At 68.1% G+C, this 230,686-nt stretch carries 182 protein-coding genes, 7 tRNA genes, 3 rRNA genes, 1 pseudogene and 2 riboswitches (2 of these 195 running past the window's edge); of the genes and pseudogenes, 87 read left to right on the top strand and 106 right to left on the bottom strand.

From position 1 onward, the window contains the following. The 5 genes from N7L95_RS24325 to N7L95_RS24305 form a co-directional block, all read left to right on the top strand. Nucleotides 1-202 carry the 3' portion of a tetratricopeptide repeat protein gene (locus N7L95_RS24325; RefSeq protein WP_301257816.1) on the top strand. 290 nt of this gene lie to the left of the window's left edge, so only the last 202 of its 492 coding nucleotides appear in the window; its start codon lies off the left edge, out of view; the stop codon is at nucleotides 200-202. Nucleotides 203-272: 70 nt separating this feature from the next. After that, on the top strand, nucleotides 273-845 hold the full coding sequence (locus N7L95_RS24320) for a peptidylprolyl isomerase (protein WP_435870044.1): 573 nt from the start codon (nucleotides 273-275) through the stop codon (nucleotides 843-845). After that, entirely contained in the window at nucleotides 842-1,342 is a 501-nt protein-coding gene (locus tag N7L95_RS24315) for a peptidylprolyl isomerase (protein WP_435870043.1), read from the top strand. The genes N7L95_RS24320 and N7L95_RS24315 overlap by 4 nt, the downstream gene beginning before the upstream one ends. A 2-nt stretch (nucleotides 1,343-1,344) precedes the next feature. Beyond that, nucleotides 1,345-2,178, top strand: coding sequence for a UDP-2,3-diacylglucosamine diphosphatase (locus N7L95_RS24310; protein ID WP_301257814.1), 834 nt, complete (start codon nucleotides 1,345-1,347; stop codon nucleotides 2,176-2,178). A gap of 5 nt (nucleotides 2,179-2,183) precedes the next feature. Beyond that, on the top strand, nucleotides 2,184-2,963 hold the full coding sequence (locus tag N7L95_RS24305; RefSeq protein ID WP_301257813.1) for a M90 family metallopeptidase: 780 nt from the start codon (nucleotides 2,184-2,186) through the stop codon (nucleotides 2,961-2,963). 96 nt (nucleotides 2,964-3,059) lie between these two features. On the opposite strand, the gene clpA is transcribed toward N7L95_RS24305, so the two are convergent. Further along, a complete protein-coding gene (gene clpA / locus N7L95_RS24300) occupies nucleotides 3,060-5,363 on the bottom strand; it encodes an ATP-dependent Clp protease ATP-binding subunit ClpA (protein WP_301257812.1) in 2,304 nt (767 codons plus the stop codon). After that, nucleotides 5,360-5,725, bottom strand: a complete 366-nt coding sequence (clpS, locus tag N7L95_RS24295; protein WP_301257811.1) for an ATP-dependent Clp protease adapter ClpS — start codon at nucleotides 5,723-5,725, stop codon at nucleotides 5,360-5,362. Before clpS ends, clpA begins: the two co-directional genes overlap by 4 nt. Nucleotides 5,726-5,906: 181 nt before the next feature. Here clpS and N7L95_RS24290 point away from each other — a divergent pair, with 181 nt between their 5' ends. Beyond that, complete coding sequence (locus N7L95_RS24290; protein WP_301257810.1) at nucleotides 5,907-6,188, top strand: cold-shock protein; 282 nt, start codon at nucleotides 5,907-5,909, stop codon at nucleotides 6,186-6,188. A 600-nt stretch (nucleotides 6,189-6,788) separates the two neighbouring features. On the opposite strand, the gene icd is transcribed toward N7L95_RS24290, so the two are convergent. The 3 genes from icd to hemN form a co-directional block, all read right to left on the bottom strand. Continuing rightward, nucleotides 6,789-8,042 carry an NADP-dependent isocitrate dehydrogenase gene (gene icd, locus N7L95_RS24285; RefSeq protein ID WP_301257809.1) on the bottom strand — a complete coding sequence of 418 codons (1,254 nt, stop codon included), beginning with the start codon at nucleotides 8,040-8,042 and terminating at the stop codon, nucleotides 6,789-6,791. A gap of 130 nt (nucleotides 8,043-8,172) precedes the next feature. After that, entirely contained in the window at nucleotides 8,173-8,850 is a 678-nt protein-coding gene (locus tag N7L95_RS24280; protein ID WP_301257808.1) for a sulfite exporter TauE/SafE family protein, read from the bottom strand. A 16-nt stretch (nucleotides 8,851-8,866) separates the two neighbouring features. Then, complete coding sequence (hemN, locus tag N7L95_RS24275; protein WP_301257807.1) at nucleotides 8,867-10,270, bottom strand: oxygen-independent coproporphyrinogen III oxidase; 1,404 nt, start codon at nucleotides 10,268-10,270, stop codon at nucleotides 8,867-8,869. A 103-nt stretch (nucleotides 10,271-10,373) separates the two neighbouring features. On the opposite strand from hemN, the gene fnr reads away from it, so the two are divergent. Beyond that, nucleotides 10,374-11,240: a fumarate/nitrate reduction transcriptional regulator Fnr gene (gene fnr, locus N7L95_RS24270; protein WP_435870113.1), complete on the top strand. Its 867-nt coding sequence runs from the start codon at nucleotides 10,374-10,376 to the stop codon at nucleotides 11,238-11,240. A 271-nt stretch (nucleotides 11,241-11,511) separates the two neighbouring features. On the opposite strand, the gene N7L95_RS24265 is transcribed toward fnr, so the two are convergent. From N7L95_RS24265 to N7L95_RS24225, 9 genes and pseudogenes are all read right to left on the bottom strand, one after another. Next, nucleotides 11,512-11,802, bottom strand: coding sequence for a hypothetical protein (locus N7L95_RS24265; RefSeq protein WP_301257806.1), 291 nt, complete (start codon nucleotides 11,800-11,802; stop codon nucleotides 11,512-11,514). A gap of 23 nt (nucleotides 11,803-11,825) precedes the next feature. Further along, on the bottom strand, nucleotides 11,826-12,125 hold the full coding sequence (locus N7L95_RS24260; protein ID WP_301257805.1) for a FixH family protein: 300 nt from the start codon (nucleotides 12,123-12,125) through the stop codon (nucleotides 11,826-11,828). 22 nt (nucleotides 12,126-12,147) lie between these two features. Then, the gene (gene ccoG, locus N7L95_RS24255) at nucleotides 12,148-13,620 is read right to left on the bottom strand and encodes a cytochrome c oxidase accessory protein CcoG (RefSeq protein WP_435870042.1); all 1,473 of its coding nucleotides are present in this window, start codon (nucleotides 13,618-13,620) and stop codon (nucleotides 12,148-12,150) included. Between the two features lie 16 nt (nucleotides 13,621-13,636). Beyond that, complete coding sequence (gene ccoP / locus N7L95_RS24250) at nucleotides 13,637-14,569, bottom strand: cytochrome-c oxidase, cbb3-type subunit III (RefSeq protein WP_301257804.1); 933 nt, start codon at nucleotides 14,567-14,569, stop codon at nucleotides 13,637-13,639. A gap of 21 nt (nucleotides 14,570-14,590) precedes the next feature. After that, nucleotides 14,591-14,734 (bottom strand): cbb3-type cytochrome oxidase subunit 3, encoded by a 144-nt coding sequence (locus N7L95_RS24245; RefSeq protein ID WP_301257803.1) that lies wholly within the window; start codon nucleotides 14,732-14,734, stop codon nucleotides 14,591-14,593. A 13-nt stretch (nucleotides 14,735-14,747) separates the two neighbouring features. Continuing rightward, nucleotides 14,748-15,380, bottom strand: coding sequence for a cytochrome-c oxidase, cbb3-type subunit II (gene ccoO, locus N7L95_RS24240; protein ID WP_301257802.1), 633 nt, complete (start codon nucleotides 15,378-15,380; stop codon nucleotides 14,748-14,750). A gap of 28 nt (nucleotides 15,381-15,408) precedes the next feature. Continuing rightward, nucleotides 15,409-16,863 carry a cytochrome-c oxidase, cbb3-type subunit I gene (gene ccoN / locus N7L95_RS24235; RefSeq protein ID WP_301257801.1) on the bottom strand — a complete coding sequence of 485 codons (1,455 nt, stop codon included), beginning with the start codon at nucleotides 16,861-16,863 and terminating at the stop codon, nucleotides 15,409-15,411. Nucleotides 16,864-16,955: 92 nt separating this feature from the next. Then, nucleotides 16,956-17,090, bottom strand: a pseudogene (gene ccoS, locus N7L95_RS24230) (cbb3-type cytochrome oxidase assembly protein CcoS); the annotation flags it as partial. 6 nt (nucleotides 17,091-17,096) lie between these two features. Then, nucleotides 17,097-19,433 carry a heavy metal translocating P-type ATPase gene (locus N7L95_RS24225; protein WP_301257799.1) on the bottom strand — a complete coding sequence of 779 codons (2,337 nt, stop codon included), beginning with the start codon at nucleotides 19,431-19,433 and terminating at the stop codon, nucleotides 17,097-17,099. Nucleotides 19,434-19,509: 76 nt separating this feature from the next. On the opposite strand from N7L95_RS24225, the gene N7L95_RS24220 reads away from it, so the two are divergent. Next, a complete protein-coding gene (locus N7L95_RS24220) occupies nucleotides 19,510-20,007 on the top strand; it encodes a DUF192 domain-containing protein (protein WP_301257798.1) in 498 nt (165 codons plus the stop codon). 256 nt (nucleotides 20,008-20,263) lie between these two features. Here N7L95_RS24220 and N7L95_RS24215 read toward each other — a convergent pair whose 3' ends face one another. From N7L95_RS24215 to xseA, 4 genes are all read right to left on the bottom strand, one after another. Further along, nucleotides 20,264-21,664 carry a sensor histidine kinase gene (locus tag N7L95_RS24215; protein ID WP_301257797.1) on the bottom strand — a complete coding sequence of 467 codons (1,401 nt, stop codon included), beginning with the start codon at nucleotides 21,662-21,664 and terminating at the stop codon, nucleotides 20,264-20,266. A gap of 13 nt (nucleotides 21,665-21,677) precedes the next feature. Beyond that, nucleotides 21,678-22,379, bottom strand: a complete 702-nt coding sequence (locus N7L95_RS24210) for a response regulator (RefSeq protein WP_301257796.1) — start codon at nucleotides 22,377-22,379, stop codon at nucleotides 21,678-21,680. A gap of 152 nt (nucleotides 22,380-22,531) precedes the next feature. After that, nucleotides 22,532-23,119 carry a superoxide dismutase gene (locus N7L95_RS24205; protein WP_301257795.1) on the bottom strand — a complete coding sequence of 196 codons (588 nt, stop codon included), beginning with the start codon at nucleotides 23,117-23,119 and terminating at the stop codon, nucleotides 22,532-22,534. Between the two features lie 98 nt (nucleotides 23,120-23,217). Further along, nucleotides 23,218-24,612, bottom strand: coding sequence for an exodeoxyribonuclease VII large subunit (gene xseA, locus N7L95_RS24200; protein WP_301257794.1), 1,395 nt, complete (start codon nucleotides 24,610-24,612; stop codon nucleotides 23,218-23,220). A gap of 356 nt (nucleotides 24,613-24,968) precedes the next feature. Here xseA and N7L95_RS24195 point away from each other — a divergent pair, with 356 nt between their 5' ends. The 6 genes from N7L95_RS24195 to adk all read left to right on the top strand — a co-directional run bounded on the left by N7L95_RS24195 (nucleotide 24,969) and on the right by adk (nucleotide 28,885). Continuing rightward, nucleotides 24,969-25,595, top strand: coding sequence for a MotA/TolQ/ExbB proton channel family protein (locus tag N7L95_RS24195; protein WP_301257793.1), 627 nt, complete (start codon nucleotides 24,969-24,971; stop codon nucleotides 25,593-25,595). Nucleotides 25,596-25,615: 20 nt separating this feature from the next. Beyond that, nucleotides 25,616-26,044: an ExbD/TolR family protein gene (locus tag N7L95_RS24190; protein ID WP_301260223.1), complete on the top strand. Its 429-nt coding sequence runs from the start codon at nucleotides 25,616-25,618 to the stop codon at nucleotides 26,042-26,044. A 7-nt stretch (nucleotides 26,045-26,051) separates the two neighbouring features. Further along, nucleotides 26,052-27,068, top strand: a complete 1,017-nt coding sequence (lpxK, locus tag N7L95_RS24185; protein ID WP_301257792.1) for a tetraacyldisaccharide 4'-kinase — start codon at nucleotides 26,052-26,054, stop codon at nucleotides 27,066-27,068. Nucleotides 27,069-27,076: 8 nt separating this feature from the next. Beyond that, nucleotides 27,077-27,295 carry a Trm112 family protein gene (locus N7L95_RS24180; protein WP_301257791.1) on the top strand — a complete coding sequence of 73 codons (219 nt, stop codon included), beginning with the start codon at nucleotides 27,077-27,079 and terminating at the stop codon, nucleotides 27,293-27,295. A 61-nt stretch (nucleotides 27,296-27,356) separates the two neighbouring features. Further along, nucleotides 27,357-28,121 (top strand): 3-deoxy-manno-octulosonate cytidylyltransferase, encoded by a 765-nt coding sequence (gene kdsB, locus N7L95_RS24175; protein ID WP_301257790.1) that lies wholly within the window; start codon nucleotides 27,357-27,359, stop codon nucleotides 28,119-28,121. A gap of 110 nt (nucleotides 28,122-28,231) precedes the next feature. Further along, a complete protein-coding gene (adk, locus tag N7L95_RS24170; RefSeq protein WP_301257789.1) occupies nucleotides 28,232-28,885 on the top strand; it encodes an adenylate kinase in 654 nt (217 codons plus the stop codon). A gap of 56 nt (nucleotides 28,886-28,941) precedes the next feature. On the opposite strand, the gene N7L95_RS24165 is transcribed toward adk, so the two are convergent. From N7L95_RS24165 to N7L95_RS24155, 3 genes are all read right to left on the bottom strand, one after another. Beyond that, on the bottom strand, nucleotides 28,942-29,409 hold the full coding sequence (locus N7L95_RS24165) for an acyl-CoA thioesterase (protein ID WP_301257788.1): 468 nt from the start codon (nucleotides 29,407-29,409) through the stop codon (nucleotides 28,942-28,944). Nucleotides 29,410-29,502: 93 nt separating this feature from the next. After that, nucleotides 29,503-31,137, bottom strand: a complete 1,635-nt coding sequence (locus N7L95_RS24160; protein ID WP_301257787.1) for an AMP-binding protein — start codon at nucleotides 31,135-31,137, stop codon at nucleotides 29,503-29,505. A gap of 212 nt (nucleotides 31,138-31,349) precedes the next feature. Then, a complete protein-coding gene (locus tag N7L95_RS24155; RefSeq protein WP_301257786.1) occupies nucleotides 31,350-33,242 on the bottom strand; it encodes an ABC transporter ATP-binding protein in 1,893 nt (630 codons plus the stop codon). A 370-nt stretch (nucleotides 33,243-33,612) separates the two neighbouring features. Between N7L95_RS24155 and N7L95_RS24150 the strand changes: the two genes are divergently transcribed. Together N7L95_RS24150 and ggt are read left to right on the top strand one after the other, a co-directional pair. Then, the gene (locus N7L95_RS24150) at nucleotides 33,613-34,371 is read left to right on the top strand and encodes a 3-hydroxyacyl-CoA dehydrogenase (RefSeq protein ID WP_301257785.1); all 759 of its coding nucleotides are present in this window, start codon (nucleotides 33,613-33,615) and stop codon (nucleotides 34,369-34,371) included. A gap of 198 nt (nucleotides 34,372-34,569) precedes the next feature. Then, a complete protein-coding gene (gene ggt / locus N7L95_RS24145; RefSeq protein WP_301257784.1) occupies nucleotides 34,570-36,345 on the top strand; it encodes a gamma-glutamyltransferase in 1,776 nt (591 codons plus the stop codon). 19 nt (nucleotides 36,346-36,364) lie between these two features. On the opposite strand, the gene malE is transcribed toward ggt, so the two are convergent. Continuing rightward, entirely contained in the window at nucleotides 36,365-37,558 is a 1,194-nt protein-coding gene (malE, locus tag N7L95_RS24140; RefSeq protein WP_301257783.1) for a maltose/maltodextrin ABC transporter substrate-binding protein MalE, read from the bottom strand. A gap of 228 nt (nucleotides 37,559-37,786) precedes the next feature. Here malE and dnaG point away from each other — a divergent pair, with 228 nt between their 5' ends. The 3 genes from dnaG (at nucleotide 37,787) to N7L95_RS24125 (ending at nucleotide 43,474) form a co-directional block, all read left to right on the top strand. Further along, entirely contained in the window at nucleotides 37,787-39,826 is a 2,040-nt protein-coding gene (gene dnaG, locus N7L95_RS24135) for a DNA primase (RefSeq protein WP_301257782.1), read from the top strand. A gap of 335 nt (nucleotides 39,827-40,161) precedes the next feature. Further along, nucleotides 40,162-42,432 (top strand): RNA polymerase sigma factor RpoD, encoded by a 2,271-nt coding sequence (gene rpoD / locus N7L95_RS24130; protein WP_301257781.1) that lies wholly within the window; start codon nucleotides 40,162-40,164, stop codon nucleotides 42,430-42,432. Nucleotides 42,433-42,550: 118 nt separating this feature from the next. Next, nucleotides 42,551-43,474: an adenylate/guanylate cyclase domain-containing protein gene (locus tag N7L95_RS24125; protein ID WP_301257780.1), complete on the top strand. Its 924-nt coding sequence runs from the start codon at nucleotides 42,551-42,553 to the stop codon at nucleotides 43,472-43,474. Between the two features lie 16 nt (nucleotides 43,475-43,490). Here the strand turns inward: N7L95_RS24125 and N7L95_RS24120 are convergent, their stop codons facing one another. Then, the gene (locus tag N7L95_RS24120; protein ID WP_301257779.1) at nucleotides 43,491-44,180 is read right to left on the bottom strand and encodes an HAD family hydrolase; all 690 of its coding nucleotides are present in this window, start codon (nucleotides 44,178-44,180) and stop codon (nucleotides 43,491-43,493) included. A gap of 173 nt (nucleotides 44,181-44,353) precedes the next feature. On the opposite strand from N7L95_RS24120, the gene N7L95_RS24115 reads away from it, so the two are divergent. Beyond that, nucleotides 44,354-47,968, top strand: coding sequence for a PAS domain S-box protein (locus N7L95_RS24115; RefSeq protein WP_301257778.1), 3,615 nt, complete (start codon nucleotides 44,354-44,356; stop codon nucleotides 47,966-47,968). 67 nt (nucleotides 47,969-48,035) lie between these two features. Beyond that, entirely contained in the window at nucleotides 48,036-49,124 is a 1,089-nt protein-coding gene (hemH, locus tag N7L95_RS24110; protein WP_301257777.1) for a ferrochelatase, read from the top strand. A gap of 75 nt (nucleotides 49,125-49,199) precedes the next feature. Here hemH and N7L95_RS24105 read toward each other — a convergent pair whose 3' ends face one another. From N7L95_RS24105 to N7L95_RS24095, 3 genes are read right to left on the bottom strand one after another with little or no spacing between them, the layout of a single operon-like run. Further along, nucleotides 49,200-50,726: a tripartite tricarboxylate transporter permease gene (locus N7L95_RS24105; protein WP_301257776.1), complete on the bottom strand. Its 1,527-nt coding sequence runs from the start codon at nucleotides 50,724-50,726 to the stop codon at nucleotides 49,200-49,202. 1 nt (nucleotide 50,727) lies between these two features. Continuing rightward, nucleotides 50,728-51,258, bottom strand: coding sequence for a tripartite tricarboxylate transporter TctB family protein (locus N7L95_RS24100; protein WP_301257775.1), 531 nt, complete (start codon nucleotides 51,256-51,258; stop codon nucleotides 50,728-50,730). A 50-nt stretch (nucleotides 51,259-51,308) separates the two neighbouring features. Then, nucleotides 51,309-52,286, bottom strand: a complete 978-nt coding sequence (locus tag N7L95_RS24095) for a tripartite tricarboxylate transporter substrate binding protein (protein WP_301257774.1) — start codon at nucleotides 52,284-52,286, stop codon at nucleotides 51,309-51,311. Nucleotides 52,287-52,523: 237 nt separating this feature from the next. Between N7L95_RS24095 and N7L95_RS24090 the strand changes: the two genes are divergently transcribed. Genes N7L95_RS24090 through N7L95_RS24080 form a run of 3 tightly spaced genes read left to right on the top strand, consistent with a single transcriptional unit; the run spans nucleotide 52,524 to nucleotide 55,064 of the window. After that, the gene (locus N7L95_RS24090) at nucleotides 52,524-53,213 is read left to right on the top strand and encodes a response regulator transcription factor (RefSeq protein ID WP_301257773.1); all 690 of its coding nucleotides are present in this window, start codon (nucleotides 52,524-52,526) and stop codon (nucleotides 53,211-53,213) included. A 13-nt stretch (nucleotides 53,214-53,226) separates the two neighbouring features. Then, the gene (locus N7L95_RS24085; protein WP_301257772.1) at nucleotides 53,227-54,639 is read left to right on the top strand and encodes a sensor histidine kinase; all 1,413 of its coding nucleotides are present in this window, start codon (nucleotides 53,227-53,229) and stop codon (nucleotides 54,637-54,639) included. A 5-nt stretch (nucleotides 54,640-54,644) separates the two neighbouring features. Then, nucleotides 54,645-55,064: an RNA-binding S4 domain-containing protein gene (locus N7L95_RS24080; RefSeq protein ID WP_301257771.1), complete on the top strand. Its 420-nt coding sequence runs from the start codon at nucleotides 54,645-54,647 to the stop codon at nucleotides 55,062-55,064. A 164-nt stretch (nucleotides 55,065-55,228) separates the two neighbouring features. Here the strand turns inward: N7L95_RS24080 and N7L95_RS24075 are convergent, their stop codons facing one another. Further along, nucleotides 55,229-56,470, bottom strand: coding sequence for a DUF5666 domain-containing protein (locus tag N7L95_RS24075; RefSeq protein ID WP_301257770.1), 1,242 nt, complete (start codon nucleotides 56,468-56,470; stop codon nucleotides 55,229-55,231). Nucleotides 56,471-56,479: 9 nt separating this feature from the next. Next, nucleotides 56,480-57,361, bottom strand: coding sequence for a DUF6502 family protein (locus N7L95_RS24070; RefSeq protein ID WP_301257769.1), 882 nt, complete (start codon nucleotides 57,359-57,361; stop codon nucleotides 56,480-56,482). A gap of 274 nt (nucleotides 57,362-57,635) precedes the next feature. On the opposite strand from N7L95_RS24070, the gene grpE reads away from it, so the two are divergent. From grpE to N7L95_RS24045, 5 genes are all read left to right on the top strand, one after another. Next, complete coding sequence (gene grpE, locus N7L95_RS24065; protein WP_301257768.1) at nucleotides 57,636-58,181, top strand: nucleotide exchange factor GrpE; 546 nt, start codon at nucleotides 57,636-57,638, stop codon at nucleotides 58,179-58,181. Between the two features lie 200 nt (nucleotides 58,182-58,381). Then, a complete protein-coding gene (dnaK, locus tag N7L95_RS24060) occupies nucleotides 58,382-60,331 on the top strand; it encodes a molecular chaperone DnaK (RefSeq protein WP_301257767.1) in 1,950 nt (649 codons plus the stop codon). A gap of 121 nt (nucleotides 60,332-60,452) precedes the next feature. Then, complete coding sequence (locus tag N7L95_RS24055) at nucleotides 60,453-61,544, top strand: fatty acid desaturase family protein (RefSeq protein ID WP_301257766.1); 1,092 nt, start codon at nucleotides 60,453-60,455, stop codon at nucleotides 61,542-61,544. A gap of 30 nt (nucleotides 61,545-61,574) precedes the next feature. Then, entirely contained in the window at nucleotides 61,575-62,714 is a 1,140-nt protein-coding gene (gene dnaJ / locus N7L95_RS24050) for a molecular chaperone DnaJ (protein WP_301257765.1), read from the top strand. Nucleotides 62,715-63,468: 754 nt separating this feature from the next. Continuing rightward, on the top strand, nucleotides 63,469-64,419 hold the full coding sequence (locus tag N7L95_RS24045) for an IS481 family transposase (RefSeq protein ID WP_301257764.1): 951 nt from the start codon (nucleotides 63,469-63,471) through the stop codon (nucleotides 64,417-64,419). 49 nt (nucleotides 64,420-64,468) lie between these two features. Here the strand turns inward: N7L95_RS24045 and N7L95_RS24040 are convergent, their stop codons facing one another. Both N7L95_RS24040 and N7L95_RS24035 read right to left on the bottom strand, forming a co-directional pair. After that, nucleotides 64,469-65,080 (bottom strand): DUF4166 domain-containing protein, encoded by a 612-nt coding sequence (locus N7L95_RS24040; protein ID WP_301257763.1) that lies wholly within the window; start codon nucleotides 65,078-65,080, stop codon nucleotides 64,469-64,471. Continuing rightward, complete coding sequence (locus N7L95_RS24035; RefSeq protein WP_301257762.1) at nucleotides 65,080-66,174, bottom strand: PA0069 family radical SAM protein; 1,095 nt, start codon at nucleotides 66,172-66,174, stop codon at nucleotides 65,080-65,082. Before N7L95_RS24035 ends, N7L95_RS24040 begins: the two co-directional genes overlap by 1 nt. Nucleotides 66,175-66,306: 132 nt before the next feature. Between N7L95_RS24035 and N7L95_RS24030 the strand changes: the two genes are divergently transcribed. Then, nucleotides 66,307-66,576 (top strand): YdeI/OmpD-associated family protein, encoded by a 270-nt coding sequence (locus N7L95_RS24030; protein ID WP_301257761.1) that lies wholly within the window; start codon nucleotides 66,307-66,309, stop codon nucleotides 66,574-66,576. A gap of 186 nt (nucleotides 66,577-66,762) precedes the next feature. Here the strand turns inward: N7L95_RS24030 and N7L95_RS24025 are convergent, their stop codons facing one another. From N7L95_RS24025 to N7L95_RS24010, 4 genes are all read right to left on the bottom strand, one after another. After that, nucleotides 66,763-67,719, bottom strand: a complete 957-nt coding sequence (locus N7L95_RS24025; RefSeq protein ID WP_301257760.1) for an NAD(P)H-dependent flavin oxidoreductase — start codon at nucleotides 67,717-67,719, stop codon at nucleotides 66,763-66,765. Between the two features lie 101 nt (nucleotides 67,720-67,820). Continuing rightward, complete coding sequence (locus N7L95_RS24020; protein WP_301257759.1) at nucleotides 67,821-69,626, bottom strand: acyl-CoA dehydrogenase; 1,806 nt, start codon at nucleotides 69,624-69,626, stop codon at nucleotides 67,821-67,823. Nucleotides 69,627-69,724: 98 nt separating this feature from the next. After that, nucleotides 69,725-70,657 carry an electron transfer flavoprotein subunit alpha/FixB family protein gene (locus N7L95_RS24015; RefSeq protein WP_301257758.1) on the bottom strand — a complete coding sequence of 311 codons (933 nt, stop codon included), beginning with the start codon at nucleotides 70,655-70,657 and terminating at the stop codon, nucleotides 69,725-69,727. Between the two features lie 13 nt (nucleotides 70,658-70,670). After that, nucleotides 70,671-71,420: an electron transfer flavoprotein subunit beta/FixA family protein gene (locus N7L95_RS24010; protein WP_301257757.1), complete on the bottom strand. Its 750-nt coding sequence runs from the start codon at nucleotides 71,418-71,420 to the stop codon at nucleotides 70,671-70,673. Between the two features lie 468 nt (nucleotides 71,421-71,888). Between N7L95_RS24010 and murI the strand changes: the two genes are divergently transcribed. Beyond that, complete coding sequence (gene murI / locus N7L95_RS24005; protein ID WP_301257756.1) at nucleotides 71,889-72,701, top strand: glutamate racemase; 813 nt, start codon at nucleotides 71,889-71,891, stop codon at nucleotides 72,699-72,701. 3 nt (nucleotides 72,702-72,704) lie between these two features. Here murI and N7L95_RS24000 read toward each other — a convergent pair whose 3' ends face one another. Beyond that, on the bottom strand, nucleotides 72,705-74,078 hold the full coding sequence (locus tag N7L95_RS24000) for an MFS transporter (RefSeq protein ID WP_363324882.1): 1,374 nt from the start codon (nucleotides 74,076-74,078) through the stop codon (nucleotides 72,705-72,707). 235 nt (nucleotides 74,079-74,313) lie between these two features. Here N7L95_RS24000 and N7L95_RS23995 point away from each other — a divergent pair, with 235 nt between their 5' ends. After that, nucleotides 74,314-76,893 (top strand): PEP-CTERM sorting domain-containing protein, encoded by a 2,580-nt coding sequence (locus N7L95_RS23995; protein ID WP_301257754.1) that lies wholly within the window; start codon nucleotides 74,314-74,316, stop codon nucleotides 76,891-76,893. A 91-nt stretch (nucleotides 76,894-76,984) separates the two neighbouring features. Here the strand turns inward: N7L95_RS23995 and N7L95_RS23990 are convergent, their stop codons facing one another. Continuing rightward, complete coding sequence (locus N7L95_RS23990) at nucleotides 76,985-78,985, bottom strand: hypothetical protein (protein ID WP_301257753.1); 2,001 nt, start codon at nucleotides 78,983-78,985, stop codon at nucleotides 76,985-76,987. Nucleotides 78,986-79,752: 767 nt separating this feature from the next. On the opposite strand from N7L95_RS23990, the gene N7L95_RS23985 reads away from it, so the two are divergent. Beyond that, complete coding sequence (locus tag N7L95_RS23985) at nucleotides 79,753-80,022, top strand: hypothetical protein (protein WP_301257752.1); 270 nt, start codon at nucleotides 79,753-79,755, stop codon at nucleotides 80,020-80,022. Between the two features lie 198 nt (nucleotides 80,023-80,220). On the opposite strand, the gene N7L95_RS23980 is transcribed toward N7L95_RS23985, so the two are convergent. Continuing rightward, complete coding sequence (locus N7L95_RS23980) at nucleotides 80,221-80,718, bottom strand: hypothetical protein (RefSeq protein WP_301257751.1); 498 nt, start codon at nucleotides 80,716-80,718, stop codon at nucleotides 80,221-80,223. A 322-nt stretch (nucleotides 80,719-81,040) separates the two neighbouring features. Between N7L95_RS23980 and N7L95_RS23975 the strand changes: the two genes are divergently transcribed. Beyond that, complete coding sequence (locus N7L95_RS23975) at nucleotides 81,041-81,208, top strand: hypothetical protein (RefSeq protein WP_301257750.1); 168 nt, start codon at nucleotides 81,041-81,043, stop codon at nucleotides 81,206-81,208. 443 nt (nucleotides 81,209-81,651) lie between these two features. Here the strand turns inward: N7L95_RS23975 and N7L95_RS23970 are convergent, their stop codons facing one another. Next, nucleotides 81,652-82,185, bottom strand: coding sequence for an ankyrin repeat domain-containing protein (locus N7L95_RS23970; RefSeq protein WP_301257749.1), 534 nt, complete (start codon nucleotides 82,183-82,185; stop codon nucleotides 81,652-81,654). 54 nt (nucleotides 82,186-82,239) lie between these two features. Further along, a complete protein-coding gene (locus N7L95_RS23965) occupies nucleotides 82,240-83,844 on the bottom strand; it encodes a catalase (RefSeq protein ID WP_301257748.1) in 1,605 nt (534 codons plus the stop codon). Nucleotides 83,845-84,059: 215 nt separating this feature from the next. Here N7L95_RS23965 and N7L95_RS23960 point away from each other — a divergent pair, with 215 nt between their 5' ends. Next, a complete protein-coding gene (locus N7L95_RS23960) occupies nucleotides 84,060-84,263 on the top strand; it encodes a hypothetical protein (protein WP_301257747.1) in 204 nt (67 codons plus the stop codon). Here the strand turns inward: N7L95_RS23960 and N7L95_RS23955 are convergent. From N7L95_RS23955 to alaC, 11 genes are all read right to left on the bottom strand, one after another. Next, nucleotides 84,242-84,330, bottom strand: a tRNA-Leu gene (locus N7L95_RS23955). The genes N7L95_RS23960 and N7L95_RS23955 overlap by 22 nt on opposite strands. Before the next feature lie 40 nt (nucleotides 84,331-84,370). Next, complete coding sequence (locus N7L95_RS23950; protein WP_301257746.1) at nucleotides 84,371-85,795, bottom strand: flavin monoamine oxidase family protein; 1,425 nt, start codon at nucleotides 85,793-85,795, stop codon at nucleotides 84,371-84,373. A 100-nt stretch (nucleotides 85,796-85,895) separates the two neighbouring features. Further along, nucleotides 85,896-86,339 (bottom strand): cyanase, encoded by a 444-nt coding sequence (cynS, locus tag N7L95_RS23945; protein WP_301257745.1) that lies wholly within the window; start codon nucleotides 86,337-86,339, stop codon nucleotides 85,896-85,898. A gap of 107 nt (nucleotides 86,340-86,446) precedes the next feature. Then, a complete protein-coding gene (locus N7L95_RS23940) occupies nucleotides 86,447-87,355 on the bottom strand; it encodes an ABC transporter ATP-binding protein (protein WP_301257744.1) in 909 nt (302 codons plus the stop codon). Beyond that, complete coding sequence (ntrB, locus tag N7L95_RS23935) at nucleotides 87,345-88,211, bottom strand: nitrate ABC transporter permease (RefSeq protein WP_301257743.1); 867 nt, start codon at nucleotides 88,209-88,211, stop codon at nucleotides 87,345-87,347. Before ntrB ends, N7L95_RS23940 begins: the two co-directional genes overlap by 11 nt. 43 nt (nucleotides 88,212-88,254) lie before the next feature. After that, nucleotides 88,255-89,637 carry a CmpA/NrtA family ABC transporter substrate-binding protein gene (locus N7L95_RS23930; protein WP_301257742.1) on the bottom strand — a complete coding sequence of 461 codons (1,383 nt, stop codon included), beginning with the start codon at nucleotides 89,635-89,637 and terminating at the stop codon, nucleotides 88,255-88,257. A gap of 16 nt (nucleotides 89,638-89,653) precedes the next feature. Then, nucleotides 89,654-90,979, bottom strand: coding sequence for a CmpA/NrtA family ABC transporter substrate-binding protein (locus N7L95_RS23925; protein ID WP_301260222.1), 1,326 nt, complete (start codon nucleotides 90,977-90,979; stop codon nucleotides 89,654-89,656). 921 nt (nucleotides 90,980-91,900) lie between these two features. Then, entirely contained in the window at nucleotides 91,901-93,712 is a 1,812-nt protein-coding gene (locus tag N7L95_RS23920) for a methyl-accepting chemotaxis protein (protein ID WP_301257741.1), read from the bottom strand. A gap of 140 nt (nucleotides 93,713-93,852) precedes the next feature. Beyond that, complete coding sequence (locus N7L95_RS23915) at nucleotides 93,853-94,389, bottom strand: hypothetical protein (protein WP_301257740.1); 537 nt, start codon at nucleotides 94,387-94,389, stop codon at nucleotides 93,853-93,855. A 255-nt stretch (nucleotides 94,390-94,644) separates the two neighbouring features. Continuing rightward, nucleotides 94,645-95,691, bottom strand: coding sequence for a hypothetical protein (locus tag N7L95_RS23910; RefSeq protein ID WP_301257739.1), 1,047 nt, complete (start codon nucleotides 95,689-95,691; stop codon nucleotides 94,645-94,647). A gap of 274 nt (nucleotides 95,692-95,965) precedes the next feature. Beyond that, nucleotides 95,966-97,183 carry an alanine transaminase gene (gene alaC / locus N7L95_RS23905; RefSeq protein WP_301257738.1) on the bottom strand — a complete coding sequence of 406 codons (1,218 nt, stop codon included), beginning with the start codon at nucleotides 97,181-97,183 and terminating at the stop codon, nucleotides 95,966-95,968. A 277-nt stretch (nucleotides 97,184-97,460) separates the two neighbouring features. On the opposite strand from alaC, the gene N7L95_RS23900 reads away from it, so the two are divergent. After that, nucleotides 97,461-98,360 carry a recombination-associated protein RdgC gene (locus N7L95_RS23900; RefSeq protein WP_301257737.1) on the top strand — a complete coding sequence of 300 codons (900 nt, stop codon included), beginning with the start codon at nucleotides 97,461-97,463 and terminating at the stop codon, nucleotides 98,358-98,360. A gap of 203 nt (nucleotides 98,361-98,563) precedes the next feature. Here N7L95_RS23900 and N7L95_RS23895 read toward each other — a convergent pair whose 3' ends face one another. From N7L95_RS23895 to N7L95_RS23845, 11 genes are all read right to left on the bottom strand, one after another. After that, a complete protein-coding gene (locus N7L95_RS23895; protein WP_301257736.1) occupies nucleotides 98,564-99,925 on the bottom strand; it encodes a hypothetical protein in 1,362 nt (453 codons plus the stop codon). Nucleotides 99,926-100,055: 130 nt separating this feature from the next. After that, the gene (locus tag N7L95_RS23890) at nucleotides 100,056-100,469 is read right to left on the bottom strand and encodes a hypothetical protein (protein ID WP_301257735.1); all 414 of its coding nucleotides are present in this window, start codon (nucleotides 100,467-100,469) and stop codon (nucleotides 100,056-100,058) included. Nucleotides 100,470-100,650: 181 nt separating this feature from the next. Beyond that, entirely contained in the window at nucleotides 100,651-101,283 is a 633-nt protein-coding gene (locus N7L95_RS23885) for a hypothetical protein (protein ID WP_301257734.1), read from the bottom strand. A gap of 1,026 nt (nucleotides 101,284-102,309) precedes the next feature. Next, entirely contained in the window at nucleotides 102,310-105,012 is a 2,703-nt protein-coding gene (gene tssH, locus N7L95_RS23880) for a type VI secretion system ATPase TssH (RefSeq protein WP_301257733.1), read from the bottom strand. A gap of 166 nt (nucleotides 105,013-105,178) precedes the next feature. Then, nucleotides 105,179-106,297: a type VI secretion system baseplate subunit TssG gene (gene tssG, locus N7L95_RS23875; protein WP_301257732.1), complete on the bottom strand. Its 1,119-nt coding sequence runs from the start codon at nucleotides 106,295-106,297 to the stop codon at nucleotides 105,179-105,181. Then, entirely contained in the window at nucleotides 106,261-108,117 is a 1,857-nt protein-coding gene (gene tssF, locus N7L95_RS23870; protein ID WP_301257731.1) for a type VI secretion system baseplate subunit TssF, read from the bottom strand. The genes tssG and tssF overlap by 37 nt, the downstream gene beginning before the upstream one ends. 10 nt (nucleotides 108,118-108,127) lie before the next feature. Beyond that, a complete protein-coding gene (tssE, locus tag N7L95_RS23865) occupies nucleotides 108,128-108,616 on the bottom strand; it encodes a type VI secretion system baseplate subunit TssE (protein ID WP_301257730.1) in 489 nt (162 codons plus the stop codon). Nucleotides 108,617-108,695: 79 nt separating this feature from the next. Then, nucleotides 108,696-109,235 (bottom strand): Hcp family type VI secretion system effector, encoded by a 540-nt coding sequence (locus N7L95_RS23860; protein WP_301257729.1) that lies wholly within the window; start codon nucleotides 109,233-109,235, stop codon nucleotides 108,696-108,698. Between the two features lie 36 nt (nucleotides 109,236-109,271). Beyond that, nucleotides 109,272-110,762: a type VI secretion system contractile sheath large subunit gene (tssC, locus tag N7L95_RS23855; protein WP_301257728.1), complete on the bottom strand. Its 1,491-nt coding sequence runs from the start codon at nucleotides 110,760-110,762 to the stop codon at nucleotides 109,272-109,274. Nucleotides 110,763-110,765: 3 nt separating this feature from the next. Further along, nucleotides 110,766-111,290, bottom strand: coding sequence for a type VI secretion system contractile sheath small subunit (gene tssB, locus N7L95_RS23850; RefSeq protein ID WP_301257727.1), 525 nt, complete (start codon nucleotides 111,288-111,290; stop codon nucleotides 110,766-110,768). 23 nt (nucleotides 111,291-111,313) lie between these two features. Then, on the bottom strand, nucleotides 111,314-111,859 hold the full coding sequence (locus N7L95_RS23845) for a hypothetical protein (RefSeq protein WP_301257726.1): 546 nt from the start codon (nucleotides 111,857-111,859) through the stop codon (nucleotides 111,314-111,316). A 382-nt stretch (nucleotides 111,860-112,241) separates the two neighbouring features. Here N7L95_RS23845 and tssJ point away from each other — a divergent pair, with 382 nt between their 5' ends. The 3 genes from tssJ to icmH are packed head-to-tail and all read left to right on the top strand — an operon-like array spanning nucleotide 112,242 to nucleotide 115,055. Beyond that, entirely contained in the window at nucleotides 112,242-112,880 is a 639-nt protein-coding gene (gene tssJ / locus N7L95_RS23840; RefSeq protein WP_301257725.1) for a type VI secretion system lipoprotein TssJ, read from the top strand. A 40-nt stretch (nucleotides 112,881-112,920) separates the two neighbouring features. After that, nucleotides 112,921-114,270, top strand: coding sequence for a type VI secretion system baseplate subunit TssK (tssK, locus tag N7L95_RS23835; protein WP_301257724.1), 1,350 nt, complete (start codon nucleotides 112,921-112,923; stop codon nucleotides 114,268-114,270). Further along, nucleotides 114,267-115,055: a type IVB secretion system protein IcmH/DotU gene (gene icmH, locus N7L95_RS23830; RefSeq protein WP_301257723.1), complete on the top strand. Its 789-nt coding sequence runs from the start codon at nucleotides 114,267-114,269 to the stop codon at nucleotides 115,053-115,055. Before tssK ends, icmH begins: the two co-directional genes overlap by 4 nt. A gap of 112 nt (nucleotides 115,056-115,167) precedes the next feature. Here the strand turns inward: icmH and N7L95_RS23825 are convergent, their stop codons facing one another. Next, nucleotides 115,168-116,085 carry a hypothetical protein gene (locus N7L95_RS23825; RefSeq protein WP_301257722.1) on the bottom strand — a complete coding sequence of 306 codons (918 nt, stop codon included), beginning with the start codon at nucleotides 116,083-116,085 and terminating at the stop codon, nucleotides 115,168-115,170. Between the two features lie 111 nt (nucleotides 116,086-116,196). Here N7L95_RS23825 and N7L95_RS23820 point away from each other — a divergent pair, with 111 nt between their 5' ends. From N7L95_RS23820 to N7L95_RS23800, 5 genes are all read left to right on the top strand, one after another. Then, a complete protein-coding gene (locus N7L95_RS23820) occupies nucleotides 116,197-117,042 on the top strand; it encodes a M15 family metallopeptidase (RefSeq protein WP_435870112.1) in 846 nt (281 codons plus the stop codon). A 67-nt stretch (nucleotides 117,043-117,109) separates the two neighbouring features. Continuing rightward, on the top strand, nucleotides 117,110-117,469 hold the full coding sequence (locus N7L95_RS23815) for a PAAR domain-containing protein (protein WP_301257720.1): 360 nt from the start codon (nucleotides 117,110-117,112) through the stop codon (nucleotides 117,467-117,469). Between the two features lie 31 nt (nucleotides 117,470-117,500). Continuing rightward, nucleotides 117,501-121,331: a type VI secretion system membrane subunit TssM gene (gene tssM, locus N7L95_RS23810; RefSeq protein WP_301257719.1), complete on the top strand. Its 3,831-nt coding sequence runs from the start codon at nucleotides 117,501-117,503 to the stop codon at nucleotides 121,329-121,331. After that, nucleotides 121,328-122,314, top strand: coding sequence for a type VI secretion system-associated protein TagF (gene tagF, locus N7L95_RS23805; protein ID WP_301257718.1), 987 nt, complete (start codon nucleotides 121,328-121,330; stop codon nucleotides 122,312-122,314). The genes tssM and tagF overlap by 4 nt, the downstream gene beginning before the upstream one ends. Nucleotides 122,315-122,318: 4 nt before the next feature. Beyond that, nucleotides 122,319-123,161: an OmpA family protein gene (locus tag N7L95_RS23800; RefSeq protein ID WP_301257717.1), complete on the top strand. Its 843-nt coding sequence runs from the start codon at nucleotides 122,319-122,321 to the stop codon at nucleotides 123,159-123,161. Between the two features lie 118 nt (nucleotides 123,162-123,279). On the opposite strand, the gene N7L95_RS23795 is transcribed toward N7L95_RS23800, so the two are convergent. From N7L95_RS23795 to tssA, 3 genes are all read right to left on the bottom strand, one after another. Next, nucleotides 123,280-123,615: a hypothetical protein gene (locus N7L95_RS23795; RefSeq protein ID WP_301257716.1), complete on the bottom strand. Its 336-nt coding sequence runs from the start codon at nucleotides 123,613-123,615 to the stop codon at nucleotides 123,280-123,282. A 51-nt stretch (nucleotides 123,616-123,666) separates the two neighbouring features. Next, nucleotides 123,667-123,876, bottom strand: coding sequence for a hypothetical protein (locus N7L95_RS23790; RefSeq protein WP_301257715.1), 210 nt, complete (start codon nucleotides 123,874-123,876; stop codon nucleotides 123,667-123,669). Nucleotides 123,877-125,225: 1,349 nt separating this feature from the next. Then, nucleotides 125,226-126,296, bottom strand: coding sequence for a type VI secretion system protein TssA (gene tssA / locus N7L95_RS23785; RefSeq protein WP_301257714.1), 1,071 nt, complete (start codon nucleotides 126,294-126,296; stop codon nucleotides 125,226-125,228). Between the two features lie 979 nt (nucleotides 126,297-127,275). On the opposite strand from tssA, the gene N7L95_RS23780 reads away from it, so the two are divergent. Then, nucleotides 127,276-135,960 (top strand): beta strand repeat-containing protein, encoded by an 8,685-nt coding sequence (locus N7L95_RS23780; RefSeq protein ID WP_301257713.1) that lies wholly within the window; start codon nucleotides 127,276-127,278, stop codon nucleotides 135,958-135,960. Nucleotides 135,961-136,100: 140 nt separating this feature from the next. Here the strand turns inward: N7L95_RS23780 and N7L95_RS23775 are convergent, their stop codons facing one another. From N7L95_RS23775 to N7L95_RS23760, 4 genes are all read right to left on the bottom strand, one after another. Next, a complete protein-coding gene (locus N7L95_RS23775) occupies nucleotides 136,101-136,466 on the bottom strand; it encodes a group I truncated hemoglobin (RefSeq protein WP_301257712.1) in 366 nt (121 codons plus the stop codon). Between the two features lie 229 nt (nucleotides 136,467-136,695). Next, nucleotides 136,696-137,478, bottom strand: a complete 783-nt coding sequence (locus N7L95_RS23770) for a MetQ/NlpA family ABC transporter substrate-binding protein (protein ID WP_301257711.1) — start codon at nucleotides 137,476-137,478, stop codon at nucleotides 136,696-136,698. An 83-nt stretch (nucleotides 137,479-137,561) separates the two neighbouring features. Beyond that, nucleotides 137,562-138,221, bottom strand: a complete 660-nt coding sequence (locus N7L95_RS23765; RefSeq protein WP_301257710.1) for a methionine ABC transporter permease — start codon at nucleotides 138,219-138,221, stop codon at nucleotides 137,562-137,564. After that, entirely contained in the window at nucleotides 138,218-139,234 is a 1,017-nt protein-coding gene (locus N7L95_RS23760; RefSeq protein WP_301257709.1) for a methionine ABC transporter ATP-binding protein, read from the bottom strand. Before N7L95_RS23760 ends, N7L95_RS23765 begins: the two co-directional genes overlap by 4 nt. 311 nt (nucleotides 139,235-139,545) lie before the next feature. Between N7L95_RS23760 and N7L95_RS23755 the strand changes: the two genes are divergently transcribed. The 8 genes from N7L95_RS23755 to N7L95_RS23720 all read left to right on the top strand — a co-directional run bounded on the left by N7L95_RS23755 (nucleotide 139,546) and on the right by N7L95_RS23720 (nucleotide 149,986). Further along, nucleotides 139,546-141,390 carry an O-linked N-acetylglucosamine transferase, SPINDLY family protein gene (locus N7L95_RS23755; RefSeq protein WP_301257708.1) on the top strand — a complete coding sequence of 615 codons (1,845 nt, stop codon included), beginning with the start codon at nucleotides 139,546-139,548 and terminating at the stop codon, nucleotides 141,388-141,390. Nucleotides 141,391-141,406: 16 nt separating this feature from the next. Further along, entirely contained in the window at nucleotides 141,407-143,626 is a 2,220-nt protein-coding gene (locus N7L95_RS23750; RefSeq protein WP_301257707.1) for a type I secretion system permease/ATPase, read from the top strand. Further along, a complete protein-coding gene (locus N7L95_RS23745) occupies nucleotides 143,623-144,849 on the top strand; it encodes a beta-barrel domain-containing protein (RefSeq protein WP_301257706.1) in 1,227 nt (408 codons plus the stop codon). Before N7L95_RS23750 ends, N7L95_RS23745 begins: the two co-directional genes overlap by 4 nt. A 2-nt stretch (nucleotides 144,850-144,851) precedes the next feature. Further along, nucleotides 144,852-146,225 (top strand): TolC family protein, encoded by a 1,374-nt coding sequence (locus N7L95_RS23740; protein WP_301257705.1) that lies wholly within the window; start codon nucleotides 144,852-144,854, stop codon nucleotides 146,223-146,225. Between the two features lie 144 nt (nucleotides 146,226-146,369). Continuing rightward, nucleotides 146,370-147,113 carry a hypothetical protein gene (locus N7L95_RS23735; RefSeq protein ID WP_301257704.1) on the top strand — a complete coding sequence of 248 codons (744 nt, stop codon included), beginning with the start codon at nucleotides 146,370-146,372 and terminating at the stop codon, nucleotides 147,111-147,113. Between the two features lie 16 nt (nucleotides 147,114-147,129). After that, complete coding sequence (locus tag N7L95_RS23730; protein ID WP_301257703.1) at nucleotides 147,130-148,302, top strand: glycosyltransferase; 1,173 nt, start codon at nucleotides 147,130-147,132, stop codon at nucleotides 148,300-148,302. Between the two features lie 55 nt (nucleotides 148,303-148,357). Continuing rightward, nucleotides 148,358-149,101 carry an FkbM family methyltransferase gene (locus tag N7L95_RS23725; protein ID WP_301257702.1) on the top strand — a complete coding sequence of 248 codons (744 nt, stop codon included), beginning with the start codon at nucleotides 148,358-148,360 and terminating at the stop codon, nucleotides 149,099-149,101. Nucleotides 149,102-149,128: 27 nt separating this feature from the next. Beyond that, entirely contained in the window at nucleotides 149,129-149,986 is an 858-nt protein-coding gene (locus N7L95_RS23720) for an O-fucosyltransferase family protein (protein ID WP_301257701.1), read from the top strand. Between the two features lie 192 nt (nucleotides 149,987-150,178). On the opposite strand, the gene N7L95_RS23715 is transcribed toward N7L95_RS23720, so the two are convergent. From N7L95_RS23715 to N7L95_RS23660, 12 genes are all read right to left on the bottom strand, one after another. Further along, nucleotides 150,179-150,679: a GNAT family N-acetyltransferase gene (locus tag N7L95_RS23715; protein WP_301257700.1), complete on the bottom strand. Its 501-nt coding sequence runs from the start codon at nucleotides 150,677-150,679 to the stop codon at nucleotides 150,179-150,181. Between the two features lie 49 nt (nucleotides 150,680-150,728). Further along, entirely contained in the window at nucleotides 150,729-151,256 is a 528-nt protein-coding gene (locus tag N7L95_RS23710) for a hypothetical protein (RefSeq protein ID WP_301257699.1), read from the bottom strand. Between the two features lie 264 nt (nucleotides 151,257-151,520). Then, nucleotides 151,521-151,596: transfer RNA gene (locus tag N7L95_RS23705), tRNA-Gly, on the bottom strand. Between the two features lie 68 nt (nucleotides 151,597-151,664). Further along, nucleotides 151,665-151,738 (bottom strand) — tRNA-Cys (locus tag N7L95_RS23700). Between the two features lie 99 nt (nucleotides 151,739-151,837). Beyond that, nucleotides 151,838-151,913: transfer RNA gene (locus N7L95_RS23695), tRNA-Gly, on the bottom strand. A 161-nt stretch (nucleotides 151,914-152,074) separates the two neighbouring features. Then, a complete protein-coding gene (gene lon, locus N7L95_RS23690; RefSeq protein WP_301257698.1) occupies nucleotides 152,075-154,510 on the bottom strand; it encodes an endopeptidase La in 2,436 nt (811 codons plus the stop codon). A gap of 90 nt (nucleotides 154,511-154,600) precedes the next feature. Then, complete coding sequence (gene clpX / locus N7L95_RS23685) at nucleotides 154,601-155,875, bottom strand: ATP-dependent Clp protease ATP-binding subunit ClpX (protein WP_301257697.1); 1,275 nt, start codon at nucleotides 155,873-155,875, stop codon at nucleotides 154,601-154,603. A gap of 205 nt (nucleotides 155,876-156,080) precedes the next feature. Next, the gene (gene clpP / locus N7L95_RS23680; protein ID WP_301257696.1) at nucleotides 156,081-156,689 is read right to left on the bottom strand and encodes an ATP-dependent Clp endopeptidase proteolytic subunit ClpP; all 609 of its coding nucleotides are present in this window, start codon (nucleotides 156,687-156,689) and stop codon (nucleotides 156,081-156,083) included. Between the two features lie 128 nt (nucleotides 156,690-156,817). Continuing rightward, nucleotides 156,818-158,125 carry a trigger factor gene (tig, locus tag N7L95_RS23675; protein ID WP_301257695.1) on the bottom strand — a complete coding sequence of 436 codons (1,308 nt, stop codon included), beginning with the start codon at nucleotides 158,123-158,125 and terminating at the stop codon, nucleotides 156,818-156,820. 21 nt (nucleotides 158,126-158,146) lie between these two features. Then, nucleotides 158,147-158,233: transfer RNA gene (locus N7L95_RS23670), tRNA-Leu, on the bottom strand. Between the two features lie 67 nt (nucleotides 158,234-158,300). Beyond that, complete coding sequence (locus N7L95_RS23665; protein WP_301257694.1) at nucleotides 158,301-161,453, bottom strand: efflux RND transporter permease subunit; 3,153 nt, start codon at nucleotides 161,451-161,453, stop codon at nucleotides 158,301-158,303. A 15-nt stretch (nucleotides 161,454-161,468) separates the two neighbouring features. Then, nucleotides 161,469-162,647 (bottom strand): efflux RND transporter periplasmic adaptor subunit, encoded by a 1,179-nt coding sequence (locus N7L95_RS23660; RefSeq protein ID WP_301257693.1) that lies wholly within the window; start codon nucleotides 162,645-162,647, stop codon nucleotides 161,469-161,471. 278 nt (nucleotides 162,648-162,925) lie between these two features. Here N7L95_RS23660 and hpnC point away from each other — a divergent pair, with 278 nt between their 5' ends. The 3 genes from hpnC to hpnE are packed head-to-tail and all read left to right on the top strand — an operon-like array spanning nucleotide 162,926 to nucleotide 165,888. After that, complete coding sequence (gene hpnC / locus N7L95_RS23655) at nucleotides 162,926-163,780, top strand: squalene synthase HpnC (RefSeq protein ID WP_301257692.1); 855 nt, start codon at nucleotides 162,926-162,928, stop codon at nucleotides 163,778-163,780. Next, a complete protein-coding gene (hpnD, locus tag N7L95_RS23650; RefSeq protein ID WP_301257691.1) occupies nucleotides 163,777-164,613 on the top strand; it encodes a presqualene diphosphate synthase HpnD in 837 nt (278 codons plus the stop codon). The genes hpnC and hpnD overlap by 4 nt, the downstream gene beginning before the upstream one ends. Before the next feature lie 3 nt (nucleotides 164,614-164,616). Next, nucleotides 164,617-165,888 carry a hydroxysqualene dehydroxylase HpnE gene (gene hpnE / locus N7L95_RS23645; RefSeq protein ID WP_301257690.1) on the top strand — a complete coding sequence of 424 codons (1,272 nt, stop codon included), beginning with the start codon at nucleotides 164,617-164,619 and terminating at the stop codon, nucleotides 165,886-165,888. A gap of 223 nt (nucleotides 165,889-166,111) precedes the next feature. On the opposite strand, the gene N7L95_RS23640 is transcribed toward hpnE, so the two are convergent. Continuing rightward, nucleotides 166,112-167,173: a TIGR03790 family protein gene (locus N7L95_RS23640; protein ID WP_301257689.1), complete on the bottom strand. Its 1,062-nt coding sequence runs from the start codon at nucleotides 167,171-167,173 to the stop codon at nucleotides 166,112-166,114. Between the two features lie 535 nt (nucleotides 167,174-167,708). On the opposite strand from N7L95_RS23640, the gene N7L95_RS23635 reads away from it, so the two are divergent. Further along, nucleotides 167,709-168,476 (top strand): IclR family transcriptional regulator, encoded by a 768-nt coding sequence (locus N7L95_RS23635; protein WP_301257688.1) that lies wholly within the window; start codon nucleotides 167,709-167,711, stop codon nucleotides 168,474-168,476. 88 nt (nucleotides 168,477-168,564) lie between these two features. Here the strand turns inward: N7L95_RS23635 and pbpG are convergent, their stop codons facing one another. The 6 genes from pbpG to N7L95_RS23605 form a co-directional block, all read right to left on the bottom strand. Then, entirely contained in the window at nucleotides 168,565-169,695 is a 1,131-nt protein-coding gene (pbpG, locus tag N7L95_RS23630; RefSeq protein WP_435870111.1) for a D-alanyl-D-alanine endopeptidase, read from the bottom strand. 125 nt (nucleotides 169,696-169,820) lie between these two features. Further along, nucleotides 169,821-171,362, bottom strand: a complete 1,542-nt coding sequence (locus N7L95_RS23625) for a 2-isopropylmalate synthase (protein ID WP_301257687.1) — start codon at nucleotides 171,360-171,362, stop codon at nucleotides 169,821-169,823. Nucleotides 171,363-171,559: 197 nt separating this feature from the next. Next, complete coding sequence (gene pssA, locus N7L95_RS23620; RefSeq protein WP_301257686.1) at nucleotides 171,560-172,387, bottom strand: CDP-diacylglycerol--serine O-phosphatidyltransferase; 828 nt, start codon at nucleotides 172,385-172,387, stop codon at nucleotides 171,560-171,562. 233 nt (nucleotides 172,388-172,620) lie between these two features. After that, entirely contained in the window at nucleotides 172,621-173,637 is a 1,017-nt protein-coding gene (ilvC, locus tag N7L95_RS23615; protein WP_301257685.1) for a ketol-acid reductoisomerase, read from the bottom strand. Between the two features lie 146 nt (nucleotides 173,638-173,783). Further along, entirely contained in the window at nucleotides 173,784-174,275 is a 492-nt protein-coding gene (gene ilvN / locus N7L95_RS23610; RefSeq protein ID WP_301257684.1) for an acetolactate synthase small subunit, read from the bottom strand. A 166-nt stretch (nucleotides 174,276-174,441) separates the two neighbouring features. Next, nucleotides 174,442-176,226 (bottom strand): acetolactate synthase 3 catalytic subunit, encoded by a 1,785-nt coding sequence (locus N7L95_RS23605; protein ID WP_301257683.1) that lies wholly within the window; start codon nucleotides 176,224-176,226, stop codon nucleotides 174,442-174,444. Between the two features lie 278 nt (nucleotides 176,227-176,504). Between N7L95_RS23605 and N7L95_RS23600 the strand changes: the two genes are divergently transcribed. Genes N7L95_RS23600 through N7L95_RS23575 form a run of 6 tightly spaced genes read left to right on the top strand, consistent with a single transcriptional unit; the run spans nucleotide 176,505 to nucleotide 179,900 of the window. Continuing rightward, on the top strand, nucleotides 176,505-177,068 hold the full coding sequence (locus tag N7L95_RS23600; protein ID WP_301257682.1) for an RNA polymerase sigma factor: 564 nt from the start codon (nucleotides 176,505-176,507) through the stop codon (nucleotides 177,066-177,068). Continuing rightward, nucleotides 177,065-177,520 carry a DUF3619 family protein gene (locus N7L95_RS23595; RefSeq protein WP_301257681.1) on the top strand — a complete coding sequence of 152 codons (456 nt, stop codon included), beginning with the start codon at nucleotides 177,065-177,067 and terminating at the stop codon, nucleotides 177,518-177,520. The genes N7L95_RS23600 and N7L95_RS23595 overlap by 4 nt, the downstream gene beginning before the upstream one ends. Further along, complete coding sequence (locus N7L95_RS23590) at nucleotides 177,517-178,323, top strand: DUF3106 domain-containing protein (protein ID WP_301257680.1); 807 nt, start codon at nucleotides 177,517-177,519, stop codon at nucleotides 178,321-178,323. The genes N7L95_RS23595 and N7L95_RS23590 overlap by 4 nt, the downstream gene beginning before the upstream one ends. Then, nucleotides 178,320-178,871, top strand: a complete 552-nt coding sequence (locus tag N7L95_RS23585; RefSeq protein WP_301257679.1) for an RDD family protein — start codon at nucleotides 178,320-178,322, stop codon at nucleotides 178,869-178,871. Before N7L95_RS23590 ends, N7L95_RS23585 begins: the two co-directional genes overlap by 4 nt. Nucleotides 178,872-178,875: 4 nt before the next feature. Then, the gene (locus N7L95_RS23580) at nucleotides 178,876-179,277 is read left to right on the top strand and encodes a diacylglycerol kinase (RefSeq protein ID WP_301257678.1); all 402 of its coding nucleotides are present in this window, start codon (nucleotides 178,876-178,878) and stop codon (nucleotides 179,275-179,277) included. A 29-nt stretch (nucleotides 179,278-179,306) separates the two neighbouring features. Then, nucleotides 179,307-179,900 carry an LOG family protein gene (locus N7L95_RS23575; RefSeq protein WP_435870041.1) on the top strand — a complete coding sequence of 198 codons (594 nt, stop codon included), beginning with the start codon at nucleotides 179,307-179,309 and terminating at the stop codon, nucleotides 179,898-179,900. Between the two features lie 86 nt (nucleotides 179,901-179,986). On the opposite strand, the gene N7L95_RS23570 is transcribed toward N7L95_RS23575, so the two are convergent. After that, entirely contained in the window at nucleotides 179,987-180,325 is a 339-nt protein-coding gene (locus N7L95_RS23570; protein WP_297354685.1) for a P-II family nitrogen regulator, read from the bottom strand. Nucleotides 180,326-180,592: 267 nt separating this feature from the next. Between N7L95_RS23570 and N7L95_RS23565 the strand changes: the two genes are divergently transcribed. Beyond that, entirely contained in the window at nucleotides 180,593-181,774 is a 1,182-nt protein-coding gene (locus tag N7L95_RS23565; RefSeq protein ID WP_301257676.1) for a GNAT family N-acetyltransferase, read from the top strand. Nucleotides 181,775-181,833: 59 nt separating this feature from the next. On the opposite strand, the gene N7L95_RS23560 is transcribed toward N7L95_RS23565, so the two are convergent. The 6 genes from N7L95_RS23560 to N7L95_RS23535 form a co-directional block, all read right to left on the bottom strand. Further along, nucleotides 181,834-184,554, bottom strand: coding sequence for a M16 family metallopeptidase (locus N7L95_RS23560; protein ID WP_301257675.1), 2,721 nt, complete (start codon nucleotides 184,552-184,554; stop codon nucleotides 181,834-181,836). A gap of 195 nt (nucleotides 184,555-184,749) precedes the next feature. Continuing rightward, nucleotides 184,750-184,862, bottom strand: a 5S ribosomal RNA gene (gene rrf, locus N7L95_RS23555). Nucleotides 184,863-185,025: 163 nt separating this feature from the next. Continuing rightward, nucleotides 185,026-187,899, bottom strand: a 23S ribosomal RNA gene (locus N7L95_RS23550). Nucleotides 187,900-188,203: 304 nt separating this feature from the next. After that, a tRNA-Ala gene (locus N7L95_RS23545) sits at nucleotides 188,204-188,279 on the bottom strand. Nucleotides 188,280-188,302: 23 nt separating this feature from the next. Further along, a tRNA-Ile gene (locus N7L95_RS23540) sits at nucleotides 188,303-188,379 on the bottom strand. Between the two features lie 152 nt (nucleotides 188,380-188,531). Next, nucleotides 188,532-190,062: ribosomal RNA gene (locus N7L95_RS23535) — 16S ribosomal RNA — on the bottom strand. Together the 16S, 23S and 5S rRNA genes with 2 tRNA genes alongside form the textbook arrangement of a ribosomal RNA operon. 537 nt (nucleotides 190,063-190,599) lie before the next feature. Between N7L95_RS23535 and N7L95_RS23530 the strand changes: the two genes are divergently transcribed. The 4 genes from N7L95_RS23530 (at nucleotide 190,600) to N7L95_RS23515 (ending at nucleotide 195,195) form a co-directional block, all read left to right on the top strand. Further along, a complete protein-coding gene (locus tag N7L95_RS23530) occupies nucleotides 190,600-191,619 on the top strand; it encodes a LacI family DNA-binding transcriptional regulator (protein WP_301257674.1) in 1,020 nt (339 codons plus the stop codon). Nucleotides 191,620-192,137: 518 nt separating this feature from the next. Further along, entirely contained in the window at nucleotides 192,138-193,220 is a 1,083-nt protein-coding gene (locus N7L95_RS23525; RefSeq protein ID WP_301257673.1) for a carbohydrate ABC transporter permease, read from the top strand. 12 nt (nucleotides 193,221-193,232) lie between these two features. Beyond that, nucleotides 193,233-194,063, top strand: a complete 831-nt coding sequence (locus tag N7L95_RS23520; protein ID WP_301257672.1) for a carbohydrate ABC transporter permease — start codon at nucleotides 193,233-193,235, stop codon at nucleotides 194,061-194,063. Between the two features lie 31 nt (nucleotides 194,064-194,094). Further along, nucleotides 194,095-195,195, top strand: a complete 1,101-nt coding sequence (locus N7L95_RS23515; RefSeq protein ID WP_301257671.1) for an ABC transporter ATP-binding protein — start codon at nucleotides 194,095-194,097, stop codon at nucleotides 195,193-195,195. Between the two features lie 199 nt (nucleotides 195,196-195,394). Here the strand turns inward: N7L95_RS23515 and N7L95_RS23510 are convergent, their stop codons facing one another. After that, on the bottom strand, nucleotides 195,395-196,642 hold the full coding sequence (locus N7L95_RS23510) for a carbohydrate porin (RefSeq protein ID WP_301257670.1): 1,248 nt from the start codon (nucleotides 196,640-196,642) through the stop codon (nucleotides 195,395-195,397). Between the two features lie 386 nt (nucleotides 196,643-197,028). Between N7L95_RS23510 and aat the strand changes: the two genes are divergently transcribed. Both aat and N7L95_RS23500 read left to right on the top strand, forming a co-directional pair. Continuing rightward, on the top strand, nucleotides 197,029-197,814 hold the full coding sequence (gene aat / locus N7L95_RS23505; RefSeq protein ID WP_435870040.1) for a leucyl/phenylalanyl-tRNA--protein transferase: 786 nt from the start codon (nucleotides 197,029-197,031) through the stop codon (nucleotides 197,812-197,814). Beyond that, the gene (locus tag N7L95_RS23500) at nucleotides 197,811-198,551 is read left to right on the top strand and encodes an arginyltransferase (RefSeq protein ID WP_301257669.1); all 741 of its coding nucleotides are present in this window, start codon (nucleotides 197,811-197,813) and stop codon (nucleotides 198,549-198,551) included. Before aat ends, N7L95_RS23500 begins: the two co-directional genes overlap by 4 nt. 18 nt (nucleotides 198,552-198,569) lie before the next feature. On the opposite strand, the gene N7L95_RS23495 is transcribed toward N7L95_RS23500, so the two are convergent. Further along, nucleotides 198,570-199,214 (bottom strand): CoA transferase subunit B, encoded by a 645-nt coding sequence (locus tag N7L95_RS23495; RefSeq protein WP_301257668.1) that lies wholly within the window; start codon nucleotides 199,212-199,214, stop codon nucleotides 198,570-198,572. Between the two features lie 11 nt (nucleotides 199,215-199,225). Continuing rightward, on the bottom strand, nucleotides 199,226-199,939 hold the full coding sequence (locus tag N7L95_RS23490) for a CoA transferase subunit A (RefSeq protein ID WP_301257667.1): 714 nt from the start codon (nucleotides 199,937-199,939) through the stop codon (nucleotides 199,226-199,228). Nucleotides 199,940-200,073: 134 nt separating this feature from the next. On the opposite strand from N7L95_RS23490, the gene N7L95_RS23485 reads away from it, so the two are divergent. Next, nucleotides 200,074-200,622, top strand: coding sequence for a LuxR C-terminal-related transcriptional regulator (locus N7L95_RS23485; protein WP_301257666.1), 549 nt, complete (start codon nucleotides 200,074-200,076; stop codon nucleotides 200,620-200,622). Between the two features lie 21 nt (nucleotides 200,623-200,643). On the opposite strand, the gene N7L95_RS23480 is transcribed toward N7L95_RS23485, so the two are convergent. Together N7L95_RS23480 and N7L95_RS23475 are read right to left on the bottom strand one after the other, a co-directional pair. Next, entirely contained in the window at nucleotides 200,644-201,765 is a 1,122-nt protein-coding gene (locus N7L95_RS23480; protein ID WP_301257665.1) for a PLP-dependent cysteine synthase family protein, read from the bottom strand. Between the two features lie 124 nt (nucleotides 201,766-201,889). Next, nucleotides 201,890-202,672: an SDR family oxidoreductase gene (locus N7L95_RS23475; protein WP_301257664.1), complete on the bottom strand. Its 783-nt coding sequence runs from the start codon at nucleotides 202,670-202,672 to the stop codon at nucleotides 201,890-201,892. 258 nt (nucleotides 202,673-202,930) lie between these two features. Between N7L95_RS23475 and N7L95_RS23470 the strand changes: the two genes are divergently transcribed. The 14 genes from N7L95_RS23470 to N7L95_RS23405 all read left to right on the top strand — a co-directional run bounded on the left by N7L95_RS23470 (nucleotide 202,931) and on the right by N7L95_RS23405 (nucleotide 221,159). Then, nucleotides 202,931-204,610 (top strand): electron transfer flavoprotein-ubiquinone oxidoreductase, encoded by a 1,680-nt coding sequence (locus N7L95_RS23470; RefSeq protein WP_301257663.1) that lies wholly within the window; start codon nucleotides 202,931-202,933, stop codon nucleotides 204,608-204,610. Between the two features lie 212 nt (nucleotides 204,611-204,822). Further along, nucleotides 204,823-204,914: riboswitch (glycine riboswitch) on the top strand. A gap of 12 nt (nucleotides 204,915-204,926) precedes the next feature. Further along, nucleotides 204,927-205,063, top strand: a riboswitch (glycine riboswitch). A 48-nt stretch (nucleotides 205,064-205,111) separates the two neighbouring features. After that, on the top strand, nucleotides 205,112-206,230 hold the full coding sequence (gcvT, locus tag N7L95_RS23465) for a glycine cleavage system aminomethyltransferase GcvT (RefSeq protein ID WP_301257662.1): 1,119 nt from the start codon (nucleotides 205,112-205,114) through the stop codon (nucleotides 206,228-206,230). Nucleotides 206,231-206,308: 78 nt separating this feature from the next. Beyond that, the gene (gcvH, locus tag N7L95_RS23460; RefSeq protein WP_301257661.1) at nucleotides 206,309-206,686 is read left to right on the top strand and encodes a glycine cleavage system protein GcvH; all 378 of its coding nucleotides are present in this window, start codon (nucleotides 206,309-206,311) and stop codon (nucleotides 206,684-206,686) included. A 73-nt stretch (nucleotides 206,687-206,759) separates the two neighbouring features. Further along, the gene (gene gcvP / locus N7L95_RS23455; RefSeq protein WP_301257660.1) at nucleotides 206,760-209,663 is read left to right on the top strand and encodes an aminomethyl-transferring glycine dehydrogenase; all 2,904 of its coding nucleotides are present in this window, start codon (nucleotides 206,760-206,762) and stop codon (nucleotides 209,661-209,663) included. A gap of 34 nt (nucleotides 209,664-209,697) precedes the next feature. Beyond that, nucleotides 209,698-210,765, top strand: coding sequence for a threonine aldolase family protein (locus N7L95_RS23450; RefSeq protein WP_301257659.1), 1,068 nt, complete (start codon nucleotides 209,698-209,700; stop codon nucleotides 210,763-210,765). Between the two features lie 14 nt (nucleotides 210,766-210,779). Next, nucleotides 210,780-211,655, top strand: coding sequence for an alpha/beta hydrolase (locus N7L95_RS23445; RefSeq protein ID WP_301257658.1), 876 nt, complete (start codon nucleotides 210,780-210,782; stop codon nucleotides 211,653-211,655). A gap of 38 nt (nucleotides 211,656-211,693) precedes the next feature. After that, complete coding sequence (locus tag N7L95_RS23440) at nucleotides 211,694-213,088, top strand: L-serine ammonia-lyase (protein WP_301257657.1); 1,395 nt, start codon at nucleotides 211,694-211,696, stop codon at nucleotides 213,086-213,088. A gap of 103 nt (nucleotides 213,089-213,191) precedes the next feature. Continuing rightward, nucleotides 213,192-213,884, top strand: coding sequence for a response regulator transcription factor (locus N7L95_RS23435; protein WP_301257656.1), 693 nt, complete (start codon nucleotides 213,192-213,194; stop codon nucleotides 213,882-213,884). A gap of 2 nt (nucleotides 213,885-213,886) precedes the next feature. Beyond that, nucleotides 213,887-215,320, top strand: coding sequence for a sensor histidine kinase (locus tag N7L95_RS23430; protein ID WP_301260219.1), 1,434 nt, complete (start codon nucleotides 213,887-213,889; stop codon nucleotides 215,318-215,320). A 272-nt stretch (nucleotides 215,321-215,592) separates the two neighbouring features. Continuing rightward, nucleotides 215,593-216,858: an ABC transporter substrate-binding protein gene (locus tag N7L95_RS23425; protein ID WP_301257655.1), complete on the top strand. Its 1,266-nt coding sequence runs from the start codon at nucleotides 215,593-215,595 to the stop codon at nucleotides 216,856-216,858. 167 nt (nucleotides 216,859-217,025) lie between these two features. Beyond that, nucleotides 217,026-217,910, top strand: a complete 885-nt coding sequence (locus tag N7L95_RS23420) for a carbohydrate ABC transporter permease (protein WP_301257654.1) — start codon at nucleotides 217,026-217,028, stop codon at nucleotides 217,908-217,910. 7 nt (nucleotides 217,911-217,917) lie between these two features. After that, nucleotides 217,918-218,766, top strand: coding sequence for a carbohydrate ABC transporter permease (locus N7L95_RS23415; protein WP_301257653.1), 849 nt, complete (start codon nucleotides 217,918-217,920; stop codon nucleotides 218,764-218,766). An 18-nt stretch (nucleotides 218,767-218,784) separates the two neighbouring features. After that, nucleotides 218,785-219,849 carry an ABC transporter ATP-binding protein gene (locus N7L95_RS23410; RefSeq protein ID WP_301257652.1) on the top strand — a complete coding sequence of 355 codons (1,065 nt, stop codon included), beginning with the start codon at nucleotides 218,785-218,787 and terminating at the stop codon, nucleotides 219,847-219,849. Nucleotides 219,850-219,944: 95 nt separating this feature from the next. Beyond that, nucleotides 219,945-221,159, top strand: coding sequence for an AGE family epimerase/isomerase (locus N7L95_RS23405; protein ID WP_301257651.1), 1,215 nt, complete (start codon nucleotides 219,945-219,947; stop codon nucleotides 221,157-221,159). A gap of 145 nt (nucleotides 221,160-221,304) precedes the next feature. On the opposite strand, the gene N7L95_RS23400 is transcribed toward N7L95_RS23405, so the two are convergent. The 3 genes from N7L95_RS23400 to N7L95_RS23390 form a co-directional block, all read right to left on the bottom strand. Beyond that, nucleotides 221,305-223,188, bottom strand: coding sequence for a carbohydrate-binding module family 20 domain-containing protein (locus N7L95_RS23400; protein ID WP_301257650.1), 1,884 nt, complete (start codon nucleotides 223,186-223,188; stop codon nucleotides 221,305-221,307). A gap of 346 nt (nucleotides 223,189-223,534) precedes the next feature. After that, the gene (gene aroC / locus N7L95_RS23395; RefSeq protein ID WP_301257649.1) at nucleotides 223,535-224,641 is read right to left on the bottom strand and encodes a chorismate synthase; all 1,107 of its coding nucleotides are present in this window, start codon (nucleotides 224,639-224,641) and stop codon (nucleotides 223,535-223,537) included. 214 nt (nucleotides 224,642-224,855) lie between these two features. Then, on the bottom strand, nucleotides 224,856-225,320 hold the full coding sequence (locus N7L95_RS23390) for a CBS domain-containing protein (RefSeq protein ID WP_301257648.1): 465 nt from the start codon (nucleotides 225,318-225,320) through the stop codon (nucleotides 224,856-224,858). A 181-nt stretch (nucleotides 225,321-225,501) separates the two neighbouring features. Here N7L95_RS23390 and N7L95_RS23385 point away from each other — a divergent pair, with 181 nt between their 5' ends. Both N7L95_RS23385 and N7L95_RS23380 read left to right on the top strand, forming a co-directional pair. Continuing rightward, nucleotides 225,502-226,809, top strand: coding sequence for an O-acetylhomoserine aminocarboxypropyltransferase (locus N7L95_RS23385; RefSeq protein ID WP_301257647.1), 1,308 nt, complete (start codon nucleotides 225,502-225,504; stop codon nucleotides 226,807-226,809). After that, nucleotides 226,806-227,615, top strand: coding sequence for an alpha/beta fold hydrolase (locus tag N7L95_RS23380; protein ID WP_301257646.1), 810 nt, complete (start codon nucleotides 226,806-226,808; stop codon nucleotides 227,613-227,615). The genes N7L95_RS23385 and N7L95_RS23380 overlap by 4 nt, the downstream gene beginning before the upstream one ends. 65 nt (nucleotides 227,616-227,680) lie before the next feature. Here N7L95_RS23380 and N7L95_RS23375 read toward each other — a convergent pair whose 3' ends face one another. The 3 genes in view from N7L95_RS23375 to N7L95_RS23365 are tightly spaced (at most 10 nt apart) and all read right to left on the bottom strand, a layout consistent with a single transcriptional unit that may run on beyond the window. Then, nucleotides 227,681-228,814 (bottom strand): ABC transporter permease, encoded by a 1,134-nt coding sequence (locus tag N7L95_RS23375; protein WP_301257645.1) that lies wholly within the window; start codon nucleotides 228,812-228,814, stop codon nucleotides 227,681-227,683. Then, complete coding sequence (locus N7L95_RS23370; protein WP_301257644.1) at nucleotides 228,811-230,031, bottom strand: ABC transporter permease; 1,221 nt, start codon at nucleotides 230,029-230,031, stop codon at nucleotides 228,811-228,813. The genes N7L95_RS23375 and N7L95_RS23370 overlap by 4 nt, the downstream gene beginning before the upstream one ends. A 10-nt stretch (nucleotides 230,032-230,041) precedes the next feature. Continuing rightward, nucleotides 230,042-230,686, bottom strand: partial view of an HlyD family secretion protein gene (locus tag N7L95_RS23365; protein ID WP_301257643.1) — the 3' portion only. Its footprint extends 330 nt past the window's final position; only the last 645 of its 975 coding nucleotides appear in the window; the start codon falls outside the window, past its right edge — the gene reads right to left on this strand; its stop codon occupies nucleotides 230,042-230,044.

Here is a 230,686-nt window from a genome sequence, read left to right as displayed (position 1 = left end):
GGCGCGCGCTGCCTTCGAAATGGCGGTGCGCAACCGTCCCGGCTATGCCGCCGCCCACGAGAACCTGGCCGACACCTATGCGGCCTTGGCGGCCGAGGCCTACACTCGCGCCCTCGACCTCGACGGCCAGAACCGGCTCCTCGGTGAGAAGCTGGCGCTGACGCGCCGGTTGCTGGCGTCGCCCCTCCCCGAGCGGCGCTGAAACACAGCGCGCACCGGACCACCGGCTCGGCCGGTACAGAATGTCGGTTTCTCTCAGAAGGAGTGATTGGATGACAATTTTCCGGATCGCCGCGGCCGGCCTCGCACTGACGATTGGCGCGCTTGGCAGTGTGCACGCCCAGACGGTCAAGATGAGCACCTCGATGGGTGACATCGTCCTCAAGCTCGACGCCGCCAAAGCCCCCAAGACCGTGGCCAACTTCGTCCAGTACGCTCGCGACGGTCACTATGACGGCACCGTCTTCCACCGCGTCATCGACGGCTTCATGATCCAGGGCGGTGGCTTCACCCCCGATATGAAGCAGAAGCCCACTCGGGCGCCCATCCCCCTGGAAAGCCGGAACGGCTTGAACAACGAGCGCGGCACCATTGCGATGGCCCGCACGATGGACCCGAATTCAGCGACGGCGCAGTTCTTCATCAACGTCAAGGACAATGCCTCGCTCGACGGCAGCGGCGGACGCGACGGCTATGCGGTGTTCGGCAAGGTCGTCAGCGGCATGGACGTGGTCGACAAGATCAAGAACACCCACACCGGCAACAAGAAGGACGCCCAGGGCATGGTCCACCAGGACGTGCCCACGGAGCCGGTCATCATCAAACAAGTCACTGTGGAGAAATGAACATGGCGGTTGAACTGCACACCAATCACGGGGTGATCACCATCGAACTGGACGCCGAAAAGGCGCCCAAGAGCACCGAGAATTTCCTGTCGTATGTGCGCAAGGGCCACTACGACAACACGGTCTTCCACCGCGTCATCGACGGCTTCATGATCCAGGGCGGCGGTTTCGAGCCGGGCATGCAGCAGAAGCCCACCGACGAGCCGATCCAGAACGAGGCCAACAACGGCCTGAAGAACACCACCTACACCGTCGCCATGGCACGCACCCAGGCGCCGCACTCGGCCACCGCCCAGTTCTTCATCAACGTGGCCAACAACGACTTCCTCAACTTCAAGGCCGAGAACGTCGCCGGCTGGGGTTACGCGGTGTTCGGCAAGGTGGTCGGCGGCACCGAGGTGGTGGACAAGATCAAGTCGGTGAAGACCGGTCGCCGCGGCTTCCATGACGACGTGCCGCTGGACGACGTCGTCATCACCAAGGCCGTGGAAGTCTGAGCTTGACCGCTTCGGGCACTGCCGACGATCGGCCCGCCTCCGCTCCCCTGCCCGGGCTGCACCGCCTGCAGGCCCTGCCGCACTGGCGGAGTGTGGACCTCCTGTCGGATCTGCACCTGCAGCAGGACTTGCCGGCCACCGCAGCGGCCTTGCGGCAGCACCTGCTGCAGACACCGGCCGAGGCGGTGCTGATTCTTGGCGATCTGTTCGAAGCCTGGGTCGGTGACGACGCCGCCGCCGAGGGCTTCGAGCAGGAATGCGCCACCTGGCTGGGCGAGGCGGCGTCGCGGCGCTGGATCGGCTTCATGGCCGGCAATCGCGATTTCCTCGTCGGGCCGGCCTTCCTTCGAAGCTGCGGCCTGCACGCCCTGCCCGACCCCACCCTGCTGGAATTCGGCACCGAGCGGTTCCTGTTGACCCACGGCGACGCCCTGTGCCTCGCCGACGTCGACTACCAGCGCTTCCGCCTGCAGGTGCGTTCACCGCAGTGGCAGCGGCAGTTCCTGGCCCAGCCACTCGGCCAGCGGCGTCAGATTGCAGCGCAACTGAGGCAAGCCAGTGAACAGCGCAAGCGCGACAGCGGCCCGGAAGCCTATGCCGATGTCGACACCGCCTGCGCATTGCGCTGGCTCGACGAGGCGCAGGCCCACGTGCTGGTGCATGGCCACACCCACAAGCCGGCCAGCCACGCGCTGTCGCCCGGCCACACCCGCCACGTGCTGAGCGACTGGGATCTGGACCATGCCGCATTGGGCCATCCGGTGCGTGCCGAGGTGCTCAGGCTCGGGGTGGACGGCAGGGTGGCCCGCATCGACCTTGCAGCAAGGGCCGGCTGACCACCGTGTTCGACTGGCTGCATCGCTGGCGCCGGCGCCAGGAAGAACGCGTGCTCCGCGAGCGGGCGATTCCCGACCTGCTCTGGCAGTACACCCTCGCTTGCCATCCCTTCCTGGCACGCCGCTCCGAGGCCGACTTGGCTGAGTTGCGCCGGCTGACCACCCTTTTCCTCGCAAACAAGGAATTTAGCGGCGCAGGCGGCTTTGTCATCACCGACGAAGTGGCAGTGGCCATCGCCGCGCAAGCCTGCGTGCCCATCCTGAAGCTCGGCCTGGCACTCTACGACCGGTTCGTCGGCATCGTGGTTCACAGCGACCAGATGGTGATCCGCCGCGAGGAGATGGATGAGCACGGGGTGGTGCACGAGTACGAAGACGTGCTGGTCGGTGAAACGGCCGCCGGCGCCGTGCCGGTCACGCTGTCCTGGTACGACGTCGCCCATGCCGACGAAGCAGGCGAACCCGGCTACAACGTCGTGATCCACGAGTTCGTGCACAAGATCGACCTGCTGGATGGCGAGGCAGACGGCGTACCGCCGCTCACGCCGCGGTCACGGCGCGACGCCTGGGCGGCCATGATCGACGACGAGTACCTGCGGTTCTGCGCGCGGGTGGACCGCGGCGAAGATGTGTTCCTCGATCCCTATGCCGCCGAGGCGGTGGACGAGTTCTTCGCCGTTTCCGCCGAGGCGTTTTTTGTCGCCCCGGATGAATTCAGGTTGGAGCATCCCCGGCTGTACACCGAGCTGCAGGGGCTGTTCCTGCAGGACCCCGCAGCGTACTGAGCAGCAGGCGCGCCCTGGGAGGCGGGCCTCGCAGGCAGACTGAACGAAAAAGGCCCCCTCGCGGGGGCCTTTCTTGCGGCGCGCAGCCAGCGGCTTTCAGGCCGTCGCCGGCTCGGCCTTCGGCTTGTCGCTCTTCTTGTTCGGCTGGATATCGAGCACCACTTCGCCGTTCTCGTCGAGATCCACCGTCAGACGACCACCGTCGACCAGGCGGCCGAACAGCAGTTCGTCGGCCAGCGCCCGACGGATGGTGTCCTGGATAAGGCGCTGCATCGGACGGGCGCCCATCAGCGGATCGAAGCCCTTCTTCGCGAGGTGCTTGCGCAGCACGTCGGCGAAGGTCACCTCCACCTTCTTCTCGGCCAGCTGGCTTTCAAGCTGCAGCAGGAACTTGTCCACCACCCGCAGGATGATTTCCTCGTCCAACGCCCGGAAGCTGACCGTCGCATCCAGCCGGTTGCGGAATTCGGGCGTGAAGAGCCGCTTGATGTCGGCCATCTCGTCGCCCTGCTCCCGGTGGTTGGTGAAACCGATCACCGCCTTCTGCATGGTTTCGGCCCCGGCATTCGTCGTCATGATGATGATGACGTTGCGGAAGTCGGCCTTGCGGCCGTTGTTGTCCGTCAGCGTGCCGTGGTCCATCACCTGCAGCAGCACGTTGAAGACGTCCGGATGGGCCTTCTCGATCTCGTCCAGCAGCAGCACCGCATGCGGCTTCTTGGTCACCGCCTCGGTCAGCAGGCCACCCTGGTCGAAGCCGACATACCCCGGAGGCGCGCCGATCAGGCGGCTGACCGCATGGCGCTCCATGTACTCCGACATGTCGAAGCGGATCAGCTCGATGCCGAGGATGTAGGCCAGCTGCTTTGCCACTTCGGTCTTGCCGACACCGGTGGGACCGCTGAACAGGAAGGAGCCGATCGGCTTGTCAGGCTTGCCCAGGCCGGAACGCGCCATCTTGATGGCGGCCGCCAGGGCGTCGATCGCCACATCCTGACCGTACACCACGCTCTTGAGGTCGCGGTCCAGGTTCTTCAACTTGGACCGGTCGTCGTTGGAGACGCTGGCCGGCGGAATACGCGCGATCTTCGCGACGATCTCCTCGACCTCCAGCCGGGTGATCGTCTTCTTCTGCTTGCTCTTGGGCAGGATGCGTTGCGCTGCACCGGCCTCGTCGATGACGTCGATCGCCTTGTCGGGCAAGTGCCGGTCGTTGATGAACTTGGCCGACAGCTCCGCCGCCGCCTGCAGCGCATTCAGGGCGTACTTGACGCTGTGGTGCTCCTCGAAGCGCGACTTCAGGCCCTTCAGGATTTCCACCGTCTGCTCCACCGACGGCTCGACCACGTCGATCTTCTGGAAGCGGCGAGACAGGGCCGCATCCTTCTCGAAGATGCCGCGGTACTCGGTGAAGGTGGTTGCACCGATGCACTTGAGGTTGCCGGAACTCAGCGCCGGCTTCAGCAGGTTGCTGGCGTCCAAGGTGCCACCGGAAGCGGCACCTGCGCCGATCAGCGTATGGATCTCGTCGATGAACAGCACCGCGTTCGGCTGGTCCTTGAGGGCCTTGAGCACACCCTTCAGGCGTTGCTCGAAGTCGCCCCGGTACTTGGTGCCAGCGAGCAGCGCACCCATGTCCAGCGCGTAGACCGTGGAGTCGGCCAGCACCTCGGGCACATCGCCCTCGGTAATGCGCCAGGCCAGGCCTTCCGCGATGGCGGTCTTGCCGACACCGGCCTCGCCCACCAGCAGCGGGTTGTTCTTGCGGCGGCGGCAGAGCACCTGGATGACGCGCTCGACCTCGAGCTCGCGGCCGATCAGCGGATCGATCTTGCCTTCGCGCGCCATCTGATTGAGGTTCTGGGTGAACTGCTCCAGCGGCGAGCCCTTGCCTTCGCCCTCGTCCTTCTCGCCTTCATTGTTGCTGGCGCCGTCATTGGACTTGGCCGGCTCCGGCGGGTCGGACTTCTTGATGCCGTGCGCAATGTAGTTCACGACATCCAGCCGGGTCACGCCCTGCTGGTGCAGGTAGTACACGGCATGCGAGTCCTTCTCGCCGAAGATGGCCACCAGCACATTCGCGCCGGTGACTTCCTTCTTTCCACTGCCGGTCGACTGCACATGCATGATGGCGCGCTGGATCACGCGCTGGAAACCCAGCGTCGGCTGAGTGTCCACTTCATCGCTGCCGCCGACCGTCGGCGTGTTCTCCTTGATGAAATGCGTCAAGCTCTTGCGCAAATCATCAATGTTGGCCGAACAGGCCCGCAGTACCTCGGCGGCCGACGGGTTGTCGAGCAAGGCCAGCAGCAGGTGTTCCACGGTGATGAACTCGTGGCGCTGCTGGCGCGCCTCGACGAACGCCATGTGCAGGCTGACTTCAAGTTCCTGGGCAATCATGCGGCCTCCATAATGCACTGCAAAGGATGCCCCGCGCGGCGCGCGGCGGCAAGCACCATTTCCACCTTGGTCGCGGCAACGTCCTTGGTGTATACGCCACAGACGCCGCGGCCCTCGTGATGAATCTTCAGCATGATCTGCGTCGCGGTCTCGAGATCGCGGTGGAAGAACTGCTGCAGCACCATCACCACAAATTCCATCGGCGTGTAGTCGTCGTTCAGCATGACCACCTGATACAGCCTCGGTGGCTCCACCTTGGATGACTGTCTTTCCAGGATGACAGTTCCCTCTCCCTCATCAGGCAGCGAGGGCTGGTTGGGCGGCTGCGGAGGGTTGGGAAGGGAGGGACTGTCGCTGGGCATGAATCGATTCTATCGAGTTGAACCAGGTGGATTTCAGGTTCAGCAATTGGTGACGAGTCACAAAAGGTCAAGTGCCATCGCTTCGTCACAAACGCTGACCAGCTGGCATTTCTCGTCCTTGACATGCCCCCATGCGCCGCCGAGAATGCTTTGAGAAAAGGAAGTGCCCGGGGAGGAATCAATGGGTATTGGCATCGTCAAGTGGTTCAATGACGCTAAGGGCTTTGGCTTTATTGAACCAGAAGAAGGCGGAGAAGACGTCTTCGCTCATTTCTCAGCCATTCAGATGGATGGTTTCAGGACCCTGAAACAGGGATCGAAGGTCACTTTCGATCTGGTGCAAGGTCCCAAAGGCAAGCTCGCTCAAAACATTCAGTTGCTTGAACCCCGAGCGCCTCGCGGCGAACGGGGAGCGCGTCCTCCGTCCACATCAGAGCCAGGGACTGCAGCTTACGCTGACTAGGTTCCAAGTATCAGTTCATTCCGGAACGCAGGTTGGTCCGGCATGAAAAAAGCCCGCTCCGCGCGGGCTTTTGCGCTCTTGGACGCCGCACTCGCCATCGCTGCCCAGAGGTCTTGCTGAGCTTCTGGGTAGGTACGGCCGCCTGGAGGCGGAATGGACGCCGATCCGACGTCTGCACCGGAGCCGGTGGTGCGTGCAATATGGCGCGTCATCTGTGGAGCACCAAAGACAGGCAGTCGTGCTCGAGGAGTTGGCCAGGCGGTCTGTAGCTGCTGACCACGGTGGACGGCTGGCTCTGCTGCAGGCGGCAGAGGGGAGGTGCCATGCCCCTCCCTCCTAGCCGGCCGCATCCGCTGCACGGCGAGGCCCGTCGCCCGTCGCCCGTCGCCCGTCGCCCGTCGCCCGTCGCCCGTCGCCCGAAGGAGTATCGATGTTGCGTGCCAGAGAGCGTCGCGGCCTGCGCATTTTCATCAAGGGCCGTCGCAGCGGGTGAGCGTGGCTCGCCGCCGGGTGCCGGGACGGGACGGGAGCGTTGGCACTTTCCGGCGGGCAACAAAAAAGCCCGCGGGTGCGGGCTTTGGCATGAGATCCGCAGGCGGATCACATGTTGTCGATCATCACCTGACCGAAGCCGGAGCAACTCACTTGCGTAGCACCGTCCAGCAGGCGGGCGAAGTCGTAGGTGACCTTCTTGCTCAGGATGGACTTTTCCATCGAGCTGATGATGAGGTCGGCGGCTTCGGTCCAGCCCATGTGGCGCAGCATCATTTCGGCAGACAGGATCTCGGAACCGGGGTTGACATAGTCCTTGCCAGCGTACTTCGGCGCGGTGCCATGGGTGGCTTCGAACATCGCGACAGAGTCGGACAGGTTGGCGCCCGGAGCGATGCCGATGCCGCCGACCTGCGCAGCGAGGGCGTCAGAAATGTAGTCGCCGTTCAGGTTCAGCGTGGCAATCACCGAGTATTCGGCCGGACGCAGCAGGATCTGCTGCAGGAAGGCGTCGGCGATGGCGTCCTTGACCACGATTTCCTTGCCGGTCTTCGGGTTCTTGAACTTGCACCATGGGCCGCCGTCGATCAGCTCGGCGCCGAACTCCTTCTGGGCCAGGGCGTAGCCCCAGTCACGGAAGCCACCTTCGGTGAACTTCATGATGTTGCCCTTGTGCACCAGCGTGACGGACGGCTTGTCGTTGTCGATGGCGTACTGGATGGCCTTGCGCACCAAGCGTTCGGTGCCTTCGCGCGAGACCGGCTTGATGCCGATGCCCGAGCTTTCCGGGAAGCGGATCTTCTTGACGCCGAATTCCTTGATCAGGAAGTCGATCAGCTTCTTCGCCTTGTCGCTTTCGGCTTCGTATTCGATGCCGGCGTAGATGTCTTCCGAGTTCTCGCGGAAGATCACCATGTCGGTCTTGTGCGGCTCCTTCACCGGCGACGGCACGCCCTTGAAGTAGCGCACCGGACGCAGGCAGACATACAGGTCGAGTTCCTGGCGCAGCGCCACGTTCAGCGAACGGATGCCGCCGCCCACCGGGGTGGTGAGGGGGCCCTTGATGGAGACGACGTAGTCCTTGAGGACCTGCAGCGTCTCTTCAGGCAGCCAGACGTCGGGGCCGTAGACCTTGGTCGACTTCTCGCCCGCGTAGATCTCCATCCAGTGGATCTTGCGCTTGCCGCCATAGGACTTCGCCACAGCGGCGTCCACCACCTTGATCATCACGGGCGTGATGTCGAAACCGGTGCCGTCCCCCTCGATGTACGGAATGATCGGTTGGTCGGGAACGTTGAGCGAGAAGTCCTGATTGACGGTGATCTTCTGCCCACCCTCGGGCACCTTGATGTGCTGGTACATGTGAGAAAGCTCCGCGCGAACGGGTTAGAGAAATCTTGTGTGACCGGCGATTCTAAGGCAGCACAGCTGTCAGCGGACTTGCACAACCTTGCTTATGGAGCGGTGGCCGGCCGGCGCCAGCGCTGCGGGCTCAAGCGCAGAACGCGGCGAGCGGCCGCCCCGAAAACAGCCCGTGGCCCAGGGCCCAGACCGAGGTGGCCGCCAGCGCCGCGCCGCCAGCACGGATGGCCCAGCCACCGGACCGCGCAGCCGGCGACGCGGCCCGCCAGCGACGCCACAGCACGGGTCCCAGGTGAAGGCCCGCGCCCGAGCCGGCTGCAAAGGCCAGCATGACCGCCCCGCCCTGCCAGGGATCGGAGGCCAGCGCCGCCACCATCAAGGCCGAGTACAGCAGCCCGCAAGGCAGCAGCGCCCACAAGAGGCCGGCCAGCGCCGGCCAGTGACGGGTGTCGAGGCCCAGGGTGGCGTGCCGCAGGCGCTGCCACACCTGCTGCGCCAGGCGGTCCAGCCAGCCGGGCTGCCGGCCCAGCCACAGCAGGTTGAGCCCGAGCAGCACGACGGCAACGTGGAACATGGCCCAGAAGGGGCGCAGCACGGCGAGTTCAGACGCGCCCCATTGCAGGGCACGCGCTGACGATGCGGTCAGCGCACCGAACAGCGTGTAGCCCGCCAGCCGGCCGAGCTGGAAGGAGGTCAGGCGCGAAGCGGTGCAACCCAGGCCACCGCTGGCGGCGCCGCACATGGCGATGCAGTGGGGGCTGCCGGCCAGGCCCATCAGGAGGCCGGTGGCGATGAGAGCGGTCTGCATGGCGGCGCCCGGCGACTCAAATGATGCGAGAGAAGCGCTCGCGGCTGCGGTCGGCCTGCAGGTAGCGGTCGAACACCATGGCAATGCCCCGCACGAAATACCAGCCGGTGGCGGTCACCCGCAGGCCGTCCGGCTCAAGGGTCACCAGGCCTTGCTCGACCAGCGGCATCAGCGCCTCCAGCTCGGCAGCGAAGTAGCGGCGGAAGTCGACCAGATAGGACAGCTCGATGGACTCGAACACCACATGTCCCTGGCACATCAGCGCCATGATGACCGCACGCCGCACCAGGTCGTCACGCTGCAGCGCAAGCCCGCGCACGACCGGAAACTGCCCCTGCCGCAGGCTGTCGTAGTACTCGTCCAGCGTCTTGGCGTTCTGGCTGTAGGTGGCGCCGACCCGGCCGATGGCCGACACGCCGAGGCCGATGAGATCGCAGTCCGGCTGCGTGCTGTAGCCCTGGAAGTTGCGGTGCAGCCGCCCCTGGCGCTTGGCGGCGGCCAGGCCATCGCCGTGCAGCGCGAAATGGTCCATGCCGATGTAGGCGTAACCGGCCGCCAGGAAGGTGGAGATCGCGGCCGCCAGCATGCCTACCTTCTCCGGCGGGGCCGGCAGATCGGCGCTGGCGATGCGGCGTTGCGGCTTGAAGCGTTGCGGCAAGTGGGCGTAGGCGTACAGCGCGATGCGGTCGGGCCGCAATTGCGCCACTTGCTGCAGGGTGCGGGCGAAGGACGCAGCGGTCTGCCGCGGCAGGCCATAGATCAGGTCGACATTGATCGATTCGAAACCGATCTCGCGCGCCGCGGCCATCAGGGCCACCACGCTGTCATGCGGCTGCACCCGGTGCACGGCCTTTTGCACGTCGGGATCGAAGTCCTGCACGCCAAAGCTCAGCCGGGTGAAGCCGAGCCGGGCCAGGTGGGCCAGGCGGGCGGGCGTGACGGTTCGCGGGTCGACCTCGATCGAGTATTCGCCACCAGGCGCGAAGCGGAAGGCGGAACGCAGGCTGTTCATCAGCCGCTCCAGTTCCTCGTCGCTGAGGAAGGTGGGGCTGCCGCCGCCGAAGTGCAACTGCGACACCGTCTGCTCACGGCCGAGCACGGCGGCGTGCAGGGCGATTTCCCGGTCGAGGGCGTCCAGGTATTCGGCCGCGCGCTCGTGGTGGCGAGTGATGACCTTGTTGCAGGCGCAGTAGTAGCACACCGACTCGCAGAAGGGCACATGCACATAAATTGACAGCGGTGCGTGCGCTCCGCCAGCGGCACCCACGCCGCCGCTGCGCTGCTCCAATGCCTGGCGGTACTGCAGCGGCGTGAAGGCTTCGACGAAGCGGTCGGCGGTCGGATAAGAGGTGTAGCGAGGACCGGCAACGTCAAAACGAGCCAGCATCTCGGCCGAGAGGGGGGCGGCAGCGGTATCCATGCCAGCCACTGTGCCGAAAGCCGTTGCCCCGGGCCTTGATCTGGCTCAAGCGGCGGTGGCAGCCACCCAGGAACAATCGGCACATTGCTTGAGGACCATCATGCTGCTCGACAAATCCGTCTCCCCCGGCGCCCCTGCCACCCCCGACGCCCGGTCCGCCGGCCCCGCTTCCCGCAGCACCGCCGACACCGGCGGCAGCTGCAACGGCCGGCCAGCGCCCGCCGGTGGCCAACCCCCGTCGCGCAGCGTGACCAAGCTGCACGAACTGAAGGTGGCCTGCTCGAGCTGTAACCTGCGCGAGCTCTGCCTGCCGGTCGGCCTCACCCGCCCGGAACTGGACCGGCTTGACACGCTGATCGCCAGCCGGCGCAGCGTCAAGCGCGGTGATGCGCTATTCCGTGCAGGCGACCCCTTCCAGTCGCTGTTCGCGGTGCGTACCGGCTTTTTCAAGACCACCGTGTCGTCCGAGGACGGCCGGGACCAAGTCACCGGCTTCCAGATGGCGGGCGAGCTGCTTGGCCTGGAAGCCATCAGCCATGACCGCCACACCTGCGACGCCATTGCGCTGGAGGACTCGCAGGTCTGCCTGATTCCCTACTCCCAGCTGGAAACGCTGTCGCGCGAGTTCACCGAGCTGCAGCACTCCTTCCACAAGATCATGAGCCGGGAGATCGTGCGCGACCACGGCGTGATGCTGCTGCTGGGCAGCATGCGAGCCGAGGAGCGCCTGGCGGCCTTCCTGCTGAACCTCACACAGCGGCTGGAAGCGCGCGGCTTCTCGCCTTCCCAGCTGGTGCTGCGCATGACGCGCGAGGAGATCGGCAGCTACCTGGGCCTGAAGCTGGAGACGGTCAGCCGCACCTTCTCGAAGTTCCAGGACGACGGCGTGCTGGAAGTCAAGCAGCGCCACATCCGCATCCTGAAGCTGGAAGGCCTGCGGGCCCTGCTGAGCCACAGCGGGCCCTGCTGAGGGCGGCTGCAGCACCCGCCGCAGGCGGCGGGCGGCTTCCCGGGCCGGGCCGGCACGCCCGGCTGGCGACAGGACGCGGGCGCCCTGCTCTGCCATTTCCTCCGCCACGGCCTTGGCCACTACTCCCTTGGCCACTCCCTCGGCCATTTCCTCGGCCTCCTCCCCGCCTCTCTACCCTCGCTTCGGCCATCCATTTCCGCGGCCACCGCGCCTCGCGCCATGCAAAGCGCGGCCGCTGCGCCCGCGTGGGCCGCGCGGGGTGCGGCGCGGGTCAACGACCCGGGGGGCGTGGGCAGGCGGCCGGACGGCCGTCCAGCGGCAGGGGGCAGCGGTTCACCTCGAACGGTGAGCGCGACAACAGGCAGGTGAGCGCACTCGACAAGGCCGCCGCGCCCCAAAACACGAAAAAGGCCACGGTGTAGATGGCCGAGCGCGAGAGCTCGATGGGGCCGTCGCCGAACCAGTGCAGGTCCTGCGGGTCGACCATCGCGAACACCAGCATTTCAATGCCGCCGGCGACCAGGAAGGCGGGCCAGGCGATCCACATCCAGCGCTGTTTCATCGGGCCGCTCCTTGCTGGCTGGCTCAGGGTTGCGGTGCCGCTACCGGCGTGGCCGCATGGTTGCGGGCCTGCAGTGCGGGGCGCAGGCCCTCGGGCACCGCTTCATGCGAGGCCGGGCCGCCGGCCGAGGACCGCAGCGTCTGGTTGATCTCGATGCCACGGCGGTAGTAGTCCTCGGCCAGCACCGGGTCCGGCCGCTGCGCCGCGATGACGAAGGTGGCCACACCGGCCACCACCACGGCGGCCGGGCCACCGACCACCAGCCACATCATCGGCTCGCGCCACCAGCCGGCCCGCGGGGCAGTGCTTGTTGTCGAACTCATGCGTATCCTCCTCGGCGCACGCTCAGCGCGGCACCAGAAACGTTGACTTTTCCTCGACCGTGCGGGCGGCTTGCGCCGCCTCGGCCGCCCGCTCGATGACGAAGCGGATCGGGCTCGAGCGGCCCTGCAGCGGCAGCGCCGCCTCGGCCGGCAATTGAACCCGCACGGCCAGCCAGCGGGCCTCGGCCGCGCCGATCTCGACGACCGGCTCGGAGGCCACCTGCAGGCCCGGCAGCCCGTCGACCGAGACGCGGTAGCGCTGGCTGAACTCGGTGCCGTTCATGATCTGCAGCCGGTAGACATTCTCCACCTTGCCGTCTTCCACCAGCCGGGCCAACGCGCCGCGGTCGCGGATCACGTCGACCTTGAAGGGGGCGCGCCAGGCCAGGCTCACCACGAAGGCGATCGACACCGCCAGCAGGATGGCCCCGTACACCAGCACGCGCGGCCGCAGCACCCGCTTGAACATCTGCGCCCGGCTCAGTTGCCCGGCGATGCCGTTCTCGGTGGAGTAGCGGATCAGCCCGCGGGGATAGCCCATCTTGTCCATCACGCCGTTGCACACGTCGATGCAGGCCGCGCAGCCGATGCACTCGTACTGCAGGCCTTCGCGGATGTCGATGCCGGTCGGGCAGACCTGCACGCACAAGGTGCAATCGACGCAATCGCCAAGGCCCAGCGCCTTGGGGTCGGCCTTGCGCGAACGCGAGCCCCGCGCTTCACCGCGGCGAGCGTCATAGGTGATGACCATGGTGTCCTTGTCGAACATCGCGCTCTGGAAGCGCGCGTAGGGACACATGTATTTGCAGACCTGCTCGCGCAGGTAGCCGGCATTGCCGTAGGTGGCAAAGCCGTAGAACAGCACCCAGAACCACTCCCAGGGGCCGAAGCCCAGCGTCAGCGCCTCTTGCGCCAAGGTGCGGATCGGGGTGAAGTAGCCGACGAAGCTGAAGCCGGTCCACAGGCCGATGGCGATCCACGCGGCCTGCTTGGCGGTCTTGCGCCACAGCTTGTTCCAGCTCCAGCCAGCGGCGTCCAGCCGCATGCGGGCAGTGCGGTCGCCTTCGATGCGGCGCTCCACCCACAGGAAGATCTCGGTGTACACCGTCTGCGGGCAGGCATAGCCGCACCAGAGGCGGCCGGCGACGGCAGTGAAGAAGAACAGGCCGAGCGCCGAGATGACGAGCAGCGCCGTCAGGTAGATGAAGTCCTGCGGGTACAGCACCAGGTCGAAGATGTAGAAGCGCCGGGTCGCGAGATCGAACAACACCGCCTGGCGGCCGTTCCACGGCAGCCAGGGCAGGCCGTAGAACAGCAGCTGGGTGAACCACACCAGCGCCCAGCGCCAGTTCATGAACCAACCGGTGACCGAGCGCGGGTAGATCTTCTGCTGCTTCTCGTACAGCGACACGACTTGGCCGACGGCCGGCTCCGCCGGTGCGGCGGGCACCGCCCGGATGGGGATGACACGCTGCCTGTTCGAACTGCTCACCACCGGCCTCCTTCTTGCCTTACTTCGCCGCTGCAGTCGCCGCGGCCACCGTGCCCGCCGGGTGCGACAGGCCCCAGACATAAGCCGCCAGCACGCGGATCTGCGTGGGCGTCAGCTTGTCGCCGTGCGCCGGCATCTGGTTGGCCTTGCCGTTGTTGATCATGTTGACGATGGCCTGCTCGCCCCAGCCGTGCAGCCAGACGCGGTCGGTCAGGTTGGGCGCGCCCAGGGCCTGGTTGCCGCGCCCGTCCATGCCGTGGCAGGCGGCACAGGCGCCGAACTTGGAGCGGCCCAGCTGGGCGGCCACCGAGTTGTGCGGGCTGCCCGACAGGCTCAGCACATAGTTGGCCAGCTGGCGAACTTCCTCGCCATTGCCCACTGCAGCGGCCATCGGCGGCATGGTGCCGTGGCGGCCCTTGGCGATGGTCTCCATGATCTGCTCGTGCGAGCCACCGTAGAGCCAGTCACCGTCGGTCAGGTTGGGGAAGCCCTTGCTGCCGCGCGCATCGGAGCCGTGGCACTGGGAGCAGTTGTTCACGAACAGCCGCTCGCCGATGCCCATGGCCTGGCTGTCGGAGGCGAGCTGCGGTGCCCCCTGGTTCTCGAAGCGGGCGTACAGCGGCGCCAGTTCCTGCCGGGCCTGCTCCACCTCGGCGCGGTACTGGGCCTCCTGCGACCAGCCCTGGGTGCCCTGGTAGCTGCCCAGGCCCGGATAGAGCACCAGGTAGCCGAAGGCGAACAGGCAGGTCAGCACGAACAGCACCATCCACCAGCGCGGCAGCGGGTTGTTCAGCTCGCGCAGGTCGCCGTCCCACACGTGGCCGGTGGTGTCGTCCTCCGACATGACCTTGCGCTTGCTGGCGATGACGAGCAGCGCCAGGCAGGCCAGCACGCCGATCACCGTGGCGGCGGCGATGTACACCGACCAGCCGCTGTTGATAAAGTCACTCATGGTCTCTCCTGCAGGCGGCTGCTATTCGGACTGGAAGGGAAGCCGCGCAGCCTCGTCGAAGCTGCTGCGGTTGCGCCGCGCATAGGCCCAGGCGCAGATGCCGATGAACACGGCGAGCGACAGCAGGGTGACCGCGGTGCGCAGATCGTTGACGTCGAAATTCATGGTCGTCTCCGGTTCACTTGAGGGCGGTGCCCAGCACCTGCAGGTACGCGACCACCGCGTCCAGCTCGGTCTTGCCCTTGACGTCCTCGCCGGCCGAGGCGATCTCGGCGTCCGTATACGGCACGCCCACCGTGCGCAGGGCCTTGAGCCGCGGCGCCATGGTCTGCGGGTCGACCGGGGTGGCCGCCAGCCACGGGTAGGCCGGCATATTGGACTCGGGCACCACGTCGCGCGGGTTGTTCAGGTGCACGCGGTGCCATTCGTCGCTGTAGCGGCCGCCGACACGGTGCAGGTCCGGGCCGGTGCGCTTGGAGCCCCACTGGAAGGGATGGTCGTAGACGAACTCGCCTGCCACCGAGTAGTGGCCGTAGCGCAGCGTCTCGGCACGGAAGGGCCGGATCATCTGCGAGTGGCAGTTGTAGCAACCCTCGCGGATGTAGACGTCGCGCCCGGCCAGCTGCAGCGCGGTGTAGGGCTTGACGCCCACCACCGCCTCGGTGGTGGACTTCTGGAAGAACAGCGGCACGATCTCGACCAGTCCGCCGACCGACACCACCAGCACGATCAGCACGATCATCAGGAAGTTGTTGGTCTCGATCTTCTCGTGCGAGAAGCCGCCGCCGTCTTGTTGCTTGGAGTGAGCCATATCGATTCCTTGATTGCGTCCAGCCCGCTCAGGCGTTGGCCGCGGCTGCCACGGGCAGGCCGGCCGGCTGGGCAGCGCGCTCGCCGCGGGCGGTCATCCAGGTGTTCCAGGCCATGATCAGCATGCCGCCCAGGTAGAGCAGGCCGCCCATCAGGCGCACCACGTAGAAGGGATAGGTGGCCTTCACGCTCTCGACGAAGCTGTAGGCCAGCGTGCCGTCGGGGTTCACGGCGCGCCACATCAGGCCCTGCATCACGCCGGCGATCCACATGGCGGCGATGTAGAGCACCACGCCGATGGTGGCGATCCAGAAATGCAGCTCGATGGCCTTGACGCTGAACATGCGCTTCTGGCCGAACAGCCGGGGGATCAGGTAGTACAGCGATCCCATCGTGATGAAGCCCACCCAGCCCAGGGCGCCGGCGTGCACGTGGCCCACGGTCCAGTCGGTGTAGTGCGACAGCGCGTTGACCGTCTTGATCGACATCATCGGGCCCTCGAAGGTCGACATGCCGTAGAAGGACAGCGAGACGATCAGGAACTTCAGGATGGGGTCGTCACGCAGTTTGTGCCAGGCGCCCGACAGGGTCATGATGCCGTTGATCATGCCGCCCCAGCTCGGCGCGAGCAGGATCAGCGAGAACAGCATGCCGACCGATTGCGCCCAGTCCGGCAGCGCGGTGTAGTGCAGGTGGTGGGGGCCGGCCCACATGTAGGTGAAGATCAGCGCCCAGAAGTGCACGATGGACAGCCGGTAGGAGTACACCGGCCGTTCGGCCTGCTTGGGGATGAAGTAGTACATCATCCCCAGGAAGCCCGCGGTCAGGAAGAAGCCCACCGCGTTGTGGCCGTACCACCACTGCACCATGGCGTCCTGCACGCCGGCGTAGGCGGAATAGCTCTTCCAGAAGCTGACCGGCATGGCCGCGCTGTTGACGATGTGCAGCAGGGCCACCGCCAGGATGAAGCCGCCGAAGAACCAGTTGGCCACGTAGATGTGGCGCACCCGGCGCAGGCCGACGGTGCCGAAGAAGACCACCGCGTACGACACCCAGACAAGGGCGATCAGGATGTCGATCGGCCATTCCAGCTCGGCGTATTCCTTGCCGCTGGTGTAGCCGAGCGGCAGCGAAATGGCGGCCGCAACGATGACGGCCTGCCAGCCCCAGAAGGTGAAGGCGGCCAGCTTGTCGGAAATCAGGCTGACCTGGCAGGTGCGCTGCACCACGTAGTAGCTGGTGGCGAACAGCGCGCAGCCGCCGAAGGCGAAGATCACCGCGTTGGTGTGCAGGGGACGCAGCCGGCCGTAGCTCAGCCAGGGCACCCCGAAGTTCAGTTCGGGCCAGGCGAGCTGGGCGGCGATGAAGGCGCCGACCAGCATGCCGACCACCCCCCAGACCACCGCCGCGATGGAGAACTGACGCACGACCTTGTCGTTGTAGTTCACCGCCGCCGGGGCCGCTTTGGACGTTGTGGCACTCATGGAGACTCTCTCGTTGATGACTGTTGCCATTCTTTTCGAAGGGTTTTCCCTCAGGCTTGATCGCCGTCAACCCTGGCGCGTGGGGGGAGCGCGTCATCCCACAGGATGCGCTCTCCTTCACGCTCCACGTTGTCGAATTGGCCGCCATGCAGGGCCCAGGCGAACAGCGCAAGCAGCGCCATGACCAGCAGCACCGAGAGCGGCACGAGCAAAAAGAGGATGTCCATGGGAAGTCACGCCGCGGTGGCGGCGACCTGTGCGTGAGGGGGAGCCGCGCTCGCCTGGGCGCGCGGGGCGGTGGCCCGGCTGAGGCGAGCGGCATTGAGCACCACCAGCAGCGAGCTGGCCGCCATGCCCAGGCCGGCCAGCCAGGCCGGCATCAGGCCGAGCAGGGCCAGCGGCACGCAGGTGGCGTTGTAGAGGGCCGCCCAGAGCAGGTTCTGGCGCACCACGCGCAGGGTGCGCCGGGCCAGCCGGCGAGCCTCGACCAGGTCGGCCAGCCGGCCGCCCAGCAGGGTCAGGTCGGCCTGCGCCCGCGCCAGCGGCGCGCCCTGCCCCATGGCGATCGACACATCGGCCGCGGCGAGCACCGGCGCGTCGTTGATGCCGTCCCCCACCATGGCCACCCGTCGGCCCCGCGCCTGGGCGGCGCGGATGGCGGCCAGCTTGTCTTCGGGCGTCGCCCCGGCCTGGCAATGCAGGATGCCGAGCCCGCGCGCCACCCGCCAGGCAGCCTGCGGCCGGTCGCCAGACAGCAGCATCAGCTCCAGCCCTTCGTCGCGCAGCTGCGCGATGGCGCTGCGGGCGTCCGGGCGCAGCTGCTCTTCGAAGGCCAGGAGGGCCGCCGGCGCGCCGTCGACCGACAACCACGCCGCCGGCCCGTCATGGGCGGACAGCTCCACCGTCGGGCAGGCAAAGCGCGCCGAGCCCAACCGCCAGCAGCGGCCCTGCGCGTCGCGGCCCTGCAGGCCCTGCCCTGGCACCTCGCGAACCTCGGTGAACACCGCTTCGGCCGCCCCGCCGGCCGCCGCGCACACCGCCCGGGCCACCGGGTGCAGCGACTGCGCCGCCAGGGCAGCCGCCTGCGCCAGGGCAGTGGCCCGCGTGCCGACATCGAAGACTTCCAGGTGGGCGAGCACCAGGCGGTCCTCGGTCAGCGTGCCGGTCTTGTCGAAGACGAACACCTCGGCCTGGGCCAATGCTTCCAGCGCATGCAGCCGCTGCACCAGCATGCCGCGGCGCGCCAGTGCGCCGGCGGCCGCCAGCAGGGCGGACGGCGTGGCGAGCGACAGCGCGCACGGGCAGGTGACGATGAGCACCGACACCGCCACCCAGACACTGCGCTGCGGATCGATGAAGGACCAGGCCCACGCCGCCGCCCCGGCCAGCAACAGCACGGCCCACAGGAACGGGCCGGCCAGGCGGTCGGCCAGGCGCGCCAGCTCCGGCCGCTCGACCGCGGCACGCTGCATCATCGAGACGATCTGCGCATAGCGGGTGTCGTCGCCGACCCGCTGCACCTCCACCACCACCGGCGATGACAGGTTGAAGCTGCCGGCCACCACCGATTCGCCGACCCGGCGCAACTGGGGGTGGGATTCGCCGGTCAGCAAGGCTTCGTCCACCTGCGCCTCGCCATCGACCAGGCAGGCGTCGGCGGGAAAAGCCTGGCCGGCGCGCACCCTCACGCGGTCGCCCGGCCGCAGCCGGCGCACCGGGACCGACTCCACCCCACCCTCGTCGGTCAGGCGCTCCACCACCTCGGGCAGGCGCTGCAGCAGGCTCTCCAGCGCGCCGGCCGTGGCGGCACGGGCGCGCAGCTCCAGCGAGCGCCCGCACAGCAGAAAGAAGACGAACATCGTCAGCGAGTCGAAGTAGACCTCGCTGCCGAACAGGCCCCCCGGCTGCACCGTGGCCCCGGTGCTGGCGACGAAGGTGACAAGGATGCCGAGCGCCACCGGCACGTCCATGCCGATGCGGGCGTGACGCAAGTCACGCCATGCCCCGCGCAGGAAGGGCCCGGCCGAGAACAGCAGCACCGGCACGCTCAGCAGCCAGCTGGCCCACTGCAGCAGGCGCACGATGTCGGCGCTCATCTCGCCGGGGCCGGCCCAGTAGATGGGCGCGGCGTACATCATGACCTGCATCATGCAGAAGCCGGCCACGAACAGCCGCCACAGCGCGCGGCGGCGCTCCTGGTGGCGGTCCTGCTCGGCCTGCAGCGACAGGGCCGGCCAGGCACGGTAGCCGGCGCCTTCGATGGCGGCGGCCAGGGCGGACGCCCGGGTTTCGGCCGGGTCCCAGCGCACGCGCGCCCGCCGGCTGGCCGGATTGACCTCGGCCTGCCGCACGCCCGGCACCGCCAGCAAGGCCTGCTCGATGGTCAGCGAGCATGCCGCGCAGTACATGCCCTCGATGGCCAGCACCGAATCGGCCAGGCGCGGTGCGCTGTCGTCTTCCGACCAGCGGGTGTAGCGTTCCAGCTCGCCCGGATCGTCCCAGGCGACGGACGTGGCGGCCGACGGGGCGGCCTTGGGTGACAATGAAGGAGCTGCGTGCAGTGATGCCATGGGCGTTTCCATGCCGGCGCCGCAGGCGCCCGCGATCAGGACACGCCGACTCTAGGTGCCCCCTCTTCCGCCCGACATGACCCACATCAAGACTCCCGCATCTCCCCGCCTGACCCCGCTGCCCACTTTTTCACGCTGGATCGCGCTGGCTGGGCTGTTGCTCGGCACGGCGGCCGGCGCAGCCGAACCGCAGCCCCAGAAGCTGCCCACGGTGCCGCTGACCGCCGGCTTCCAGGTGGTGCAGGCAGAAGTCGCCCAGACCGACGAGCAACGCGCCACCGGCCTGATGTATCGCAAAAGCCTGGGGCAGCATGAAGGCATGCTGTTCGTGTTCGACGAGCCGGCGACGCAGTGCTTCTGGATGAAGAACACGCTGGTCCCGCTGTCCATCGCCTTCCTGGACGACCAGGGCCGGGTCGTCAACATCGCCGACATGCAGCCGCAGACGCTGGATTCGCACTGCTCCGCACAGCCCGTGCGCTTTGCGCTCGAAGTCAACCAGGGCTGGTTCGCCAAGCGCGGCATCAAGGCCGGCTTCGTGCTGAAGGGCAAGCCGTTCGGCAACAAGTCCTGAGCCACCACCGCGGCGGGGCCTGGCCTTCCTGAAAGGACTCGGCGCCGGCAAGGGCCGCAGGGCACGGAGGCTGCCGAACCGCGCAAGCGGCTCGCGAAAGCCGGAGCGGGGCGACCGGTCACATCACGCTGCGGGGGTGCAGGCATCGGTCGAACGCGCCGGTGGGTGCCTGCTGCGCGGGTGGCACCGCCCGGCCCGCTCGGCATGGCGGCGCGGCCCCGGTGCCAGCCAACCCGGCCCAGCTCCGACGACGCCGTCAACCCGGTAAGGTGACGGTGAAGCGGGTGCCCGCCAGTTCCGGGCGGCTTGCCAGCGACAGCCGGCCGCGCATGCCCTGCACCACCTCCTTGACGATTGCCAGGCCGAGCCCGGTGCCCTCTGCCACCCGGGTGTCGGCCCGCTCGCCACGCCAGAAGGGCTCGAAGATCAGCTGGCGATGCGCCGGTTCGATGCCCGGGCCGTCGTCAGTCACTTCGATGTCCAGCCAGCCGGGCCGGGTCACCACCCGCAGCTCCACGTTGTCGCCGCCGTAGCGCAGCGCGTTGTCGAGCAGGTTGGACACCACCTCGGCCAGCCACACCGGGTGTGCCCGGGCAGGGCACGGCGTCTCGGGCGCCTCCAGGGACACCTGCTTGCCTTCCCGCGTGGCGCGCAGCACCAGCGGCTCGGCCGCTTCGCGGATCACCGGCAGCACGTCGATGGGCTGCAGCTCGCCCGAGGCCAGGTTGCGCAGCGCGGCATCCGAGCGTGCCAGGTTCAGCAGCTGGCCAATCAACCGGCTCATGCGCTCGGTGGAACCGACCAGCGCCTGCAGCAGGGCCTGGGTGCTCTGGTCGCCACCGGCGCCGCCGAGCTCGTGCTGCAGTTCCTGCGACAGCACGCGGATGCCGGCCACCGGCGTGCGCAGCTGGTGGGCGGCGTCGGCGACGAAACGGCGCTGCAGCTCCACCGAATGGGTCACGTTCGCCAGCAGTTCGTTGATGCGCTCGATCAGTGGCAGCGCCTCGGCCGGCACATCGTCCAGGGGCAGCGGGCGCAGGTCGTGCGGCGCCCGGCGCGCCGCTTCACCGGCAATCCGGCGCAAGGGCGCCACCCCGCGGCGGATGCCCCAGGCCAGCAGCAGGAAGGTCAAGGTCCCGAGCGCCAGCGTGGGCAGCAGGATGGCGAGCTGCACTTCGGCCATCAAGTCGGCGCGCTTGCGCTGCGTCTCCACCACCACGACGGTGACGAAACGGTCCAGCATCGGCGAGCGGATGGAGTACATCGCACCGCGCACCGGCTCTCCCAGGTAGTGCGCATCGAAGAGCGCCGGCCGCTCGAAGCTGCCGCTGCGGTCTTCGGGCACCGGCAGGCCGTCCACGCCGGCCAGCACCCGGTTGTCGGTGTCGCTGACCACGGTGAAGGCGTTGCGGTCGGCGCTGTCCCAGGCCAGCATCTCCTGCGTCTGGGTGCTCAGCTCGAGCAGCGGGCCCCGGTCAGTCCAGTTGATCTGGGTGGCAATGGCGCCCGCCTCGTCCTGCAGGGTGCGGTCGTAGGCCATGCCGCCGGCATAGCTGGCCAGGCGGAAAGCGCCGTAGGCTGCCAGCAGCGAACCGAGCAGCCAGACCCAGATCAGCGGCGCGAACAGCTGGCGCCGCAGGCTGCTGCGCGCCTTCACCGGCCGCCCCGTCTCAGGCGTCGGAGGGCGTGGCGCCCGCCGGCCCGGCACTGGCCGCTTCCATCAGGTAGCCGAAACCGCGCACGGTCTTGATGGTCACCCCCAGTTCGGCGAAGCGCTTGCGCAGCCGGTGGATGTAGACCTCCACCGAGTTCTCGCTGAAGTCGGTCTCCCAGCTGGACAGGGTGGAGACGATGTGGTCCTTGGGCACCACCCGGCCGGCACGGGCCATCAGCAGCTCCGTCAGCGCCTGCTCGCGCGGGCTCAGGTGCACCCGCTCGCCGCGGTGGCGCAGCTCCCGGTGGCGCACGTCCAGCTCCAGCTCGCCCAGCACCAGCCGGTCCTCGGCGCGGCCGGCGGCGCGCCGCTGCAGCGCGCGCAGGCGGGCCACCAGCTCGGGCAGGTCGAAGGGCTTGACGAGATAGTCGTCGGCACCGCTGTCGAGCCCCTCCACCCGGTCACCCAGCTCGTCGCGGGCGGTCAGGATGAGCACCGGCAGCCGGGCGCCGCGGCCACGCCAGTGGCGCAGCACCTCCATGCCGTCACGCCGCGGCAGGCCGAGGTCGAGCACCGCCAGGTCGTACTGGTTGATCAGGCCTTCGGCACTGGCGGCCAGGCCATCGGCCAGCACATCCACCTGCCAGCCTTCGCGCTGCAGCGCTCGCGCCACGCCGAAGCTCAGCGCGGGGTCGTCTTCGACCAACAGAATTCTCATCGTCGTCTCTCGCCCCCTGCGGGGCTGCTCGGGCCGGCCGCTATTGTGCCGCGGGCCGGCCGGCTGCCGGTGTGGTGCCCGTCACGCCGGCCGCCCAAGGACAAAGACAAAGGCCGGCGCATGGCCGGCCTTTGCTCAGCGCATCGCGCTTCTCAGGCGAAGTTGGCTTCGGCGAAGTCCCAGTTCACCAGGCTGGCGAAGAAGGTCTCGACGAACTTCGGACGCAGGTTGCGGAAGTCGATGTAGTAGGCGTGTTCCCACACGTCCACCGTCAGCAGGGCCTTGTCCTCGGTGGTCAGCGGGGTCTGGGCGTTGCTGGTGTTGACGATGTCCACCGAGCCGTCGGCCTTCTTGACCAGCCAGGTCCAGCCGGAACCGAAGTTGCCGACCGCGCTCTTGGAGAAGGCTTCCTTGAAGGCGGCATAGCTGCCCCACTTCTTGTTGATGGCCTCGGCCAGCGCGCCCTTGGGCTCGCCGCCGCCATTGGGCTTCATGCAGTTCCAGAAGAAGGTGTGGTTCCACACCTGGGCCGCGTTGTTGAACACGCCGCCGCTGGAGGATTTGATGATCTCTTCCAGGCTGCGGTCCGCGAACTCGGTGGCCGTGGTCTTGATCAGGTTGTTCAGGTTGACCACGTAGGCGTTGTGATGCTTGCCGTAGTGGAACTCGAGCGTCTCCTTGCTCATGTGCGGTTGCAAGGCGTCCATCGGGTACGGCAACGGGGGCAAGGTGTGTTCCATCTCTTCTGTTCCTTTCTGTGGGGTGTGGGTGGTCTGAAGAGCTGCGATTGTAGGCACAGCCCCATGACCCTGCTGCCCGCGCCCGGCCTTGCCCCCGATCAATCGCGGCGTTCGGTGTCGAGCACTTGCGCGCGTACCCGGCCATCGGCCAGCACCGCGTGCAGGGTGTCGCCCGGGCCGAGTGCCGCGACGCGGCTGACTGCCTGCCCCTGGGCATCGGTGAGCAAGGCATAGCCGCGCTGCAGCACCCGTTCGGGATTGGCGCTTTCCAGCCGTGCCGCCAGCAGGTCCAGCCGTGCGGCCTGCGCGCGCTGCGGGAGCTGCGATGCCCGTTGCAGCCGTGCGGCCAGCGCCTGCAGCCGGCCGGCCTGCCCCTGCAGCTGCACCCCGGCTGAGCGCGCCAGGCGGTCGGCCAGGTGCAGCTCGCGCTGGCGGGCGAGCTGCAGGCGCTGGCCCGGGGCGGCGGCCAGGGCTTGCTGCAGCCGGTCGATCTCGCGGTGCATGCGGGCCAGCACCTGGGCCGGGCGGGCCAGGCGCAGGGCGGCATGGTCCAGGCGCTGCTCCTCGCGCTCGAGCCGCCTCTGCACGCAGCGCTGCATCGCGTCGTGCAGCGCCTGCAGCCGATCGAGGCAGTCATCCCGTTGTGGCGCCACCAACTCCGCGGCCGCGGTGGGCGTGGGCGCGCGCAGGTCGGCCACGAAGTCGGCAATCGTGAAGTCGGTCTCGTGCCCCACGCCCACCACCACTGGCAGGCGGCAGGCGGCGATGGCGCGCACCACGGCCTCGTCGTTGAAGGCCCACAAGTCCTCCAGCGAGCCGCCGCCACGGCAAAGGATGAGCGTGTCCACTTCGGCCCGGGCGTCGGCCTGCCTCAGCGCACGCACCAGCTCGCCGGGCGCCTCGGCCCCCTGCACGCTGGCGGGATACACCACCACCCGCAGGTGCGGCGCGCGCCGCTCCAACGCCGTCAGCACGTCGCGCAGCGCCGCGGCCTTCAGCGAGGTCACCACGCCGACGGCTTGCGGATGCCGCGGCACGGGGCGCTTGACCGCCGGGTCGAACAAGCCCTCCGCCTCCAGCCGGGCCTTCAGCCGCAGGAACTGCTCGTAGAGCGCCCCCTGGCCCGCCGGGCGCATCGCCTCGGCCACCAGTTGCAGGTCGCCGCGGGCGTTATAGACCGCCAGCCGCCCCCGCACCTCGACCAGCTGGCCGTCGCGCGGCTGGAAATCCATCATCGCCGCCGCACGGCGGAACATGGCACAGCGCACCAGCGCCGGCTCGAGCGCGCGGTCGTCCTTCAGCGAGAAATAGCAATGGCCGCTCGGCGCGCGGCTGAAGCCCGACAGCTCGCCTTGCACCACCACGGCGGCAAAGCGGGCCTGCAGCGCATCGGCGACGGCATTGAGCAGAGCCGCCACGCTCCACACCGGGCGCGCCGCGCGCAGGCCGGTGGGCGCCGTGGTCGGGCGGGGAACAGCAGGGGGGTCGATCATCGGAGAGCCAGGCTACAAGCGGGGTTAGAACTCCACAGCCGCGCCAACAGTGGGTTTGCGGGCAGGTTTGGCCGTCACAGACCTGTCATCTACGTGCAAGTCATTGATTTTGTTCAATTTTCTTCTGCTCACTCATGCAGCAATTTATTCCAGCCCTTGAAAAACCAAGCCTTGGCGGCCGATGGAGGGCGGTTTCCCACAAAGTTATCCACAGCAAAAGTGGATGTCTTGGGGATGTACAGGCTGCCGTCGGGGCAGCCGACGAGGCCGACGGCCGCCTTGCGTTGAAGAGGAGCCGGTGCTTCGCGCCATAATCGCCCCCACCTGTTTTTTCACTCACTCACGAGGGGACGTGATTGTTTTCGATCATACAAGCCGCCGGCTGGCCGATTTGGCCCTTGATCCTGTGCTCCATCATCGCGCTGGCGCTGGTCATCGAACGCTTTTCCAGCCTGCGCACGGCGCGTGTCGCGCCCCCGAAGCTGGTTGACGAGGTCCTGACCGTCACGCGCAGCAACCTGCCCTCGCCCGACGTCGTCAACAAGCTGGCTGACAACTCGGTGCTGGGCCGGGTGCTGGCCACCGGGCTGCGTGCGGTCATCAACGAACCGCGCATCAGCGAGGCGAACCTGCGCAACGCCTTCGAAGGTGCCGGTCGCGCGGCGGTGCACCAGATGGAGCGCTACCTCAACACGCTGGGCACCATCGCCGCAGCCGCCCCGCTGCTGGGGCTGCTGGGCACGGTGATCGGCATGATCCAGATCTTCGCCTCGCAAGGCGGCGGCACCGGCGGCAACCCCACCGAGCTGGCACACGGCATCTCGGTGGCGCTGTACAACACCGCCTTCGCGCTGATGGTCGCCATTCCGGCACTGATGTTCTACCGCTACTTCCGCGGCAAGGTGGACGAATACGTGCTGGACCTGGAGCAGGCGGCCGAGCGCATGGTGCCGCACCTGATGCGCTTCACCGCCCAGCGCTGAACGAGAGGCCCCCCATGGCGATGAACTTCCACCACCGGCGCAGCGAGGAACCGGAGATCAACCTGATCCCCTTCATCGACGTGCTGCTGGTGATCCTGATCTTCCTGATGCTGTCGACCACCTACTCGAAGTTCACCGAGTTGAAGGTCAACCTGCCGGTGGCCGATGCCGAGCCCTCGCGCGACCGCCCGAAGGAGATCATCGTCTCGGTCTCCGGCGACGGCCGCTATGCCGTCAACACACGCCATGTGGACGGCCGCAGCGTCGACAACCTGGCCAACGAGTTGCGTGCAGCGGCCGGCGCCGGCAAGGACCAGGTCGTCATCATCTCGGCTGATGCGACCGCCGCGCACCAGAGCGTCATCAACGTGATGGACGCTGCGCGCCGCGCCGGCCTGAGCCAGCTGACCTTCGCCACGCAGTCCTCGGCCGGTGCCCCGGCCCAGTGACGCGGCCTTGAAGCCCGCCTCGCGCTGGCAATCGCGGCTCGAGGCCGCCTGGCTGCGGCGCGGTGCGCTCGCCTGGGCGCTGCTGCCGCTGGCAGCGCTCTACGCCAGCCTCGTGCTGCTACGGCGGCTGCTGTACGCACTGGGCCTGCTGCCCCGGCTCGGCCTGCCGGTGCCGGTGGTGGTGGTCGGCAACGTCATCGCCGGCGGCGCCGGCAAGACGCCCACCACCATCGCGCTGGTGCAGCACCTGCGCCAGCGTGGCGAGCACCCCGCCATCGTGTCGCGCGGCTATGGTCGCATCTCGCGCGAAGTGGCGTTTGTCGGCCCGGACAGCCTGCCGCACCAGGTGGGTGACGAACCGCTGCTGATGGCCTTGCGCACTGGCGTGCCGGTGGTGGTCGGTGCAGACCGCGTCGCGGCCGGCCGGGCGCTCCTCGCCCGCCATCCCGAAACCACGCTGATCGTCTGCGACGACGGACTGCAGCACCTGCGCCTGCGGCGCGACGTGGAAGTGCTGGTGTTCGACGAACGCGGTCGCGGCAACGGCTGGTGGTTGCCAGCCGGGCCACTGCGCGAAAGCGCCCACCGACGCGCCGACGTGGTGCTCTACAACGCACCGTGCGCCTCGCTGGCGCGGCCGGGCCACCTTGCGCGCCGGCTGCTCGGCGAGGCGGTGCCGCTGGCCGCTTGGCGCGAGGGAGCCAGCCACGGCCTGCCCTTGCCCAGCCTGGTGGCACGGCGCGTGCTTGCCGTCGCCGCAGTGGCCCACCCGGAGCGATTTTTCAGCATGCTCGAAGCCCAGGGCCTGGCGATCGAGCGCTGCGCCCTGCCCGACCATCACGACTATGCACAGCTGCCCTGGGCCGACTGGTCGGGCGACATCGTGCTGGTGACCGAGAAGGACGCCGTCAAGCTGGGCGACTGCAGCGACGCGAGGCTGCATGTGGTCGCGCTAGACTTCGCGCCCGAGCCGGCCTTCTTTGCGGCGCTCGACGCGCTGTTGGCGCGCCGCCCCAACGAATGAGGATGAACATGGACACCCGCTTGCTTGAACTGCTGGTCTGCCCGGTCTGCAAGGGCCCGCTGGAACACGACCGCCCGGCCCGCGAGCTGATCTGCCGCGCCGATCAGCTGGCCTACCCGGTGCGCGACGGCATCCCGGTGATGCTCGAGAGCGAAGCGCGCGACCCGGAACCGGCTCCCTCGGCCACCGTGGCGCCGATGCCCTCGGTGGGCGGGGCGGCGGCATGAGCGCCCCCCGTCCCTTGCCAGGCGAGCCGATGGCCACCTTCCACCGCGCGGAGATTGCCCGATGAGCTTTACCGTCCTGATTCCTGCCCGCCTGGCCTCGACCCGTCTGCCGAACAAGCCGCTGGCCGACCTCGGCGGCCTGCCGATGGTGGTGCGTGTCGCCCAGCAGGCACGCAAGAGCCGCGCCGAGCGGGTGGTGGTGGCCGCCGACGATGCCAGCATTGTCGAGGCCTGCCGGGCTCACCAGGTGGATGTGGTGCTGACGCGCACCGACCACGCAACCGGGAGCGACCGCCTGGCCGAGGCCTGCGAACAGCTGGGCCTGGACGGCGGCGACGTGGTGGTCAATGTGCAGGGCGACGAGCCACTGATCGAGCCGGCGCTGATCGATGCCTGCGCCGAGGTGCTGGGCCGCTGCATCGGCTGCGTGATGAGCACCGCCGCGCACGCCATCGACAACATCGCCGAGTTCACCAGCACGAATGTCGTCAAGGTGGTGTGCGACGCAAGCAGCCGCGCCCTGTACTTCTCGCGCGCCCCGCTGCCGTGGTGGCGCGACGGCTATCGCGACGGCGTGAGCGCGCTGAGCACGCCGGCGCCGCTGCGGCACATCGGCATCTACGGCTACCACGCGGGCTTCCTGCGGCGTTTTCCGACGCTGTCGCAGAGCCCGCTCGAAAACGTCGAATCGCTGGAACAGCTGCGCGTGCTGTGGCATGGCGAACGCATCGCAGTGCATGTCACCGACATCCGGCCGGGCCCCGGCGTCGATACGCCGGAGGACCTGGCAAAGGTGCGAGCGCACTACGAATCCCTGCGGGCGTAAGCGCTGGCGGGGGTACTGCATGGTATCCTCGCCCCCAATCAGACGCAGGGCGTCCTCGTGCGGCCAGCCCGCCCAGCGACCCTGCCGCTCACCATCGATAAGAGGATCCCATGCGATTGATTCTGTTGGGCGCGCCCGGCGCCGGCAAAGGCACGCAAGCCGCCTACATCTGCCAGAAGTTCGGCATTCCGCAAATCTCGACGGGCGACATGCTGCGGGCTGCGGTGAAGGCCGGCACTCCGCTGGGTGTCGAGGCGAAGAAGGTGATGGATGCCGGTGGTCTGGTGAGCGACGACATCATCATCGGCCTGGTCAAGGAACGCATCGCCCAGCCGGACTGCGCCCGCGGCTTCCTGTTCGACGGCTTCCCCCGCACCATCCCTCAGGCCGACGCCATGAAGGCGGCCGGCGTCAAGCTCGACTACGTGCTCGAGATCGACGTGCCGCATGCCGCGATCGTCGAGCGCATGAGCGGCCGCCGGGTGCATGTGGCTTCGGGCCGCACCTACCACGTCAAGTTCAATCCGCCGAAGGTCGAAGGCAAGGATGACGTGACCGGCGAAGACCTGATCCAGCGCGAGGACGACAAGGAAGCCACTGTGCTGAAGCGTCTCGACGTCTACGAGAGCCAGACCCGCCCGCTGGTCGACTACTACTCCCAGTGGGCCGCCAGCGGCGCGCCGGACGCACCGCAATACCGCAAGATCAGCGGCACCGGCAGCGTCGAGGAAATCACCGCTCGCGCGCTGGCGGCGCTCGGCTGACCCCGGCTGCCAGCAGCAGCCCTGTCTCGCGGCCGCCTTCGGGCGGCCGTTTGCATTCAGGCCCGCTCGCGCTGCGCCTGCTCGAAGCGCTCGAACGCGGCCCGCACATCGTCCGGCAGCGCCACCGCGCGCATGGTCTCGAGCGATGTGGTCACCAGGACCTGGCGCGCGCGCATGCGCGGCTCGTCGTCGCACCGGCAGCCCAGCTCCAGGGTCAGCGAGCCGCCACCGATGCGCAGCACCGACAGGCCCAGGGCCACCCGGTCGCCCATGCGGCTGGGGGCGGTGAAGTCGCTGCTCAGGCTCACGGTCGGCAAGCCGATGCGGCGCGGGCCCAGCAGTTCGGCGTAGCGAATGCCCAGTTCCTCGGTGAACCAGTCTTCCACCAGCTGGTTGAGCATCACGAAGTACTGCGGAAAGAAGACGATGCCGGCCGGATCGCAATGCGAGAAGCGCACGGTGATCTCGCGCTCGAAGGCATGCCGCGGCGCCGGCCAGACCGGCTTCTTCTCGAACACAGACATAAGCTCCCCTGCTGTTGTGCCGCGGCGGGATCGATACGACCGCCGCCTGGCGATAGGCCACAGTATCGCCGGCACGGTGGTACATCAGGCATCTCAGGGGCGCGGCTCGCGCAGCTTGTAGCGCTGCAGCTTGCCGGTTTCGGTGCGTGGCAGCGCGGGCAGGAACTCGATGGTGCGCGGGTATTTATAGGGCGCGATGCTCGCCTTGACAAAATCCTGCAGGAGGCCAATCAGCGCCTCGGACGGCGCCCAGCCCTCACGCAGCACCACAAAGGCTTTCACCCGCTGGCCACGATCAGGATCCGGAACGCCGATCACCGCGCATTCGGCCACCGCCTCGTGCGCCAGCAAGGCCTCCTCCACCTCCGGCGCACCGATGTTGTAGCCGGCCGAGACGATCAGGTCGTCGGTGCGCGCCTGGTGGTGGTAGTAGCCATCCGCGTCGAGGAGGTAGGCATCGCCGGTGTAGTTCCAGCCGTCCTGCACATACTGGCGCTGACGCGCTTCGTCGTCCAGATAGCGACAGCCGGTCGGCCCCTGCACCGCCAGCCGGCCCACCACGCCGGGCGGCGTCGGACGCCCGTGTTCATCCATCACACAGGCACGGTAGCCGGGCACCACCGTGCCGGTCGCACCGGGGCGGGCACGGTCCGGATCTGCGGAAATGAAGATGTGCAGCAACTCGGTGGCGCCGATGCCGTCGATCAGCTCCACGCCGGTGGCCTGCTTCCACAGCCCGCGGGTGGCCGGCGGCAGCGCCTCGCCGGCCGAGACGCACAAGCGCAAGGGCCCGCCCTGCGGAGCACCCAGCCGGCGCCGGGCCGCCTCGGCCGCCATGGCGCGATAGCAGGTCGGGGCAGTGAACAGCACGCTGGCCTGGTAGCCCTGCACCGCATCCAGCAACTGCGGCGGACTGGCTCGCGGCAGGAGCACCGACGAGGCGCCGATGTGCATCGGAAACAGCAGCAGCCCACCGAGGCCGAAGGTGAAGGCCAGCGGCGGACTGCCGATGAAGACATCCTCCGCGGTGGCCCGCAGCACATGGCGCGGCCAGCAGGCGCAGACGGCCATCACGTCCCGGTGGAAGTGCATGGTGGCCTTGGGCAGGCCAGTGGTGCCCGAGGTGAAGGCCAGCAGGCACACGTCGTCGGCCGCGGTGTCGACATTGGTGAAGTCAGCAGGGTGGCGGGCCATGCGGTGCTCGAGCGACCGGGGGCCTGCATCATGGAAGCAGCTCAGCTCGCGCAGCGCCGGCTGGCTGGCACCGGCCTGCTGCAGCTCTTCGAGCAGCCCGGCATCGCACAAGGCGTGGCTCACCTGCGCCTTGGCGATGATCTGGCCCAGTTCCTTCGCGCGCAGCAGCGGCATGGTCGTGACCGCGATGCCGCCGGCCTTCATCACCGCAAACCAGCACGCAGCCAGCATCGGCTCGTTCCAGGCACGCAGCAAGACCCGGTTGCCGGGGACCAGGCCCATGTCCTGCACCAGCACGCGGGCGATGCGGTTGGCCTGCTCCTGCAGGCGGGCGTAGGTCCAGCGCTCGCCATTGCCCTGCAGGCAGAGGCGGCTGCCCTGCCCTTGCGCCACCCAACGGTCGAGCAACTCGGTGGCGCAGTTCAGGCGCGCGCCGAACTGCAGCTCCGGCAGCTCGAACCGGAAGGCCGGCTGCAATGACGGCGCGGGCAGGCGCTCCCGGGCGAAGCTGTCGAGGTGAGCGCTTTGGTGCATCGTGCCGTCCCCGTCCGGCCGGCGCGCGCCTGCGGGTGGCGTGCCGGCAGCGCCGGACAGCCACCTGGTGGTGGATGCGCCGGCCTGGTCACCGGCTGGGCAGCAGGCGGCGGCCGTGGCCCCGTCCCGCCGCCCGGCTGGCGTGCGATGCCAATTAATTTAGGACTGAAGTATTTGGGTGTCAATTACTTCATGCCCGCCGGCCGCCGGACTCACTCGGCGCTGGCCGGCACCGGTTCGCGGTGCCTCGCGGCAGGCGCCGCCGGCGGCGCGTCCTCGTCGTTCTCGCCCAGGAAGCCGCCGCTCTGGTGTGCCCACAGGCGGGCATAGAGGCCCCCCTGCGCCAGCAGGGTGCGATGGTCGCCCTGCTCGACGATGCGCCCCTGGTCGAGCACGATGAGGCGGTCCATGGCGGCAATGGTGGACAGGCGGTGCGCGATGGCGACGACCGTCTTGCCCTCCATCAGCTGGTAGAGGCTGGACTGGATGGCCGCTTCGACTTCGGAGTCCAGCGCACTGGTGGCTTCGTCGAGCAGCAGGATGGGCGCGTCCTTCAGCATCACCCGGGCGATGGCGATGCGCTGCCTCTGCCCGCCGGACAGCTTGACACCGCGCTCACCCACGTGCGCGTCGTAGCCGGTGCGGTCCTTCGGGTCGCGCAGCGCCTGGATGAAGTCATGCGCCTCGGCACGCTTGGCAGCCGCGATCATCTGGGCGTCGGTCGCGTCGGGCCGGCCGTAGAGCAGGTTGTCCCGCACCGACCGGTGCAGCAGCGAGGTGTCCTGCGTGACCATGCCGATCTGCGTGCGCAGGCTTTCCTGGGTCACCGCCGCGATGTCCTGCCCGTCCACCAGGATGCGGCCGCCCTCCACGTCGTAGAAGCGCAGCAGCAGGTTGATGACCGTGCTCTTGCCGGCGCCGGAGCGGCCCACCAGGCCGATCTTCTCGCCGGGACGGATGTGCAGGTTGAGGTGATCGATGACCGGCTTCTCGCCGCCATAGGCAAAACTGACGTTCTCGAAACGCACCTCGCCGCGCGTGACCTGCAGCGGCTGGGCGTCGGGCCGGTCCAGCACCGCGTGCGGCCGCGACAGCGTGGTGATGCCGTCTTCCACGGTGCCGATGTACTCGAACAGCGAGGCCATCTCCCACATGACCCAATGCGAGATGCCGTTCAGCCGCAGCGCCATCGCGGTGGCCGCCGCCACCGCGCCGATGCCCGCAGCGCCGCTCGCCCAGGCCCACAGCGCGACACCGGTGGTGGACATCACCAGTCCGACGGTCAGCAGGTGGTTGACGATCTCGAACCCGGTGACAAGCCGCATCTGGCCGTGCACCGTCACCATGAATTCCTGCATCGCGCTGCGGGCATAGGCCGCTTCGCGCCCGGCATGAGAAAACAGCTTGACGGTGGCGATGTTGGTGTAGGCGTCGGTCACACGACCGGTCATCAGCGAGCGGGCGTCCGCCTGCTCCTTGGCCACCCGCCCGAGGCGCGGCACGAAGTAGCGCAAGGCCACCACATACAGCCCCAGCCAGGCGACGAAGGGCAGCAGCAGCCAGGCCTGGAAGCCGCCAAGCACCGCCAGCAGCGTGACGAAGTAGATGATGACGAAGACCAGCAGCTCGGCGAACACCATCCAGGTGTCACGGACCGCCAGTGCCGTCTGCATCACCTTGGTCGCCACGCGGCCCGCGAACTCGTCCTGGTAGAAGGACATGCTCTGCGTCAGCATCAGCCGGTGGAAGTCCCAGCGCAGGCGCATCGGGAAGTTGCCCGCCAGCGCCTGCTGCTTCAGCAGCGACTGCAGCGCCACCAGCACGGTGCTCAGGGTCAGCACGCCACCCAGCAGCAGCAGCGTGTCGCCCTCCTGCGCCCACAGCCGGGCCGGCTCGACCGCGGCCAGCCAGTCGACGATGCGGCCCATCATGCTGAACAGCAAGGCTTCGAACGCGCCGATCGCCGCCGTCAGCAAAGTCATGCCGAACAGGAAGGGCCGCATGCCGCGGGTGCAGGCCCAGATGAATGCAAAGAAGGCCTTCGGCGGCGTTTGTGGCGGTGCATCGGGATAGGGATGCACCATCTTCTCGAAAGCGCTGAACACGATCGGGGCTCCGTCGGGGGGTAAGGAGACGAGGGCGGGGCGGGCGTCTGCGCAAGGGTGAGCGCAGGCCCGCGTGGCCGGGCAAGGCGGCCTGGACGGCTCACGCGAATGGCCCGGATACGACGCCCGGAAGGCGATCACTGCTGGCCGAAGCGCAGCGGCGGCGCGCGGATCATTCATGTGAACAACGCCTAGCGTAGCGGAAGTGGGCAAAGCCTGCAGGCCACCGCGAAGCAACCGAGGCCGACACTCGGTTCGCCCGCCGCGGCTCGCGCCCTCGGGGAAACCGCTGCCCCAGGCGGATGCCGCAACCGCCCGGGATCGGCCACAATTGACGTTTACGTCAACGTCAATAGAAACGGAGTTCGACATGGACATTCAGGGCAAGGTCTTCATCGTCACCGGCGGCGCCTCGGGCCTCGGCGAAGGCACGGCACGCATGTTCGCCCGCGAGGGCGGCCAGGTCGTGATCGCCGACCTGCAGGCCGACAAGGGCGAGGCGCTCGCCCGCGAGCTGGGCGGCGCCTTCGTGCGCTGCGATGTGTCGAGCGAGGACGACGGCCGGGCCGTGGTGGCACGCGCCACCTCGCTCGGCAAGCTGGCAGGCCTGGTCAACTGCGCCGGCATCGCCCCGGCAGCCAAGACCGTCGGCAAGGACGGCGCGCATGCCCTCGCCCTCTTCAGCAAGGTGATCAACGTCAACCTGGTCGGCAGCTTCAACATGATCCGGCTGGCCGCCGAGGCCATGAGCCGCAACGAGCCGGAGGCGACCGGCGAGCGCGGCGTGCTGATCTCCACCGCTTCGGTGGCGGCCTACGACGGGCAGATCGGCCAGGCCGCCTACGCGGCGTCCAAGGGCGGCGTGGTCGGCATGACGCTGCCCATTGCCCGTGACCTGGCGCGCAATGGCATCCGCAACATGACCATTGCGCCCGGCATCTTCGGCACGCCCATGCTGTTCGGCATGCCACAGGAAGTGCAGGATGCGCTGGCCGCCTCGGTGCCCTTCCCATCCCGCCTCGGCCGGCCGGAGGACTACGCCAAGCTGGTGCAGCACATCGTCACCAACGAGATGCTCAACGGCGAGGTGATTCGCCTCGACGGCGCCATCCGCCTGGCGCCGCGCTGAGGCCGCCGGCGCGCCGGCCACGCCGGTAGGCAAGCGCTCGCCAGCGGCCGGCGTGCCCGGCGCGCCGGCCTCTTATATGATGCCGCGAGCCCGGTGCGACCGGCCCACCGCCACGGTGGGCAGGATCGAGGCGCCAGGGCCCGTGCGTCGCCGCCGCCGCTGTGGCGACGTGGCTTGAGACCACAACCGAGGATCTCCATGAAGCTGCGCCTGTCGCTCGCCTCCCTGGCGGCCGCCCTGCTCGCGGCCGGCTGCGCCATTGCACCGCGCCCCTTCCAGTACACCGCGCCCGACCAGCCCGAGGCCGCCTCGGGCTACGTCGACAAGCCCGGCTGGTCGACCCGCAGCTATGCGGTGGCAGCAGCCAACCCGCTGGCCACCGATGCCGGGCGCCAGGTGCTCCAGGCCGGCGGCACCGCCATTGACGCGGCCATTGCGGTGCAGATGGTGCTGACCCTGGTGGAGCCCCAATCCAGCGGCATCGGCGGCGGCGCCTTCCTGCTGCACTACGACGGCCGCCAGGTCGAGGCCTACGACGGCCGCGAAACCGCCCCTGCAGCGGCTGACGAAAAGCTGTTCCTGGGCGCCGACGGCAAGGCCCTGCCCTTCCACGAGGCCGTGGTCGGCGGCCGCTCGGTCGCCACCCCGGGGGTGCTGCGCATGCTGGAACTGGCGCACCGCGAGCACGGCAAGCTGCCCTGGGCGCAGCTGTTCCAGCCAGCCATCCAGCTGGCCGAAGGCGGCTTCCAGGTCAGCCCCCGCCTGTACAGCCTGTTGAAGGCCGAGCAGCACCTGAAGAAGGACGAAGCTGCCGCCCGCTACTTCTACAAGCCCGACGGCGATCCCCGCGACGTTGGCATGATCGTGCGCAATCCGGCCCTGGCCGAGGTGCTGCGCGCGGTGGCCGAGCGAGGTGCCGACGCCTTCTACCAGGGACCGGTGGCGCGCGACATCGCGGCCAAGGTCCAGGGGCACCCGGTCAACCCGGGTCGCTTGACCGAACAGGACCTGGCCGGCTACCAACCGAAGAAGCGCGAGGCCCTGTGCTCGGACTGGCAGCGCTGGCGGCTGTGCGGCTTTCCGCCGCCGTCCTCCGGCCACCTGGCCATCGCCCAGATCCTTGGCGTGATGGAGCATTTGCCGCCGGTGGCCCGGCCGCTGGACGGGGACGTCCCCAGCGTCGAGCTGCTGCATGCCTACACCGAGGCGGCCCGCCTGGCCTTCGCCGACCGCGCGCAATATGTTGCCGACCCTGATTTCGTCCCCGCGCCCGCGGGCGACTGGCGCAGCCTGATCGATCCGGCCTACCTTCGCCAGCGTGCCGCACTGGTGGGCCCTCAATCCATGAAGACCGCGCAGCCGGGCCGGCCTGGCGGTGCCCAGCTGAGCTGGGCAGCGCAGCCCGAGCAGGTGGAGCACGGCACCTCGCACATCTCCATCGTCGATGCGCAGGGCCGCGCGGTGGCCATGACCACCACCATCGAGGACCAGTTCGGCTCACGCCAGATGGTGCGCGGCTTCCTGCTCAACAACCAGCTGACCGACTTTTCGCTCACCCCCACCGACGCCGCCGGCAAGCCGGTCGCCAACCGGGTGCAGCCGGGCAAGCGCCCGCGCTCCAGCATGAGCCCGACCCTGGTGTTCGAGAAGGACAGCGGGCGCCTGGTGATGAGCGCCGGCTCGCCGGGCGGCTCGCAGATCATCCACTACACCGCCAAGACGCTGCTGGGCACGCTGGGCTGGGGCTTGAATGCGCAGCAAGCCATTGCCCTGCCCAACTTCGGCTCGCAGAACGGGCCCACTCAGCTGGAGGAGAAGCGCTTCCCAGCCGCCACGCTGGATGGCCTGAAGGCCCGCGGTCACGAGATCCGCGAGTTGCCCATGACCAGCGGCCTGCAAGCCATCCAGCGAACCCCCACCGGCTGGTTCGGCGGCGCCGACCCGCGTCGCGAGGGCATCGTGATGGGTGATTGACGCGGCAGGCGCCGCCGCCTCAGGGCCTGCCAGCGCGCGGCGCGCCCTGCTGGCTGCGCACCGCGGCAGCAGCCGCGTCCAGCGCCTCCTTGGCCGGCTTGCCGGCATTGATGTCGCGCAAGGCGGCCGACAGGTGCTGCCAGAAGAACGTCATCTCGGTGTTGCTGGGCATCGGCCGGCCGGCGTAGATCGCATCCATCGAAATGCGGATCTTCGGATCAGCGTACAGCTTCCAGAACATCTGCTTGGATGCCGGCACCCCCAGCGGCCGCGCCGCGTTCACCTGGCTGAGCCCCTCTGGTTTCAACAGGTGATTCTCCAGGAAGTCGACCGCCGCCTCTCGGTTGGGGGTGGGAGTCAGCATCGCGCCGAGCACGCCGACGAAGGGGCGTGCCGGCTTGCCGGCCAGGGTGGGCAACGGCGCCACCGAGAATTTCACGTTGGCCGCCCGCAGGCCTTCCCAGGCCCACGGCCCGGTGATCCACATGGCTTGCTTGCCGCGTCGCATGTCGGCTTCCGCATCGGCATAGCTCAAGCCATTCGCGGGGATGACGCCGGCACGGATCAACTGCTGCAGGTACTCGGCGCCGCGCACGGCGCCCGCGTGGTTGATGCCGGTGTCCTGCGCGTTGTAGCTGCCGTCCAGCTTGCGCTGGAACACATAGCCGCCACCGGCCGCCATCAGTGGCCAGCTGAAATAGGGGCTGCCCGTCTCCCACCCGATGGCCCGCACGCCCTGGCCTTGCAGGCGCTCCTGCAGGGCCAGCACTTCCTCGAACGTCTTGGGCGGCGTCGGCACCAGCGCTTCGTTGTAGACCAGGGCCACAGCCTCCATGGCCAGCGGGTAGCCCCATGTCTGTCCAGCGAGCATGAAGCCGTCCCAAGCCACCTGCACGATGTCCGCGCGCATGGCCTCTGCCGGCTTCACCGGTGCCAGCCAGCCGCGAGCCACCCATTCGCCCAGGCGGTCGTGTGGCCAGATCCAGATGTCCGGCAGCGCCTGCGGCTGGCCGGCCTTCATCGCCGCCTCGAAACGGTCCACGGCATTGTCGAAGTGCTCCACCTGCACCTTCACGCCGGTCCTGCGGGTGTACTCCTCTCCCACCTTCTGCAAGCCCGCGTACCCCTTGTCCGCATTGACCCAGACTTTCAAGGCCCCCTTCTCCCACCCCCAGGCGTTGCCACACAAGGCGAAGGCGACGAGTAGTTTCACTACAGATCGGCTGCTGGCATTCTTCACTGTTGCTCCAGTACTTTCAACGCGCCGCATTGTGGCTGCCATCTCATCGCCCATCGCCTGGTAACAACCCGTAGCCCTGCCGATCGGCTACAGAAGAGAAACAACAGTAGACGTACTTTGACTACAAACAGGGCCGCGCGACCGGGCACGACCAGCCGATCTCCGTGCGATCGGGCGACGCCGCGCGGGTAGACTGCCGAAGTGATCCCTCCCGCCTTCAAACAAGACCTCCTGGCCCGGACCGACATCGTCGAGATCGTCGGCCGCTACGTGCAACTCAAGAAGGCCGGCATCAACTACAAGGGCCTGTGCCCCTTTCATGGCGAGAAGACGCCGAGCTTCATCGTCAGCCCGACACGCCAGACCTATCACTGCTTCGGTTGCGGCGTGCACGGCAACGCCATTGATTTCGTGATGGAGCAGGCCGGCCTCGGCTTCATCGAGGCGATCAAGGACCTGGCCCAGCAGCAGGGCATCGAGGTGCCCGACGACGACAGCCGCAGCACGCCCGAGCAACGCGCGCAGGCAGCGCAGGCCCGGGAGCGCCAGAACACGCTGACCGACGTGCTGGGCAAAGCGAGCGAGCACTACCGCAAGCAGCTCAAGACGAACAAGAAGGCAGTCGACTACCTGAAACGGCGCGGCCTGACCGGCGAAGTTGCCGCGCGCTTCGGCCTTGGCTATGCGCCGGAAGGCTGGCGCGGGCTGGCCAGCGTGTTCCCGCGCTACGACGATCCGCTGCTGGAGGAAGCCGGCCTGGTCATCGTCCAGGGCGAGGCCGAGGAGGCCAAGCGCTACGATCGTTTCCGTGATCGGGTGATGTTCCCCATCCGCAACGTCAAGGGCGAGGTCATCGGCTTCGGCGGCCGCGTGCTGGACCAGGGCGAGCCCAAGTACCTCAACTCGCCCGAGACCCCGGTCTTCATCAAGGGCCGGGAGCTCTACGGGCTGCACGAGGCGCGCACCGCTTTGCGTCAAAAGGGCTATGCGCTGGTCGTCGAGGGCTACATGGACGTGGTGGCCCTGGCCCAGCTCGGCTTTCCCAATGCCGTGGCCACGCTCGGCACCGCCTGTACCGCCGAGCACGTGCAGAAGCTGTTCCGCTTCACCGACTCGGTGGTCTTCAGCTTCGATGGCGACGCGGCCGGCCGCAAGGCCGCCGGCCGTGCGCTGGAAGCCGCCCTGCCGCACGCCAACGACACGCGCAGCGTGCGTTTCCTCTTCCTGCCTCCCGAGCACGACCCCGACTCCTACGTGCGGGAGTTCGGCCCGCAGGCTTTCGAGCAGCAGGTGGAACAGGCCGTGCCGCTGTCGCGCCAGCTCATCGAAGCCGCCAGCCAGGGCTGCCGCCTCGACACCCTGGAGGGCCGCTCCCAGATGCTGGCCGCCGCGCGGCCGCTGTGGAACCTGCTGCCCGACGGGGCACTGAAGCGCCAGCTGGTCGGCGCCATCGCGGCACGGGCCGAAATGACGGCGCAGGATGTGACCGAGCTGTGGCAACAGGCGACCGAGCGGTCGCGGCCCCGGCACGACGGCGCCGGCCCTGACGACCACACCCCCTACCCGTCCGGCGAGGACATCGACTGGCCGGAGCCGAGCAGCGCCTACGACGACCACGGCGCCCCCTCGGGAGGCCGCGGCCCGTCCGAATGGCAGGCGCGCAAGGGACGCCCGCGGCGCGAGTGGCAGCCGCGTGGCCGCTGGGAGAAAGGCCGCTGGGAGCCGCGCGATCCGTTCGCGGACGACCCGAGCATGACCGCACCCAAGCGGCCGCCACCGACCCACGCAGACCATGCGGCCCGGCTGCTGCTGGAGCACATGCAGTGGTGGAACGAGCTGCCGCCGGCCGACCGCGACCTGCTGATGGGCCTGCCGGCGCCGCACGGCCCGCTGTTCTGCTGGATCGAGCAGCAGCTGATGGAAAACGACCCGCAGCCCTGGTCGGCCGTCAGCGAGGCACTCGAAGGCCAGGCCTTCGCCACCGCGGCACGCCGCCTGGTGGACGAAACGATCCCGGCCGACAGTGCGGACACCGCGCAGCGCACCGAACTGCGCATCGCCCTCGAAGAAGTGCACATGGCCGCCGAGCGCGCCGAATCGGCCCTGCTGGCGTCGGACCCGGCCCGCCTGGCCCAGGACCCCGCAGCACGGGCCCGCTACGCCGATGTCTGCAGCCGCCTCATCACCCGCCGCCAGACCCTGGAGCAGCTGCGCAAGTCGCTCAGCCAGCCGGCCCGCTGACCGAAAGTACAAGTCGATTTGACTAAGTTCACTTGTGCAACGATAATGGAGAGTTTGTTACCCCCGCGGCAAGAGTGACAGCAGCACCTCCGGGCCCCGGCCACCCGAGACACGGGTTCTATGAAGGCCACCCATTTCCCGCAAGGGCTGCCCTCGAAACAAGTTCACGCCAGCTTGCCCTAGGAGCCGACGCTTGACCTCCAACCGGATGCCCCCATCTGTTGGATCGAGTGCGTTCGGCCCATTCCGCCCGTCACAAAGACCGTTGCCCGGCCAGCGCCGGGCGCGCGCATTTGCCCCGGGCGCCTGAGCCCCTGACCCATCCGAGGAAGTTCATGACCGCGAAGAAAAGCGCCCCTGCCCCGACCACCGACGCCGTGCAAGCCACTGAAGTCGAAGACAAGAAAAAGAAGGTGAGCAAGGCGGCGGTGAAAGACGACAAAGCCAAGGCGACGGCCAAGCCCGCGCGCGCGGCCAAGGCCGAAGGCGCCGACGACGGCAAGGTGAAGGCCAAGCGCGGTCGCAAACCGAAGTCCGAGACCACCGCCTCGCCCGCCAAGAAGGAAGGCTTCGACGCCGACGAGGATTTCTCGGACGTCGAGGCCGACCTGGAAGGCGAAGGCGCTGAAGCCGAGGTCGAGGCAGAGGTCGAGGAAGCAGCCGGTGGCGAGGACAAGCCCAAGGCCAAGCCGCTGCGGATGAAGGTCTCGCGCGCCAAGGAGCGCGCGCTGATGCGCGAATTCGGCCTCGACGAGGCGATGCTGACCGACGAGGAAGTCGCCAAGCGCCGCTCGGAGCTGAAGACCCTCATCAAGATGGGCAAGACCCGCGGCTTCCTGACGCACGCGGAAATCAACGACCACATGCCCGAGAAGCTGGTCGAGACGGAGATCATGGACGCCATCGTGTCCATGCTCAACGACATGGGCATCGCGGTCTATGAGCAGGCGCCCGACGCCGCCACCCTGCTGATCGCCGGCGGCAACACCACCACCGCGACCGAGGAAGAAGCCGAGGAAGAAGCCGAGGCGGCCCTGTCGACGGTGGACTCCGAATTCGGCCGCACCACCGACCCGGTGCGCATGTACATGCGTGAGATGGGGACGGTGGAACTGCTCACGCGGGAAGGCGAAATCGAGATCGCCAAGCGCATCGAAGGCGGGCTGCAGGCCATGATGCTGGCCATCTCGGCTTCGCCCACCACGATCGCCGAGATCCTGCTGCTGGCCGACAAGATCCGCGCCGGCGAGATGCAGATCTCCGAGGTTGTGGACGGCTTCGTCTCGGAAGACGAGGCCGACGATTACGTGGCCGAGGAAGACGTCGACTTCTTCGACGAGGAAGACGACGACGACGGCAATGGCGGCTCCAAGGCGCTGACCAAGAAGCTGGAAGAGCTGAAGAACGCGGCGCTGCACAAGTTCGACGAGCTGTCCTCGCACTTCGACCGCATGCGCAAGGCCTACGAGAAGGACGGCTACAAGTCGCCGGCCTACAACCGGGCCCAGATGTCGGTCAGCGCCGAGATCATGAGCATCCGCTTCACGGTCAAGATCATCGAGAAGCTGTGCGGCATCCTGCGCTCGCAGGTGGATGACATCCGTCGCTACGAGCGCGAGCTGCGCAAGATCGTGGTCGACAAGTGCGGCATGCCGCAGGAGCACTTCATCAAGACCTTCCCGTCCAATGCGCTGAACCTGCAGTGGGCCGAGAAGGAAGTGGCGGCTGGCAAGCCCTACAGCAACGTGATGAGCCGCAACCTGCCGGCCATCCAGGAGCTGCAGCAGAAGCTGATCGATCTGCAGGCCCGGGCCGTAGTGCCCATCGAGGACCTGAAGGAAATCAACAAGAAGATGAACGAGGGCGAGAAGGCCTCTCGTGACGCGAAGAAGGAGATGATCGAGGCCAACCTGCGCCTGGTGATCTCGATCGCGAAGAAGTACACCAACCGCGGCCTGCAGTTCCTCGACCTGATCCAGGAAGGCAACATCGGCCTGATGAAGGCGGTGGACAAGTTCGAATATCGCCGGGGCTACAAGTTCTCGACCTACGCGACGTGGTGGATCCGCCAGGCCATCACCCGCTCGATCGCCGACCAGGCCCGCACCATCCGCATCCCGGTTCACATGATCGAGACGATCAACAAGATGAACCGCATCTCGCGCCAGCACCTGCAGGAATTCGGCTACGAGCCGGACGCGCCGACGCTGGCCGAGAAGATGGAGATGCCGGAAGACAAGATCCGCAAGATCATGAAGATCGCCAAGGAGCCGATCTCCATGGAAACGCCGATCGGCGACGACGACGACTCCCACCTGGGCGACTTCATCGAGGACACCAACAACACCGCGCCGGTGGAGGCCGCCATGCAGGCCGGCCTGCGCGACGTGGTGAAGGAGATCCTCGACAGCCTGACCCCGCGCGAGGCCAAGGTGCTGCGCATGCGCTTCGGCATCGAGATGTCCACCGACCACACGCTGGAAGAAGTGGGCAAGCAGTTCGACGTCACCCGCGAGCGCATCCGCCAGATCGAGGCCAAGGCCATCCGCAAGCTCAAGCATCCGAGCCGCTCGGACAAGCTCCGCACCTACCTCGACAATCTGTAACAACTTTGCTGCCCGCACAACGGCCCGCGGTCGCGAGACGGCGGGCCGTTTTTGGTTGAACCGCTGCGCGAGCTACACTGCTCGCGTCCCGGCCAGCGCCATCCAACGCACCGAACACATGCCAGTTTCCAGCGACCGTACCGTCCTGTTCGCCGACCTGCGAGGCAGCACGGCGCTCTACGGTTCGCTCGGCAATGCCCAGGCGGCCACCATCGTCACCCAGACGATCGCCCTGCTCGCCGACGTCGTCATCAAGAACACCGGCCGCGTCGTCAAGACGCTGGGCGACGGCCTGATGGCGGTGTTCGACGAGCCGCAGCCCGGCGTCGACGCGGCCTACGAGATGCAGGAGTCGATCAACCGCATCCTGGCCGAGGCCGACACCGGCGCGCCGGCCCTCAAGCTCTACATCGCCCTGGCCCGCGGCGAGATCGTCGAGGTGGCCGGCGACTGCTTTGGCGACGCGGTCAACGTCTCGGCCCGTTTGCTCGACCATGCCGGCGACAACGAGGTGCTGATCACCCACGCGGTCTACGAGCGCCTGCGCGCGACTGACCGCACCCGCTTTCGCAGCCTGGAGCGGCTGCACCTGCGCGGCCGGGCCGAGCCCTGCCACGTCTACCGGCTGGAGGCGCGCCACGAGGACTCGCCCACCTCCACCCTCTTCACCGACTTCACCGACAGTTCCTCGGCCGACTGCATCCGCCTGGCGATCGAGCACCACTTGCCGCAATCGTTCAGCAGCGCGCAGACCCCGGTGATGCTGGGCCGCAGCCCGGAATCCACCTTCTGCATCGACGATGCGCGGGTGTCGCGCCTGCATGCGCGCATCGAGTGGCACGGCGGCAACTTCCACCTGGCGGACCAGAGCAGCAACGGCAGCTTCGTGCGCTTCACCGGCCGCAGCGAGGTGGTGGTGCTGCGGCGCGGCGTCTGCATGCTGCATGGCAGCGGCGTGATCGGCCTGGGAGCCTCGCCCGCCGACCCCAAGGCGGCGTGCGTGCATTTCGACGTCATCGCCACACCCACCCCGGCCCGCTGAACCGGCCCGCGACGTCTCAGGCGCCCAGGCGCTGCGCCAGCGTGTGCAGGTCGGCCACCACGTGGTGGGTGCCCTGCGGTGCCTCGACCGGCTCGGGGTGCACCTCCGGGCGGGCCATCCAGGCCGCCTGCAGGCCGGCGCCCAGCGCGCCGTGCACATCCAGCAGCAGGTCGTCGCCCACATGCAGCACCTGTGCCGGCGGAACGCCGGCCAGCCGGCAGGCTTCCGAGAAGATGCGGGGGTCGGGCTTGCCGACGCCGAAGCCCCGGGCGGTGACACCGCCGCGGAAGAAGCGCGCCAGGCCGACGCGCTGCAGGTCGGCGTTGCCGTTGGTCAGCGCAAACAGCGGGAAGCGGGTGGCCAGCCGCTCGAGCCCGGTGAGCACATCGGGAAACAGGTCGACCCGCTGCCGCTCCTCGAAGAACAGCGCAAAGCCGGCATCGGCCAGCGCCGGATCGTCGCCGCAGCGGCGCAGCGCCTCGCGCAGGCTTTCAAGGCGGATGCGCGTCAGGTCGTGGGACCATTCCGGATGCTGGGCCGCGACCGCATCGCGCAGGCCGCGCAGCGCCACCGTGTCGTAGCGGGCCGCCGTGGCCGGCGCATGGCTGGCCAGCCAGTCGTGCAGCACGACTTCCGCACGGGCGATGGCGGGCCAGATGGGCCACAGGGTGTCGTCGAGGTCCAGGGTCAGGGCAAGTACGTTCATCAAACAGGCAACGGGACGGCGGGTCCGCTACGGTAACCGACTTTGAGTCGATTCCTTGACGAATGCCCCGGAAACCTCGGCCCGGGCCGGCCCAGTGCCGCGTCGCCATGCCCTATAGTGCGGCGGGGCCCTGCCACGGCCGGTCCCCGCACGCCCTGCTCCCGATTGCCCGCATGACCGACGCCGTCCCCCCCGCCGACGAGGCGCAACGCCTCCAGACGCTGCGCGAACTCCGCATCCTCGACACTGGCGCGGAAGCAGGCTTCGACGCCGCCGTCCGCCTGGCGGCACAGGTGGCCGACTGCCCGCTCGCCCTGCTGGTGCTGGTGGACGCCGACCGACAGTGGTTCAAGGCGGTGTACGGCGAGCAGATGCCGGTGCGGCAGACGCCGCGCGAACACGCGTTCTGCGCCCATACCATCGAAGCCGACGCGCCCCTGGTGGTGGAAGACCTGCGCGATGACCCGCGGTTTGCCAACAACCCCTTCGTGAGCGGCCCGCCCCGCGTGCGGGCCTACGCGGGTGTGCCGTTGCGGGTGGAAGGGCAGCGCATCGGCGCTGTTTGCGTGCTCGACACCCATTCCAGGCGCTTCGACCGCAGCGTGCTCGACAGCCTGGAGCAGATCGGCCGCTTGCTGAGCGACATGCTCGAATCCCGGCTGAAGGAGCAGCGCTGGCGCCTGCAGGAGGCGCGGGTGCGCACGGCCAGCCGAGCCGGCAGCGACTGGCTGTGGGAAACCGACGCCGCCGGCTATATCCGCTGGGCGTCTGCCAGCATCGAGGCTCATACCGGCCAGCGCGCCGACGAGGAAATCGGCCGCCTCGCCGCCGAGATCCTGGTGCGCCGCGACGACCCCGAACACCTGGCCTCTTACGAGGCCTACCTGCAGGCGCGCCAGAAGCAGGAACCCTTCGCCAACCTCATCGTCGACCGCGAGACGCCACAAGGCCGGGTCACGGTGTCGATCAGCGGCCTGCCGGTGTTCGACTCGGCCGGTACCTTCCGCGGCTACCGCGGGGCCACCCGCGTCATCACCCAGACGATCGAAGCCGAACAGCGAGCCCGCGAGGCCCAGCGCCTGCGCGAAGCGCAACTGCGCGACTCGGAAGCGCGCACCGCCGCCGTGCTGCAGGCGCTGCCCGACCTGTGGTTCGTGCTCGATGCCGAGGGCCGCTACCTGGAATGCGGCATCACCGAGCGCCAGCAGCACCTGCTGGCCACCGCGGACTTCAAGGGCCGCCTGCTGCCCGAGGTATTGCCTCCCGGGGTGGCCCGGCTGCACCAGCAAGCGCTCCGGCGGGCGCTGGGAAGCCGGTCGCTGCAGCGCATCGAGTACGAGCTGACGCCGCTGGACAAGACGCTGCGCACCTTCGAAGGCCGCTTCATGCCGATGTCGGACACCCAGGTGCTGCTGCTGGTGCGCGACCTCACCGAGCTGCGCACCATGGAGCGCGAGCTGCAGATCATGCAGCGGGCGATCGAAGCCGAGGCGTCGCTGCCCATGACGGTGGTCGACGCGCTGGCGCCCGGCCAGCCGCTCATCTACGTCAATCCGGCCTTCGAGCGGCTGACCGGCTACACCCGCGACGAGATCCTGGGCCAGAACTGCCGCCTGCTGCAGGCCGCCGACACCGAGCAGCCCGGGCTCAACGCGCTGCGGCAGGCACTGCGCAAGGGGCACTCGTGCACGGTGGTGCTCAACAACTACCGCAAGGACGGCTCCCGCTTCATCAACGAGCTGCATGTGGCCCCGGTGCAGGACAGCCATGGCCGCATCACGCACTTCATCGGCGTGCAGACCGACATCACGCAGCGCAGCATCGCCGCCGACCGGCTGCGGCTCAGCGAGGAGCTCTACCGCTCGGTGGCCTTGTCGATCAGCGACGGCCTGATGGTGGTCACCAGCGCCAGCTTCGTGGTGGCGGCGAACCCGGCCGCCTGCCGCATCCTGGACGCGACGATGGACGAGCTGGTGATGGCGCCCGGCCTCGACCTGCTGACCGAAGACCTGCAGGCCCTGCCCCCCGAGCAGCATCCGGTGACGGTCGTGCTGCAGTCTGGCGAGCCGGTGGCCGAGCGGGTCTTCGGCCTGCGCCGGCGCGACGGCCAGCTGCGCTGGCTGGGCGTGAGCGCACAGCCGCTGCGGGCGGCGCCGCAGGACAAGCCGATGTCGGCGGTGGTGACCTTCCGCGACATCACCCAGCAACGCCAGGCCGAGCAGGCGCTGTCGCTCAGCGAGCAGCGCTGGAAGTTCGCGCTCGAAGGCAGTGGCGACGGCATGTGGGACTGGGACGTGGTCTCCAACCGCGTCTACTACTCGCGCCGCTGGAAGGAAATCCTCGGCTATGCCGAGCATGAGCTGAGCGACGCGCCGCACGAGTGGTCCAGCCGCTTGCATCCGGACGAGCTGCCCCAGGTGCTGGAGAAGCTCGAGCTGCACATGAAGGACCACACCTCGGTCTACCAGTCGGAGCACCGCATCCGCCACCGCAATGGCAGCTGGCTGTGGGTCTTCGAGCGCGGCAAGGTGGTGCAGCGCAACGAGCAGGGCCGCGCGCTGCGCATCGTCGGCACCTATTCGGACATCACGCGGCTCAAGTCGGCCGAGAAGGCCTTGCGCGACAAGCAGGCGGTGGAGCTCGCCAGCCGGGCCAAGACCGAATTCCTGTCCCGCATGAGCCATGAGATGCGCACGCCGCTCAACGCGATGATCGGCTTCTCGCAGCTGCTGAAGGTCGGGCCGGCCGACGCACCGCCTTCCCAGGTGCGCTACTACGCCGACCACATGCTGCAGGCCGGCCAGCACCTGCTGGCGCTGATCAACGACGTGCTGGACCTGCAGCGCGTGGAGGCCGGCCAGCTGTCCATCTCGATCGAGCCCACCTCGCTGCGCAGAACGCTGGACCAGACGGTGGAGCTGCTGCAGCCGCTGGCACTGACCGCGGCCGTCAACTTCGACAACCAGGTCGACGAGGACGTGCTGGTCATGGCCGATTCGCAGCGCCTGCGGCAGGTGCTGATCAACATCATCTCCAATGCGGTCAAGTACAACCGGCCCGACGGCGTGGTGCGGCTGAGCCTGGGCGACCGGCAGGGCGACGCGATCGACATCCGCATCGAGGACAGCGGTGAAGGCCTGCGGCCCGACCAGCTGGCCCGCCTGTTCCAGCCCTTCGAACGGCTGGGCCGGGAGACGTCGCCGATCGAGGGCACCGGCCTCGGGCTCATCATTGCCAAACGGCTGCTGGAGGAAATGGGCGGCAGCATCGAGGTCAGCAGCGAGCCCGGCGTGGGCACCTGCGTCACCCTCATGGTGCCGCTGGCCGGCCAGGCCGCGGCGACACCGCAGGCGGACGTGCCGACGTTCGCGCAACAGACCCAGGCGCCGGATGAAGGAGTGGACCACGTGCGCATGCTCTATGTCGAAGACAACCCGATCAACGCCCTCCTCTTCGAGGAAGCGATGAAGCTCACCGGCTACATCGACCTGATGATCGCCGAGGACGGCCCGCAGGCCTTCGAGATGGTGAAGGACTTCCATCCCGACGTGCTGGTGCTGGACGCGCACCTGCCCGGCATGAGCGGCTTCGAGGTGCTGAAGGAGCTGCGCGAACGCCACGGCCTGGCCGACGTGCCGGCCTTCATGTGCTCGGCCGATGCGATGCCGGAAGACATCCAGCGCGCCCTGGACGCCGGCTTCCTCGGCTACTGGACCAAGCCCATCGAGGTGGCCAAGGTCATCGCCGAGGTCGAGCGCGTGTGCCCGCGCCGCCTGCAAGGCGGCTGAGCGGCTGCAAGGCACGGCGGGCAGGCGTCGGGAATAATCGACCCCCTGCCCCGCTGGACGCCGCCTCATGAGATTTCGCCCCGAACCCCCGCACGATCACGGCCGCGCCGAGCGCACCGGCGTGCTCTTGTGCAACCTCGGCACGCCCGACGCGCCGACCCCGCCCGCGCTGCGCCGCTACCTGGCCGAGTTCCTCGCCGACCGACGGGTGGTGGAGATTCCGCCGGTACTGTGGAAGCCCATCCTGCACGGCATCGTGCTGCGCACCCGGCCCGCCAAGTCGGCCGCCAAGTACGCCAGCATCTGGACGGCGGAGGGATCGCCGCTGAAGGTGTGGACCGAGAAGCAGGCCAAGCTGCTGCGCGGCTACCTCGGTGAGCGCGGCGCCTCGGTGGAGCTGGCGTATGCGATGCGCTACGGCCAGCCATCCATCGCGGCCCAGCTCGACGCCCTGAAGGCCGCCGGCGTCACCCGCGTGCTGGTGCTGCCGCTCTACCCGCAGTACTCCGGCACCACCACCGCCAGCGTGGTCGACGCAGTGTCGGCCTGGGCTGCGCGCGTGCGCTTCGTGCCGGAGCTGCGCTTTGTCCAGCACTACCACGACCATCCCCTCTACATCGAGGCGCTGGCACGGCGGGTACAGGGCCATTGGCAGGCCCACGGCCGGCCCGACCAGCTGGTGATGAGCTTCCACGGCGTGCCGCGGCGCACGCTGACGCTGGGCGACCCCTACCACTGCGAATGCCACAAGACCGCCCGGCTGCTGGCCGAGCGGCTCGGCCTCACCGCATCGCAGTACCGGGTCACTTTCCAAAGCCGCTTCGGCAAGGCGGAGTGGCTGCAGCCGTATACCGAGCCGACCCTTCAGGAGATGGGCAAGGCCGGCGTGCGCCGGGTGGACGTCATGTGCCCCGGCTTCGTCGGCGACTGCATCGAGACGCTGGAAGAAATTGCGATGGAAGGCCGCCAGGCCTTCCTGACCGCCGGTGGCAAGGAGTTCCAGTACATCCCCTGCCTGAACGACCAGCACGAGTGGATTGCAGCGCTGGCCGCGATTGCCCAGCAGCACCTGGCGGGCTGGCCCACCGGGTCCGCCGACCCGGCAGAACTCGCGCGCCGCAGTGAACGGGCCCGGGCGCTGGGCGCCACCACCTGACACGCCCTCGGCGGGCGCCGGACGAAAACGCCGGCCCCGGGCGGCCGCGCCGGCAGCGTAGCGCCCCGGCGTGGATCAAGACAGCGCGGTGGCCTGCGCCGCCTGCTGCTGCGCCAGGCGCCGCGCCGCGATGCGGCGCAGCACCCGCGGCAACACCAGCACGAGCACGCAGATGGTCAGCAAGGTGGCCGACAGCGGTCGCTCGACAAAGACACTCCAGCGCCCCTCGCCGATCGACATCGCGTTGCGCAGCTGGGCCTCGGCCATCGGGCCGAGGATCATGCCGACGATGACCGGTGCCGCCGGGAAGTCGAAGCGGCGCATCAACACCCCGAGCAGGCCCACCAGCGCCAGCAGCCCCAGGTCGAAGGCCGACTGCCGCATGCCGTAGACCCCCACGGTCGCGAAGATGAGGATGCCGGCATAGAGCGGCGGCTTCGGGATCTTCAGCAGCTTGGTCCACAAGCCGACCAGCGGCAGGTTCAGCACCAGCAGCATCACGTTGCCGATGTAGAGCGAGGCGATCAGCGTCCACACCAGGCCGGCCGAGGTCTGGAACAGCATGGGCCCGGGCTGGATGCTGTAGTTCTGGAAGGCCGACAGCATGATGGCCGCGGTGGTCGAGGTCGGGATGCCCAGCGTCAGCAAGGGCACCAGCGTGCCGGTGACCGCGGCGTTGTTGGCCGCCTCCGGCCCGGCCACACCTTCGATGGCGCCTACCGTGCCGAACTCCTCCTTGTGCTTGGACAGCTTCTTCTCCAGGCCGTATGACAGGAAGGTTGGAATCTCGGTGCCGCCGGCCGGGATGGTGCCGAAGGGGAAGCCCAGCAAGGTGCCGCGCACCCAGGCCGGGATCGAGCGACGCCAGTCGCTCGCGTTCATCCATACCCGGGACATCGTGTTGCGGCTTTCCTGCTGGCGGCCCTCATAGAGCACCAGGTACAGCGTCTCGCCCACCGCGAACAGGCCCACCGCCACCAGCACCACGTCGATGCCGTCTGCCAATTCGGCCATGCCCATCGTGTAGCGGGCCTGGCCGGAGATCTGGTCCATGCCGATGAGGCCGATGGCCAGCCCGAGGAACAAGCTGCACAGGCCGCGCAAGGTGCTCTTGCCGAGCACCGCGGAGACGGTGGTGAAGGCCAGCATCATCAGCGCGAAGTACTCGGGCGGGCCGAACTGCAGCGCATAGTCGGCAATGCCGGGGGCGAACAGCGTCACCAGCACGGTCGCCACCGTGCCGGCCACGAAGGAGCCGATCGCCGAGGTGGCCAGCGCCACGCCGGCACGGCCGCTCTTGGCCATCAGGTTGCCTTCGAGCGCCGTCACCATGGTGCCGGTTTCGCCGGGTGTGTTGAGCAGGATGGACGTCGTCGAGCCGCCGTACATCGCGCCGTAGTAGATGCCGGCGAACATGATCATCGACGCGCTGGGGTCGAGCTGGCTGGTGAGCGGCAGCAGCATCGCCACCGTCAGTGCCGGCCCGATGCCGGGCAGCACGCCCACCGCGGTGCCGATGAAGCAGCCCAGGAAGGCCCACATCAGGTTGACCGGCGAGGCCGCGGTGGCAAAGCCGTTGAGCAGGTTGTTCCAGAGTTCCATGTCAGATCCAGCCGGTGGTGGTCAGGCCAGGCAGGTTCAGGCCCAGCGCCTTGGTGAACAACCAGTAGGTCGGCGCGGCGATCAGGGCGCCGATCACCGCGTCCGCCACGAAGCGGCGCGGGCTGCCACGCCCCTCGCCGGTGGCCCGCCGCAGTCCGCGCGCGGCACACATGAACAATAGGCTGCACGAGACGACAAAGCCGGCCCGGGAAATGAGCAGCGCGTTCAGCAGCAGGCCCAGCCCCACCCAGGCCAGGCTGAACCAGTCGGGACGGGCCGCCTCGTCATGGCCCTCCAGCAAGCGGAAGCCGCCGGTGCGCGCCTCCCAGAACAGCCAGGCGCCGCACACCGCCAGCGCCGCAGCCACCACCCAGGGAAAGAAATTGGCGCCAACGCCGCTGTAGCCGGCCTCGGACGGGATCTGCAGGGCGCCCAGCGCCAGCAGCCCAGCCAGGAACACCGTGCCGGCACCGACCAGCTGTTGAGAACGTGGTTTCATCGTGATGATCTCGATGTGCGAGAGGCGGCCCATGCCGCCTCCGGATGCCCCGCTGCGCCAAGCGCAACGAGCCGCGATCGGGCTCAGACCATGCCGAGCTTGGACATCAGCGCACGCAGGCGGGCGTGCTCTTCGTCGACGAACTTCGCGAACTCGTCGCCGGTGAGCAGGGCCGGGCTCCAGTTGTTGGCCGCAGCCGCCTCGGCCCAGGCCCTGGTCTTGACGGCCTTGGCAACCGCCTCGATCAGCTTCTGGCGCTGCGCCGCACTGATGCCCGGCGCGCCGTAGACGCCGCGCCAGTTGCCGATGGCGACGTTGATGCCCTGCTCCAGCAGGGTCGGCACCGCGCTGCCGCGCAGGCGGTTCGGTGCGGTGACGGCCAGCGCCCGCATCTTGCCGGCCTTGATGAACTCCTCCAGCTCCGCATAGCCGCTGGTGCCCACCGAGACATGGCCGCCCAGGATGGCGGCCGTCGCCTCACCGCCGCCCTTGAACGGCACGTAGTTGATCTTCGCGACATCCACGCCCACCTCGCGCGCGATCATGCCGACGCTGACATGGTCCACCGAGCCTTTGGAGCCGCCGCCCCATTTGACGCTGGCCGGGTCCTTCTTCATCTGCTCGACCACGTCCTTCATCGTCTTGAAGGGCGAGTTGGCCGGCACCACGAAGACGTTGTATTCGGCCAGCAGGCGGGCCACCGGGGTCACGTTGTCGAGGGTGATGGGCGGCTTGTTCTGCACGATGGCGCCGACCATCACCGCACCGGTGACGATCAGCGCATTCGGGTCGCCCTTGCTGGAGTTGGCGAACTGCGCCAGGCCGATGGTGCCACCGGCTCCGCCCTTGTTCTCGTAGGTGACCGAGCCGGCCGCCTTGGCTTCCTGCAGCGCCCGCCCCAGGCCGCGGCCGGTCTGGTCGTAGCCGCCGCCGGGATTGGCGCCGATCATGATCTTGAAGTTCTCCTGCGCTTGCACGACGGTGGCGGACAGCGCCAGCGCGGTGCCGAGCGCCGCGGCCGAGGCCGTCAGGGCGATGCGCTGCAGGAAGTTTCGACGCATGAGGTTCTCCTTCTCGCTTCTGTGATCGGTGTTTTGAAGGGGGCCGGCCGGGCCGGTCCCGAAGCATGCCCGCATCCTGCGCCTGCCGCATCGCCAGGCGGATGAGGGCAAGCCCGGATGCTAGGGCCAAGTCTGTCACGGCGCTGTCGAAACCCTCCGCCAAGCTGTCATTCCGCTGTCACGTCGCCCCTCGGAAGTGCCGAGGCGCAGCGGCGGGCTTCGTTGCACACTGGCGGCATGAGACTGCTGCTCGTTGAAGACGACGACTCGATGGCCCGCGCCCTGCGCCTTGCGCTGGAGCGCCGGGGCTTCGAGGTCGATCACTGCACCGGCGGCGCCGAGGCCCTGCACCGTTTGCGCTTCGCGCCCCCCGACCTGACCCTGCTCGACCTGACCATCCCCGGCATGGACGGCCTGGCGGTGCTGCAAAAGGCCCGCGCCCAGGGCGTCACTGCGCCCATCCTGGTGCTGACGGCGCGCGGCGCGGTCGGCGACCGCATCCAGGGCCTGAATGCCGGCGCCGACGACTACCTGGCCAAGCCCTTCGACCTGGACGAGCTGGAAGCCCGGGTGCGCGCGCTGCTGCGGCGCAGCCAGGGCGAGGCCGACCTTGCACTGCAATGCGGCCCCCTGCGCATGGAGCGCGACTCCGGCGCCTTCTACCTGGGTGACCGCATCCTGGAGGTCACCCCTCGCGAGCAGGCCCTGCTGAAGGCCTTGATGAGCAAGCCCGGCCATGCCTTTCCCAAGGAACGGCTGTTTCGCCTGGTGTTCCCGATGGAGTCGACCATCCAGTTCGAGGCCATCGAGGTGGTGGCCTACCGGCTGCGCAAGAAGCTGGCTGGCTCCGGCGTCGCGCTGATCACGCTGCGCGGCCTGGGCTACCTCCTGAAGGCCGAGCCGGCCGGCGCCGACCCCGCTGCCTGAGCACCGCTGCACCATGCCGCTGCGTCCGCCCCAGTCGCTGCGCCGCTACCTGCTGGCCTGGATCGTCGCGCCCATCGCGCTGTTCGTGGTGTTCGACACCGTCAGCCTCTACCGGCGCGCGCTGGCCTCCATCCACCTGGCCTACGACCGTTCGCTGCTGGCCTCGGCCCGCTCCATCGGCGAGCTGCTGCGGCTGGAAGGCGGTGCGCTCAAGGTGGAGGTGCCGTACGCGGCGCTGGAGATCTTCGAGGCCTCGAACAACGCCCGCATGTACTACCGCATCGACGGCTTCAAGGGCGAGTTCCTGTCCGGCTTCGAGGACCTGCCACGCTACCGCGGCCGCATTCCGCAGCAGACCGCCTATCCTGCGCTGGTCGACTTCTACGACGCCGACTTCCGCGGCCAGACCGTGCGCATGGCGGCGCTGCTGCAGCCGGTGGCCACGACCGGGGCGCGCGGCATGGCGCTGATCCAGGTGGCCGAGACACTGGAGGTGCGCGAGAAGCTGGCCCGCGAGATCCTGCTGGACACGCTGCTGCGGCAGGCCCTGCTCATCACGGTGGTGGCGCTGGTCGCCTGGATCGTGGTGACACGCGCGCTGCAGCCGGTGGAATCACTGCGGCGGCAGCTGCTGTCGCGCAGCGCCGAGGACCTCTCGCCAGTCCAGGCCGACGACGCTCCACGCGAGTTGCGGCCCATGGTCACCGCGCTCAATCAGCTGATGCAGCGGCTGCAGCGCCTGGTGGGCCACCAGCTGCGCTTCGTGCGCGACGCCTCGCACCAGCTGCGCACGCCGCTGGCGGTGCTGAAGACGCAGGTGCAGAACGGCCAGAGCGGGCATGTCAGCCCGGCCGACACCCTGCAGGCCATGGGCGAAACCGTCGACCGGGCCATCGCGCTGGCCAACCAGATGCTGGCGCTGGCCAAGGTCGAGCAGGTGCACGGCGAGGGGCAGAGCGAGTGGCTCGACCTTTCCGAGGTGGTGGGCGAGGTCGCCCTCGACCTGTCGCCGCTGATCGTCGACAAGGCACTGGACTTCGAGCTGGTGGCCGAGCCGGCGCCGGTGCGGGCGCATCACTGGATGCTGCGCGAGCTGACCCGCAACCTGCTGCACAACGCCATCCGGGAAACGCCGCCGTGCGGCCTGCTGCAGCTGCGTGTCACGCGCACCCCGCAGCAGGTCCGGCTGCTGGTGCGCGACAGCGGCCCGGGCATCAGCGCGGCGCAGCGCGAACACCTCTTCGAGCCCTTCCACACCACCCACCCGAACAGCGGCAGCGGCCTGGGCCTCACCATCTGTCGCGAGATCTGCCAGGCGCTGGGCGCCGAGATCGAGCTGCTGAACCGCAGCGAGCAAGGCCGTGTCGCGGGTTTGGACGCCGTGGTGGTCTTCGTCGGCAGCCCGGCGCCGCCGGCCGCACAATAGCGGCCATGGATGGAGTTCGACTCGACAAGTGGCTGTGGGCCGCCCGCTTCTATAAAACCCGCTCGCTGGCCACCGGCGAGATCGACAAGGGCCGGGTCCAGGTGAATGAACAGGTGGCCAAGCCGTCACGCGAGGTGCGTGTCGGCGACAGCGTCTCGCTGCGACAGGGGCATGGCATCCAGCGCACCGTCATCGTGCGTGGGCTGAGCGATGTGCGGGGCCCCGCGCCGGTGGCGCAGGCACTGTATGAAGAAACTCCGGAGAGCCTGCTGGCCCGGGAAGAAGCGGCCAAGAACCGCCGTTTCCTGGCCGATCCCTCGCAAGCCATCGAGCACGGCCGCCCCACCAAGCGCGACCGGCGCGAGCTGGCCGACTGGAACCGCTGGAGCGCCAGCATCGACGACAAGGAAGACGGCTCGTCCTGAGCTGAACCGGCGGGGCCGCCCGCGCATCGGCCAGGGCCAGGCTCCCGCTGCCAGCCGCGGTTCCGATCCCGGGCGAAGGCGAAGGCGCTCGCCCGAGACCCAGGCCGTGGTGCACCTGGCCGGCTGGCAGCCGCCGCCGGCGCGTCGGCACCGGCCGGGTGGCTTCAGTTCTTGCAGCTCAACCGGGTGGCGTAGAGCACGGAGCCCAGCAGGCCACGCGATACCGCACGCCCTTCAACCTCGACCACCCGGTCCTTGGCCAGCGGTTGCGTGCCGCAGCTCTCGAGCTCCGTCAGGCCACTGGCGTCGATCTCGACGGTGCGCACCCGGAAAGAGGCCAGGCTGGTGAAGGCGTTGATCCTGCCCTTCACCGTCCATTCCTTGTCGCTGCCGCCCGCCTTCGGGTGGAAGACCTTGATCTTCGAGGCATTGAGCACGCCGTCGTTGCCATAGACGCCTTCGGCGCGGATATACGCCCCCTCGGCCACCGCACGGTCGGGCGGGACGAACTGCGCACCCGTGTAGTTCACCGTCACGCCGGCAAGATCGAAGCGCTTGAGGACCGTGTCCAGCCGGCCGACCCGGCCGCCCAGGCGGGCGGGCAAGGCCGCGACGCCGGTGTTGCGCAGCACGGTGCGCACGCCGGTGGCGCTGAGCACCCCGTTGCTCGGCGGCTGAGCGGCCCACACCACCACCCGGCTGCCGTTGCTCAGGGCGCGTCCGTCGGGCAGCAGCTTGGCAGCGTCATACGCCACCGTGAGTCCGCCCAGCGAGAAGCGCTTGCCCGGCCCGCTGGCTTCCAGGCTGGACACCACACCGGCCACCCGCACCACTGCCGGCACGCTGGACAGCTTCTCGATGCGGGTCGCCTGCACCTCGTAGCGCGACTCGGCGGTATTCCACCGCGGCACGCCATGCACCTCCACCGCGTCGCCGACCTTGAGCGCCGACAGGCCGTCGACGCCGGCATACAGCGTCACCGGCCCGGCGTCCGCCGAGGTGTTCTCGAAGACCTTCTGGCCCATCAATTCGATCGTGCCGCCGCCGCCTGCCGAAGGCGACACCGCGCTGAGCACCCCCACCACCGCGGCATCGAGCCGGATGGCACGCGCTTGCAGGTGCTCGCCCTTCTGCTCGAACTCGAGCTCGACGAACTGGCCCAGCTTGGCTTCCGCCACGCTCTCGACGCCCGGCTCGCGCTCGGCCTTGGGCGTGACCTCGTCGTCCTGGTATTCAGTGCCGTCGACGATGACGCTGGCAAAGCCGGTCACCGTGCCAGAGGTCTGGCTCATCGGCGCGCCGGTGCCGCCGGACCCCAGTCCGCCGCCGCCGCAGGAGGCCACGGACAGGCTCAGCAGCGCAGCCGCGATCAGTGCCCCCAGGCGGGGCATGTGGATAGTGCTCATCAACTTCGCTCACCCCTGCTGCGCTCGTTCGTCCTGCGCAGGCTCGCTGTAGTAATAGACCCCGAACCGCATCCGGTGGGGCTGCTCCTCGTTCTGGTCGGCTTCGCTGCGCGGCTGGTATTCGGCGGCCATGCGTTGCAGCGCCTGCGCCCAGATGTCGCGCGCCACCTGGCCCAGCTCGCGGGCCGACTGGCCGCTCAGGCCGGCGCCGAACACGCTTTGCTCCAGGAAACGCGGTTGATTGGTGGTGAGGTTGTGCACCGCGGCCGCCAAGTGGTCGCCGGTGTTGGCGGCCAGCAGGGAGGCGAGCTCCTCGTAGTCGGCGGCCGGCACGAAGGCGGCGGCCACCAGTTCCACGGTGTCGCCGTTCAGGTTGACCAGGTGCAGCCGCACGAACTCGTCCAGCAGCGTGCGCGGATGGACGTCGGACGACACCTCGCGCGCCAGGGCCTCGAAGGACCCCTGCTCGCCCAGGCGCGGCAGGGTCTTTGGCGAACCGTCCTCGTTGCGGTAGCGGCTGTCGGTGACCCAGCGGGTGAAGACCTGCGACACCAGCGAGACCGATTTCGGCCGCAGTTCGCGGCGTGCGTCGCCGGTCAGCGCCCGCACGTCCTTGCGGTGCACGCCGGACAGCACGCTGAGCGCCGAGTCAGTGGCCTTGCGGCCGCTGCGCTCGATCTCCTCACGCGCTACCTGCAGGAACACGGACTTCAGGGCCGAGGCGAACGCACCATACTGCACGCCGTTGCGGATCAGCCAACGGGCCACCGGCGCCATGACCGCCATGCTGGCGCGCAGGGCAACGTCGGCGTGGCGGTCGCTCGGAGCGACCGTCATCACCGAACTGGTCGGCGGACGTGCCGCCTTGTCAGTGCCTATGGAATTGTGCATACCTCTCGTTCGTCACGCCTCCGAAACCAGGGCAAACCCGCATTTTGGCCGCTCAGTGTGCCTCAGCCACCTGTCACCGCCGGACGGCGGTTGTGACCACCTGAACGGCGATGTTTTCCCACGACAGTGCCGGTGTGACAAACCTCGCGGAATGCCCCTACTTTGCCGGCACAATGCGAACCCCTTTGCCAGCCCGGCGCCCCGCATGCCGTTCCGAGGGCTCTTGAACTCCCGGACAACGGCCTCATCTCGGGCGTTTTGGTGGGAACGTGTCATGACAGAACCTCAAAATCCTCAGACCAATCAAACGCAGAACCCGAACGCCGAGGCCCAGCCCGGTGCCGCTACCGACGCCAACGCCGTACCGGTCGAGCAGCGCCTGGCCGAACTCGAAGCCAAGCACGCCGAGGTGGCCGACGCCTACCTGCGCGCCAAGGCCGAAGCCGAGAACACCCGCCGCCGCGCCGAGGAGGAAATCTCCAAGGCCCGCAAGTTTGCAGTGGAAGGCTTCGCCGACAGCCTGCTGCCGGTCAAGGACAGCCTCGAAGCGGCCCTGAGTGTGCAAAACGGCACACCGGAGCAGCTGCGTGAAGGCGTTCACGCCACGCTGCGGCAGCTGTCGCAGGCGCTGGAGCGCAACAAGGTGCTGGAAGTGAATCCGCCGGCAGGCACGAAGTTCGACCCGCACCAGCACCAGGCCATCAGCGTGGTGCCGGCAGACCAGGAGCCCAACACGGTGGTCGCGGTGCTGCAGAAGGGCTACGTGATCGCCGAACGCGTGCTGCGCCCGGCCCTGGTGACGGTGTCCGCTCCCAAGTAAGCGCCGCCGCTCGGGAGGCCGCACGCTGCAGGCTTCCGCCAATGCCGACCCGGCAAGCGCGTGCGCCTCGGCCTGCAGTGCAGGCCGGCCGAGGTCCGGGGCCCGAAAACGGGCTTTCCAGGCCGCCCGGGCCTTGAAAGAGCGCTGGATATCCACAACTAGACGACAACCGAATTTTTGAGTTTCAAGGAGTCATCAACATGGCAAAGATCATCGGCATCGACCTGGGCACGACCAACTCGTGCGTGTCCATCATGGAAGGCAACACCCCCAAGGTGATCGAGAACAGCGAAGGCGCCCGCACGACGCCTTCCATCATTGCCTACCAGGAAGACGGCGAGATCCTCGTGGGTGCGTCCGCCAAGCGGCAGGCGGTCACCAACCCGCGCAACACGCTGTACGCGGTGAAGCGCCTGATCGGCCGCAAGTTCACCGAGAAGGAAGTGCAGAAGGACATCGACCTGATGCCCTACACCATCACCGCGGCCGACAACGGTGATGCCTGGGTTGAAGTGCGCGGCAAGAAGATGGCGCCCCCGCAGGTCAGCGCCGAAGTGCTGCGCAAGATGAAGAAGACGGCCGAGGATTACCTGGGCGAGCCGGTGACCGAAGCGGTCATCACGGTGCCGGCCTACTTCAACGACAGCCAGCGCCAGGCCACCAAGGACGCCGGCCGCATCGCCGGCCTGGAAGTCAAGCGCATCATCAACGAGCCGACCGCGGCTGCGCTCGCCTTCGGCCTCGACAAGACCGACAAGGGCGACCGCAAGATCGCGGTGTATGACCTCGGCGGCGGCACCTTCGACATCTCCATCATCGAGATCGCCGACGTCGACGGCGAGAAGCAGTTCGAAGTGCTGTCGACCAACGGCGACACCTTCCTGGGTGGCGAGGACTTCGACCAGCGCATCATCGACTACATCATCGCCGAGTTCAAGAAGGAGCAAGGCGTCGACCTGTCGAAGGACGTGCTCGCGCTGCAGCGCCTGAAGGAAGCGGCCGAGAAGGCCAAGATCGAGCTGTCCAACAGCTCGCAGACCGACATCAACCTGCCCTACATCACGGCCGATGCCTCGGGTCCGAAGCACCTGAACATCAAGCTGACCCGCGCCAAGCTCGAAGCGCTGGTGGAAGAGCTCATCGCCCGCACGATCGAGCCCTGCCGCATCGCCATCAAGGACGCAGGCGTCAAGGTCAGCGACATCGACGACGTGATCCTGGTCGGCGGCATGACCCGCATGCCCAAGGTGCAGGAGAAGGTCAAGGAATTCTTCGGCAAGGAACCGCGCAAGGACGTCAACCCGGACGAGGCGGTGGCGGTCGGTGCGGCCATCCAGGGCCAGGTGCTGGGCGGCGAGCGCAAGGACGTGCTGCTGCTGGACGTCACGCCGCTGTCGCTGGGCATCGAGACCCTGGGCGGCGTGATGACCAAGATGATCGCGAAAAACACGACCATCCCGACAAAGTTCGCACAGACTTTCTCGACGGCCGACGACAATCAGCCGGCGGTCACGATCAAGGTGTTCCAGGGCGAGCGCGAGATGGCATCCGGCAACAAGGGCCTGGGCGAGTTCAACCTTGAAGGCATCCCGCCGGCGCCGCGTGGCGTGCCGCAGATCGAGGTGACCTTCGACATCGACGCCAACGGCATCCTGCACGTGAGCGCGAAGGACAAGGGCACCGGCAAGGAAAACAAGATCACCATCAAGGCGAACTCCGGCCTCTCCGAGGAAGAGATCCAGAAGATGGTGAAGGACGCCGAGCTGAACGCCGCCGAGGACAAGAAGAAGCTTGAGCTGGTGCAGGCCAAGAACCAGGCCGACGCCACCGTGCACAGCGTGCGCAAGTCGCTGACCGAGTACGGCGACAAGCTCGAAGCTGGCGAGAAGGAAAAGATCGAGGCCGCGATCAAGGACGTCGAGGAGGCGCTCAAGGGTGACGACAAGTCCACCATCGACGCCAAGACCGAGGCCTTGATGACCGCCAGCCAGAAGCTCGGCGAGAAGATGTATGCCGACATGCAGGCCGCCCAGGGCGCAGCTGCCGCCGGTGCGCAGCCGGGTGCGGCGGCAGGCGCGGCCGAGCAGGCCAAGCCGACTGACGACAACGTGGTGGACGCCGAGTTCACGGAAGTGAAAGACAAGAAGTAATCCAGACGCCGGCCGCAAGGCCTGAAAACGCAAGAGACCGGCGTTCCGACGCCCCTCTTGCGTTTGCGTTTGCAGCAGGCAGGAACAGCAGGAACAACAAGAGAGGTTGGGGTCGTAGCGCATGAGTCACGCAGTGTCCGCCCGGGTGGTGTTTGCCCCTCGGGCCCCGTTTTTCGAAACCCTGAAAGCCCGCGTGCGGGCTCATTTCGCGTCCCAGGGGAAAGGCGAGACGGGAGACTGGCGCCTGCACGCCAAGACACTGTTTGCCTTTGCGCTGTTCGCGCTCAGCTACGTGAGCCTGGTGTGGGTGGTGGAGCACTGGTGGAGTGCGGCGCTGGCGGCTTTCGGCGTGGTGCAGGGCTTCGTGTTGATCGCGTTCAACGTGATGCACGACGGCTGCCACGGCAGCTATTCGCGCAAGCCCTGGATCAACTGGATCATGGGCGCAACGATGGACCTGATGGGCAGCAGCAGCATGCTGTGGCGCCAGAAGCACAACCAGCTGCACCACACCTACACCAACATCGACGGCAAGGACGATGACATTGCCATTGGCGCCCTGCTGCGGCTGAGCCCGGCCCAGGCCTGGCGCCCGTGGCACCGGCTGCAGCACTGGTATGCACCCTTGCTGTACAGCCTGCTGACGCTCTACCTGCTGCTGTTCAGCGACTGGCAGAAGCTGTTCACCGGCCGCATCGGCCACACGCCGCTGCAGCAGCGCGCGTGGTGGGAAGCGCCCTACTTCGTTGGCATGAAGCTGTTCTACATCGGCTACACCCTGGTGCTGCCGATGTTCTTCCATGCCTGGTGGCAGGTGCTGCTCGTGTTCCTGGCCATCCACTGCGTGTTCGGCCTGACGCTGTCCCTGGTGTTCCAGGTGGCCCACACGGTGGAAGGCGCCAGCTTCCCGGTGCCCGCTGCCGAGACCGGCCGGCTCGAAGACGACTGGGCCACCCACCAAGTCAAGACCACCGCCAACTTCGCGCCCGGCAACCGCCTGGCTGCGTTCTACATGGGGGGCTTGAACTTCCAGGTGGAGCACCATCTTCTGCACCATGTGAGCCACGTTCACTACCCGGCCATCAGCAAGATCGTGCGGCAGACCTGCGAGGAGTTCGGCGTGCCCTACAAGAGCTTCCCTTCCGTGCGCGCCGCGGTCGCTGCGCACTTCCGGTTTTTGCGCGGGCTCGGCCGGGCTCCCGTGGCTGCGTGAACACCCCATCGATTCCGGACAGAGAACATCATGGCAAAGCGTGACTACTACGAGGTCCTGGGCGTTGCGAAGAACGCCTCCGACGACGACATCAAGAAGGCCTACCGCAAGCTGGCAATGAAGTACCACCCGGATCGCAACCAGGGTGATGCGGCCAAGGAAGCGGAGGAGAAATTCAAGGAGGCCAAGGAGGCCTACGAGATGCTCTCCGAGCCGAAGAAACGCGCGGCCTATGACCAGTACGGGCATGCCGGCGTCGACCCGAACATGGGCGGGCGCGGTGGCGCGGAGGGCTTCGGCGGCTTCGCCGAGGCCTTCGGCGACATCTTCGGCGATATCTTCGGCGGCCAGGCCGGCGGCCGGCGCGGCGGTGGCGGACCGCAGGTCTACCGCGGCGGCGACTTGTCCTACGCGATGGAAATCACGCTGGAGGAAGCCGCCAACGGCAAGGAAGCGCAGCTGCGCATCCCGAGCTGGGAAGAGTGCGACACCTGCCACGGCAGCGGCGCCAAGCCCGGCACCAGCGCCAAGACCTGCCCGACCTGCGCAGGCTCGGGCACCGTGCACCTGCGCCAGGGCTTCTTCAGCATCCAGCAGACCTGCCCGCACTGCCACGGCAGCGGCAAGATCATCCCCGAGCCCTGCACCACCTGCAGCGGCCAGGGCAAGATCAAGAAGACCAAGACGCTGGAGGTCAAGATCCCGGCCGGCATCGACGAAGGCATGCGCATCCGCTCGGCGGGCAACGGCGAGCCGGGCACCAACGGCGGGCCGCCGGGGGACCTCTACATCGAGATCCGGCTGAAGAAGCACGAGATTTTTGAGCGGGACGGCGACGACCTGCACTGCAACGTGCCGGTGGGCATGGTGACGGCGGCGCTGGGCGGCAGCATCGAGGTGCCGACCCTGGGCGGCGCGGCCGAGATCGAACTGCCGGAAGGCACCCAGCACGGCAAGACCTTCCGCCTGCGGGGCAAGGGCATCAAGGGCGTGCGCTCAGCCTACCCGGGCGACCTGTACTGCCACATCGCGGTGGAAACGCCGGTCAAGCTCACCGAGCACCAGCGCAAGCTGCTGAAGGAGCTGGACGAGTCGTTTAAGAAGGGGGGCGACCGACATTCGCCGAACGCCAAGACCTGGACGGACCGGGTGAAAGACCTGTTCAAGTAAAACCGGACGGGCCTGGCTCGCGGGCCAGGCCCCTGCCGCTGAAGCCACCCACCGGGTGGCTTTTTTCTTGCCCCGAGCCCGGGGCGTCCGGCACATGGCACACCCAGGCTGCCCGGGGGCCACGCTCCCCGGCAGCCAGCGGCAGGAATGCTCAGGCCGCTGGCGTCACTGAACAGCGCCGCCTGCACCGCCCCGCTGCTGCGGCCACCACCGGTCAGGACGATTTTTTCAGCGCCGATCAGGCGCGATGCAAGGCGGAGTTCGGGCGCTGTTCGGTGCCAAAGTCACAGCAGACCCGAGGTGCTGCCGTCGCCGGCACAGCGACGCCTTCTGAGGCATCAGGCGATGACGTTCTACGTTCAGGCGTCGGGGCATTGGGGCATTCGGACTCAGGGCGCCACAGCCACAGCCCACAGCCCACAGCCCACAGCCCCAGCCCCAGCCCTAGCCCCAGCCCTAGCCCCAGCCCTAGCCCTAGCCCTAGCCCCAGCCCTAGCCCTAGCCCCAGCCCTAGCCCCAGCCCTAGTCCCAGCCCTAGTCCCAGTCCTAGTCCCAGTCCCAGTCCCAGTCCCAGTCCCAGTCCCAGTCCCAGTCCCAGTCCCAGTCCCAGTCCCAGTCCCAGTCCCAGTCCCAGTCCTAGTCCTAGCCCTAGCCCTAGTTGTGAAGCTTCAATAGGTTGTATCTGTGGTTCACCCGGACTGAGTCTGGGAGACTGGAAGTCGCCAAACACCCAGCACTTCCAGGAAACAGCCGGATGAACACCCATAAGAATGCCCGACTTGCGTTCGCCCGTCGTCTCGAAATGGTTCTTGACATGACCGATCGGGGCCTCAAGCCAGCAGAAGCGGCGTTGCGCCACGGCGTCACACCGCCCACGGCGCGCAAGTGGCTGGGGCGCTACCTGGCAGAGGGACAGGCCGCGTTGGGCGATGCGTCTTCCAGACCCAAGCACTCGCCTCGCGCGATCGAGCCCGGCAAGGCGTTGCTCATCGTCGAGTTGCGGCGGCGCCGGATGATCCAGTCAAGAATCGCCAACACCGTGGGAGTGTCGGAGGCGACGGTCAGCCGCGTGCTGGCTCGTGCAGGACTGTCCAAGCTGTCGGACTTGGAGCCGCGAGAGCCGGTGCAGCGCTACGAGCATGCAGAGGCAGGGGACTTGCTGCACATCGACACCAAGAAGCTCGGGCGCATCGAACGGCCCGGCCATCGTGTCACGGGCAACCGCAAGGACTCCGTTGAGGGCGCCGGCTGGGAATTCCTGTTCGTGGCGGTGGATGACCACGCGCGGGTCGCCTTCACCGCCATGCATCCCGACGAGCGCGGGCAAAGCGCTGTGCAGTTCTTGCGCGACGCCGTGGCTTACTACAACCGCCTGGGTGTGACGATCAAGCGCTTGCTGACCGACAACGGCTCGGCATTCCGATCCAAGCCCTTTAGACACGCTTGTCAACAGCTGGGCATCACTCAGAAGTTCACCCGAGCGTACCGCCCGCAAACCAACGGCAAGGCCGAGCGATTCATCCAGTCGGCCCTCCGTGAGTGGGCCTACGGCTGGACCTACCAGAACTCCGAGCAGCGACGCCAGGCGCTTCACCGCTGGCAACACCACTACAACTGGCACCGTCCACATCACGGCATCGGCCGCGTTGCACCCATCTCCCGCCTTCCTCCGCCAAGAAACAACGTCTTGACAGTTCACACCTAGTCCTAGCCCTAGCCCTTGGCCTCGAAGCCTGGGTCTTCAGGCTCACGGTTCACGGCTTATCGATGGCCTCATCCACCGGCCGCGTCGCCGCCATCGCATCGCCCGCCGGCATCGCGTCCAGCTGCCCAGCGTATTGCAGCAGGAGACCGAGACCGGGCATCGAGAAGCGCACGAAAAACTGGTAGCGCCCGTCAACCACCAGCTTGCCTGCATGCACCCGTGGCATCAGCCAGCGCGGCAACGGCAGTGGCCCCAGCCGGGCGCCGCGCACCTGCCAATGCCAGCCGCCTTCGGGTGTGGCGACATCGAGCAGCAAGGTCAGCGCACCGGTCTTCTCGCGCCAGTGCCCCGATGGCGATTGCCCGACCGGCTCGAACACCGACAACAGCACCGGCCCATCGCCGAAACGGCGCGACCATTGCAGGCCGTGCTCGTCATGCCGCAGGTCCACCCGCAGGCGACAGCGATCCTGGTCGAGCGGAATGCCCAACTTGCGTTGCAGGCGCGCGCCGAGCCAGCCGGCCAGGCCCCGGCCGCGGGTGAGCTCGACCTCGCCTTCAAGCCGGCCGTCATGACGGTGCAGCGCCTGCAGCAACGGATGCAGCTCGCTGAAACGAGCGCCGAACCAGCGCTCCACCGTGTTGGGCATGACGGCAACCATCAGAACAGCACCCCTTGCCCGCCCCGCTGCGGCGGTTTGAAGGCCGAGAGATCCAGCGGCCGGATCGTGCGCGTCAAGCCATGGCGGGCCACCGCCTTTTCGATACGCTGGCGAATCAGCCCGGCCCACAATCCGGCGCCTTTCATGCGCGACGCAAAATCGGCCTTGTAGTCCTGCCCGCCGTGCATCTCACGCACGCGCGCCATCACGCGCTCGGCCCGGTCGGGGAAATGCTGCGTCAGCCACTGCTGGAAGAGCGGGTTCACCTCCCAGGGCAGGCGCAGCACGGTGTAGTGGATGGAGCCGGCGCCGGCCTCCGCAGCGGCTTCCACCAGGCGTTCGATCTCGGGCTCGTTGATGAAGGGAATGACCGGCGCAATGTTGACTCCCACCGGCACGCCGGCCTCGGCCAGCCGCCGCACGGTCTGGAAGCGGCGCAGCGGCGATGCGGCACGCGGCTCCAACACCCGGCACAGCGCCGGGTCCAGCGTGGTGATGCTGATCGAGACCCAGGCCCGGCCCGCCTGCGCGGCAGGGGCGATGAGGTCCAGGTCGCGCTCGACGCCCGAGGATTTGGAGATGATGGTGAACGGATGACTGCAGCCCGCCAGCACCTCCAGCACGGCTCGCGTCAGGCGCAGCTTGCGTTCGACGGGCTGATAGGCGTCGGTCGCGGAGCCGATGTTGATCGCTGACGGCCGGTAGGACGGCCGCGCCAGCTCGGCCTCCAGCCGCTCCGCCGCGTTGACCTTGGCGACGATGCGGGTCTCGAAATCCAGCCCCGGCGAGAGATTGAGGTAGCTGTGGGTGGGGCGGGCATAGCAGTAGATGCAGCCATGCTCGCAGCCACGGTAGGGATTGATGGACAGCTCGAAGGGAATGTCCGGTGAGTCGTTGGCGGACAGCAGCGACCGAACCCGTTCCTCGATCACGAACGTGGTGGGCGGCAGTTGCTCTTCGCTCGCGGCCTGCTCCAGCGTGCCCCAGCCGTCGTCGAAGCCCTCCCGCTCCGCCTTTTCAAAGCGGTGCGCGATGCGCAAGGCCGTGCCTCGCCCCTTCAGGGCGGCGGCGGGCGGATGAAGGTCGGACACCATGAGGAGGGATTGAATCACTGTATGCACGTACAGTATATTCCTCCCATGCACTGCTGCCAAGAGAGCCCCAAACGCTACGGCCCGCCTGGCTCGCGGCCGCCGCCACCCGCACTCGCCAAGGAAGTCGTCCCGATGAATCCCGCCGCCTCGTCGCTCACCCGTGCCCTGCACCCCATGCCTGGCTTCGTGGAAGATGCGCTGGAGTTGCGCGGCCTGATGGCCGCCTACCAGGCGCGTCCGCCCTATCAGCGAAACGACTACCTCGGATGGATCCTGCGGGCCAAGACCGACGACGCCCAGCTTCGGCGACTCGAGCAAATGCTCGCGGAACTGGAGCATGGCGCGCTCTACATGAAGATGCGATGGCGCCCGCGCGCACCGGCCGCGAAGAAGAAGCGGTGAGGCGGCCGGTGGCTGGTGTGCCGCAAGCACGGCTCGGCCACCGGCTGCGGGGCCGTCGAGGCGGCGAATGCAGCAGGCCGGAACAACGGTCCGGCCCGTCGAGCGCTGCCCGCGCGGGGCGGCCAGCGCGCCGGGCCCGGCTGCCCGGCATTGGGGCGACGGCCTGGCAGCCGTCGCCGGCTGGCGTCAAGCCGCGCAGAGTTGCTGCTTGGCCGCCAGGTATTCGGAGCGCAGGCGCTCCACCAGTTCGCGGGCCGGCACGACCTGCTTGATGGTGCCGATGCCCTGCCCGCAGCCCCAGATGTCCTTCCAGGCCTTCTTGGCGTTTTCGCCGCCGAAGTTCATCGCGCTCGGGTCGCTCTCGGGCAGCTTGTCCGGGTCGAGGCCCGCGTTGACGATGGACCCCCGCAGGTAGTTGCCGTGCACGCCGGTGAAGAGGTTGGAGTAGACGATGTCCTGGCTGCTGCTCTCGGTGATCATCTGCTTGTAGCCCTCGGCGGCGCGCGCCTCCTCGGTGGCGATGAAAGCCGAGCCCACGTAGGCGAAGTCCGCCCCCATGGCCTGTGCCGCCAGCACCGAGCGGCCGCTGGCGATGGCGCCGGACAGCGCCAGCGGGCCGTCGAACCACTCGCGGATTTCCTGCACCAGCGCGAAGGGGCTGGTGGTGCCCGCATGCCCGCCGGCACCGGCCGCCACCGCGATCAGGCCGTCGGCGCCCTTCTCGATGGCCTTGCGCGCGAAGGTATTGTTGATGATGTCGTGCAACACCACGCCGCCGTAGCTGTGCACCGCCTGGTTCACCTCGGGCCGTGCGCCGAGCGAGGTGATGATGACTGGCACCTTGTACTTCACGCAAAGCGCCAGGTCCTGCTCCAGCCGGTCATTGGACTTGTGCACGATCTGGTTGATCGCGAAAGGAGCGGCCGGGCGGTCCGGATGCGCCCGGTCGTGGGCCGCCAGCGTCTCGGTGATCTCGGCCAGCCACTCGTCGAGCTGCGACGCGGGCCGGGCATTGAGCGCCGGCATCGAGCCGACCACGCCGGCCTTGCACTGCTCGATCACGAGCTTGGGATTGCTGATGATGAACAGCGGCGAGCCGATGACGGGCAGCGGCAGGTTCTGCAGGACGGTAGGCAAGGGCACGAGGTTCTCCCTGGTAAGACACGGCTGCCAGGCAGCCGGCGGATTCGAATGACAGGCGGGCCGGCGCCGGGCCGCCTCGGCGGCAGCCCGGCGCCGGAGGATCAGAACGCCTCCAGCGCGAGCGCGGTGACGCTGTCCGCGCCTTCAATGATGCTGTCGCGCTGGCCCGGCACGCGAGCCAGCAGGTGCTCGGCATAGAAGCGCGCGGTGGCGATCTTGGCCTGCATGAAGGCGGCGTCCTGGCCGGCCGCAAGCCGCTCCTCGGCCACCAGCAGGGCACGCGCCAGTTGCCAGCCAGCCACCAGATTGCCGGCCAGCATCAGGTAGGGCACGCTGCCGGCGAACACCGCATTGGGCTTGGCCTTGGTGTTGGCGGCGACGAATTCCACCACCTGCACGAAAGCCTCGCGGGCCGCGCGCAGCCGCTTGAGCGTGGCGTGCGCATCGGCGCTGTCGCGCTTTGCCAGCTCGGCCTCGGTGGCCTCGATCAGGCGCGCCACCGCCTTGGCGGTCTGTCCGCCGTCGCGGGCGGTCTTGCGGCCGACCAGGTCATTGGCCTGGATGGCGGTGGTGCCCTCGTAGATGGTCAGGATCTTGGCATCGCGGTAGTACTGCGCCGCACCGGTTTCCTCGATGAAGCCCATGCCGCCGTGCACCTGCACGCCGAGGCTGGTCACCTCCAGGCTCATCTCGGTGCTGTAGCCCTTCACCAGCGGCACCAGGAACTCGTAGAAGGCCTGGTTCTGCTTGCGCACCTCGGCATCCGGATGGTGGTGCGCCACGTCATAGGCCGACGCAGCCACGATGGCCATGGCGCGGCAGCCCTCGTTGCTCGCGCGCATGGTCATCAGCATGCGCTTGACGTCCGGGTGGTGGATGATGGGCGCCGAGCCGGGCAGCGAGCCGTCCACCGGCCGCGACTGCACCCGCTCGCGCGCGTACTGCACCGCCTTCTGGTAAGCCCGCTCGGCCACCGCAATGCCCTGCACGCCCACCGCGAAGCGGGCCGCGTTCATCATGATGAACATGTACTCCAGGCCGCGGTTCTCCTCGCCCACCAGGTAGCCGATGGCACCAGGGCCGACCTCGCCCTTGTCGTCGCCGTAGACCAGCACCGCGGTCGGGCTGGCCTTGATGCCCATCTTGTGTTCGATCGACGCGCAGTACACGTCGTTGCGCTTGCCCAGCGAGCCGTCGGCGTTGACCAGGAACTTCGGCACCAAGAACAGCGAGATGCCCTTCACGCCCTCGGGCGCGTTCGGCGTGCGGGCCAGCACCAGGTGGACGATGTTGTCCGCCATGTCATGCTCGCCGAAAGTGATGAAGATCTTCTGGCCGCTGATGCGCCAGCTGCCATCGCCCTGCGGCACCGCCTTGCTGCGCACCAGCGCCAGGTCGGAGCCGGCCTGCGGCTCGGTCAGGTTCATCGTGCCGGTCCACTCGCCGGAGATCATGCGCGGCAGGTAGAGCTTCTGCTGCTCCGGGGTGCCGGCGGTCAGCAGCGCCTCGATGGCACCGTCGGTCAGCAGCGGGCACAGCGCGAAGCTGAGGTTGGCACTGTTGAGGATCTCGACGCAGGCGGCGCCGATGGTCTTGGGCAGGCCCTGGCCGTCGAACTCCGCCGGATGCTGCAGGCCCTGCCAACCGCCTTCGCCGAACTGCTTGAAAGCCTCCTTGAAGCCCGGCGCCGTGCTCACCTCGCCGTTCTTCCAGCCGCCCGGGTTCTTGTCGCCCTCGAAGTTCAGCGGCGCCACCACCCCTTCGTTGAAACGGGCGCATTCTTCGAGCACCGCCTGGGCCGTTTCCAGGCCGGCGTCCTCGAAACCCGGCAGCTTGGCCACATCTTCGAGGCCGGCCAGCTCCTGCATGCAGAACAGCATGTCCTTGACGGGGGCTTGGTAAGTCATGGCGTTTCCTTGGATCTGAGATGCGAAATGGAAAAACGGGCGGAAAAAAACCCGTTGCCCATCGAGCGGGCGAACGGGTTCGGCTGCATCGCGGTGGATTACAGCGCTTTGACGAGTTCCGGCACGGCCGTGAAGATGTCGGCCTCCAGGCCGTAGTCGGCCACGCTGAAGATCGGCGCTTCGGGATCCTTGTTGATCGCGACGATCACCTTCGAATCCTTCATGCCGGCCAGGTGCTGGATGGCGCCCGAGATGCCGGCCGCGATGTACAGCTGCGGCGCGACGATCTTGCCGGTCTGGCCCACCTGCCAGTCGTTCGGCGCATAGCCAGCATCGACCGCGGCACGGCTGGCGCCGAGGGCGGCGCCCAGCTTGTCGGCCAGCGGGGTCAGCAGTTCGGTGAACTTGTCGCTGGAGCCGAGCGCACGGCCGCCGGAGACGATGATCTTGGCGCCGGTCAGCTCGGGGCGGTCGCTCTTGGTCACTTCACGGCCGACGAAGGCCGAGGTGCCCGCATCGCCCACCGCCGCGATGGACTCCACGGCGGCCGAGCCGCCGCTGGCTGCCGCCGCGTCGAAGCCGGTCGTGCGCACGGTGATGACCTTCACCTTGTCGGCGCTCTGCACCGTGGCGATGGCATTGCCGGCGTAGATCGGGCGCTCGAAGGTGTCCGGGCTGTCGACCTTGGTGATGTCGGAGATCTGCGCTACATCGAGCTTGGCCGCCACGCGCGGGGCCACGTTCTTGCCGGCCGCGGTGGAGGGGAACAGGATGTGGCTGTAGTTGCCGGCCACCGCCAGCACCTGGGCGGCGACGTTCTCGGCCAGGCCTTCGGCCAGCGGCGCGCCGTCGGCATGCAGCACCTTGGACACGCCGGCGATCTGCGCGGCGGCCTGGGCCGCGGCAGCGGCATTGGCACCGGCCACCAGCACGTGCACCTCGCCGCCGCACTGCGCGGCTGCGGTCACGGTGTTGAAGGTGGCGCCCTTGAGGGAGTTGTTGTCGTGTTCAGCAATAACGAGTGCAGTCATCATCCACTCCTTCTCAGATCACCTTGGCTTCGTTCTTCAGCTTCGCGACCAGGGTCGCGACGTCGGGCACCTTCACGCCGGCACCGCGCTTGGGCGGCTCGGAGACCTTCAGCGTCTTGATGCGCGGGGCCACGTCAACGCCGAGGTCGGCCGGCTTCACCGTGTCGAGCTGCTTCTTCTTCGCCTTCATGATGTTGGGCAGCGTGACGTAGCGCGGCTCGTTCAGGCGCAGGTCGGTGGTGATGACCGCGGGCAGCTTGAGCTTGATCGTCTCCAGGCCGCCGTCGACCTCGCGGGTGACCACGGCATGGCCGTCGGCCACTTCCACCTTCGAGGCGAAGGTGGCCTGGGGCAGGTCCAGCAGCGCAGCCAGCATCTGGCCGGTCTGGTTGCAGTCATCGTCGATGGCCTGCTTGCCGAGGATGATCAGGTCGGGCTTTTCCTTCTCGACCAGCGCCTTCAGCAGCTTGGCCACGGCCAGCGGCTGCAGCTCCTCGGCGGTCTCGACCAGGATGCCGCGGTCGGCACCGATGGCCATCGCCGTGCGCAGCGTTTCCTGGCACTGCGCCACACCGCAGGACACAGCCACCACTTCGGTCAGGGCGCCCTTTTCCTTCAGGCGGGTCGCCTCTTCGACGGCGATCTCGTCGAAGGGGTTCATGCTCATCTTGACGTTGGCGACGTCCACCCCAGTGCCGTCGGACTTCACGCGAACCTTCACGTTGTAGTCCACGACGCGCTTGACCGGAACCAGTGCCTTCATGCGACGATCTCCTTTGATTGACGTAAACGTAACTCGGGATTCTATGTTGCGGTGCACTCGTCAGGCTGCCGCGCAAGTGACTCGGAAACCCGGGGTGGGGGGAAACCGCGCCGAAAAAAAACGAACGGTCGTTCTATTCTAGTCGAAGCCGGGGGGCCTTCGTCCAGCCCCTTTTCAGCTTTCCCGGCGAAAGCGGGACGCCGGCAGGTCCGACGCGGCGGGCCGGCGGCGCGAGCGCGCCGGGCGGCCAGCCGGCCCGGAAAGCGGCCGCTTTGCTGGGCAGCGCGGAGGGATCGGGCGGCACGCCGGGCAGCCGCACTAGGTGCGGCACGCCGGGCAGGCGGGCGGGCCGGCCCTTCCCTGTGGCTGCCGCCATTGCATCCCGGGCGGCGCGCCGCTCGTTGCGGGGATCGGCGGGCGCGAGGCCACGCTGCTAGACTGCCGCGGCCTCAGACCCCTGCATCGACGATGTCCACCTCTTCCGTTCCCCCGCCGCTGGTCGGCGTTTTCGATTCCGGCGTCGGCGGCCTTTCGGTGCTGCGCGCCCTGCACCGCCACCTGCCGGGCGCCGCCCTGCTCTACGTCGCCGATTCGGGCCATGCGCCGTATGGCGAGCGCGACCCGGCCTACGTGGTGCACCGCGCCTGCTACATCACCGAATTCCTGCGCGGGCGTGGAGCGCGGGTGGTGGTGGTGGCCTGCAACACCGCCACGGTGGCGGCCATCCACCAGCTTCGGGAACGCTGGCCCGACACCGCCTTCGTCGGCGTGGAGCCGGGGCTCAAGCCCGCGGTCGCGCTGAGCCGCAACGGCAGGGTCGGTGTGGTGGCCACCGCCGCCACGCTGCAGAGCGCCAAGTTCCAGGCGCTGCTGTCCACCTACCGCGAGCAGTCGCAGGTGCATCTGCAGCCCTGTCCGGGGCTGGCGCACGCCATCGAGCAAGGCGAGCTGGAGTCGGCCCAGGTGCGCGAGCTGGTGCAGCGCTATTGCGCCCCGCTGCGAGCCGCCGGGGTGGACACGGTGGTGCTGGGCTGCACGCACTATCCCTTCGTGGCCCCGTTGTTCGCGGCCGAGCTGGGCGCGGGCGTCCAGCTGATCGACACGGCCGAGCCCGTCGCACGGCAGACCGTCACCCAGGTCTTGAAGACGCATGGCGACCTGCCGGCCGCCAGCGCGCCCGGGCTGGTGCAGGCCTGCACCAGCGGTGACCCGGCCGTGCTGCAGCGCATCGCCGGCCACTGGCTCGACTTTCCGGTGGCGGTGACCGCCCTGCCCGGCTGACGCTCAGGCGGCGAGCGCCGCGGCGCGACCGCGTGCCACGTCCACCGGCCTGAGCAGCGCCAGGCCGGCCAGGAAGAACAGCGCCGTGGCGCCAAATGCCAATCGGTGGTTGCCGCCGCTGGCCCAGGACACCAGCCCGTAGGTGACCGGGCCGATCAGCGCCGCGAGCCGCACCGCGAAGGTCCACAGGCCATAGAACTCCGCCAGCCGCGCGGGTGGCGCGAACACGCCGGCCAGCGCCCGCCCGGCGGACTGGCTGGCACCCATGCACAGGCCGGCGATCACGGCGGCCACCCAGAACAGTGGCGCCGAGGTGGCGGCCACCGCCAGTGCGGTCATGACGATCCAGCCCAGCAGTGTCAGGGCCAGCGCGCGCTTGTGCCCGGCTCGGTCCTGCAGGTAACCGAAGCCGAAGGCCCCCACGGCCGAGGCGATGTTGACGCCGAAGACCAGCGCCATGGTGTCGGTCTGCTGGAATCCCAGCACCTGCTCGGCATAGACGGCCGCCAATGCAATGACCACCGCAATGCCGGCCTGGTAGCTGGCCGTGCAGGCCAGCAGCCAGCTGAAGTCGCGGTAGCGGCGGGCATGGCGCAGCGTCTGGGCCAGCTGCCGCAGCGAGGCGGCCATGCCGACAGCGCCTGTCGGCGCCGCCTGCGCCACCGCCCGCTCCTTTAACAGGGCGAAGGTGGCCAGCGCAGCCAGGCCGTACACCACCGCGGTGATGACCAGGGTCACCGGCACGAACTCGGTGGCCGGCTGGCCTTGCCCCTGGGCCCAGAGCACGTAGGCCAGGCTGAGGCCGAGCGCGAGCATGCCGCCGAAGTAGCCGAAGCTCCAGCCCCAACCCGACACGCGGCCGAGCGCATCGGCCCGCGCCAGCTCCGGCAGGAAGGAGGCGATCAGCGACTCGCCATAGGCATAGAAGCAGTTGGACAGGATGACGGCCACCACGGCCCAGCCGACATCGCCCCGCCCTGCCAGCGCGAGCGCCAGCGTAGTGGCCACGCAGCCCGCGGTGGTGAAGGCCAGCAGGCGCTTCTTGGCCGCGCGCAGGTCCGCCCAGGCGCCGAGCGTCGGCATGGTGAGCATCACGATCAGGCAGGAGGCCGCGAGCGACGCCGTCCAGGCCAGCGTGGCCCACTGCGCGTTGCCGGCCACCACGGCGACGAAGTAGGCGTTGAACACCGCCGTGAGCACCACCGTGGTGTAGCCGGAGTTGGCGAAGTCGTACATCGCCCAGCCGAACACCTCGCGCTTGCGCACGCCATCGTTGAGGGCCGATTGAGGGAACCAGGGCATCGTTCTCGTCTCCTTGCCGGCCGGGGCCGGGTGGCGGCGATGATGCCAGAGGGTCGCGACGGCCAGGGACAACATCGCAAGCCCCGGCAGGCGGCCGGTGCGGCGGGCCCCGGTGTGGGTGGCATTGCAGCCTTGAAGCGCTTGTTTCACACCTTCACTGACGGGCGATCGCGGCGCTGGAAAGCTCGCCAACAGGCGCACTGACCGTCGCCGGCTTCGGCGCCAGCGGGCCGCGCCATTCTCATCCCCTCTCGGAGGATCTATGTGGTTGTTGTTGTCCCCGAAGTCGTGCCTGCCATCGATATCGCGGTTGGCGGCCCTTGCCCTCGCGGCCCCTGCCGCCCTCGCCCCGGTCCAGGCGGCCGACCGGACGTGGAGCGGTGGCGCCGGACCTGACGCCCCGTACTGGGATCTTGAATCCAACTGGCTCGATGGCCCGCCGCTGGACAGCAGCGACCATGCCTGGCTGCAGCGGTGGGATTCCTGGCTGCGCCAGGGCAGCTTCAGGGCGGCTTCGGTGAGCGGCAGCGGTCGGCTCACCATGAGCGGCGGCATGTTGAGCCTGGGCGGCGGATCCTCCCGCCTCGGCCATCTGGACCTGCGCGGCGGCGAGTTGACGGCCAGTGCCGCCAGCACGCTTACCCTCGACCGACTGAGCTGGACCGACGGCCAGCTCGGCAGCTCCGCCCTGCCCGCGCCACCGGCCCGGCTGAAGGTGGTCGTGAACGGTCGAGCCGAACTCGGCGGCACGTCGCGGCTGCGGGGAGGCAGCAGCCTGGACCTGGAGCTCAACGGCACCACCATCTGGACCGGCAGCTCCCTGCAGCCCCTGTACTCGTCCAGCCTGCGTATCGGCGCCCGCGGCACCTTTCATGACGCAGCCTCGCCACACCGCTTTCGCGGCCTAGACACCGCCTTCTCCAGCCTGACGAACGATGGGCACTACCTGAAGACCGGGGCGCATCGAACCACCATCGCGACCGACTGGTATGCCTTTCAGAACCACGGCACGCTGACGGTCAGGGAAGGCCAGTTGCAGATCGACCGGTATCCCAACGGCAGCTTCTCCAGCAACGGCACGATCCATGTCGACGGCGGCACGTTCACGATCGAACGCGACAAGAACGACATGCCCAGCCTGATCGACGGCAAGGTCACGGTCCATCGTGGCGCCCTGCATGTCGGCCGGGTGCTGGGCTCGGCACGCTGGCAGATCGGCGCTGGCGGCCTTGCGTCGATGAGCATCGGCAACACCTTCGCAGGCACCATCCGCAACCAGGGTACGCTGCAACTGAGCGGAGCCGTGTTCGACGTGGCGCGCCTGGACAGCACGCGCGGCCGCCTGGAGGTGGTGGGCGGGAACATGTTGAATGTCAGGGGCAACCTGAACGTGGCCGGGTTGCGTATTGCGGAATCGCTGCCACAACCCAGCTCCGAGCCCATCTACAGCGTGTTGACGCTGGACGGCGCGCTGACGGTCGGCGACCTGGACTGGCAGGACGGCAGGCTCGACGTCACCGGCCCGGTACGCGTGCGCGGCCACGCGCGGCTGCGCGATGGGGCGGGCCATGACCCCGATGGCGAGCGCGACTACTTCTACGGCAAGCGCATCGACACCACCATGGAATTCCTGGGCCGGGTCGACTGGGAGGGCAATCTGGCGAACGTCGATGGCCGCGGCACCATCGTCATTGCGCCGGGCGCCCTGTTCTCGGACCAGAACGACAACGGCACGTCGGTCGGCCCCGATGGCGAGCGCGTCAGCCGGATTCAGGTGGCGCGCATGGAGATGAACGGCCGCTACCTGAAGACCGGCGTCGCCGCCACCGAGATCGGAGGCGTTTTTAACAACCGGGGGAAGGTGCAGGTCACCAATGGCAGCGGCCGGCTGCGCTTCACGGGGGCGCTGGACAACGCCGGCCAGCTCGAAGCGGTGCGGTCGCGCATCCAGGTCGATGGCTCGCTGAAGCAGTGGGACGCCGAGTCAAGACGGCTCACCGGCGGCTACATCGCTCGCGACGGCACCATCGCGCTCAACCTCGGCCAGCAGGGCGGGCTGCCCGCGCTCATCGGGGACAACGGGGGCACCATCGTGCTGGACGGGCGCGGCGCCGAGCTGGCCAGCCTGGTCCAAGGGCAGGCGAGGAACGCCTTGCAGGCGCTGGTCGTCAACAGCGGCGAGATCCGCCTGCAACACCGTGCCAGCCTGGCCACGCAAGGCTCGTTGACGAACCGGGGGGTGCTGCGCCTGGAAGACGGCGACACGCTCTGGGAGGTGAAAGGCGACAGCCGGGACCCGAAGCGCGGCTACCTTCAGCAAGGCGCCGACAGCGCCACCTGGGTGGACGGCACGCTGGACGCCCGGCGGCTGGAGTTCGAGCAGGGCCGGCTGGGGGCCGGCGGCGAGCAGACGGTGGGCACGGCGCGCCTTCGCGGTGACGTCAGCTTGGGCGACCACAGCCTGCTGGACGTCGACATCGCCAGCCTGGGCCGCCATGACCGCCTCCTGATCGACGGCACGGTCAGCTTCGGGGGCAGCTTGCAGGTCGATTTCCTCGGCACGCCGGTGCTGGGCAGCTACAAGGTGGTGGACGGCTGGCGCCTGGGCTTGGGCACCTTCGAGCATGTGTGGAGCAACCTCGACAGCGCCTTGTACCGGCTCGACGTGAGCTATGGCCATGATGGGCTGACGCTCACCGTGGCGTCTGCCAGCCCGGTGCCGGAGCCGGGTAGCTGGGCCTTGATGGGGCTGGGGCTCGCTGCCATGGTGAGGGCCGGCCGGCGTCGCAGGCGGCTGGGATGCGGCCGTGCCCCGTGCTTGATGCCCGCCCTGGGGGCGGCCGGTGAGCACCTCTGCACGGGCGCCGTGCACGCTTGCACTGTTGCCTAGGAGCAAGGCGGCGACTGCCGCCCTTCGTTGGGCACCCGGCTGCGCCACGGGCCGGCCATCCGGCCCGTGGCTGCACGCCAAGCTGGTGGCGTCAGGTGGTGGTGTTGTCGAAGAAGTAGTCGCTGCCTGGATGGAACGCCGGCACGGCACCCGGCAGGTCAATGCGCCACTTGTTGCACCACATGGGGACAGTGATCGGCACGCTCTCCAGGCCACGATTGCCGTGCACCTTGAGCGGGAAGGTGTAGTACAGGTGTGGCCGCCCTTCCCCCTCGACCGTCCAATCTGTGTAGGACCTGCAGTCCACCAACAGCGGCAGCCCGTTGAGCCGGTTGCCCACGATGCTGCCGTGCGTCACCGGGGCCAAGCACGTCTCGTAGGCCCCCTTCGCCGTGCGTGTACGGCGCTCTTCGCCTCCCTGCAGACGCTCCACCATGTCCTTCGGGTTGAAGCCGGCAACATGGCACACCGCGATGCCGTCGCGGCCGTCGCGGACCGGACCTGCAGGTCGAATGTCGTTGTTGTTGATCGAGAAGCCGACGCCGGCGCCCCACAGCACGATCCCGGCCACCGTATGGTCGGTGATGCGGTCCACGTCGATGACGTTGCGGCTGATCTCGAAGTCCGCCGCGATCGCGCAGACGGTGACCCAGTCGCCGTCCGGCACAGCTTCGTTCAGGTCCTCCTGCGTCAGCTCGTTCGGACGCACGCCGGCTTCGGTGCGCTTGCGCAAGCGGTTCTCCTCGAACCCCGGGCTCCTCAGCGCAAATCCCACCACCCGTGTGTCGCCGACAGAGGTGCAGTCATAGATCTGCGCGTACTTGCCCTGCAGGCGGCCCTCCAGCCACATGATGCAATAGCCTCGGTACAAGGATCTGGAGGGGTGCTTTGGATCACCCGTAGGCTGGGGAATGATGTTCACAACCGGATTGGAAATGCCGGGGTGCCGGTCCGTGAACTCATAGCGGCTCCAGATCAACAGCTTGGGCTGTTCCGGCCCATCAACGATCCCGCGCTTAGTAGCCCCGATGCGCCCTACCAGCAGATGGTCGATCACCGGATGCCGCTCGGTATCGGTGGGATAGGCGTCGTAGCTGATCGACTCCTCGGCGACATTGCGAATGCGGTTGTAGCGGATGCGGGTGCCGAAGTGTGATTGGTGGCGGGCCCGCGACTCGGCCGCAGCCGCGCTCGGGTTGATCACCCCACGCACGGCGTTGATGATGCCGGTCTTGCCACCGAAGATGTAGTTGTGGTCGAAATGGTTGTCGAAGCCGCCGTTGAAGTGCACGGTGCTGGCGACAATTTCGTCGCACCAGTTGTAGCTGAAGCGGGAGTTGCGCAGGTCGTGAGCATAGAGGCAGTATTGCGCTTTGCCGATGTGGTTCCACTGCATGTCCAGCTCGTTGTGCAGCGAGTCCCAGCTCAGCGGCAACATCCGCACCGCGGTCTGCAGCCTGTCCTTATTGCATTCGAACGTATTGAACTTGACCACGAGCCTGGAATAGACGCCCTGCACGGTCGTTTGCACGAAGCGGCAGTTGTAGATGTGCACATGGCTGTTGTTTGCGAACAGCCAGCCACCCCCTTCAAGGATGTGCTGCCCATCCACATTGCCGCAGTAGATCCGCACCGGCCGCTCAGGTGTGCCGACCTCCTTGAGCTCCCACTTCTGGTCGTTGCCCGCAATGCGAGTCCGTTTGCCCGATGCGAGGCGGATGGGCCGGCCCGTGCGCTCGGCCTCGGCGATGGCCGCATTCAGCTTGTCGAGCCCACTGTCGACGTCGATGGGCCCGAGCCGGTCGAGCGTGTCGATCAGCTTCTGCAGTTCCTGCCGGCGGGCGGGCGCCCATTGCCTTTTGAAGTCGCTGAAGACGATGGTGTCCAGCGGGTCCGCGGCAGCAGGCACTGCCGCCGCCGCGGACAGGGCGCTTTCCGAGGCGCCGCCGCTGCTGTCGCCACCACCGCCGCATCCGGCGAGCAAGGCGCTGGATGCGGTCGTCAACATCCAGCCGCGCCGGCTCGGTGACCAGCGCGCGGACGACTGCGACAGCAACTCGGTCAGGGCCTTGATCCGTTCAATCCGGGACATGCACATCCTCCTAAGTTTGTTCAAGTGCGAGAGAAAGGCAGCACGTGCCCCTGGGGGCGCGTGCGCGGGGAAGCAGAACGCCGGCGATGCGGGTCCCGCCCACTGCCGCGGCGTGCTCAGGCGGCTCGCAAGCGGCAGGTCCAGAACGCGCCATCAGATGGAAGGAGAAGATCGCTGCCTGCCCATGCGGCGGTCCTTCACCGGCGTGATGCACAGGTGCCGCGCCAAGGGGCCGGCCAGGCGCCCTGCGGCGCCCGGCCTTCAGCGCGGAACGGTGTTGCGCCGGCCAATGTGGCCGAACGCCGCCATCCGTCCTGTGCAGTTGCCGCATCGAGGCGAGGTGTTTGACTCGTTTTCCATCTGCTCGCGCATTCGACCGGCAGCATAGGACTGTGCCGAGAGGCCAACCATCACCCAAAGTGCCGAACAAGTTGACCGTACCGCATCAGATGCAAGCAGGCGAAAAAATCGGTGGGGCGAAACATGCGGGCAACGGTGGCCCCGAGCAGTGGAGGCGGAGGAAGCCGGTGCGCCGGCTCGTCAGGCCCAGCACTCACGCTCAAGGCCCGGCCGATGCCCTGCCGTGAAGTCGCCAGCGGAGGGCCACCCCTTACACGGGGGAGTGCCACGGCGAGCCGCCCGAACAGTGACGTATCACACGCTGTACCCACCGAACGGGATGGGACACTACAAGGTAACAAAACTTATCAACCTTCTGAACCAGAAGCGTCGCTTCTGGCGCATGAGGTCAATGCGAGGGAAACACGATGGTGATCAGTTGGCGAGGGCTGGGAATTCTGGGATTCATGATCCCGCTGGCGCTCTGGGGCTTGGCCGCGAGGATCTGGGGCGTCAATCACTTCCCGGCCATGCGGGTGGCCTTGTTGCTGGCGGCCGTGCTGGTCTGGGTGATCGGCAAGAAGCTGAACCGGGAAGCGCAGGACGAGGGCGAGCAAGCGCCTCACCAGGCGTTCGGCTTCCCGATGCAGTGGTCCGCCCTGCTCGCGCTGGGCGGGGTGGTTCTCACGTTTGCGTGAGGCGAGGGGCCGATACGTCGGCCAGCGCCCAGACGGGGATGTCGGCGCGGCTTCTTCCGAAAGCGGGGGAATCGCGGAGCGGCAGCTGCCACCCGTGGCCGGAGCACCCGGCCCGAGTGCCGGCCGCGCCGGCGCTCGATCGGGTACCGGACGCTGGCCCCAGGAGGCCGCTGCGGCTCGCACAGCGGCGTGGGGTCGTCAGAACGCGGCGATCAGCGACGCGTTCTTCAGCACTTCGGGTGCAACGGCGTCGGTCGAAATGATGGTGATCGCGCCAGGGGCTGCCGCAGCCTTGGCAGATTGCGGCTCCAGCGTCGCACGTACCGATTCGGGCAGCGAGTACATCGCGCCGGTGGCCGGATCCACGGCCAGCATGCCGATGAGGCCGCCCAGCAACAGGTTGCCGAAGTACCAGCCGTTGACCGAGCCGGTGATGGTCAATTCCTTTGCGGCGTAGCCTTCTTTCTGGATGCGGATCACATAGGTTTCGGACTTGAAATAACCGGCGCCTCTGGCCAGCGTCAAGGTCGCCGGCGTGGTGCCGGTGTGCACTTGCATGCCGGCCCGGTTCGTCACGGTGAAAGTCGCCCCTTCAGGTTCACTGAAAACGCCGACTGGCTGGCTGGTGCCGGAAAAAATGCTCGCACACCCACTCAGGGCAATGGCAGCGAAAACAGCGGTCATGGCGTGCTTCATCACGCTCCTCCTCAAAAGGAGGCGATATTAATGATTGAAACACTTAGATACAACATCAAGAAGGGCGCATGTTGGATTTGCATCAACGTGGTTTCATAAGAAGGCAGGGCGTGAATTCGTTCCTCGGCGCAGCTCGGCCGACGCCATAGGGGAGAGAACGCTTGTCGCGGGAAGTGCAGGCGTTGTCGGTTGCCCCAGCCGTCGCTGCCTTACCAGACGTCAAGCATCAAAGCCTCGGACGCAGCACACCTCTCTACCGGAACCACCCAGCACATCGGCACTGCGAGGCCACGGTCATGAGACGGCGCGAGGGGTTGAGCGCATGACGCGCATTCCCAAAGATGGCACCGTTCGCCAGATCGTCCACGACAGCTCGATGGGGAAGCAGGCCCGTACAAAAACAAGCCCGGCACTGATTTCGGCTTCTGACGATTCATTTCGTACTGAAATTCCGATATCCCGGTTGAATGAACCTCGCGTGACGGCTTGACATCCGTTTTTCCATTCACCATTCAGCGGCCTTCCGACCTGGGCGACACAGCCGCTGCCGAGGGAACGCCGAATTGCGATTCCGTTGCACCACGGTCACCGTGATATTCAGGGATTCGAGGAGGCTGCCGCACGGCGGAATCTGATGTTGGGCCCTCGCCGCGGGCGGGTGCCCGTCCAACCGGCAGCTGGCCGTGCACCGGCCTGCCCTGACAAAGCGAGGCGGACGCGCGAGACCTTTGCCCACTTTTGCGGCCTGGCGCTGCGGCGCTATCTGGCTACGGTGAAGTGCCACAACCTCAGCTCTGCACAAATGCTGCATTGGACGGCACGCCCGCGCCGCGCCGCCGCCTTTGCGGCGATGCCCAGCGCTGGCGCCATCTCCTTAGCAGCCGCGCATCGCCCCCCACGCCAGCCACCGCCCGCTGGGCAGGGCCGATGTGGCTACAGCGCCTCCAAGCGGCTTGCCGCTTCGCTGGCCCCCATCCGCAAGGCCATGTCGCGTGCCGTCAGGCCCTGGCCGTCGCGGGCCGCGGGATCGGCGCCACGGGCCAGCAGCAGCTCCATCACGTCGAGGCGGTTGAACATGGCGGCAAACATCAAGGGAGTTCTGCCGTCCATCGATGCGCCAGCCGGGTTGGCGCCACCATCGAGCAGCAGTTGCACGATCGGCGTGTCCCCCTTGTACGCTGCGCCGTCCAGCGGACTCTGCCCCTGGTCATTGCGCAGCTCCGGATCGGCGCCATGTTGCAACAGCAGGCGCGCCGCCGCGGCATGGCCGTGGTAGCTGGCCAGCATCAACAGGCTGTCACCCTTGTGATTGCGCAGGTTGGGCGGCAGGCCCTGCGCCAGCAGCGGCGCCAGCTCCGCCACGTCGCCGCGGCGAGCAAAGTCCAGCACTCGGTGGGCAAAGGCCAGGGTGTCGGCGTCGAGTTCGGGACGCGCCGGGGTCCCCTCGCCGTCAGCGCCGCCGTTCATGACCAAGCCCTTCCAAGCCGCGCGGGAGTGCACCCGGCCTCGTGTTCGCCGGCATCACTTGGCAGTCGCGGGGTCACGCCTTGAGGCGGCCTCCTCGGCCGCCCCACCTTGGTACTGCGTCGTGGCCCGGTCGGTATGCGGCGCCGGCTTGCCGGGCAAGGGCGGCAGTGCCTTCGCCGCTTCCAGGTCGACGCCGGCGATGTCGGCGACGCGGCGCCCATAGTCCTCGTCACAATGCCAGAGATGCCAGACCATGCGCAGCTGGATGGGCTCGGGGCACTGCTTGAGGTCGCCGCCGATATTGGCCACCAGCTCGTCGCGCTCCCAGTCATCGAAGGTGCGATAGCGCTCGCCGGCCTGCCGGTAGTCGTCGGCGGTGCGAGAGATCTGGTAGCGGCCCAGGTGCCCTTCCACCCATTGGTGGTACTCCTTCTCGGGACGCGGCGCCTCGCGCAGGCCGCCCATGGTGCTCGGCTCGTAGTTCACATGCTTGTTGAAGCCGGCCGGGTCCACCTGATAGCTCATCTGTCCGTCGCGCTGGTTGGTGTGGGCCCGGGCCTGCGCCTGCGGCGCATTGATCGGCAGCTGCAGGTAGTTGGGGCCGACCCGGTAGCGCTGCGTGTCGGAGTAGGACAAGGTGCGGCCCTGCAGCATCTTGTCATCGGAGAAGTCGATGCCATCCACCAGCACACCGGTGCCGAAGGCGGCCTGCTCGGTCTCCGCGAACACGTTGTCGGGGTTGCGATCGAGCACCATGCGCCCGACCGGCAGCAGCGGAAACCGGTCCTCGGGCCAGCGCTTGGTGTCATCGAGCGGGTCGAAGTCGAGTTCGGGGTGATCGCCATCGGACATGATCTGCACGCAGAACTCCCACTCGGGGAAGTCGCCACGCTCGATCGCCTCGTAGAGGTCCTTGGTCGCATGGCCCACGTCCTGCGCCTGGATCTCGGCAGCCTGCGCGCTTGTCAAATTGCGCACCCCTTGCTTCGGCTGCCAATGGAACTTGACGAGGTGGGCCACGCCCTGGTCGTTCACCAGCTTGTAGGTATTGACGCCGGCGCCTTCCATCTCGCGGTAGTTCGCCGGGATGCCCCAGGGGCTCTTGACCCAGGTCACCATGTGCAACGCCTCGGGCGACTGGGACACGAAGTCATAGAAGCGCCACGCTTCCTGCCGATTGGTCACCGGGTCCGGCTTGAAGGCATGGATCATGTCCGGGAACTTGATCGCATCGCGGATGAAGAAGATCTTCAGGTTGTTGCCGACCAGGTCCCAGTTGCCCTCGACGGTCTTGAGCTTGACGGCGAAGCCGCGTGGATCGCGAGCCGTCTCGGGCGAGTCCTTGCCGCCGATCACGGTGGAGAAGCGCACGAAGACAGGCGTGCGCACGCCTGTCTGGGTCAGCACCTTGGCGCGCGTGTACTTGGAGGCCGGCTCGTCACCGATCTTCCCGTAGGCCTCGAACCAGCCATGCGCACCGGTGCCACGGGCGTGCACCACCCGCTCGGGGATGCGCTCCCGGTCGAAGTGCGTAATCTTTTCAATGAACTGGTAGTTCTCCAGAGTGGCGGGACCGCGCTCGCCCACCGAGCGCAGCGACTGGTTGTCGCGCACGGGGTGGCCTTGCCGCGTGGTCAGGACGGGGCGTGGATCGTCCATGGACTTCCTTTCATACGGACCAGAAATGCGGGGGCCGCACGCCGACACTGGCGCCCGGCCGTCCTCCGGGAGTCAAGCAGATTTCAGGCCTTCTCGGCATGCGGGTCGCTGGGTGCCGCAGCGGACGACGTCTGCCGGTACTTCACATGACAGGGAATCAGGGGACTGCATCCGATGCCCCATCGAGGACGGGCGCATGGCATACGGAGCGAGGGATGAAGAAGGTCAGCGCAGCTCGGTTGGCATCGGCGCAGATCCAGTTCGGCTTCTACAGCACGGACCTGCTGGCCGCAGGCCAGGCCCAAGTGGGTTGCTGGTCCAGGCGCGCCGCAAGCCAGCGCACATGGCAGCACGGCTGCCTGAAGAAGGGGCTGCCTTGCCCCGTACGGGCGAACCTTGGTGCCCGAGACCGGACTTGAACCGGTACGCTCGGTGAGGAGCGGCGGATTTTAAGTCCGCTGTGTCTACCGATTCCACCACTCGGGCACGAGGACGCAAGCATACAGGAAGGCAGCAGCGCCGCCCCCTACCCGCCCGCGCTCGCGCGTGCCACCGGTGAGCGCAAGGCCGCCAGCACTTCAGCCGCCGCGCGGTCACCGGACTGGATCGCACCTTCCACATACCCGGCACACACCGTCGCCGTTTCCGCACCGGCCCAGTGCAGGCGCCCGACCGGCTCCCGCAACGCCGGCCCATAGACGCTCAGGACGCCCGGCCCGGCCACCCCGCCATAGCAGCCGCAACTCCACGCCTCCTGGGTCCAGTCGTTGTCCACATAGTCGATCGGCTGTGCCGCCTGCAGGCCGAAACGCAGCACCAGCTCACGCACCACCTCGGCCCGCCGTTCGATCGGGCCGCGAGCACTCCAGGCCGCCGCATGGCCCGCGCCGAAGAAGCCGGCCAGCAGGCCCACCGGCGCCCCGGGAGGCGTCACGTCGAGATAGGGAGAAAAGGCGGCGCCGTCGCTCGACACCAGCCCGTTGTAGCCCTGCTCGCGCCAGAAGGGCGCCGGGTAGGCTATCCAGACCTTGATCACCGAGCCCATCGGCATCCGCTGGTGCAGTCCATCTCTCAGGTGAGGCAGCATCGGCGTGAAAGGGATGCGGCCGCACAGCGCCGGCGACATCGCCACGATGACGCGCTCGGCGGTGTAGTGACCGGTGGGCGTGCTCACCCGCACCGGGGATGCCCCATGGTCGATGCCGGTGACCGGTGACTCGAGCACCACCCGGTCGCCCAGCGCCCGCGCCATGCCGACCGCGATCTGGTGAAGGCCGCCAGCGAACATGTCCTGCTGGGCACCGCCCTCGGCCGTCACCGAGGCCATGAGTCCGCCGCCGGACGCAAGATAGAAGGCAAAGAACAGCATCGACAACTGGGCCGGCTCGGCGCACATCACTGCACGGCAGATGGCCTGGCAGAAGCGCAGGCAGCCCTGCGTGTGGCAATGCTGGCGCAGCCAGCCGTCCACGGTCAGGCGGTCGAGGGACTCGGCCTGCGCATCGCTCCACGGTGCCTGCGGCGAGATGGACTCCACCAGCCGGTCGAGCTTCATCACCAGCCGCGCGAAATCGAGCTTCTCGAGCATGCCCATCGCGTCGGCGTAGTCCTCGCCTTCCGCGGAACCCACGCGCTCCCCCAGCTCGATGATGTTACGGCCAGCCAGGTGGGTGGGGTAGAGGGTGAGCCCGAACCGCTCGCCAAGCGCCCGCAGCCGCGGCTGGCCGGGGCCCGTCCACATGCCGCCCAGGTCGACCACCTGGCCGGCCACGCGGCCGGGCTTGGTGCGCCCGCCCACACGGTCGCGGGCCTCCAGCACCAGCACGCGCACGCCCTGCTCCACCAGCCGCTCCGCCGCGGTCAGCCCGGCAAAGCCGGCGCCGACGACAATCACCTCGTGATGGCCCGCGCGGGCCGGCGGACCCGCATCGATGCTCACGCTCTTGCTCATCGGCCACTCCCGTCAGGGCGCCACAGGGGCAGCAAGGCCGGGCGCCCGCGCGCCTGCTGCTGGAGGAAGCGATCCTCGGTCGGCCTTCGAGCCGGCCTTCTCAGTAGGTCTTGTAAGGCAGGAACTTGCCCGACATCGTGATGCTGACACGATCGCCAGCCGGGTTCGGCTCCCGTTGCAAGTCCATGCGGAAATCGATCGCGCTCATGATGCCGTCGCCGAACTCGTCATGGATCAATTCCTTGAAGGTGGTGCCGTACACGTTGACCAACTCGTAGAAGCGATAGATCAGCGGATCGGTCGGCACGCTGGTCGGCAACGAGCCCTTGTAGGGCACCACCGTCAGCCATTGCGCCTCGGCCTCGCTCAGGTCGAAGATCTCGGCCACGACACGCGCCTGCTCGGCGTTCAGCGTCATCTGGCCAAGCAGCGCGGCAGTCGTCCATTCCTTGCTCTGGCCCACACGCGCCGCCACGTCGGCCCACTTCAAGCCCTTGGCCACCTTGGTGGCGATGATTTTTTCGGTGACGTCGAGTCGGTTCATCGGGACAGCTCCTTGGGTTGTGAATGAGAGAGTGAGAGTGAGAGAGAGTGCGTGCGCGGGAAAGCGGAAGGCCGCCGCAAATGTGGAGCTGCTGGCGGCATCCGCGTTCAGGCCGACATGGCCACCGGTGCCGCCGCGAGTTCGGCCCCCGCCTGCGCGAGCCCCGGACGCAGCTGCGGCGGCCGCTCGGGCGCGCGGCCATGCGAAAACTCGGCCGAGCGCTCCAGCAGGAAGTCGACGAGGTGGTTGCGGATGCGGTAGTACTGCGGGTCGTGGTGCAGGCTGGCGCGGTTGCGGTCGCGCGGCATGGTGTTGCACACCGCCTCGGCGATACCCGCCTGGGGGCCGTTGCCCATCAAGAGAATGGTGTCGGCCAGCAGGATGGCTTCGTCCACATCGTGGGTGATCATGAACACCGTCTGCCGCGTCTCGGCGCAGATGCGCAACAGTTCGTCCTGGATGGTGCCGCGTGTCAGTGCATCGAGGGCGCCGAAGGGCTCGTCCAGCAGCAGCATCTTCGGTTCGATCGCAAACGCCCGCGCAATGCCGACCCGCTGCTTCATGCCGCCCGACAAGGCTGCGGGCTTCTTGTCGATGGCAGCCTGCAGGCCCACCAGTTCGAGGTAGCGCCTCACCTGCGTGTCCACCTGGCTGGCCGACCATTCGGGCCAGCGGCTGCGCACCGCAAAGGCGATGTTGCCGCGCACGCTCAGCCACGGCATCAGCGCATGTTCCTGGAACACCACCCCGCGGTCCAGGCCGGGGCCGTGCACCGGGCGGCCATCGATCAGCATGCGGCCGGCGCTGGGCGCCTCAAGTCCGGCCAGGACCTTCAGAAGGCTGGACTTGCCGCAGCCCGAGTGGCCGACGATGCAGACGAACTCGCCGCGGCGGATGTCGAAGTTGACGCGCTCGAACACCGCCGGCCCCGGCCGGCCGTGTCGGTCGGCATACGATTTGGCCAGGCCCTGCACTTGCAGGAAAGGCGCCGCGCCGGCGCGAAGATCAGTCGGCATAGCTCACCTTACGCTGCAAGGCGGCGAACAGGCGGTCGAGCACCATCCCCACCACACCGATCAGCAGGATGGCCACCATCACGTTGGCCAGGGAGAGGTTGTTCCACTCGTTCCAGACGAAGTAGCCGATGCCGGTGCCGCCCACCAGCATCTCGGCCGCGACGATCACGAGCCAGGCGATGCCCATGCTGATGCGCATGCCGGTCAGGATGGTGGGCGCCGCCGCCGGCAGGATGACTTGCAACGCCAGCCGCCCGCGCGGCACCTCGAGCGTCCGGGCCACGTCCAGCCATTCCCGGCGCACGCTGGCGACGCCGAAGCTGGTGTTGATCAGCAGCGGCCACACCGAGCAGATGAAGATCACGAAAACGCCGGAGGCCGAGGAATCGCGGATGGTGTAGAGCGCCAGTGGCATCCAGGCCAGCGGGGAGATGGGCTTGAGCACCTGGATGTAGGGATCAAGCGCCCGCAAGGCCAGCGGGCTCATTCCCACCAGGAAGCCGAGTGGCACCGCCAGCAGCACGGCCGCGCCGAAGCCCAGCGCCACCCGCAGCAGCGAATGCCCCAGCTGGATGCCCAGGCCCTTGTCGTTCGGGCCATTGTCGCGCCAGGGGTCGGACAGGTGTTGCAAGGCTGAGCGCCCCAGCTCGGCCGGCGTCGGGAAGCCGCTGTTGCGCGCGGGGCCCTCGCTTGATTGCCCCAGCAACTCGGCATATTCGCGCTGCTCGGCCGTCATGGCTGCAGCGGCACCGGCCGCAGGCAGCGTGGCCCAGTGCCACAGCGCCAGCAAGGCCAGCAGCAAGAGCAGCGACAGGCCGGCTGCCCGCCAGGCCAGCGCGCGTCGCTGTGCCTTCATCGGCGGCCCTCCCGCCGGCGGCGCCCGGCCGAACGCCTGCGGCTCATGCCATCACCTTGTGGATGGGGAAGCTCTTCACGTATTCCTCGGGACGCTGTGGATCGAACACCTTGCCCATGATGCGAGCGCGCCGGTAGGCGCCCTCGGGCGGCCGCCAGCCAGCCATGCCCATCTGCTTCTTGGCATCGGTCAGCATGAAGACCTGCTCGGCGATGTGCGAGTAGTCGACCTCGCCCTTGATGTAGCCCCAGCGCTTCATCTGCGTCAGGATCCACACCGCCATGCTCTGCCACGGCACGGGGTCGAAGATGGCGCGGTCGGGCACGCGGCGGACGTTGCCCAGGCCGTCCGGGAACTCGCCGGTCAGCACCTGGGCCACCACTTCCTCGGGCTGGTTCAGGTAGGCGGCCGGGGCAATCAGCTTGGCCATGCGCATGCGGTCGGTCGACACGCTGGCGATGAAGGACGAGCCGATGATGGCGCGGAACAGCGCCGCGAAGCTGTTCGGATGCTGGCGGATGAACTCGCTGCTCATGCCGAAGGCGCAGCAGGGATGGCCATCCCAGATGTCTTTCGACAAGACATGGATGAAGCCGACCTCGTCATACACGGCGCGCTGGTTGTACGGGTCGGGGCCCAGGAAGCCGTCGATCTCGCCGGCCTTGAGCCGCGCCACCATCTCCGGCGGGGGCACGGTGATGATCTCGACATCGGTGTCCGGGTGCAGGCCGTAGTCAGCCAGGTAATAGCGCAACAGGAAGTTGTGCATGCTGAACGGGAACGGCACGCCGAACTTGAAGCCTTTCCAGCTCTTGGGCTCACGCCGCGACTTGTGCTTGACGTGCAGCGTGATCGCCTGGCCGTTGATGTTCTGGATGGTGGCAACGGAAGTGGCCACCTTGTCCGAGCCCAGGCCCAGCGTCATGGCCAGCGGCATGGGCGAGAGGAAGTGGGAGGCGTCGTGCTCCTTGGTGATGATCCGGTCGCGGATGGCCGCCCAGCCCGGCGTCTTGACCAGCTGCACGTTGATGCCCTGGTCGCGGTAGAAGCCCAGGGGCTCTGCCATCAACAGCGGTGTCGCACAGGTGATGCTGACGAAGCCGACCTTGAGGTCCTTCTTCTCGGGGCGGCCACGCTCCTGGGCCATGGCCTGCAAGGAACCGAGGGGCAGCACGCTGGCGATGGCGGCCATCGCGGTGCGCCGCCCCACCGCGCGCAGGAACTGCCGCCGCACTTCCTCCCGCGGGAACAGCGCCTTCACCAGCGCCGCTTCAACATAGCGGTTCACCGCCTGCTCGGGCGTGGTCGGTGCACAGTCGGCGCCGGCGTCCCCGGCCGCCGCGTGCTGGCGGCCGCAGGCGCAGCGCATCAACAGCGGACGGTCCGCATCGTAGGGGTCCAGGCCCGATAACTCTTGCTCGCTCATGATGTTTCCAGGTTGACTACACCGCTGCCTTGCGGATGGCGAAACTTTTCTCGTACTCCTGCGCGCGGGCCGGGTCGAAGCCGCGGCCCATGACGGTGATCGTTCGGCCACGCTCGCCGGGATCGGCCTGTTCCAGCAACTTCATCTGCCGCCGCGCATCGGTCAGCAGGAAGACCTTCTCGGCGATCTGCCGGTAATTGACCTCGCCCTTGAGGTAGCCCCAGCGCTTCATCTGCGTCAGGATCCACACCGCCATCGCCTGCCATGGCACCGGGTCGAAGTCGGTGCGGTCTGGGACATGCCGGACGTTGCCCAGACCGTCGGCGAAACGACCGGTCAGCACCTGCTTGATCACCACTTCCGGCTGGTTGAGGTAGGCGGCCGGTGCGATGGCCCGTGCAATCTCCTCCCGCTGCGCCGGGTCGCGTGCCATCTGGGCCGACTTGAGCACCGCGCGGTAGAGCGCGGCGAAGGTGTTGGGATGCTGCCGGATGAAGTCCTCGCTGAGGCCGAAGGCACAGCAGGGATGGCCGTCCCAGATGTCCTTGGACAGCAGGTGGATGAAGCCGGAACCGTCGTAGACGGCCCGCTGGTTGAACGGGTCGGGGCCCAGGAAGCCGTCGATGTTGCCCGCGCGCAGATTGGCCACCATCTCGGGCGGCGGCGTGACGCGGATCTGCAGGTCGCGGTCTGGATCCAGGCCATGCTCTGCCACGTAGTAGCGCAGCAGGAAGTTGTGCATCGAATATTCAAAGGGCACCGCGAACTTCATGCCCTTCCATTGCCGCGGGTCGCGCTTGTCCTTGTGCTTCACGTGCAGCGTGATGGCCTGCCCGTTGACGTTCTGGATGGTGGCCACGCTCACCGGCAGCCGGGCGGAACCCACGCCCATCGACATGGCGAGGGGCATCGGGGAAAGGAAATGCGAGGCGTCATGCTCGCCCGAGATGATCTTGTCGCGGATCAGCGCCCAACCGGCCGTCTTGTTGAGCTGCACCCTCAGGCCCTGCTGCTGATAGAAACCCATCGGGTGAGCCATGATCAGCGGCGTGGCGCAGGTGATGGCGATGAAGCCGATCTGCAGGTCTTTCTTCTCCAGCGGCGCCTTGTCCTGTGCCATCGCCTGCAGTGCCGATACCGGCAGCACGGAGGCAATGGCGGCGCGGGCCGCCTGGCTGCCTACCGCCGCCAGAAAACGGCGCCGCTGCCCTTCGTGCGGCAGCAGTGCCTTGACCAGGGCGGCCTCGATGAAGTCGGTGGGCTGGCCGGCGGCATCGGCCACCGGTGCGGACACCGGCTCACAACTCCCCTCGGCATGCGGCCTGCCGCAGCGGCAGTGCATCAGGAGCGGGCGGTCCAGATCGTAGGGATGGAAACGCTCGGGGTCGGGCAATGGGGGTGTTCGGGTCAAGGGGGCCTCCTCGCACTGCATGTCCAGGCTGGGCCGGCGCACCCGGGCACCGGCTGCCTGGTGCACAGGCGACTCGCTCCGGCGAGCCGCTGCTGCGCGTTCTGTCGGTCGGTCTTCTTGTGATCGATCGCCGGGAGTCCGAGGCGGCCTGCACTGGGGGCCGGTCAGCCACGGAATCGGCCTGGCGATCCATGCGAGTGGGGAGGTGCTGCTCCGGAGCCGCTCACCTGCCTGACACTCCCTGGGTCAGCACAGCCAGCCTGGCGATCCGGGGCCACGCAGGAACCCGAAGCTGGCGGAGCGTGGCACTGCTGCAATCACAGGCGAGATCATCAGACATCGTGCAGAAGGCCCGCGACTGTCAAACCTGCCAGACATGCGGCGGGGAAGCCGCCAAAGTGTGAAGTTTGTCGCACTCCGCGAGGGAGAGGCCGCCTGCGAGGCACCCGGGCGACTCCAGCAGACCAGCGCAGAGAAATGGAAAGAGAAGGGGAAAGAGGGGGCGGGAGAGGAATGGCCCGCCCTGCAGGCAGGCGGTCGGCGCCTGCCCGGCCACCACCCGCAGGACGATCATGCGAGGCAAGCGGCGTGTGCACGCCAGAAGGTACCGGCGCTGCCCGCGCCAGTGAATGCGGTGGCCCTGCATCGAGCCGTCCGCCTCATGCGACGGTCGATACCCGGCCGGAGCCCCCCAGAAACGGCGAAGCGCCGCACGATGGCGGCGCTTGGCAGGCTGGCTGCTTCAGCGGTTTGGCAGCAGCGGAAGGAGGATGCACCCGCCGGCCTCTGGCGCCCGGGCGAGGCCGGGCCGAGGCAGCGCAGCGGCCGACCGCGGCCAGCGGATGGATGCGGTCAGAAGGTCTCCCAGTCGTCCTCGCCCCCCGCAGCGGCTGGCGCGGCGGCGGCTTTGGGAATGGCCATCGGCTCGGCCACCGGGGGCCGCACCGGCGCTGGCGACGTGGCCGTGACGGCCGGCCGCTTGATGGCGGCGGGGGCCGGCGCAGAAGCAGCGCTGGACGGACGCAGCGCCGGCTTCGACGGGCGGCGGACGGCGGGCGGCACGGCGGCGGGCGAGGCCGAAGGCCGAACCGCCGGTGAGGCGAGCGGTGCAGCGCTGCTGCCATTGGCCAGCTTGAACAAGGCGACCGCGCCGACCAGTTGCTGGGCCTGGCGCTGCAGGCTTTCGGCGGCCGCCGCCGATTCCTCGACGAGCGCGGCGTTCTGCTGCGTGCCGGCGTCCATGGTCGTGACCGCCTGGCCGATCTGCGCCACACCGGCGCTCTGCTCCACGCTGGCGGAGCTGATTTCGCCCACGATATCGGTGACACGCCGAATCGAGGACACCACTTCGGTGATCGTCGCGCCGGCCTGGTCCACCTGGGCGGCGCCGGTCTCGACACGCTCGACGCTTGCGCCGATCAGCACCTTGATCTCGCGCGCTGCCTCGGCACTGCGCTGCGCCAGCGTGCGCACCTCGCCCGCCACCACGGCGAAGCCGCGGCCCTGCTCGCCGGCGCGCGCTGCTTCGACGGCGGCGTTGAGGGCGAGGATGTTGGTCTGGAAGGCAATGCCATCGATGGTGCCAATGATCTCGCCGATCTTGCGCGAGCTGTCGCTGATGCCCTTCATCGTCTCGACCACCTGGTTGACGGCTTCGCCGCCCCGCTCGGCCACCGAGGACGCTGCCATGGCCAGCTGATTGGCCTGCTGCGCGTTGTCGGCATTGGCCTTCACCGTGCTCGCCAGCTGTTCCATCGATGCGGCGGTCTGCTGCAGGGCGCTGGCCTGGGCCTCGGTGCGCGAGGACAGGTCGGCATTGCCCGCGGCGATCTGCTGCGAAGCGGAGGCGATCGACTCGGAGCCCACCCGCACGTCGCTGACGATGCGGGTCAAGCCCGACTGCATCTCGCCGACCGCGGCCGACAGCGCACGGATCTCGATCGTGCCCTCCACCGGCGTGTAGGCGGTCAGGTCACCATGCGCCGTACGCTGCAGCATCGCCAGGATGGCTTGCACCGGCCGCACGATGAGCCGCGTCACGCCCAGCTGGAACAGGGCCGCCAGCGCGACGGTGGCGGCGACCAGCATGGCGGCCATCACTTCGAAGACATTGGTGTTGCCCTGCGCCGAAGCCCAGGCATCCTGCGCGGTGTCGCTCGCATAGGCGACAAAGCCGTCGCGGGCGTGCAGGAATTCGTCCTGCAGCTTCTGCGTCGGCTGGTCCAGGAAGGACTGCACGTCGCCTTTCTGCAGGAACACCACCAGTTCGCCGAGCGCGGCCCGGAAAGCACCGACCTTCTGCTCGAAGGCCGCATCGAGGGCACGAGCCTTGTCATCGGCGCCGGGCAGGCCGCGGTAGCCGGCGATCGCCGCATCGGCGAGCACCAGCTGCTGCTGGGCGTGGGCCAGGATGTCGGGGCGCGGCTCGTTGCTGCGGATCAGCCGGGTGCCGTAGCGCGACAGGTTGATGCGCGCGTCCATCAGGCGCAGGGTGGTCTCGTTGACGAAGTTGGCTTTCTTCACTGCCACTTCGTTGAGCCGCTCGGTGTCGGCCATCGTGCCGCGCATCATCGAGAACGCCACAGCGCTGGTGCCAATCTGCACCGCGCACAGTATTGCGAGCATGGCAAGCAACAGCCTGCCGATGCTGGTCCTGGCCAACATGACGGAATCCCTCTGGAAGTCTTCGATGGCTTGATATCGCTCAGACGCGGCCAATCTTTAGGCGTTTTTGCAGGGACGGGCATGAACTTGTGCACACTCCGTAAGAATGTTCCTGTGTCCTGCAGCAGCGGCTGGCCAGGTCAGGGCGGCGGCGCGGTCCGCTGCAGGCCGCAGGCTTCGGAGGCCCGCGCACAGGCGGCCGCCAGCGGCTGCCTCAAGTCCAGATGCACCGGCCGGGCACCGCCGGGCAGCCAGACCTGCAAGACATCCGGCAGCGCCGAGACGACCATGTGATGGTGCAGTTCTCGCACCGCCCGCCGCGCCAGGCCGCGGCCCTCCTCGACGTCGATGGCGGCGTCCGGCACCCGTGCCCAGCCCACCTCGCGCCCGCCGGCCATCGCCACCACCCGCACGGTATCGCCTTCGTTCAGCCAGCGCTGGTGCTGCGGCACCCGGCGCGGCTCAGCGCTCAGCAACTCCACCCGCCGGCCCTCGACGCGCAATGAGAACACCAGGCCATCGGCCAACTGGGCCAGTACCGCCTGGTTGTCCTCGAGCGGGTCGACCGGCGTCGGTGCCGATGTCGTCTCGATCAGCTGCGCGTGGGCGGCCGGCCAGCAGCACGCTGCCAGCAGCCAGGCAAGGCAGGCCCTTCGGCCCGGGGTCGGATGATTCATTCACAGGCTCCCTCTTCGTGCGTGGTGCCGCGGCCGGTGGATGGCCGTGGTGTCCCTTCGTGGCAGACAACCGGGCGATGGCCCCCTGCCTGCTCTGCCCCTGGTGGTGGGTGCGCCGAAAGCGGGTGAACCAGGAGGCGGTGACCGGACCGTTGCCCACCAGCATGCCGGGCGACATCCCGGTGCAGCGTCTGGCTCCAGCGTCTGCCACGGCACTGAACGTCGGGTTGGCTTCGGCTCCATTCGCAGCAGGCGCTAGTAGCACGTGCTGCTGGCACAGCGGGTCAGCCGCTGTTCCGTGCAGGCGCGGTGCGGCCCGGTGGCCGGGCCCTCGTGCGCTCTCGCTGGTGCCGAGCCGGGGACGGGCACCCTAGCCATGTCTCGATCGGTCTTCCAGCGCTGGCAGCCCTCACCCACCGGCCCTTGCATGTCCTCCGCTGCGGCGCTGCAGCTCGGGTGCTTGTCTGACGCGTGGCCGCCACCGGCTGTTTCGGGAGCGGCCTCGTCGCAGCCTTCCACCTCCTGCAGCGCAAACAAGAAATGGGCGCCCTGGTGCAGCAAGCGGCCGGCGCTGTGGTCATCCCCGGTCCAGACGCTGCCAGCGCCGCCGAGAGCCATGGCGGCGCAGTCGTCGAACCGGCCACGATGCAGGATGGCCTGGCCGTCCAGCACCGCTGCCACCTGGGCCGCCCCTGCCTGGAAGCGGCGGACACAGCCCTGCGCCTCAGCGCCTGGCGGGCTGGTCCAGAGATTGAAGCTGTCCAGCGGCAGGCGACGATCGTCGCGCTCCAGAGGCCCGGGTCCATGGAAGGCCCCGGCCAGCAGGCGTCGCAGGTCAGCCGCGAAATCTGCCGCGCCACCGGTGTAGGCGGGGTCCGGGAACAGGCCGAGGTCGATACGGCGAGCCGGATGAGCCGCCCGCTCCCATCGCACCGGAAGCGCCAGCGGCTGCTGCTGTGACGGCGGTGCGCCGCCGGCATGACTGACCTCGTTCGATGTCAGCGGCGTGCCGCCCACCGGCCACAACACCGCCCGGTAGCTGACCAGCCGCCCGGGCCCGAGCGTGTGCACGTAGCGGCAGGCGGCCTGCTCCGGACGCCCGGCATAACGGCAGCGATGCACCACCCGGTGGGCCGACCGCCGGCACGGCAGCAGGCTGGGCGAGCCGCCGAACTCGGAACAATCGGTGAGCTCGCCCACCACCACCTCGATGTCAATGGCAGCCACGCCCAGCGGCTCATGGTCCACCCGGGCGGTGATGGTGGAGCGGTGCGTCGCTCCAAGGTAGGGTGGGTCGTGCATGAGCTGCAGGCCGGCCTGGCAGGCCGACGCGGGCCATAGCAAGAGCAGCCAGAGCCAGCAGCAAGCCACGGCGGAGTGACAGCGGTACGAGGTCATGCGCTCTCCTGGTCCCCACGGGGACGGGGAAGACAACCGATCGGGATGGCCCCGAATCGCCAGACCGCCTGCGCCGAGGTGCCTGCAAAGATAGAACCGGCCGGCGCGATCGTCACCCGCTTTATGGATGCATCCACCCGCTCAGGGGGGAGGGTTTACGCCGCCCCTGGCGTAGCGATCAGGCTGCGCGCGCGGGCGACACGCCGTCGGCCTTGAACATGGCCTTGATGCCTCGGATCGCCTGGCGGATGCGCGCCTCGTTCTCGATCAAGGCAAAGCGCACATGATCGTCGCCGTGGTCGCCGAAGCCAATGCCCGGCGAGACGGACACCTTGGCCTTGGCCAGCATCTGCTTGGCGAACTCGAGCGACCCCAGGCCGCGATAGAACTCGGGAATGCGGGCCCAGACATACATCGAGGCCTTGGGGCAGTCGACCTTCCACCCGGCCTCGTGCAGGCCCTTGACGAGCACGTCACGGCGGCTGCGGTACTGGTTGGCAATGTCAGTGACGCATTGCTGGTCACCTTCGAGCGCCGCAATGGCCGCGACCTGCAGCGGCGTGAAACTGCCGTAGTCGTGGTAGCTCTTGATGCGCGCCAGCGCGGCGCACAAGTCGGCATTGCCCACCATGAAGCCGATGCGCCAGCCGGCCATGTTGTAGCTCTTGGACAGCGTGAAGAACTCCACCGCCACGTCCTTGGCGCCGGGTACCTGAAGGATGGACGGCGCCTTCCAGCCATCGAAGACGATGTCGGCATAGGCGAGGTCGTGCACCACCAGGATCTCGTGCTTGCGGGCGAGCGCCACGACACGTTCGAAGAAGTCCAGCTCGACGCACTGCGCGGTGGGATTGGACGGGAAGCCGAAGACCATCATCTTCGGCTTGGGATAGCTGCCGCGGATCGCCTTCTCCAGCTCGGCGAAGAAGTCGACCTCGGGCGTCAGGGGCACCGAGCGGATGTCGGCTCCTGCGATCACCGCGCCGTAGATGTGGATGGGGTAGCTCGGGTCAGGCACCAGCACGGTGTCGCCGCGGTCCAGCGTGGCGAGCATCAGATGGGCCAGCCCTTCCTTGGAGCCGATCGTGACGATGGCCTCGCTGTCGGGGTCGATGGCCACGCCGTAGCGGGCCTCGTACCAGTGCGAGATGGCACGGCGCAGCCGCGGGATGCCCTTCGACGAGGAGTAGCCGTGGGTGTCGGGGCGCTGCGCCGCCTCGGCCAGCTTGGCAACGATGTGCGGCGGCGTGGCGCCGTCGGGGTTGCCCATGCTCATGTCGATGATGTCTTCGCCGCGGCGCCGCGCGGCCATCCTCAGCTCGGCGGTGATGTTGAAGACGTAGGGAGGGAGGCGGTCGATGCGCGCGAAGCGGCGCTTGCCTGCGGAAGCGGACATGGAGTGGTCTTTCACGTGAGCGCCCGGAACCGTCCGAGCGACGTGAGCCCTGCAATGAGGCAGGGCCCGCCGGCATCGTAGCCGAGGGCAGCGCGCGGCGCTGCCCCCGAAGCGGCCGCTGCAGCGTGAAAACGACACGCTGGGCAGCCGGCCGGTCGGCCCGCGCAGCGGGCGTCGCCATGGCGAGCCGGCCGCAGCATGGACAATCGAGGGTTTTGCCCGCCCGCCCCCCATGCGGCCGAGGCGGCGCGACGCACCCCAACAAGGAAGACTGTTCGTGTTCAAGAACCTCACCGTGTACCGCATCGGGCCGGACTGGCCGGCCCCCCTGGAGCAGATCGAAGAGAGCCTGGACAAGGCCCGTTTTGTCCCCTGTGGCACCACCCAGCCCAAGTCCTTCGGCTGGGTGGAGCCGCGCGGCATTCCCCATGCACCGCTGGTGGAATCGGTGGGTGGACAGCTGCTGCTGAAGTTGATGATCGAGCAGAAGGTGTTGCCTGGCTCGGTGGTCAAGCGGCGCACCGAAGAACTGGCCGCCCAGATCGAACAGACCACCGGCCGCAAGCCCGGCAAGAAGCAGACCAAGGAGATCAAGGAACAGGCGGTGCTGGAACTGCTGCCAATGGCCTTCACCAAGCAGGCGTCGGTGCATGTTTGGATCGACCCGCACGAGCGCCTGCTGGTGATCGACTCCAGCAGCCAGGCGCGGGCCGAGGAAGTGGTGACGGCCCTGGTGAAGGGGCTGGACGGCTTTGCCGTGAGCCCGTTGCAAACCAAGGAGTCGGCTGCCGTCGCGATGTCGCAATGGCTGGTCGACGGCGAGCCGCCCGCCGGATTCTCGGTGGACCGCGAATGCGAGCTGAAGTCGGCCGACGAAATGAAGTCGGTGGTGCGCTATTCGCGCCACCCGCTGGACATCGAGGAGGTGCGCCAGCACATCGCCGGCGGCAAGGTGCCGACCAAGCTGGCCATGACCTGGAGCGACCGCGTCTCCTTCGTGCTCACCGACACGATGCAGGTGAAGAAGCTGAGCTTCCTGGACGTGGTCTTCGAGGGCCAGCCGTCGGACAGCAAGGACGACCACTTCGATGCCGACGCCGCGATCGCCACCGGCGAGCTCTGCAAGCTCATTCCCGACCTGGTGGACGCGCTGGGCGGCGAACTGACGCTGGCCTGAAGCCGCCGGCGGGCTCGGCGCCCTGCCCCGGCACTGCCACCCTCTCGGCTGCCCTGCGAGCGGCCGGCGGCGGCGCGCCACCGCTGGCACGGGCGGCCTATCCTCAGCGCCAAGGCGCGGCGTACCGCGCGCCATTGGCGGCGACGCCCTGCGCCAGCGCCGCCCCCTCCGCGGGCGCCCCGCAGCGCGCCGCGCGTCCCGCCTCAGAGCGTGCGCAGGAAGGCCACCAGGTCCTGCTTTTCCTCGGCCGTGAGCTGCACGCCGAGCACCAGGTTGAAGAACTCCACGCTGTCTTCCAGCGTCATCAGGCGGTCGTCGTGCAGGTAGGGCGGCGAGTCCTTCAGGCCGCGCAGCGGGAAGGTCTTGATCGGCCCATCGGTCGAGGCGCGGCGACCGTTGATCGTGGTCTCGTCGTAGAAGCGCTCGACCCGCAGGTCGTGCATCAGGTTGTCGGTGTAGTACGGCGGGGTGTGGCAGGTGGCGCAGGTGGCCTTGCCAAAGAACAGCTTCTGGCCCCGCACCTCCGCCTGCGTCGCCTTGGCTTCGTCGAGCTTGCCGTAGAGGTTGAGCTTGGGCGCAGGCGGAAAGTCGAGCAAGGCCTGGAACTCGGCCATGAAGTGGACCTGGCTGCCCCGCTCGAGCACATTGACCCCCTTGCGTTGCGCGGCCACCGGGTCGCCGTCGAAGTAGGCCGCACGCTGTTCGAACTCGGTGAAGTCTTCCACCGTCTTCAGCGCCCGCTGCGAGCCGAACAGGCGCTGGATGTTGAGGCCACGCAGGGTCGGTGTGTCGATGCGGCGGCGGTGCTCGTTGGGCCGGATGTCGCCGACCGTGTGGGTGGCCGCGTTGGTGTGGCCGTTGGCATGGCAATCGAGACAAGCCACGCCGGTGTGGGGACGCTCGCTGCGGCGGTCGTGCGTCAGGTTGAACTGCTGCTGCGGGAAGGGCGTCAGCAGCAGCCGCAGGCCTTCGAGCTGCTTGGGATTCAGGATGTCCTTGAACAGCGACTCGAAGTTGTCGAGCGTGACCAGCTGCCCCTGCGAGACATCGCCCAGGTCCTTGCGGGTGGTCAGGAAGATGGGCGCCGGAAACTCGGGCAAGAGGTGCTGCGGCAGGTCGAAGTCGAGGTCGAAGCGGGTCAGGTCGCGGCCCGTCTGGCGGCGCATTTCATCGATCTGCGGCCGCGGAAACACCATGCCGCCCGCCTCATGGTGGGGATGCGGCAGCGGCAGGAAGCCGGCCGGCCACAGCTTGCGGCGCTTGATGTCCTCGGGCGTCATCGCGGCGAGCTGATCCCAGGTGGTGCCGGCCGGCAAGCGCACCCGCACGCCCTGCTGCACCGGCTTGCCACGCGACATGGTGACGCCGGGTGCCGGGCGGTCGGCCAGGTCATAGCGCTGGGCCAGCAGGTCTTGCTGGCGCTTGGCGAACCGGGGCTTCTCCTGGATCAGGCGCTTCATCAGCGTCGGGAAATCCTCTTCCACCGCGGCGAGCGCGGCGGCCGACAGCACGCCGGCGGACAAGGCGAACCCAAGCAACCACGGGACCGACTTCAGGCGTTTCATGGTGTTGACTCCTCGTGAGGGGGGAGCCTTCTTATAGGCCTCCCCTGCAAGAGCCAACACTGTCAGAAACCCGGTGTTTCGAGTGCCGCCGCCGAGCGCCGGCGGCACGGGCGATCACGGCGCACGGCGTTCAGTCGCTGGAGGACGACCCGGAGTCGGAGGACGAGGAAGAACAGCTGTCGCTGCCGGAGTCGGAGCTGCTGCCGCTGCTGTCGCCGTAGCTGCCCTGGTCAGCCGCCAGGCAGGCGCTGCCCGACGCATCCGCCGGGTCGTCGAAGGTGGCGGCGCCCGCGAAGGCGGCGGTGGCGCCGCGTTCACTGTCGTCGTCGTGGCTGCTGCGACCGCTGGCGTGGCTGCGCCCGGCGAAGGACGCCACCGGGCGCCGGCGAGGTGCCACCGCCGGCTTCGCCGCGGAACGCACCATGGCGACGATGCCGTACAGCAGCAGCGCCACCCCGGCCAGGGTGAGGCCGCCGTGCGGCGCCCCCGCAAGGCCGAGCAGCAGCGCAAGCACCAGCGCCACGGAGAGGATCTTGTGTCTCATTGATCGTTTCCCTTACCCGGCGCGCAGCTTATCGCCCAGGCAGCCGCGGCGACATCGCCCAGACAGGTGGTGTGGAGCGTCACCGGGGCCCCTGTTTCGGGGAGCGGGCGCCGCCGGCCGCCTGCGGGCCCCGGCGCCACGACCAAGGCTGGCATGGCGAGGCGGATCATCGCGAAGCCGCTCAGGGCGCGGAGGCGCTGCCCGCCGCGCTGGCGGCGCCCGCCGTGTCGGTGGTGCTGGCGGCCGCATCGGCGGCCGGGGCCGAGGCGGCCTGCGGCGACGAGGCTGCCGCTTCCGCGGCATCGGCGCGGCGGTCCATCATCAGCATCAGCGTCATGAAGCGAATGAAGGAATGTACTTCGTGCGGCTCCTGCAGCCGCACTTCTTCATCGGTGTAGGTGTAGTTCACCGCGAACTCGGCCTTCGCCTCCGGATCGGTGCGGCCGTCCGTGGGTGCGACGCGGACCTTGCAGCTGCACACCTTCTTGCCATCCTGCTCGACGGTCTTGATGTCGACCAGGCGGATGTCGGTGCGCTTGAACAACTTGCCGGCCGGCTGCTCGTCCTCCATGCCGCGCAGCATCAGGTCGCTGACGGCGCTCGGCTCGCGCTGGCTGCGCAGCCGCAGGTGGGCGTCGAAGCCGCTGTAGCCCATGGCCTGGAACATCGCGTCCTGCCGCAGGTTGTGCTTGAGCAGGTTGACGACGGCCTCGGTGTTGGACCTGGATTCGCAACCGCCCAGCGAATCGCAGCCGGTGAGCAGCACGACGGCGCACAGCGCCAGGGCCCGCAGTGGGCCGAGCGAATGTTTCATGATGGGCAACTCCCTCAGGCAGTGCCGCTCGGAGGCGGCTTGTGTGGCCGCATGTCAACTGCGGCGAATGGTGATGGCGGTCGGGCGGCACCGCCCGGCCCGGGCGACCGGGACACCGCGTGGCACGGCGGAAGATCGACCGACGGCCAGGGGCGTCCGGCGCATTGTCCTGCGGCGCTATTGTGCTGAGATGCGTCTTTCTCGTCTCCGCCTACTTCGGGGGAAACGAGCGCGGTCGCAAGGGATTCCGGTGCAGACGAAGGTGTGCTTGGCACTGCGGAACATCGGTGCAGCCATGGCGAAGGCCTGCCATGCGGGCAGCGGTTCTCGTCGGGCAGGGGCCGGCACCCCGTACTGGCTGGGGGACCGGCCGCAACCGGAAGGCCCCGCCACCCAGGCTGCCCTGCTGCCCGCCGGCGCCGCCCGGCCCTGCTCGCCGTGCCGGGTGCGCCGGCCTTCAGTGCGGCCCCCGGTCCGAGGTAGCGCACGAGCGGGGCGTGGCGCCGCCAGGCAAAGGGGCGGCTGTCCTGCGGGTGTGCCAGGAAGGCAAACCAGCGCTCCAGCGCCGCCCTGTCGCGGGCCCGCTCGCCATCGGCCCCGGCCAGTTGAACCCGGCAAGCTGGACGGGCAACGTGAGCCCGGTGAGGTGGCCGCGGAAGGGCCGCAACCCGCTGCGGCTCGCCTGGGGGAGCATTTCCGGCGGCGCCGGCTGGCGCAGCAAAAGCCCGGCGCCGGATGGCCCTTTGCGCCCGGCGCGGCCAACTGCGAACCGAAGCCGGCCTCGGTCCGCCGGGGACGGTCGACTCGCCCTGTCGAGCCGCCCAGCCAGCCGCACCTGTGGCCTCAGGATCACCTGCCGCTCCAGCGGCGGGTGCGAGCGCAGCCGGCGCTCCCGCTGCCGGAAGCCGGCCAGGACCGCATGGAGCATCGGCAACCAGGACGATGGCCCGGACGTGCGCCCCCGACGGGTTCCGTCCTGCTGCCCCCGCCCGGCGAGGGCGGAGCAGCAGGACTGCCCGCCGGCGTTCAGCTCACCTTGTACTTGAAACCGCCGTCCTTGCCGGCCCCCACCTTGATCTTGGCGAGCGGCTCGCCTTCGGCCATGCGGCCCAGCACGGCCTCGGCGATCTCGGGCAGCAAGGTGCCGTTGAGGATGTGGTCCACATTGCGGGCACCGGTGTCGACCTCGGTGCAGCGAGCCAGCACGGCCTCGACCAGCGCCTCGTCGTACTCGAACTTCGCCTTGTGGTTGGCCGCCACCCGCTGTGCCACCCGGTCGAGCTTGAGGCGGATGATGCGCTCCAGCATGTCGTCCGACAACGGGTAATAGGGCACCACCTTCATGCGGCCCAGGAAGGCCGGCTTGAAGGCCTTGTACAGCGTCGGGCGCAGCAGCTCGGCCAGGGCCTCGGCGCCGGGCACCTCACCGGCCGGCTTGTTGAGGCAGGCCTGCATGATCTGGGAGGAGCCGACGTTGCTCGTCAAGATGATGATGGTGTTGCGGAAGTCGATCTCGCGGCCTTCGGCATCGTCCATCACCCCCTTGTCGAAGACCTGGAAGAACAGCTCCAGGACATCGGGGTGGGCCTTCTCGATCTCGTCCAGCAGCACCACGCTGTAGGGCTTGCGCCGCACCGCCTCGGTCAACACGCCGCCTTCGCCATAGCCCACGTAGCCCGGGGGCGAGCCCTTCAGGCCGGAGACGGTGTGGGCCTCCTGGTACTCGCTCATGTTGATGGTGATGACGTTGCGCTCGCCGCCGTAGAGGATGTCGGCCAGCGCCAGCGCCGTCTCGGTCTTGCCCACGCCGCTCGGGCCGACGAAGAGGAACACGCCCTTGGGCTTGTTCGGGTCCTCCAGCTGGGCCCGGGCGGTGCGCACGCGCTGCGCCACCGCCTGCAGGGCATGGTCCTGCCCGATCACGCGGGCCTGCAGCGCCGGCTGCAGGCGCAGCACGGTCTTGATCTCGTCCTTCACCATCTTGCCGAGCGGAATGCCGGTCCAGGCGGCGACGATCTCGGCCACCACATGGGCATCCACCTGCATGGGCACCAGCGGGCTCTCGCCCTGCAGGGCGGCCAGCTGCGCCAGCTTGGCGGCCAACTCGGGCGGCACCGGCGAGGCGGCACTGGCCTTCCTCCTCGGCTTGGCCGTGGCCTCGACCGGCACGGGAAGGGCCGGCGGTGACTGCTCCAGGCGGCTACGCAGTGCCACGATCTCCTGCACCAGCGCCTTCTCCTGTTCCCAGCGGGCTTCATCGCTGCCCAACCGGTCCTGCACGGCCTGCCGCTGGCTGCGCAGCTCCTGCAAGCGCACCAGGTGGGTTGCGCCCAGCGCCGACTCGCGCTCCAGCGCCGCCGTCTCCAGCGCGATCTGCTCCAGCTGGCGCCGCCCGTCCTCGATGGCCGCCGGGGTCGAGCTCTGGCCCAGGGCCACCTTGGCACAAGCGGTGTCCAGCACGCTGATGGCCTTGTCCGGCAGCTGGCGGCCGGTGATGTAGCGATGCGACAAGCGCACCGCCTCGGTGATGGCCTCTTCGAAGATGCGCACGCCGAAGTGCTTCTCCATCAGGGGCCCCATGGCGCGCAGCATGGCAGCGGCCACCGGCTCGCTCGGCTCGTCCACCTTCACCACCTGGAAGCGCCGTGCCAGCGCGGCGTCCTTCTCGAAGTACTTCTTGTACTCGCCCCAGGTGGTGGCCGCGATGGTGCGCAGCTCGCCGCGCGCGAGCGCCGGCTTGAGCAGGTTGGCCGCGTCGTTCTGGCCGGGCTGGCCGCCGGCGCCGATCATCGTGTGCGCTTCGTCGATGAAGAGGATGATGGGATGCGGGCTGCGCTTGACCTCGTCGATGACGTTCTTCAGCCGGCTCTCGAATTCGCCCTTCACCGAGGCACCGGCCTGCAGCAGGCCCATGTCCAGCACGTGCAGCGCCACACCGCGCAGCGGCGGCGGCACGTCGTCCTGTGCGATGCGCAGTGCCAGGCCTTCGACCAGCGCGGTCTTGCCCACCCCCGGCTCGCCGGTGATGATCGGGTTGTTCTGGCGTCGGCGCATCAGGATGTCGATCATCTGGCGGATCTCGGCGTCACGGCCAATCACCGGGTCCACCTTGCCGTCACGGGCGCGCTGTGTCAGGTTGGTGGTGAACTGGTCGAGTGCCGGTGTCTTGCCGGCCGGGCGGGTCGCCGCTGGCGAGCTGTCGTCCGCAGGCGCCCCGTCCGCCTCGGGGCGGGTACTGGCGGCCGCGTCCACCGTCTCGTCGGAGCCGGGCGTCAGCTCGGCCAGGCGGTGTTTCAGTTCGTCCTGCGGAAAGCGAGCGAACAGGCGTGAGGCACGCGCGGCGATCTGGCTCAGGGCGGGCTCGGTCAGCAGGGCCAGCAACAAGTGGCCACTGCGCACACGCATCGTGTGCGACTCCAGCGATGCAATCAGCCAGCCATGCTCGAACAGCACCGGCAGATGCGCGGAGAACACCGGCGTGCGGGTATTGCCGGTCTTGAACTGCGCCAGTTCGCGGTCGAGGTCGCCCTGCAGCTCGGTCGGCGAGACGTCGTAGCGGCGGCACAGCAGCGCCACGTCCGAGCGCGGATCCTCGAGCAGCGCCAGGAACAGGTGCTCCAGGTCCACTTCGTAGTGCCCGCGCGACACGCAGAGGGCGGCCGCACGTTCGGCAGCACGCCGGGTGGTGGTGTTCAGCTTGGAGATCAGCGTCTTGAGTTGGGTCGACATGGAGGCTTGGCGTTGCGTGGGTGGGCCCGGGCGGCTGGGGCGCGCGCTGCGGTGGCGCGATGCCGGCTGGCGGGGGCGGATGCGAGGTCGGTGCGGTGGTCGGGGCAGTTGTCGGGGCAGTTGTCGGGGCAGGCAGGCACAGGAAAGGACGGGACACAGACGGCGCTCAGGCCGAGGCGTGGATCTGGTAGCTCACATCGTCTCGATCGCGCTGCGAGGGGCCGGTCTGCAGAAAGGCATCCCAGCCGAGGCGGCCCAGCGCCCCGCCGGAAGCGGCGCCGGCGGGCGGGTCGGCCAGCGTGATGCCGGCGACGTCTTGCTTGCGCAGGCTCAGGCGCACTTCGTATTCAAGGCTGACGCCGGTCAGCAGGGTCAGCAGCTTCTCCAGCGCACGAGCGCCCGGCGCGCCGGGCAGGAAACGCTGGAAGGCACGACCGTCGAGCGCGCCCAGCACGATGCGCAGCCTCAGGTCGCGCTGCCACACCCGCTCGCCCATCACCGCGCTCTGGCCAAGCACGCCGTTGTGGCTGCCCAGCAGCGTGGTGGCACCGGGCGGCAGCGTGTACCAGCGCCCGATGAACTGCTCCACCCGCACCGGCACGTTGAAATACTGGGCCAGCACCTGCCGGAGCTGCCCGGCCGACACCGGCCGCTGCTGCAAGGTACCGGCGAAATAGGCCAGCGACTCGTCCTGCACACCGTCGCCGTCGCCGGCCAGGCGATCGCGCAGCGCGGGCTGCCCGAGCCCGCCCAGGGCCAGCACGGCCGGCAGGAAGCGGTTGCGGCGGTCGTTCTCGTACTGCAGCGCCAGGCGGTGCTTCTTCCACGCCTGGTAGAACAGCGTCACCGCCCGGTGATGGAAGATGTCGAAGAAGGCCCGCGCCGCCTTGTCCTTGTGGAACAGCTCTCGCCGCGACAGCGTCTCGGTGTAGTACAGCGGCAAGGTGCCGTTGCTGCCCAGCAGGCCCATGAAGGCCGGCGTGATCTCGATGCGGTCAATGTCGAGCCCGGCCGGCCCGGCCTGCGGGTGGCCGCCGGGAACGCCGTCCGCGGACTCGCGCAGCAGCACCTGCATCTGCTCGATCTCGCTGGCCGGGAAGGACAGCGAGACCGAATTGCGGAATTGCAGGCGCGGGCCCGGGTAGCGCCGCGTGGCGGGGTCCGCCTGCTGCAGGATGAACCAGCGCTCCAGCAGCCGCACGGCCTGGAAGAACTGGAAGCGGTGCGGATCGGCCAGCAGCCGATCGACTACACCAACAACAGATCGCCGTTGCGAGGCGGGCATTTGAAGATCTCTTCCTGCGTGCGCGAGGACACGAGCGTCAGCTGCGTGAAGCTGTTGGCATGCACGTACAAGGCAAAAAAGTGGTCGAGCAAGGCAGCGAACAGGCGCAGTCCGGTGCCGACATAGCTTTCCTCGTCCACCGTCAACCGCACCTCGCTGCCGCGCACGAAGGTGGCGAAGGGGTTGCCCTGCAGCCAGGCGGTGGCCGGTCGATAGTCGATCGCGACGATGCCGTCGATCTGGCGTTGGTTCACCGCACCTCGCGGCAGGTCATAGAGGCGCAGCATTTCCTTCAGTGCATCGAGCCCGCCTCCGGTCAACGACAGATGGTTGAGCGACAGGTGGGAGATCAGCCGCCACAAGGCGCCCCGCCCGCGCTCGAAGCGGTGCGGCTGGGTGGGCTTGCGCATCAGGCGGATGTCGCGCGCCAGGCTGCCGCCTTCCAGGAACAGGTCGCCCCCGGCGTTGCCGATCGACAGCAGCGTGGGCAGGTCGCGGTTGGTGGCGGCCACCTCGATCGACAAGGTGTCGGTCTGCGGCGCCACCGGGTTGAAGTCGACATCCACGATGGACAGCTCGAGCTCGTAGCCGGGACTGTGCTCGGCCACCACCGCGTCGCGGTGGGTATACCAGTAGCGCCCGCCGGTGGCGGCGCCGCCGTCGCGGCCGAGGTCGTCGTGACGCAGCGAATAGAAGGGGCGGAACTCCTCGATCGTCTCGCCGTGCGGCGTTTGCGCCACGCGAAACACTTTCTTCACCGCGGACACCTCGTAGGCATACGCCCGCCGGCTGTCGGTCAGCAAGGGATAGGCCGCGCCGGTGTGCGTGACGCGAATGGGGTCGGCGTTCTGCTCGAACAGGTTCACCACCGGGGTGCAGCCGAGCTGGAAGTTCTGCGCGCCGACGGTCTCCAGCAGGCGAGCTTCGTCACTGTCGGAGCGCACGCCGGACAGCATCAGGTGCAGCGTCAGCGTGCGGGCGCTGCCCACCGTGCCGATGGCCGCCGGCAGCGGCAGGTCGACGAAGTTGAACTTCTCGGGAAAGGCAAAGTACTCGGTGAGCAGGCGGTAGGCCTGGTGCGAGCGGGCGTCGAAGTCGATCAGCGCCTGGTCATCGTCAAAGCCGGCCAGGGTGATCGGCTCCCGGTACGGGCCGCTCCAGGGGCCATGCGCCGTGGTCTGGGCCATCATGCCCACCACCCGGGCACACAGCGCCTCGCGCAACACGCTCACCTGCGAGGCTTCGCCGTCGAGGTAGATGCGCAGTGTCTGGCCCAGCATGGCGTTGAAACTGAACTGTGGCGACTGCAGCTCGAACTGCAGCGACAGCACCGAGGTGGCCTTGGCCGGCACGCGGGTGCCCTCGGGCGCTGCCACCGCCATGCGAAAGCCGGCACTGGCCAGCCGCACCGGCACCAGTTCCACGTCGTAGGCGGTGCGGAACTTGCAAGCCACGCCGCGCACCGGCCGGCTGCTGAGCACCGAATGCCGCTCGATGCGGCCGGCCGAGCTCATCTGCCCAGCATTGCTGGCGAGGTTGAACTGCGCAATCGAGCAGGACGGGAAGGGCCGCAGGTAGTGCGGGTAGAGCACTTCCAGCAGCGTCTCGGTGAACAGCGGGAAGTCGTCATCGAGCCGCTTGTGCACCCGCGAGGCCAGCAGCGCGAAGGACTCGATCAGGCGCTCGACGTGCGGATCCTCCGACACGTCGCCCGCCATCATCAGACGACCGGCGATCTTGGGATAGCGGGCGGCGAAGTCCTTCGCATGGCTGCGCAGGAAGGCCAGCTCTCGTTCGTAGTGGGGAAGCAGTTCATCCATAGGCGACCTCTCACGCCGTCGTCGGCGCGCGGCGCGCCCGGCGGACGGAGTACTGCTGAGTGGTGGGTTGGAGCATGGCGTCGAAGCTCACCGGCTCACGGGCGAGGTCGACGACCAGCAGGGCATGGATGGAGAAATGCAGCTTGTGGCGGCCTTCACCCTTGAGCTCGAGCACCACCCGCGCTTCGCGCAGCCGCGGCTCATGGGCCCGGATGGCTGTCTCGATGGAGCGGCAGATGTGATCCCGGTCCCGGGGATTGGCCAGGCTCAGGCCGGCGAAGTCGATCATCCCGAACGACAGGATGGAGGACCTGCAATGCTCGTAAGGCTGCAAGGTGTCGTCGGACACGCCACAACGGGTGTTCAGCAAGGCCTCCACATCGCGGGCCACGCTGTCTTTCATCTGCTCGATGGACATCTGCACGACCGCGTACTCGGAGGGCACCTCCGGCTCGTCATCCAGCAGTTTCTCGAACAGGCTTGGGTTGTAGCGCGACATGGCAGCGGCTGCAGCACACGAAAACATCGAAAAAAAAGGCGGACGAGTCCGCCTTTCCTTGCCTCGAAAGGCGGGGCGATCAGCCGAAGGTCGGCGTGTTGTTCGCCAGGTTCCAGGCGCCCTTGATCTTCTGGCGGGCACCCTTGTCACCGTTGACGTTGAGCTCGTCGTACATCCACTGCACCGACGAATACTTCAGCGTGAAGGTCTCGCTGGGCAGGCCTTCGCTCGAGACGGTCGGGGCGACGGACGACACCACCACGTTCTTCAGCTCGACCTGCATGTACAGGTGGCGCAGGTTCTGCGCACCCGGGTCGCCAACGTTGTTCTTGCCACCGTGGGCGCGGTAGAAGGAGATCACGACGTCATTGATGACGGTGCCGGCCGAGCAAGCTTGCAGCAGCTTGGGCGTGGCGCCATCGATGTCCTTCGTGAACACCATCTCACCGTGCTCGCAGCGCTCCGAGGAGTGGCCACCAGCCGTGGAAGACGTCGCAGACTTCGGCTGGCGAACCAGGTGGCTCCACGAGTACACCTCGACGGTGTCCTTGTGGACCTTGTCGCGCGAGTCACCCTTGATGTCGCTGCTCTTGAAATCGACGTAGATGTCTTTTGCCATTATTTAATGAACCTCCGCTATTGCTGATGGTAGTGATCAGCCCTTGCTGCCAGACGGCAGTTCAGCCACCAGACGCAAGGACACAGACAGTTCGTCCAGCTGGAAATGAGGACGAACAAACGAGACCGCACGGTAGACACCCGGGCGGCCCGGTACTTCGGACACCTGAACGGAGGCATCACGCAGCGGATGCTGGGCCTTGGTCGCCTGCGAAGCCGAATCGTCCGAGGTCACGTATTGCGAGATCCAGCGGTTCAGGAACTCCTCGACGTTCGCGGCGGAAGCGAAGCTGCCGATCTTGTCGCGCATCATCGCCTTCATGTAGTGCGCGATGCGGCAGACGGCGAACATGTACTGCAGCTGAGCCGACAGCGCAGCGTTGGCGTTGGCCGAGTCCAGGTCGTACTTCTTCGGCTTCTGCGTCGACTGCGCGCCGAAGAAGGCGGCGTAGTCGGTGTTCTTGCAATGCACCAGCGGGATGAAGCCGAGGTCGCTGAGCTCCTTCTCGCGCCGGTCGGTGATGGAGATCTCCGTCGGGCACTTGAGGGCGACTTCGCCGTCATCGGTCTTGAAGGTGTGGGTCGGCAGGTCCTCCACCAGGCCACCGCCCTCGACGCCACGGATCGCCGCGCACCAGCCGTAGTTCTCGAAGGCGGCGGTCAGGCGCGCGCCCATCGCATAGGCGGTGTTCACCCACAGGTAGCTGCTGTGGTCGCTGCCGTCGACGTCCTCGACGAAGTTGAAGCCCTCGACGGTGGTGCCGTCCTTCGGGTTGTACGGCAGGCGGCCAAGGAAGCGCGGCAGCGTCAGGCCCACGTAGCGCGAGTCCTCGGACTCCCGGAACGACTTCCACTTGGCGTACTCGACCGTGTCGAACACCTTCGACAGGTCGCGCGGCTTGCCCAGCTCGGTGTACGAGTCGAGGCCGAACAGCTCGGGCGAGGCCGCCGAGATGAAGGGTGCATGCGCCGCGGCCGCGACATGCGACATCTGCTCGACGAAGTAGATGTCTTCCGGCTGGCGGCTGATGTCGTAGTCGCCGATCAGCGCGCCGAAGGGCGATCCACCGAAGGTGCCGAACTCTTCCTCGTAGACCTTCTTGAACAGGGCGCTCTGGTCGAAGTCGATCGCCGTGTTGAAGTCCTTCACCAGGTCCTTCTTCGTGGCGTTGAGCACCTTGATCTTCATCATGGAGTTGGTCGAGGTCTGCTTGCACAGGTAGTGCAGGCCACGCCACGAGGACTCCAGCTTCTGGAACGGCTGCGCGTGCATCACCGCGCTCAGCTGCTTGGAGATCAAGGCGTCGAGCTCGGCCACCCGCGCATCGAGGGTGGCCGACAGGTTCTCGGAGACGACCACCGTGCCTTGCAGCACTTCCTTCACCAGCTCGCCGATGATGTCCTTGGCACGCTCATGCTCGGTGGCCGAACGAGCGACCTTGCTCTGCCCGACGATCTGGTCGAGCAGGCTGCTCTCACCGTCCAGCGCCTGCGGCGCGGCGACTTGTGCTGCGACTTGCGCACTCATGGCTTACTCCTTGTCCTTGTCCTTGGCCTGCGTTTCGGCGCCCAGCTGCTGCAGGCGCTCGGTGTTGCTCAGCACCTCGCCCAGCAGGTCTTCGAGCTTCTCGTTGCCGGCCATCTTGTTGCGCAGGTCGGCCAGCTTGGTGCGCGCTTCCATCAGCTTGCGCAGCGGCTCGACCTGTTCCACCACCGATTCAGGGCGGAAGTCCTCGAGCTTCTTGAACTCGAGGTTGACCGCGAACTCGCCGCCTTCGGGGCTCAGCTCGTTCTTGACGCGGTAGCTGGCGGTGGGCGAGAGGCCGGACATCACTTCGTCGAAGTTGTCGAGGTCGACGTTGACGAACTTGCGGTCCTTCAAGCGCGGCTGCGGCTTGTCGGGATTCGGCTGGCCGGTGAAGTCACCCATCACGCCGACGACGAAAGGGAGCTCCTTCTGCTCGATGGCATCGCCGATCTCGACGTCATAGGTCAGTTGCACGCGCGGGGGGCGGACCTTCTCGAGCCGCTTCTGGACACTTTCTTTCTTGGGCATGTTGGTATTCCTTCAGGTCGGATTCATTGCAGGGCGCCGAAAGGGTTGCGCCCTCCGGAGCTCGGGGAGGGCTGGCCCGGGGCCGCCTTTTCGGCAGCAGCGGGCGGCGTGGCAGCGGCCGACGGAGCGGTGCGGGTGACCGCGCGTCTGGCACTGCCACTCGGGCCGGCGGTGGTGGCGCGGGCCGACTGCGGCGGCAGCAGCACCGGCTCGCCGATGGCCTCGCGGATGGTGCGTGCCAGGCCTTCGGCCTCCACGCGGGTGGAGCCGTTCACCGAGTTCATTTGCCGCAAGTGGGCCAGCGCCGCAGCCGAGGCGCGCAGGCCGCTGACGGCGATGATGCTGCGCGCAGTGAGGTCGGCGGTGTCTCGCTGCAGCACTTCCTGAGAGGCCACGATGGCCGCGCCATAGTTCATGGCATCGAACTGCACCTGCGCCGTGCGCAGCCAGGGTTGCTTGCTGGCGGGATGGGCACGGGCCGCTTCGCTCAGCAGCGACAGGGACTTCGCGATATCGCCACGCTGCTGGGCAGCGGCTGCTTCGTTCAGTGTTTGCTGAAGGTCGACCACCGGCGCCTTGTCCGTCCTGGGCGCCGTACTGCAAGCGCCCAAAAGGCCGGCCAGAAGCAGCGCCGCCACGGTGTGGCGTCGAGATTTAAGTCGGTCTTGCAAAGGAGACCCCCCTCCCGTTTACGAATAGTGCGGGCCGGCTTGACCGGCCTGTCGGGAGCAGGAAACATCGCCCATGTCATCCCGAACGCAGCGGATTAGAACCCACATCACGAACGAGTCGCACCCCCCTCTTTGGGTGTGTTACCTGCAATTGCCCGTTGCTACTGGCGGTCACGCACATCGCTCAAATGGAGGGGGTGCGTGATGCAGGGGCCACCGCTACACTGCCGCGCCAATCGCCTCTTGCGAACAACGAAAAGTGGATCGGGAAGGTCGCTTCATGCCGTCAACAAGCACGGGACACAACGCTCGGCTGCTCACGCTGGCCCTCCTGCTTGCGAGCCCGTTGCTGCTGGGGGGTTGCGAGACCGCCAGCAAGGCCGCCGAAGCAGTCGGCAGCCTGAAGGACAAGGCCCTCGAGGCCACCGGCCTGAAGAAGCCGGCCGTGCCGGAGCTGCCTGAGAGCGCCCTGCCCGCCCGCCGCGTCGACCTGCGCATCCATGCCAGCGATTCGCTCAACGTGGATACCGCCGGGCACTCCTTGTCGCTGGTGGCGCGCGTGTACAAGCTGAAGAGCGCGGACGCCTTCCTGAACATGCCCTACGAGGCCTTCGGCAATCCCGCGCGAGAGAAAGAGCACCTGGGCGAGGACGTGGTCGAGGTGCGCGACCTGCAACTGGTGCCCGGCCAACGCTACGAAGTACAGGACAAGGTGGCCCGCGAGGCGAACTACATCGGCGTGGTGGCGCTGTTCCGCGCGCCGGCCACGCAGCGCTGGAAGTACGCCTTCGCCGCCGAGGCGGCCCAGAAGACCGGCATCACGATCGGTGCCCACGCCTGCAGTCTGAGCGTGTCGATCGGCATGCCCGTCAATGCAGCAAGCAGTGTCGCGGCGATGAGCCCGGGCATGTGCCCTTGATTCGGGAGGCGATGCGCCGCCCGCCAGCGAGAGAGAGATCTTGATCCATTCAGCAAAGCTTCTTTGGGGCGAAGGCCTGTTCCTGCGGCCCCAGCACTTCCAGCGCCAGGATGCCTACCACGAATGGCGCCTGGCCCAGTTCGCACGTGTACTGCATCCTTACGCCTGGGGCGTGCGCCACCTGAGGCTCGATACCGATGCGCTGCAGGCCGGCGTGCTGCGCCTGCTGGAACTGCAGGTGGTCTTCCCCGACGGCGAGCTGTACAGCGCTCCGGCGGAAGACGAGCTGCCGCCGCCGCTGTCGCTCGAATCGCTCGGCAGTGCCGGCACCGAAGTGGTCTTCCACCTGGCGATGGCGCCGCTGCGCAGCGTCGGCAGCAACTTTGTCGGGCCGCAGCAGGCGGCCGACACCAGCGTGCGCTACTACCAGCGCAACGAAGCCGCTGGCGACTGGTACACCGAAGCGGTCGACGCCGAGGTGGCATTGCTGAAGAAGTCGGTACGCCTGCTGGCCGACCATGAACCGCGCGACCACCTCGTCAGCCTGCCGGCGCTGCGTGTGCGCCGCACCTCCACCGGTGGCTTCGAGGCCGACGGGCGCTTCGTGCCGCCCTGCGTGTCCATCCAGTCGGTGCCGGCCCTGCACCTGATGCTGCGGCGCCTGCTGGACGTGCTGCAGGCCAAGGTCGACGCCCTCTACGGCTTCCACCGCGAGCCGTCGAAGAACATCATCGAGTTCCGCTCCGGCGACGTGGCCTCGTTCTGGCTGCTGCACACCGCCAGCTCCAGCTTCGCCTCGCTGTCGCACCTGATGCGCCACCCCGGGCTGCATCCCGAGCGCCTGTTCCAGGGCCTGCTGGAGCTGGCCGGCGCGCTGCTGACCTTCTCCAAGGGCTTCACGCTGGCCGACCTGCCGGCTTACGACCATGGCAACCCGGGCCCGGCCTTCTTGCGGCTGGACCACATCATCCGCGAGCTGCTCGAAACCGTCATCTCGACGCGCTACTTCTCCATCGCACTGACCGAGACCAAGCCATCCTTCCACCTGGGCCGCCTCGATTCGGAACAGGTGACGCCGTCCACCGGCCTCTACCTGGGCGTGACCGCATCGATGCCCCCGGCCGAGCTGGTGGAGGCGGTGCCGATGCGCTTCAAGCTCGGCGCCCCGGAGGACGTCGACAAGCTGGTGTTGTCGGCCATGCCGGGCGTGCGCCTCACGCATGCGCCGCAGGTGCCGGCCGCCATCCCGGTGCGACCCGGCAGCTACTACTTCGTGATCGAGCCGCGAGGCGCGCTTTTCGAACGCATGATGCAGGCCCAGGCGATTTCGATCTACGTGCCGCAGGGCTGGTCGGACCTCAAGCTTGAATTGATCGCGGTCAACTCATGAACCACAACGCCACCCTGCCGCCCTCGCTGTTCGCCCAGGGCAGCACGGCGCCGGCACGTGCCGCCGGCGGCGCAGCCATCGAGGCCCGCTCGCTGCTCGACCTGATGTACGACGGCTTCTACATGCTCTTCCTGCTGAAGAACAAGCATGCGCCGCTGGACGCCGACAGCTTTCGCGAACGGGTCAAGGACTTCCTCAAGGAATTCGAGCGCGGTGCCGATCGGCTGAAGGCGCCCGCCGAAGACGTCTACCTGGCGAAGTACGCCTTCTGCGCGCTGGTGGACGAAGCGGTGCTGATGTCGCAGTTCAAGGTGCGCGATGCCTGGGAGCGCCAGCCGCTGCAGCTGCAGTTCTTCGGCGAGCAACTGGCCGGCGAGAACTTCTTCGAGCGGCTGGAAGAGCTGCGCCGGCAGGGGGCGGCGCGGGTGCAGACGCTGGAGGTCTTCCACATGTGCCTGCTGCTGGGCTTCCAGGGGAGGTACCTGCTCGAAGGCAGCGAGAAGCTCAACTACCTGACAGCCCGCCTGGGCGACGAGATCGCCCACCTCAAGGGCCAGCGCGCCGGCTTCGCGCCTCACTGGGCACCGCCCGACCAAGTGCGGCACACCTTGAAGAACGAGGTGCCGCTGTGGGTCATTGGCTCGGTCTTCGCCCTGCTGGGACTGTTCGCCTTCATCGGCCTGCGCCTGGCGCTGGACCGCAGCACGCGCCAAGAACTGTCGGCCTACCAGGAGCTGATCAAGCTGCCCCCAAAGGCGGCCCACCTCACCATCACCCTGCCCTGAGAAAACGCGCTTCGATCATGATGCCTTGCCGTTCCCCGGCCATGCCGCGGCTGCCTGCGCGCCGCAGGGCGCCCCGGCACCGGCACGGCGCCTGTGGGCAGGCAGCGGTGGCTCAGCGCAGCAGGTCGTCGTCCTGCCGGCGTGCCGGGCAGGCGGCATCGCGGCCCCACTGCCCGTCGCAGATGCGCGTGCGGCACAGCTGCGATTCGAGCCAGCCCAGCGTCATGCAGCGGCGCACCAGCTCGGCGGTGGACAGCGGCGGATCCTGCTGCGTCACCACGTCGCGGCCCTGGTCCGCGGCCCCCGCAGCCGGCGCACCGGTGCGCTGCCCGGGCCGGCGTCCGGAGAGGTGCGACACCATGGCCTCCAGCAGGTCGATGTCGGCGTCGATCTTCGAGCCGGCGGCGGGGGTGGTGCGAGCTTTCGAGACTGCCGCCGGCGCGCTCGCCACGGCGGTGGAATGCTCGGTGTGCCGGGCCGCGGTGGCGCGGCGTGCCGGCGCGGCAACGGCAACGGTCTCCGACTTGCGCTCGGCCAGCGAGTCAAAGGGATGGTTCTCGCCGGACGCCTTAGCGGCCGGCACCGAAGCGGCCGGCCCTGCGGCCTGTGGCACCGGCGCCGCCGCGACGACGACATTCTCGATGCGCGCCGCCTGCGGCGCTTCGGCAGGGCCGGTGCTTGCAGCAGCTGTCGCCGGTGCTGAAGCCGCACTCGCAGCGGCCAGCGCCGGCGCTGCGGGCGACCCGCGAGCGATGTCTGCGGGTGCCTGCCTGCCGCTCCCGAACGCCAGGTATGCCACCGTCAGCAGACCCGCAAGCGCCATGACGCCGAGGGCCAGCATCACCGGCGAGCGTCGTGCAGCGGGCGTGCCCGCGCCGGGAGCCGGCTTGTGGGTGCTGTCGATGCTGGAGAGGATCCTGACCGGCTCGTGGCTGCCCGCCGTGGCCGGGTCCGGCGCCTGCGTCGCCGGGCCGAACAGCGACGGTCGCGTCGAGGGCCCGAACTCGGGCGGTGTTGTGTTGTGGTTCAAGCCACTGACTCCCTGGAAGCTGGCCGGCCGGTCGACCGGGCCTGCGAGCGGTGGCGATTCTATCGACGCGGGCTGTTGGCACGCAGTGTGGAAAACCTTGGTTACTCCGCCATGCTGCAGGCCGTGCTGATTTATTTCTTGCTGGCGTGCGGGCTGCTCGGCATGGTGTTCCTGCCGGAGCCACGCGCCTGGGTGGCAGCCCGCCTGGTGTCGCTGGCGGGGCTGACGCGGCAGACCTGGCTCGGCGCCACCTCGCGCTGGCACCGCCGCTGCAAGCGGACCTCACGGCAGGCCAGCCATGCTGCAGGGGCCGGCTGGTCCTGGCTGAGGCGGCGCTGGCCCCTGTGCACTGCGGCGCTGGCCCTGGTGCTGCTGCCACCGGCCGTGGTGTACCTGGTGCGCGACCGCCATCAGCCGGCCGGCTTCGCGGAGGCGGTCGACGCCGGCGACAGCCTGGTCGCGCAGTTGCTCGACGGCGAGCAGCTGGTGCCGCCACCGCCCTTGCCGCCCGAGGTCTTCACCACCGCGGAGGTGCGGGAGGCGCGGCCGATGCTCGCCACCGCAGACCGCAAGTGGGACCCGCTGGATGCGGCCTTCCGCCAACGCCTGCTGCTGGTCTTCAGGATCATGAAGGAAGAGCACGGCTACGACATGGCGTTGCTGGAGGGCTATCGAAGCCCCGAGCGCCAGGCGATGCTGGCGGCGATGGGGCCGCACGTCACCAACGCCGGCGCCTTCCAGAGCTACCACCAGTACGGCCTGGCGGCCGACTGCGCCTTCTACCGCAACGGCAAGCTGGTGATCAGCGAGCGCGACCCCTGGGCCCTGCGCGGCTACCAGCTGTACGGCGAAGCGGCCGCGCGGGTCGGCCTCACCTGGGGCGGCACCTGGAAGATGCGCGACTATGGCCACGTGGAACTGCGCCGGGCGGGCGCGAAGACCGGCCGGCCCCAGTGACATGGGTATCGAGAACATGGATAGACTGCACCGCATTCAAAGAAGCCGGGTGCACAGGGAGAGCGAGATGGCACGACCCTTCATCGTGATGGGGGACATCACTGGCCATGGCGGCACGTTGATCGATGCGTCCGGCCTGACGAACGCGCACGGCAAGCGCATCGCACGCGCTGGCGGCAAGGGGAGCCGCCCGGCGCCGCTGCCCGGGGCCGACCTGCCCGACGCACCCTCGCGGCTCCTCGGGCTGGCCCGTGACGACCTCGGTGTGGCGGGCGGTTTCGACTGCCTGGCCCCGGCCACCGCGCACAACGAGATCGAGCCCCGCCCCGTCCTCGAGATGACGGGGGTGCATCCGCACCAGCGCGCGGCCTTCGCGCTCGCCCCGGCCCATCGACCCGCCGCCGCTGCCGGCCCGGCTGCCGCCTGAACGCGGTCCACTGATTTCCTGTGTTCTGACCATGCGACGATTCTGGGACTTCCTTCTGCGACCCGGCACCCTCTCGGTGATCGGCTTCCTGGCCCTGGCGGCCTTCCTGCTGCTGGGTGCCAACGAACTGGAGCTGGCGCTGTTCTGGATCGTGGTGGCGCTGCTGCTCCTCGGGCTGGTGTGGCTGGTGGTCTGGTGGGTGCGGCGGCGCCGTGCGCAGAAGGCCGCGGCGGGCCTGGAGCAGGCCCTGCAGGAGCAGGCCGAGCGCGCGGTGAAGGCGGCCCCCGCCAAGGAGCGCGGCGAGACCGAAGCGCTGCGCGAGCGCATGCAGGAGGCGGTGCGCACCATCAAGACCTCCCGGCTGGGACAGACCTCGGGCACCGCCGCGCTGTACGAGCTGCCCTGGTACATCGTGATCGGCAACCCGGCCGCCGGCAAGAGCTCGGCCATCGCCAAGTCGGGCCTGCATTTTCCCTTCGCCGACCACAGCGGCAACATCATCCAGGGCATCGGCGGCACCCGCAATTGCGACTGGTTCTTCACCAATGAAGGCATCCTGCTCGACACCGCCGGCCGCTACTCGGTGCACGAGGAAGACCGCGAGGAATGGCGCGGTTTCCTCTCGCTGCTGAAGAAGCACCGCAGCAAGGCGCCCATCAACGGCATCATGATCGCGGCCAGCCTGCCGGAGCTGGCCGGCAACAAGCCGGAGTTCGCCATCCAGCTGGCCAAGCAGCTGCGCCAGCGGGTGCAGGAGCTGACCGAGCAGCTGGAGGTGTTCGCGCCGGTCTACGTGGTCTTCACCAAGGCCGACCTGGTGGCCGGCTTCGTCGAGTTCTTCGAGGACCGCGACCGCGGCGAGCGCGACCGCGCCTGGGGCGCCACCCTGCCCTACGACGCCGACGGCAAGCTCGACGCGGTGGGCCAGTTCGAGCGCCACTTCGAAGCACTCTATGAAGGGCTGAAGGCGTCGTCGGTGGCACGCATGTCGCTGCACCGCGGCGAGAAGCTGCCGCCCGGGGTCCTCACCTTCCCGCTGGAGTTCGCCTCGCTCAAGCCGGTGCTGCGCACGTTCCTGACGACGCTGTTCGAGGAGAACCCCTTCCAGTTCAGGCCCATCTTCCGCGGCTTCTACTTCACCAGTGCGGTGCAGCAAGGTGCCTCCACCAGCCGCTCCAGCGAGCGCGTGGCGCAGCGCTTTGCGCTGCAGCTGCAGCCGGGCACCACCGCCGAGGTCTACTCGCAGACCGGCTTCTTCCTCAAGGACCTGTTCTCCAAGGTCGTGTTCGCCGACCGCAACCTGGTCAAGCAGTACAACAGCCGCGACAAGCTGCGCTGGCGCTATGCCGCCTTCTTCGGTGGCGTGGCGGCGCTGGGCATCGCGCTGGCGGCCTGGACCTGGTCCTATGCCGGCAACCGCCAGCTGGTGGAGAACGTGCGGGCCGACCTGGAGAACGTGGTCACCCTGCAGAAAAACCGCAGCGACCTGCAGTCTCGCCTGGAGGCGCTCGAGGTCCTGCGTGACCGCCTGGTGCAGCTGCAGTCGCTGCGCGACGAGCGGCCCTGGTCCTTGAGCCTGGGGCTCTACCAGGGCAAGGCGATCGAGCAGCAGCTCAAGCGCGAGTACTTCGCCGGCATCCAGGAAGTGCTGCTGCAACCGGTGTCCGCCAGCATCGAGGCCTACCTGGCCGAGGTGAACGCCAACGCCGGGCAGCTGCAGCCGGCGTCCGCGGCCAGCGCGCCGGGCGCCGAGCCAGCCCGGCTCCAGCAGCCGGCCAGCCTGACGGCGCAGCCCACCTCGCTGCACTACAGCGCCGCATCGGCGTCCAATGTCACCGATGCCTACAACGCGCTGAAGAGCTACATCATGCTGGGCGACCGCAACCGCGCCGAGGCCGGCCACCTGAGCGACCAGCTGACCCGCTTCTGGCGCGGCTGGCTGGAAACCAACCGTGGCTCGATGCCCCGCGAGCAGATGATCCGCAGCGCCGAGAGCCTGATCTCCTTCACCGTCACCCAGCTGCGCGACCCCGAGTTCCCGGTGGTGCAGAACAACCTGGCCCTGCTCGAGCAGACGCGTGAGAACCTGCGCCGCGTGGTCAAGGGCATGCCGGCCCGCGAGCGGGTGTATGCCGAGATCAAGGCACGCGCCGCCACCCGGTTCCCGCCCGTCACGGTGGCCCGCCTGGTGGGCGAGCAGGACAAGGACGTGATCGCCGGCAGCTACGCCATCTCGGGCGCCTTCACCCGGCAGGCCTGGGACGTGGAGATCGAGCAGGCCATCAAGGACGCCGCCTACAAGGAGCTGCAGAGCGACGACTGGGTGCTCAAGACCACCGTGGTCGACGACCTCACGCTGGAAGGCAGCCCCGAGCAGATCCAGAAAGCCCTCATCTACATGTACAAGACCGAGTACGTGCGCGAGTGGCAGAAGTTCATGCAGGGCATCAGCGTGCAGGAGTTCGGCAACTTCGACCAGGCCGTGGCGCGCATGAACCGGCTTGGCGACCCGGCCAGCTCGCCGATCGGCCGGCTGATGCAGGCGCTCTACGACGAGACTTCCTGGGACAACCCGACCCTGGTGAACCAGAAGCTGGAGCAGGGCCAGCGCGGCTTCGTCGACTGGTTCAAGCAGACCATCCTGCGCCAGTCGCCGGCCCAGGTGCAGGTCAACGTCAACCTCAAGCCCGGCACTGGCACCGGCACCATCCCGATGGGCCCCATCGGCAAGGAGTTCGCGGGCCTGGCCCGCGTGATGCTGCCGCCGGACGGCCAGCCGGCGCTGATCCGCCATTACCTCGACGCCCTGTCCAAGGTGCGCACCCGCTTCAACCAGATGAAGAACCAGGGCGACCCGGGGCCGGCCAGCCGCCAGCTGATGCAGCAGACGCTGGAAGCCAACGGCTCGGAGCTGGCCGACGCGCTGCGCCTGGTGGACGAGCAGATGCTGGTCGGCATGGGCGACACCGCCAAGCAGTCGCTGCGGCCGCTGCTGGTGAGGCCGCTGATGCAGGCCTATGGCGTGGTGGTGCGCCCGGCGGAGAACGAGATCAACCGGGTCTGGCGCCTGGAGGTCTACGAGCCCTTCCAGCAGGGCCTGGCCACCAAGTACCCCTTCACGCGCCACACCTCGATCGAGGCCTCGCCGGCCGAGATCGCCAAGGTGTTCGGCCCGGACGGCTCGATCGCCAAGTTCACCGAGAAGACCCTGGGCCCGCTGATCCACCGCGCCGGCGACCACCTGCGCCCGCGCACCTGGGCCGACATGGGCGTGCGCCTGGCGCCGGAGTTCACGACGCAGTTCGGTGGCTGGGTGGCGCCGCTGTCGGGCGCGAGCGCCGGTGGCAGCAGCAGCAGCGGCGCGACCACGGCCGGCGCCGACCAGACCGTCTTCCAGCTGCTGCCGCAGGCCGCCCCCGGCCTGACGGAATACACGGTGGAGATCGATGGCCAGGTCATGCGCTACCGCAACACCGCGGCCAGCTGGACCCACTTCGTCTGGCCGTCCACGCAGGGGGCGCCGGGCGTGCGCATCAGCGGGCAGACCTTTGACGGCAAGACGGTGGAGTTCATCAACTTTCCTGGCCGCTTCGGGCTGGAGAAGATGGTCAACTCGGCCACCCGCCGCCGGCTCGACCCCAGCACCTTCGAGCTGAAGTGGACGGTCGACAACCTGCCGGTGGCCGTGCACCTGAAGATCATCAGCCAGCCCGGCGCCACGGCGGCGCCGAATGGCGGTGCCACGGCCCAGGGACCGGCCCTGCGCGGCACGCTGCCGGCCGTGATCGCCGGCGAATCGGCCGCCGCCGGCACGCCGGCCGCCGCCTCCTCTTCCAACGCCACCTTCGGGAGCGCCCAATGAACTCGCCCAGCGTCCCGGTGAACATGGTGTATTTCGGCAAGGTGCCGTCGCGCGGCGACTTCATCCGCAGCTCCAACAGCGCGCAGCTGGTCCAGACGCTGGACCACTGGTTGTCGCAGACCATGGAGCTGCTGGCCACCGACCCGCGCTGGAAGCTCATCTACGACGCGGCGCCACCGGTGCAGTTCGCCTTCCTCGGCTCGCGCAGCATGGTGGGCCTGGCGGGCCACCTGATGCCGAGCCAGGACAGCTCCGGCCGCCGCTTTCCCTTCATCACCGCCGGCACCTTCGAAGTGCACGAGCCGCTCGAATTCATGGCCCGCAGCCCGCTCGCGCTGACGCGGCTGTGGACGCGCTTCGAGAACTCGACCCGCCTGGCTCACGACAGCAATGACCTGACCGCGGTGCAACAGCAGCTGGCCCACACCTCGGTCGACCTGGAAGTGGTACCGCGGGCCTACCAGGCCAACTTCCTCGACTTCCTGGAGATGCAGACCCTGGGCGGCGTGGAAGCCATGCTGGAGCAGGCCGGCCAGCGCATCTCGATGCGCCAGACCCTGCTGGCGCTGGGCATGTTGCTGCAGCCGGTGCTGGCGCAAGGCAGCGTGCGGCTCGACAAGGGCCTGGTGCTGCCGCTGGTGAACGATCCGCTGTACCGGCCCTTCGTGGCCACGCTGTGGCTGGAGCTGGTGTCGCGCTTCCTCAAGCGCGGCGACTTCGAGGTGGCGGTGTTCGTCACCCGGGTCTCCGGCCTGCCGGTGCTGGTGCTGGGCTTCAACGGCGCCTCGCCGCGCACCTTGCGCGCGGTGCTCGACCCGGCCACCTGCAGCAGTGACAACGTCGAGCTGACGCAGAGCCAGTGGGTCGAGGACTACATCGACGACGACTACGGCGTGAAGAAGCTGTCGAGCTACCTGCGCGAGCCCCAGCTCTCGCTGCGCCAGGCGCTCGACACCTACCGCGAGGCCTTCCTCGGGGAATGACCACATGACATTGCACCTAGCGACCCTTTTGCGGCCGGCCCTGCTGGCCGCCGCGCTGCTGCCGCTCGCCGCGGCCGCCCAGCAAGCCGCCACGCCTGCCACCGCCCACCCGGCCCCGGCCCCCGCCGTCATCACCGGCACGTCGGCCGCGCCCAACCAGGTGGTGGTGAGCGGCACCGTTCCCGACGAAGCCACCCGCGCGGTGGTGCTGGCCCGGCTGCGCGAGCTGTATGGCAGCGAGCGGGTGGTGGACCAGATCTCGGTCGGCCCGGTGGTGGCGCCGGCCAAGTGGTCGGACTATGTCGTGCAGAAGATGCTGAGCCCCGAGCTGAAGCAGGTCACGCGGGGCCAGATGGTGATCCAGGGCAACAGCATCGACCTGAAGGGCGAGGTGGCCAACGAATCGCAGCGGCAGCAGATCGTCAGCAACATCGCCACCGGCCTGAACCCGACCTACACGATACGCAACGGCCTGCGGGTGGCGGCCAGCGAGCAGAACCTGGTGGACGACGCGCTGGCCAACCGCATCATCGAATTCGAGGCCGGCAGCTCGGTGCTCAAGCCCGAGGGGCTGCGCATCCTCGACGAGATGGTGCCGGCCCTGTCCAAGGTGGCGGCCCGCAAGATCGAGATCATCGGCCACACCGACGCGCTCGGTGCCCGTGACGGCAACATCGCGCTGTCGCTGGCGCGGGCCGATGCGGTGCGGGAGCACCTGCGCAGCAAGGGGATCGATCCGGCGCGCATTGGCATCTCGGGCGCCGGACCGGACCGGCCGGTGGCCAGCAACCAGACGGCCGAAGGCCGCGCACGCAATCGCCGCATCGAGTTTCGCGTGAGCCAGTGAGCCTCGCCCGCCCAGGGCGGATGAGGGCCCCTGCTCCACCCGGTGGCAGCAGGGCGTAAAAAAGGGCCGTCCCGCGGGACGGCCCTGGGCATGGCGGGGGCCAGCGTCGGTGTGCCGCTCACAGGCGGCGCACCCCCGGCACCCAGGCCACCAACCTGCCCCCGACATACAAGGCGCCGTGGCTATCGCCCGGCTCGGCATGGAACTCGACCTGGGCAGCGTCGTGCGCCAGCGGGTCGATGGCTTCGCATGCCGCCACATCGGGTGCCGCCACCGCAGCCAGGGCCGGCACCGGCTGCAGCCGCTCGGCCAGGCGGGACAGCAGCCCGCTTGCCAGCAGCAGGGAACGCACCAGCACGCGGCGCAGCAAGCCGTTGTGCTGCAGGGGCGAGCCGTGCAGCAAGGCCGGCTTCGCGGGATCGCAACTCGTCAACATGATGGACAGCTCCGTCAAGGCGCTCTCCGGTCACGCTCGCCACGAGGAAAGACCGGAGACCGCCGGAGATCAATAAGGACTGGGCGGATGCAGGCGCATCAGGGCTGCATGCCCCGATGCCGCCACCGCCGGGCGGTCAAACAAGGAAGGGAGGCCGACAGCCGCATGACGCGGCGCCGGTCGTCGGTGCGGTGCGTTGCGGCATGACCGCCAAAGCGGTACGCCGGCTTGAACGGCAACGGCGGCAACGGAGGTGTGGGTGTCTTGGATCTTCTTCATGGCGGACTCCTTGAGCGTGGTGGACGGAAACAACAAAAACGGCCCGGGGCGCTGACGCCTGCGGGCCGTATGAGCTTCCTGAAAAGCAAACGGCCCGGGGACACCGGGCCGTCGAGAAGCGAGCTGCAGTGCTGCTGCGGCTCAGCCTCCGGGCGCCCCGGGCGGGGACAGCGGGTGGATCGGTGCCTGCAGGCCTGCCCCTGCGCACACGACACCTCGGCCCATGCGTCGCTTCAGCGAAGCGGCATGGCGCGAACCGGTCGCTCGCGACCCGTTCAGCAAGGACACCATGTGGGGAAGGACAAACAAGATGGGCTCCAAATCAAAAAGACGGTGGGCGGGTTTCATCGCGCCGGGGTGCCGACCCTGTGGCCGGCACTGAGGTGTGCGACTTGCGTTTCATCATAGAGGGTTTCAGATGATGCGCAAGCCTTGCATCGGCACACTTACAAAAGCTTGTGCGTGCGGCGATGCCCACCAGCAGTACGCTCGGCGAGCCTTGCACCCGGCGACTGCGCCTGGTCGGTGCCGCGTCAGCCGACCTGCAACGAGGCCTGTGGCACGGCCCCACCGGCGCCGACGGCCGCTCGCAGTGATGGAGACCGGCGCCCCACCCGGCGTCCTGCTTCACTCGGGCCCGTCCACCGCCATCGCGGGTGCGGAGGTCCAGCACCGTGGCCCGTGGGAGGTGTCCTTGCCCGGCCTCGCAGCCGGGCAGCACGAAGGCGCGCAGTGCTACATCTTCCTTGGGCCTGCCGGCAATGACGGGTTCCGCCTACGGCTTGCCGAACAGGATGGGCCGCATGGCTGGAACGCCTGTACAGCTAGCTGCTCGTCGGGCACGAAGCAGCAGAACGCCTGCCCCGGCGGACGGCCTCGCTGACCAGGACGGCAGCGTGTCCTTGCGGTCAAGCAGCAGCCCGGCGCGGCGGTCGCCGGCCGCCGGAGAGCTCCTGCCTTAGGGCGGCGCGAAGACGTCTGGCCAGGCCGAACGGCGCACCTCGCGCAACCTGGTGAGGCGCATGGGCCACGGCTGATCAAGCCAGGGCAGCGCACCCAACCGTCTTCGGGCAGTGGCGGCAGGTGCACGCCGGGTGGCCCCGCCAGCAGCGGGCCCGGCAAGGCCTCGGCATACCCGACCGGCATGTGCGGCGCGCACCGCAGGGCGGCACCTGCCATTGCAGCGGGCGCTCAAGCTGCACGCCGCGCAGGCTGGCCGCCTTTCACAGCCCTGGGTTGTCCCTGGAATGGCCAGGCGTGAGGATGCAGGCGGGCATCGCGGGCGCCTCGTCGGTGAACGTGGCGCATGACACGCCGGGCGGTGGCCGCCTTGGCGGCATTGCGCCGCATCAGCGATCCTGGTCCTGCCCTTCCAGCCCCAGTAGTTCTTCCATCTGCGACAGCGAACCGCCATCCTTCAGCACCGCGCGCAACCACACATGCAGCGGCATCTCGCCCCAGCGGGCCGCCTTGTCGGCCAGATAGGCGACCGGGCTGTGCGGCTCGGTGCGGCGGAAGTACTCCGCCACCTCGCGCAGCTGGTTCAAGGCCTGTGCGCGCGAGGCAATGGGGCCCCCGGCCGCGCCCAACCCGGCGGTCGGGACGGGCTGCCCCGTCACGACGGGCGCGTTGCCCGGTGCGCCGGCCGGTGCGCCGGGCGCCGCAGCGAGTGCGCCGGAATCGCGCGCCAGGCGCTCGACCTCGTGCAGCGTGGAGGCGAGTGCCTCGCGAGCCGGCGCGAAACCGGGGCCTTCGTCACCCAGGCGTTCATCGAGCACCTGCTGCAACTCGGCCAGTGCCGCGACGCTGGCCCGCACCGATGCCAGGCATTCCAGCAGCCAGGCCTGCGGCGTGTCGCGCTGCGCGCGCTGCCAGGCCTCGAGCGTCACCTTGCCTTCGGCGAGTTGGTCGGCCGCCTGCGGGTGCTTGTCGATCTGGCCCTGCAGCGCCCGGGCCGCAGCCTGGTCACGCAGGCTGTAGGTGCCAGCCGCCGCCTGGGTGACGGGCAGCATCGGCGCCAGGTACACCACCCGCTGCAGCAACCAGCCGAGGTTGCCGATGCGCTGGTCCCAGTCACCGTCGTCCGGCTCGGGGTACATGTCGGCCCAGTACCGCTGGCACAGGCGAGCGCACAGTGCAAGGCCGTCGGCCAGGCCGGCATAGCCGCGGTTGCGGGCGGCAGCGTCGCACCACCACATCGCCAGCCGCAGGTCCTTGGTGCGCGAAGCGAGCAGCTGGCCGCACAGCGCTTCCACCCCGCGCCAGTCGGCCACCTTGAGGGTGGTCACCCACTCGCCCTGGTCCAGGCTGGGATCGTCCTCGCGGCGCATCTCCTGGATGGCATCGAACTCGGAGGAGAAGGCCATGTTCTCGCCGCAGGGGGCGTGGTCGGAGATCGGTTCGAGCAGCTTCTCGTGCATGAGGGAGCACCGGGATAGTGGGGAAAAAGTGGCGGAAGGATAGCCAAGGGCCCTGCCCGCTGCCACCGGAAATCGACCTTTGCGGCACCCCCACATGAGGGAGCCCGCTGCCGCGACCCGTCCGGCTGCCTCGCGGCACCCGCCAGGCGGAGGCCTGTCGCTGGACGGTGAAAGGCAGGCACCCACCCCCCTGCTCCGCCTTCTGGCCCGAGGGGCGTCGCCCGCTCGGCAGTGGCGGCGATGCGGCTGCCGGCAACTTCGACCCGGTGCAACTTCGACTGCGACGGCCACTGTGGCTGTGGCTCAACTTCTTCCTCTGCCTCTGCCTCTGCCTCTGCCTCTGCCTCTGCCTCTGCCTCTGCCTCTGCCTCTGCCTCTGCCTCTGCCTGTGCCTGTGCCTGTGCCTGTGCCTGTGTCTGTGCCGTTGCCGTTGCCTCTGGCCAGGTCGGCGCTGCTCGGGCTGGCTTGGAGCGGGCGACCCCCAGCGGAGGCCGTCGCCAAGGCATGGCCGACGCCGTTCGGCCGTGCCTCGCTGCCATCCGGGCCCTCGAACCAGGAAAAGTCGTGCAGCAATGCGCACCGCGGGGCCCGGCATGCGTGGCGGGCCTTCAGCAGAGGGGGCCAGGGGTCGCTCTGTGGTGCTGCAGGCTCCCCGACCGTGGGGTTCCCGGCCGGCGCAGCAGGGCACTTGGACGAGCGTGTGGTTTCGCACGCTTCGGTCAAGAGCGCAGTGCAGCGGCTGATGGAGCCGTGATTTCAGCGATCAAGTTTTCGCAGGGCCCGTCGATATGCCGTTCATACCGTAAAGGTTTTCGTCAGTAACAGTAGGAGCAGGGCTTCGAAGCGCCGGACCGCCGGCCAAGGAATCCTGCTCCGCACGCCTGCCGCGAGGTCGGGGTGCTCACGCCTTTGAATAGAACATGAGGATTGCTAAATGGCCTCGTTGATTCCGTCACTCTCTACGGCCCAGGTCGCGGCCATGTCCACGACCTCGATCCGGTCCCTCACCACCGAGGACTGGGCCGCCTTTTCGACGGCGCAGGCCGCCGCCCTCACGACGGCACAAGTGGCGGCCATCGAGACCGTGGACTTGCGCGTCCTCTCGACGGCCAACCTCGCCGCGCTGACCACGACGCAGATCGTCGCGCTCGGCACGGCGCAGGTCGCCGCACTGGGCACCAACCAGGTGGCCGCGATGACGACCACCCAGGTCGCCGCCATCGAGGTGGCCGACCTGCGGGCCCTGACCACCGCCCAGGCGGCCGCCCTCGGCACCGCGCAGATCGCGGCGCTCGGCACCACCCAGGTGGCCGGGCTTGAAACCGCCGACCTGCGGGCCTTGTCCACCGGCGGCATCGCTGCGATGTCCACCACCCAGGTGGCGGCCCTGACGACGGCGCAAGTGGGCGCCCTCAATACCCAGCAGGTCGTGGCACTGACGACCGCGCAGGTCGCCACCCTGTCGGCCAGCCAGGTCGCCTCGCTGACCACGGCCCAGGTCGCCGCGCTGCAGACGACCGACCTCGCCGCACTGGCGACCAACCAGGTGGTGGCCCTCAGCACCGCCCATGTGGCCGCCCTCACCACCGGCCAGGTCGCCGCACTGACCACCACCCAGACGGCCGCCCTCGAGGTGGCCGATGTGCGTGCACTCACGACCGCGCAGGCCGCGGCGCTGTCGAGCGCCCAGCTGGCCTCGCTGAGCACCACGCAGGTTGCCGCGATCGAGACCGCCGACCTGCGCGCGCTCACCACCGCCAACATCGCCTCGCTGTCCACCACCGCGATCTCGGCGCTGGGCACTGCCCAGGTGGCCGCCCTCGGCACCCAGCAGCTGGCTGCCCTCGGCACCACGCAAGTGGCCTCGCTGTCGTCCACCCAGGTGGCGGCACTGACCACCAGCCAGGTCGCTTCGCTGCAGACCGCTGACATTGCGGCCCTGACCACCACCCAGGTCGTCGCGCTGACCACGGCGCAGGTGGCCGCCCTCAGCACCGGGCAGGTCGCCGCGCTTGGCACGACCCAGTTCGCCGCCCTGCAGACGGCCGACGTGCGGGCCCTGACGACGACGCAGGCCGCCTCGCTGTCCAGCGCCCAACTGGCCGCCCTGGGCACCGCCCAGATCGCCGCCATCGAGACGGCTGACCTGCGCGCGCTGACGACCGCCAACATCGCCTCGCTGTCCACCACGGCCATTGCCGCGCTGGGCACCGCGCAGATTTCCGCGCTCGGCACCCAGCAGCTGGCCGCGCTCGGCACGACCCAGGTCGCCGCGATTGAAACGGCCGACATCCGGGCCCTGACCACCGCCCAAGCCAACGCGCTGTCCAGCGCCCAGCTGGCCGCCCTGGGCACCCACCAGGTCGTCGCCATCGAGACGGCCGACCTGCGTGCGCTGACCACCGCCAACATCGCTTCGCTGGGCACGACCCAGCTGACCGCACTGGGTACCGCACAAGTCGCCGCCCTCACCACCGAGCAAGTGGTGGCGCTGGGCACCACGCAAGTGGCCGCGCTGGGCACCACCCAAGTCGCTGCACTGACCACCGCCCAGGTCGTGGCCCTGCAGACCGCCGACGTGGCCGCCCTGACCACCACGCAGGTGGTGGCGCTGACCACCGCCCAGGTGGCCGCGCTTGGCACGGCGCAGCTGGCCGCGCTGGGCACGACCCAGTTCGCCGCCCTGCAGACGTCCGACCTGCGCGCCCTGACCACCACGCAAGCCGCCTCGCTGTCGAGCGCCCAGCTCGCTGCGCTGAGCACCGCCCAGGTCGCCGCCATCGAGACGGCCGACCTGCGTGCGCTGACCACCGCCAACATCGCCTCGCTGTCCACCACCGCCGTCGCCGCCCTGGGCACCAGCCAGGTGGCCGCGCTCACCACGCAGCAGATCGCCGCGCTGACGACGTCGCAAGCCGCCGCGCTCGGCACCCAGCAGGTGGCCGCACTGACCACCTCGCAGGTGGCAGCTGTCGGCACCACCGACCTGGCCGCGCTCTCCACCGCCCAGATCGTGGCGCTGACCACCGCCCAGGTGGCCGCCCTTGGCACCACCCAGCTGGCCGCCCTCGGCACCACCCAGGTCGCTGCGATGCAGACGGCCGACGTCGCCGCGCTGACGACCACGCAGGCCGCCTCGTTGTCGAGCGCCCAGCTGGCCGCCTTCGGCACGAACCAGATCGCCGCCATCGAGACGGCCGACCTGCGCGCCCTGACGACCGCCAACATCGCCTCGCTGTCGACCACCTCGATCGCTGCGCTGGGCACCGCCCAGATGGCGGCCCTCGGCACGCACCAGGTCGCCGCGTTGACCACCACGCAGGTGGCTGCCCTCGAGACGGCCGACATCCGCGCCCTCACCTCGGTGCAGGCTGCCGCGCTCTCCAGCGCGCAGCTGCAGGCACTGAGCAGCGCCCAGCTGAACGCCCTTGAGAGCGCCGACCTGCTGGCCCTGAGCTCGGCCAGCATCGCGGCCCTGAGCACCACGCAGGTGGCTGCCTTCAGCACCGCGCAGATCGCCAGCCTGAGCACCGGCCAGGTCGCCGGCCTGAGCACCGCCCAGGTCAGCGCCCTTGGCACCCAGCAGATCGCTGCGTTCACCACCGCGCAGGCCGCCGCGCTGCAGACCACCGACCTCGCCGTGCTGTCCACCCAGCAGGTGGTGGCCCTGACGACGGCCCAGGTCGCCGCCCTCACCACCGGCCAGGTCGCCGCACTGAGCACGACCCAGATCGCTGCCCTGCAGACCGCCGACGTGCAGGCCCTGACCACCGCCCACGCTGCCGCGCTGTCCAGCGCCCAGCTGGTCGCCCTCGGCACCACCCAGGTGGCGGCGCTGCAGACGGCCGATCTTCGCGCCCTGACCACCGCCAACGTCGCCGCCCTGACGACCACGCAGGTGGCCGCCCTCGGCACCGCGCAAGTCGCGGCGCTGAGCACCGGCCAGGTGAATGTGCTGACGACGGCCCAGGTGGCCGCCCTCGGCACCAACCAAGTCGCTGCGCTCACCACCAGCCAGGTCACCGCGCTCAACACCACCGACGTCGCGGCCCTGTCCACCACCCAGGTGGTGGCGCTGACCAGCGCCCAGGTTGCCGCCCTCGGCACCACCCAGCTGGCTGCGCTGACGACCACGCAAGTGGCCGCCCTGCAGACCAATGACGTCGCCGCCCTGACCACCACCCAGGCAGCGGCGCTGAGCAGCGCCCAGCTGGTCGCGATGGGCACGGCGCAGGTCGCCGCCATCGAGACGGCCGACCTGCGTGCCCTGACCACCGCCAACGTCGCCGCCCTGACGACCACGCAAGTGGCCGCCCTCGGCACCGCGCAAGTCGCGGCCCTCGGTACCCACCAGCTGGCGGCGATGAGCACCACCCAGGTGGCCGCCATCGAGACCACCGACGTGCGCGCCCTGACCACCGCCCATGCCGCCGCCCTGAGCAGCGCGCAGCTGGTGGCCATGGGCACCGCCCAGGTCGCCGCGATCGACACGGCCGACCTGCGCGCCCTGACCACCGCCAACGTCGCGGCCCTGACGACCACGCAAGTGGCCGCCCTCGGCACCGCGCAAGTCGCGGCCCTGACGACCGGCCAGGTCAATGTGCTGACCACCGCCCAGGCGGTGGCCCTCGGCACCCACCAGGTCGCTGCGCTCACCACCGCCCAGGTGGCCGCGCTCAACACCACCGACGTCGCGGCCCTGACCACGACCCAAGTGGTGGCGCTGACCACCGGCCAGGTGGCCTCGCTCGGCACCACCCAGCTGGCTGCGCTGACGACCACGCAAGTGGCCGCCCTGCAGACCAATGACGTCGCCGCCCTGACCACGGCCCACGCCGCGGCCCTGAGCAGCGCCCAGCTGGTCGCGATGAGCACCGCACAGGTCGCCGCCATCGACACGGCCGACCTGCGTGCCTTGACCACCGCCAATGTGGCGGCCCTCACCACCACGCAAGTGGTGGCCCTGGGCACCGCCCAGGTGGCAGCCCTGGCCACCAGCCAGCTGGCTGCGATGACGACCACGCAAGTGGCCGCCCTGCAGACCGCTGACGTGCAGGCCCTGACCACCGCCCAGGCTGCCGCGCTCTCCAGCGCCCAGCTGGTGGCGATGGGCACCAACCAGGTCGCCGCCATCGACACGGCCGACCTGCGTGCCCTGACCACCGCCAACGTCGCCGCCCTGACGACCACGCAAGTGGCTGCCCTCGGCACCGCGCAAGTCGCGGCCCTGACGACCGGCCAGGTCAACGTGCTGTCCACCGCCCAGGCGGTGGCCCTCGGCACCCACCAGGTCGCTGCGCTCACCACCGCCCAGGTGGCCGCGCTCAACACCACCGACGTCGCGGCCCTGACCACGACCCAGGTGGTGGCGCTGACCACTGCCCAGGTCGGAGCCCTCGGCACGACCCAGGTCGCCGCGCTGACGACCACGCAAGTGGCCGCCCTGCAGACCAATGACGTCGCCGCCCTGACCACGGCCCATGCCGCGGCCCTGAGCAGCGCCCAGCTGGTCGCGATGGGCACCGCACAGGTCGCCGCCATCGAGACGGCTGACCTGCGTGCCCTGACCACCGCCAACGTCGCCGCCCTGACCACCACGCAAGTCGTGGCCCTGGACACCGCCCAGGTGGCTGCCCTCGGCACCCACCAGCTGGCTGCGATGAGCACCACGCAAGTGGCCGCCCTGCAGACCGCTGACGTGCAGGCCCTGACCACCGCCCAGGCTGCCGCGCTCTCCAGCGCCCAGCTGGTGGCGATGGGCACCAACCAGGTCGCCGCCATCGACACGGCCGACCTGCGTGCCCTGACCACCGCCAACGTCGCCGCCCTGACGACCACGCAAGTGGCCGCCCTCGGCACCGCGCAAGTCGCGGCCCTGACGACCGGCCAGGTCAACGTGCTGTCCACCGCCCAGGCGGTGGCCCTCGGCACCCACCAAGTCGCTGCGCTCACCACCGCCCAGGTGGCCGCGCTCAACACCACCGACGTCGCGGCCCTGACCACGACCCAGGTGGTGGCGCTGACCACTGCCCAGGTCGGAGCCCTCGGCACCACCCAGCTGGCTGCGCTGACGACCACGCAAGTGGCCGCCCTGCAGACCAATGACGTCGCCGCCCTGACCACGGCCCACGCCGCGGCCCTGAGCAGCGCCCAGCTGGTGGCGATGAGCACCGCACAGGTCGCCGCCATCGAGACGGCCGACCTGCGTGCCCTGACCACCGCCAATGTGGCGGCCCTCACCACCACGCAAGTGGTGGCCCTGGGCACCGCCCAGGTGGCGGCCCTCGGCACCCACCAGCTGGCTGCGATGAGCACCACGCAAGTGGCCGCCCTGCAGACCGCTGACGTGCAGGCCCTGACCACCGCCCAGGCTGCCGCGCTCTCCAGCGCCCAGCTGGTGGCGATGGGCACCAGCCAGGTCGCCGCCATCGACACGGCCGACCTGCGTGCCCTGACCACCGCCAACGTCGCCGCCCTGACGACCACGCAAGTGGCCGCCCTCGGCACCGCGCAAGTCGCGGCCCTGACGACCGGCCAGGTCAATGTGCTGACCACCGCCCAGGCGGTGGCCCTCGGCACCCACCAGGTCGCTGCGCTCACCACCGCCCAGGTGGCCGCGCTCAACACCACCGACGTCGCGGCCCTGACCACGACCCAAGTGGTGGCGCTGACCACCGGCCAGGTGGCCTCGCTCGGCACCACCCAGCTGGCTGCGCTGACGACCACGCAAGTGGCCGCCCTGCAGACCCATGACGTCGCCGCCCTGACCACGGCCCAGGCCGCGGCACTGAGCAGCGCCCAGCTGGTGGCGATGAGCACCGCACAGGTCGCTGCGATCGACACGGCCGACCTGCGCGCCCTGACCACCGCCAACGTGGCCGCCCTCACCACCACGCAAGTGGCGGCCCTGGGCACCACGCAGGTGGCGGCCCTCGGCACCCACCAGCTGGCCGCGATGAGCACCACCCAGGTGGCGGCTCTGGAAACGGCCGACATCCTGGCCCTGACCACCGCCCAGGCTGCCGCGCTCTCCAGCGCCCAGCTGGTGGCGATGAGCACGGCCCAGGTGGCGGCCCTCGACACGGCTGACCTGCGGTCCCTGACCACCGGCAACATCGCTGCCCTGACCACCGCGCAAGTGGTGGCCCTGGGCACCGCACAGGTGGCGGCCCTGGCCACCAGCCAGCTGGCTGCGATGACGACCACGCAAGTGGCCGCCCTGCAGACCGCCGACGTGCAGTCGCTCACCACCGCCCAGGTGGCCGCGCTCTCCAGCGCCCAGCTGGTGGCGATGGGCACCTCGCAGATCGCTGCGATCGAAGCGGCCGAGCTGCGGTCCATCGGCACGGCCAACATCGCGGCCCTGACCACCACGCAAGTGGCGGCCTTCGGCACGCAGCAGGTGGCGGCGCTCGGCACCCAGCAGGTGGTGGCCCTGACCACCGCCCAGGTGGTGGCCCTCGGCACCACCGGCGTGGCGGCCCTGACCAACACCCAGGTGGCCGTGATGCAGACCGAGGACGTCGCCGCGCTGACCACCGCCCAGGTGGCCGCGCTGACCACGGCCCACGTCGCAGCGCTGACCACGGCCCAGGTCGCCGCCCTCGGCACGACCCAGGTCGCGGCCCTGCAGACCACTGACGTCGCCGCCCTGACCACGGCCCATGCCGCGGCCCTGAGCAGCGCCCAGCTGGTCGCGATGGGCACCTCGCAGATCGCCGCCATCGAGACGGCTGACCTGCGCGCCCTGACCACCGCCAACGTCGCCGCCCTGACCACCACGCAAGTGGCGGCCCTCGGCACCTCGCAGGTGGCGGCCCTCGTCACCGGCCAGGTGGCGGCACTGTCGACGGCCCATGTGGCGGCGATGTCCACCGCCCAGGTGGCCGCCCTCACCACCGCCCAGGTGCCGGCCCTGAGCACCACCGACGTCGCGGCCCTGTCCACCACGCAAGTGGCGGGCCTGAGCACGGCCCAGGTGGCCGTCCTCAGCACGGCGCAGGTGGCGGCGCTGACCACCACCCAGGTGGCAGCGATGGAGACTGCCGACGTGCGGGCCCTCACCACCGCGCATGCCGCGGCCCTGTCCACCGCCCAGGTGGCAGCGCTCGGCACCGGCCAGGTGGCGGCCTTCGAGACGGCGGAACTGCAGGCCCTGAGCACCTCGGCCATCGCGGCCCTCAGCACCGCCCATGTGGTGGCGCTGGGTGCCAACCAGGTCGCGGCGCTGACGACCGCCCAGGTGGTGGCCCTCACCACCACCCAGGTGGCGGCCCTGCAGACCGCGGACGTCGCCGCACTGACGACGGCGCAGGTCACCGCCCTGGCCACCGGCGACATCGCCGCGCTCGACACCGCCCAGGTGATGGCGCTGACGACCGCCCAGGTGGGCGCCCTGACGACGGCGCACATCGCGGCCTTCAGCACGACCCAGGTGGTGGCGCTGGAAACCGCTGACTTCCACGCCTTGAGCACGGCCCAGGCGGCGGCGCTCACGACTGCGCACATCGCGGCACTCGGCACCGCGGACGTCGAGGCCCTGAGCACGGCGAACATCGCGGCGCTGTCCACCGCCTCGATCGACGCCCTGACCACCACCCACGTGGCGGCGCTCACCACCGGCCAGATCGCGGCCCTGACCACGGCGCACATCGTGGCCCTGGCCACGGCGGATGTGGCGGCGCTGACGACCGAGCAGGTGGTCGGGTTGCAGACGGCCGACATCCAGGCCTTCACCACCGCCCAGATCGTCGCCTTCGAGACGGCTGACCTGGCGGCGCTGACGATGGACCAGGCCTCCGCCTTCACCACGACGCAACTCGGCGCGATGAGCGGCAGCCAGCTGGATGCGCTGATCTCGGCCTCGCCGATCGTGCTGGACCTGAACGGGGACGGCGTGAAGACGGTGGCTGTCGGCAGCGGCGCGATGTTCGACCTGAACGCCACCGGCAACGTCACCTCGGTGGGCTGGGCTTCGTCGAAGGACGGCCTGCTGGTGATGGACCGCAACGGCGACGGCGTCATCAACGACGGCCGCGAACTGTTCGGTACCGCCACGCAGACGGCCTCCGGCCAGCGCGCGGGTGACGGCTACGCCGCCATGCGGCTGGAAGACAGCAACGGCGACGGCACCCTCTCGGCCGCCGACGCCAGCTTCAGCCAGCTGCGGGTCTGGGTCGACGCCGACGGCGACGCCTTCACGGACGCCGGCGAGCTGAAGACGCTGCAGGAGCTGGGCATCGTCGAGCTGGACCTCAACGCGAGCGCCAGCGACGCGAAGGACAACGGCAACCTGCTGGCCCTGGTGTCGAGCTACACCACCGCCGACGGCAGCCAGCACCAGATGGCCGACGTCTGGTTCCAGCGCGACAACACCGGCTCGACCGGCGGCAACACCCCGGTGGCCGCCGGTAGCGAGACGGCGGTGGCCGACGCGGCAGCGCAAGCGGCCGCAGCGGACGCGGCGAGCGACAGCAGCGCCAACCTGGGCGTCGGCACCCATGAGGTGCTGGCCGACCGGGGCAGCGACCTGCTGGCCAGCGCGCCGAGCGGCAGCGATGCCACCACCGGCGGCAGCAACGCCGGCACGCTGGAGCACCACCTGGCCCTGCTGGACCGCACCCAGCAGCTGCTGGACGACAAGCAGCAAGACCTGCTGCTCTAAGCCCGCCGCCCGGGGCGCATCGCGCGCCCCGGGGCCCGGCCCGAAGGCCGCCCCGCTCACGCGGTGGCGGCCTTTCTTCTTGCCTGCATGGATCGTGCAGGCCAGTCGCAGGCGCTGCGGGCCGCCGGGCCGGCGCGCGGTCAGCGGCCGAGGATGTCGTCGCGCACCGTCTCGGTGACGAGGGCCACTTCTTCGACGAGGTCCTCGGCCACGCCCATCTCGCGCAGCGTGGCGGCGAGGTCTTCCACCACCGCGTCGAAGTGCGTGTCGTTGAGGCCACGCGCCACCAGCGGCGCGTGCGAGGCGCGCATGCCGCCACCGCTGTAGCTGCCGGCGCCGCCGAAGGCATAGGTCAGGAAGGCCTTCTGGTGCTGGCGCTGGCGCGCCATGTCGATGCCGTCGAAGAAATGCCGGATGCGGTCGTCGGCCAGCACCCGGTCATAAAAGCGGTCCACCGCCGCGTCCACCGCGGCCGGGCCGCCCAGCCTCTCGTACAAAGTCGCCATCGTGGTGCCTTTCCTGCTCGTGGGATGCAACGCCGCCCGAAGGCGGGCTGGCGTGAACTTTCTCACAGCGTGCCAGGCCCGCGGCCGGCACCCGCCCAAGCCCGACCTCGCCAGGCGGGCTTCGCGCAGCGCGCCCCGCCTGGGCAAAAGAAAAACCCCGCCGGCTGCGCACTGCGCAGGCCGGCGGGGCCGGGTCGGGTCGGGTCAGGTCGGCTGCGATCGTGCCGGATCAGAAGGCCGGTACCACCGCGCCCTTGTACTTGTCCTCGATGAACTTCTTCACTTCGGGCGAGTTCAAGGCCGCCGACAGCTTCTTGACGGCCGCCGCGCTCTGGTTGTCAGGACGGGTCACCAGCGCATTGGCGTAGTACGACTTGCCGGTCTCGAAGAAGATGGCGTCACGCGTCGGCACCAGCTTGGCCTGCAGGGCGTAGTTGGTGTTGATGATGGCGGCATCCACCTGGTCCAGCACGCGCGGCAGGGCGGCGGCATCGAGCTGGCGGATCTTCAGCTTCTTGGGGTTCTCGACGATGTCACGCTCGGTGGCCAGGATGTTGGACGGGTCCTTCAGCTTGATCAGCCCCAGCCCGGCCAGCAGCAGCAGGGCGCGGCCGGTATTGGCCGGGTTGTTGGGCACTGCGATGGTGGCGCCCTGCGGCAGCTCGGCGGCCGACTTGTACTTGCGCGAATAGGCGCCGAAGGGCTCGATGTGCACCGGCGTCAGCAGCACCAGGTTCGTGCCCTTGCTCTTGTTGTATTCGTCGAGGTAGGGCTTGTGCTGGAAGAAGTTGCCATCCAGGCGCTTCTCGCTCACCTGCACATTGGGCTGGATGTAGTCGTCGAAGACCTTGACCTGCAGGTCCACACCTTCCTTGGCCAGGCGCGGCTTCACGAATTCGAGGATCTCGGCATGCGGCACCGGGCTGGCCGCGATGGTGAGGGTATCGGCCTGGGCGGCCGCGGCCGCGACGGCGAGCACACCGGCGGTCAGGAGGGAGAGCAGCTTGGACATGGGATTTCCTTTGTGGTGCAAGTGAGAGAGCTTGTGCGTGAGTGAGTGAGTGAGGGCGTGGTCGACGGCTCGGCCCGGCGTGCCTACTTGCGGGTGTACCTGCGCACCAGGTGGTCGCCGGCCCACTGCACCAGCTGCACCAGCAGCACCAGCAGCACGACCGTCACCACCATCACGTCGGTCTGGAAGCGCTGGTAGCCATAGCGGATCGCCAGGTCGCCCAGGCCGCCGCCGCCGATCGCCCCCGACATGGCGGAGTACGAGATCAGCGCAATGGCGGTCACCGTGACGGCCGCCAGCAGCCCGGGCAGCGCCTCAGGCAGCAGGCCGCCCAGCACGATCTGGCGGGTGCGCGCGCCCATCGCCTGGCAGGCCTCGATGACACCGTGGTCCACCTCGCGCAGCACGTTCTCCACCAGCCGGGCGAAGAAGGGCGTGGCAGCCGCCACCAGCGGCGGGATGGCACCCGGCACGCCGATGGAGGTGCCGGTGACCCAGACCGTGACTGGCAGCATGACGATCAGCAGGATCACGAAGGGCAGCGAGCGCAGCAGGTTCACTACCAGCGACAGCAGCGTGTAGAGCACCGGCCGCGCCAGCAACTGCCCTGGTGCGGTCAGGAACAGCAGCACGCCCAGCGGCAGGCCCAGCAGCACGGTGAACAGCAGCGAGACGCCGCTCATCGTCAGGGTGTCGAGGCTGGCCTCCGCGATTTCGGGCCAGAAGATGCCGTCGAAGTTCATGCCAGCACCTCATGGCGGATCTCGTGCCGCTGCAGCGCCGAGCGCAGCGTGTCGCCGGTGGCCGCATCGGGCAGGCCCACCACGATCTGGCCGTAGGGCCGGCCCTTGATGTGCCCGATGGAGCCGCGCAGCACGTTCAGCCGCAGGCCCGATTCGATGGCGATGTCGCTGAGCACCGGGCGCGTCGCGGTGTCGTCCAGCAGGGTCAGCCGCCACAGGGTGCCGGCCGCATGGCCGGGCAGTTCATCGGCAATGTCCCTGAGGTCCACCGCCGCGCCCGACTCGCTCACCAGCAGCCGGGTCACCGGGTGCTTGGGAAACAGGAAGACATCGGCCACGTCGCCCACCTCCACCACCTCGCCGCGCTCGAGCACCGCGACGCGGTCGCAGACGGTGCGGATCACGTCCATCTCATGCGTGATCAGCACGATGGTCAGGCCCAGCTTGCGGTTGATGTCCAGCAACAGGCGCAGGATGGACTGGGTGGTCTCGGGGTCGAGCGCCGAGGTGGCTTCGTCGCACAACAGCACCTTGGGGTGGTTGGCCAGCGCGCGGGCAATGCCGACCCGCTGTTTCTGCCCACCCGACAGCTGGGCCGGGTACTTGTTGCGATGCTCGCCGAGGCCGACCAGCTGCAGCAGCTCGTCGACCCGTGCGTCCATCGCGGCCTTGTCATGCACGCCGGCGAGCTTCAGCGGGAAGCGCAGGTTCTCGGCCACCGTCTTGGCGCTGAGCAGGTTGAAATGCTGGAACACCATGCCGACGCGCTGGCGCAGGCCCTGCAGCCGCGTCGCGTCGAACGCGGTGATGTCTTCGCCGTCGATGTGGACGTGGCCGGCGGTGGGCCGCTCCAGCAGGTTGAGGGTGCGCACCAGGGTGCTCTTGCCGGCGCCGGAGCGCCCGATGATGCCGAAGACCTCGCCCTCTGCAATGGAGAGGTTGACGTCCTTGAGCACCGTCACCGGGGCTGCTGGCGTCTGGAAGGTCTTGCTCAGGTTCTCGATACGAATCACAGGCGGGGCGCCTCTGCGCCTTGGGAAGCGGAAAGGCCGTGACTCTAGGGTTTACCCCGGAATCAGTGAACTAACTTATGTGCATGTGCTTATGCACCTCTGTAGGGCATAAGGAGGCGCATCTCACCGTCCGCGGGCCTGCCGTGCGTTGTGAGCGCGGCTTCACTCTCCCTGCAAATAGCCGCGAAACCCGCCGCTTTTCGGCCCACCCGCCGGCCGCGCCCGCCCTAGCATGCCGGGAGGGCTCGCCGCTGCCGCGTCGCTGCCCGCCTGCTTGACCGCGGGGCCTGCCCCGCCAAGGACCTCCAGCGATGACCGTGAAAGATTCCGCAGTCCAGACCTCCGCCGCGGCCCCTGTGGACGCCACGCTGCACGCCGCCCTGGCACAGGCCGCCCAGGGCCGCATGCCGCTTGCGCAGCTGCTGGACAGCGCCACCGCCCTCGGCCAGCAAGGCCGGCTCGACGCCGCGCTGGCGCTCTATGAGGCCTGGCTCGCTCACACCGACTCGCCGCACCGCTTCGTCGCCTGCTTCAACTGGGGCACCGTGCTCGGCGCGCTCAACCGCCATGCCGACGCCGAGCAGGCCTACCGCCAGGCCCTGCAGCTCAAGCCCGACTTCGTTCAAGCCCACCTGAACCTGGGCCACCAGCTGGAGCACCTGGGCCGCATCGAGGAAGCGCTGGCCGAATGGCGCACCGTGCTCGCCCTGCTGGACGCCGCACCGCCGGCCGATGAGGAACTGCGCCTGCACGCGCTCAACAACCTGGCCCGCGCGCTTGAAGCCCACAAGCGCTACGACGAAGCCCAGGCCTGCATGGAGCAGAGCCTGGCCGTGCGCAGCGACCAGCCCAAGGTGCTGCAGCACTATGTGCACATCCGCCAGAAGCAGTGCGCCTGGCCGGTCGACCGGACGCCCGAGGGCGTGAGCCGCCACCAGCTGCTGATGGCCACCTCGCCGCTGGCCATGCTGAGCGCCTCGGACGACCCGGCGCTGCAGCTGCTGGCCGCCAAGCAGTTCGTGGCCGACCGGGTGCCGGCCGCCGGCGCGCCGCTGCCGCCCCGGGCACAGCGCCGGCCGGGCCGCATCCGCATTGGCTACCTGTCGTCCGACCTCTGCCTGCACGCGGTGGGGCTGCTCACCGCCGAGCTGTTCGAGCTGCACGATCGCAGCCGCTTCGAGGTCTACGGCTTCTGCTGGACCCGCGAGGACGGCTCGGCGCTGCGCCAGCGCCTGCTCGCGGCAATGGACCACCACATCCGCATCGGCCACCTCGACGACCGCGCCGCGGCCGAGCTGATCCGTGCCCATGACATCGACATCCTGGTCGACCTGCACGGCCTGACCTCCGGTGCCCGCCCCGGCATCCTGGCGCTGCGGCCGGCACCGGCGCAGGTGTCCTACCTGGGCTTTCCCGGCACCTCGGCACTGCCCGGCGTGGACCATGTGCTGTGCGACCGCTACGTGGTGCCGGAGGCGCTCACGCCCTACATGACCGAGAAGCCGCTCTACGTGCCGCGCTGCTACCAGGTCAGCGACCGCAAGCGCGAAGTGGCGCCCACGCCACAGCGCGCCACCTACGGCCTGCCGGAGGACGCCTTCGTCTACTGCTCCTTCAACAACAACTTCAAGTTCACCGAGGAGCTGTTCGACACCTGGCTGCGCGTGCTGTCGCAGGTGCCGCGCAGCGTGCTCTGGCTGCTGGCCGACAACCGCTGGGCCGAGCAGAACCTGGTGCAGCGGGCCGAGGCCCGCGGCATCGCGCGCGAGCGGCTGATCTTCGCGCCGCGCGTCTCGCCGGCCGAGTACCTGGCCCGCTTCAAGCTGGCCGACCTCTTCCTCGACACCTTCCCCTACAACGCCGGCACCACCGCCAGCGACGTGCTGTGGATGGGAACGCCCATCCTGACCCTGTCGGGCCGCACCTTCATCTCGCGCATGGCCGGCAGCCTGCTGGAGAACGTGGGCCTGCCCGACCTGGTGACGACCAGCCTGGCCGAGTACGAGCGGCGCGCCGTCGAGCTGGGCCGCCAGCCGCTGCGCATCGCCTCCTACAAGCGCTATCTGGCCGAGCATTCGGCCGCTTCTCCGCTGTTTGACGTGCCGGGCCTCGTGAAAGACTTGGAAGACACGCTCGCCGGCCTCGTCACCGGCTGAACCGCAGGACCCCGCCTTGTCACACGCCCCCGCTTCCGCCGCCGCCGACTCGTTGCTGCAGGCCCTGGTCTGGCTGTGCCGCCGCCATGGCCTGGAGCGCACGCCCCAGTCGCTGCTGGCCGGCCTCGCGCTGGACGGCCGCCTGCGGCCCGACCAGGCGGTACAGCTGCTGCGCGACGCCGGCTTCAACGCCGGCCTGGTCGAGCGCCCGCTGCCGCAGCTGCTGTCGCTGCTGATGCCGGCGGTGCTGCTGATGAACAATGGCGAGGCGGTGCTGGTGCTGCGCCGCCTGCCCGCCACGCGGCGGCGCGACGCCGCCCGCTATGAAGTGCTGCTGCCCGCCAGCGGCGAAGCGCCGCGCGAGGTGACCGAGGACGAGCTGCAGGCCGAGTACGCCGGCCACGCGCTGCTGGCCTCGCTCAAGCCCACCGGCGTCGCTGGCGAGCACGAGGCCCAGGGCCCTGCCGCGCACTGGCTGTGGGGCACGCTCAGGCGCTTCCTGCCCTACTACCGCTCCGCCATGCTGGCGGCGCTGCTCAGCAATGTGCTGATGCTGGCCACCGGGCTGTTCACCTCGGTCGTGTATGACCGCGTCATTCCGCACCAGGCCTTCGTCACGCTGTGGGCGCTGGCCGGCGGCGCGCTGCTGGCGGTGGTGTTCGACCTGGCCGCGCGGCAGCTGCGCAGCTACCTGATCGACCTGGCCGGCAAGAAGGCCGACGTGGCGCTCGGCACCGCGCTGTTCCGCCAGACCCTGGGCCTGCGGCTGGAGCACCGGCCGGAGTCGGCCGGCGCCTTCGCCCACCATGTGACGCAGATCGAGGTGGTGCGCGACTTCTCCGCCTCGGCCACCATCTCGGCGCTGACCGACCTGCCCTTCATCGCCCTGTTCGTCGGCATGACCTGGCTGGTGGCCGGCCCGCTGGCGCTGGTGCTGGTGCTGGCCATCCCCATCGTGCTCGGCCTGTCGTGGGGCGTGCAGAGCGTGCTGCGCCGCTACATCAGTGCCAACCTGAAGCAGCATGCCGACCAGCACGGCGTGCTGATCGAGGCCGTCGAAGGCCTGGAAGACCTGCGCGCCGCTGGTGCCCAGGGCCACTTCATGCAGCGCTTCGAGCAGGCCAACGCCGCTGCCTCGCACACCGCGCTGCAGGCGCGCGCGCTCTCCAGCTGGGTCAACAACGTGGCCATGGTGTCGCAGCAGCTCGTCACGCTGGCCATGCTGGTGTGGGGCGTGCACCTGATCGCCGAGCAGCAGCTCACCGGCGGCGCGCTGATCGCCGCCGTGATGTTCGGCACCCGCGCCATCGCACCGCTGGGCAGCGTGGTCAGCCTGGCCTCCCGCTACCAGGGCGCACGGGCCGCGCTGCGCTCGCTCAACGAACTGATGGCCTGGCCCACCGAGCGCGAGCCGGGCAAGCGCTACCTGCCCCGCCCGCAGCTGGACGGCCGGCTGGGCCTGCACGGCGTGCAGTTCGCCTATCCCAAGGGCTCGCGCGCGCATGCGCCCACCGTGCTGAAGGGCGTGAACCTGGTGATCCAGCCGGGCGAGCGGGTGGCCGTGCTGGGCAAGATCGGCAGTGGCAAGTCCACCCTGCTGCGGCTGCTGGGCGGCCTCTACCAGCCCACCGAGGGCCTGGCCGAGGCCGACGGACTGGACCTGCGCCAGATCGACCCGGCCGACTTCCGTGCCCAGGTGGGCTTCGTCTCGCAGGAGCCGCGCCTGTTCCAGGGCACGCTGAAGGACAACATCCTCATGGGCCGGCCGCATGCCGACGCCGAGCAGTTCGTGGCCGTGACCCGCCTGACCGGGCTGGACAAGATCGCCGCGGCCCACCCGATGGGCTTCGACCTGCCGGTGGGCGAGATGGGCGGGCTGCTGTCCGGCGGCCAGCGCCAGCTGGTGGCCCTGGCGCGCTGCCTGGTGACGCAGCCGCAGGTGCTGCTGCTCGACGAGCCCACCAGCTCGATGGATGCGCAGGCCGAGGCCGCCTTCATCCACCACCTGCGCACCGCCATCGGCCGGCGCACCCTGGTGGTGGTGACCCACCGCCCCGCCCTGCTGAGCCTGGTCGACCGGGTGGTGGTGGTCGAGGCCGGGCGCATCCTGGCCGACGGGCCGAAGGCGCAGGTGCTGGCGCTGCTGTCGGGCCAGGCGCCGGCCACCGCCCCGGCTGCCGCGCCGCAGAACGAGGCGGCCGCCGCGGCGGCCGCGATGGAAAAGGTGGCGGCATGAACGCGCGCAGCGCGCCCACCGGGCGCTACTTCCATGGCGACGAGGCCTTCCTCAGCGGGCTCAGGCAGTCCGAGGTGACCGAATCGACCCCGCGGGCCTCCTGGGCGCTGGTGCTGATGCTGCTGGCGGTGGCCAGCGCCTTCGGCTGGGCCGCGCTGGCCCGCGTGGACCGCATCACCAAGGCCGAGGGCCGGGTGGTGCCGGTCGGCCGCGAGCAGGTGATTGCCAGCCTGGAGGGCGGCATCCTCGGCGAGATGATGGTGCGCGAAGGCCAGCTGGTCGAGCCCGGACAAGCGCTGCTGCGGCTGGACCCGACCCGGGTGGAAGCGCAGCAGAACGAAGGCCGCGCCAAGCTGCTGGCCCTCAAGGCCAGCATCGCCCGGCTGAGCGCCGAGGCCGCCGGCCGCACGCCGTCCTTCCCGGCCGAGGTGCAGGCGGTGCCGGGCCTGGTGAAGAACGAAATGGCCACCTATTCGGCACGCCGCCAGGCGCTGGACGAGGCGGTGGGCGTGAGCCGCCGCAGCCTGGCGCTGTCGCGCCACGAGCTGGAGATGAGCGAGAAGCTGGCCGCCAAGGGCCTGCTGTCGGAGGTCGAGATCCTGCGGCTGCGCCGCCAGGGCAACGACCTGGAGCTGCAGATCCAGGAACGCCAGAACCGCTATCGGCAGGACGCCAGCACCGAGCTGCTGCGCGCCCAGACCGAGCTGGCCCAGCTCGATGAGCAGATGGTGGTCAAGCAGGACGTGCTGCGCCGCACCACGCTCACCTCGCCGGTGCGCGGGCTGGTCAAGAACATCAAGCTCGGCACGCTGGGCGGCGTGGTGCCGGGCGGCGCCACCATCCTGGAGATCGTGCCGGTCGAGCGCGGCGTGCTGGTGGAGGCCCGCATCAAGCCGGCCGACATCGGCTTCGTGCGGGTCGGCCTGCCGGCCGAGGTCAAGCTCAGTGCCTACGACTACTACAGCTACGGCGGCCTGAAGGGCACCATCGAGCAGCTCAGCCCCGGCGTGCTGGGCGAAGATGGCCACGCCAGCAGCGCCGACGCCAGCTATTACCGCGCCGTGGTGCGGGCAGACGTCACGGCGCTGCGCACCCATGGCCAACCGCTGCCGGTGCTGCCCGGCATGACGGCCACGGTGGAGATCCGCACCGGCGAGCGCAGCGTGCTCGACTTCCTGCTGCTGCCGGTGCTGAAGTCGCAGGAAGCCTTCCGGGAGCGATGAGCGTGAGCCTGCAGTCCTTCTTCGCCCGCCACGCGGGCGCCGGCCGCCCCTGGCTGCTGTGCGCCGCCCTGGCCGGCCTCTGGCCGGCGGCCGCGAGCAGCGCGCCCTGCACTGGCATCCGCGACTCGGCCCTGCCCGCACTGTCCGCCGCACCCGACACCCGGCCGGCGCTGGGGCAGCTGCAGGCCCTGGCGCGCCTGGCCGAGCAGCAGAGCCAGGCGCTCGCCGCGGCTGGCCTGTCGGCCCAGGCGGCACGCGCCGATCTGGACGAAACCCGCGCCACCGGCGGCCCGCAGCTCAACCTGGGTGCCGCGGCACTGCAGGTGGGCGCGCACAGCAGCGGCCTGCCCTCGCAGGGGCAGTCGCAGGCCAGCCTGTCGCTGAGCCTGAGCGCCCCGCTCTACGACGGCGGCCGGCAGCGCTACCTGGCAGCCTGGCGCGAGCGGCTGGCCGACGCCGCCGCCCTGGGCAGCGGCGCCCTGCGCGAGCAGGTGCTGATGGAGGCAGTCGGCAGCGCGCTGGAGCGCAACCGGCTGCTGCTGCAGGCGCAGATCTATGCGCAGTACGTCGGCAAGATGAGCTGCCTGTCCGGCGCACTGCAGGAGATCGTCACGGTCGACCGTGGCCGCGCCAGCGAACTGGTGCAGGCCCGCAAGACGCAGGCGCAGGCGGCCATCTCGGTGGAGGCCGTCGCCACCCAGGTGCGGCAGGCCGAGGAGCGCCTGCGCAAGCTGCTGGGCGAGCGGCTGCCGGCGGGCGAGGACATTGCGCAGGCTTTCTACGGCCTGCCGGCGCTCGACGAGGTGACCCGCCAGGCCGAAGCCAGCCAGGAGCTGCGCCAGCTGGGCCTGCAGGCGGACGCCGCGCGGCAGTACGCCCAGGCGGTGGCCGCGGCACGCCGGCCGCAGCTGAGCTGGACCGTCAGCCGCAGCCAGACCGCCGGCAGCGACCGCGACAACGCCGCCTGGCAGGCCGGCGTGGCGCTGAACTACACGCTGTTCGACGGCGGTGCCGGCGGCGCCGCCGAGAGCGCGGCGCTCAAGCGCGCCGAGGCGGCGCGCCTGCAGCAGGCCGAGCTGCGCGCCACCCGGCTGGCCCGCGTGCGCGAGCTGTACGAGGCGGCCAGCGCCGCCTTCGCCCGCGCCCGGCAGTACGCCGAGGTGCTGCAGGACAGCGACCGCGTGCGCGATTTCACGATCGAGCAATGGTCGCAGCTCGGCCGCCGCTCGCTGTTCGACGTGATGTCGGCCGAGAGCGAGTACTACGGCCTGCGCGTGGCCTACGTCAACGCCCTGCACGACGCCTTCCTGGCCAGCGCCCAGCTGCGCTCGGCCGGCCAGGGCCTGGCCGGCTGGCTGCTGCCGGCCGCCCGCTGAGGCGGCCCGGCCAAGCCGCGATTTGCGGCCCCCGGAGGCGGCTTTTCCTTCGACTGCAGGACGGGTGCGCGGGCGACACTGCCTGTCATCCCGCAGCGCAGCTTCTGCGCCCCTCCCCCAGCGAACCGAAGAGAGACCGCCCCCATGGACATGGCAGCCGCGCCGACCCAGCACGAGGTGCTCAACCTCATCAAGATGATCCGTCCCTGGACCATGCGGGGTTCGACCAAGGTGCGCATCGGCAACGACTACGACGGCGGCTACGTGCTGCCGGCGCAGGTGCTGAACTGCGATGCCATCGTCTCGGTGGGCGTGGGCCCCGACGTCAGCTTCGACCTGGTGCTGGCCGAGCGCGGCGCCAAGGTGCTGCAGTACGACCACACGGTGCCCGGCCTGCCGCAGGAGCACCCCAACTTCATCTTCCACAAGAAGGGCTGGGGCGTGCGCACCGAGGGCGACTTCCTCGGCTTCGACGACATGTTCGCCCACCTGCAGGCGCTGAACCCGAAGCGCGCCATGCTCAAGTTCGACATCGAGGGCGGCGAGTACGCGGTGCTGGACGCCATCCGCCCCGAGCACCTGGCGGCCTTCGACGTGGTGGCCTGCGAGTTCCACGGCTTCGAGAAGCTGCACGACCGCGGCTTCTACCAGCAGGCCCTGCGCGCCTTCGAGAAGCTCAACGCGAGCCATGTGCCGGTGCACCTGCATGCCAACAACGCGCTGGGCGTGGTGCTGGTGCAGGGCGTGCCCATTCCGCTGCTGCTCGAGGTGGCCTGGCTGCGCAAGGACCTCGACCAGTTCCCCGGCCTGTCGACCGATCCCATCCCCGGCCCCTTCGATCGCCCCAACATCCCCGGCCGCATCGACCTCTGCCTGAACGCGTTCTGAACCGGCACCGCGCACGATGGATACCTCCCACAAGCATCTGCTGATCGAAGGCTGGCGTGGCGTGAACCACTCGTTCGCGCTGGTCAACCAATGCCAGATCCTGGAGCTGCAGAAGCTCGGCGGTGTGCGCCTGTTCCACCGCGACCTGCCGTTCGCCATGCCGCACTGGAATGCCAAGACCCATGCCGCCGGCTTCTCGGCCGCCGACAGCGCCGCCATCGCAGCGCTGCGCGAGCCGGCCGCCGGCGAGCGGGTGGACTGCATCTACCGCATCAGCTCGCCCTTCCGGGCCGAGCCGGCCAGCGCCGTGAAGACGCTGACCTTCATGGTCACCGAGCTGGGCCTGTCGGCCAAGAGCTTCGAGCCCGGCAGCGCGCACGCCGAAGCCTTCACCCGCGATGGCAACCTCATCGTGACGCCCACCCACTGGTCGCGCGACCGCCTGGTGGACTGGGGCTTCGACCCCGGGCACATCCGCGTGGTGACTCATGGCGTCTACGAGGACACCTTCCACCCGCTGAGCGCCGAGGAACGTGCCACCAACCGGGCCAACCTGGGCCTGTGCGAGGACGAGACCGTCTACCTCAACCTCGGCGTGGCCACCTGGAACAAGGGCATCGACCTGGTGCTGCTGGCCTTTGCCGAGCTGCGCCGCCAGGGCCGCCGCGCCCGCCTGATCCTGAAGGACCAGCGCGGCCTGTATGGCATCTCGGTGGAGCAGGTGCTCAAGGACCTGTGCACCAGCCATCCCGCACTGTTCACCGCAGAGACGCTGGGCGCCATCCAGGTGGTCAGCGTCAACCTCAGCCAGGCCGAGCTGCGGCTGCTGTACGGCGTGGCCGACTGCTATGTGTCGCCCTACCGTGCCGAAGGCTTCAACCTGCCGGTGCTGGAAGCCATTGCCTGCGGCACGCCGGCAGTGGTGACCGACGGTGGCGCGACCGACGACTTCTGCCGCCCCGGCGTGGCCCTGCGGGTCGAGAGTGATGCCGGCAGCCGCGACGACCGCGCCTCCGGCAGCGTGGCCCGCTATCGCGAGCCGCGGCTGGCCTCGCTGGTCGACGCGATGGACCGCTTCGCCCGGCGCGAGGCCATCGCCCCGGCCACCTTCGCGCAGGCCCGTGCCGCGCTGATGCAAGACATGACCTGGGCCCGTGCGGCACAGGCGCTGCGCGCGCTCGTCGATTGAGCGCCGCTGCCACCCCTTCTTCGATGTCCCCCGCCCTGTTTCCTGGAGCCCCAACGTGAACCCGACGAACAAGCCTGTCCAGAACGACGTGCTCAACCTGGTGAAGATGATCAAGCCGTGGGCCATGCGCGGCAGCACCAAGGTGCGCCTGGGCAACGCCTATGACGGCGGCTATGTGATGCCGGCTCAGGTGCTCAACTGCGACGCGGTGGTCTCCATTGGCGTGGGCCCGGACGTCAGCCTGGACTACGCGCTGGCCGAGCGCGGCGCCAAGATCCTGCAGTTCGACCACACCGTGGACGGCACGCCGCAGCAGCACCCCAACTTCATCTTCGCCAAGCTGGGCTGGGGCCGGGTCACCGAGGGCAACCTGCTGAGCTTCGACGACATCTTCGCCCGGCTGCTCGCGCTCAACCCGAAACGTGCGCTGCTGAAGTTTGACATCGAGGGGGGCGAGTACGAGGTGCTGGAGACAGCCAAGCCGGAGCACCTGGCCTTCTTCGACGTGATCGCCTGCGAGGTGCACGACTTCGAGCGCCTGGGCGACCCGGTGTTCTTCGACCGCGTGCGCCGCACCTTCGAGAAGCTGGGCATGCACCACATGCCGGTGCACCTGCATGCCAACAACTACCAGAGCGTGGTGCTGGTCGAGGGCGTGCCCATCCCCAAGGTGCTGGAGCTGAGCTACCTGCGCAAGGACCTGGACCACTTCCCGACCTACTCGTCCGACCCCATCCCCGGCCCGCTGGACCGTCCCAACTGCCCGGTGGTGCCCGACATCGTGATGAACCCCTTCTGAGGCCCGGCGCGAGGCACTGACATCATCATGCGATCGATCTACATCTATTGCGACGGCGGCTTCGGCAACCGGTACAACGCGGTGCTTTCGGGGCTGGTGCTGGCCGAGGCGGCCGACCTCAACCCCATCATCGTCTGGCCGACCAACAACTGGTGCGGCGCCGCCTTCGAGGACATCTTCGAGCCCACCGCCCACACCGTGGTGCGGCGCGAGCTGACCACCTTCGTCGCCGAGAAGGACCAGCAGCACCACCTGATGGTGGAAGACCACCTGCGCATGGGCGTGCCCAACCAGTCGCCGGTGCTGTTCCCCGCCTTCGCCGAACTGCTGGCCTATGTGCGCGGCAGCGACAAGGACGTGTTCTATTACACCGCCCTGGTGCCGCCCTGCATGGACGCCCAAGCGGTGCGCCGCCAGGTGCGTGCGCTGCGCTTCCGCCCGGAGATCCTCGCGCGGGCCGACGACTTCGTGCGTGAACAGGCTGGCGGCGGCGAGTTCTTCGGCGTGCAGATCCGCAAGACCGACTTCGGCGCCAACGGGGCGGACGACAACAACCTGTTCGACCTGATTGGCAAGTGCCCGGACCGCCGCTTCTTCGTCTGCTCCGACGACAAGGGCGTGGAGGAGCGCTTCGCCACCCTGCCCAACGTGGCCATCCACCACAAGCGCGCCCACGTGGAGAAGCTGGTGGACGGCGACTGGACCACCACCACCGCCGACCAGAGCGGCCGGGTCTATGCCTGCAACGTCAACCGCAGTGCCGTCAGCGTGATCGACGCGATCGTGGACTTGCTGATCCTGTCGAAGTCCAAGGTTGTCAAGACCTCGAACAGCACCTTCCTGAACGCCGCACTGATGATCCAGGCCTGCGGCGTGGGGGCCTGAGCAGGGTAGCCACCGCCGCGGCTGCTGATGCTCATGCAGGCCTTCAGTGCCTGCATCCGCCTGCGCGGGTGGCCGGGCCTGCTACGGCACGGACGGGCAGCGGTGAAGCACCGGCCCGGCTTGCCGCCTGCGGGTGCCCGGGCGGCCCGTGTTGGGGAAGCGATCGTGAGAGCGCATGAGGGCCGCGAGGCCTCATCCAACGCAAGGCGGCGCGGCGTGCCACAGGTAGTCGAGCACGACCTGCCGGCCACCGGCGCGGTGGCTGCGGTAGGACAGCCCGACAAAGCAGAAGCGCTCCCCCTCCAGCAAGCGGATCGAAGCCCGGTTGTCGCGCAACACCGAGGCTCGCAGCCGCCCGAGCCCGCCCTGCTCACCCGCCAGCCGACACGCGGCGCGCAGCAGTTGCAGGCCGCAGCCCTGCCGCTGACACCCCGGCGAGACGACATAGCTGACGATGCCGTCGCGCACCCACGCCGCGCCGGCGACGAGTGACTCCTGGTCGACCGGGCGGCGCACCAGCTGGATGGCCGGTGCGCCGCAGGCGTGCGCCTGCCGCTCCAGCTCCTCCAGAATGTGTGCCCGGGTCCTCGGTTGCCCGTAGTAGGCCGCGGCGATGGCCGGGACCGCAAGGAGATCGGCCACGCTGCGAAGATCTGCGGCCCGCATGGCCTCGATCTTGAACGCCAGCTGCATCGCCGCGCCCTGGCCACCCGATGGCCGGGCGGCGCGGCGCAAGCCGATCTCAGCCGAACCTGCAGAAGAAGAACAGGCCCTGCCCATAGTTGGCGTGGCAGTAGTCGACGAATTCGGCCAGTGTCTGGTAGGTGTCAATCGGCTGCACGCCGCGCTGGCCCGTCATGTTGTCGAGCGACACCTGGCCGCCGGGGTTCGCAGCGAACTTCATGAAGGTGCCACCCGTGTTCGGCTTGTTCGCGTCGGTCTGGGTGATCGTGATGCCATGGGGGCCGGCCTGCAATCTGCCGTAGTGGAAGGCGCCCGTCTGGGGGACGACGAAGGCGACGGCCTGGGCATGTGCCGGCGGCGCCGCGAGCTGGCGGAACAGGGGGCCGATCAGCCCGTGCAGGTGGTGGAAGGACGCCGGCGTTCGCACGGCGGGTGGCTGGTCCGGCGTGGCGCCGTGCGGATCGATGGATCCGACCTGGTAGCCGCCGGCGATATCGCCGGCGGCATGCTGGCCACAATCGGCGTTGCCGCCTGGAAATTTCTTAAAGCCGCGTTGGTCGCCGCTGCTCCATGTGCCGTTGTGCATGACCTACCTTTCGAGCGTGTGAAGGAACGAAGGCCTGTGCATCGTAGAGCAGCCAAGGAGGTGCACGCCCCCAGGAAACAGGGGCACCTTGACGGACGGTCTTGCAGGGCGGTCGCAGGCGGCAGGGCGACGTCTCGGCCACGACATCGAGGCAGCCAGGCGGGCCCGCCCGCAGCAGGGTTGCCGAAACCCGATCCGGCCGCTGTCAGGCCTGAAGATGGGCAGCACTCAAGCAAAACGGCCCCTGAGGGGCCGTTTGCAATTTGGAGCGGGAGACGAGTCTCGAACTCGCGACCTCAACCTTGGCAAGGTTGCGCTCTACCAACTGAGCTACTCCCGCGTGGAGTCTTCATTTTTCAGCCTTCCCATCGGTAGGCTGGCCAGGCGCTTTTCAGCGCCAAGGAATCCTGGAGGCGGAGGCCGGAATCGAACCGGCGTGGACGGCTTTGCAGGCCGCTGCATAACCACTTTGCTACCCCGCCAAGGGCCCGGCGCCAACTCTCGCCAGAACAGGAAATCCTGTCAACGAAAAGGGAAGCAACAAGGACACTGGATCCTCAGACGCTTCCCTTTAGAGATTCTGGAGCGGGAGACGAGTCTCGAACTCGCGACCTCAACCTTGGCAAGGTTGCGCTCTACCAACTGAGCTACTCCCGCATCGCTTGTGATTCTTTTTCAAGAACCTCAGCGCTCTCTCTCAAGAGCTTCAACGTTCTGCTTTGATTTGAACTTGTCGTTCAATCTCTGCGTTTCGCTGAAGCTCGCAGTATATGCCGAAAGATTCGAGGTGCGCAAGCAGCACCTCGAAAATTTCTTCTTCAGTGCTTCAGGACGTCCGAAGTCGTCGCGTCGGCGGTCGCCACATCCTTCGCAGGCGTGGCGGCCGGGTCGACCTTGGCCGGCTCTTCGTCGACCAGCGCCGTCGGCATGGCTTCCAAGGCCACTTCCAGCACCTTGTCGATCCACTTCACCGGCACGATCTCGAGCTGGCCCTTCACGTTCTCCGGGATGTCCTGCAGGTCCTTGACGTTCTCCTCCGGGATCAGCACCGTCTTGATGCCGCCACGGTGGGCCGCCAGCAGCTTTTCCTTCAGGCCGCCGATGGCGGTGACCTCACCCCGCAGGGTGATCTCGCCCGTCATGGCCACGCTCGCCCGCACCGGGATGCCGGTGAGTGCGGACACGAAGGCAGTGGTCATCGCAATGCCCGCGCTCGGGCCGTCCTTCGGCGTCGCTCCATCCGGCACGTGGATGTGGATGTCGCGCTTCTCGAAGGCCTCGTCCTTGATGCCCAGGCGGCGGGCGCGGCTGCGCACCACCGAGCGGGCCGCTTCGACCGATTCCTTCATCACGTCGCCCAGCGAGCCGGTGCGGATGATGTTGCCCTTGCCAGGCATCACCGCCGACTCGATGGTCAGCAGGTCGCCGCCTACCTCCGTCCAGGCCAGGCCCACGACCTGGCCGACCTGGTTTTCCTTCTCGGCCATGCCGTACTGGTAGCGGCGCACGCCCAGGAAGTCGTTCAGGTTCTCTTCCGTCACCTGCACCCGGCCTTCGTACTTCTTCAGCGTCAGGCCCTTCACCACCTTGCGGCAGATCTTGGAGACCTCACGCTCCAGCGAACGCACGCCGGCCTCGCGGGTGTAGTAGCGGATGATGCCGCGCACCGCCGCCTCGGTGACTTCCAGTTCCTCGTCCTTCACGCCGTTGTTCTTCATCTGCTTGGGCAGCAGGTAGCGCTGGGCGATGTTGACCTTCTCGTCCTCGGTGTAGCCGGACAGGCGGATCACTTCCATCCGGTCCAGCAGCGCCGGCGGGATGTTCAGCGAGTTCGAGGTGGCCACGAACATCACGTCCGACAGGTCGAAGTCGACCTCGATGTAATGGTCGCTGAAGGTGTGGTTCTGCTCCGGGTCGAGCACTTCCAGCAGCGCGCTGGAGGGGTCGCCCCGGAAGTCCATGCCGAGCTTGTCGATCTCGTCCAGCAGGAACAGCGGGTTGCGCGTGCCGACCTTGGTCAGGCTCTGCAGCACCTTGCCCGGCATCGAGCCGATGTAGGTGCGCCGGTGACCGCGGATCTCGGCCTCGTCACGCACGCCGCCGAGCGCCATGCGCACGAACTTGCGGCCGGTGGCCCGCGCCACCGACTGGCCCAGCGAGGTCTTGCCGACCCCCGGAGGGCCCACCAGGCACAGGATCGGTGCCTTGACCTTGTCGACGCGCTGCTGCACCGCGAGGTACTCGAGGATGCGGTCCTTGACCTTCTCGAGGCCGTAGTGGTCCTCGTTCAGCACTTCCTCGGCATGCTCGAGATCGTGCTTGATCTTGGTCTTCTTGGCCCAGGGCAGGTTGACGAGGGTGTCGATGTAGTTGCGCACCACGGTCGCCTCGGCCGACATCGGCGACATCAGCTTGAGCTTCTTCAGCTCGCTGTCGGCCTTCTTGCGGGCTTCCTTGGGCATGCGGGCGGCCTCGATCTTCTTCTCGAGTTCCTCGAGGTCGGCACCTTCCTCGCCTTCGCCCAGTTCCTTCTGGATGGCCTTGACCTGCTCGTTCAGGTAGTACTCGCGCTGGCTCTTCTCCATCTGGCGCTTGACGCGGCCGCGGATGCGCTTCTCGACCTGCAGGATGTCGACCTCGTGCTCCAGCTGCTCCAGCAGGCGCTCCAGGCGTTCGGATACCGAGAACAGGTCCAGCACCGCCTGCTTGCTTTCGAGCTTCAGCGGCAGGTGGGCGGCGATGGTGTCGGCCAGCCGGCCGGCGTCGTCGATGCCGGCGATGGAGGTAAGGATCTCGGGCGGGATCTTCTTGTTGAGCTTGACGTACTGGTCGAACTGCTGCGTCACGGCGCGGCGCAGCGCCTCGATCTCGGGCGAGGTGTCGGCACCCGGCGGCACCGGCTTGACCTCGGCAACGAAGTGCTCGCCGTTGTCGTCGATGCGCAGGGTGTTGGCCCGCTGCAGGCCTTCCACCAGCACCTTCACGGTGCCGTCGGGCAGCTTGAGCATCTGCAGGATGCTGGAGACGCAGCCGACCTCGAACATGTCGTCGGACTTCGGCTCATCCTTGCCGGCGGCCTTCTGCGCCACCAGCATGATCTGGCGGCCGGCTTCCATGGCCGATTCGAGCGCCTTGATGGATTTGGGACGCCCCACGAACAAGGGGATCACCATGTGCGGGAACACCACCACGTCGCGCAGCGGCAGCAGCGGCAGTTCGATGGGATCAGGGGGCAAAACGGGATGTCCAGACATCGCTACCTCTCTTTCTCAGACCCGATCTGAGGCCTGAGACTTCGTTTACAAGACTCGCTCGCACAACCGCCCCGCGAGGGGCGGCCGCTCTCACGCACTCGCCTTGGCCTGCTCGCGATAGACGAGCAATGGTTTGGTGCTTTCTTCGATGGTGTGCTCGTCCACCACCACCTTGGCGACGCCGTCGAGCGCCGGCAGGTCGAACATCGTGTCGATCAGCGCCTGCTCCATGATGGAACGCAAACCGCGTGCCCCCGTCTTGCGGGCCAGCGCCTTGCGCGAAATCGAGGCCAGGGCCGACGGCCGGATCTCCAGCTCCACGCCGTCCATGCCGAACAGCTTCTGGTACTGCTTCACCAGTGCATTTTTCGGCTCGGTGAGGATCTGGATCAGCGCGTCCTCGGTGAGCTCGCCCAGCGTGGCAACCACCGGCAGGCGGCCGACCAGCTCGGGGATCAGGCCGAACTTGATCAGGTCTTCCGGCTCGACCTCGCGGAACACCTCGGAGATGCTGCGCTCGGCCTTGGTCTTGACAGTAGCGCCGAAGCCGATGCCCGACTTCTCGGAACGGTTCTGGATGACCTTTTCGAGACCGTCGAAGGCACCGCCACAGATGAACAGGATGTTGGTCGTGTCGATCTGCAGGAAGTCCTGGTTCGGGTGCTTGCGCCCGCCCTGCGGGGGCACCGAGGCCATCGTGCCTTCCACCAGCTTCAGCAGGGCCTGCTGCACGCCCTCGCCCGACACGTCGCGGGTGATGGAGGGGTTGTCGGCCTTGCGGGAGATCTTGTCGATCTCATCGATGTAGACGATGCCGCGCTGCGCCTTTTCGACGTCGTAATTGCAGTTCTGCAGCAACTTCTGGATGATGTTCTCGACGTCCTCGCCGACATAGCCGGCCTCGGTCAGCGTGGTCGCGTCGGCGATCACGAAGGGGACGTTGAGCAGCCGGGCCAGCGTCTGCGCCAGCAGGGTCTTGCCCGAGCCGGTGGGGCCGATCAGCAGGATGTTGCTCTTGGCGAGCTCGACATCCTCCTTCTTGCCGGCGCCGCCCATGTGCTTCAGGCGCTTGTAATGGTTGTAGACCGCGACCGACAGCGTGCGCTTGGCCGCGTCCTGGCCGATCACGTACTGGTCCAGGATGCCCTTGATCTCGGAGGGCACCGGCAGGTCGCCACGCGACGCCTTGGCGTCGCCGCCTTCAGCCGGGACTTCGTCGCGGATGATGTCGTTGCACAGGTCGATGCATTCGTCGCAAATGAACACCGACGGGCCGGCGATCAGTTTCTTCACCTCGTGCTGGCTCTTGCCGCAAAAGGAGCAGTAGAGAACTTTCTCGCTGGAGGAGCCTTTTTTCTCGGGCATGGTCTCGGAGGGAGCTGGGTGTTAAGGGGGATGATAAGTCAAATGAAAACGGGGCCTTGCCGGCGAAATAGGCCCCGTTGTGCGTCTAGTTTCTTTCGCCCCCCCGGCGCCGCCGCCGGCACTGGGGAGCCGGACGCTCCCTGCTGAATAACCGCTCGCGAATCAGGGTTCGCCCGGAGGCGCCCACCGCCGCGAGCCGGCCGCTTCAGCCGCGCTTCTCCAGCACTTGGTCGATCAGACCGTAGCTCTTCGCTTCGTCGGGCGCCATGAAAAAATCCCGCTCCGTGTCGTTCTGGATCTTCTCCAGCGGCTGCCCGGTGCGCTCGGAGAGGATTTTGTTGAGGTTTTCACGCAGCTTGAGGATCTCGCGGGCCTGGATCTCGATGTCGGTGGCCTGCCCCTGGGCGCCCCCCAGCGGCTGGTGGATCATGATGCGCGAGTTGGGCAGCGCATAGCGCTTGCCCTTTGCGCCGGCGGCCAGCAAGAAGGCGCCCATGCTGGCGGCCATGCCCATGCACAGTGTGGAGACGTCGGGCTTGATGAACTGCATGGTGTCGAAGATCGACATGCCGGCGCTCACCGAGCCACCCGGCGAATTGATGTACAGCGAGATGTCCTTGTCCGGATTCTCGCTCTCCAGGAACAGCAATTGCGCCACCACCAGGTTGGCCGTCTGGTCGTTGACCGGCCCCACCAGGAACACCACCCGCTCCCGCAGCAGGCGGCTGTAGATGTCGTAGGCCCGCTCACCGCGGCCCGACTGCTCGATGACGATGGGCACCATGCCCAGGTTCTGCGTATCCAATGCGCTCATGGAATCCTTCCGGTGGTTCTTGCTGGGAATCTGAGGGCGAATTATGAGGGGACAAGGGGCTGTCCCCGGAAACGAAAAGGGCGCCGGCTTGCGCCGGCGCCCCTTGCAGCATCTCAGAAAACGGGGCCTCAGGCGCCCATCAGTTCGTCGAAAGCCAGGCTCTTGTCGGTGACCTTGGCCTTGCCGAGCACGAAGTCGGTGACGTTGTTCTCCAGCACCACCGCCTCGACCTCGGCCAGGCGCTGGTTGTCGCTCAGGTACCAGCGCACCACTTCCTGCGGCTTCTCGTAGCTCTGGGCCAGCTCTTCGATGTGAGCCTTGATCTGCTCCGGCTTGGCTTGCAGCTCGTTGGCCTTGACCAGCTCGGCCACCACCAGGCCCAGACGCACGCGGCGCTCGGCCTGCGGCTGGAACACGTCGGCCGGGATCGGCGCGTTGTCGGCGTCCTTGATGCCGCGGTTCTTCAGGTCGGCGCGGGCGCCGGCCACCATGCGGTCAACCTCGTTCTGCACCAGCGACTTCGGCAGGTCCAGCTCGGCGGCCTGGCTCAGCGCTTCCATCACGGCGTTCTTGTTGCGGGCCAGCACGCGGAACTTGACTTCACGCTCCAGGTTCTTCTTGATGTCGGCGCGCAGCGCGTCCAGCGAACCCTCGGGAATGCCCAGCGACTCGGCAAACGCTTCGTTGATCTCGGGCAGCTTCTGCTCCTCGATCTTCTTCAGCGTCACCAGGAAGTCGGCTTCCTTGCCGGCCACGTCCTTGCCGTGGTAGTCGTCGGGGAACTTCAGCGGGAAGGTCTTCGATTCGCCCGTCTTCATGCCGCGCACGGCCTTCTCGAACTCTTCCAGCATGCGGCCTTCGCCGAGGATGAACTGGAAGTCTTCGGCCTTGCCGCCAGCGAAGCGCTCGCCGTCGATCTTGCCGTCGAAGTCGATCGTCACGCGGTCACCGTCGGCCGCCGGCTCGGCGGCCGGGCGCTGGGCGAAGGTGCGGCGCTGCTTGCGCAGGATCTCCAAGGTCTTGTCGATGGCGGCGTCGCTCACCTCGGTGGACACCCGCTCGATCTCGACGGCCGACAGGTCGCCGATCTTCACTTCGGGGTAGACCTCGAAGGTGGCGTCGAAGGCCATCTGGCCTTCCGGCGCGCCTTCCTTCTCGGCGATGCGCGGAGCACCGGCCACGCGCAGTTGCGCTTCGGACACGGCCTTGGCGAAAGCTTCGCCGACCTTGTCGTTCATCACCTCGTACTGCACTGCGTAGCCATGGCGCTGTGCCACCAGGCTCATCGGCACCTTGCCGGGACGGAAACCATCGGCCTTGACGGTGCGCGCCAGACGCTTCAGGCGCGACTCCACCTCGTTGTTGATGACGTCTGCCGACAGCGTCAGCGTGATCTTGCGTTCCAGTTTGTCGAGGGTTTCAACAGTCACGGCCATGGTGATCTCTCTCGTTGAGTGTGGTGCGCGGGGGGGGACTCGAACCCCCACACCATTGCTGGCGTCAGGACCTAAACCTGGTGCGTCTACCAATTTCGCCACCCGCGCGCTTTTTCTGAACATCGAAAAGGGAGCCTAGGCTCCCTTTTTTAGGTTGTACGGCGAACCGACTATTTTAGCCCGGAGCGGAGCCTTCCCGGCGAACCTCTTGCGGTTTGACGCGGAACCAGGCCGCGTACATCGCCGGCAGGGCCAGCAGCGTGAGGGCCGTCGCGACCACCAGGCCACCCATGATGGCCACCGCCATCGGGCCCCAGAACACGCTTCGCGACAGCGGGATCATGGCCAGCACCGCAGCCGCCGCGGTCAGCACGATCGGCCGGAAGCGCCGCACCGCCGATTCGACGATGGCCTCCCAGGTCGGCACGCCGCGCGCGCGCTCCTGCTCGATCTGGTCGATCAGGATCACCGAGTTGCGCATGATCATGCCCATCAGCGCGATCACGCCCAGCATCGCCACGAAGCCGAAGGGCCGCCCCAGCAGCAACAGGGCCCCGGCGACACCGGCGATGCCCATCGGCCCGGTCAGGAAGACCAGCAGCGAGCGCGAGAAGCTCTGCAGCTGCAGCATCAGCAAGGTGAAGGTCAGGAACAGCATGACCGGCACGTTGGCGAAGATCGAGCCCTGGCCCTTGCTGCTTTCCTCGGCAGTGCCGGCCAGCTCGATGTGGTAGCCCACCGGCATGCGGGCCTGCAGCTCCTGCATGCGAGGCCACAGCGCGCTGCTGATGGTGGGCCCCTGCACCCCGTCGGCCACGTCGGCCTGCACGGTCACGGCGAAATCGCGGTTCTCGCGCCACAGCACGCCCGGCTCCCAGGTGTGGCTGATGCGCGCGATCTGCGTCAGCGGGATGGAGCGGCCGCTGGCCGTGGGCAGGTAGGCGTTGCCGATGTCGGTGATGGCATCGCGCTCGTCCTTGGGCTGGCGCAGCACGATGTCGATGAGCCGGTCGCCTTCGCGGTACTGGCCGATGGTGGTGCCGGACAGGATGGTGCGCGAGGCCTGGGCGATGCTCTGGCTGCTGACGCCCAATGCACGGGCCTTGTCCTGGTCCACCTCCAGGCGCAGCACCTTGACCGATTCGTTCCAGTTGTCGTTGACCTGGCGCGCGTCGGGATGGCTGCGCATCAGGGCCTTGGCCTCGTCGGCCCACTTGCGCAGTTCCTTGATGTCCGGGCCCATCACGCGGAACTGCACCGGATACGGCACCGGCGGCCCGTTGGGCAGCAGCTTCACGCGGCCGCGCACTTCCGGGAATTCCTCAGCCAGCAGGGCCGGCAGGCGCTTGCGCAGCGCCTCGCGCTCCTCCAGGCTGGCCGGCAGCACGATGGCCTGGCTGACGTTGGTCTGAGGAAACACCTGGTCCAGCGGCAGGTAGAAGCGCGGCACGCCGCTGCCCACCCAAGTGGTCACGCTCTGCACGCCGGCTTCCTTCACCACGCGCGCCTCGAAGCGCTTGGCTACCTGTTCGGAGGCGGCGAAGCTCGCGCCCTCGGGCAGCCACAGGTCCACCAGGATCTCGGGCCGACTTGAGTCGGGGAAGAACTGCTGCTGCACCCGGCCCATGCCGACCACGCCCAGCGCGAGCGTCGCCACCGTGATGCCGATGGTGAGCCAGCGCCGCTTCACGCACCAGTTCACCACCTTGCGGAAGCGGCTGTAGAACGGGGTGTCGAACAACTCGTGCGCCTGGCCCGGCTCGCGCGCATGCGTCTTCAGCAGCAGCGCGCCGATGTAGGGAACGAAGTAGACCGACACCAGCCACGAGATCAGCAGCGCAGCGGTGGTCACGGCGAAGATGGCGAAGGTGTACTCGCCAACCGTGGACTTGGCCATGCCGATCGGCAGGAAGCCCACCGCGGTGATCAGCGTGCCGGTCAGCATGGGCATGGCGGTGACATCGTAGGCGAAGGTGGCGGCACGCATCTTGTCGTAGCCCTCCTCCAGCTTGCGCACCATCATCTCGACCGCGATGATCGCGTCGTCCACCAGCAGGCCGAGCGCGATGATGAGCGCGCCGAGCGAGATCTTGTGCAGGCCCACGCCCCAGTACAGCATGGTGACGAAGGTGATGGCCAACACCAGCGGGATGGTGATGGCCACCACCAAGCCGGGCCACACATCGATGCGCAGCGGCCGGGTGTGCAGGCCCAGGCTGATGAAGCTGACCGCCAGCACCACCACCACCGCCTCGACCAGCACCTTGACGAATTCGCCCACCGAGCGCGTGACCGCCGCCGGCTGGTCCTGCACCTGGCTCATCTCGATGCCGGCCGGCAGGTCCTGGCGGATCTGGCCCACCGCCGCGTTCAGCCGCTCACCGAGCCGGATGATGTCGCCGCCCTTGGCCATGGAGATGCCGAGGGCGATGACTTCCTTGCCCTGGTGCCTCACCTTGACCTGCGGCGGATCGACATAGGCGCGCCGGATCTCGGCGATGTCACCCAGCCGCAACGTGCTCGAGGCGCCGGTGGCCGGGTTGGATGCGCGGATCGGAAAGGCTCGCAGGTCTTCCACCGAGCCGAACTGGCCGCCGATGCGCACCTGCAGGTTGTCGCTGCCCGCCTGCAGCACGCCACCGCCCTCGACCGCGTTCTGTGCGCCGAGCTGGCTGATCACCTGGTTGAAGTCGATGCCCAGCTGGGCCAGCCGGCGTTGCGAGATCTCGACGAAGAGCTTCTCGTCCTGCACGCCAAAGAACTCGACCTTGGCGACGTCGGGCACCTTCAGCAGGCGCTGGCGCACCCGGTCGGCATGCTGGCGCAGCTCCTCATAGCTGAAGCCGTCGGCCGACAGTGCGTAGATGGAGCCGAACACATCACCGAATTCGTCGTTGAAGAACGGCCCGACCACGCCCTGTGGCAGCGTGGAGCGCATGTCGCCGATCTTCTTGCGCGCCTGGTACCAGACATTGCTGACTTCCTTGGGCGGCGAGGAGTCCTTCAGCTGGAAGATGATCAGGGCCTCGCCGGGCTTGGCGTAGCTGCGGATCTTGTCGGCATAGGGCACCTCCTGCAGTGTCTTCTCGATCTTGTCGGAGACCTGCTGGGCCATCTGCTCCGCGGTGGCGCCGGGCCAGTAGGCCCGCACGACCATGGCGCGGAAGGTGAAGGGCGGGTCTTCGTCCTGCCCCAGCTGGAAATAGGCGGCGACGCCGAGCACCACGAGCACCACCATCAGGTAGCGCGTCAGTGCCGGGTGTTCCAGTGCCCAGCGGGAGATGTTGAAACGGCCGGTGGCCTTGGACAGGTCTTGTGGTTCTTGCACGTCCGTCCCCGCCGCTCAGTGGCCTTGCCGTGCGGCGTCCTGCCGCGTCAGGGCGACGTCCGGGCCGCTGCCGGCCGCACCACCGGTGGCGCCGGCACTGGTGCTGCCGGGCTCCTGGTAGAGCTTGACCTTCTGCCCGGCCGTCAGCACATGCACGCCGGCGGTCACCACCGTCTGCCCGGGCTGCAAGCCGCCGCCGATCAGCACTTCGTTGCCGTCGGCACCGGCGACGCGCACCGGCTGCGCCTTCACCGTCATGGTCTGCCGGTCGAGCACCCAGACGGAGCTGCCCTGCGCATCCTCCCGCAAGGCCGACAGCGGCAGCTTGGTGCCACCCGCTTCCTGCGGCAGCTGCACCTGCACGGTGGCGGTCTGACCGAGCTTGACCTCCGGTCGTCCGATGTCGGCCTTGACGAGATAGGTGCGCGTGACCGGGTCGGCCGCCGCCGCCAGCTCGCGGATCTTGGCGGGCAGCGGCTGACGCGCGTCGTCGCTCCACAGCCGCACCTGCAGCACCGCATCCTGCCGCGCCAGCTGCTTGAACAAGGCGATCTTGTCTTCAGGCACCGAGAACACGACGTCGCGGGGGCCATCGTGGGCCAGCCGCAGCACCGGCGTGCCGGCAGCCACGACGGCGCCGGGCTCCGCCTCCACCGCGGTGACCACGCCGCTCGCATCGGCCACCAGCGAGGTGTAGGCCGTCTGGTTGCCCTGCGCGCTCGCCTGCGCCAGCGCCTGCTGGTGCTGCGCGCGGGCCGACTTGAGCGCGGTGTCGCGCCGCTCCAGCTCGGCCGAGCTGATGAAGCCCTGGTCGCGCAGCTCCTTGAAGCGCTTGTAGTCGGCCTCGGCCTGGTCCAGCGTGGCCTGCGCCGCCGACAGGCCGGCTCGCGCCGCCTCCTGGCTCAGCCGCAGGTCCTGCGGGTCGAGCTGGGCCAGCACCTGGCCACTCTTGACCGCGTCGCCCAGGTCGACCGCGCGGCGCACCATCTTGCCGGCCACCCGGAAGCCCAGGCGCGACTCGGTGCGGGCGCGCACTTCCGCCGCGTATTCCAGCGTGGCTGCCGCGCTGGCTGGGGCGACCGTCATCGTGCGCACCGAGCGAATCGGCTCGGGCGTGGGCGCTGGCTTGGAGCAGGCGGCCAGCGCCAAGGCCAGGCCGAGCGGAACAAGAAGGGAGGGCTGAAGGGTGCGCATGCAAGTCCTAGCGAATGTGCAGGCCCTGCTCTCGCTGCAGCGCGTGCGGGCCGCGTGCGCCATTTAATATATGCAGGACCTGATTAACTGACTGACCGGTCAGTAATGTATGAAGCTTTTGAGGTGGTGTCAAACGGCACAGGCGGGACACCGTCGAGCGCCCGGCGCGACGAGCCGACCGTGCACCGCCCCTCGTGCAGTGGCGGCAGGGCGGCGGTCGGCGCCGCAGAAGCGGGGCATGCGGGCAGCGTCCCCTGGAAAGAGGACAATGCCGGCCCGTGAGCGTCAACCACTACGAAAACTTCCCCGTCGCCTCGGCCCTGTGTCCGCCTCACCTGCGGCCCGCCGTCACCGCGATCTACTGGTATGCCCGCACTGCCGATGACCTGGCCGACGAAGGCCAGCGCAGCACCGCGGAACGCCTGGCCGACCTGGCGGCCTACCGGGTCGAGCTGGCCCGCATGCTGGCGCAGGAGGCGCCAAGCTCGCGCTGGCGCGAGGTGTTCGAGCCGCTCGGCCGGGTGCAGCGGCAGTTCGGACTGCCGCCTGCCCTGCTCGAAGACCTGCTGAGCGCGTTCGAGCAGGACGTCGTCAAGCACCGCTACCTGCACCGCGAGGAACTGCTGGACTACTGCCGCCGTTCGGCCAACCCGATCGGCCGCCTGCTGCTGCACCTGTACGGCGTTGGCGACGACACCTCGCTGGCGCAGTCCGATGCCATCTGCACCTCGCTGCAGCTGATCAACTTCTGGCAGGACCTGAGCATCGACACCACCCGGGACCGGCTCTACATCCCGCTGGAGGACTGCCGCCACCACCAGGTGCCGGCCGCCTCGTTGCTGGCCCAGCAGGAGACACCGGCCACCCGGGCGCTGGTGCGCTCGATGGTCCGCTGGGCGCAGGAGCTGATGTGGCAGGGCGGGCCGCTGGCGCGGCGCCTGCCGGGGCGCTTCGGCTGGGAGTTGCGCCTGGTGGTCCAGGGCGGCCTGCGGATTCTTGAGAAAATCGAGCGACTGGACTGCGGCACCCTGCACCAGCGCCCGGTGCTGCGCGCCTGGGACGCGCCGCCGACGCTGTGGCGCGCCCTCCTCGGGCGGGTGCCGCGTCCCCCTCAAACCGAGCCGTCGACATGACTCCAGAACAATACGTACAGAACAAGGCGGCCGCCAGCGGGTCCAGCTTCTACTACGCCTTCCTCTTCCTGCCGCCGCCGCGGCGGGCCGCCATCACTGCCTTCTATGCCTTCTGCCGTGAGGTGGACGACGTGGTGGACGAGGTCTCCGACCCCCATGTGGCCCAGACCAAGCTGCTCTGGTGGCGTAAGGAAGTGCAGCAGGCCTTTGCCGGCCAGCCAAGCCATCCAGTGATGCAGGCGCTGATGCCGCTGGCGGCCGAATACGGCATCACCGCCGCCCACCTGCAGGCGGTGGTCGATGGCTGCCAGATGGACCTGGAGCAGACCCGCTACCTCGACTTCGCCGGCCTGCAGAAATACTGCCACCTGGTGGCGGGGGTGGTCGGCGAGGTGGCCTCGGGCATCTTCGGCCGCACCGAACCCGCCACGGTGCAGTACGCGCACCAGCTCGGCCTGGCGCTGCAGCTCACCAACATCATCCGCGACGTCGGCGACGACGCGCGGCGCGGCCGCATCTACCTGCCGGTGAGCGAGCTGCAGCAGTTCGACGTGAAGGCGCACGAGGTGCTCAACCGCGGCTACAGCGATCGCTTCACCGCGCTGATGAAGTTCCAGGCCGAGCGGGCCCACCGCTGCTACGACGAAGCGCTGGCGCTGCTGCCCGAGGCAGACCGCCGGGCGCAGAAGCCTGGGCTGATGATGGCCAACATCTACCGCACCCTGCTGCGCGAGATCGAGTCCGAGAACTTCCAGGTGCTGCACCAGCGCATCTCGCTGACGCCCTTGCGCAAGCTGTGGATCGCCTGGCGCACCCAGTGGCGGGGGCGCTGAGGCGTGGCGCGCCGGGTGGCGGTGATCGGCGGCGGCTGGGCGGGCTGCGCCGCCGCGGTGCAGTGCATCGACCAGGGCCATGACGTCACGCTGTTCGAGATGGCCAGGCAACTGGGCGGGCGCGCACGCCGCGTCGAGGTGGAGGGTTTTCCGCTCGACAACGGCCAGCACATCCTGATCGGTGCCTACACCGAGAGCCTGCGGCTGATGCGGCAGGTCGGCGTGAAGACGACGCTCGCGCTGCTGCGCGAGCCGCTGCGGCTGGTCTACCCCGATGGCAGCGGCCTGATGCTGCGGCCCGGCCCGCCCTTGCTCGCCTTCGCGGGCGCGGTGCTGCACCAGTCGGCCTGGCGCTGGTCGGAGCGGTGTGCCTTGCTCGCAGCCAGCTTGCGGTGGGCGCTGGCCGGTTTCCGCTGCGCACCGCAGCTGACCGTGGCGGCTCTGTGCCGGCAGCTGCCGCAGCGCCTGCGCGACGACCTGATCGACCCGCTGTGCGTGGCGGCGCTCAACACGCCGGCCGAGCAGGCCAGCGCGGCCGTCTTCCTGCGCGTGCTGAAGGACGCCCTGTTTTCCGGTCCGGGGTCGTCCGACCTGTTGCTGCCGCGCGTTGACCTCAGCCGGCTGTTTCCCGATGCAGCCGGGCAATGGCTGCTGGATGCCGGCGCCCGGGTCCAGCTGGGGCACCGGGTGCTGCAGCTGGCGCCGGCTGGCGCCGGTTGGCAGGTTGGCGACGAGGCCTTCGACGGGGTCATCCTCGCCTGCTCGCCCATCGAGGCGGCCCGGCTGGCCCGGCCGCTCGCTGCCGGCTGGGCCAACGGTGCAGATGCCCTGCCCTTCGAGCCCATCATCACGGTCTATGCCCGTGGCAGCGGGGTGCGGCTGCCCGCGCCGATGCTGGCCTTGCATGCCGGCCCGCAGGCACCGGCCCAGTTCGTCTTCGACCACGGCCAGCTCGACGGGCCGCAGGGTTTGCTGGCCTTCGTGGTGAGTGGCGCCCGTCCGTGGGCCGAGCGCGGCCTCGCCGCCACCGGCGAAGCGGTGCTCGCGCAGGCCGACGCCACGCTGGGCCGCTTCTTCCGCCCGCCGCTGCGGCTGGTGCGCACGATGATTGAAAAACGCGCGACATTCGTCTGCCAGCCGGGCCTGCAACGGCCACAGCCCCGCCTGGCGCCACGCTTGTGGGCGGCCGGCGACTATGTCGAGGGCCCTTATCCGGCCACGCTGGAAGGTGCGGTGCGGTCGGGCGTGCAGGCAGCGCGGGGCCTGTTCGACTGAGTGGCCGGCAGGCCGGCGGCGATCGGCAGCACGGCGATCCGGTGATCTGGTGATCCGGTGATCCGGTGATCCGGCGTCGCGTCGCCACTTCGACTGCGACCGCTCGTGCCGGTCTCGGTGCTGCTGCCCGTGCCGTGCTGGCGCTGCGGCTACGCAAGGAAAGGGAAACGCAAGGCGACCGCCGGCATCGAAGGCCACGGCGGGCCCGGGCCCGCTGCTCCTGCTAGCGACGCGCGAAGGGCGCGGCCAGCGGCTCGCCGACAAACACGCCCTGCTGCGGCCAGGCCACGCTTTTCCAGTAGGCCTCCACCGCGCTGCTGCCCTGCAGGTAGTGCAGCAGCAGCAGCTGTGGATGCGGGAACTTCTGCAGGTGGTTGCAGGGTTCGCTGACGGTGCCGTAGCTGGCGGTGGCTCCGGCCTGCAGCCAGCTGAGCGCGCTCATCTGCGTGCGCCCGTCGTCCAGCCTGCCACCGTAGGAGGTCAGGTGGTCGGCCAGCGCGCCAGGCAGGAAGTCCACCTCGTCAAGATGAGGCACGCGCACCGCGCCGGTCAGGTACAGCAGCACCCGCTGGGGTGAACGCGGCGCCTCTGCCTCCTGGGCGTGCACCACCACGCCGAACGGGGTCAGCGGCCCGTCCGGCGGAAACAGCCGCGTCCGCACCGACCGCGCGGCATCCGCCGTGGCGACGAAGTGAACATGGGCCGGCGGCGCCCCGCGCAGGCCGAGGCTGCGGTCGGCCGCCACACCGCGCTCGATCATCGCCTTGGCCGCCTCGACACTCGAGGAGGCCAGCAGCATGGACGGGCGCAGCCGCAGCTCGCTCCAGGGGCGGGCCGTCGGCGTGTTCAGGTAGGGCGAGGCACGCGCCGGTGCAGCACAGCTGTTGCGGCACAGGCCGGCGTCATAGCCCAGCGCCAGCGCGCCGGTGATCGAGTTGCAGTTCACCGCGTAGGGCTGCGTCCAGGCCAAGGCCAGCGCCTCGGGCTGGAAGCCGCCTTCAGCATCGAAGTGCTCGTGGATCTGGGCCGCCAGCGCCTCGAACTCGTCGACGCCCAGCACGGCCTTGACCGGCAGCCGCAGTCGCAACACCTGCTGCGGCTGCAGCCCGCGCGCCCGGGCATAGAACTCGCCGACCTGGACCGAGTACGGATCGGCGGTATTGATCACCAGGCCCAGCTGCGCAGCCGTGAGCCGCCCCCGGTTGCGCGCCACCCGCGTCCATTGCCGCGGCTGCGCCGCAGCGGCGGACAAGGCCTGCGCAGCTCGGGCCAGCGCCGGGGACATCGGCTCCGCAGCTGGCCCCGACGGCGCCACGCCGCCGGGCGCCGTCGTACCGGCGGTGCTGCCTGGCGGTGCGGTGTGCGGGCCTGGCGTCGACGCGCTGGCGGCGGCCGGCCCAGTGGCATGGCTGGCCGCTGCAGAAGCAGCGCCTGCAGCCTCTTCAGCCCCGGATGCCGGGCCCGTCGCGTGCGCCTGCTGCGCTGCGGCCACCAGCGCCAGCACGAGGGCCAGGTGCCAGGCCCACCTGAAGCCAAAAGCCGCCCGGTCCGCCGAGCCACGACCCTGGCCTCCGGCGGCGCCAGCGCGCCGCCGCGCCTGCGCCATGGTGCCCGCGCTCAACAGGGTGCATTGGCGGCCGGCCGCCGTTGCGCCGCACACGGAGGGGATCCGGCGGCTGCCGCCCAGCCCCGCCCTGCCGGCGCGCCACAGGATGAAAACGCCTCGAGTCATGGCCGGCGATTATCTTCACCGCTGCCGCAATTGACACCTACGTTTTCGCCATGTAAAAAACGGGCCTGATTGGGCGAGAATCGTTCCTATGAAAAAGACCGAGGGAAGCACCCCGACCATCCAGGTGCTGGAGCGCATGTTCTCCCTGCTGGACGTGCTGGCCGCGCACCAGGACCCGGTGTCGCTCAAGGACATCAGCGAGCAGACCGGCCTGCACCCGTCGACGGCCCACCGCATCCTCAACGACCTGGCGGTCGGCCGCTACGTTGACCGGCCGGAGGCCGGCAGCTATCGGCTGGGCATGCGACTGCTGGAGCTCGGCAACCTGGTGAAGGCGCGGCTCGATGTGCGCGACGCGGCGCTCGGTCCGATGCGCGAGCTGCACAAGCTGACCCACCAGCCGGTCAACCTCTCGGTACGCCAGGGCGACGAGATCGTCTACATCGAACGCACCTACAGCGAACGCTCCGGCATGCAGGTGGTGCGGGCAGTGGGCGGCCGGGCACCGCTGCACCTGACCTCGGTGGGCAAGCTCTTCCTGGCCAATGACGACCCCCAGCGGGTGCGTGCCTACGCCACCCGCACCGGCCTGTCGGGCCACACCCGCAACAGCATCACCGAGTTGAGCGCGCTGGAGCGGGAGCTGTCCCGCGTCAAGCAGTACGGCACCGCCCGCGACAACGAGGAACTGGAGCTGGGCGTGCGCTGCATGGCGGCCGGCATCCGCGACGACCAGGGCAAGCTGGTGGCCGGCCTGTCGATCTCGGCCCCGGCCGACCGGCTGGAGGAAAGCTGGATGGAGCGGCTGACGGCCACCGCTGCGCAGATTTCGGCAGCGCTCGGTCACCGCGGCTGAAGTCGGCCGCCCTCGCCACGCCCATGAAAAAGCCCGGCAAAGCCGGGCTGCGTCTGAATCTCGACGGGCGCCGCAGGCGCCCTTGCCCTCAGGACGTGACGCGCGGCGTGTGCGGCGTCGCCGGCGTGCCCGGCGCGATGACCGGGGCGACGAACTCTTCCAGCAGCCACTTGCGCACGCGCTCCGCGTCGCCAATGCGCGAATAGCGGCCGCTCGAATCCAGGAACACCATGATGAGTTTGCGGCCGCCCATGTAGGCCTGCATCACCAGGCAGCGGCCGGCCTCGGCGATGTAGCCGGTCTTCTGCAGGCCGATCTGCCAGGCCGGATTGAACACCAACCCATTGGTGTTGCGGTATTGCAGGTGGCGGCTGCCGACTGCCACTTCGTATTCCGGCGAGGTCGAGAGCTCGCGGATCAGCGGGTATTCATGGGCCACCTTGACCAGCGTGGCCAGGTCGCGGGCGCTGGACTGGTTGCGGCTGGACAGGCCGGTCGGCTCGACATAGCGCGTGTCGGCCATGCCGATTTCGGCGGCCTTGCGGTTCATCGCAGCCACGGCAGCCTGCAGGCCGCCGGGATAGTGCCGGCCGAGCGCGTTGGCCGCCCGGTTTTCCGAGCTCATCAGCGCCAGGTGCAGCATCTCGCCGCGGGTCAGCTGGGTGCCGGGCAACAGGCGGGAGCTGCTGCCCTTCTCGGTGTCGACGTCTTCCTCGGTGATGGTCAGCACCTCGTCGAGCGGCTGATGCGCTTCGACGACCACCAAAGCCGTCATCAGCTTGGTGATGGAGGCGATCGGCAGCACCGCCTGGGAGTTCTTGCTAAACAGCACCTCGTCGGTGTCCTGGTCCAGCACCAATGCGACGCTGGACTTCAGCTCCAGCGGGTCGAGGGTTTCATGCAGGCCGTAGACCTGCCCGTAGGACAGGCGCGGCGCCGGCAACACCACCGCGGCCCGCCGCGGCGCGGCGACCGATTTGGCCGCCAGCCGGCTCTTGGCGACCGAGGCGCGGGCACTCTGGATGCGTGCCTTGGCACGCGCCGTGCGCGCCTCCTGTACCGGCCGCTTGGCCACCGCCTTGCGGGCCGACGTGGCGGCGGCCCGTTTCCCTTCGGCTTTCTTGGCGGCCAGCGCGCCTCCTTGAAGTCCGCCCAGAAGCAGGCAGCCGGCCATCACGGAGACCGCCAGACGAGAACCCAACAGCTTGCGTAACGACAACACGGCAACCTCCAACAGCCAGGCAAAACGAGTGTATGTGATCAGAAAAAGGCGCGCAAGATCAAACGCTTAGGCACCCTTCCTCAAGTCACAACTCAGGCCGCCGGTGCCGGCCGCCCTCGCCTTCAGCCCTGGGCGGCGACGCGCTCCGACTTGCTGTGCAGCTTATTCAGCGCGGCCAGGTAGGCTTTGGCCGAAGCGACGACGATGTCCGGATCGGCCCCGACGCCGTTCACCACTCGGCCGCCCAGCTGCAGGCGGATCGTGACTTCACCCTGAGATTCTGTGCTGCCGGAGGTGATGGCATTCACCGAATACAGCAACATTTCGGCACCACTTTGCACCTTGGTTTCGATCGCCTTGACGCTTGCGTCCACCGGGCCGTTCCCCACGCTCTCGGCGCGGAACTCCTGGTCGCCGGCGGCGAAGACCACCTTGGCATGCGGGCGTTCGCCCATTTCGGAGCTCTGCGACAGCGCCAGCAGGCGGTAGTGCTCCTGCTCGCTGGTCACGCTCTCGTCGGCCACCAGGGCAATGATGTCCTCGTCGAAGATCTCGCTCTTGCGGTCGGCCAGGTCCTTGAACCGGGCGAAGGCGGCGTTCACCTCGGTCTCGGAGTCGAGCGTGATGCCCAGCTCCTGCAGCCGCTGCTTGAAGGCGTTGCGGCCCGACAGCTTGCCCAGCACGATCTTGTTGGCGGACCAGCCGACATCTTCGGCCCGCATGATTTCGTAGGTGTCGCGCGCTTTCAGCACACCGTCCTGGTGGATGCCGGAGGCATGGGCGAACGCATTCGCGCCGACCACCGCCTTGTTGGGCTGCACCACGAAGCCGGTGGTCTGGGACACCAGGCGGGAGGCGGGCACGATCTGGCTGGTGTCGATGCCCAGCTGCAGCCCGAAGTAGTCGCGCCGCGTGCGCACCGCCATCACCACCTCTTCGAGCGAGCAGTTGCCGGCGCGCTCGCCCAGGCCGTTGATGGTGCATTCCACCTGGCGCGCGCCGCCGATCTGCACGCCGGCCAGCGAATTGGCCACCGCCATGCCGAGGTCGTTGTGGCAATGCACCGACCAGACCGCCTTGTCCGAATTCGGAATGCGCTCGCGCAGCGTCTTGATGAAGTTGCCGTACAGCTCAGGCACCGCATAGCCGACGGTGTCGGGAATGTTGATGGTGGTGGCGCCTTCGTCGATCACTGCCTCCAGCACCCGGCACAGGAAGTCGATCTCCGAGCGGTAGCCGTCTTCTGGCGAAAACTCGATGTCGCCCACCAGGTTGCGCGCGAAGCGCACCGACTGCCTGGCCTGCTCGAACACCTGGTCCGGTGTCATGCGCAGCTTCTTCTCCATGTGCAGCGGGCTGGTCGCGATGAAGGTGTGGATGCGCGCCCGGGCAGCGCCTTGCAGCGCTTCGGCCGCGCGCGAGATGTCGCGGTCGTTGGCGCGCGCCAGCGAGCAGACGGTGGATTCCTTGATGATGTCGGCGATGGCCTTCACCGCCTCGAAGTCGCCGTTGGAGGAGGCAGCGAAGCCGGCCTCGATCACGTCCACCCGCAGGCGCTCCAGTTGCCGGGCGATGCGCAGCTTCTCGTCCTTCGTCATCGAGGCGCCGGGCGATTGCTCGCCGTCACGCAGGGTCGTGTCGAAAATGATCAGCTTGTCGGCCATGGTGGTCTCCGCGGGATGATTGCCGTCGACTCTGTGGTCGACCGTGACGAAAACGAAAACGGCCCGCGAGCTGGGAGCTGGCGGGCCGTGGACGATGAAACTCTCAGACGTGTGCCATCAACGTGCCCGTGACACTCCTGCTAGCAGTAGCGCGAAGGGGGCGATGTGCGTCGTCATGAAGCCAATATATCACGTGTTCATTGATGCAAGCCTTTTTCATCCGGCTCGTCGGTGGACACGGCAATCACGCTCACCGGCCGGCCCTTGGCCTTGCGGATGGCATAGACGATGTAGCCCGATGCGCCGTACGCGAGGAACAGGCCGAACAGCACCAGCGGCGGGTGATAGGCGATCACCGCGAAGCCAAGCGCAATCGCGACGATGGCGATGAAGGGCACCGAGCGCTTGAAGCTCACGTCCTTGAAGCTGTAGAACGGCACGTTGGTGACCATCGTCAGGCCGGCATACAAGGTCACCGCAAAGGCCGTCCAGCGCAGCCATTCGATCTGCTCGACATTGCGGTAGCCCAGGTCGTCCATCACCCAGATCAGGCCGGTCACGAGTGCCGCGGCGGCCGGGCTGGGCAGGCCCTGGAAGAAGCGCTTGTCGACCACCGCGATGTTGGTGTTGAAGCGCGCCAGCCGCAGCGCCGCGCCGGCGCAGTAGACGAAAGCCGCCAGCCAGCCCAGCTTGTTCAGTCCCTGCAGCGCCCATTCATAGACGATGAGTGCCGGCGCGGCACCGAAGGACACCATGTCGGACAGGCTGTCCATCTGCTCGCCGAAGGCGCTCTGGGTGTTCGTCATGCGGGCGACGCGGCCATCCAGGCTGTCGAGCACCATGGCGCAGAAGACGCCGATGGCGGCCTGCTCGAAGCGGCCGTTCATCGCCATCACCACCGCGTAGAAGCCGCCGAACAGCGCTGCGAGCGTGAACAGGTTGGGCAGGATGTAGATCCCCTTGCGGCGCGGGCGCAGGACCACCTCGGGAGTGGGCGTCAGGTCGGGGTCGGGCAGGTCGTTCATGTCTTTCGAAAGCGTCGCGGGTGGAAGCCGGGCGATGCGGCCGGCGCCGGCAGGCAGTTCGCCGGCCATGGCAGCGCAGCTCAGGCCGCCCGATGGGCCGCCCCTGCACGCGGCGTGCCGGATGGGCCGCCCGGCGCGAGCGGCGCGGGCGGCGATGCATGGGCGCGAGAATACATCAGCCGCCAATGAAAAAGCCGCGAGCACGCTCGCGGCCTGTCGCGGAAGACGCTTGATCAGTTCTTGGACTGGTCGACCAGGCGGTTCTTCTTGATCCACGGCATCATCGCGCGCAGCTGCTCGCCGACCACCTCGATCGGGTGCTCGGCATTCAGGCGACGGCGCGAGATCAGGGTCGGCGCACCGGCCTTGTTCTCCAGGATGAAGCTCTTGGCGTACTCGCCGGTCTGGATGTCCTTGAGCGCCTGGCGCATGGCGTTCTTGGTGGCTTCGGTCACCACGCGCGGGCCGGTGACGTACTCACCGTACTCCGCGTTGTTGGAGATCGAGTAGTTCATGTTCGCGATGCCGCCTTCGTAGATCAGGTCCACGATGAGCTTCAGCTCGTGCAGGCATTCGAAGTAGGCCATCTCGGGCGCGTAGCCGGCTTCCACCAGCGTCTCGAAACCGGCCTTGATCAGCTCGACGGCGCCGCCGCACAGCACGGCCTGCTCGCCGAACAGGTCGGTCTCGGTCTCTTCGCGGAAGTTGGTCTCGATCACGCCGGCCTTGCCGCCGCCGTTGGCCGCCGCATAGCTCAGCGCCAGGTCACGCGCCTTGCCGGTCTTGTCGGCATGCACCGCGATCAGGTGCGGCACGCCGCCGCCCTGGGTGTAGGTGGAGCGCACGGTGTGGCCCGGGGCCTTGGGCGCGACCATCCAGACGTCCAGGTCGGCACGCGGGATCACCTGACCGTAGTGCACGTTGAAGCCGTGCGCGAAGGCCAGCGAGGCACCCTGCTTGATGTGCGGCTCGACTTCTTGCTGGTAGACGGCGGCGATCTGCTCGTCGGGCAGCAGCATCATCACGACGTCGGCGGACTTCACCGCCTCGGCGATCTCGGCCACCTTCATGCCGGCCTTCTCGGCCTTGGCCCAGGATGCGCCGCCGCGGCGCAGTGCCACGGTGACCTTGACGCCGCTGTCGGTCAGGTTCTGCGCGTGGGCATGGCCTTGGGAGCCGTAGCCGATGATGACCACGTTCTTGCCCTTGATGAGGCTCAGATCGGCGTCCTTGTCGTAATAGACCTTCATTTCTCTATCTCCAAAATATTCCCGTGAACAGGTGACCGAGCGACCGCGTGAACGAGTGCGAACCGCGTCAAATGCCCCACCTCACATGTTCACACCATCACCTGTTCACTCGTTCACGGTAAAGGGTGCCTGTGCCGCGAGGCCGCTCACACGCGCAGGATGCGTTCGCCCCGGCCGATGCCGCTGGTGCCGGTGCGAACCGTCTCCAGGATGGCGGCGCGGTCGATGGCCTCGATGAAGGCGTCGAGCTTGCCGGCGTCGCCGGTCAGCTCGATGGTGTAGGTCTTCTCGGTCACGTCGACGATGCGACCACGGAAGATGTCGGCCATGCGCTTCATCTCGTCGCGCTCCTTGCCGACGGCCCGCACCTTGATGAGCATCAGCTCGCGCTCGGTGAAGCTGCCCTCGGTCAGGTCGACCACCTTGACCACCTCGATCAGGCGGTTCAGGTGCTTGGTGATCTGCTCGATCACGTCGTCCGAGCCGGTCGTGACGATGGTCATGCGCGACAGCGAGGGGTCCTCGGTCGGCGCCACCGTCAGGCTTTCGATGTTGTAGCCACGGGCCGAGAACAGGCCCACCACGCGGGAGAGTGCGCCGGCTTCGTTTTCCAGCAGCACTGCGATGATGTGTTTCATGTGTCGTTGCGGCGCGCTCTTCAAGCCGGCGGCGGTAACCGCCGGCCCTTGGCCACGCTGTCCGATCAAGAGTGAATCCGTGCGTTCTTGTCCGTCATCTGCGGGTGCAGGCACCGGCGCCTGGCGTGCCGCGGTAACGACAACGCCCTTGCCGGCCTTCTTCACCTCACAGGTCCTCGGACCCCAGCAGCATCTCGCTGATGCCCTTGCCCGCCTGCACCATGGGCCAGACGTTTTCGGTCGGGTCGGTCCGCACGTCGAGGAACACCGTGCGGTCCTTCAGCTTCATGGCCTCGCGCAGCGCCGGCTCGACGTCTGAGGGCTTCTCCACCAGCAGGCCCACATGGCCGTAGGCTTCCGCCAGCTTGACGAAGTTCGGCAACGCATCCATGTAGCTGTGCGAATAGCGGCCGCCGTAATCCAGCTGCTGCCATTGCCGCACCATGCCCAGGTAGCCATTGTTCAGCGAGACGACCTTCACTGGCGTCTGGTACTGCTGGCAGGTGGACAGCTCCTGGATGCACATCTGGATGGAGCCCTCGCCGGTGATGCAGAACACGTCGGCATCCGGCTTTGCGAGCTTGATGCCCATCGCATAGGGCAGGCCCACGCCCATCGTGCCCAGGCCGCCGGAGTTGATCCAGCGGCGCGGCTCGTCGAAGCGGTAGAACTGCGCTGCCCACATCTGGTGCTGGCCGACGTCCGAGGTGATGTAGGTCTCGCGGTCCTTGGTCAGCTCCCAGAGCGTCTCGACCACCTGCTGCGGCTTGATGACCTCGTTGGAGCGCTTGTAGCTCAGGCACTCGCGCTTGCGCCACTCATTGATCTGGCCCCACCAGCTCGACAGCGACTGCACGTCGGGGCGCAGCTGCTGCTCCCTGATCTGCGAGATCAACTCCTGCAGCACGTCCTTGACGTCGCCGACGATGGGGATGTCGACCTTCACCCGCTTGGAGATCGACGACGGGTCGATGTCGACGTGGATGATCTTGCGCTCCACCGACGCGAAGTGCCGCGGGTTGCCGATGACGCGGTCGTCGAAGCGCGCACCGACGGCCAGCAGGACGTCGCAGTTCTGCATCGTCATGTTGGCTTCGTAGGTGCCGTGCATGCCCAGCATGCCGAGGAACTTCGGGTCGCTGGCCGGGAAGGCGCCCAGGCCCATCAGCGTGTTGGTGCAGGGATAGCCCAGCAGGTTCACCAGCTCGCGCAGCTCGGCCGAGGCCTCGCCCAGGATGACGCCGCCGCCGGTGTAGATGTAGGGACGCCTGGCCGACAGCAGCAGCTGCACCGCCTTGCGGATCTGCCCGCCATGGCCCTTGCGCACCGGGTTGTAGGAGCGCATCTCGACGGTCTCGGGGTATTCGAAGACGCAGGTCTTCAGCGAGACGTCCTTCGGGATGTCCACCACCACCGGGCCGGGCCGGCCGGTGCGGGCGATGTGGAAGGCCTTCTTCATCGTGCGCGCCAGCTCGCGCACGTCCTTCACCAGGAAGTTGTGCTTGACGATGGGCCGCGTGATGCCGACCGTGTCGCACTCCTGGAAGGCATCGAGCCCGATCGCGGGTGTCGGCACCTGCCCGGTGACGATCACCATCGGGATGGAATCCATGTAGGCCGTCGCGATGCCGGTGATGGCATTGGTGACGCCGGGGCCGGAGGTGACCAGCGCCACGCCGACTTCGCCGGTGGCGCGCGCGTAGCCGTCGGCGGCGTGCACGGCCGCCTGCTCGTGGCGCACGAGCACGTGTTCGATGGTCTGCTGCTTGTAGAGCGCGTCGTAGATATAGAGGACCGCGCCCCCGGGGTAGCCCCACATGTACTTGACGCCTTCGGCCTGGAGGCAACGCACCAGGATGTCGGAGCCGTTCAGTTCTTCAGGGGGGTGTTGCGCAGCGGCCTTGCCGTCGATGGCAGAGGCCCGCTTGGTGTCAGCGGCAGAGATGTCCATATAGAACCTTTCTGATTTTCTCTAACGAAAAACGATCGGTGCCCCTCTTCAACGCTGAAACCAGCTCGCCCTTGTGAGGCGGATTCGGAGGCTGCGTGATCATCAGACAGGGAGGCCCGGGTTGGGCGTCCAAGTCGAGACCCGTCTGTTGTGCAAGCCAGCATTATGGCATTGCGACACGCCAAAGCGGTGCGGCGAGTCCGGATTCGGCGGTGTTTGATCTCGATGAGATAATTTTCGGGTCATATTCCCGGTAGCGCCCCCGACCGCCCCTGCCCTTGGCCAGCGAACAAGAACTCACCGAATTCCTCAAGAGCGTCGACAAGCGGGCCTTCAAGCGCACCGTCTATGCGGTGCGCGACACCGATGCCGCGCTCGACATCGTGCAGGACGCGATGATCCGCCTGGCGGAAAAGTACGGCGACCGTGCGGCGGCCGAACTGCCGCTGCTGTTCCAGCGCATCCTGTCCAATGCCACCACCGACTGGTTCCGCCGCCAGAAGGTGCGCAGCGTGATGACGAGCTTCACGCAGCTCAATGCGCCGGACGCGGAAGGCGAGTTCGACCTGCTCGAAACGCTGGAGGCACTCGACCAGTCCAGCGGCACCGAGAGTGCGGCCGACTCCGTCTCACGGGTCCAGACCTTGCAAGCCATCGAGGCTGAAGTCGGCAAGCTGCCGGCGCGTCAACGCGAGGCCTTCGTGATGCGTTACTGGGAGGAACTCGATGTCTCCGAGACGGCCGCTGTCATGGGCTGCTCGGAGGGCAGTGTGAAGACCCACTGCTCGCGAGCCGTCGCTGCCTTGGCACGCGCCCTCAAGGCAAAGGGAATTGCGCCATGAACACCCCCACCACCGTTGTGCACGCCGCTGAACAAGAGGCCCTGGAAGCCCGCTTCGGGCACCGTGTCGGTGCCCGGCTGTCCGAATCCTGTGAACAGCTTCCTGCTGACCTGAACGAACGTCTGCGCTTCGCGCGCGAACAAGCGGTGGCGCGCCGCAAGCGCCCCGCGCCCGCCCCTGCCACTGCTGCAGTGGTGCTGCCCCACCATGGCGGCGCAGCGGCGCTGGCTGGCGGCTCCGACCCGCGCGGCCGCCCCTGGTGGTGGTCGCTCGCTTCGCTGCTGCCGGTGGCGGTGCTGCTGGCGGGGCTGGTGTTGATCGAGCGGCTGCACGAGCAGCGCCAGGCCGAAGAAGCCGCCGAGATCGATTCGGCCCTGCTGGCCGACGACCTGCCACCTGATGCCTATGCCGATCCCGGCTTCGCCGAGTTCCTGAAAGCTCCCCAGCCATGACCCTGCCCGCCCCGACCAGCCGGACGCGGTGGGCCGGCCGCCGGCAGCGCGCTGCCCTGCTCGGCTGCCTGGCAGCGGCGGCGGGCTGGCTGGCGTTTGCCCCTGTCGCGGCGCAGACCCGACCCACCCCCGCCAGCCCCGCCGTGGCGGCGGATGGGACCGGCTGGAACGAACTGAGCCCCCAGCAGCAGGCGGCATTGCGACCGCTGCAGCGGGAGTGGGCCGGCATCGATGGGCTGCGCCGGCAGAAATGGATCGGCATCGCCTCCCGCTTTGCCTCGATGAGCCCTGCCGAGAAGGAGCGCCTGCAGGAACGCATGAACGCCTGGGTGCGCCTGTCGCCCCAGGAGCGGCGCACGGCGCGGCTGAACTACCACGATGCCCAGGACGTGCCCCCGCAGGAGCGACGTGACCGCTGGGCCGCCTACCAAGCCCTGAGCGACGAGGAGCGGCGCGAGCTGGCCCGTCGTGCCGCCGCCGCACAGGCGGCGAGAAGCAATGCGAAAAAAGGCACGCCCGTGGCAGCCGGCGCCCAGGCAAAATCTCCGCCAGCCACGGCGGCCGGCGCCGTGCCCGCGCAGGCAGGCCCGGCAGCACAGCTGTCGCCCGTGCTGCGGCAGGCCCGCCCCGGCGCCACCACCACCTCCATTTCAAAACGCCCGGCACCGCCGGGGCACCAGCACGCCGGCATGCCCAAGATCGTTGCCACCCCTGAACTGGTCGACACCCAGACCCTGCTGCCCCGCGTGCCCCCGCAGGGCACGGCAGCCTCGACAGACGCAGCCGCGTCACGGCGCAAATGACGGCCGCGCCGATGGGCTCCGCGCCGGTCGGGCGGCCGGCGCCGCGGCTGCGTCGCCGCCTGGCGGCTTTCGTCTACGAAGGCGTGCTGCTGTTCGGCGTCGTGATGCTGGGTGGCCTGTTGTTCTCGCCGCTCGTGCAGCAGCGCCATGCACTGCAGATGCGCCACGAGTTGCAGATCTTCATGTTCGTCTTGCTCGGGCTCTATTTCGTCTGGTTCTGGTCGCACGGCGGACAGACCCTCGCAATGAAGACCTGGCACATCCGCCTGCTGCGCCGCGACGGCACGCCAGTGGGCCCGGGCCGGGCCACGCTGCGCTTCCTGGCCAGCTGGGTCTGGTTCCTGCCCTCCACCGCGGCCATCGCGTGGATGGGCTGGCACGGCAAGGCGCAGGTGTTCGGCGTGATCGCCGGCTGGGTGCTGGCGTACGCCGCACTGGCACTGCTGCACCCGCGCCGGCAGTTCCTGCACGATGCCTTGTGCGGGACGCAACTGGTCCATGAGCAGCTCGCAGCTGCCGCCGCCCGTCGGCCCCTGATGAAAGCCTGATCCCTTGAACACCTCACCCGTCGCCCTGGCCCCGCATCCGCAGAAGCGGCGCACCGGACTCTCCCGCATCGTCCACGCCACCCGCTATTCGATCGACGGATTGCTGGCTGCGCATGGCGAAAGCGCCTTCCGGCTCGAAACCCGGCTGGCCGCCGTGATGCTGCCGCTGGCCTTCTGGATCGGGCGGTCTTGGATGGAAGTGGCGCTGCTGGCCGGCAGCGTGATGCTGGTGTTGATCGTCGAGCTGCTCAATTCGGCGGTGGAGGCGGCCATCGACCGCATCTCGCTGGAACTGCACGACCTGTCGAAGAAGGCGAAGGACATGGGCAGCGCGGCGGTGCTGCTGTCGGTGTTGCTGTGTGCCGGCATCTGGCTGGCGGCGATTGCCTCCCGCTGGCTGATCTGACACCGGGACGACACCGCTGCCGTGAGAAGATGGCAGCCATGAAACCGTTCTCCCTCTGTGTTTACTGCGGCTCGCGCCCGGGCGCCTCGCCGCTCTACGAACAAGCTGCTCGCGAGGTCGGCACGCACATCGGCCGCCGGGGATGGCAACTGGTCTACGGCGGCGGGCGGGCCGGGCTGATGGGCGTGGTGGCCGACGCCACGCTGGCGGCCGGCGGCACCGTGGTGGGCGTGATCCCGCAGGCGCTGCTGGACCGCGAGCTGGGCCATCGCGGCCTGACCGAGCTGCACATCGTGCAGACCATGCACCAGCGCAAGCAGATGATGGCCGAGCGCGCCGATGCCTTCGTGGCCTTGGCCGGCGGCATCGGCACCTTCGAGGAGCTGTTCGAGGTCTGGACCTGGCGCCAGCTCGGCTACCACGACAAGCCGGTCGGGCTGCTGAACACGGCGAGCTACTACGACGGCCTGCTTGGCTTCATGCAGCACACCGTGACGCAAGGTTTTGTGCCGACCTCGCAGCACGAGCTGCTGCAGGTGGACAGCGAGCCCGCTCCGCTGCTGGAGCGTCTGGCCACGCTGGCACAGTCGGCCACCGCACCGGACGACTACACCCGCATCTGAGACCCACGGCGGCGAAGGAAAAATGCTTCAGCCGCAAAACGAAAAAGCCCGCGAAGGCGGGCTTTTTGCATCGGCTGCAGCGCAGTTCAGACAGCTGCTTCGTCGGTCTCGCCGGTGCGGATGCGCACCACCTGCTCGACGGCGGTGACGAAGATCTTGCCGTCGCCGATCTTGCCGGTCTTTGCGGCCTTGACCACTGCCTCGATGCAGCGCTCGACGTCGGCGTCCTTGACGACCACTTCGACCTTCACCTTGGGCAGGAAGTCGACCACGTACTCGGCCCCGCGGTACAGCTCGGTGTGGCCCTTCTGGCGGCCGAAGCCCTTGACTTCCGTCACGGTCAGACCGGTGACGCCGACCTCGGCCAGGGCTTCACGCACTTCTTCGAGCTTGAAGGGTTTGATGATGGCGGTGATCTGCTTCATGGGGGCTCCGTAAGGGTCGAGACAAGAATTGAGCGTAGTTTAGGGCCAGTTGGCCAGAAAAAGCCGGGCAGAACGGTGAAGCTGCAGCCAGCCCATGGCAACGCCAACGCCCTTGCCCGTTGCCGGGCCGTCGCCGGCAGCCCAGCGCCCCGGCGGCCCTGCCCCTAAGATGGCTGTGCCTGCGCCGGGAGTCCCTCCTGTCGCGGTCAAGATCACCGATCAGCGGGACACAGGCGGATGGGCAAGCACGATTCCCCGAAAAACAGCATGCAGCACCTGGAGGTGCGGGTGCACGAGAGCCTGGCCGACCTCCCGGCCGGGGACTGGGACCGGCTGGCCGCCGCCTCGCCGCTGGCAGGGCCATTCATTCGCCATGCCTACCTCGACGCATTGCACCGCTCCGGCAGTGCCACCGGCCGCACCGGTTGGCTGCCGCGCTTCCTGAGCGTGTGGCGCGCGGGCCGCCTGGTGGCCGCCTGCCCCCTTTACCTCAAGAGCCATTCTTATGGCGAATACGTATTCGATTGGGCCTGGGCCCGCGCCTACGAGGACAACGGGCTGGACTACTACCCCAAGCTACTGAATGCAGTGCCCTTCACGCCGGTGCCCGGACCGCGCCTGCTGGCGGAGGACGGGCCTGCGCGCGCGGTGCTCGTCGAGGCAGTGGGGCAGCTGGCCCGTGAGAGCGGGGTGTCCTCGGTGCATATGTTGTTCGTCGATGCGGACGACAGCGCCGCCTTGAGTGCCGCGGGATGGATGATGCGCAGTACCGTGCAGTTCCACTGGCTGAACCGCCAACCGCAGCCTTTCAACGACTTCGAGGATTTCCTGTCGGAGCTGCAGCGCGACAAGCGCAAGAAGATCCAGCAGGAACGGCGCCGTGTGAAGGAAGCCGGCGTTCATTTCGAAGTGAAGCAAGGCGAGGAGATCGGCCCGGACGACTGGGACTTCTTCTACCAGTGCTACTGCTCGACCTATCGAGCGCACCACTCGACGCCCTACCTCACCCGGGACTTCTTCAAGCGCATGGCCCAGAGCATGCCGCAGCACTGGCTGCTCTTCATCGCGCGCCGTGAAGGACGGCGGGTGGCGGCCTCGCTGGTGGCGATCGACCCGGCGCAGCGGCGCGCCTATGGACGTTACTGGGGCGGCACCGAGCACATCCCCTGCCTGCACTTCGAGGCCTGCTACTACCAGCCGCTGCAGTGGTGCATCGACCAGGGCTACCTGGCCTTCGAGGGAGGCGCCCAGGGGGAGCACAAGATGGCTCGAGGTCTGTTGCCGGTGCAAACCTGGTCGGCCCACTGGCTCAGCCATCCGGCCTTTGCGGACGCGGTGGCCCGCTTCCTGGAACGCGAACGCTCGGGCGTGGACGCCTATGTCGACGAGTTGCGGGAGCGCAACCCGTTCAAGGCCGGGGAATCGACGGGTGGCGCACCGAACGCTTGAATGGAAAAAGCCGGGGCCCTGCAAGGCCCCGGCTTGCCGTTCTGAGGCGCCTGCCGCGCTCAGTCCTTGAAGTCGCCAGCAACGCCGATCACCAGGCTCTCGGGCTTGATGTACTTGCGCAAGGCGGCATTCACCTCCGCCAGGCTGACGCGGCCCAGCGCTTCGTCGAGTTGCTGCGAGACCTTGAAATCGCGGCCGAGGTAGAGGTTCTCTGCCAGCGATGCGGCCAGGTTGCGGTCTTGGGCGCGCGACAGCCGGCGGAAGCTCAGCAGGCCCTGGCGACCCTGCTCCAGTTCGGCCGCGGTGAAGCCGTCCTTCAAGGCGCGCGAGATTTCCTCGCGCACCGCATTTTCAACCTTGGCCCGGTTCTGCGGCGCGAAGATGGCAGTGGCGGTCCACAAGGAATTGGGCTCCCAGGGATTGAAGGCCACATTGGCCCGCACGTCATAGGACAAGCCTTCGGTCTCCCGCACCCGCAGCCACAGCCGCGAGTTGCCGCCCTGGCCCAGCAGGTAGTTGGCCAGCGTGAGTGCGGCATGGTCCGGCTGCAACTCCTGCACCGGCAAGGCCAGGCTCAGCCGCAGGTAGGCATTCTGACGATCCGGCGTGACGAAGCTCAGGCGCTGGGGCTGGACGGCGATGAAGGGCCGCGGCACCCGCTGGTGCGGCTCGGCCGCCACCCAGCTGCCGAAGGCAGCATCGAGTGCCTGCCTGACTTGTGCGACGTCCATGTCGCCCACCGCGGCAAACTGCGCCTGGCCGCCGCCGTAGAAGCGACGGTGGAAGGCCCGCAGCTGCTCCGGGGTTAGCTGCTGCATCGCACTCGCCTGTTCGTCGAAGGTCAGGACATGGCGCACATCATCGGCCGGGTAGGGGTTGAAGCGGCGGTCGAGCTCCTGGTTGACGATGGCGTCCGGGTCCTTGCGCTCCGACTCCAGCTCGGACAGGCTCTGCCGCCTCACCTCCTCGAACGCATCGGCCGGGAAGGAAGGCGTGCGCAGCATGTCGCCCACCAAGGCCAGCACAGCGGGCAAGTGCTCCTTGCGGGTCCGCATCAGCACCGTGGCACCGGTGGCCGAGCCGTGCACCGTGACTTCGGCCTGCAACTCGTCCAGCCGGTCTTGCACTTGCTGGCGGCTGAGCGTGGCCGTGCCCTTGTCCAGCATGGCGGCCACCATCTGGGCCACGATCGCCTGGCCTTTCAGGCTCTGCTCGCTGCCGAGCCGGAGATTCAGCTGGGCCGTGACGGCCGCACCGCGGGTGCCTTTGGGCAGCAGTGCGGCTTGCAGGCCGCTCTTCAGCGTGAAGCGCCGGGTGCGCGCCTCGATGTTGGCCGGGGTCGCATCGAAGGCTTCGGCGGTGGTGGCCGCGGGGTCACCCCGGTAGTCCTTCAACATCGCGGCCAGGTCCACCCGCTGCGGCGCGGGGGCGCGTTGCGGCTTGTCGGTCGGCATATAGGTGGCCAGGGTGCGGTTCGACGGCACGAGGTAAGCCGCTGCGACCTGCTGTACCTGCTCCAGCTTCAACGCCCGCACACGGTCGCGCGTCAGGAAAAACAGGCGCCAGTCGCCGGCGGCAATGGCCTCGGAAAGCGCCACCCCCACCCGCTCCGGGTCGGAGAATGCCAGCTGCCAGTCCTTCTCCCACTTGGTACGAGCGCGGCGCAGCTCCTCTTCGGTGATCGGCTGGGTCGACACCGACTCCAGCGTTTTCAGCATTTGCTGCTGCGCCTTCTCGATGTCCTGCCCGGGCGCCAGCTGGACGCCATAGACCGAGAAGCCGGGGTCGGACAACTCTTGCGAGAACGCAAACACCGCCGCCGCGAGCTGCGTATCGACCAATTGCTTGTGCAGGCGACCCGACGGCGAATCCGCCATGATGACGTCGAGCACGTTCATGGCAGCGAAGTCCGGATGCCCACCGGGCGGCACGTGGTACATCGCATAGGCCATCGGCACTCCACCCACGCGGCGCAGCGTCACGTTGCGTTCACCGTCCTGCACCGGATCGAGCGTATAGAGCCGCGGCAGCTCGCGCTTGGGCTTCGCGATCTTGCCGAAGGACTGAGCAATCCAGCCCAGCGTTTGCGAGGCATCGAAGCGGCCGGCAACGATCAGCGTAGCGTTATCGGGTTGGTAGTAGGTGCGGTAGAACTTCTGCAGTCGCTCGATATCGACGTTCTCGACATCGCTGCGCGCGCCAATGGTGCTCTTGCCATAGTTGTGCCACTGGTACATAGCGGCCAGGCCCTTCTCGAACAAGATGCGCCCCGGGCTGTTCTCGCCCATTTCCATTTCGTTGCGCACCACCGTCATCTCGGTGTCGAGGTCCCGCTTCGCGATGTTGCTGTTGATCATCGCATCGGCCTGCCAGCCCAGATACCACTTCAGGTTGGCATCGTCGCTGGAGAAACTGGCGAAATAGTTGGTCCGATCCAGCCAGGTCGAGCCATTGGCCCGCAACCCGCGCTTGGTGAATTCGGCCCAGACATTGGGGTGCGTGGGCGTGCCCTTGAACAGCAAGTGCTCCAGCAAGTGCGCCATGCCGGTTTCGCCGTAGTTCTCCTGGTGAGAACCCACCCGATATGTCATGTTGACGGTGGTGGTCGGCTTGGAGGCATCCGGCACCAGCAGCACCTGCAGTCCGTTGGCCAGCCGGTACTCCTCGATGCCCTCCACGCTGACGACATGGCTCACACCGGCAGGCAAGCGGGTCGGCGCTGCCACCGACAACGTGGGCAGGATGGGCAGGCAAAACGCGAGAATCAAATGGCGAAGCATGAGGACTCCTTTTCGATGTGTGCATTCTGACCGCTCGGGGCCGTCCATGTTCCGCGCTTGAGCATCGCGGCAGCAACGAAAGGCGTTCTGAAAGCGTCGCCCGAATGTCGCGACCACCAGCCTCCGAGCACCTTTTCAAGCCCAAAAGCAAAACCCCGCCGACTGCAAGAGTGGGCGGGGTTTTGGGGAATAACAGCCTGACGATGTCCTACTTTCACACGGGAATCCGCACTATCATCGGCGCTGAGGCGTTTCACTGTCCTGTTCGGGATGGGAAGGAGTGGGACCACCTCGCTATGGTCATCAGGCATAACTGGATGCCGCCTTGCTGCTGGAGCAAGACGACCAATTCGTAGAGTCTGTGTGAATCAGCAGATTTGATTGCGCACCGGATGGTGAGGCGCTGTAGTGGCCTCACCCGGCATAAGCTATTTGACTCACTTCGATGTCGCTGAGGATCACCAAAGTTATAGGGTCAAGCCGCACGAGCAATTAGTACTGGTTAGCTTAACGCATTACTGCGCTTCCACACCCAGCCTATCAACGTCCTGGTCTTGAACGACTCTTCAGGGGGCTCAAGGCCCCGGCAAGACTCATCTTGAGACGAGTTTCCCGCTTAGATGCTTTCAGCGGTTATCTCTTCCGCACTTAGCTACTCGGCAATGCCACTGGCGTGACAACCGATACACCAGAGGTGCGTCCACTCCGGTCCTCTCGTACTAGGAGCAGGCTCTCTCAATCTTGCAGCGCCCACGGAAGATAGGGACCAAACTGTCTCACGACGTTTTAAACCCAGCTCACGTACCTCTTTAAATGGCGAACAGCCATACCCTTGGGACCGGCTACAGCCCCAGGATGAGATGAGCCGACATCGAGGTGCCAAACACCGCCGTCGATATGAACTCTTGGGCGGTATCAGCCTGTTATCCCCAGAGTACCTTTTATCCGTTGAGCGATGGCCCTTCCATACAGAACCACCGGATCACTTAGTCCTACTTTCGTATCTGCTCGACTTGTCAGTCTCGCAGTTAAGCACGCTTTTGCCTATGCACTATCAGCACGATTTCCGACCGTGCCTAGCGTACCTTCGAACTCCTCCGTTACGCTTTGGGAGGAGACCGCCCCAGTCAAACTGCCCACCATACACTGTCCCCAACCCGGATCACGGGCCAAGGTTAGAACCTCAAACACACCAGGGTGGTATTTCAAGGACGGCTCCACGGCACCTAGCGGCACCGCTTCAAAGCCTCCCACCTATCCTACACAGATCTGTTCAAAGTCCAATGTAAAGCTACAGTAAAGGTTCATGGGGTCTTTCCGTCTTTCCGCGGGGAGATTGCATCATCACAAACATTTCAACTTCGCTGAGTCTCTGGAGGAGACAGTGTGGCCATCGTTACGCCATTCGTGCAGGTCGGAACTTACCCGACAAGGAATTTCGCTACCTTAGGACCGTTATAGTTACGGCCGCCGTTTACCGGGGCTTCGATCAAGAGCTTGCACCCCATCACTTAACCTTCCGGCACCGGGCAGGCGTCACACCCTATACGTCGACTTTCGTCTTTGCAGAGTGCTGTGTTTTTATTAAACAGTCGCAGCCACCGATTCTCTGCGACCCCATTGGGCTCCCCTTGTACAGGTTCACCTACTAAGGGCACACCTTCTTCCGAAGTTACGGTGTCAATTTGCCGAGTTCCTTCTCCAGAGTTCTCTCAAGCGCCTGAGAATACTCATCACGCGCACCAGTGTCGGTTTGCGGTACGGTCGTGTGTAGCTGAAGCTTAGTGGCTTTTCCTGGAAGCAGGGTATCACTCACTTCGGCCGCAAGCGGCCTCGTTATCACCTCTCATCTTAGCCCGGCGGATTTGCCTACCAGGCACGACTACAGGCTTGAACCGGGACATCCAACACCCGGCTGAGCTAACCTTCTCCGTCCCCACATCGCACTACACATCGGTACAGGAATATTGACCTGTTTCCCATCAGCTACGCATCTCTGCCTCGCCTTAGGGGCCGACTCACCCTACGCCGATGAACGTTGCGTAGGAAACCTTGCGCTTACGGCGAGGGGGCTTTTCACCCCCTTTAACGCTACTCATGTCAGCATTCGCACTTCTGATACCTCCAGCATCCCTCTCGAGACACCTTCACAGGCTTACAGAACGCTCTCCTACCGCGCACATTGCTGTGCACCCGCAGCTTCGGTAACTGGCTTAGCCCCGTTACATCTTCCGCGCAGGACGACTCGATCAGTGAGCTATTACGCTTTCTTTAAATGATGGCTGCTTCTAAGCCAACATCCTGACTGTTTTAGCCTTCCCACTTCGTTTCCCACTTAGCCAATTTTAGGGACCTTAGCTGGCGGTCTGGGTTGTTTCCCTCTTGTGTCCGGACGTTAGCACCCGGTGCACTGTCTCCCAAGCTGTACTCATCGGTATTCGGAGTTTGCAATGGTTTGGTAAGTCGCCATGACCCCCTAGCCATAACAGTGCTCTACCCCCGATGGTAATACTTGAGGCACTACCTAAATAGTTTTCGGAGAGAACCAGCTATTTCCAAGTTTGTTTAGCCTTTCACCCCTATCCACAGCTCATCCGCTAGTTTTGCAACACTAGTCGGTTCGGACCTCCAGTAAGTGTTACCTCACCTTCATCCTGGCCATGGATAGATCACTTGGTTTCGGGTCTACACCCAGCGACTGAACGCCCTATTCGGACTCGGTTTCCCTGCGCCTTCCCTATTCGGTTAAGCTTGCCACTGAATGTAAGTCGCTGACCCATTATACAAAAGGTACGCCGTCACCCTTGCGGGCTCCGACTTTTTGTATGCATGCGGTTTCAGGATCTATTTCACTCCCCTCCCGGGGTTCTTTTCGCCTTTCCCTCACGGTACTAGTTCGCTATCGGTCGATTACGAGTATTTAGCCTTGGAGGATGGTCCCCCCATCTTCAGACAGGATTTCACGTGTCCCGCCCTACTTGTCGCACGCCTAGTTCCACACCACACTTTTTTCATACAGGGCTATCACCTGCTATGGCCGGCCTTTCCAAACCGTTCTGATAAGTACGATGCTAAAACGTGCAGGCTGGTCCGATTTCGCTCGCCACTACTTTCGGAATCTCGGTTGATGTCTTTTCCTCGAGCTACTGAGATGTTTCAGTTCACCCGGTTCGCCTCGCATACCTATGTATTCAGTATGCGATACCCCTAAGGGTGGGTTTCCCCATTCGGAAATCTCCGGATCACAGCTAATTTGCCAGCTCCCCGAAGCTTATCGCAGGCTATCACGTCCTTCTTCGCCTGTAATCGCCAAGGCATCCACCACATGCACTTAGTCACTTGACCCTATAACTTTGACGCCTCTTCGACGTCGTCAAGGACTCGACCTCCTCATCGTTCGAGAAGATCGTTTTCTGAGTATTTACGCGTTATGCCGTCTTCAAACTCGCTCTTTACTTCGAGTTGAAGTCTGGTGACGCAATCAAATGTTGTTGACGGCACGGTGCATCCCATAGATGCTTTCCGTCAACAACGCTGATTCGACTCTACGAATTGTTAAAGAACAACAGCCATTCTTTCGAACCGCTAACGCAAACATCCCTGCTCTCAGGGAACCCTTGCGTTAACGTTCGACTTCAGTGATCAGTGATGGTGGAGGATGACGGGATCGAACCGACGACCCCCTGCTTGCAAAGCAGGTGCTCTCCCAGCTGAGCTAATCCCCCGAACATGCTTCATGCAGAAGGATTGGTGGGTCTGGTTGGATTCGAACCAACGACCCCCGCCTTATCAAGACGGTGCTCTAACCGACTGAGCTACAGACCCGCTCTTCACTTCCGCTCGAACCGCGTCTGCAGCACCGTCAACCTAGGATTCTCATCCCTGCCAGGTTCACGCCTGCCGGTTCACGTTCACTTGCTGTCGTACACAACAACAGCCGATAAGTGTGGGCGCCCAAACTTGAGTGCTTTTTCCAGAAAGGAGGTGATCCAGCCGCACCTTCCGATACGGCTACCTTGTTACGACTTCACCCCAGTCACGAACCCTGCCGTGGTGATCGCCCTCCTTGCGGTTAGGCTAACCACTTCTGGCAGAACCCGCTCCCATGGTGTGACGGGCGGTGTGTACAAGACCCGGGAACGTATTCACCGCGACATGCTGATCCGCGATTACTAGCGATTCCGACTTCACGCAGTCGAGTTGCAGACTGCGATCCGGACTACGACCGGTTTTCTGGGATTGGCTCCCCCTCGCGGGTTGGCAGCCCTCTGTACCGGCCATTGTATGACGTGTGTAGCCCTACCCATAAGGGCCATGATGACCTGACGTCATCCCCACCTTCCTCCGGTTTGTCACCGGCAGTCTCATTAGAGTGCCCTTTCGTAGCAACTAATGACAAGGGTTGCGCTCGTTGCGGGACTTAACCCAACATCTCACGACACGAGCTGACGACGGCCATGCAGCACCTGTGTCCAGGTTCTCTTTCGAGCACTCCCACATCTCTGCAGGATTCCTGGCATGTCAAGGGTAGGTAAGGTTTTTCGCGTTGCATCGAATTAAACCACATCATCCACCGCTTGTGCGGGTCCCCGTCAATTCCTTTGAGTTTCAACCTTGCGGCCGTACTCCCCAGGCGGTCAACTTCACGCGTTAGCTTCGTTACTGAACAGCAAGCCGTCCAACAACTAGTTGACATCGTTTAGGGCGTGGACTACCAGGGTATCTAATCCTGTTTGCTCCCCACGCTTTCGTGCATGAGCGTCAGTGCAGGCCCAGGAGATTGCCTTCGCCATCGGTGTTCCTCCGCATATCTACGCATTTCACTGCTACACGCGGAATTCCATCTCCCTCTGCCGCACTCTAGCCGTGCAGTCACAAATGCAGTTCCCAGGTTGAGCCCGGGGATTTCACATCTGTCTTGCACAACCGCCTGCGCACGCTTTACGCCCAGTAATTCCGATTAACGCTTGCACCCTACGTATTACCGCGGCTGCTGGCACGTAGTTAGCCGGTGCTTATTCTTCAGGTACCGTCATCACTCCGAGGTATTAGCCCAGAGCTTTTCTTCCCTGACAAAAGCGGTTTACAACCCGAAGGCCTTCTTCCCGCACGCGGCATGGCTGGATCAGGCTTGCGCCCATTGTCCAAAATTCCCCACTGCTGCCTCCCGTAGGAGTCTGGGCCGTGTCTCAGTCCCAGTGTGGCTGGTCGTCCTCTCAGACCAGCTACAGATCGTCGCCTTGGTAGGCCTTTACCCCACCAACTAGCTAATCTGACATCGGCCGCTCCAATAGCGCGAGGTCTTGCGATCCCCCGCTTTCACCCTCAGGTCGTATGCGGTATTAATCCGGCTTTCGCCGGGCTATCCCCCACTACTGGGCACGTTCCGATGTATTACTCACCCGTTCGCCACTCGCCACCAGGATTGCTCCCGTGCTGCCGTTCGACTTGCATGTGTAAGGCATGCCGCCAGCGTTCAATCTGAGCCAGGATCAAACTCTTCAGTTCGATCTTGAATTTCGCTCAAAGAATTGAAGTGAACTTCACTTCCATGAGCGTTTAAAGTCTTTCGACCTGATCTGCAGTCACCCACAGATCTTGGCACTCGCCTTCAAACGCCCACGCTTATCGGCTGTTATTTGTTAAAGAGCTTGCTGCTCCAACTCTGCTATCCTTGCCGCATTCGCAGCACCTCAGCTTCGTCGTCAGCGCTGATTTCGTCTTTCGTCGTTATCAGCAGAGAGGCGAGATTTTGACGTTTTCTTTAAACCCTGTCAAGCACTCGGCTCATTTATTTTTCGCTGCCACTTTCTTTCTTTTCAGAAACCGCCGCCTCCACCCCACTCACCAGCTTCCCGGTTCGTTTCGTCTGCAGCGCCGTGATCAGCGAAGAACGCAACTATAGCATTGCCCGAAGAGGTAACGCAAGCGGGCCCGAGAACTTTTTTGGATGGGCAGCGCTTCGCGCATTACTTCTCGGCTTGCACACGCGATCCTGCCAAAGCAGCGGTTTGACAGCGCTTGCATTGAGTGACACATTGCCTTATGTCTGACACTCTCCCCGACGACACCGCCACCCTCGGGCAAGTGGCTCGTATTGCCGGTGTCTCTCCCAGCACCGTATCCCGCTACCTGAATGGCTCAGCCCGTGTGAGCGATGCACGGCGCCAGGCGGTGGAAGCCGCGATCGCGCAGCTGAACTACCGTCCTAATATGGTGGCCCGAAGTTTGGCCAGCGGGCGCACCTCCACCGTGGGGGTGTTGACTCAGGACATTGCCAGTCCCTTCTTCAATGAAGCCTTGCGCGGTGTCGAAGACGCCTTGACGGAAGCTCGCTATGCGCCGCTGTTCGTGAGCGGGCACTGGGACTCCAGCGAAGAAGCAGAGCGGCTGGCGCTGCTGTCAGCTCGCCGTGTGGACGGCGTGGTGATGATGCATGGTCATATTAGAGATGAGGACATCGCGCCGGTCGCCAAGCGACTGCCGATTGTCATGGTCGGCCGTGCGACAACGACGCTGGACCTGCCGAGCATCACGATCGACAACCGGCTCGGCGCGTACAAGGCGACCCGCCACCTGATCGAACTGGGCCATGTTGACATCGCCTTCATTGCGGGCCCTGCGGATCACCACGATGCCTTGCAACGCCTGCTCGGCTACCAAGACGCCTTGCGGGAAGCCGGCATCGAGTACCGGGAAGCGCTGGTCGCGCGAGCTGACTTCGAGGAAGCCACCGGCATGCTGGCCATCCAGCAATTGATCGAAAGCCGCCAGCCCTTCACTGCCGTCTTTGCGGCGAACGACCAAAGCGCCTACGGCGCGCGGCTGGCACTGTACCGGCGAGGCATCCGCGTGCCGGAAGACATCTCCCTGGTTGGCTTCGATGACCTGCCCCATTCCTCCTACTGCGTGCCCCCGCTGACGACGGTGCGGCAGCCCGCTTATGAAGTGGGGCTGCAGGCGGGCCAGGCGGTGGTGAAGCTCATCGAGGGCGAGGATTTCAGCCTGCCTCCACTTGCGGTCGAACTGGTCATCCGCGAGTCCACACTGCCACGGCGGCGCTGAGCGCTAGGGAAGTCCCTAGCCTGCCGCCCAGTTCGTTCGCGCGCAGAACTATTGACAGTCCATCCCCCAGCTGGCGTAATTGAAAGCGCTTTCACGAGCGGCGCCAACGACGCCTAGGAGATGACCATGCATCCGTTCTGCAGGCCTTTGATCGCACCCTCCATTGTGGCAGGGCGCCATGGAACTCCTGCGGCGGCCTCGCTCGCCGCGCTGGGGTGCAAGCCGCGTTCGCAAGACTGTGCCCTTGTCGGGCACGGCAAGCGGGCGGCGGTGGGCGCAAGGATTCCGTTGTCTTCCCGACGGGTAACGCCCCCCCATCACGACAGGGCGGAGGCGCTGCATGCCGGTCTCCGCATGCCCCGAGAGGCCCCGCGGCGTCGGCAGCACTGAAGCTGCAAGCGCGCATCCCACCTGCGCTGCCGGTGGGCGGCCTGCTGCCGCCCGCCTCAGCACCGTGTCTCTGAAGGAGCCCGGCCACCTGCCGCCGGCGCCCGGATCCAACCGCCACCGACGTCGCCATGAATTCGAAGAATCCCGCCACCCCGCTGGGCCCCCTGGCCGCCGCCGTCTCGTCCCCCCCACTGCAGACAGGCCAGCTGCAGAAGAAGCCGCGGCGCCGGCGCCTGAAGCCCTGGGACTGGGCGCCCTACCTCTTCATCAGTCCCTTTTTCATCCTGTTTGCGGCTTTCGGACTGTTCCCCCTGTTGTTCTCGGCGTATGTGTCGTTCTTCCGCTGGGAGGCAGCGGCGGGACTGGGCGCCATGCAGTTCGAAGGCTGGGGCAACTACAGCTTCCTGCTGCAGCTCGACGGCCTCGAATGGTCTCGCATCTTCAGCGCCGACTTCTGGGAGGAGCTGTACCAGCGCGACTTCTGGCGGGCCCTCTACAACACCCTCTGGATCGGTGTGGTGAGCGGGGTGCCGCAGCACCTGGTGGCCATCCCGCTGGCGTTTTTCATCCACATGCAGTTCAGGAAGTTTCGCAATCCGATCATCGGGATGTACTTCCTGCCCTTCATCACCAACACGGTCGCGGTGGCCATGGTCTTCACCGCCCTCTTCTCACGCGACTTCGGGGTGGTGAACCAGGCGCTGACCTCGCTGGGCCAATGGCAGCTCGGCGAGCTGCGGCCGCTGGCCTGGCTATTCCCCACGCAACCGGTGGAGTGGTCCGGGCCGGACTACCAGCGCTGGACGGTCGCCTTTGTCGTGTGGTGGCGCTATGTGGGCTGGAACACGGTGCTCTACCTGGCCGCCCTGCAAACCATCCCGCGCGATCTCTACGAGGCGGCCACCATGGACGGCGCCGGCAAGTGGCAGCAGCTGTGGCACATCACGGTGCCAATGCTGCGGCCGATGATGTTCTTCGCCATCACGCTGACGCTGATTGGCAGCCTGCAGCTCTTTGAAGAACCGTACATCCTCACCAGTGGCACCGGCGGCACCGGGCAGGTCGCGCAGACCTCGGCCATGCTGATCACCAGCTATGCGCTCAACGACGGCGATTTCGGCGCTGCCTCGGCACTCGCCTGGTTGCTCTTCGTCTTCATCGCGGCACTGACCTACCTGAACAACAAGATCTTCGCCCGCAAGACCGACTGAGGAACCCCTGCGATGAACGCTTCGAACTTCCGCCTGGCCGCCGCCCACGGCGTGGTCCTGACCGGCGCGCTGGTCATGCTCATGCCCTTCTACTTCATGTTCGTCTTCGCGACGCACTCCACCAGCGACATCCTGTCGCTGCCGCCGCCCCTGTGGTTCGGCGACCATTTCCTGGCCAATGTCGCTGACCTGGTCGAGCGGCGCCCGCATTTCTGGCACAGCATGGGCCTGTCGCTGTGGATCGCGCTGGCCACCACCGCGCTGAACCTGTTCTTCTGCTCGCTGGCCGGCTACGCCTTTGCCATGTACGAGTTCCGCTTCAAGGACGCCTTGTTCGGCTTCGTCATGGCGACGCTGCTGCTGCCAACCTTCCTCGGCGTGGTTCCGACGGTGCTGCTGATGACCGAGCTCGGCTGGATGAACTCCAGCAAGGCGCTGATCATTCCTGGCGCCTGCAGTGCGGTGGGCGTGTTCATGATGCGCCAGTACATCGCCTCCGGCGTGCCGAAGGACATCATCGAGGCCGCTCGCATGGATGGCTGTACCGAGTTCGGCATCTACTGGCGCGTGGTAATGCCGTTGATCGGCCCCGCCGTCGGCACCCTGGGCCTCGTCACCTTCATCAGTTCATACAACAACTTCTTCGGCGCCTTGCTCGTGATGCGCGACCAGGCAATGTTCACCGCGCCGCTCGTGCTGCGTTCGCTGCAAGGCTCCACCGGCGGCACGCTGGCGGCCATCAGCGTCGGCTCGGCCATCACCACCGTTCCGCTGCTGGTGATCTTCGTGATCTACTCGCGCCGTCTGATCGAAGGCCTCACCGCCGGTGCCGTCAAAGGCTGATATCTACTACACCTTTCCGAGGAGACCCAATATGGCCGGACTGAAGCTACGCGGCATCAAGAAGCAATACGCAGACGGACCGATCGTGATGCAGCACGTGGACCTCGACATCCGCGACGGCGAATTCATCGTATTCGTCGGACCGTCGGGTTGCGGCAAATCGACTCTGCTGCGGATGATCGCCGGGCTGGAGGACATCACCGACGGCGAGCTCTACCTCGGCGACGAGCTGGCCAATGACGTGCCACCCGCCGCCCGGGGTGCGGCCATGGTTTTCCAGAGCTATGCCCTCTACCCGCACATGACGGTGGCCGAGAACATGGGCTTTGCGCTCAAGATGGCCGGACAGTCGCGGCAGCAGATCAAGGGCGCCGTCGACAAGGCGGCCGAGATCCTGCAGATCACCCACCTGCTGGACCGCAAGCCGAAGGCGCTGTCTGGCGGGCAGCGCCAACGGGTGGCCATCGGCCGGGCGATCGTGCGCAAGCCCAAGGTGTTCCTGTTCGACGAGCCGCTGTCCAACCTCGACGCCAGCCTTCGCGTGCAGATGCGGGTCGAGCTGTCGCGCCTGCACCAGGAACTCGGCTCGACGATGATCTACGTGACCCACGACCAGGTGGAAGCCATGACGCTGGGCGAGCGCATCGTCGTCTTCAACGGCGGCCGCATCGAGCAGGTCGGCAGCCCGCTCGACCTTTACGAACGGCCAGCCAACCTTTTCGTGGCGGGCTTCCTCGGCTCGCCGAAGATGAACTTCCTGCCCTGCCGGCTGGTGGCGACCGAGCCGGGCCAGCTGCGATTGCGGGTGGCGGGAGCCGGGCAACTGGTCCTGCCCGCCGCCGGCTCGATCCCGCAGGCCGCGCTCGAAGGTGAATTGACGCTCGGCGTGCGCCCGGAACATGTGACGCTGGCGCCAGCGGGCCAGGGATTGGCTGCACGGCTGGAACTGGTGGAGCACCTGGGCGACGCCACCATCGCCTATGTGCGCATCGAGGGGCTGGGCCCGGACCTGGCGGTCAAGCTGCCCGGCTCGGTGCACGGCCTGCAGGCCGGCATGCCGGTCGGCCTGTCGCCCGAGCCCGGGCGCAGCATCGTGTTCGACAAGGACGGGCAGGCGGTGCCTCTGCACTGATCCGCCCGCCACGGAAGCCGCATCAGCGCCGGATCCAGCGGTTGGGGAACCTCGACGTCCTGCTCTGAACGGCACCTCCTCTCGGCAGCCTCCGGGCTGCCTTTTTTTGCCCATTTCACGGCACCGGGGCGAAAAAAAGCCGGCTTGCCGCCGGCCTGAACGTGAGAGTGAGTGAACCGGATGGAGCTTCAGCAGCCGCTCACCACCAGGCTTCGCCTTGCAGGCCGAAGGAAGTGCCGCTCTTCTTGTCGCCGAACACGCGCGCCACGTTGTCGCCCAGTTGGTCACGGGCCGCCTCGTTCCAGCGAGCATGGGTGACGAACATACGCACCGTGGGTCGCGAGTTGTTGGTGGGCCCGGCAGACGCTGCGAGCGCCAGCGTCAGCTTGGTCAGCCGCTGGGTGTCGCCGCTGTCGGGCCGAACCTGGTCGTGACCCAGCTCCGCCAGGAAGCGGAAGGGGCCGGCAATCTGCGTGTCGGTGCGCCCCCCGATCGAGTACCACTTCTCCCGGCCGTGCTCGCTGATGCGGCGAGTGCGGTACTCGGCGATGAAGTCCCAGCCGGTCCGCATCGACGTCAGCTGCCCCTGCTGCTGCACCACCGCGCGCCATTGGCCGGTGATGTCGTAGTCCTGATCGTTGAACTGCACGGCAGAGTAGTGACGGTCGTACTTCAGGCCGACAAAGGTGGCACCGCCCAGCGTGCCTTTGGTCACGTGGTAGAGGCCCAGCCGCTGGCCGTTCTTCTTGTCCTCCGTCTTGACCGGGGCGCCGCTCGTCTGCACGTCGCTGCGCGAGCGGCCTGCAAATCCGGCATAGATGGACAACTCGCTGTTGGGCAGTGTCTTCAGCCCGGTCAGGCGCAGCGCATGCTGGTAGTCGGCGGAGTTGGCGTACTCCGGCGCGCCAGCACCGGCACGGGGGTCGGTCAGGAAGGCATAGCTGAACTTGCCGAAGCCGAGGTTGATGTCCTCGATGCCGGCGCCATCGCTGTCGTGGCTCTCCAGGAAGTGGTCGTTGATGCCCAGCTGGACGCGGTCATAGAAGCGCCGGCCCGCCCACACCCGCCCGCCGTTGAGCTGCGCCAGGTCGCCGTAGAAGTAGACCTGGCCGAAGCGGGTGAGCAACTCGTCGCTGTCGGTGCCTTTTTCGGTCGTGCCCCAGGCACGGTAGGCCGAGGGCATGAAATGGGCTTTCCAGGTGCCGTATTCCTCGCTCTTGGCCACGGTGGTGACGAAGCTCGGCTCGATGACATAGTCACACTCGTTGCCGAGCCGCCACTTGGTGTCCGCCCCTGCCAGCTTGTAGCAGACCTGCTTGCCGCCTTCGGCATTGACGCCGACGCCGGCCCGCGAGTAGCCCGAAAACTCCAGGTCCGCGGCGGACGCGCCCATGGCGCCCAGAAGCGCCAGCGCCATCGCGCTGAGCCGGAAGTGGTGCTTGAACATGTGTACTCCTCGTTGTGGTGGTAGGCACGGCTGTCGGCCGGCCGATGTTTTCAGGGCGCTCCCCGAAAGCTCTGCCTCACCGGGCGGCCATCGGCGCCCGACGACAAAATATGAAAGCGCTTTCACAACGTCGCGCAGTTGATGCCGTGGAAGCAGCGGAATGGCAAGCCACGGTGCGGCCTATAGCCGCATCAGCCATTCACGCGATTTGAAAGCGATTTCAGATTTGGTCGACGCAAAATTTAGTTTGGCGGTGAAACGAAGTCACTAGGTGGAAGTACGCGGGTGGCTCTGGCCGGCCCACGGCCGCGCACTGCCCTTTGCGTGTGACAGGGAAACAAGCGGGACGGCACAATGCACTCCATGCCCCACTGCCCCCCGAACCGTTGATTCCCTGGCTGCCCTCCCCCCTCACTCCGGTGCCTGATCCGGAAACCGTGCCGCCCGTGCCCGACATGCCGGTCGGGCTGGTGGCGGCCAGCGGAGAGGTCAATGTGCAGCGCCTGCGGGGGGCTTATGCAAAAGGCGTGTTCCCGTGGTACAGCCAAGGCCAGCCAGTGCTGTGGTGGAGTCCCGACCCGCGCACCGTGCTGCATGTGGAGGAGTTCCGCCTGCACCGATCGCTGCGCAAGACCCTGCAACACTTCCTGGACGCCCCGGGCTGCGAGATCCGCGTGGACACCGCCTTCGACCAGGTGATCTGCGCCTGCGCCAGCACGCCGCGGGAAGGGCAAGACGGCACCTGGATCGTGCCCGAGATGCTGGAGGCCTATCGGGCCTGGCACCGCGCCGGCCAGGTGCACAGCATCGAGACCTGGATCGACGGTCAGTTGGCCGGCGGCCTCTACGGCGTGAGCCTGGGCCGCATGTTCTTCGGTGAATCGATGTTCTCGCACCGCACCGATGCGTCGAAGATCGCGCTGGCCGCCCTCGTCGGGCTGTGCCGCCAGCGCGGTGTCGAGATGATCGACTGCCAGCAGCGCACCGCCCACCTCGTCTCGCTGGGCGCACGAGAAATCCCGCGGCGCGACTTTCTCGCGCATGTGCGCCGGGTCGTCGCGCAACCGCCGGTGAGCTGGCACTATGATGCATCGGTGTGGGCAGCACTGGATGACCGGCTGCGGCCCGGCGGCCTGGCCGCCTCCCCCCGCAACTCCGCCTTGCCCACGTGACGCACCCGAAGGAACTCCCCCTCGCGTCCTTGCAGTTCTATGCAACGGCGCCCTACCCCTGCAGCTACCTGCCGGGACGCCTGGCACGCTCGCAGGTGGCCACGCCCAGCCACCTGATCCAGGCGGAGATCTACTCTGAACTGGTGGCCAAGGGTTTCCGGCGCAGCGGCATGTTCACCTACCGGCCCTACTGCGATGGCTGCCGCGCCTGCGTGCCGCTGCGCATCCCGGTCGGCGGCTTCACGCCCACCCGCAGCCAGCGGCGCGCCGCCAAGGCGCACGCGCACCTGCAGGCCCGCGTGCTGCGGCTGTGCTTCGTGCCGGAGCACTACCAGCTCTACCTGCGCTACCAGTCGGGCCGCCACAGCGGCGGCGGCATGGACCACGACAGCATCGATCAATACACCCAGTTCCTGCTGCAGAGCCGGGTCAACTCGCGCCTGGTGGAGTTCCGCGAGCCGGCGCCGGCCGGCACGCTGGGCGCGCTGAAGATGGTGTCCATCCTGGACGTGCTGAACGACGGTTTGTCAGCCGTCTACACCTTCTACGAGCCCGAGCCGCACACCAGCTACGGCACCTACAACGTGCTGTGGCAGATCGAGCAGACGCGGCAGCTGAAGCTGCCTTACGTCTACCTGGGCTACTGGATCGAGGAAAGCCGCAAGATGGCCTACAAGTCGCAGTTCCGCCCCCACCAGCTGCTGGTGGACGGCCAATGGGTGCCCGGCGCCGACTGACGCCGGCGCCACCCCGGTTCAGGCGAGCTGGGCCGAGAACTCCACGTTCGCGCCTGTCTTCTGACGGATTTCCTCGACAGTGACCCCCGGCGCCAGCTCGACGCAGCGGAAGCCCTCCGGCGTGACGTCGAGCACGCCCAGTTCCGAGATCACCCGGTTCACCACACCAACACCGGTCAACGGCAGCGTGCATTGCTTCAGCAGCTTGTGCTCGCCGTTCTTCGCGGCGTGCTCCATCAGCACGACCACGCGGCCCACGCCGGCCACCAGGTCCATGGCGCCGCCCATGCCCTTGACCATCTTGCCGGGGATCATCCAGTTGGCCAGGTCGCCCTTCTCGCTGACCTGCATCGCACCCAGGATGGCGAGGTTGATCTTGCCGCCACGGATCATCGCGAAGGAGTCGGCCGACGAGAAGATCGACGAGCCGGGCAGCGTGGTCACGGTCTGCTTGCCGGCGTTGATGAGGTCGGCGTCCACCTGCTCCTCGGTCGGGAAGGGGCCGATGCCGAGCAGGCCGTTCTCGCTCTGCAGCCACACCTCCATGCCGGCCGGCACATGGTTGGCCACCAGCGTCGGCAGGCCGATGCCCAGGTTGACGTAGAAGCCGTCCTGCAGCTCCTGCGCGGCACGTGCGGCCATTTGGTCACGGTTCCAAGCCATTGCGGTTCTCCTCAGGCGGCGGTGTTGGGGGTCGGGCGCACGGTGCGCTGCTCGATGCGCTTCTCGGGAGTCGCGTTGAGCACGATGCGGTGCACGAAGATGCCGGGCAGGTGGATCTGGTCGGGGTCCAACTCGCCGGTCTCGACGATCTTCTCGACCTCGACGACGGTCACCTTGCCGGCCATCGCCACGTTGGGATTGAAGTTGCGCGCGGTGCGGCGGAACACCAGGTTGCCGGAGCGGTCGGCGACATGCGCCTTGACCAGCGAGACGTCGGGCAGCAGCGAGCGCTCCATGACATAGGGCACGCCGTCGAACTCGCGCACTTCCTTGCCTTCGGCCACGATGGTGCCGACGCCGGTGCGGGTGAAGAAGGCCGGAATGCCGGCGCCGCCGGCGCGCAGCTTCTCGGCCAGCGTGCCCTGCGGCGTGAACTCCAGCTCCAGCTCGCCCGACAGGTACTGGCGCTCGAACTCCTTGTTTTCGCCGACGTAGCTCGAGATCATCTTGCGGATCTGCCGCGTCGCCAGCAGCTTGCCAAGGCCGAAGCCGTCCACGCCGGCGTTGTTCGAGATCACGGTCAGCCCCTGCACGCCGGAGGCCTGCAGCGCATCAATCAGGGCTTCGGGAATGCCGCACAGGCCGAAACCGCCAACGGCCATCAGCTGGCCGTCCTTCACGATGCCCTGCAGCGCCTCGGCGGCGCTGGGATACACCTTGTTCATGAAAGTCTCCTTTTGCGAGAGAACGCGAGTGGTGGAACGCCGGAGAGCGTACTACGTATGGATATACGTAGAATCGCCTAAAGGGAAGCCCTTCCTCGATGGCCGGCAAGGGCCGTACCCCACTCGCCCCGCGCATGACCCCCGACCTCGACTACCGCACCGCCTTCGAACTGGCCCCCGTGGGCCTGGTGTTGTCGCGCCACCGCGTCATCGTCGACTGCAACCAGGCGCTGGCCGAAATGTTCCGCACCTCGCGGGAAGTGCTCAACGGCCAGTCCTTCCTGGTGCTTTACCCGAGCCCGGACGAGTTCGAGCGCACCGGCGAGCGCATCACGCCGATCCTGAATGCCAGCGGCCGGTATGCGGACGACCGCATCATGAAGCGCGCCGACGGCGACCTGTTCTGGTGCCACGTCACCGGGCGCGCCATGCAACGCGGCGCCCCGCATGCCGCCGGCATCTGGTCGTTCGAGGACCTGTCCTCGCGTCGTCCGGTCAAGGCCGAGCTGACCGGGCGCGAGCGTGAGGTGGCGGCCCTGCTGATCGAGGGACGCACCAGCAAGCAGATCGGCAAGACGCTCGACATCAGCCACCGCACGGTGGACATCTATCGCGCCCGCCTGATGCGCAAGTTCAAGGCCTCGACCAGCGCAGAGCTGGTGCAGCGGCTGCTGGCCGGCTGAAGGCGCCGGCCGTCCCCGCACTCAAGCGCCGAGTTCCCCGGCCAGGCGCCAGCCGGCGGCCAAGGCAGCGGGCGGCGCGCCGCCGTCGAGCCAGGCCGACATCGCCCGCTGCTCGGCGGCACAGCTCAGGCCGGCTTGCTCCAGCCACGCCGGGTCGTAGTAGGTGTTGGCGTAGCGCTGGCCGGAATCGCACAGGATGGCCACCACCGAGCCGGTCTCGCCCTGCGCGCGCATGCGTTCCATGCAGGCCAGCGCCGCCACCAGGTTGGTGCCGGTGGAGCCGCCCACCGGCCGGCCGAGCCGGCGCGACAGCTCGTGCATGGCGGCGACCGACCAGCGGTCGGGCACCTTCACCATGGCATCGATCACATCGGGCAGGAAGGAAGCCTCGACGCGGGGCCGCCCGATGCCCTCGATGCGCGAGCCCTGCGCCAGCGTCAGCTGCGGATCGCGGCTGCAGTAGTGGTCGAAGAACACCGAGCGCTCGGCATCGGCCGCGCAGACCCGCGTGGCATGCCGGCAGTAGCGCACATAGCGGCCCAGCGTGGCCACCGTGCCGCCGGTCCCGGCGCTGCACACCAGCCAGGCCGGCTCGGGGTGGCGCTCCAGCCGCATCTGCCCGAAGATGGCTTCGGCGATGTTGTTGTTGGCCCGCCAGTCGGTGGCGCGCTCGGCATAGGTGAACTGGTCCATGTAGTGGCCGCCCAGCTCGCTGGCCAGCCGCTGCGATTCGCTGTAGATGGTGGTGGGGTCCTCCACCAGGTGGCAGCGGCCGCCCTGGAATTCGATGGCGGCGATCTTCTCGGCGGAGGTCGTCGCCGGCATCACCGCCACGAAGGGCAGGCCGAGCAGCCGCGCGAAGTAGGCCTCCGACACCGCGGTCGAGCCACTGGAGGACTCGACCACCGTGCTGCCCTCGTGCAGCCAGCCGTTGCACAGCGCATACAGGAACAGCGAGCGGGCCAGCCGGTGCTTCAGGCTGCCGGTGGGGTGGCTGGACTCGTCCTTGAAGTAGAGGTCGATACCCGCGAAGCCGGGCAAGGCCAGCGGAATCAGGTGGGTGTCGCTGGAGCGCTGGAAGTCGGCCTCGATGCGGCGCACGGCTTCCAGCACCCAGGCGCGGTCGGGTTGCCGGGTGTTCATGGGCCGGCAGCATAGCCGGTCAGCCCGCCGCCCGGTCCAGCGGCGGGCCGCCGCGCGGGCAGAAGCTCACGCTTGTGCCTGCTGGCCGGTCGCCGCCACCGATGCGGCCGGCGCCCCGCCCCGCTCAGACGCCGAAGCCGTCGTCCGCGGAAATCACCGCGCCATTGACGAAATGGCTTTCGTTGGAGCAAAGCATCACGACCAGCGCATCCAGGTCCTTCGGATGGCCCAGGCGCTTGCGCGGCAGCATCTGGATCAGCTTCTGGCCCTGCTCGGTCTCCCAGTGGTGATGGTTGATCTCGGTGTCGACGTACCCGGGGCAGATCGCGTTGACGTTGATGCCGTGGCGGCCCCATTCAAGCGCCATTGCGCGAGTCATGTGGATCACCGCCGCCTTGCTCATGCAGTAGACGCCGATCTGTCCCAGCACGCGCAGCCCGGCCATCGACGCGATGTTCACGATGCGCCCGCCCGTGAAGGTGCCCGGCGCCGCGCCGGTGGCACGCGCCAGCATGCGCTTGCCCACTTCCTGGGCCACGAAGAAGGCGCCCCGGGTGTTGGTGTCGAAGATGTAGTCGTAGTCGTCCGGCGTCACGTCGGTCAGCTTCTGGGTGGTGCTGACGCCGGAGTTGTTGATCAGGATGTCGATGCCGCCCACTTCGGTCTCGGCATGCGCAACCGCCGAGCGGATGCTGGCCGGGTCGGTCACGTCGAGCCCGACCACGTGGGCGTCGCCGCCGGCCGCCTCGATCTCGGCGCGCAGGGTCTTCAGCCGCTCGACCCGCCGTCCGGCCAAGACCACCGCGGCCCCCGCCTGGGCAAGCGTCTTGGCGAACTGGGTGCCGAGGCCGCTGGAAGCGCCGGTGATCAACGCCACACGGCCGGAAAGATCAATGCTATATGCCATATCTACCTCTGGATGTGCAGGACACGGCCGCCCGGCCCGCAGGCCCGGTCTACCGCGCAATGCAGCAAGGATAGCGGGAGTAAGCACCCGCGGCATGTCGCTCTCTCGACAGCTTGCGCTGCAGCACATGTGCAACAGCCGGCGCCGCCGCCGGGAAAAAATAGAACGGTCGTTCGTTTTTTTGCCACCAACCGATAGAATCCCCGCCAACGCTCGCGCTGAAGCGACCCCGACAACGACGACTGAAGGAACGAGACGATGACCCCACAGCAGATCCTGGAGCAGTACGGTCCCCGCGAATCGATGGAATATGACGTGGTGATCGTGGGCGGCGGCCCTGCCGGCCTGTCGACCGCCATCCGGCTGAAGCAGCTGGCCGCGGAAAAAGGCCAGGAAGTCTCGGTGTGCGTGCTCGAGAAGGGCTCCGAGCCCGGCGCGCACATCCTGTCGGGCGCCATCATGGACCCGCGGGCGCTGAACGAGCTGTTCCCCAACTGGAAGGAACTGGGCGCACCGCTGAACCAGCCGGTCACCGAGGACGCGATGCTGTTCCTGACCGAGCAGGGCAGCCACAAGAGCCCCATCCTGCCGGAGTGCTTCCACAACGACGGCAACTACGTCATCAGCCTGGGCAACCTGACACGCTGGCTGGCCCAGCAGGCCGAGGGCCTGGGCGTCGAGATCTTCCCCGGCTTCACCGCCGCCGAGGTGCTCTACAACGACAACGGCTCGGTCAAGGGCGTCGCCACCGGCAACCAGGGCATCGGCAAGGAAGGCGAGCCGCTGCCCTCCTTCCAGCTCGGCATGGAGCTGCACGGCAAGTACACCATCTTCGCGGAAGGCGCGCGCGGCCACCTCGGCAAGCAGCTGATCGGCAAGTTCCAGCTCGACGCCGGCAAGGACCCCCAGAGCTACGCCATCGGCATCAAGGAGCTGTGGGAGATCGATCCCGCCAAGCACAAGCCCGGGCTGGTGCTGCACACCGCCGGCTGGCCGATGGACGCATCCACCTACGGCGGCGGCTTCCTCTACCACCTGGAGGACAACAAGGTCACGCTCGGCTTCATCACCGGCCTGGACTACAGCAACCCCTGGCTGAGCCCCTTCGAGGAGATGCAGCGCTGGAAGACGCACCCGGCCATCCGCAGCTTCCTGGAAGGCGGCAAGCGCATCAGCTACGGCGCGCGGGCCATCACGGCGGGCGGCCTGCTGAGCCTGCCCAAGGCGGTGTTCCCCGGCGGCGCGCTGGTCGGCTGCGACGCCGGCTACCTCAACGCCAGCCGCATCAAGGGCAGCCATGCCGCCATCAAGACCGGCATGCTGGCAGCCGAGGCCGCCTTTGACGCGCTGGCCGCCGGCCGCCAGCACGACGAGCTGAGCGCCTACCCCGCCGCCTTCGAGAAGAGCTGGCTCTTCGAGGAGCTCGACAAGGCGCGCAACTTCAAGCAGTGGTTCAAGAAAGGCCTGTACGTCGGCACGCTGATGACGGGCATCGAGCAATGGCTGCTGCCCAAGCTGGGCTTCAAGGCGCCGCCCTGGACGGTGCACCGCAAGGCGGCCGACCACACCTACCTGAAGCCGGCGGCCGAATGCCCGCAGATCACCTATCCGAAACCGGACGGCAAGCTGACCTTCGACCGGCTGGGCTCGGTCTTCGTCAGCAACACCAACCATGAGGAAGACCAGCCGGCGCACCTGACGCTCAAGGACCCCTCTGTGCCGGTGAACGTCAACCTGGCGAAGTACGCCGGCCCGGAAAGCCGCTACTGCCCGGCCGGCGTCTACGAGTTCGTCAAGACCGAAAGCGGCGGCGACCGCCTGCAGATCAACGCGCAGAACTGCGTGCACTGCAAGACCTGCGACATCAAGGACCCGACCCAGAACATCGTCTGGGTGACGCCCGAAGGCGGCGGCGGCCCGAACTACTCGGGCATGTGAGAGCCGGCTGCCGCAGGCCGCGAGCCTGTGGCATGCCCGACGGCGGCACCCGCCGCCCTCCCGCCACCTGCGGGCATCGCAAGGGGAGTGCACCGCGCTCCCCTTTGCCTTTCGGTTGAAGGCGTTTGCAGCACTGCCGGCGCCGCCCACCGCCGGGCTGGCGCGACCCAGCGTCTTCCCGGGTTGGTCAACCCCAGATCGCCCGGTATACTCGCCCGCAGTCAGGAGAGAGCTTCCCCGAGAAGCCGCCGAAGGCGCAGAGCCGCAAGCTCGAACGCTCAGGCAAAAGGACTGGCGAACGCCCCGGAAAACCGGGTCGATCCTCACTGGAGAGAGGCCTTCGGCCGGCTGCCTTCGCGGCAGCGGCGAGTGGGTCCACCGAAGGGGCAAGTTGCCGGCGTTGAAACAGCGCCGGCGGCCAATCTCTCAGGTAAAGCGGACAGCGAGGGCAAGGCCACTGCGGCATGCGCAGTGGATCCGTCATTTGCCCCGGAGATCCCGATGTCCGCCACCGCGCCGCTGCTCACGACCCCGCTCCACGCCCTGCACCTCGAACTGGGCGCCCGCATGGTGCCCTTCGCCGGCTATGACATGCCGGTGCAATACCGCGGCATCATGGCCGAGCACAAGCAGTGCCGCGAGTCGGCCGCGCTGTTCGATGTGTCGCACATGGGCCAGGTGCGGCTGATCGGCGACGACGCCGCCCGTGCCCTCGAGACCCTGGTGCCGGTCGACGTGGTCGACCTGGCGGTGGGCAAGCAGCGCTACGCCTTCTTCACCAATGCCAACGGCGGCATCCTTGACGACCTGATGATCACCCGCCGCAGCGGCGACCTGCTGCTGATCGTCAATGCGGCCTGCAAGGACGCCGACATCGCCCACCTGCGCACGCATATCGGCCACCGCTGCACCATCCAGCCGCTGCCCGAGCAGGCGCTGCTCGCGCTGCAGGGCCCCAAGGCCGCCACCGCGCTGGCCCGACTGAATGCCGACGTGGCCGGCCTCACCTTCATGACCGGCGGCAGCTTCGAGCTGGCCGGCGCCTCCTGCTTCGTGACCCGCTCGGGCTACACCGGCGAGGACGGCTTCGAGATCTCGGTGCCCGCCGCCCAGGCCGAAACCCTGGCCCGCGCGCTGCTGGAGCAGCCCGAGGTGGAGGCAGCCGGCCTGGGTGCCCGCGACACGCTGCGCCTGGAAGCCGGCCTGTGCCTCTATGGCCACGACATCAACAGCCACACCACGCCGGTGGAAGCCGGCCTGACCTGGGCCATCCAGAAGGTGCGCCGCCCCGGTGGCGCCCGCGCCGGCGGCTATCCGGGCGCCCAGGTCATCGAGAACCAGCTCGCCCACGGCGCGCACAACAAGCGCGTCGGCCTGGTGGGCCTGGAGCGCGCCCCGGTGCGCGAAGGGACCAAGCTGGTCGACAGCCACGGCCATGCGGTGGGCCATGTGACCAGCGGCACCACCGGCCCGACCGTGAACCAGCCCATCTCGATGGCCTACCTGCCGGTGAACCACGCGGCACCGGGCGGCGAGGTGTATGCCGTGGTGCGCGAGAAGAAGCTGCCGATGCGCGTCAGCGCGATGCCCTTCGCGCCCCACCGCTACCACCGCGGCTAAGCTGATCGCCGGGACGGGCCACCGGGCCCGGTTCCTGCACATCTTCGTTTTCCTTCCAAGATCTTCCTGGAGTTCTACATGACCGTGAAATACACGTCCGATCACGAATGGATCGACCTGCCCGGCGACGGCGACATCGCCACCGTCGGCATCACCACCCATGCGCAGGACGCACTGGGCGACGTGGTGTTCGTCGACCTGCCCGCCGTCGGTGCGACGCTCGCACAGAAGGAAGTGGCCGGCGTGGTGGAGTCGGTCAAGGCGGCGGCCGACCTGTATGCGCCGGTCGGCGGCACGGTGGTCGAGGTCAACGAGGCGTTGCGCGCCGACCCCTCCCTCGCCAACAGCGACCCGCTGGGCGCCGGCTGGTTCTTCAAGATGAAGCTGTCCGACCAGACCGAGTTCGACGCCCTGCTCGACGCCACCGCCTACGACGAGCTGGTCAAGAACAGCTGATCCCCATCGTCCCCCGCGGACCTTGCTGACGCGCCGCGCCCCGCCCGGGGGCAGGCGCTCGAAAGACCTCCCCATGCTGACCCCCGCCCACGCCCCTCTCTCCGCGCTCGAAGCCCACGACGACTTTGTCGAACGCCATATCGGCATCGCCTCCGAGGACGAGGCGCAGATGCTGTCCGTCATCGGCGCCGCCTCGCGGCAGGCGCTGATCGATGCCATCGTGCCGGCCTCGATCCGCCGTGGCCAGGCCATGAGCCTGCCGGCGCCCGCCTCCGAGGCCGAGGCCCTGCGCGAGCTGAAGGCGCTGGCGGGGCGCAACCGGGTGCTCAAGAGCTTCATTGGCCAGGGCTACCACGGCACGCACACGCCGGGCGTCATCCTGCGCAACGTGCTGGAGAACCCGGCCTGGTACACCGCCTACACGCCCTACCAGGCCGAGATTTCGCAAGGCCGCATGGAAGCCCTGGTCAACTTCCAGACCATGGTCTGCGACCTGACCGGCATGGCCATCGCCAATGCCTCGATGCTCGACGAAGCCACCGCGGCCGCCGAGGCGATGACGCTGGCCGCGCGGGTCGGCAAGTCCAAGAGCCAGGCCTTCTTCGTCGCCGACGACGTGCTGCCCCAGACGCTGGAGGTGGTGCGCACCCGCGCCCGCCCGCTGGGCCTGCAGGTGCTCACCGGCCCGGCCGCGCAGGCCGGCCAGGCCGAGTGCTTCGCGGCGCTGCTGCAATACCCCGGTGTGGGCGGCGAGGTGGCCGACCTGCGCCCCGTCATCGACGCAGTGCATGCCCGTGGCGGCCTGGCGATCGTGGCGGCCGACCTGCTGGCGCTGACGCTGCTGGCCTCGCCGGGCGAGCTGGGTGCCGACATTGCGCTGGGCACCACCCAGCGCTTTGGCATGCCGATGGGCAACGGTGGCCCGCACGCCGCCTACCTGGCCTGCAAGGACGAATTCAAGCGCTCGCTGCCCGGCCGCCTGGTGGGGGTGAGTGTCGACGCGCACGGCAACACCGCCTACCGGCTGGCGCTGCAGACGCGCGAGCAGCACATCCGCCGCGAGAAGGCCACCTCCAACATCTGCACGGCGCAGGTGCTGCCGGCGGTGGTGGCCAGCATGTATGCGGTCTACCACGGCCCGCACGGCCTCAAGCGCATCGCCCGGCGCGTGGCGAGCTACACCGCCGTGCTGGCGCGCGGCCTGCAGTCGCTGGGCTGGCAGCTCAAGCACGAGACCGCCTTCGACACCCTCACCGTGCTGACCGGTTCGCGCACCGATCCGCTGCTGGTCGACGCGGTGGGCCGCGGCATGAACCTGCGCCGTGCGGCGCCCGACGCCATCGGCATCACGCTGGACGAGACCACCACCCGCGACGACCTGCTGGCCCTGTGGCAGGTGTTCGCCGAAGTGGCCGCGCAAGGCCAGAGCCTGCCGTCCTTCGACGACGTGGAGGCTGGCGTGGCCCTGTTGCTGCCGCCGGCCTTGCTGCGCCGCAGCGACTACCTCGCCCATCCGGTCTTCAACACCCACCATTCCGAGACCGAGATGCTGCGCTACCTGCGCTCGCTGTCGGACAAGGACCTGGCGCTCGACCGCACGATGATCCCGCTGGGCTCCTGCACGATGAAGCTCAATGCGACCAGCGAGATGATCCCCATCACCTGGCCCGAGTTCGCCCAGGTGCACCCCTTCGCGCCGCGCGACCAGCTGGCCGGCTACGAGCTGCTCGACCAGCAGCTGCAGCAGTGGCTGTGCCAGGCCACCGGCTACGCCGGCATCTCGCTGCAGCCCAATGCGGGCTCGCAGGGCGAGTACGCCGGCCTGCTGGTCATCAAGGCCTACCACGAGGCACGCGGCGAGGGCCATCGCGACATCTGCCTGATTCCCGAGTCGGCCCACGGCACCAACCCGGCCAGCGCCCAGATGGTGGGCATGCAGGTGGTGGTGACACGCTGCGACCGCGACGGCAACGTCGACCTCGACGACCTGCGCGCCAAGTGCGAGCAGCACAGCAGCCGGCTGGCCGCGGTGATGATCACCTACCCCTCCACCCACGGCGTGTTCGAGACGCAGGTGAAGGAGCTGTGCGAGCTGGTGCACCGCCACGGCGGCCGGGTCTATGTGGACGGCGCCAACATGAACGCGCTGGTCGGCGTGGCCGCGCCGGGCCAGTTCGGTGGCGACGTGTCGCACCTGAACCTGCACAAGACCTTCTGCATCCCGCACGGCGGTGGCGGCCCGGGCGTGGGCCCCGTCTGCGTGGTGCAGGACCTGGTGCCCTACCTGCCCGCCCACCGCACCGCCGGCATCGGCAGCGAGTCCCAGGTGGGCGCCGTCAGCGCCGCGCCGCTGGGCAATGCGGCGGTGCTGCCGATCTCGTGGATGTATGTCCGCATGATGGGCGCGGACGGCCTGCGCGCCGCGACCGAGACGGCCATCCTCAACGCCAACTACATCGCCGCGCGGCTGGCGCCGCACTTCCCCATCCTCTACAACGGCGGGGCCGACCTGAAGGGCGGCGGCGTGGCGCACGAGTGCATCCTGGACCTGCGCCCGCTGAAGGACAGCACCGGCGTGACCGCCGAGGACGTGGCCAAGCGCCTGATCGACTACGGCTTCCACGCGCCGACGCTGAGCTTCCCGGTGCCGGGCACGCTGATGGTGGAGCCGACCGAAAGCGAGTCGCTGGCCGAGCTGGACCGCTACTGCGACGCGATGATCGCCATCCGCGAGGAAATCGCCCGCATCGAGCAGGGCCGCTGGCCCCAGGACGACAACCCGCTGAAGAACGCGCCGCACACCGCCGAGGTGCTGCTGGCCGCCGACTGGACGCACGCCTACAGCCGCGAGGAAGCCGCCTACCCGGTGGCGAGCCTGCGCAAGCAGAAGTACTGGGTGCCGGTGGGCCGGGTCGACAACGTCTACGGCGACCGCAACCTGTTCTGCAGCTGCGTGCCGGTGGCCGACTACGAGTGACAACAGGCACACCGCAAGACCAAGGGCCGACACGATGAACCAGAGCACCCCCCCGCTGCGCGAGCACTTCGCCAGCGACAACTATGCCGGCATGTGCCCGGAGGCGACCCACTGGTTCCTGGAGGCCAACAACTCGGGCCACCAGCCGGGCTATGGCGAAGACATCTGGACGCAGCGCTCGACGGACATGATCCGCGAGCTGTTCCAGACCGAGTGCGACGTCTACTTCGTCTTCAACGGCACGGCGGCCAACTCGCTGGCGCTGGCTGCCATGTGCCAGAGCTACCACTCGGTGATCTGCACCGCGGTGGCCCATGTCGAGACCGACGAATGCGGTGGGCCGGAGTTCTTCTCCAACGGCAGCAAGCTGCTGACGGCGGAAGCCGACAGCCCCATGGCCAAGCTCGGCAAGCTGACGCCGGCGGCTGTCGAGCAGCTGGTGGTCAAGCGCGACGACATCCACTATCCCAAGCCCAAGGTGGTGAGCCTGACCCAGGCCACCGAGCTGGGCACGGTCTATACGGTGGACGAGGTGCGCGCCATCACCGAGGTGGCGCGCCACCGGCAGCTCAAGGTGCACATGGACGGTGCCCGCTTCGCCAACGCGGTGGCGGCGCTCGGCTGCCACCCGGCCGACGTGACCTGGCGCGCCGGTGTCGACGTGCTGTGCTTCGGCGGCACCAAGAACGGCCTGCCTGTGGGTGAGGCGGTGGTGTTCTTCGACCGCGCGCTGTCGGACGACTTCGCCTACCGCGTGAAGCAGGCCGGCCAGCTGGCCTCGAAGATGCGGTTCATCTCCGCCCCCTGGGTGGGCCTGCTGGAAGACGGCGTCTGGCTGCGCAACGCCCGCCATGCGAATGCGATGGCGCAGCGCCTGTACCAGAAGGTGCGCGGGCTGCCCGGCGTGCAGGTGCTGCATCCGCCCGAGGCCAACGGCCTGTTCGTGCAGCTGCAGCGGCCGGTCATCGACGCGCTGCATGGCAAGGGCTGGAAGTTCTATGAGTTCATCGCCGGCGGCGGCTGTCGGCTGATGTGCGCGTGGGACACGACGGCCGAGGCGGTGGACGCCTTCGCCGCCGACCTGGCCGCGCTCGCACGCTGAACCCGGCGGTCGACATGGCACTCCGCCGCACCCCGGTGCGCCCCGGCCTGCGCCCGGCCCGACGGGTGTTGGCGGCGGCGGTGGCGCTGAGCATGGGCCTGCTCACCGGTTGTGCCGAATCGCTGTTCTTCCACCCCGACAGCCAGGTCTACACCACGCCCCAGGCGATGGGCGTCGCCGCGACCGACCTCTACATTGACGGCCCGGAGGGCAGCCGGCTGCATGCCTGGTGGCTGCCCGCCACCGGCACGCCGCGCGGCACCGTGCTGCACCTGCACGGCAATGCCGCCAACATCAGCAACCACCTGCCGCTGGTGGCCTGGCTGCCGGCCGAAGGCTACAACGTGCTGAGCATGGACTACCGCGGCTTTGGCCAGTCCACCGGCTCGCCCAGCCTGGACGGCGTGGTGGCCGACGCCCGTGCGGCGCTCGCCTACCTGCGCCAGCGGCCGGGGGTGGATGCCCAGCGGCTGGCAGTGCTGGGGCAGAGCCTGGGCGGCGCCACCGCGGTGCGTGCCGTGGCCGCGGACGGCAGCGGCGTGCGCCTGCTCATCCTCGACTCCGCCTTCAGCAGCTACCGGGGCATCGCCCGCGAGAACGCCGGCACGGCAGGTGTCATCGGCTGGCTGGCGCCGCTGCTGCTGCCCACCTTGCCCGGCGCCGACCACGACCCGCTGCAGGCGGCCACCCGGCTCGGCCAGCAGTCGCTGCTGGTGATCCACGGCAGCGCCGACCGGCTCATCGGCCCCCACCACGGGCAGGCCTTGTACCAGGCAGCGCCCGGGCCCAAGCAGTGGCTGCCGGTGCAAGGCGGCCACCACATCGACGCGCTCACGCGGCACGACGTGCGCCGCCAGGTACTGGCCTCGCTCGGTGCCGCCCTGCCCTGAGCGCCCGGTTCCCCAACACATCCAGAGGAGGACTTGCCATGGCAGTCTCTGTCTTCGACCTGTTCAAGATCGGTATCGGCCCGTCCAGCTCCCACACCGTGGGGCCGATGCGCGCCGCCCGGCTGTTCGGGCTGCGGCTGCAGCACGAAGGCCTGCTGCCCCGCACCGCCCGCGTGGTGTCCGAGCTGTACGGCTCACTGGGCGCCACCGGCAAGGGCCACGGCAGCGACAAGGCGGTGCTGCTTGGCCTGGCCGGCCACGAGCCGGACACGGTGGATGTCGACGCCATCCCGCAGCTGCTGCAGGACATCCGCGAGGGCCGGCGCCTGCGCCTGCTCGGCGAGGGCCCCCAGATCGCCTTCGACGAGCGCACCGACCTGATCTTCTTCCGCCGCCAGAGCCTGCCCTTCCATGCCAACGGCATGCGCTTCATTGCGATGGACGAGGTCGGCACCGAGCTGCACGCCCGTACCTACTACTCGGTGGGCGGTGGCTTCGTGGTCAGCGACGAGGTGGCGGCCGACGGCAGCCGCCAGAAGGTGGTGGCTCCCGACCCCACCGTGCTGCCCCTGCCCTTCCGCACCGGCGAGGAACTGCTGGCCCGCACCCGCGAGCACGGCTGCTCGATCGCCGAGGTGATGCGCCGCAACGAAGCACATTGGCGCGAGCCAGCCGCGGTGGAAGAAGGCCTGCTGAAGATCTGGCGCGTGATGCAGGACTGCGTGGCACGCGGTTGCCGCACCGAAGGCACGCTGCCCGGCGGCTTCAAGGTGCGCCGCCGGGCGGCCGACCTGCAACGCCAGCTGGTGTCCAACCCGGAGGCTGCGCTGAAGGACCCGCTGCAGGTGCTCGACTGGGTCAACCTCTATGCGCTGGCCGTCAACGAGGAGAACGCCGCCGGCGGCCGCGTCGTGACCGCTCCCACCAACGGCGCCGCCGGCATCGTGCCGGCCGTGCTGCACTACTACAGCCGCTTCGTGCCCGGCTCCAACGACCGAGGGGTGGTGGACTTCCTGCTCACCGCGGCGGCCATCGGCATCCTGTACAAGGAGAACGCCTCGATCTCCGGGGCCGAGGTCGGCTGCCAGGGTGAGGTGGGCGTGGCCTGCTCGATGGCGGCCGGAGCCTTGTGCGCGGTGCTGGGCGGCACGCCCGAGCAGGTCGAGAACGCGGCCGAGATCGGCATGGAGCACCACCTGGGGCTGACCTGCGACCCGGTGGGCGGGCTGGTGCAGATCCCCTGCATCGAGCGCAACGCGATCGCCTCGGTGAAGGCCATCAACGCCGCACGCATGGCCTTGCGCGGCGACGGCACCCATCACGTGTCGCTCGACAAGGTCATCAAGACGATGCGGGAGACCGGCGCCGACATGAAGACCAAGTACAAGGAAACCGCCCGCGGCGGGCTGGCGGTGAACATCGTTGAATGCTGAAGCGGCGGTGCGATGCTGCCGCCCTGCGGGGCGGCTCGCCGGCCTGCGGGAATGAGGGCAGGCCCCGAGGCGCCGTTGTAAAGGAAACATTAAAGTCGCGGGCATGCGCATCCTGCTAGCCGAAGACGACGCCATCCTGAGCGACGCCCTCACCGCCAACCTCCAACACGCCGGCTTCGACGTCGAGACCGCCGACAACGGCGCGGTCGCCGAATACCTGCTGCTGCGCCAGCAGTTCGACATCGCCGTGCTCGACATCGGCCTGCCGATGGTGGACGGGCTCACCGTGCTCAAGCGAGCCCGCGCCGCCAAGCCGGAGCAGCCCATCCTGCTGCTGACCGCGCTGTGCGACCTGGAGCACCGCGTCGAGGGGCTCAACGCCGGGGCCGACGACTACCTCACCAAGCCCTTCGACTTTCCCGAGCTGGAAGCGCGCCTGCGCGCCCTGCTCCGGCGGGCCAAGCCGGCCGCCGGCGCCGTGCAGCAGCTGGGCGGGCTGACCTTCGACCGCGAGGCACGGCGCGCCAGCATCGGCAACGAGGCGGTCGACTTCTCGCCGCGCGAGTGGTCACTGCTCGACCTGCTGCTGAACCACCGCGACAAGGTCGTCACCAAGGACCAGATCGCGCAGGCCTGGAGCGGCGAGCGGCCCGAGTCCGGCGGCCGCAGCGATGCGGCGCCCGGCTCCATCGAGGTCTACATCCACCGCCTGCGCCGCAAGCTGGAGCCCTCGGGCATCACCATCCGCACCGTGCGCGGCCTGGGCTACCTGCTGGAACTGGAAGCGTCGGCGTGAGCATGCGCCGCTGGCACCGCCTGCAGGTGGGCCTGCGCCTGGCGCCCGGCCAGCGCTCGCTGCGCCGGCACCTGATGATCTGGCTGCTGCTGCCACAGCTGGTGCTGTGGCTGGCGGCCGCCTATGTCACCTACCACCTGGCGGCGCGCTATGCCAACCGGGCCATCGACCGCAGCCTCTACCAGTCCTCGCGCGCGCTCGCGCAGCAGGTCAAGCCCATCGGCAACGGCCTGTTCATCGACTTCCCCAAAGCCGCCCAGGCCATCATCGAGACCGACCCGGACGACAAGGTCTACTACATGGTGAGCACGCCGCCCGGGCAGTTCATCCTGGGCAACAACAAGCTGCCACCGCCGCCCGCCATCGCCAAGCCACAGCTCGACCTGCCCTATTTCTACGACGGCATGGTGGGCGAGGTGCCGGTGCGGGTGGCCGCGCTCTATCTGGCCTGGGGCGGCGACGGCGAGCCACAGCGCATGCTGGTGCAGCTGGCCAAGAGCCGCACCACGCGCGAGGAGCTGGCGCGGCAGATCCTGATCGACACTGCGCTGCCGCTGTCGGGCCTGATCGTGCTGATGTCGCTGATCGTCTGGGGCAGCATCCGCACCGGCCTGGCGCCGCTGACGCGGCTGCGCGACCTGGTGAAGGACCGCGCCCCCAACGACCTGGCGCCCATCGAGCTGGAGTCGGCCCCCTCCGAGGTGCGGGCGCTGGCCAAGGCGCTCAACGCCCTGCTGGCCGAGGTGCACGAGAACGTCAGCTCGCAGAAGCGCTTCATCAGCAACGCCGCCCACCAGCTGCGCACACCGCTGGCCGGCCTGAAGTCGCAAGCCGAGCTGGCGCTGGCCGAGGCGACCGATCCGGCCCAGAAGGCGCGGCTGCAACGGGTGCAGGAAAGCGCCACCCGCGCCGCCCACCTGGTGGCCCAGCTGCTGACGCTGGCGCGCGCCGAGCCCGAGTCGGCCGCGGTGCAGGCGCGCAGCCGCTTCGACGTGCAGAAGCTGGCCCGCGAGCTGGCAGCCGAGCTGGTGCCGCGCGCGTTGCAGGCGGGCATCGACCTGGGCTGCGACGAGGCCAACCCCGAGCCGCTCGAAATTGCCGGCAACGCACTGCTGTTCCGGGAAGCGCTGCAGAACCTGGTCGACAACGCCATCCGCTACGCCGGCCGCGGCGCCACCGTCACGGTGCGCAGCCGGCGCGAACGCCAGCAGGCGGTGCTGGAGATCGAGGACGACGGCCCCGGCCTGCCGCAGGACCCGCAGATCCACGAGCGGGTGTTCGAGCGCTTCGTGCGGGCCACGCATGAAGGCAGCGGCTGCGGCCTGGGCCTGGCCATCGTGAAGGAAATCGTCGAGCGGCATGCCGGCAGCGTGGTGCTGTCGCCGGTGCAGCCGCACGGGCTGCGCATCACGCTGCGCCTGCCGCTGGCCCACTGAGCCCGGCCGCACGCCGCCATCGCGACCCTCCGAAGTCAGCACTCGCCCTCGCGCCGCACGCCAGGTCACGCTGCGCCGCCGAACTCGAAGGCGCGCCGATTGCTCCATCCCCGCGGATGGCCGCTCGCCCCTCGGGCGCCCCTGCCCTAAGGGAAAATCCCAGGTTAAAGATCCATTGCCGCTTCTTTAACGGAGTCTTAACATTGCGCCCACGGCTTCTTCGGCCCTGGGCCAGCCGTTAACCATCACATTGAAGACGAGGAGCACAAACGATGTCGACATCGAATCTGTCTATCCGCCGCCTGGCTGGCGCCCTGGCCGCTGCCGGCCTGATGGCTGCCACCGCGGCGCAAGCCGGTGAAGTCGAGGTCCTGCACTGGTGGACGTCCGGCGGCGAGGCCAAGGCCGCGACCGCCCTGAAGGGCAAGCTGCTGGCCCTGGGCCACACCTGGCGCGATTTCGCGGTGGCTGGCGGCGGTGGCGATTCGGCCATGACCGTGCTCAAGTCCCGCGTCGTCTCGGGCAATGCACCGGCCGCCGCCCAGATCAAGGGCCCCTCCATCCAGGAGTGGGCGCGCGAAGGCGTGCTGGCCAACATCGATGACGTCGCCAAGGCCAACAACTGGGACGCCCTGCTGCCCAAGGCCATCGCCGACGGCCTGAAGTACAAGGGCAGCTACGTGGCCGCACCGGTCAACGTGCACCGCGTCAACTGGCTGTGGGCCAACCCCGCCGTGTTCCAGAAGGCCGGCGTCAAGGTCCCGACCACCTGGGACGAGTTCTTCACCGCGGCCGAAGCGCTGAAGAAGGCCGGCGTGATCCCGGTCGCCCACGGTGGCCAGAACTGGCAGGATTTCACCACCTTCGAGGCGGTGGCCCTCGGCGTCGGTGGCACCGACTTCTACAAGAAGGCCCTGGTGCAGCTGGACCAGGCCACGCTGAAGAGCCCGACCATGGAGAAGGTGCTGACCACCTTCAAGAAGGTCAAGGACTACACCGACCGCAACGCCCCGGGCCGTGACTGGAACCTGGCCACCGCGATGGTCATCAACGGCCAGGCCGGCATGCAGATCATGGGCGACTGGGCCAAGGGCGAGTTCATTGCCGCCGGCAAGGTGCCGGGCAAGGACTTCGTCTGCGCCCCCGCGCCGGGCACCGGCAAGGCCTACACCTACAACGTCGACAGCTTCGCGATGTTCCAGATCAAGAACGCTGCCAACGTGAAGGCCCAGAAGGACCTGGCCACCGCCATCATGTCGCCGGAGTTCCAGGAAGTGTTCAACCTGAACAAGGGCTCCATCCCGGTGCGCCTGAACATGGACCTGGCCAAGTTCGACGACTGCGCCAAGCAGTCCTCGGCCGACTTCGTCGCCAGCTCCAAGTCGGGCTCGCTGCTGCCGTCCATCGCACACGGCATGGCCGTGCCGTCGGCGGCCGAAGGCGCCATCAAGGATGCGGTGTCGCAGTTCTGGAATACCGACAAGATGACCGCCAAGGAAGCGATGGACCGCATCGCCTCCGCCGCCAAGCAGAAGTGATGTCCTGATCGCCGGCACGCGCCGCCCGTGCGGCGCGGCCCCCGGGACACCCCCGGGGTTCAGCCGGCTGGTACCTTGGCGCCTCGCGCGCTAAGGTGCACGCAACCCGCACCGCGGCCCCGCTGCCGCGGTGCGCCCCTCCCCTCCTCGCAGCTCGAAAGTCCCGGATGTCATCGCCTTCGACCCCGCGGCCGAACCAGCCCTGGCTGCCCAAGCTGGTGCTGGCGCCCTCCTTCATCCTGTCCTTCCTGTTCATCTACGGCCTGATCGCCTGGAACGGCTACCTGTCGGTGTCCGCCTCCCGGCTGCTGCCGAACTACGAGTTCGTCGGCCTGGAGCAGTACGTGACCCTGTTCGACAGCGAGCGCTGGTGGGTGGCCGCCAAGAACCTGGGCATCTTCGGCGTGCTCTTCATCGGCTGCGGCATGGCGCTGGGCCTGTTCCTGGCCATCCTGCTGGACCAGAAGATCCGTGCCGAAGGCGCGCTGCGCACCATCTACCTCTACCCGATGGCGCTGTCCTTCATCGTCACCGGCACCGCCTGGAAGTGGATCCTGAACCCCGGGCTCGGCCTGGAGAACGTGGTGCGTGGCTGGGGCTTCGAGAACTTCACCTTCGACTGGCTCATCAACCCCGACTACGCCATCTACACCGTGGTGATCGCGGGCGTCTGGCAGTCCTCGGGCTTCGTGATGGCGCTCTTCCTGGCCGGGCTGCGCGGCATCGACGACTCCATCATCAAGGCCGCCCAGGTGGACGGCGCCTCGCTGCCGCGCATCTACCTGCGCATCATCATCCCCAGCCTGGGCCCGGTCTTCTTCAGCACGCTGCTGGTGCTGGCCCACATCGCCATCAAGAGCTTCGACCTCGTGATCGCGCTGACCAACGGCGGCCCGGGCTACGCGAGCGACGTGCCGGCCACCTACATGTACGCCATGGCCTTCTCGCGCGGGCAGATCGGCCTGGGCGCGGCGTCGGCCACCATCATGCTGGCCACGATCGCGGCCATCGTGGTGCCCTATCTCTATTCCGAACTGCGCACCAAGCGTTGAGCCTGCCATGCAGAACTTCCATCGATTCGTGATCTGGTCGCTGCTGCTCGGCTTCGCGGCGATCTTCCTGGCCCCGCTGTACGTGATGCTGGTGACCTCGCTCAAGGACATGAACGAGATCCGCTCCGGCGGCCTGCTCTCGCTGCCGGGCAGCCCCACGCTGGACGCCTGGGCCAAGGCCTGGTCGAGCGCCTGCACCGGCACCGACTGCGGCGGCCTCAAGCCCTTCTTCACCAACTCGGCGCTGATGGTGGTGCCGGCGGTGCTGGTGTCGACCGCGCTGGGCGCCGTCAACGGCTACGTCATCAGCAAGTGGCGCTTCCGCGGCAGCGAGCTGATGTTCGGCCTGATGCTGTTCGGCGTCTTCATGCCGATGCAGGTGGTGCTGCTGCCGATGTCCCAAGTGCTGGGCTGGCTGGGCATCTCCAGCTCGCTGTGGGGCCTGATCTTCGTGCACGTGCTGGCCGGCATCCCGTCCACCACGCTGTTCTTCCGCAACTACTACGTGGGCCTGCCCGACGAACTGATCAAGGCCGCGATGCTCGACGGCGCCGGCTTCTGGCGCATCTTCTGGCGCATCGTGCTGCCGCTGTCGGCGCCCATCCTGGTCGTCACGCTGATCTGGCAGTTCACCAACATCTGGAACGACTTCCTCTACGGGGTGGTGTTCTCCGGCGGCGACTCCAAGCCGGTCACCGTGGGCCTGAACAACCTGGCCAACACCTCCAGCGTGGTGAAGGAATACAACGTCGACATGGCCGCCGCGATGATCGCCGCCCTGCCGACGCTGGCGATCTACGTGATCGCCGGCAAGTACTTCGTGCGTGGCCTGACCGCCGGCGCCGTCAAAGGTTAATTCGAGAAGAGCGACAACATGGGTGCACTCTCTATCCGCAACGTCCGCAAGGCCTACCACCAGATCGAGATCCTCAAGGGCATCGATCTCGAAGTCGAGGCCGGCGAGTTCCTGATCCTGGTGGGGCCCTCGGGCTGCGGCAAGTCGACGCTGCTGTCGATGATCGCCGGCCTGGACTTCCCCACCTCGGGCAACATCCACATCGGTGACCGCGACGTCACCTACGCCCTGCCCAAGGACCGCGACATTGCCATGGTGTTCCAGAGCTACGCGCTCTACCCGAACATGAACGTGGCGCAGAACATCTCCTTCGGGCTGGAGATGCGCAAGGTGCCCAAGGCCGAGCGCGAGGCCGCCATCAAGCGGGTGGCCAAGATGCTGCAGATCGAGCACTTGCTCGACCGCAAGCCCGGCCAGCTGTCCGGCGGCCAGCGCCAGCGGGTCGCGATGGGCCGCGCGCTGGCTCGCAACCCCAAGCTGTTCCTGTTCGACGAGCCGCTGTCCAACCTGGACGCCAAGCTGCGGGTGGAGATGCGCGCCGAGATCAAGCTGCTGCACCAGCGCACCCGCACCACCACCGTCTACGTGACGCACGACCAGGTCGAAGCCATGACGCTGGGCGACCGCATCGCGGTGATGAAGGACGGCCAGGTGCAGCAGTTCGGCACGCCGGACGACATCTACTCGCGCCCGGCCAACCGCTTCGTGGCCGAGTTCATCGGCTCGCCGGCAATGAACATGATCGACGCCGGCCGCAACGGCCAGGGCCTGGCCGCCAACGGCGTCGAGCTGGCGCTGGCGGCGGCCCACCGCCAGGCCCTGCAGGGCGGCGGTGCCGGCGGCGTCACCTACGGCCTGCGGCCAGAGGCGCTGCAGTTCGCCGACGCCGGCCTGCCGGGCACCATCAGCATGCTCGAGCCCACCGGCCCTGAAACCTATGCCCTGGTCGACACCGCCATCGGCAAGCTGACCGCGCGCGTGCCGGGCAAGGTCACGCAGCAGGTGGGCGAGCGCGTGCACCTGGCCTGGTCGGCCGAGGAGGTGCACCTGTTCGACGGTAACACTCAGCAGCGCGTGGGCTGATAGGCTAGGACGGTCGCGCACCCGCCGAGGGTGTGCACCGGCTGTGGCCCCCACACGACCCGCCGGGCCCTGCCCGGCTTTTTTCATCCTCGTCGATGCAGACCCTGCCCCGCTTCCGTTCAGCCGCCTTCCTGAAAGAGCACATCTTTCACACGATGGCCTTCTACCATCCGCATTGCATCGACAAGCGCGGCGGCTACTTCCAGTACTTCCGGGACGACCAGACCCCCTACGACCCGGAGCGCCGGCGGCTCGTCAACAGCACGCGCTTCATCTACAACTATGCGATGGCCTTCCTGCACTTCAGGGCGCCGAGCTACCTGCAGGCGGCGCGCCACGGGCTGCAGTTCCTGCGCGAGCACCATCGCCATGCCGGCACCGGCCACTACGCCTGGACGCTGGACGTGCGCGACGAGGCCGACGGCAGCCGCCGCGTGCAGGTGGTGGACGATGCGCAGTACGCCTATGGCCTGGCCTTCGTGATGCTGGCCTATGCCACCGCGCTGAAGGCCGGCATCACCGAGGCGCGTGAATGGCTGGACGACGCGTGGCAGCAGCTGGAGCAGCGCTTCTGGGATGCCCGCAGCGGCCTCTATGCCGACGAAGCGGCCGCCGACGGCCGATGGCTGCCCTACCGGGGGCAGAACACCACCATGCATGTGTTCGAAGCCCTGCTGGCCGCGCACGAAGCCACCGGCGAGGCCCGTTTCCTGGACCGTGCCGAGGCCATCGGCAAGCGCGTGACGGTGGAGTTGACCGAGCACACCCAGGGGCTGGTCTGGGAACGCTACAACGTCGACTGGCAGCCCGACTGGGACTACCACCGCGACGAGGGCGGCGACACCTTCCGCCCCTGGGGCTTTCGCTTCGGCCACCAGACCGAGTGGGCCAAGCTGCTGCTGATGCTGGACCGGGTGCGGCCGCAGCCCTGGCTGCTGCCGCGCGCCCAGGCCCTGTTCGATGCCACCATCACACGGGCCTGGGACCAGGAGCGCGGCGGCATGTTCAACCGCATGGCACCCGATGGCGGCATCCACGACGGCCGCAAGTTCTTCTGGGTGCAGTCCGAGACCATGGCTGCGGCCGCGCTGCTCGGCCAGCGCACCGGCCTGCCGGTGTACTGGCGCTGGTTCGACAAGCTGTGGTCCTACATGTGGGACTACCTGATCGACCACGAGCACGGCGCCTACCACCACATGCTGGGGCCCGACAACCGCCCGGTGGGCAATGACAAGAGCCCCACCGGCAAGACCGACTACCACACGCTGGGCACGGTCTACGTGGCGTTGACCGCGCTGCCGTCGTCCTGAACGGGCGGCATCATGCGGCCCTGCATCGGGCCGCATGATGCCTGAGGCCGGCTCACCGGCCGGCCCCGGGGCAGGCAGCGCGCACCGCGCGCCCCCGGTCCTCTCCTGCCTTGCCCGGCAGCTCGCTGGCCACCAGGGCGGGCTTTCACTTCCAGCTGTCCGTGGTGGTGGCGGAGCCGCCGGCCGACGGGGTGGTCAGCAGGCGGTTGCTGCCGCTCTCCCAGGTGACGTTGCCGGTGGCATCCTTCTTGATGTACTTGTACTCGACGCGGCTGTTCGCCGGCATTGCCACCGTGGCGCGCCAGCTGTCGGTGCCGCTGCGCGCCAGCGCGATCGCGGCGGCCGGGCTCCAGTTGGCCAGGCTCGACTGGTTGCCCACCAGGTAGACCGACTGCCCCGACGCCGTGCCGGCACTCACCTGGAAAGTCTGGCTCGCCGAGCCACCGCCGTCCACGCGGGCGCCGATGTGGATGGCCGCCGCACCATTGGGCGGCGCAGTCAGCGTCACATTGCCGCCGCCGTCCACCGTGGCGACGGTGCCGCTGCAGTGGCCGTTGCTGTAGTCACCCGAGATGACGTCGCAGTACTGGCCGGCCGGCAGGCTGGTCTTGAAGCTGCGCGTCAGCGCCCCGCCTTCCTTGTTGATGACGACAAAGCCGGCATTGCCGCGACCGAAGGCGATCTGGTTGTTGCCGTTGTCCCACCAGTCGGTCACCGTCCAGTTGGCCAGCGTCGCGTTGCGGAAACCCACCATGTTGCCAATGCCGCGCCAGCGGTGCTCGCACACCCAGCCGCCCACGCTCTGGTTGAAGCACGCCGGGCTGGGCACGCCGCCATCCCACGGCCCCCTGGTGGCGCCGTCGCCATAGTGGGGCGGGCCGAAGCTCGTGTCGTAGGTGCTGCTGCGGTTGAAGGCATAGCTCGACATCAGGGCCGGATAGCCGTATGGCCAGGCCAGCATGAAGATGTTGGCCAGGTCGTAGGTGGCGCCGTAGTGGTAGGTGATGTAGCTGCCCCCGCCGGCGTGGCCGCGCTGCTTGTCGTGGTTGTCGACAAAGGCCACCGCCTTGCTGCTGGGCATCAGGCCCCAGCTCTCGCCGAAGCTGCGCAGGTCGGCCAGCCGGCCGCCGTTGAACTTGCCATAGAGCTGCTTGCCATAGCCGAACTCGGTGATGTTCACCTGGCTGCCGCTGAGCCCGTAGTAGTGGTGGGGCTGCACCGCCTCGCCGGCCGCGCCGATCACTTCGAGGAACCAGTAGGGCTGGTTGCCGCCGGCACGCGCGTTGACGTTGTCGATGATGGCGGTCAGGTCGGCCGGGCTGATGTGCTTGGCCGCATCGATGCGAAAGCCCTTCACGCCGAGCGTGACCATCTCGACCAGGTAGTCGCTGATCTTGCCGCGTACATAGCTGCTGCCGGTGTTCAGGTCCTGCAGGTAGGAGAGCTCGCAGTTCTGCACATTGTCCGCATTGTTGTAGTCGTTGATCGCGCAGACCGGCGAATGGAAGTCGTTGGGGCCATACAGGCCGGGGAAGTCGTGGTAGCGCCAGCCGCGCCCGGCACTCGAGGTGCCGCTGCCGCTGGCCATGTGGTTGATCACCGCATCGACATAGATGCCCACGCCTGCGGCCTTGCAGCGCTGCACCATGTCGACGAACTCTGCCCGCGTGCCGCTGCGGCTGCGGTCCAGGTTGTAGCTCACGGTCTGGTAGCGCATCCACCAGGGATAGGGTGCGCCGTCGCCGTTGGTGATCCAGGCATGCTCGGTCGGTGGCGAGACCTGCACCGCGGCGAAGCCCTTGGGCCCGAGGTAGCTTTCGCATTCCCTGGCCACGTCGGTCCATTTCCATTCGAAGAGCTGGACGAAGGCGGTGCGGGCGCTGGACTGGGCCTGCGCGGGGCCGGCGGCCCAGGGGGCGGCGCCGAGGGCGCCCGCCGCGGCCAGCGCAAAGGCGGTGCGGCGCAGGGTGGAGAAGAAGCGATGGGGGCGAGCGCGCCCCTGCGCGGTGGCGCAAGGCGAATGGAACATGGACGGTGTCTCCTGCTGTAGGGGGGTCGGGACGCGAGGTCGTGGCGCCTCTGTCCGCTGGGGTCCCTAGGGACCGAGGCACAGATTAGTCACCGCCCCTGCCTGATGCACCTGTTGGCGCGATTACCTGATGCATGTTGTGTAAGTAGCATCCTGGGCATCGCGCCGGCCCCGGCAGCGCCCGGCGCGGCGGCGCCGTAGTTTCCGCGCAGCTCAGGGTCAACCCCGAGCCCTGGCGGGACCGATCCGTGGTGCACGACGGACCAGGCCGTGCCATGGGCAAGCCATCTCGGGAGGGAGGACATGCCAAGAGGCGGGCGGCCGGGAGCGGCCGCCGGTGGGCCGTTCAGCCCTGCGGCGCACGGCCGGCAATGCGCGGCGTGTCCACTCGCACATCGCCGCACTGGGCGCGGTGGCGCAGCGCGTGATCCATCAGCACCAGGGCCAGCATCGCTTCCGCGATGGGCGTGGCGCGGATGCCGACGCAGGGGTCGTGGCGGCCGAAGGTCTCGACCGTCGCGCTCTGGCCGGCCAGGTCGATCGATTCACGCGGCGAGCGGATGGAGCTGGTCGGCTTGATGGCCAGCGAGACGGTGATGTCCTGACCGGTGCTGATGCCGCCCAGCACCCCGCCGGCGTTGTTGCTGCGAAAGCCGTCCGGGCTCAGCGCGTCGCCGTGCTCGGTGCCCTTCTGCGCCACGCTGGCGAAGCCCGCGCCAACCTCCACGCCCTTCACCGCGTTGATGCCCATCATCGCGTAGGCGATGTCGGCATCGAGCTTGTCGAACAGCGGCTCGCCCAGGCCGACCGGCACCCGGCGCGCCTCGACGTAGATGCGCGCGCCCACCGAATCGCCGGCCTTGCGCAGCGCGTCCATGTAATCCTCCAGCTGCGGCACCATGGTGGCATTGGCGGCAAAGAAGGGGTTCTCGCCGACATGCTCCCAGCCTTCGAAGGGAATGGCCAGCTCGCCGAGCTGGGTCATGCAGCCCTGCAGCTCGGTGCCGTACTGCTGCTTGAGCCATTTGCGCGCCACTGCACCGGCACCCACCATGGGCGCGGTCAGCCGCGCGGACGAGCGGCCGCCGCCGCGGGGGTCGCGGATGCCGTACTTGTGCCAGTAGGTGTAGTCGGCATGGCCGGGCCGGAAGGTCTGCAGGATGTTGCCGTAGTCCTTGCTGCGCTGGTCGGTGTTGCGGATCAGCAGGCAGATGGGGGTGCCGGTGGTGCGGCCTTCGTGCACGCCGGAGAGGATCTCGACCGCATCGGGCTCGTTGCGCTGCGTGACATGGCGCGAGGTGCCGGGACGGCGGCGGTCCAGCTCGGGCTGGATGTCGGCCTCCGACAGCTCCATGCCGGGAGGGCAGCCGTCGATCACGCAACCGATGGCCGGACCGTGCGATTCGCCGAAGTTGGTGACGCGGAACAGGAGGCCGAAGGTGCTGCCGGACATGGGGAGGAGACGACGGTAGGGCCCGCGTCGCACCCGTGCGGGGGCGCCAGGCGAGCAGGTTGCGGAAGCCGCCGATTCTACGCGCCGTCCGTGGCCCGGGCGGCAGGCCACCGCCCGGCGCCTGCCCCTGGCAAAGCGGGCCCCGCAGGGCCCGCTTCGGTCGGCCGCGTCCGCGCGGCTGCCAACGCCTGCCGCGCAGCCGGGGACGCCAGGATCAGAGTGTCTGCACCGGCTCGCCGCCGTCGGCGCCCGGCCAGTCGCGGATGTAGGCCTTGAGCATGCGGTTCTCGAAGTCCTGGCTGTCGACCACCGCCTTGGCCACGTCGTAGAACGAGATCACGCCCATCAGCGTGCGCTGGTTCATCACCGGCATGTAGCGCGCATGGCGGCCGAGCATCATGCGGCGCACTTCGTCGATCTCGGTTTCCAGCGTGCAGGTGAGCGGCGCGTTGTCCATCACCGTGCGCACGATCGTCTGGCCCACCGCGCCGCCGTTGCGCACGACGGCCTGGATGACTTCGCGAAAGGTCAGCATGCCGACCAGGTCCCCGTGCTCCATCACCACCAGCGAGCCGATGTCGCGCTCGGCCATCGCCTTCAACGCCTCGGCCAGCGGCTGGTCCGGCGAGACGGTATACAAGGTGCCGCCTTTCACGCGAAGGATGTCACTGACTTTCATGAGAGGTTCTCCTAACTTCCGGCGCCGCCTGCGCTCGACGTGGTGCGGTCGGGCCGACGTCCCAATATAGCCCACAATGTCCGCCGCGGACCCGGCCGTAACGGCTGGTACCAATCCGCACCCGCCGGGGACTGTCATATCAAGAATGCGACCGTCTGCCGGCCCCACCACAGGAGACGCCATGCCCGGCTACAACGATCCCGGCTTCGACACCCTTGCGCTGCACGCAGGCAGCGCCCCCGACCCCGCCACCGGCGCACGCGCCGTGCCGCTCTACCTGAGCACTTCCTTCGTCTTCGAGGACAGCGACCATGCGGCGGCGCTGTTCAACATGGAGCGCGCGGGGCACGTCTACTCGCGCCTGTCCAACCCCACCACCGCGGTGCTGGAGCAGCGCATGGCGGCCCTCGAAGGCGGCATCGGCGCCATTGCCACCGCCAGCGGCCAGGCCGCGCTGCACCTGGCGGTGTCGACGCTGATGGGCGCCGGCTCGCACATCGTCGCCAGTGCCGCGCTCTATGGCGGCTCGCACAACCTGCTGCACTACACGCTGGCGCGCTTCGGCATCGAGACCACCTTCGTGCCGCCCGGCGACCTGGCCGCCTGGCGCGCGGCCGTGCGGCCCAACACGCGGCTGTTCTTCGGCGAAAGCCTGGGCAACCCGGGACTCGACGTGCTCGACATCCCGGCCGTCAGCGCGCTGGCCCACGAGCACGGCCTGCCGCTGCTGGTGGACGCCACCTTCACGCCGCCCTGCCTGCTGCGCCCCTTCGATCACGGCGCCGACCTGGTGATGCATTCGGCCACCAAGTTCCTCTCGGGCCACGGCACGGTGGTGGGCGGGCTGCTGGTGGACAGCGGCCGCTTCGACTGGGAAGGCTCCGGCCGCTTCCCGGAGCTGAGCGCGCCGTATGCAGGGTTCCACGACATGGTGTTCAGCGAGGAAAGCACGGTGGGCGCCTTCCTGCTGCGGGCGCGCCGCGAAGGCCTGCGCGACTTCGGTGCCTGCATGAGCCCGCACACCGCCTGGCTGGTGCTGCAGGGCATCGAGACCCTGTCGATGCGGATGGAGCGGCATGTGGCCAACACGCGCCGGGTGGTCGAGTTCCTGGCGGGCCACGCCATGGTGGAGCAGGTCGGCTATCCCGAGCTGCCCGGCCATCCGGGGCATGCGCTGGCCCAGCGGCTGCTGCCGCACGGCTGCGGCTCGGTGTTCAGCTTCTCCATCAAGGGCCGGCGCGCGCAGGGCCGCGCGTTCATCGAGGCGCTGAAGGTGTTCTCGCACCTGGCCAACGTGGGCGACTGCCGCTCGCTGGTGATCCATCCGGCCTCCACCACCCATTCGCGCATGGATGCCGAGGCGCTGGCGCAGGCCGGCATTGGCGAAGGCACCATCCGCCTGTCCATCGGGCTGGAGAGCCCGGACGACCTGATCGACGACCTGGCCCGCGCGCTGAAGGCGGCCGAGAAGGCAGGAGGTGCACGATGAAATGGCTCGTCGACGGCCGCGAGGCCTACGCCTACACCGGCGGCCAGCCCTTCGATGCGGCCCGCCCCTGTGTCGTGATGATCCACGGCGCGCTCAATGACCACAGTGTCTGGGCCCTGCAGAGCCGCTGGCTGGCGCATCACGGCCATGCGGTGCTGGCAGTGGACCTGCCCGGCCATGGCCGCAGCGCCGGCCCTGCCCTGCCCGACGTGCCGTCCCTCGCCCGCTGGGTGCTCGCCCTGCTGGAGGCCGCCGGCGTGCAGCGCGCCGCCGTGGTGGGCCACAGCATGGGCTCGCTGGTGGCGCTCGAGGCGGCGGCCGCACTCGGCGAGCGGGCCACCGGCCTCTCGATGGTGGGCACCGCGTATCCGATGAAGGTCTCGCCCGCGATGCTCGACACCGCCCTGCAGGCGCCGCAGCGCGCCATCGGCCAGGTGGTGGCCTTCTCGCACTCCGCGCTTGCGGGGCCGCTGCCGGGCACTTGGCTGCAGGGCAGCAGCCGGGCGCTGATGCAGCGGCTGCAGGACAGGTACGCAGCCGCCCATGACGGCGCCAACCTGTTCCACCACGACTTCGGCGTGTGCGACCGCTATGACGGCGCCGAGGCTGCCGCCACCCGCGTGCGCTGCCCCGTGCAACTGGTGCTGGGCAGCCGGGACCAGATGACCTCGCCGAAGGCCACCGCCTCGCTGGTGCAATGGCTGAAGCCCCAGGTGGTACAGCTGCCGGCCGGCCATGCGCTGATGGCCGAGGCACCGGACGGCGTGCTGCGGGCCCTGCGCTCCCTGCTTGCTGCGGGCGCCTGAGCCGCGCGCACCTGCCCGGCGGGCCGGCGACGCCGGAAGCGGCGCCCCGGCCCGGGAAGCAAGCGCTACCCGGCCTTCTTCCAGCGCCACAAGCCCAGGCCCACGCAGGCCAGCAGCAGCGCGCCCAGGCCGGCCGCCTCGGCGGCCACCTCGGGCAGCCGGGCGCCCAGCTGGTTCAGCGCAATGAAGCCCTGGATGCCCGGTGTCGAGGGCACCAGCCAGCGCAAGGCCAGCAAGGGCTCGGGCAGCGCCTCCAGCGGCCACGACAGGCCGGACAGGAACATCAGCGGCATGGCGGCGCACAGCAGCAGCTGGGCGCTCCGCTCGCGGGTGCGGAACCAGCTGCCCAGCAGCATGCCGAAAGCCGCCACCGCCAGTCCGAACAGCGGCACGAACAGCGCCAGGCCGAGTGGATTGCCGCCGCGCGGATAGTCTTGCCACCACATCACGAAGCCGAAGTAGTAGGCGCTGTTGATCACCGCCACCGAGGCGAACGCGAACAGCATGCCGAAGTAGCCCGGCAGGTCGCGCCGCACCGGGAAACCGCCCCGCTCGACCCAGGAGCCGAACATCAGCGTGATGGCCAGCAGCAGCGTCTGCTGCACGATGAGCACCGCCACGCCGGGCACCACGTAGGCGCCGTAGCCCTCCCGCACGTTGAACAGCGCCACCGCATTGAAGCCGAGCGGCTGGCGCTGCGCCAGTGCCTGGGCCGGGGACGGCGATGCCGCCGACAGCCGTTTCACCTCGATGCCGGCCGAGACCGTGCCGACCGCCTCGGCCAGGCCATTGAGCACCGCCTTGTTCAGCATCATGTAGACCCCGTTGCCGGCAATCTCGACCTCCGCCTGCCGGCCGCTCAGCACCTTGCCCTGCAGGCCGGCGGGAATGAACAGCGTGCCGGCGATCTGGTTGCGCCACAGCAGGTCCTGCGCCTCACGCAGGTCGGGCGTCACGGCGACCACGTTCACCGAGGGATGGGCTTGGGCAAAGCGGGTGAGCTGGCGGGACAGCGCACTGTGGTCCTGGTCCACCACCGCCACCGGCACCCGCTGCACGCTTTCCCGCGCATAGGGCAAGGGATAGAAGAAGGAGTACACCAGGCCACCGGCGAACAGCAACATCAGTGCGCCGGTATCACCCAGCATGGCGCGCCAGGTGGCGAGGAAGGCGGCGCCACCGGCGCGCAGCGCGTTCACGTGCGCCCCCAGGCCGCCGGCGACAGCGCGCGCCGCTTCAACAGCCAGCCCCCTGCCAGGCCGGCAGCGAGCGTGAAGCCGGCCAGCACCAGCAGGTCACCCACGCCGTAGGCCCAGGGCGCGCCGGCCAGCCAGTGGCGGCTCTGCAGCTGCAGGTAGTGCGTCAGCGGCAAGGCCTCGGCCCAGCCACGGGCCAGCGGCGGCATGGCCATCAGCGGAAAGCCCTGGCCCGAGAAGGCGAAGGCCGGCGCGGTAACGAAGGCGGCCATCGACAAGGCGGTCCGCAAGGCCAGCGTGGCGGCGATCATCAGGGTGCCCACGGCGAGGTAGGCCGTCACCAACAGCAGCACCCCCACCAGCAGCGCGGCCGCACTGCCCTCGACGGCCCAGCCGCGCACCTGGCTGAAGAACAGCACGAACAGCAGGCCGTGCAGCGTGAAGGCCAGCGCCGGGATGGCCAGCTTGCCGGCCAGCGCGGTGCCCCAGCGCTGGCCGGCCGCGGCCAGCCACTGCGGCACGCTGCCGGCCTTCAGCTCGCGGCCGATGGCCGTGACTGCCGCCAGGGTGATGAAGATCTGCAGCATCGACGGAATCACCGCCAGCGCCAGGAAGGCCTCGTAGTTGGCGTTCTCGTTGTAGAGGCTCACCAGCCGGAGCCGGATCGGCTCGAACTGCTGGCGGGCCTGCACCACCGAGGCGCCGCGCTTCTCGCGCGCAGTGAGCTCGGCCCCGGCCGACAGGGTAGAGACCACCGTGCGCACGTCACGCGTCAGGCCGCCCACATGGGCCGAGAACTGGCCGTTGTAGAACCACTGCACGCTCGCGGCGCGCCCGGTCAGCAGCTGCTGCTGCAGCTGGCGCGGCACCAGCAGCACCCCATAGGCCCGGCGCTCGCGCAGCCATTGCAGCGCCTCCGCCTCGCTGGCGGGCTGGCCGACCACTGCAATGCCAGGCGCCTGCTCCAGCATGCGCACCAATGAGCGCGACAGCGCGCTGCGGTCGTGGTCGACGACCACGACGGGCACGTCCCGCGCGATGCCGGCGGAGAAGATCCACCATGTCAGCGCGCACACCAGCAGCGGGATCCAGCCAAGCATGGCGAGGTCCCAGGCGTCGGCCCGCAGCCGCTGCCACTCGCGCCGCAGCACCGCGGCAAAGCCGCGGGCCACCGGCGCCTGGGTTTCGCTGAGCGTCACGCGTGGGGTCTCGCTGGCCATCGGCACCGCCTCATGGTGCCGGGAAGACCACGCTCATGCCCGGCCGCAGCGCCGCCACCGGCTGCAGCGGGCGCAAGCGGATCTCGAAGGTGCGCAGGTCGGTGCCGCCCGGCCGGGCCGCCCGCCAGGTGGCGAAGTCCGGCAGCACGGCCACCGAGCTGACCCGGAAGCGCACGGGTTGCCCGAGCGCCGGCACGGTGCCGGTGTGCTCGCTGCCGGTGGTGTAGGCGGACATCTCGTCCTCCCGCACCTGCAGCACCGCCCACACGTCGTCCAGGTTCACCAGCGTCACCACCGGGAACCCCTGGGGCGCCAGCTCGCCCGGCTGGATCTGGATCTTGCTGACTTCGCCGGCCACCGGCGCCTTCAACCGCGTCTCGGCCAGCGCGACCTCGGCCTCGCTCAGCACGCCACCCACCTGGCGGGCCTGCGCCTGCGCCGCCTGCTTGTCTTCGGTGCGGGCGCCCTTGCGGGCCATCTCGTACTGTGCCTGGGCGGCGCGCGCCTGCTGTGCGGCGGCGCGCCACTGCGCCTCGGCCTCGTCGCGCTTCTGCCGCGCCAGCACGCCCTCGTCGTACATGGCCTGCACGCGCTTGTAGGTGGTCTCGGCGATGTTGGCGGCGGTGACGGCCCGCTCCCAGCTGTAGCGGGCCAT

The sequence above is a fragment of the Eleftheria terrae genome (genome assembly GCF_030419005.1).
Lineage (GTDB): Bacteria > Pseudomonadota > Gammaproteobacteria > Burkholderiales > Burkholderiaceae_C > Caldimonas > Caldimonas terrae.
This window is presented reverse-complemented; position numbering and strand designations above follow the sequence as displayed.

Coding starts and splice junctions, on each gene's coding strand:
- N7L95_RS24320 (WP_435870044.1), top strand. CDS start 273: ATGACAATTTTCCGGATCGCCGCGGCCGGCCTCGCACTGACGATTGGC.
- N7L95_RS24315 (WP_435870043.1), top strand. CDS start 842: ATGAACATGGCGGTTGAACTGCACACCAATCACGGGGTGATCACCATC.
- clpA (WP_301257812.1), bottom strand. CDS start 5,363: ATGATTGCCCAGGAACTTGAAGTCAGCCTGCACATGGCGTTCGTCGAG.
- clpS (WP_301257811.1), bottom strand. CDS start 5,725: ATGCCCAGCGACAGTCCCTCCCTTCCCAACCCTCCGCAGCCGCCCAAC.
- N7L95_RS24290 (WP_301257810.1), top strand. CDS start 5,907: ATGGGTATTGGCATCGTCAAGTGGTTCAATGACGCTAAGGGCTTTGGC.
- icd (WP_301257809.1), bottom strand. CDS start 8,042: ATGTACCAGCACATCAAGGTGCCCGAGGGTGGGCAGAAGATCACCGTC.
- N7L95_RS24280 (WP_301257808.1), bottom strand. CDS start 8,850: ATGCAGACCGCTCTCATCGCCACCGGCCTCCTGATGGGCCTGGCCGGC.
- hemN (WP_301257807.1), bottom strand. CDS start 10,270: ATGGATACCGCTGCCGCCCCCCTCTCGGCCGAGATGCTGGCTCGTTTT.
- N7L95_RS24265 (WP_301257806.1), bottom strand. CDS start 11,802: ATGAAACAGCGCTGGATGTGGATCGCCTGGCCCGCCTTCCTGGTCGCC.
- N7L95_RS24260 (WP_301257805.1), bottom strand. CDS start 12,125: ATGAGTTCGACAACAAGCACTGCCCCGCGGGCCGGCTGGTGGCGCGAG.
- ccoP (WP_301257804.1), bottom strand. CDS start 14,569: ATGAGTGACTTTATCAACAGCGGCTGGTCGGTGTACATCGCCGCCGCC.
- N7L95_RS24245 (WP_301257803.1), bottom strand. CDS start 14,734: ATGAATTTCGACGTCAACGATCTGCGCACCGCGGTCACCCTGCTGTCG.
- ccoO (WP_301257802.1), bottom strand. CDS start 15,380: ATGGCTCACTCCAAGCAACAAGACGGCGGCGGCTTCTCGCACGAGAAG.
- ccoN (WP_301257801.1), bottom strand. CDS start 16,863: ATGAGTGCCACAACGTCCAAAGCGGCCCCGGCGGCGGTGAACTACAAC.
- N7L95_RS24225 (WP_301257799.1), bottom strand. CDS start 19,433: ATGGCATCACTGCACGCAGCTCCTTCATTGTCACCCAAGGCCGCCCCG.
- N7L95_RS24220 (WP_301257798.1), top strand. CDS start 19,510: ATGACCCACATCAAGACTCCCGCATCTCCCCGCCTGACCCCGCTGCCC.
- N7L95_RS24210 (WP_301257796.1), bottom strand. CDS start 22,379: ATGAGAATTCTGTTGGTCGAAGACGACCCCGCGCTGAGCTTCGGCGTG.
- N7L95_RS24205 (WP_301257795.1), bottom strand. CDS start 23,119: ATGGAACACACCTTGCCCCCGTTGCCGTACCCGATGGACGCCTTGCAA.
- xseA (WP_301257794.1), bottom strand. CDS start 24,612: ATGATCGACCCCCCTGCTGTTCCCCGCCCGACCACGGCGCCCACCGGC.
- N7L95_RS24190 (WP_301260223.1), top strand. CDS start 25,616: ATGAACTTCCACCACCGGCGCAGCGAGGAACCGGAGATCAACCTGATC.
- N7L95_RS24180 (WP_301257791.1), top strand. CDS start 27,077: ATGGACACCCGCTTGCTTGAACTGCTGGTCTGCCCGGTCTGCAAGGGC.
- kdsB (WP_301257790.1), top strand. CDS start 27,357: ATGAGCTTTACCGTCCTGATTCCTGCCCGCCTGGCCTCGACCCGTCTG.
- adk (WP_301257789.1), top strand. CDS start 28,232: ATGCGATTGATTCTGTTGGGCGCGCCCGGCGCCGGCAAAGGCACGCAA.
- N7L95_RS24165 (WP_301257788.1), bottom strand. CDS start 29,409: ATGTCTGTGTTCGAGAAGAAGCCGGTCTGGCCGGCGCCGCGGCATGCC.
- N7L95_RS24160 (WP_301257787.1), bottom strand. CDS start 31,137: ATGCACCAAAGCGCTCACCTCGACAGCTTCGCCCGGGAGCGCCTGCCC.
- N7L95_RS24150 (WP_301257785.1), top strand. CDS start 33,613: ATGGACATTCAGGGCAAGGTCTTCATCGTCACCGGCGGCGCCTCGGGC.
- ggt (WP_301257784.1), top strand. CDS start 34,570: ATGAAGCTGCGCCTGTCGCTCGCCTCCCTGGCGGCCGCCCTGCTCGCG.
- rpoD (WP_301257781.1), top strand. CDS start 40,162: ATGACCGCGAAGAAAAGCGCCCCTGCCCCGACCACCGACGCCGTGCAA.
- N7L95_RS24125 (WP_301257780.1), top strand. CDS start 42,551: ATGCCAGTTTCCAGCGACCGTACCGTCCTGTTCGCCGACCTGCGAGGC.
- N7L95_RS24120 (WP_301257779.1), bottom strand. CDS start 44,180: ATGAACGTACTTGCCCTGACCCTGGACCTCGACGACACCCTGTGGCCC.
- N7L95_RS24115 (WP_301257778.1), top strand. CDS start 44,354: ATGACCGACGCCGTCCCCCCCGCCGACGAGGCGCAACGCCTCCAGACG.
- hemH (WP_301257777.1), top strand. CDS start 48,036: ATGAGATTTCGCCCCGAACCCCCGCACGATCACGGCCGCGCCGAGCGC.
- N7L95_RS24105 (WP_301257776.1), bottom strand. CDS start 50,726: ATGGAACTCTGGAACAACCTGCTCAACGGCTTTGCCACCGCGGCCTCG.
- N7L95_RS24100 (WP_301257775.1), bottom strand. CDS start 51,258: ATGGGCCGCCTCTCGCACATCGAGATCATCACGATGAAACCACGTTCT.
- N7L95_RS24095 (WP_301257774.1), bottom strand. CDS start 52,286: ATGCGTCGAAACTTCCTGCAGCGCATCGCCCTGACGGCCTCGGCCGCG.
- N7L95_RS24090 (WP_301257773.1), top strand. CDS start 52,524: ATGAGACTGCTGCTCGTTGAAGACGACGACTCGATGGCCCGCGCCCTG.
- N7L95_RS24085 (WP_301257772.1), top strand. CDS start 53,227: ATGCCGCTGCGTCCGCCCCAGTCGCTGCGCCGCTACCTGCTGGCCTGG.
- N7L95_RS24080 (WP_301257771.1), top strand. CDS start 54,645: ATGGATGGAGTTCGACTCGACAAGTGGCTGTGGGCCGCCCGCTTCTAT.
- N7L95_RS24075 (WP_301257770.1), bottom strand. CDS start 56,470: ATGAGCACTATCCACATGCCCCGCCTGGGGGCACTGATCGCGGCTGCG.
- N7L95_RS24070 (WP_301257769.1), bottom strand. CDS start 57,361: ATGCACAATTCCATAGGCACTGACAAGGCGGCACGTCCGCCGACCAGT.
- grpE (WP_301257768.1), top strand. CDS start 57,636: ATGACAGAACCTCAAAATCCTCAGACCAATCAAACGCAGAACCCGAAC.
- dnaK (WP_301257767.1), top strand. CDS start 58,382: ATGGCAAAGATCATCGGCATCGACCTGGGCACGACCAACTCGTGCGTG.
- N7L95_RS24055 (WP_301257766.1), top strand. CDS start 60,453: ATGAGTCACGCAGTGTCCGCCCGGGTGGTGTTTGCCCCTCGGGCCCCG.
- dnaJ (WP_301257765.1), top strand. CDS start 61,575: ATGGCAAAGCGTGACTACTACGAGGTCCTGGGCGTTGCGAAGAACGCC.
- N7L95_RS24045 (WP_301257764.1), top strand. CDS start 63,469: ATGAACACCCATAAGAATGCCCGACTTGCGTTCGCCCGTCGTCTCGAA.
- N7L95_RS24040 (WP_301257763.1), bottom strand. CDS start 65,080: ATGGTTGCCGTCATGCCCAACACGGTGGAGCGCTGGTTCGGCGCTCGT.
- N7L95_RS24035 (WP_301257762.1), bottom strand. CDS start 66,174: ATGGTGTCCGACCTTCATCCGCCCGCCGCCGCCCTGAAGGGGCGAGGC.
- N7L95_RS24030 (WP_301257761.1), top strand. CDS start 66,307: ATGAATCCCGCCGCCTCGTCGCTCACCCGTGCCCTGCACCCCATGCCT.
- N7L95_RS24020 (WP_301257759.1), bottom strand. CDS start 69,626: ATGACTTACCAAGCCCCCGTCAAGGACATGCTGTTCTGCATGCAGGAG.
- N7L95_RS24015 (WP_301257758.1), bottom strand. CDS start 70,657: ATGACTGCACTCGTTATTGCTGAACACGACAACAACTCCCTCAAGGGC.
- N7L95_RS24010 (WP_301257757.1), bottom strand. CDS start 71,420: ATGAAGGCACTGGTTCCGGTCAAGCGCGTCGTGGACTACAACGTGAAG.
- murI (WP_301257756.1), top strand. CDS start 71,889: ATGTCCACCTCTTCCGTTCCCCCGCCGCTGGTCGGCGTTTTCGATTCC.
- N7L95_RS24000 (WP_363324882.1), bottom strand. CDS start 74,078: ATGTTGTCCCTGGCCGTCGCGACCCTCTGGCATCATCGCCGCCACCCG.
- N7L95_RS23990 (WP_301257753.1), bottom strand. CDS start 78,985: ATGTCCCGGATTGAACGGATCAAGGCCCTGACCGAGTTGCTGTCGCAG.
- N7L95_RS23985 (WP_301257752.1), top strand. CDS start 79,753: ATGGTGATCAGTTGGCGAGGGCTGGGAATTCTGGGATTCATGATCCCG.
- N7L95_RS23980 (WP_301257751.1), bottom strand. CDS start 80,718: ATGAAGCACGCCATGACCGCTGTTTTCGCTGCCATTGCCCTGAGTGGG.
- N7L95_RS23975 (WP_301257750.1), top strand. CDS start 81,041: ATGACGCGCATTCCCAAAGATGGCACCGTTCGCCAGATCGTCCACGAC.
- N7L95_RS23970 (WP_301257749.1), bottom strand. CDS start 82,185: ATGAACGGCGGCGCTGACGGCGAGGGGACCCCGGCGCGTCCCGAACTC.
- N7L95_RS23965 (WP_301257748.1), bottom strand. CDS start 83,844: ATGGACGATCCACGCCCCGTCCTGACCACGCGGCAAGGCCACCCCGTG.
- N7L95_RS23960 (WP_301257747.1), top strand. CDS start 84,060: ATGAAGAAGGTCAGCGCAGCTCGGTTGGCATCGGCGCAGATCCAGTTC.
- N7L95_RS23950 (WP_301257746.1), bottom strand. CDS start 85,795: ATGAGCAAGAGCGTGAGCATCGATGCGGGTCCGCCGGCCCGCGCGGGC.
- cynS (WP_301257745.1), bottom strand. CDS start 86,339: ATGAACCGACTCGACGTCACCGAAAAAATCATCGCCACCAAGGTGGCC.
- N7L95_RS23940 (WP_301257744.1), bottom strand. CDS start 87,355: ATGCCGACTGATCTTCGCGCCGGCGCGGCGCCTTTCCTGCAAGTGCAG.
- ntrB (WP_301257743.1), bottom strand. CDS start 88,211: ATGAAGGCACAGCGACGCGCGCTGGCCTGGCGGGCAGCCGGCCTGTCG.
- N7L95_RS23930 (WP_301257742.1), bottom strand. CDS start 89,637: ATGAGCGAGCAAGAGTTATCGGGCCTGGACCCCTACGATGCGGACCGT.
- N7L95_RS23925 (WP_301260222.1), bottom strand. CDS start 90,979: ATGCACTGCCGCTGCGGCAGGCCGCATGCCGAGGGGAGTTGTGAGCCG.
- N7L95_RS23920 (WP_301257741.1), bottom strand. CDS start 93,712: ATGTTGGCCAGGACCAGCATCGGCAGGCTGTTGCTTGCCATGCTCGCA.
- N7L95_RS23915 (WP_301257740.1), bottom strand. CDS start 94,389: ATGAATCATCCGACCCCGGGCCGAAGGGCCTGCCTTGCCTGGCTGCTG.
- N7L95_RS23910 (WP_301257739.1), bottom strand. CDS start 95,691: ATGCACGACCCACCCTACCTTGGAGCGACGCACCGCTCCACCATCACC.
- alaC (WP_301257738.1), bottom strand. CDS start 97,183: ATGTCCGCTTCCGCAGGCAAGCGCCGCTTCGCGCGCATCGACCGCCTC.
- N7L95_RS23895 (WP_301257736.1), bottom strand. CDS start 99,925: ATGAAACGCCTGAAGTCGGTCCCGTGGTTGCTTGGGTTCGCCTTGTCC.
- N7L95_RS23890 (WP_301257735.1), bottom strand. CDS start 100,469: ATGAGACACAAGATCCTCTCCGTGGCGCTGGTGCTTGCGCTGCTGCTC.
- N7L95_RS23885 (WP_301257734.1), bottom strand. CDS start 101,283: ATGAAACATTCGCTCGGCCCACTGCGGGCCCTGGCGCTGTGCGCCGTC.
- tssH (WP_301257733.1), bottom strand. CDS start 105,012: ATGTCGACCCAACTCAAGACGCTGATCTCCAAGCTGAACACCACCACC.
- tssG (WP_301257732.1), bottom strand. CDS start 106,297: ATGCCCGCCTCGCAACGGCGATCTGTTGTTGGTGTAGTCGATCGGCTG.
- tssF (WP_301257731.1), bottom strand. CDS start 108,117: ATGGATGAACTGCTTCCCCACTACGAACGAGAGCTGGCCTTCCTGCGC.
- tssE (WP_301257730.1), bottom strand. CDS start 108,616: ATGTCGCGCTACAACCCAAGCCTGTTCGAGAAACTGCTGGATGACGAG.
- N7L95_RS23860 (WP_301257729.1), bottom strand. CDS start 109,235: ATGGCAAAAGACATCTACGTCGATTTCAAGAGCAGCGACATCAAGGGT.
- tssC (WP_301257728.1), bottom strand. CDS start 110,762: ATGAGTGCGCAAGTCGCAGCACAAGTCGCCGCGCCGCAGGCGCTGGAC.
- tssB (WP_301257727.1), bottom strand. CDS start 111,290: ATGCCCAAGAAAGAAAGTGTCCAGAAGCGGCTCGAGAAGGTCCGCCCC.
- tssJ (WP_301257725.1), top strand. CDS start 112,242: ATGCCGTCAACAAGCACGGGACACAACGCTCGGCTGCTCACGCTGGCC.
- icmH (WP_301257723.1), top strand. CDS start 114,267: ATGAACCACAACGCCACCCTGCCGCCCTCGCTGTTCGCCCAGGGCAGC.
- N7L95_RS23820 (WP_435870112.1), top strand. CDS start 116,197: ATGCTGCAGGCCGTGCTGATTTATTTCTTGCTGGCGTGCGGGCTGCTC.
- N7L95_RS23815 (WP_301257720.1), top strand. CDS start 117,110: ATGGCACGACCCTTCATCGTGATGGGGGACATCACTGGCCATGGCGGC.
- tssM (WP_301257719.1), top strand. CDS start 117,501: ATGCGACGATTCTGGGACTTCCTTCTGCGACCCGGCACCCTCTCGGTG.
- tagF (WP_301257718.1), top strand. CDS start 121,328: ATGAACTCGCCCAGCGTCCCGGTGAACATGGTGTATTTCGGCAAGGTG.
- N7L95_RS23800 (WP_301257717.1), top strand. CDS start 122,319: ATGACATTGCACCTAGCGACCCTTTTGCGGCCGGCCCTGCTGGCCGCC.
- N7L95_RS23790 (WP_301257715.1), bottom strand. CDS start 123,876: ATGAAGAAGATCCAAGACACCCACACCTCCGTTGCCGCCGTTGCCGTT.
- tssA (WP_301257714.1), bottom strand. CDS start 126,296: ATGCACGAGAAGCTGCTCGAACCGATCTCCGACCACGCCCCCTGCGGC.
- N7L95_RS23780 (WP_301257713.1), top strand. CDS start 127,276: ATGTCCACGACCTCGATCCGGTCCCTCACCACCGAGGACTGGGCCGCC.
- N7L95_RS23775 (WP_301257712.1), bottom strand. CDS start 136,466: ATGGCGACTTTGTACGAGAGGCTGGGCGGCCCGGCCGCGGTGGACGCG.
- N7L95_RS23770 (WP_301257711.1), bottom strand. CDS start 137,478: ATGTCCAAGCTGCTCTCCCTCCTGACCGCCGGTGTGCTCGCCGTCGCG.
- N7L95_RS23765 (WP_301257710.1), bottom strand. CDS start 138,221: ATGAACTTCGACGGCATCTTCTGGCCCGAAATCGCGGAGGCCAGCCTC.
- N7L95_RS23755 (WP_301257708.1), top strand. CDS start 139,546: ATGACCGTGAAAGATTCCGCAGTCCAGACCTCCGCCGCGGCCCCTGTG.
- N7L95_RS23745 (WP_301257706.1), top strand. CDS start 143,623: ATGAACGCGCGCAGCGCGCCCACCGGGCGCTACTTCCATGGCGACGAG.
- N7L95_RS23735 (WP_301257704.1), top strand. CDS start 146,370: ATGGACATGGCAGCCGCGCCGACCCAGCACGAGGTGCTCAACCTCATC.
- N7L95_RS23730 (WP_301257703.1), top strand. CDS start 147,130: ATGGATACCTCCCACAAGCATCTGCTGATCGAAGGCTGGCGTGGCGTG.
- N7L95_RS23720 (WP_301257701.1), top strand. CDS start 149,129: ATGCGATCGATCTACATCTATTGCGACGGCGGCTTCGGCAACCGGTAC.
- N7L95_RS23715 (WP_301257700.1), bottom strand. CDS start 150,679: ATGCAGCTGGCGTTCAAGATCGAGGCCATGCGGGCCGCAGATCTTCGC.
- N7L95_RS23710 (WP_301257699.1), bottom strand. CDS start 151,256: ATGCACAACGGCACATGGAGCAGCGGCGACCAACGCGGCTTTAAGAAA.
- lon (WP_301257698.1), bottom strand. CDS start 154,510: ATGTCTGGACATCCCGTTTTGCCCCCTGATCCCATCGAACTGCCGCTG.
- clpX (WP_301257697.1), bottom strand. CDS start 155,875: ATGCCCGAGAAAAAAGGCTCCTCCAGCGAGAAAGTTCTCTACTGCTCC.
- clpP (WP_301257696.1), bottom strand. CDS start 156,689: ATGAGCGCATTGGATACGCAGAACCTGGGCATGGTGCCCATCGTCATC.
- tig (WP_301257695.1), bottom strand. CDS start 158,125: ATGGCCGTGACTGTTGAAACCCTCGACAAACTGGAACGCAAGATCACG.
- N7L95_RS23660 (WP_301257693.1), bottom strand. CDS start 162,647: ATGCGCACCCTTCAGCCCTCCCTTCTTGTTCCGCTCGGCCTGGCCTTG.
- hpnD (WP_301257691.1), top strand. CDS start 163,777: ATGACTCCAGAACAATACGTACAGAACAAGGCGGCCGCCAGCGGGTCC.
- N7L95_RS23640 (WP_301257689.1), bottom strand. CDS start 167,173: ATGTCCCCGGCGCTGGCCCGAGCTGCGCAGGCCTTGTCCGCCGCTGCG.
- N7L95_RS23635 (WP_301257688.1), top strand. CDS start 167,709: ATGAAAAAGACCGAGGGAAGCACCCCGACCATCCAGGTGCTGGAGCGC.
- N7L95_RS23625 (WP_301257687.1), bottom strand. CDS start 171,362: ATGGCCGACAAGCTGATCATTTTCGACACGACCCTGCGTGACGGCGAG.
- pssA (WP_301257686.1), bottom strand. CDS start 172,387: ATGAACGACCTGCCCGACCCCGACCTGACGCCCACTCCCGAGGTGGTC.
- ilvC (WP_301257685.1), bottom strand. CDS start 173,637: ATGAAGGTCTATTACGACAAGGACGCCGATCTGAGCCTCATCAAGGGC.
- ilvN (WP_301257684.1), bottom strand. CDS start 174,275: ATGAAACACATCATCGCAGTGCTGCTGGAAAACGAAGCCGGCGCACTC.
- N7L95_RS23605 (WP_301257683.1), bottom strand. CDS start 176,226: ATGGACATCTCTGCCGCTGACACCAAGCGGGCCTCTGCCATCGACGGC.
- N7L95_RS23595 (WP_301257681.1), top strand. CDS start 177,065: ATGAACACCCCCACCACCGTTGTGCACGCCGCTGAACAAGAGGCCCTG.
- N7L95_RS23590 (WP_301257680.1), top strand. CDS start 177,517: ATGACCCTGCCCGCCCCGACCAGCCGGACGCGGTGGGCCGGCCGCCGG.
- N7L95_RS23585 (WP_301257679.1), top strand. CDS start 178,320: ATGACGGCCGCGCCGATGGGCTCCGCGCCGGTCGGGCGGCCGGCGCCG.
- N7L95_RS23575 (WP_435870041.1), top strand. CDS start 179,307: ATGGCAGCCATGAAACCGTTCTCCCTCTGTGTTTACTGCGGCTCGCGC.
- N7L95_RS23570 (WP_297354685.1), bottom strand. CDS start 180,325: ATGAAGCAGATCACCGCCATCATCAAACCCTTCAAGCTCGAAGAAGTG.
- N7L95_RS23565 (WP_301257676.1), top strand. CDS start 180,593: ATGCAGCACCTGGAGGTGCGGGTGCACGAGAGCCTGGCCGACCTCCCG.
- N7L95_RS23560 (WP_301257675.1), bottom strand. CDS start 184,554: ATGCTTCGCCATTTGATTCTCGCGTTTTGCCTGCCCATCCTGCCCACG.
- N7L95_RS23530 (WP_301257674.1), top strand. CDS start 190,600: ATGTCTGACACTCTCCCCGACGACACCGCCACCCTCGGGCAAGTGGCT.
- N7L95_RS23525 (WP_301257673.1), top strand. CDS start 192,138: ATGAATTCGAAGAATCCCGCCACCCCGCTGGGCCCCCTGGCCGCCGCC.
- N7L95_RS23520 (WP_301257672.1), top strand. CDS start 193,233: ATGAACGCTTCGAACTTCCGCCTGGCCGCCGCCCACGGCGTGGTCCTG.
- N7L95_RS23515 (WP_301257671.1), top strand. CDS start 194,095: ATGGCCGGACTGAAGCTACGCGGCATCAAGAAGCAATACGCAGACGGA.
- N7L95_RS23510 (WP_301257670.1), bottom strand. CDS start 196,642: ATGTTCAAGCACCACTTCCGGCTCAGCGCGATGGCGCTGGCGCTTCTG.
- N7L95_RS23495 (WP_301257668.1), bottom strand. CDS start 199,214: ATGGCTTGGAACCGTGACCAAATGGCCGCACGTGCCGCGCAGGAGCTG.
- N7L95_RS23490 (WP_301257667.1), bottom strand. CDS start 199,939: ATGAACAAGGTGTATCCCAGCGCCGCCGAGGCGCTGCAGGGCATCGTG.
- N7L95_RS23485 (WP_301257666.1), top strand. CDS start 200,074: ATGACCCCCGACCTCGACTACCGCACCGCCTTCGAACTGGCCCCCGTG.
- N7L95_RS23480 (WP_301257665.1), bottom strand. CDS start 201,765: ATGAACACCCGGCAACCCGACCGCGCCTGGGTGCTGGAAGCCGTGCGC.
- N7L95_RS23475 (WP_301257664.1), bottom strand. CDS start 202,672: ATGGCATATAGCATTGATCTTTCCGGCCGTGTGGCGTTGATCACCGGC.
- N7L95_RS23470 (WP_301257663.1), top strand. CDS start 202,931: ATGACCCCACAGCAGATCCTGGAGCAGTACGGTCCCCGCGAATCGATG.
- gcvT (WP_301257662.1), top strand. CDS start 205,112: ATGTCCGCCACCGCGCCGCTGCTCACGACCCCGCTCCACGCCCTGCAC.
- gcvH (WP_301257661.1), top strand. CDS start 206,309: ATGACCGTGAAATACACGTCCGATCACGAATGGATCGACCTGCCCGGC.
- gcvP (WP_301257660.1), top strand. CDS start 206,760: ATGCTGACCCCCGCCCACGCCCCTCTCTCCGCGCTCGAAGCCCACGAC.
- N7L95_RS23450 (WP_301257659.1), top strand. CDS start 209,698: ATGAACCAGAGCACCCCCCCGCTGCGCGAGCACTTCGCCAGCGACAAC.
- N7L95_RS23445 (WP_301257658.1), top strand. CDS start 210,780: ATGGCACTCCGCCGCACCCCGGTGCGCCCCGGCCTGCGCCCGGCCCGA.
- N7L95_RS23440 (WP_301257657.1), top strand. CDS start 211,694: ATGGCAGTCTCTGTCTTCGACCTGTTCAAGATCGGTATCGGCCCGTCC.
- N7L95_RS23435 (WP_301257656.1), top strand. CDS start 213,192: ATGCGCATCCTGCTAGCCGAAGACGACGCCATCCTGAGCGACGCCCTC.
- N7L95_RS23430 (WP_301260219.1), top strand. CDS start 213,887: ATGCGCCGCTGGCACCGCCTGCAGGTGGGCCTGCGCCTGGCGCCCGGC.
- N7L95_RS23425 (WP_301257655.1), top strand. CDS start 215,593: ATGTCGACATCGAATCTGTCTATCCGCCGCCTGGCTGGCGCCCTGGCC.
- N7L95_RS23420 (WP_301257654.1), top strand. CDS start 217,026: ATGTCATCGCCTTCGACCCCGCGGCCGAACCAGCCCTGGCTGCCCAAG.
- N7L95_RS23415 (WP_301257653.1), top strand. CDS start 217,918: ATGCAGAACTTCCATCGATTCGTGATCTGGTCGCTGCTGCTCGGCTTC.
- N7L95_RS23410 (WP_301257652.1), top strand. CDS start 218,785: ATGGGTGCACTCTCTATCCGCAACGTCCGCAAGGCCTACCACCAGATC.
- N7L95_RS23405 (WP_301257651.1), top strand. CDS start 219,945: ATGCAGACCCTGCCCCGCTTCCGTTCAGCCGCCTTCCTGAAAGAGCAC.
- N7L95_RS23400 (WP_301257650.1), bottom strand. CDS start 223,188: ATGTTCCATTCGCCTTGCGCCACCGCGCAGGGGCGCGCTCGCCCCCAT.
- aroC (WP_301257649.1), bottom strand. CDS start 224,641: ATGTCCGGCAGCACCTTCGGCCTCCTGTTCCGCGTCACCAACTTCGGC.
- N7L95_RS23390 (WP_301257648.1), bottom strand. CDS start 225,320: ATGAAAGTCAGTGACATCCTTCGCGTGAAAGGCGGCACCTTGTATACC.
- N7L95_RS23385 (WP_301257647.1), top strand. CDS start 225,502: ATGCCCGGCTACAACGATCCCGGCTTCGACACCCTTGCGCTGCACGCA.
- N7L95_RS23380 (WP_301257646.1), top strand. CDS start 226,806: ATGAAATGGCTCGTCGACGGCCGCGAGGCCTACGCCTACACCGGCGGC.
- N7L95_RS23370 (WP_301257644.1), bottom strand. CDS start 230,031: ATGGCCAGCGAGACCCCACGCGTGACGCTCAGCGAAACCCAGGCGCCG.